The following is a 230,686-nucleotide window of genomic DNA, read 5'->3' on the forward strand; positions in this document are numbered from 1 at the left end:
CTTCGCCCCAGCTCCGGCGCCAGTTGCCCGGTAGCCTGCCCCTGGGCCGCTGGAGCGAAGTACGCCTAGAGGTTCGCCACGCCTTTACCCAGCCGCTGACCCTGGATCTGTTCGATCATGTGCCGGATGGCCTGGGCTTCGAATACCTGCCGCAGTCGCTGCTCCTGGAGCCGGGCCAGTCGCAGGAGCTGGGTTATCGGGTGCGTCCGCTCAAGCGCGGTCATTTCAACTTCGAGCGCTGCGAGGTCAGCCTGCCCAGCCCGCTGGGCCTGTGGTCGGCGCGTCGATTGCTGAAACTCAACGACAGCACGCGCGTCTATCCGGATTTCGCCCGCCTCTACGGCGCCCGGTTGCTGGCCGTCGACAACTGGCTGAACCAGATCGGCGTACGGCAACAGCCGCGTCGCGGCCTGGGCCTGGAGTTCAACCAGCTGCGCGAGTTTCGCGAGGGCGACAGCCTGCGCCAGATCGACTGGAAAGCCACCGCCCGGCAACGCACGCCGATTGCCCGCGAGTACCAGGACGAACGTGACCAGCAGATCGTCTTCATGCTCGACTGCGGCCGGCGCATGCGCAGCCAGGACGGTGAACTGGCGCATTTCGACCATGCGCTCAACGCTTGCCTGCTGCTCAGTTATGTCGCCTTGCGCCAGGGCGACGCGGTGGGCCTGAGCACCTTTGCCGGCGAGCGTCGCCGCTACCTGGCGCCGGTCAAGGGCGCGGGCCAGTTGAGCGCCTTGCTCAACACCGTCTACGACCTGGACAGCAGCCAGCGCTGCGCCGACTTCCAGGCCGCCGCCAGCGAGCTGCTGGCGCGGCAGAAACGCCGGGCCCTGGTGGTGCTGGTGACCAACCTGCGGGACGAGGACGACGAGGAGCTGCTGACCGCGGTCAAGCGCCTCGGGCGCCAGCACCGAGTGCTGGTAGCCAGCCTGCGCGAGGAAGTCCTCGATCAGTTGCGCCAGGCGCCCGTGCACAACCTGCCCGACGCCCTGGCTTACTGCGGCACGATCAATTACCTGAATGCCCGTGCCGACCTGCATGAGCGCCTGAGCGCCCAGGGCGTTGCCCTGCTCGATGTGCGGCCGGGTGAACTGGGGGCGGAACTGGTGACCCGTTACCTCAGCTGGAAAAAGGCCGGGACGCTGTAACGGTCAGGCGGAGGTCTGCAACGGGTAGAAACTGAAGTAGCTGCGCAAGGCCGTCACCAGCTCGCGGTACTCGGGAGGCGAGCGCAGCAGCACGAAGCCGGTGTCGTAATGATGGGGCGTGACATCTTCATGGCACCAGCGGCAGGAGGCGGTGATCTCGATCGATTGCAGCTGGCCGTCGCGGCCGGGCACCTGCAGGCGCAACTCGAAATCGGCACCGATCAACATCGGCAACTGGCTGATCAACATGAAGCCGTCTTCGGAGACGTTGCCCAGATAACCGATGGGTCGATCGGTCAGCCGATTGAACACTTTCAAAAAACACGGCAACTGGTGCCGCTCGATCCGCCGGTCCGTGAACATGTCGTGCATCGCTATTCAAGAAGGTCATTCAGCATCGTCGCGCCGAGGACTGTCGGCCCCGGCCGGCCCATTTTAGAAACAATACTCTAAAACAGGCTCACAGATGTTAGCTCAAGGTTCACGCGGGATCAGCAATAGCCTGATGACGATTGTTACAACGCGGTCGGACGCGCCTGAGCGCTGCTGCGCGAAGGGTAATGACCCAGTTGCCGCAGGGTTTCCAGGCGGGCGCGGGCGCGGTAGGCGTATTCGCTGCTGGGGTGTTCGGTGATGATGTACTGATAGGTCTGCGCCGCATCGAGGAACAGTTTCTGCCGCTCCAGGCACTGTCCGCGCAGCATCGATACCTCGGGCTGGATGTAACGGCGCGAACGACTCGTGCGATCGACCTGACTCAGCTCGAGCATCACCCGTTCGCAGTTGCCGGCGTCATAGGCACGGTAGGCGGTATTCAGATGGTGGTCCATCGACCAGCGGGTACAGCCGACAACACTGACGGCCAGGGCAGCAATGAGCACGAATCGCATGGGAGTTCTCCTGTCTTGTGCACGTTATCGACCCGCGTTGGAAAATCTTCAGGAATGTTCGTTTAAAGAAACAAACGAATAAGTAGTGCAAACGAACAATGACTACAGCTGCGGACCATAGTAGCCTCTCGTTGCGCTTGAACTCAGGAGTCTTTGCATGTCCGTCCGTCGTACCAAAATCGTCGCTACCCTTGGCCCGGCCAGTAACTCGCCGGAAGTTCTCGAACAGCTGATTCTGGCTGGCCTGGACGTCGCCCGCCTGAACTTCTCCCACGGCACCCCGGACGAGCACAAGGCTCGCGCCAAGCTGGTGCGTGACCTGGCCGCCAAGCATGGCCGCTTCGTCGCGCTGCTGGGTGACCTGCAAGGCCCGAAGATCCGTATCGCCAAATTCGCCAACAAGCGCATCGAGCTGAAGATCGGTGACAAGTTCACCTTCTCCACCAGCCACCCGCTGACCGAAGGTAACCAGGACATCGTCGGCATCGACTATCCGGACCTGGTCAAGGACTGCGGCGTGGGCGACGAGCTGCTGCTCGACGACGGCCGCGTGGTGATGCGCGTCGAAACCGCCACCAGCACCGAACTGCATTGCGTCGTGACCATCGGCGGCCCGCTGTCGGACCACAAGGGCATCAACCGTCGCGGTGGTGGCCTGACCGCCCCGGCCCTGACCGAAAAAGACAAGGCCGACATCAAGCTGGCCGCGGCCATGGACCTGGACTACCTGGCCGTGTCCTTCCCGCGCGACGCCGCGGACATGGAATACGCCCGCCAACTGCGCGACGAAGCCGGCGGCACCGCCTGGCTGGTGGCGAAGATCGAACGCGCCGAAGCCGTGGCCAACGACGAAACCCTCGACGGCCTGATCAAGGCGTCCGACGCCGTGATGGTGGCCCGTGGTGACCTGGGCGTGGAAATCGGCGACGCCGAGCTGGTGGGCATCCAGAAGAAAATCATCCTGCACGCCCGTCGCCACAACAAAGCGGTGATCGTCGCGACCCAGATGATGGAGTCGATGATCCAGAACCCGATGCCGACCCGCGCCGAAGTGTCCGACGTGGCCAACGCCGTGCTCGACTACACCGACGCCGTGATGCTCTCCGCCGAATCCGCCGCCGGCGCCTACCCGCTCGAAGCGGTCCAGGCCATGGCGCGTATCTGCATCGGCGCGGAAAAGCACCCGACCAGCAAGACCTCCAGCCACCGCATCGGCAAGACCTTCGAGCGCTGCGACGAGAGCATTGCCCTGGCCACCATGTACACCGCCAACCACTTCCCGGGCGTGAAGGCGATCATCGCCTTGACTGAAAGCGGCTACACCCCGCTGATCATGTCGCGTATCCGCTCCTCGGTACCGATCTACGCGTTCACCCCGCACCGCGAAGCCCAGGCCCGCACCGCAATGTTCCGTGGGGTCTACACCATCCCGTTCGACCCGGCGTCCCTGCCGCCAAGCGAAGTCAGCCAGAAGGCAATCGACGAGTTGGTCAAGCGCGGCGTCGTGGAGAAAGGCGACTGGGTGATCCTGACCAAGGGCGACAGCTATCACACCACCGGCGGCACCAACGGCATGAAGATCCTGCACGTTGGCGACCCGATGGTCTAAGCCACCTGACGCCACAATAAAGAGCCCCGCAGTGAAGACTGCGGGGCTCTTTCATGGGGGCACATTCATGGAACTCACGAACCTGTAGCCGCTGCCGCCAAGCTGCGATAAGGCCGCCAGGCCTTCAGCGATCTTGAGACCTTATGCCGCCCAAATCGATCGCAGCCTCCGGCAGCGGCTACACGAGGGGTGCCGATTTCAGCTCTTGGCAAGAAACCCCGACAAGGCAGCCAGTGCTTCCGGCGAATGCAGGCGCTGGGTGAACAGGGTGCCCTCCTCCTCGATCACCTTACGCAGTTGCTCGCGATCGGGCGTGCGCATCAGCTGCTTGCTGATCTGCACTGCCTGCGGCGCCAGCTTCTCGAAACGCAGCGCCATCTCCCGGGCCTTGTCCAGGGTCGCCGCGCCGTCGGCCAAGGCCAGGTTGGCAATGCCCCACTGCGCCGCCTGTTCACCGCTAAAACCTTCGCCCAGCAACAACAGCTCGGCGGCCCTGGCCTGCCCGAGCAGGCGCGGCAGGATCAGGCTGGAACCGAACTCGGGGCACAAGCCAAGGTTGACGAAAGGCATGCGCAACCGCGCATCGCGGCTGACGTACACCAGGTCGCAATGCAGCAGCAGGGTGGTGCCGATCCCCACGGCCGCGCCCGCGACCGCGGCGACCACCGGCTTGCGGCATTCGAACAGGCTGCGCATGAACTGGAAGACCGGGCTGTCGAGCCCGCTGGGCGGCTGCTGGAGGAAGTCGGCAATGTCGTTGCCGGCGGTAAAGCAGTCGCTGCTGCCGCTGAGTAGAACCGCGCGGACCTCAGGGTCGGCGTCGGCTTGCCGCAGTCCTTCGGCCAACTGGCTGTACATGGCCCGGGTCAGGGCATTTTTCTTGTCCGGGCGGTTCAGACGCAGGGTCAGCAGCCCGCCCTCGCGTTCAAGCAGGATGGTATCGGTCATGGGTGGTCTCGCTCAGGACAAATCAGCGCTCAACCACGAGGCAGGAATACGTCGGCCAGCAGTTGATTGCGCGGCAGCCCCGCCAGGTACAAGCGTCGGGCGAAGGCATCGACGCTGTCGGGGTGCCCGCAGAGTAAGGCCTGGGTTTGCCGCGAAACAAGCCGCAGTTGTGCCAAAGCCGCTGGCAGCTCGGTCGCGGTCCATAGCTCGACACTGAGGTTGGCGCGGCCCGCCGCCAGCGCCGCCAGGGGCTTGGCCAGGTAATGTTCGCTGGCGTCATGGGCCAGGTGAATGACGCGGATGGCACCCTGATGATCCTGGCGCAAGGCCTCGCGCAGGATGCCGAACAAAGGCGCCAGCCCGGTGCCCGCCGCCAGCAGCCACAATGGCCGGGTTTGCCAGTCCGGGTCGTAATGCAGCGCGCCACCGCGCAGCTCGCCCAGGCGCAAACCATCGCCGGGCTTGAGCTGGCGCGCCGCGTCGCTGAACTCGCCGGGCTGGCGGCAATCGAGGTGGAATTCGAGAAAACGGTCTTCACCGGGCAGGCTCGCCAGCGAGTACGGCCGCGCCACACCAGAGGCCGTCCACAGCACCAGGTGCTGGCCGGCCTGATAACGCAGGTTGCGCTCCGGCTGCAAACGCAGGCGCAGCACCGTCGCCGACAGCCAGTCGACACCCACTACCTTGGCCGGCGCGCCATCGCGCAACGGGTCGTAGGTTTCGACCCGCAGGTCTTCCACCACCTGACACTGGCAGGCCAGCCGCCAGCCGCGCTGGCGCTGATCGTCGCTCAGGGCATCGGGCCGGCTATCGCTGGGCAGGCCCTCGACGCAGTGCACCAGGCAGGCGTGACAACTGCCGGCGCGGCAGCTGTAAGGCACCGCCACGCCAGCCTGATTCAAGGCATCGAGCAGATTGCTGCCGGCGGACACCGACCACTGCCGCTCACCGACACGCAGTTCAGGCATCGATATTTTCCCAGGCCGCGGCGCAGCGATTGCGCCCGTCGCGCTTGGCCCGGTACAGCGCCTGGTCGGCGCGTTGCAGGGCGTCGTCCAGATCGTCGCCCAGCTCCACCAGGGTCATCCCCACGGACAGGCTCAGGCCATGCACCTCGACCCCGATCAACTGCGCATCCATGAAGGCCACGCGCAGACGCTCGCAGCAGGACGTCAGGCGTTCGGGATCGCAATCGGGCAACAACATGACAAACTCCTCGCCGCCGTAGCGGGCCAATACATCGCCATCGCGCAAGCAGGCGCTGGCCACGGCGGCGAACGCCTGCAGCACCTGGTCGCCCGCGGCATGGCCGTGCACGTCGTTGATCCGCTTGAAGTGATCGAGGTCGATCAGCGCCAGGCCATGCATCTGGTCCAGGCTCATCGCGTGCAGTTCGCGCGACGCCAGCCGCAGGAAATGCCGTCGATTGTACAGGCCGGTCAGTTCGTCGGTGGCGACCAGGTCTTCCAGTTGTCGCATCATGCCGCGCAAGGTGTCCTGGTGCGCCTGCAAGGCGAAGCGCCGTTGCCGCATGCGCTGTCGGGAAGCCTGCACATAGCTGGCATACAGGCACAGCCAGATCAGCACCACCAGCAGCACGCACACCTGCAGCCCGGCGAGCATCGGATCGGCCAACCGGAAATGGTAGCCGTCCCACAGCGTGATCCCGGCAAAGCCGATGAAAATGCACAGGGCGCACCGCACGAAGGCCCGGCGCGGAAGATGGAACAGGCCGAACAGCAGCGTCAGCAGATAGAACACCAGGAAGGTGCCGCGCGCCGTATCGAGGTGGGCCAGCAGCCAGGTCTGCCAGCCGATGGCCAGGAGTATCTGGATCTCGGTCAGGCTCGGGTCGCGAAAGCGCAGGTTGCGCCCGGACACGAACAGCCAGAGCAGCACCGCCTGGCTCAGCACCACCAGGCCGGTATCGATCAGCGCCGAACGCACCGGCGCCGAATAGTGGCCACTGAAAATGGCCAGCCAGAGCAGCAGCAACGCCAGTCCATAGGTACCCGCCGCAAGAACGAAGCGCTTGAGTAAAAGACTCTGGATAGCGTTATGGGTCAATCGTTGACTCACCATGCGAAAGGGGGCTTTAAAGAGTTTCCTACCCTACAGGCCACTTGCCACTTTAGTGGTGTCGCCAAAAAATAACTATCCAATTTTTGTCCCCGCCCAGCGCCATCCCGCCCCGGGCCGCGCCCACCGTCATGCCTGGCGGCATCCCCCGACTGGCGCATCCTGGCATGCGACTTTGGTTTGACTGCCGGCGCGTGTGCCTGGCCCCGAGGCGCGGTATACTGCCGCGCCTTTTTAGCGTCGCGCCAGTGTGTCCGGCGTGCCTTGAAGGTGTTTGCAACCGACCGATGCACCCAAGCTGCAAGCACCTTATTAAATGTTCCCGTCTTTTAGAGGAGCGCGACTCATGACCGTGATCAAGCAAGACGACCTGATTCAGAGCGTTGCCGACGCCCTGCAATTCATTTCCTACTACCACCCCGTGGACTTCATCCAGGCGATGCACGAAGCCTACCTGCGCGAAGAATCGCCAGCGGCCCGTGACTCCATGGCGCAGATCCTGATCAACTCGCGCATGTGTGCCACCGGCCACCGCCCGATCTGCCAGGACACCGGTATCGTCACCGTATTCGTACGCGTGGGCATGGACGTGCGCTGGGACGGCGCGACCATGAGCCTGGACGACATGATCAACGAAGGCGTGCGTCGCGCTTACAACCTGCCGGAAAACGTCCTGCGGGCCTCGATCCTCGCCGACCCGGCGGGCGCTCGTAAAAACACCAAGGACAACACCCCGGCGGTCATCCACTACTCCATCGTTCCCGGCAACACCGTGGAAGTGGACGTGGCGGCCAAGGGCGGCGGCTCCGAGAACAAGTCGAAGATGGCCATGCTCAACCCGTCCGACTCGATCGTCGACTGGGTGCTGAAAACCGTTCCGACCATGGGCGCCGGCTGGTGCCCGCCGGGCATGCTTGGCATCGGCATCGGCGGCACCGCCGAGAAAGCCGCGGTGATGGCCAAGGAAGTGTTGATGGAATCCATCGACATCCACGAGCTGAAGGCCCGCGGTCCACAGAACCGTATCGAAGAGATGCGCCTGGAACTGTTCGAGAAGGTCAACCAGCTGGGCATCGGCGCCCAGGGCCTGGGCGGCCTGACCACCGTGCTCGACGTGAAGATCATGGACTACCCGACCCACGCCGCCTCGCTGCCGGTGTGCATGATCCCGAACTGCGCCGCGACCCGTCACGCGCACTTCGTGCTCGACGGCTCGGGCCCTGCGTCCCTGGAAGCGCCACCTCTGGACGCCTACCCGGAAATCGTCTGGGAAGCCGGTCCGTCGGCCCGTCGCGTCAACCTCGACACCCTGACTCCGGAAGAAGTGCAGAGCTGGAAGCCGGGCGAAACCGTCCTGCTCAACGGCAAGATGCTCACCGGTCGCGACGCCGCGCACAAGCGCATGGTCGAGATGCTGAACAAGGGCGAAACCCTGCCGGTGGACCTCAAGGGTCGCTTCATCTACTACGTCGGCCCGGTCGACCCGGTCGGTGACGAAGTGGTGGGCCCGGCTGGCCCGACCACCGCGACGCGGATGGACAAGTTCACCCGTCAGATCCTCGAGCAGACTGGCCTGCTGGGCATGATCGGCAAGTCCGAGCGCGGCCCGACCGCGATCGAAGCGATCAAGGACAGCAAGGCCGTGTACCTGATGGCCGTCGGCGGCGCTGCCTACCTGGTGGCCCAGGCGATCAAGAAGTCCAAGGTCCTGGCCTTTGCCGAACTGGGCATGGAAGCGATCTACGAGTTCGAAGTCAAAGACATGCCGGTCACTGTCGCGGTCGACAGCAAAGGCGAGTCGGTGCACATCACCGGTCCTGCCATCTGGCAGAAAAAGATCAGTGAAAGCCTGGCGGTAGAAGTGCAGTAAGCGTTTCGCGCCGGTCACCCAAGGCGGCGTTGCTCGATGAGCAGCGCCGCCTTTTTCATGCCGGCCGGGGCCAGGGCTGTCCACGATCAACGAAGCCTCGGACAGGCATGTTATCTTTCCTGCCCCTTTCAGCCTGCCCTTGACTCATGGTCCAGATCTCCCGCCCGCTGCGCTTGACCTTCTATACCCTGGCGATTCTGGCCGGCGCCATGGTCAGCGCGACCTTCGCCATGCGCCATGCCGAACGTCAGGCGCTGGAAGACGATGCCGCCCGCGCCAGCGAGCAACTGGCGTTGTACGCCAACTCCCTGCATACCCTGATCGAGCGTTACCGCGCCCTGCCCGCCGTGCTGGCGCTGGACCCGGAACTGCGCTCGGCGCTCAAGGGTCCGGTCGGCCCGGAGCAGCAGGACGCCCTGAACCGCAAACTGGAACGGATCAACGGCGCCGCCCGCTCCTCCACCCTGGAGCTGCTGGACCACACCGGCCTCGCCGTGGCCGCCAGCAACTGGCGCCTGCCCAGCAGCTACGTCGGGCACAACTACGGCTTTCGCCCCTACTTCAGCCAGACCCGCAGCCAGGGCAGCGGACGCTTCTATGCGGTGGGCGTCACCAGCGGCATTCCCGGCTATTTTCTCTCCAGCGCAGTCAAGGACGAGCAGGAGCAGTTCCTCGGCGCCATGGTGGTGAAATTGGAATTCCCCGAACTGGAGCGCGAATGGAGCCAGGGCAACGACACCCTGCTGGTCAGCGATGCCCGTGGCATCGTGTTCATCGCCAACCAGCCGGGCTGGCGTTATCGCCAGTTGCGCCCGCTATCGGACAGCGACCGCGCCGAACTCAAGGCCACCCGGCAGTACGACAAACAATTGCTGACCCCGCTCGAACATCGGCCGCTGCGGCGCTTTGACGACGACAGCACGCTGACCCGGGTCGAGGGCCCGGACGGCAGCGTCGACTATCTGTGGGAGTCCCTGCCCCTGGCCACCGAAGGTTGGACCCTGCACCTGCTGCGCCGTCCGCAGATCGCCTTCGAGGACCGACGCAACGCCGGCCTGGCCGCCGCCGGCGCCTGGCTGACCCTGGTATTCCTGCTGCTGTTCCTCAACCAGCGCTGGCGCCTGGCCAGGCTGCGCCAGCGCAGCCGCGAAGAGCTCGAACGCCTGGTCGAGGAGCGCACCCGCGACCTGCGCACCGCCCAGGACGGCCTGGTGCAATCGGCCAAGCTGGCGGCCCTGGGGCAGATGTCCGCGGCCCTGGCCCACGAAATCAACCAGCCGCTGACCACCCAGCGCATGCAGCTGGCCACCCTGCGTCTGCTGCTCGATCATGGGCGGGTCGACGAGGCCTACCAGGCCCTGAAACCTCTGGACGACATGCTGACCCGCATGGCCAGCCTCACCGGCCACCTGAAAACCTTCGCCCGCAAGAGCCCCAGCGGCCTGCGCGAACGCCTGGACCTGGCGGCGGTGGTCGATCAGGCCCTGCAACTGCTGGACACCCGGCTGCGCGACGAACAGGTCGACACGCGCCTGCAACTGACGCGCCCGGCCTGGGTCCGCGGCGATGCCATACGCCTGGAGCAGGTGCTGATCAACCTGCTGCGCAATGCCCTGGACGCCATGCACGACAAGCCCCTCAAGCACCTGGAAATCCGCCTCGAAGCCGACCAGCAGCTGTGGAACCTGAGCGTCATCGACAGCGGTGGCGGCATCGCCGAAGAACACTTGCCGAACGTCTTCGATCCGTTCTTCACCACCAAGCCGGTGGGCGACGGCCTGGGCCTGGGCCTGGCGGTGTCCTACGCTATCGTCCACGAACTGGGCGGGCGCCTGAGCGCCGGCAATCAAGGCCAGGGCGCGATCTTCACCCTGAGCCTGCCCATCGACCTGGAGGCGCATATCCCATGTTGAATTCGGTGATGCTGGTCGACGACGAAGCCAGTATTCGCACCGCCGTCGAACAATGGCTGAGCCTGTCGGGCTTCGAGGTGCAGCTGTTCAGTCGCGCCGAGGACTGCCTGGCCCGGCTGCCCAGGGACTTCCCCGGGGTGATCCTCAGCGACGTGCGCATGCCCGGCATCAGCGGCCTGGAGCTGCTCAAAGAGGTGCAGCAGCGTGATCCCGACCTGCCGGTGATCCTGCTGACCGGCCACGGCGACGTGCCGATGGCGGTGGAAGCGATGCGCGACGGCGCCTATGACTTCCTGGAGAAACCCTTCAGCCCGGAAACCTTGCTGAGCAGCCTGCGTCGGGCCCTGGACAAGCGCGGCCTGGTCCTGGAGAACCGGCGCCTGCACGAACAGGCCGATACCCGGGAGAAAATCGACTCCACCCTGCTCGGCGTATCCCGCGCCTTGCAGACCCTGCGGCGCCAGGTAGTCGACCTGGCCGCGCTGCCGGTCAACGTGCTGATCCGCGGCGAGACCGGCAGCGGCAAGGAACTGGTCGCCCGCTGCCTGCATGATTTCGGGCCGCGCGCCGACAAGCCCTTTGTCGCCCTGAACTGCGCGGCGATCCCCGAGCAGCTGTTCGAAGCCGAGCTGTTCGGCCATGAAAGCGGCGCCTTTACCGGTGCCCAGGGCAAGCGCATCGGCAAGCTGGAATACGCCGACGGCGGCACCCTGTTCCTCGACGAGATCGAAAGCATGCCACTGGCCCAGCAGGTCAAGCTGCTGCGGGTGCTGCAGGAACAAAAGCTCGAGCGACTGGGTTCCAACCAGAGCATTGCCGTGGATCTGCGGATCATTGCCGCGACCAAGCCGGACTTGCTGGACGAAGCCCGCGCCGGGCGCTTTCGCGAAGACCTGGCCTACCGCCTGAACGTCGCGCAGCTGCGCCTGCCGCCCTTGCGCGACCGGCGCGAGGACATTCCGCTGCTGTACGAACACTTCGCCCACGCCGCCGCCGAGCGTCTGGGCCGCGGCGTCTCGCCCCTGAGCGGAGCGCAGTTGAGCCGCCTGCTCAGCCACGACTGGCCGGGCAACGTGCGCGAACTGGCCAACGTCGCCGAACGCCAGGTGCTCGGCCTGGGCGAGCCCGAGCCGGAAGCCATCGACCCCGGCCAGTCCCTGGCGGCGCAGCAGGAAGCCTTCGAGGCGCAATGCCTGCGGGCCGCGCTGATCCGGCACAAGGGCGACATCAAGGCAGTGCTCGTTGAGCTGCAACTACCGCGTCGCACCTTCAATGAAAAGATGCAGCGCCATGGGCTGGTGCGGGAGATGTTTCTCGGGGAAGAGTGAAGTTCAAGAATTGTGTTGCACCTTCTGACGCCATCGCGGGCAAGCCTCGCTCCTACGGATCAGTCAGCTTGCCCGCGATGGCGTCCTCACAAACACCGCTCGATCGGCGACTTTCCGCTCATACCCTTCCAGTAATGAGCGGATTTCCGCTCATCGAAATCTCCAGACCCTTCTAAACCGGGCCTCTCGATTCCTGGCACAGCTCCTGCTATAGCCCCTGCAGGCTGCGTTTCGGCGCGCTCCACAAAAACAATTAAATGAAGGATCCGTCATGGATAACTCGCAAACCCTGCCTCTTGGGGCGGCAGCTGCGCCTGCCAAAGAAAAGACCACCGCCAGCCGCCTGAAATCGATCTTCAGCGGTTCGGTCGGCAACATGGTCGAGTGGTACGACTGGTACGTCTACGCCGCCTTCTCCCTGTACTTCGCCAAAGTCTTCTTCCCCAAGGGCGACACCACCGCGCAACTGCTCAACACCGCCGCGATCTTCGCCGTGGGCTTCCTGATGCGCCCGATCGGCGGCTGGCTGATGGGGCTCTACGCTGACCGCAAGGGCCGCAAGGCCGCATTGATGGCCTCGGTACTGCTGATGTGCTTCGGCTCCCTGATCATCGCCCTGACTCCCGGCTACGAAACCATCGGCGTCGGCGCCCCGATCCTGCTGGTCCTGGCGCGCCTGATGCAAGGCCTGTCGGTCGGCGGCGAATACGGTACCTCGGCCACCTACCTCAGCGAGATGGCGACCAAGGAACGTCGTGGCTTCTTCTCCAGCTTCCAGTACGTGACCCTGATCTCCGGCCAGCTCATCGCCCTGGCGGTGCTGATCGTGCTGCAGAACGTGCTGACCACCGAAGAGCTGCAATCCTGGGGCTGGCGCATTCCCTTCGGCATCGGCGCCCTGTGCGCAATCGTCGCGCTGTACCTGCGTCGCGGCATGGAAGAAACCGAGTCCTTCACCAAGAAGAAGGAAAAGCCGAAAGAAAGCCTGATGCGCACCCTGATGCGTCATCCGAAAGAGCTGATGACCGTGGTCGGCCTGACCATGGGCGGCACCCTGGCCTTCTACACCTACACCACCTACATGCAGAAATACCTGGTGAACACCGTCGGCATGAGCATCTCCGACTCCACCACCATTTCCGCGGCGACCCTGTTCCTGTTCATGTGCCTGCAGCCGGTGATCGGCGCGCTGTCGGACAAGATCGGCCGACGGCCGATCCTGATCGCCTTCGGCATCCTCGGCACTCTTTTCACCGTGCCGATCCTCACGACCCTGCACACCATCCAGAGCTGGTGGGGCGCGTTCTTCCTGATCATGGCGGCGCTGATCATCGTCAGCGGCTACACCTCAATCAACGCGGTGGTCAAGGCCGAGCTGTTCCCGACCGAAATCCGCGCCCTGGGCGTGGGTCTGCCCTACGCGCTGACCGTGTCGATCTTTGGCGGCACCGCCGAATACATCGCGCTGTGGTTCAAGAGCGTTGGCATGGAAACTGGTTACTACTGGTATGTCACCGCCTGCATCGCCGTGTCGCTGCTGGTCTACATCACCATGAAAGACACCCGCAAACACTCGCGGATCGAGACTGACTGACCGGCTAAAAAAAGCGCGAGGGTGCAAGGCCCTCGCGCTGTCGTGTCAGGTAAAAATCCATCGCGAGCAAGCGTGCGTCTGCAGGAGCGAGCGGGCGTCGATCCGACTTGCCCGCCCGCGATCACCGCAACACCGCCCGCTCAACGATCAAGACCCGCCCTCCAGCTCACGTAGCAAGCCCTCCTGCACTCATCGCCAACAGCATTCCCGCCCCCACCAATCAAACCGTTGATCACGATATTTCGACGGCCCGGACAGGTTAATGATCGGTTAATGCCCTGCCCGCATCCTGCCTCCATCGAAATCGGTGTCGGCGCGTCAAACGCGGTAGAAGCAGCAAAGCGGTTTTATGCAGTGGTTCCTGACGCCAAAAGCATCGATTTAATCGATATTTTTAAGCATTTATTTGCGCTTTTTAATCAAATTAACTGGCGTAGTATCCATTTCACACCCACTGCACAAAACGTCAACGAACCTGGAGTGACCATCATGAAAAGCAAACTGATCCTCGCCCTGACCCTTTCCGTACTGGCTGCCAACACCTTCGCCGCCGATGGTTACGACCGCACCGGCTCGGCCACTTTCGCCTCGGGCAGCTCGGCCAGCGCCAGCCTGGCTTCCGACGGTTTCGATCGTACCGGTACCGCCGCCGCTATCGCTGCCGATGGCTTCGATCACACTGGCACCGCTGACGCAGTCGCCTCCGATGGTTTCGATCACACCGGTACCGCTGGCGCAGTCGCCTCCGATGGTTTCGATCACACCGGTACCGCTGGCGCAGTCGCCTCCGATGGTTCCGATCGCACCGGTACCGCTGACGCAATCGCTGCCGACGGCTTCGATCGCACCGGGACTGCAGCCGCTATCGGTTAACCCCCAGGGATGCCCCGCAGCCCGGCTTCGGCCGGGCCTGGTTGTTTCTGGCCCGGGGAAAACCGCGCGCCGCAAGGCTGGCATTCACTTTCAATGGCTTGCACTATGGCGACCTTCCCTCTTTGTCCGCGCAAGAGCCTGTCATGTCCGAAGACATTCATTACTACGAACCCGCCCAGGGCCACGGCCTGCCCCATGATCCGTTCAATGCCATCGTCGGCCCGCGGCCGATCGGCTGGATTTCCTCCCAGGACCTGCAAGGCCGGCTGAACCTGGCGCCCTACAGTTTTTTCAACGCCTTCAATTACATTCCACCGATCATCGGTTTCTCCAGCGTCGGTCGCAAAGACAGCCTGAACAACATCGAGCAGACCGGCGAGTTCGCCTGGAACCTCGCCACCCGCCCGCTGGCCGAGCAGATGAACCAGAGCTGCGCCGCCGTATCGGCCGAGGTCAACGAGTTCGAACTGGCGGGGCTGACGCCCGTGGCCTCGAAAGTGATTGCTGTGCCGCGGGTAGCCGAAAGCCCGGTGTCCTTCGAGTGCAAGGTCACCCAGATCATTCAACTGCAGCGCGCGGATCAGGAGTTGGTGCCCAGCTGGCTGATCCTCGGCGAAGTGGTCGCCGTGCATATCGCCACGTGGCTGCTCAAGGATGGGATATACGACACCGCCGCGGCAGAACCGATTCTGCGCGGCGGCGGGCCGGCGGATTATTTCCAACTGGGGCCAGAGGCCTTGTTCAAGATGTTCCGCCCGGGGGCGGTCAGGTAGTTTTTCAGATCAGCCAGCTTCTCAGATCAGCAACCTGGATCAGGCCGTTGCCCAGGCCAGTTCGCCGTCTTCGTTCACGTCGATCAACTGCTCAAGCTTCTGCGCGGCAGCCTGGTCGGCGTCGTGGGCGGTCTTGAATTTCTGGTCGTCCAGAATTTTGTGAAAGCGCGGCGCCCCCGAACCACCCAGGGCCTTGACCGCGATGGCGGCGCTGTAGCCCCCTTCACCTGGAACCACGGCGGAAACCGCTTCGTATGCTGCAAACTCTTTACGTGCCATGTTGCTGGTCCTGGCCAATGGAAAGTCGGCCATTCTAAACCCTCAGCTGGCCAGCTGGTGTACCGGTGCCCGGTTCAGTTGCGCGTACTCGCCTTCGGCCTGGGCCGCCGAGACGTCGCGGAAGGTATGGAAATCCAGGCTGTTGACCACCAGGTCCTGGACCAGCTCGGCGAATATCGCCATGGCCGGAGAACAGAAGTAATCGGTCATCGCCTGCTGGCTGCTCCAGAATCCGGAAACCAGCCACAAGTCAGCGTCGCACTGCGAATGCTGCAAGGCGAACTGCAGGCAACCTTTGGCCTGGCGGGATGGTTCGATCAGGCTGCTCAAGCGAGCACCCAACTCGGTTGAACGCCCGGCGCGGGCGCGAACGAATGCCATGTGGCTGACGGGAATATGCGTGGACATGGGCGACCCTCCCAGGGTGGTGTCGAGGCAGCCATGGGACGGGCTGCGACAGGATCCAAGAGTAAGCGCCCGGCGCAACGGTCGTTAGTCGATTCCTGCCAGCGTATTGCACAATCCTGCGAACCTGGTTTGACAACACCGAGTCCGGACCTGGCTGCGAAAAAAAACCACACCGTTGTTTCAAGCAAGTGACAGCCCGCGCGCAGGACTCGGCTCTGTTCACGCGCGCACGTGTGGCAGGATCAGGCAAGATTTACGCAGGATTCGCCTACCCCTGGCGCTTGCACAAATTTAAGCTGTGGCCATTCGCAATCTTCCCGGAGGGGCCTTCATGTCATCGCTCGAAACCCAGCAGCCGCCACTGGATGCGGAAATGGAAAAACAGCGGGCGGAGCTGGCCGGGATCATTGCGCGCAACACCGGCGAAGACGGCAGCTACGCCACGGCGATCCAGTCGCTGTTCGTCTCGCGCTACAGCCACTCCCACGATTTCGCCTCGGTGCTGGCCCAGCCGGCCCTGTGCATCATGGCCCAGGGTCGCAAGGAAGTACGGCTGGCCGACGAAGAGTTCAACTACGATCCGCTCAACTACCTGGTGGTCTCGGTTTCCATGCCATTGAGCGGGCGCCTGGCCGATGTCTCGCCGCTGGAGCCGGTCCTGGCCCTGCGCCTGGACATCGACCCGGCCGAGATCAGCACGCTGATTGCCGATGCCGGGCCGCTGGGGGTGCCGAACCGTCCGGTCGGCCGCGGCCTGTATGTGGAACGCCTGGATACGCCGATGCTCGACGCCGTGCTGCGCCTGACCCGCCTGCTGGCTACGCCCAAAGACATCGCCATGCTCGCGCCGCTGATTCGTCGGGAAATTCTCTACCGGCTGCTGCGCAGCCCCCAGGGCCACCGGCTGTATGAGATCGCCATCGCCAACAGCCAGGGCCATCGGGTCAGCCAGGCCATCAAATGGCTGAACAGCAACTACGAGCAACCGCTGCGCATCGACGATCTGGCGCGCGGGGTGAACCTCAGTGTGTCGACCCTGCACCACCGCTTCAAGGCCATGACCGCCATGAGCCCCTTGCAGTATCAGAAGCAACTGCGCCTGCAGGAAGCCCGGCGCCTGATGCTGACCGAGGGGCTGGAGGCGTCCGCCGCCGGTTACCGGGTCGGCTACGAAAGCCCCTCGCAGTTCAGCCGCGAATACAGCCGCCAGTTCGGCGCCCCGCCGCTGCGGGACATGGCGCGCCTGCGCAGCAGCGTCTGACTGACGCAATGAGCGAAAATTGAAGACCCCATGCCTCCAGGCCAGACATGGGGTGTTTTTTTGCGTGATTCAGCGCGCGCGAACCACGTGCTTGATCTCCTGGAACGCCTGCAATCCCCAAGGCCCCAGCTCGCGGCCGATGCTGCTCTGCTTGTAGCCGCCCCAGGCGGTCTGCGGGAAGATCACCTGCGGTGCGTTGATCCATACCAGCCCGGCCTGCAGGGCATTGGCGACCCGCTCGGCGCTCTCTACATCGCTGCTGACCACACTGGCCACCAGGCCAAACTCGCTGTCGTTGGCCAGCGCGATGGCCTCGACCTCGCTGGCGAAACTGCGCACGCAGAGCACCGGACCAAAGATCTCCTCACGCCACAGCGCGCTGTCGAGGGGCACTTCGGTGAAAAGGGTCGGCCGTATAAAAAAGCCGCGCGCGCGGTCCGCCGGACGCTCGCCGCCACATACCAGCTTGGCCCCGGCACTCAGCCCGCGATCGATATGGCCCAGCACTCGCTGGTATTGCGCCTGGTTGACCAGCGCGCCCATCTCCACCTCCGGATCGAAAGGGTCCGCCACCCGAATCGCCTCGGCCCGCGCCTTGAGACGCAGCAAGAACTCGTCGGCCAGTTCGTCGGCCACCAGCACCCGGCTGGTGGCGGAGCACATCTGCCCGGCGTTGAAAAAACCGCCGCCACAGGCCAGCTCCACCGCCAGTTCGAGATCGGCATCCGCCAGCACCAGCAGCGAAGATTTGCCACCCAGTTCCAGGCTCACGCCCTTGACCGTCTCCGCCGCGCGCTGCATGACCTGGACCCCGACCGCATTGCTGCCGGTGAAGGAAATTTTCGCCACCCGTGGATCGGCCGCCAGCGGCGCGCCCACCGCCAGTCCGGTGCCGCAGACCAGGTTGAACACACCCTTGGGCAGGCCGCTCCGGTCGATGATCGCCGCCAGTTCCAGCTCCGGCAGCGGCGTGACTTCCGAGGGCTTGAGCACCACGCTGCAACCGGCGGCCAGGGCCGGCGCGAGCTTCCAGGCGGTGGTGACCATCGGGAAATTCCAGGGCACGATCAGGCCGACCACGCCACAGGGTTCACGCCGCACACGGGCGCTGAAATCATCGCTGGGCAACGGCACGTCACGGTCCTGGGCGGCATCCAGGCCCTCGGCCAGCCCCGCGTAGTACTCGAAGGTGGCAATCACATCGTCGACGTCGATGGCCGCTTCGAATTGCGGCTTGCCGTTGTTGCTCGACTGCAGGTGCATCAGGCGCTCACGGCGCTCGGCGACCCCGGCGGCGATCCGCCGCAACACCGCGCCACGCTCGGCACCGCTGGCCGCGGCCCACTGCGCCAGCCCGGCCTGGGCGGCCGTCACCGCCTGCTCGACGCTGTGCCGGTCGCCGCCAGCGACCAGCGCCAATGGTTCTTCGGTGGAGGGATTGATCACTGGCAGCCGTTCGCTGCCGGCACGCCACTGACCGTCGATGTAGAGGCCGTTCAACAGGTTTGCCTGGCTCATGCTTGCACCGCCCGCATCCAGCCGGCCTGGTCGATTTCGATCAGGGTCGGGCCCTGGCGATCGCTGGCCGTGCGCAGCGCATCGCGCAATCCGTCGACGCTGTCGATGGCCTGGGCGGCGCAGCCCAGGGCCTTGGCCACGCCGACGAAGTCCGGCGTGTAGATGTCCACGCCCACCGGCTCGATGTCGCGGTTGACCATGTATTTCTTGATCTCTTCATAGCCCTGGTTATTCCACAGCAGCACGATGACCGGTGTGCGCGCTTCCACCGCGCAGGCCAGTTCCGACAGGGTGAACTGCAGGCCGCCGTCGCCGATCAGGCACGCCACCGGCCCCCGGGCATTGCGCTCGGAAGCACCGCCGAGCCAGGCGCCGATCGCCGCCGGCAAGGCATAACCCAAGGTGCCGTAGCCGGTCGAGGAGTTGAACCAGCGGCGCGGACGCTCGGGGTTGAAGGTCAGGTTGCCGCTGTACACCGGCTGCGTGGAGTCGCCGACGATGACGATCTCGGGCAACTCCTGCACTACGGTTTCGAGGAACAGCGTCTGCGCCCGTGTCGGCGCGTCCCACTGCTGCTCCAGAGCGTTGCGCAAGGCAGCGGCGCGGGCCGTGCCCCAGGCAGTGTCGCGCTCGCTCAGCGATTGTTTGCCCAGTTCGGCCAGCAGGGCCTCTGTTGCGCTGTGCGCGTCGGCCACCAGCGCCACTTTCGGCGGGTAGTTGCGCACGGTCTGGTCAGGGTCGATGTCGATGCGCAGCAGGGCGCCCGGAATCTCGAAGCCACCGGCGAAGGTCACGTCGTAGTCGGTTTCGGCCAGTTCGGTGCCGATGGCCAGGACCACGTCGGCATCGGCCACCAGGGCGCGGGTCGCCACCAGCGACTGGGTCGAACCGATCAGCAGCGGGTGCCGCGACGGCAGCATGCCCTTGGCATTGATGGTCAGGGCCACGGGGGCCTGGAGCAATTCGGCGAGGCGGGTCAGGGACGCGGCGGCATCGATCGCGCCGCCACCGGCGAGGATCAGCGGGCGCCGGGCGCCCGCCAGCAACTGGCTCATCCGGGCTATCGCGGCGGGCTCGGCGCCGGCCCGGGCGATGCTCACCGGCTCGCTGTCGAGCAGCTCATCGGCCTCCTCCACCAGCACGTCGAGGGGGATTTCGATGTGCACCGGGCGCGGGCGGCCAGCCTGGAACAGCGCGAAGGCGCGGGCCAGCACGCCCGGCAGTTCCGCCGCGGACATCAGAGTATGGGAGAACGCCGCCACGCCACCCACCAGGGCGCCCTGGTTCGGCAGTTCGTGCAGCTTGCCGCGACCGCCGCCGAGCTGGCTGCGCGACTGCACGCTGGAGATCACCAGCATCGGAATCGAGTCGGCATAGGCCTGGCCCATGGCGGTGGTGATGTTGGTCATCCCCGGGCCGGTGATAATGAAGCACACCCCCGGCTTGCCGCTGGTGCGGGCATAACCGTCGGCCATGAATCCGGCGCCCTGCTCGTGACGCGGCGTGACATGCCGGATGCTCGAACGGGCCAGGCCGCGATACAGCTCGACGGTGTGCACCCCGGGAATGCCGAAGACCTGCTCGACGCCATAACCTTCGAGTAACTTGACCAACACTTCGCCGCACGTCGCCATGTCTTGCCCTTCTTGTTCGCTTGATACGGTGTGCCTGGCTGGCCGCTGCATGGCCAGGCACGGGGAAGGCGTCATTGGAACGGGTCGCGTGTAGCGGGAACAATGGATAAAAAGTCATACTAGCCATGTCCTCACGTCATGCCTTGGCCCTTTATGAAACGCCTCCCGCCCTTGCCCGCGCTGCACACCTTTCTGATCACCGCGCGCTGCTGCAACTTCACCCATGCGGCCGAACAGTTGCATATCACCCAGGGCGCGGTGAGCCGGCAGATCGCCGGCCTGGAGAGTCACCTGGGTTATGCCTTGTTCCAGCGCCAGGCCCGCGGCCTGAGCCTGACGAGCGAAGGACGGGAATGGCTACCACGGGTGGAACAGGTGTTCGGCCTGATCAGCGAGGGGGTGGAACAGGTCGGGGTGAACCGCGACACCCTGCAACTCAAGGCGTCCACCTGCGTGATGCGCTGGTTGTTGCCGCGCCTGATGCAGTGGCAGAAAGAGCGGCCGGACGTGCCCGTGCGACTGACCACCACGGTGCAGCACGGCGTGGACTTCAGCCGCGAACGGTTCGACGCCGCGGTGATCTATGGCGCCCCGCCCCCCGCCACCCTCGGCGCCTACCACCTGTTCGACGAACAGCTGACGCCGGTGTGTTCACCTGCATTGCTCGAAGGGGCGATACCGCTCAAGACCCCGGCCGACCTGCAGCAACACATGCTGCTGCATCCGACCCTGGATACCCATGACTGGAATACCTGGTTGAAAGCCTCGGGAACGGTGCTGAACAACATCGGCAAGGGCCAGCATTTCGAAACCCTGGACCTGGCGATGTCGGTGGCCTCCCAGGGGACGGGAATGGCCATTGGCGATTGGGCATTGATCGGCGAAGACCTGAGCGCCGGGCGGCTGGTCATGCCATTTGAATTGAAGGTGCGCACCGGCCTGGGCTACTACCTGGTCCACCCCGACCGGTCAGCGCCGTCGCCGCAGTTGCGGGCCTTGCTGGACTGGCTGGTGGAACAGGCCCGGGCACGATAACCCTGTAGCCGCTGGCGCAGCCTGCGATCGAGCACGTAACGGTCGTAATCCGGTCAACACGTTGTACCTGCAAAAACGCGGTGTCTGGTTTTACGACTGCTACGCAGCCGATCGCAGCCTTCGGCAGCGGCTACAGGCGTCTCAGTAACCGACCGTGAAACGCTGGCGGGAGTGCTTCGGTGTTTCCAGCTCATCGATCATGGCGATGGCGTAGTCGGCGAAGGTGATCCAGCTCTTGCCTTCGGCGCTCACCAGCAGATGGTCCTGGCCGAGGCGCAACTGCCCCCGGCGCTCGCCTTCGACGAACTCCGCCGATGGCGACAGGAAGGTCCAGTCCAGCTCTTTCTCCTGGCGCAGGGTATCGAGGAACACGCTGCCGGCACTGGCTTCAGCCTTGTACTCATCCGGAAAACCGGCGGCGTCGATCACCCGGCTACCGTCGGGCAACAGCAACGAACCGGCACCGCCCACCACCAGCAGGCGTTTGACGCCGGCCTTTTTCACCGGATCGATCACGGCCTTGGGCGCGATGGTGGAAAAGTGCGCCGCGCTGATCACCGCATCGTGACCGGCGACCGCGGCCTGCAACGCTGCGCTGTCCAGCACGTCGACCGCCTTGCTCACCACACCGGCGCGATTGCCGATTTTCGCCGGGTTACGGGCAATCGCGGTGACGCTGTGACCACGACGCAGGGCTTCTTCCAGCAGTTGGCTACCGGCACGACCGGTGGCACCAATGATTGCGATCTTGCTCATGACAGTTCTCCAGTTCCGATAAGTGACGTAAAGCCTTACAGGGAATGCCCCCGCGCCAGACGTGGGGACGGTCGATTCACCACTTCATTTCGCCCTTGGCGACCTTGGCGCTCAGCTCCAGGGAGCTGTCCTCGCCCAGGTCCGGGTAACGCTTTTTCATCGCCGCGATCAGTTCGGCGGAGTCCTTGGCCTTGGCGGTTTCTTCATCGAAGGCCTTGATGTAGTCGGCGGTGAAACGCACAGGAGCCAGGGAGCGAGCGCTTTCACCGAGGTAATGGCCCGGTACCACGGTCTGGGGTTTCAGCGCGGCGATGGTGTCCAGGGTGGTCAGCCAGTCCTTGTGGGATTGCGCGGTCTGGGTGTCGGCCATCCACACATGGATGTTTTCCGCCACCACCACACCACCGACGACCGCCTTGATCGACGGGATCCAGACGAAGGTGCGGTCCGGTTGCTTGCCGTCCAGGCCGATGATGTCCAGCTTCTGCCCTTCCAGGGTCAGGCTGTGGCCCTCGAGCACGCTTGGCACTATGGTCTTGGCCGGCACGTCGGCGCCCATTTTCGGGCCCCAGAACGCGAGCTTGCCGTCGACCGTGGCCTTGATGTGCTCGACGGTCGGCTGCGACGCCACGACCTTGGCCTTGGGGAAGGCCCGGGTGATGGTGTCCAGGCCGAAGTAGTAGTCCGGGTCACCGTGGCTGATGTAGATGGTGGTCAGTTGCTTGCCGCTGGCGCGGATCTTTTCCACCAGTTGCTCGGCCTGGGACTTGCCGAACTGCGCATCCACCAGGATCGCTTCCTTCTTGCCGCTGACCAGCACCGAAGTCACCGGGAAGATCGCCGCGGTACCCGGGTTGTACACATCCAGGCTCAGGGCCGGCTCGACGGCGGCGGCATGGGCGGCGAAACCCAGGGTGGCGGTCGCCAGCAGCAGGCGCTTGAGTGAGGTGAATCCGATCATGTGCAGCTCCGATGGTCTGTCGGCCGTAAGTGGCCATGGGTAGGTGGCGATGGAGATGAAGCTTAGTTGCCGCACTCGTTACAAAAAATGCGATGCTTGGACATAGTTTGTTTCTGAAAGCGGGCAAATCATGGATCGTCTTCAAGCAATGCGCGTCTTCGTCACCGTAGTCGACCTTGGCAGCCAGTCGGCCGCCGCCGACCACCTGGACCTCTCGCGGCCGGTGGTTTCGCGCTATCTGGCGGAGCTGGAGGACTGGGTCGGCGCCCGGCTGATGCATCGCACCACCCGCAAGCTGAGCCTGACCGCGGCGGGCACCGAGATCCTGCCCCGCTGCCGGCAGATGCTCGAGTTGTCGACGGACATGCAGGCCGCCGTCAGCGAACCCGACGACGCGCCCCGCGGCTTGCTGCGCATCAGCGTCAGCACCTCGTTCGGCCAGGCCCAGCTGGCCGATGCCATGGCCACCTACGTCAAGCGTTACCCTGGCGTCAGCATCGACCTGCAGATGCTCGACCGCACGGTGAACCTGGTGGACGAGCGCATCGACCTGGCGATCCGTACCAGCAACGACCTGGACCCGAACCTGATCGCCCGGCGGCTGACGGTATGCCGCTCGGTGATCTGCGCCTCCCCGGCCTATCTGCGCGAGCACCCGGCACCACAACGGGTCGAGGAACTCAGCCAGCACAACTGCCTGACCCACTCCTATTTCGGCAAGAGCCTGTGGCATTTCGAGCAGGACGGCGAACAGGTTTCGGTACCGGTACAGGGCAATATCAGCGCCAACGAAGCCAGCACCCTGTTGCGCGCGACCATGGCCGGGGCCGGCGTGGCCATGCTGCCCAGCTACCAGGCCGGCGTGCATATCCACAGCGGCGAACTGGTGCGCCTGCTGCCCCATGCCGAACCCCGGCAAATGAACATGTACGCGGTCTACGCCTCGCGCAAACACATGCCGGCGGCCCTGCGCAGCATGCTGGATTTCCTGGTGCTGCGTTTCCCCGAGGAGCCGGAGTGGGACAAGGGCCTTTAAAACCCGATAAGACCGCTGAATACCCCGTCAACACGCTGCCCGCGACCTGGCCGGCGACCATGGCTGATCCATATGGCTGATCTATGCTGATAACAGTACCCCCACAAGCGCAGGGGTATTCGTTCAGAGGTGTTTGCCATGAACATCAAAACAAGAAGATACCTGGCCATTTTCGTCACCTGCACCGCGACCCTGGCGCTGTACGGAACAGCGGCCTATCGCGTCGAACAGGCCCGGCAACAGCCCCGTGTCTATGCCAGCTGCAACGTCGACCAGTGCATCCCGCACACCGCGACCCTCAACTCCCTGAAATGATGCAGGCGCGCGGCGTCACTGTTCGTGATCGCTCTTCAAGCGGTCGCGGAAAGCCTTGGGCGAGATCCCGACCCGGCGACGGAACAACCGGGTGAAGTTGGTGGGATCGGAAAACCCCAGGGTGTCGGAAATCTCGTAGATGGTCATGCTGGTGTAGGTCAGCAGGCGCTTGGCCTCCAGCAGCTGGCGTTCATGCATGATCTGCAGGGCCGGCTGGCCCGCCAGTTCACGGCAGGTGCCATTGAGGTGGGAAACGGAAATCCCCAGCTTGTGCGCCAGGTCCTCGACCTTCACATGCTCGCGATAGTGGTTTTCCACCAGCTGGATATACCCATTGAAATACTCCCGTGCCCGCTGCGGCCGCTGGCTGGCGCTGCGGCGCCGGATCGCCTGGCGGCTGACCCACACCATGATCACGCTGACCAGCGAATGCATGAGCATTTCCCGCGCCGGCTCACGCCCCTGGTACTCGTTCTGCAACGCGGCAAACAGACTGTTCAGGTAGTCGCCGTCGGTGCCCGCCGGGTAGCTCTCGGCCACGGCCAGGGCATTCACCGAGTGCCCCAGCTGGGCTTGCAGATGGGCCATCAAGGGCGCCGCCAGGGTCACCACATAACCGTCGATGTCTTCGGAAAAACGAAAGCCATGCACCGACAGGGCCGGCAGGATCTGTAGCGCCGACTCCCCCAGCAGCGTGCGCTGGCCTTCGATCTCCAGCTCGGCCTGCCCGCGATGCACGAACAGCAGCTGACACAGATCGGCATGCCGATGCGGCTTGATTTCCCAATGGTGCTCGCGGCTGCGCTTGGAAATGGTTTCGCAGTGCAGCAGGTCCGGCGTCGGCCAGTCGAGGCTTTCCCCGTAGAGTTTGAACACCGGAATTGAAGGCAAGGCAGGCTTATTCATAACTGCAATCCAGGCCTCTGGGTGACGGGCGATAATCGCACCGATTGGTGAAATGAACAGGTATCGGCTCAGTTTTCACCTTCAACTGACAGCTTCACAAGTGAAAAATGCAGGCACTCGAAACATAAAAATCACTCAGCGAACCTGTTCGCGTGAAGCTTGCGAGTCATAAAAACAATGAAAACCCTGAAAACTCAAGTCGCCATCATTGGCGCCGGACCTTCCGGACTGCTGCTCGGCCAACTGCTGCACAAGGCCGGCATCGATACCCTGATCCTCGAGCGACAAACCCCGGATTACGTACTCGGGCGCATCCGCGCCGGGGTGCTGGAACAAGGCATGGTCGACCTGCTGCGCCAGGCCGGGGTCAGCCAGCGCATGGACGCCGAAGGCCTGGTGCACGGCGGTTTCGAACTGGCCCTCGACGGCCGCCGGGTGGCCATCGACCTGCACGCCCTCACCGGCGGCAAGAGCGTAACGATCTACGGCCAGACCGAAGTCACCCGCGACCTGATGCAAGCCCGCCAGGCCGTCGGCGCCCGGACCCTGTACCAGGCCGACAACGTGCGTCCCCACGACATGCAGGGCGACCAGCCCTACCTGACCTTCGATTACCAGGGCGAGCCCCATCGCCTGGACTGCGACTACATCGCCGGCTGCGATGGCTTCCACGGGGTCGCCCGGCAGTCGATCCCGGCCGACAGGCTCAAGGTATTCGAACGTGTCTATCCGTTCGGCTGGCTCGGCATTCTCGCCGACACCCCGCCGGTCCATGACGAATTGGTCTACGCCCGCCACGAACGCGGCTTTGCCCTGTGCAGCATGCGGTCGACCACCCGCACCCGTTACTACCTGCAAGTACCGGCGGAGGAAAATGTCGCCGACTGGTCCGATCAACGCTTCTGGGACGAGCTCAAGAGGCGCCTGCCCGAGGAGCTGGCCGAGCGCCTGGTGACCGGGCCGTCGATCGAGAAAAGCATCGCGCCGCTGCGCAGCTTCGTGGTCGAGCCAATGCAATACGGGCGTATGTTCCTGGTCGGCGACGCCGCGCACATCGTGCCGCCCACCGGGGCCAAGGGCCTGAACCTGGCCGCCAGCGATGTCAGCACGCTGTTCAACATTCTGCTCAAGGTCTACCGCGAGCAGCGCACCGACCTGCTGCAAAAGTATTCGCAAATCTGCCTGCGGCGGATCTGGAAGGCCGAGCGTTTCTCCTGGTGGATGACCGCGATGCTGCACCGTTTCCCCGACTCCGACGACTTCAGCCAGCGCATCGCCGAGTCGGAGCTGGCGTACTTCGTCGACTCCGAGGCCGGACGCAAAACCATCGCGGAAAATTACGTCGGCCTTCCTTATGAGACTATCGAGTAGGAACCTATCGAGTACACTGGCGAGCATTCCCGCTCGCCTTGCACCTTGCGGGTCAATCACTGCCCGCAGGTTCTTTCGTGACCCATCCCAACCAGCCTGGCCAGCCCAAACTGGCTCTTCGCAGCGTACTGATCGCCCTGATGCTGGCGATCTTCCTCGGCGCCCTGGACCAGACCATAGTCGCGGTCTCCATGCCCGCCATCTCCGCGCAGTTCAAGGACGTCAGCCTGCTGGCCTGGGTGATTTCCGGCTACATGGTGGCCATGACCGTGGCGGTGCCGATCTACGGCAAGCTCGGCGACCTCTACGGGCGGCGCAAGCTGATGCTGTTCGGCATGGGCCTGTTCACCCTGGCATCGCTGTTCTGCGGCATGGCGCAGAACATGGAGCAACTGGTGCTGGCGCGGATCTTCCAGGGCATCGGCGCCGGCGGGATGATTTCGGTCAGCCAGGCGATCATCGGCGACATAGTGCCGCCCCGCGAACGCGGGCGTTACCAGGGTTACTTCAGCAGCATGTACGCGGCGGCCAGCGTCGCCGGCCCGGTGCTTGGCGGCTACATGACCGAATACCTGTCCTGGCGCTGGGTGTTCCTGATCAACCTGCCCCTGGGCCTCGGCGCCTGGCTGGTGGCCAGGCGCAACCTGCGAGGACTGCCTATCCCGCAGCGCAAACCGATCATCGACTACCTCGGCACGCTGTTGATGATCATCGGCCTGACCGCCCTGCTGCTGGCGATCACCCATTTCGGCCAGGGTCACGCCTGGCGCAGCAGCGAAGTGCTGGGCCTGCTGGCCTGTGCCGTCATCGCCCTGGCCCTGTTCGCCTGGCATGAACGGCGCACGGAAGAACCGCTGCTGCCCATGCACCTGTTCGCCAACCGCAACGCCATGCTGTGCTGGTGCACGGTGTTCTTCACCAGTTTCCAGGCCATCTCGCTGACGGTGCTGATGCCGTTGCGCTTTCAGAGCGTCACCGGCGCCGGTGCCGACAGTGCTGCGCTGCACCTGCTGCCGCTGGCCATCGGCCTGCCGATAGGCGCCTACTTCGCCGGGCGCATGACCTCGGTGACCGGTCGCTACAAACCGATGATCCTCAGTGGCGCCCTGTTGATGCCGCTGAGCGTTCTCGGCATGGCCTTCAGCCCGCCCCAGGCGGTGCTGCTGAGCAGCGTGTTCATGTTGTTCAGCGGGATTGCCTCCGGCATGCAGTTCCCGACCTCGCTGGTGGGCAGCCAGAACTCGGTGGAACAACGGGACATCGGGGTCGCCACCAGCACCACCAACCTGTTCCGCTCCCTGGGCGGCGCGATGGGCGTGGCCTTGATGTCGGCGCTGCTGCTGGCGCTGTTGCAGGACTCCAGCTTCGCCCAGTTGAGCGGTTCGGCACTGATCGGCGAAGGCCATTCGGGCAATGTGCTGCTCGACGGCCTGAATGCCGCGCCGGGGCCGGAACAGGGAGCCTTGCGGGCTGAGTTGCTGCTGACCTTCAAACACTTGCTGATGGTCAGCGCGGCGGTGTCGTTGCTGGGGCTGGCGGCGGCGCTGGCCATGCCCAATGCGCTGCTGCGCGGGCGTGAAGACAAGGTCAAATAGCGGCATCGCCAGCCGGCTCTATCTACACGCGAGCCGGCTGGCGACCGCCCCTCACGGGCTGTAGTACCCCACCGCCACCAGGACGTGCCCGACCTTGCGCAGGTAGGCGTGCTTGTCTTCCACCTTGGCCGTCACCGGGTTCTTCCAGCGGTACTCATACTCGCCCTGATCCTGGGTGGCCATCAGCGCCAGGATCGGCTCGCCCACCGGTTTGCCATCCGGGTCCTTGACCTTGTTGAAGTCGGTATTGATCAGCCGCAAATTGGTGCCGTGGGCCACGTAGCGCTGGCTGTCCAGGTCGACCACGAACACATACAGGTCGTCCTGCAGGAAACCGCCCTTGAGCGAGTTGATCGCCGTCAGCGTGCCCTTCTCGTCCTTGACCAGCTCGCTCGCCGCCTTGTCCAGCAAGGCCCTGGCCTGCTCGGCGGAAGCCCGTGGCAGGTAATAGCCGACCGCGAGGATTCGATCGCCGACCCGCTGGTAATACACATGCTTGCGCTCGACCTTGCCGTCGGCCCAGTTCTGCCAGCGGTACTCGGCTTGCTGGATGCCATTGCCCTCGGGAATCTTCAGCGCGTCCTTGAAAGCCTTTTGCAGATCCGGCCCAAGCACTTCGGAAACATCGCGGCCGATCAGCGCCGACGACGGCCCGCCACTGGCCAGCATCACCCCCTTGGTGTCGACCACAAACACATAACGGTCCTTGTCGACAAACTCGCCCTGCCGGCTGAACGCGGCGAAGGCCTTGTCACCCTGGTCGTGGTAGTAGGCCAGGGCCTTTTCCAGCAGGGCCTTGGCCGCCGTGGCATCGTCCGCCGCCTGGACCTGGCTGGCACAGAACACCAGCAGCCATCCCAGCACCGTGGCTCTCAGCAATCCCCTCATTGCGCGTCCCTCGTTCTTGTTGGTGTTTCAAGAGCGTAGACGGCTGCGGGATATGGTCGAGTATTCAGCGAAGCAGGGAGGCGCGAGGCAAGACCGCGACCCTCCCACGCCAGGCGCGGGAAGGTCGTCAAGGTCAGGGGCGGGTATTGAGCTGCTGCTGCAGATTCTGGATCTGGCTCTGCAGGGTATTGATGTTGCGGGTGACCTGGCCGCGGAAGGCGTCGAACTCGGCGGTGTTGGTGCCGCCCTGGGCAGCGGCGGGACGATTGTCCTGCTGGCTCTTGAGCACGATGATGTCCTGCTCCAGACGCTCGATGGCGGCGCTCGGGTTGCCCTGTCTTTTCAAGGCGGCGATCTCGGCGTTCAGGCTCTTGAACTGGGCATCGACCTTGCTGGTGTCGGCCGGCGCGCTTTTCAGGGCCGCCAGTTCGCTGCCCAGGGTTTTCACCTGCGCCTGCAACTGGCTGTTGGCCGCCTGCTGCTCGGTGGCTTGCGCGCTCATCTGCGCCAGGCGCTTGTCCAGGTCCGTGGCCTGCCCGGCCACGCCTTGCTGCTGCTTGCCCTGGTCCTGCAGGCGGCTTTCCAGCTGCTTGATCTGCAGCTTCAAGGCTTCGCTGTCGCTGTTGACGCTGGACTGGCTGGCAACCACCTTGCCGGAAATATCCTGCAGGCGCCCCGCCGCTTCTTCGCTGATGCGGGCGAAACTCTCCTGGGTCGCGACCAGTTGCTGCTCCATCAGCGAGATCTGCTGGAAGCTCCACCAGGCCAGGCCGATAAAGGCAAAGAACAAGGCGCCGACCAGCGCCCAGAGCGGCCCGGCACTCGGCGCCTTGACCTTGGTTACCGGCACACTGCGCGAATGCACCGAAGTACGCGCGCGGCCCGCGGCGGCGGTCGGAAAATCATCGTCGAGGGTATCGGCACGCAGGCTTGGAACATCGTCGAAGTCGTCGTTGGCATCGTTACGCATGGGGCAACCTTTCTAAAACCGCGGTGATAGCTGAATGCGGCGAGTATAAACCGCTAACCCGCCGCCCTGATCGACCCCGAACCCCGAACTCGGTTCAGTGTTTATTTTCAGCGTATGTCCTGGGCCTTCCACCAGCCACAGAACTCATCCAGGGCCGTCCACAGGCTGACCTTCGGTTCGTAATCCAGATAATGGCGGGCGCGGCTGATATCCAGGGTGAAGTTCTTGTTCATGACCTGCATGCCCAGGCGCGACAGGGTCGGCTCCGGACGGCCCGGCCAGAGCTTGCAGAAGCCTTCATTGAGGGCCGCCATGCTGTAGGCCAGGCCAAAGGAGCGGTAGCGCGTGACCTGCGGCACGCCCATCTGGCGCATCACATAGTTCACCACGTCCCACAATGGCACGGGCGCGCCGTTACTGATGTTGTAGGCCTTGCCCAGGGCCGAGCCGCTGGCCAGCAGACTGCTGAGCAGCGCTTCGTTGAGGTTCTGCACACTGGTGAAATCGACCTTGTTCAGGCCATTGCCGATGATCGCCAGGCGGCCCTTGCGCTGCATCTTCAACAGCCGCGGGAAAATGCTCATGTCGCCGGCGCCGGTGACAAAACGCGGGCGCAGCGCCAGCACCTCCAGGCCGAACTCCTGGGCGCCGAACACCTTCTGCTCCGCCAGGTATTTGGTGGCGGCATAAGGGTGCTTGAAGCGCTTGGGTACTTGTTCTTCGGTCAGGCCCAGATGGTCGCAACCGTCGAAATAGATCGACGGCGACGACAGGTGCACCAGGCGCCGGACATGGCGCTTGAGGCAAGCCTCGACCACATTTTCGGTGACCAGCACGTTGCCCTGATGGAAATCCTGATAGCGCCCCCAGAGCCCCACCGCCCCCGCACAATGCACCACCGCATCGACATCGCGGCACAGGTCGCGCACCAGGTCGGCATCGCTCAAGTCACCCTGGACGAACTCGGCCCCGCGCCGCACCAGATGCTCCACACCTTCGGCCCGACGCCCGTTGACCCGTACATCCAGGCCCTGCTCAAGGGCAAAACGCGCGAAGCGTCCGCCAATGAAGCCGCTTGCGCCGGTGACCAGAATTTTCATGACTTGCTCCGATTGCTTTCGTGTTTCATGCCTGTCGCACACTTGTGTTGCATGGGGTATTGCCTGATGCCTTGACGCCTGGTGTCACGCCAACGGCACCAGCCATTGCGCCGAAGAACGCGCCAGGTGCTCGGTGAGCAGGCCCAGCAGTTGGCCACCATTGCGCCAATGATGCCAGTACAGCGGCACATCGATCGGCTTATCTGGCAAAAGCTCCACCAACACACCCCGCGCCAACTGGTCGCGCACCTGCAATTCGGGCACCAGCCCCCAGCCCAGGCCGGCTTCGGTCAGGCGGATGAAACCCTCGGACGAGGGACACAGGTGATGCTCGAACCCGCCATCGACCCCCAGCGCCGCCAGGTAGCGGTGCTGCAGGAAATCGTCCGGGCCGAACACCAGGGCCGGCGTCCGGGCCAGGCGCTCGGCTTGCACGCCCTGCGGAAAATGCCGCGCCAGGAAGGCCGGGCTGGCCAGGGCCCGGTAGCGCATGGCCCCCAGCAACACGCTGCGGGCGCCTGCCACCGGCCGCTCGCTGGCGCAGACACAGGCCGCCACTTCCCCGGCCCGCATGCGCTTGAGGCCGACGGTCTGGTCTTCGACGACCAGGTCGAGGAGCAAATGCTGCTCGGCACAGAAGTCGCCCACCGCCTCGGCCCACCAGGTGGCCAGGCTATCGGCGTTGAGGGCGATGCGCAGACGCTCCGGCAAACCTTCCTCGTCCAGGGCCGGCACCTGGCTCTGCAGGTCGCGTTCGAGCAGGCGTACCTGCTGCACATGGTTGAGCAGGCGCCGGCCGATTTCCGTCGGCGCCGGCGGCGTGACCCGCACCAGCACCGGCTGGCCGATCCGCGCCTCGAGCAGCTTGATGCGCTGGGAAATGGCCGATTGCGACAACCCCAGCACCTGCGCGGCGCGCTCGAATCCGGCCTGTTCGATCACCGCGGCGAGGGCGGACAGCAATTTATAGTCGAACATCAGTTTCCCTAATGAGCGATCAGCAATATTGGTTTTTCTTATACAGCCTGCAACCGGAGAATAGCCAGCATGCTTTCTCGTTCAAGGACCTTTTTCATGGCTGGCGAAACCTCCCTCGATACCCTGCTGCGCAGCATGAGCCCACAGCTCAACCCCGGTGACTATGTGTTCTGTTCCATCGCCGATCGCGCGCTGCTTGAAGGCACTGATGTACTGGGCAGCTTTCGCGAGCAGGAAGGGCTCACGGTGATCCTCGAACGCCAACAGGCCGAACGGCTGGGGCTGGATTTCGACTACGTCGCGGCCTGGATCACCCTGAACGTGCATTCGGCCCTGGAAGCCGTCGGCCTGACCGCCGCGTTCGCCAGCGCCCTGGGCAAGGCCGGGATCAGTTGCAACGTGATCGCCGGCTACTACCACGATCATCTGTTTGTCGGTAAGGCCGATGCCGAGCGCGCCATGCACGTGCTGCGGCAACTGGCGGCGGGCGAGGAGTAAACGACATGTGGCAGAGCTACGTTAACGGGCTGCTGGTAGCGGCCGGGCTGATCATGGCGATCGGCAGCCAGAATGCTTTTGTCCTGGCCCAGAGCCTGCGGCGTGAACATCACCTGCCGGTGGCCGTGCTGTGCGTGACCTGCGATGCGTTGCTGGTGGCGGCCGGGGTATTCGGTCTGGCCACGGTGCTGGCGCAGAGCCCGACGCTACTGGCGGTTGCCCGCTGGGGCGGCGCCGCGTTCCTGATCTGGTACGGCAGCCAGGCCCTGCGTCGCGCCTGCTCCAAACAGAGCCTGCAACAGGGCGAGAACCAGACCGTCCGCTCGCTGCGCGCGGTGCTGCTCAGTGCGTTGGCGGTGACCCTGCTCAACCCCCATGTGTACCTGGACACGGTGCTGCTGATCGGCTCGCTGGGCGCGCAACAGACCGAACCCGGCGCCTATGTGGTCGGCGCGGCCAGCGCTTCGCTGCTGTGGTTTTTCACTCTCGCCCTCGGCGCCGCATGGCTGGCTCCATGGCTGGCACGGCCGAGCACCTGGCGCATTCTCGACCTGCTGGTGGCGGTGATGATGTTCAGTGTCGCGATTCAATTGATGACCGCTGGGTGATTTATTCCAAAAGGCTCTGGAACCTCTATCCCACACAGTTGTTGCGTGGTTATGCCGCACCCCCGGTGCTATGATCCGAACCCTGCGCCGCAAAGAGTACAAACTCCCCGGCGCTTGTCTGGCCGCCCGTGATCGGCCTTGCGCTCACCGCAACTGACCTGATTAGGAGAATCACCATGGCTTTCGAATTGCCGCCGCTGCCTTACGCACACGATGCCCTGCAGCCGCACATTTCCAAGGAAACTCTGGAATACCACCACGACAAGCACCACAACACCTATGTCGTGAACCTGAACAACCTGGTGCCAGGCACCGAGTTCGAAGGCAAAACCCTGGAAGAGATCGTCAAGTCTTCCTCGGGCGGTATCTTCAACAACGCCGCTCAGGTCTGGAACCACACTTTCTACTGGAACTGCCTGGCGCCAAACGCTGGCGGTCAACCAACCGGCGCACTGGCTGAAGCCATCAACGCGGCTTTCGGTTCGTTCGACAAGTTCAAGGAAGAATTCACCAAGACTTCCGTCGGCACCTTCGGTTCCGGTTGGGGCTGGCTGGTGAAAAAGGCTGACGGTTCCCTGGCCCTGGCCAGCACCATCGGCGCCGGCAACCCGCTGACCAGCGGCGACACCCCGCTGCTGACCTGCGACGTCTGGGAACACGCTTACTACATCGACTACCGCAACCTGCGTCCCAAGTACGTCGAAGCGTTCTGGAACCTGGTCAACTGGAAATTCGTGGCCGAGCAGTTCGAAGGCAAGACCTTCGTCGCCTAAGCCCGTTTGCAGTCAAAAAAACCCGGCATTGCCGGGTTTTTTTCGTTTTACCGGCAAGCGGCCGGCTTGCCGCGCCAGCCCGGCGCGCTAACATCCACTCAGGTAAAAAATCGCCGCCGTCCCTCAAGTTGCAAGGCTTGGCTACCGACATATAACCGATAAGCGTGGATAGGCTGGCTCCCGGCATTCCAGCCAAGCCGGCAGGTGAAATATCCTGGGCCTGATTGTCCCTTTGACTGCCATCACGGGATTGCCAATACTCATGGCAACTTGACGCTACACGCACGGAACAAGGAATAACCCTTTGAAGCTGGAACTCAAAAACAGCTTGTCGGTGAAGTTGCTCCGGGTTGTGCTGCTGTCGGCACTGATAGTGGGCGTAGTTCTGAGCTGCGCACAAATCGTCTTCGATGCTTACAAGACTCGGCAGGCGGTCGCTAATGATGCCCAGCGCATTCTCGACATGTTTCGCGACCCCTCGACCCAGGCCGTTTACAGCCTGGACCGCGAAATGGGCATGCAAGTCATCGAAGGCCTGTTCCAGGACGATGCCGTGCGCATGGCCTCCATCGGCCATCCCAACGAAACCATGCTTGCGGAAAAAACCCGTGAGTTGCAGACATCCCCCAGCCGCTGGCTGACCGACCTGATCCTCGGTAGAGAGCGCACCTTCACCACCCAGCTGGTGGGTCGTGGCCCCTACAGCGAATACTACGGCGACCTGAGCATCACCCTCGACACGGCCACCTACGGCCAGGGGTTCATCGTTAGCTCGGTGATCATTTTCATTTCCGGCGTTTTGCGCGCCCTGGCCATGGGCCTGGTGCTCTATCTGGTTTACCACTGGCTGCTGACCAAGCCGCTGTCACGGATCATCGAGCATCTGACCACCATCAACCCGGACCGCCCCAGCGAACATCAGATTCCCTTGCTCAAGGGCCACGAGCGAAACGAGCTGGGGATCTGGATCAATACCGCCAACCAGTTGCTGGCGTCGATCGAGCGCAACACGCACCTGCGCCATGAAGCGGAAAACAGCCTGCTGCGCATGGCCCAGTACGACTTCCTCACCGGCCTGCCCAACCGCCAGCAGTTGCAGCAGCAACTGGACAAGATCCTGATCGATGCCGGCCGCCTGCAACGCCGGGTCGCGGTGCTCTGTGTCGGCCTCGACGACTTCAAGGGCATCAACGAACAGTTCAGCTACCAGACCGGCGACCAGTTGCTGCTGGCCCTGGCCGATCGCCTGCGGGCCCACAGTGGCCGCCTGGGCGCCCTCGCCCGCCTCGGCGGCGACCAGTTCGCCCTGGTCCAGGCCGATATCGAACAACCCTACGAAGCCGCCGAACTGGCGCAGAGCATTCTCGACGACCTGGAAGCGCCGTTCGCCCTCGACCATCAGGAAATCCGCCTGCGCGCCACCATCGGCATCACCCTGTTCCCGGAAGACGGCGATAGCACCGAAAAGCTGCTGCAGAAAGCCGAGCAGACCATGACCCTGGCCAAGAGCCGGTCGCGCAACCGTTATCAGTTCTACATCGCCAGTGTCGACAGCGAGATGCGCCGGCGCCGCGAACTGGAGAAGGACCTGCGCGAGGCCCTGACCCGCCAGCAGTTCCACCTGGTCTACCAGCCGCAGATCAGCTACCGCGATCATCGGGTGGTCGGGGTCGAGGCGCTGCTGCGCTGGCAGCATCCGGAACACGGCTTCGTCCCGCCGGACCTGTTCATCCCCCTGGCCGAGCAGAACGGCACCATCATCGCCATCGGCGAATGGGTGCTGGACCAAGCCTGCCGCCAACTGCGCGAATGGCATGACCTGGGCTTCAGCGACTTGCGCATGGCGGTCAACCTGTCCACCGTGCAACTGCACCACGCCGAACTGCCGCGGGTGGTCAACAACCTGTTGCAGATCTACCGCCTGCCGCCGCGCAGCCTGGAGCTGGAAGTCACCGAAACCGGCCTGATGGAAGACATCAGCACCGCCGCCCAACACCTGCTGAGCCTGCGCCGCTCGGGTGCGCTGATCGCCATCGATGACTTCGGCACCGGCTACTCGTCCCTGAGCTACCTCAAGAGCCTGCCGCTGGACAAGATCAAGATCGACAAGAGCTTCGTCCAGGACCTGCTGGATGACGACGACGATGCCACCATCGTCCGGGCGATCATCCAGCTGGGCAAAAGCCTGGGCATGCAGGTGATCGCCGAGGGCGTGGAAACCGCCGAGCAGGAGGCCTACATCATCTCCGAAGGCTGCCACGAAGGTCAGGGTTATCACTACAGCAAACCCCTGCCGGCACGGGAGCTGAGCGCCTACCTGAAACAGGCCCAGCGCAGTAACGCGGCCATCCTCTGAAGACCCGATTGCGCGCATAAGCTTGATCCAGCGCAATCGTTTCCTGAATAGGAAATATTTACAACCACAACCCTTTACACATAATGCAAATCTTTCGCATTATGTCGCAGTTTTGCGCGCCCCCGCGCCAGTCCACCCCTCTCTCGAAGCAGGATGTTCGCCATGATTCGTATGCCTCTGGCTACCGCCAGTCTGTTGGCCATCGCTATTTCCCTCGCCGGTTGCGGCGAAGGCAAAGACAAGGCTGCCGCGCCGCAAGCCGCTGCTCCAGCCGCCAGCACCGCAGCCCCGGCCACCGCTCCTGCGGCCGGCAAGGTCGATGAAGCGGCGGCCAAGGCGGTCGTCGCGCATTACGCCGACATGGTCTTCGCCGTGTACAGCGATGCCGAATCCACCGCGAAGACCCTGCAGACCGCAATCGACGCCTTCCTCGCCAAGCCCAACGCCGACACCCTGAAAGCCGCCAAGGCGGCCTGGGTCGCCGCTCGCGTGCCTTACCTGCAGAGTGAAGTGTTCCGCTTCGGCAACACCATCGTCGACGACTGGGAAGGTCAGGTGAACTCCTGGCCGCTGGACGAAGGCCTGATCGACTACGTCGACAAGTCCTACGAGCACGCACTGGGCAACCCGGGCGCCACCGCCAACATCATCGCCAACACCGAAGTCCAGGTCGGCGAAGACAAGGTCGACGTGAAGGACATCACCCCGGAAAAACTCGCCAGCCTCAACGAGCTGGGCGGTTCCGAGGCCAACGTCGCCACCGGCTACCACGCCATCGAATTCCTGCTCTGGGGCCAGGACCTGAACGGCACCGGCCCTGGTGCCGGCAACCGCCCGGCTTCCGACTACCTGGAAGGCGCCGGCGCCACCGGTGGCCACAACGACCGTCGCCGTGCCTACCTGAAGGCCGTGACCCAGCTGCTGGTCAACGACCTGGAAGAAATGGTCGGCAACTGGAAACCGAACGTGGCCGACAACTACCGCGCCACCCTGGAAGCCGAACCGGCTGAAAGCGGCCTGCGCAAAATGCTGTTCGGCATGGGCAGCCTGTCCCTGGGCGAACTGGCGGGCGAGCGCATGAAGGTGTCCCTGGAAGCCAACTCCCCTGAAGACGAGCAGGACTGCTTCAGCGACAACACCCACAACTCGCACTTCTACGATGCCAAGGGCATTCGCAACGTCTACCTGGGCGAATACACCCGCGTCGACGGCACCAAGCTGACCGGCGCCAGCCTGTCGTCGCTGGTGGCGAAAATCGATCCGGCCGCCGACACCGCGCTGAAAGCCGACCTGGCCGCCACCGAAGCCAAGCTCCAGGTCATGGTCGATCACGCCAACAAGGGTGAGCACTACGACCAGCTGATCGCTGCCGGCAACGACGCGGGCAACCAGATCGTGCGTGACGCCATCGCCGCGCTGGTCAAGCAGACCGGTTCGATCGAGCAGGCCGCCGGCAAGCTGGGCATCAGCGACCTGAACCCGGACAACGCCGATCACGAATTCTGATCAACGTTGCGGGAATGCAACGGCGACCTTCGGGTCGCCTTTTTTATGCCTGGAGTCCTGTAGCCGCTGCCGCAGGCTGCGATAAGGCCGCAGGCCTTCAGCGATCTTGAACCCTGCGCCCCCTTCGGTGGCGATCGCAGCCTTCGGCAGCGGCTACGGGCGGGCGCTCCGCTCTTGCCTCAGGTCAAGCGGAACGATAATTCCTCTTATTCAAACTTCCCTGCCCTGTTAGACTTTGCGCCCTTGTTTTGCTCGTCCTGCAGGATATCCGATGTCCCCGTCGCTGCTTCGCTGGTCCGCGCTGTTCATGGCCTTGAGCCTGAGTGCCTGCGATGACGCCCCGCGTTTTACCCAGGCCGAGCCGGGCGAAGCGCGTTCCGGCGGTGAAGCAACCGTGCGCAAGAGCGACCAGAACGCCTTTTCCATGCCGTCAGCCAACCTGTCGCCGACCCGGCGCCTGGACTTCAGCGTCGGCAACAGTTTCTTTCGCAGCCCCTGGGTGATCGCCCCCTCGACCACCACCGCCCGCGATGGTTTGGGCCCGCTGTTCAATACCAACGGCTGCCAGAACTGCCATATCAAGGACGGCCGCGGCCACCCGCCGACGCCCGACTCGGACAACGCGGTGTCGATGCTGGTGCGCCTGTCGATCCCCAATGAGCCGGCCTACGCCAAGGCCATCGAGCAACTGGGCATAGTGCCCGAGCCGGTGTACGGCGGGCAGTTCCAGGACATGGCGGTGCCTGGCGTCGCCCCGGAAGGCAAGGTGCGGGTCGAGTACGAGCCGCTGACCCTGCGCTTCAAGGACGGCAGTGAGGTCGAACTGCGCAAGCCGAAGCTGCAGATCACCCAGCTCGGCTACGGCCCGATGCATCCCGACACCCGCTTCTCGGCGCGCGTGGCCCCGCCGATGATCGGCCTGGGCCTGCTCGAAGCCATCCCCGAGGCGGCGATCCTGGCCAATGCCCAGGCGCAGGCCAAGGCTGGCAACGGTATCGCCGGGCGGCCGAACCGGGTCTGGGACGATGCCCAGCAGAAGACCGTACTCGGGCGTTTTGGCTGGAAAGCCGGACAACCCAACCTCAATCAACAAAATGTCCACGCGTTCTCTGGTGATATGGGCCTGACCACCAGCCTGAGACCCTTCGATGACTGCACCGACGCCCAGACCGCCTGCAAGCAGGCCCCCAACGGCAAGGGGCCGGATGGCGAACCGGAAGTCAGCGACAACATCCTGCGCCTGGTGCTGTTCTACAGTCGCAACCTCGGGGTGCCGGCGCGCCGCGAGGTTGGTTCGCCGCAAGTGCTGGCCGGCAAGAACCTGTTCTACCAGGCCGGCTGCCAGTCCTGTCATACCCCCCAATTCACCACCGCCGCCGATGCCGCGGAACCCGAGCTGGCCAATCAAGTGATCCGCCCCTACAGCGACCTGCTGCTGCACGACATGGGCGAAGGCCTGGCCGACAACCGCAGCGAATTCCAGGCCGGTGGCCGCGACTGGCGCACGCCGCCGTTGTGGGGGATCGGCCTGACGCAAACGGTCAGCGGCCACACCCAGTTCCTGCATGACGGCCGCGCCCGCAACCTGCTCGAAGCCGTGCTCTGGCATGGCGGCGAAGCCCGGGCGGCGCAGCAACAGGTTTTATCCTTCAATGCCGAACAGCGCGCTGCGTTGCTGGCATTCCTGAATTCCCTTTAACGCCTTCCTACAAGAACCGGGAGCCCGAACATGTTCCGTCCCAAGCTGTTGTTCACCAGCCTTGCCGCGCTCGCCCTGGGCGCCTGCTCGCCACAGGACCCACAAGCCGTGACCTCGGCGGCCATCGCCAAACAGGTGATCCTGCCGACCTACAGCCGCTGGGTCGAAGCCGACCGCCAGCTGGCGATCAGCGCCCTGGCCTTCTGTGAGGGCAAGCAAAGCCTGGACACCGCCCGTGCCGACTTCCTGCACGCGCAGAAAGCCTGGGCCGAACTGCAACCCTTGCTGATCGGTCCGCTGGCCGAGGGCAACCGCTCCTGGCAGGTGCAATTCTGGCCGGACAAGAAGAACCTGGTCGGCCGTCAGGTCGAACAGCTGGTCAGCGCCACGCCGCAGATCGACGCCGCCGCCCTGGCCAAATCCAGTGTCGTGGTGCAAGGCCTCTCGGCCTACGAATACATCCTGTTCGACAGCAAGATCGACATGGCCGACAGCGCGCAGAAAGCCCGCTACTGCCCGCTGCTGACTGCCATTGGCGAACGCCAGAAGCAGCTCGCCGAAGAGATCCTGTCACGCTGGAACACCAGCGACGGCATGCTCGCGCAGCTGAGCAAGTTCCCCAACCAGCGCTACGCCGATTCCCATGAGGCCATCGCCGACCTGCTGCGAGTCCAGGTCACCGCGCTGGACACCCTGAAGAAGAAGCTCGGCACGCCGATGGGCCGTCAGAGCAAGGGCATTCCGCAGCCGTTCCAGGCCGACGCCTGGCGCAGCCAGTCGTCCATGCAGAGCCTGGAAGCCAGCCTCGCCGCGGCCCAGACGGTTTGGGCCGGGGTCGACAACAAGGGCCTGCGCGGCCTGTTGCCGGCCGAGCAGAAGCCGCTGGCGGACAAGATCGACGCTGCCTATGCCGCCTCGCTGAAGCTGTTCGCCAGCACCCAGCGCTCGCTGACCGAACTGCTGGCCGACGACGCCGGCCGCCAGCAACTGAACGATATCTACGACAGCCTCAACGTCGTCCACCGCCTGCACGAAGGCGAGCTGGCCAAGGCGCTGGGCATCCAACTGGGCTTCAACGCCAACGACGGTGACTGATCATGCTGCGACGTCAGGCTTTGGCACTCGGCAGCCTGCTGCTGAGCGCCGTCACGCTGGGTGGCTGGACGCTGTTCAAGCACAAGGACCAGGGCCCGCTGTTGCTCTCGGCGCGGGATGACGGCGACGGCAAGCACTACGCCGTCGGCTATCGCCTGGACGGCCAGCCAGTGTTCACCACCCAGGTCGGTCAACGCTGCCATGACATCGTCAACCACCCGACGCTGCCGATCGCCCTGTTCGTCGCCCGCCGCCCGGGCACCGAAAGCTACCTGATCGACCTGCGCGACGGCACCCTGCTGCAAACCCTGGCCTCGCAGCCGAACCGGCACTTTTATGGCCACGCGGTAATCCACAAGAGCGGCGACTGGCTGTACGCCACCGAGAACGACACAAGCGATCCGGGTCGCGGCCTGCTCGGGGTGTACCGGTTCGAGGACGAACGCCTGGTGCACAGCGGCGAGATCCCGACCCACGGCATCGGCCCGCACCAAGTGTCGTGGATGCCGGACGGCGAAACCCTGGTGGTGGCCAACGGCGGGATTCGCACCGAAGCGGAAAGCCGCATCGAGATGAACCTCAACGCCATGGAACCGAGCCTGGTGCTGATGCGGCGCGACGGCAGCCTGCTGAGCAAGGAAACCCTGGCCCAGCAGATGAACAGCGTGCGTCACATGGGCATCGCCGGCGACGGCACCATAGTCACCGGCCAGCAGTTCATGGGCGATGCCCATGAGTCGTCGCAGTTGCTGGCGATCAAGCGCCCGGGGCAGCCGTTCCAGGCCTTCCCGGTGGCCGAGCACCAGTTGCAGGCGATGGGGCATTACACCGCCAGCGTCGCGGTGCACAGCGAACTGCGCCTGGTGGCCCTCACCGCCCCGCGCGGCAATCGCTTTTTCATCTGGGACCTGGACAGCGCCGAAGTGCGCCTGGACGCCCCCTTGCCTGACTGTGCCGGGGTCGGTGCGGTGGCGGATGGTTTTGTCGTGACCTCGGGCCAGGGGCGTTGCCGCTTCTATGACTGTCGCCAGAAACAACTGGTGGCAAAGCCTCTGGATTTGCCGGCAGGGCTCTGGGACAACCATTTGCACCTGGTCTAGTTTTCGCCGCCGCGCAGGATTGGAAAACAGGACTCTGGATGACCGGATTGTCATCTGGAAGCCCCCGGAAAGTCGGAGTAATGTCTGCGGCAATCAGCTTGGTTTTCCCAGCTTCGTTTTCCAAGGAACCGGAATATGCTGCGTCGCCGCATGTTTATCATGTTGGGTGTCGTCCTGCTGATCGTGTTGTTGCTGGCAGGCTACAAGGCCTTCTCCATCTATCAGCAGGTCAAGCTCTTCTCGGTGCCCAAGCCGCCGATCAGCGTGGCCGTGGCCACGGCTCGCGAACAACCGTGGCAAACCCGCCTGCCCACGGTCGGCACCCTCAAGGCCCTGCAAGGGGTCAACCTCAGCCTGGAAGTGGCCGGGACCGTCAAGGAACTGCAGTTCGAGTCCGGGCAGAAGGTCACGGCCGGCCAGCCCTTGCTGCAACTCGACAGCGACGTGGAAAGCGCCCTGCTGGAAACCGCCAAGGCCGACCTGGGCCTGTCCCAGCTGGATTTCGGCCGCGGCAGCCAGCTGGTGGGCAGCCAGGCGATTTCCCGCGGCGAATACGATCGGCTGTCGGCGCAGTTGCAAAAGAACAAGGCCACGGTCAATCAGCTCAAGGCGGCACTGGCGAAAAAACGCCTGCTCGCGCCCTTCAGCGGCACCATCGGCATTCGCCATGTGGACGTCGGCGACTACCTGGCCAGCGGCACGGTGATCGCCACCCTGCAGGACCTCAGCAGCCTGTACGTGGACTTCTTCGTCCCGGAACAGGCAGTGCCGAAAATCGCCCTGGGCCAGTCGGTCAGCGTGATGGTCTCGGCGTACCCGACGGAACAGTTCACCGCCACCATCAGCGCCATCAACCCCAAGGTCGAAGACACCACGCGCAACGTGCAGGTGCGCGCCACCCTGGCCAACCCCGACGGCAAGCTGCTGCCGGGCATGTTCACCAACCTGCAGGTGCTGCTGCCCGATCCACAGCCCCGGGTGGTGGTACCGGAAAGCGCCATCACCTACACCCTGTACGGTAACTCGCTGTACGTGGTGGCCGAGAAAAAGGCCGCCGATGGCAGCCCGGAAAAAGACGACAAGGGCCAGCCGGTGCTGATCGCCGAGCGGCGTTTCATCGAAACCGGCGAACGGCGCAACGGCCTGGTGCTGATCAACAAGGGCGTGAGCAGCGGCGAACAGGTGGTGAGCGCCGGGCAGATCAAGCTGGACCATGGCGCGCACATCGCCATCACCCCGGACAAGATGCTGCCCACCGAACAGAGCGGCCAGCCACGCGCGAACTGATCAAGGAATCCTCATGGCTTTTACAGATCCGTTCATCCGTCGTCCGGTGCTGGCCACCGTGGTCAGCCTGCTGATCGTGCTGCTGGGCTTCCAGGCCTGGAGCAAACTGCCGCTGCGCCAGTACCCACAAATGGAAAACGCCCTGATCACGGTGACCACCGCCTACCCCGGGGCCAACGCCGAGACCATCCAGGGCTATATCACCCAACCGATGCAGCAGAGCCTGGCCAGTGCCGAGGGCATCGACTACATGACCTCGGTGAGTCGCCAGAACTTCTCGGTGATCTCGATCTACGCCCGTATCGGTGCCAACAGCGACCGCCTGTTCACCGAGCTGCTGGCCAAGGCCAACGAGGTGAAAAACAAGCTGCCCCAGGACGCCGAGGACCCGGTGCTGAGCAAGGAAGCCGCCGACGCCTCGGCGCTGATGTACATCAGCTTCTTCAGCCAGGAGCTGAACAACCCGCAGATCACCGACTACCTGTCGCGGGTGATCCAGCCGAAGCTGGCGACCCTGCCGGGCATGGCCGAGGCCGAGATCCTCGGCAACCAGGTGTTCGCCATGCGCCTGTGGCTGGACCCGGTCAAGCTCGCCGGCTACGGCCTGAGCGCCAGCGACGTGACCAACGCGGTGCGCCGCTACAACTTTTTGTCCGCGGCCGGCGAGGTCAAGGGCGAGTACGTGGTCACCAGCATCAACGCCAGCACCGAACTGAAGTCCGCCGAAGCCTTCGCCGCCATTCCGCTGCGGACCGAGGGCGACAGCCGGGTGCTGCTCAGCGACGTGGCACGGGTCGAGATGGGCGCGGAGAACTACAACGCCATCAGCTCCTTTGGCGGCATCCCCTCGGTCTATATCGGCATCAAGGCGACTCCCAACGCCAACCCGCTGGACGTGATCAAGGAAGTGCGCAAGATCATGCCGGAGCTGGAGGCCCAGCTGCCGCCCAACCTCAAGTCGGAGATCGCCTACGACGCCACGCTGTTCATCCAGGCCTCGATCAACGAGGTGGTGAAGACCCTGTTCGAAGCCGTGCTGATCGTGATCGTGGTGGTGTTCCTGTTCCTCGGCGCGCTGCGTTCGGTGGTAATCCCGGTGGTGACCATTCCGCTGTCGATGATCGGCGTGATGTTCTTCATGCAGTTGATGGGCTACTCGATCAACCTGCTGACCCTGCTGGCCATGGTGCTGGCCATCGGCCTGGTGGTGGACGACGCGATCGTGGTGGTGGAGAACATCCACCGCCATATCGAGGAAGGCAAGACGCCGCTGGACGCGGCCCTCGAAGGCGCCCGGGAAATCGCCATGCCAGTGGTGTCGATGACCATCACCCTGGCCGCGGTCTATGCACCCATCGGTTTCCTGCAAGGGCTCACCGGGGCGCTGTTCAAGGAGTTCGCCCTGACCCTGGCCGGCGCTGTGGTGATTTCCGGCATCGTCGCCCTGACCCTGTCGCCGATGATGTGCGCCTTGCTGCTGCGCCACGATAAAAACCCCAGCGGCCTGGCCCACCGTCTCGACCTGGCTTTCGAAAGCCTCAAGCGCCGCTACCAGAGCCTGCTGCATGGCACCCTCAACACCCGGCCGGTGGTGCTGGTGTTCGCGTTGATCGTGCTGTGCCTGATCCCGGCCCTGCTCGCCTTCACCAAGTCGGAACTGGCCCCGGACGAGGACCAGGGCATCATTTTCATGATGGCCACCGCGCCCCAGCCGGCCAACCTGGATTACCTCAACGCCTATACCGACGAGTTCCTGGAGATCTTCAAGACCTTCCCCGAGTACTACTCCTCGTTCCAGATCAACGGTTTCAACGGCGTGCAATCGGGTATCGGCGGTTTCCTGCTCAAGCCGTGGAACGAACGTGAGCGCACGCAGATGCAGATCCTGCCCGAGGTCCAGGCCCGGCTCTCAGGCATCGCCGGGCTGCAGGTCTTCGGTTTCAACCTGCCATCCCTGCCGGGCACCGGCGAGGGGCTGCCGTTCGCCTTCATCATCAACAGCCCCAACGATTACGAGTCGCTGCTGGAATTGTCCGACCGGGTGAAGAAACGCGCCATGGAGTCGGGCAAGTTCGCCTTCGTCGATATCGACCTGGCCTTCGACAAGCCGGAGGTCGTGGTCGACATCGACCGCGCCAAGGCGGCGCAGATGGGCGTGTCGATGCTGGACCTGGGCGGGACCCTGGCCACTTTGCTCGGCGAGGCGGAAATCAACCGCTTCACCATCGAGGGCCGCAGCTACAAGGTCATCGCCCAGGTCGAACGGCCTTATCGCGACAACCCCGAATGGCTGAACAACTACTACGTGAAAAACGCCAAGGGCGAGGCGCTGCCGCTGTCGACCCTGATCACCGTCACCGACCGGGCCCGGCCACGGCAGCTCAACCAGTTCCAGCAACTCAACGCCGCCACCATTTCCGGGTTCCCGGTCGTCAGCATGGGCGAAGCCATCGATACCGTGCGCCAGATCGCCGAGGAAGAAGCCCCGCCGGGCTACGCCTTCGACTATGCCGGGGCCTCGCGACAGTTCGTCCAGGAAGGCAGCGCGCTGTGGGTGACCTTTGGCCTGGCGCTGGCGATCATTTTCCTGGTGCTGGCGGCGCAGTTCGAGAGCTTCCGTGATCCGGTGGTGATCCTGGTAACGGTGCCGCTGTCGATCTGCGGGGCCTTGATCCCACTGTTTCTCGGCTGGTCGAGCATGAACATCTATACTCAGGTCGGGCTGGTGACCCTGATCGGCCTGATCAGCAAGCACGGGATCCTGATCGTCGAGTTCGCCAACCAGCTGCGCAAGGACCAGGGGCTGACGCCTCGCGAGGCCGTGGAAGCCGCCGCGGCCATTCGCCTGCGGCCGGTATTGATGACCACCGCGGCGATGGTCTTCGGCATGGTGCCGCTGATCCTGGCCACCGGTGCCGGCGCGGTCAGCCGGTTCGACATCGGCACGGTGATCGCCACGGGGATGTCGATCGGCACCCTGTTCACCCTGTTCGTGCTGCCCTGCATCTACACCCTGCTGGCCAGACCGGACAAGTGAAGGACACAGGCAATAAAAAAGGCCTCGCGATGCGAGGCCTTTTTATCGGGCTTGATGGTCTTCAACTTTGCGGCCTCATTCCCTGAGTCAGGCCGAACATGAACAACAAAAGATCACGATCGGGTTGGGCTGCCTGGGTCGTCTTGACGACCCGTGGCAACGGGCAATGCGCATCACCCTGCGCCGTGCTGAGAACTTCCATGCGTGGCTGCTCCCAGGCAGCCACAGCCAAGGATGCAACTGCCAAGGCTCCTACTAAAAACAAACCTCGTGCAATTTCGAGCTTCATCACTATAAGCCTTTGATAGCGCTGCCAAACGCCGTCCTATAAAAATAGTAGAGTTTGTCCCAGTCCGTGGTACTCCACGACGAGTGGCGACGCAATTGTTTCATGTCATGGGCGGCAGCCCGTTTAGCGGTCAGGCGCTGGCGGCATTTCTCGAAATCCAGCAGCGCGATATCCACCTTCGCCGCTTCGCCCTCGCCCATGACCCGCACGAACACATGCTTGCTATACAGGCAGCCATGCTGCCAGCGGCTCCGGTGCATGCGCGCCAGCGTGGCCGACAATTCCTTGAGCACACGCTCGTGCAGGGCCTCGCCGTGGCGCTCGCGTTCGCCTGCGGCGTACCAGTGGTCGATTTCCACGAAGCCGTCCAGCGCCTCGGTCACCAGCAAGGCACGCCACTGGCCCTGGGAATCGCGCTGCGCACCGCAGAACACCAGGTGCGGCACCTCCACATTGAGCTGGCTCAGGCCCTTGAGCGCATCCTGCTCGCGCAGCACCGTGGGACGGCCGAAGGGGTGCAACCAACTGCGATAGATATGGCCGACCTGGCGCTTGGCATACAGCACACGCCCGTCAGTGCCCGAAAGACGTTGGACACCACTTTCCCCGCCTCGACGTTGATTGGGCTCTTCGACCCACTCCCCCTGCTGATTCCAGAAGTAGTCGAAACGGTCCGCAGCAGCGACTTCCATTCCCGGTGCACATTCAACGGCCATCCTGTTACCTCTTGCGTAATACGTAGACTCGCCACATGGCGTAGAGCGGAAAAAAGTCCAGATGATCCTGAACGCGAAACCCGGCCTGCTTGAATTCTTCTTCAATCGTGGCAGCCGGTAACACAAAACGGTTTTGGTAACTTTCCTGCCCGGATTCCTCCTTGCGCCGAACCTCCATGCGCTTGCGTTTCCAGGCCTTGAAGTTGCCATCGACCCACAGTGAAACGATCACGCTGTCCCGGGTAACCCGCTGGAATTCCCGGAGCAGAGCCAGGCGATGGGACGACTCGCCGATGTGATGCAGCAGGCGCATACAGAAAATGCTGTCGACGGCGTTGTCCGGCAAGTCGATGTCAAAGGCAGAGGTCTGCAAGGGTTGTACCCGTTTCACCACCTCGGCCGGTTGCGCCACCGTGGCGATCCTCAACATCGCCGCGGAGTTGTCCGCACCGATGATCACGCGATTGGGTTTCTCCGCCAGCAACGGCCAGAAACGCCCGGCACCACAGGGCAGGTCAAGCACCAGGCCCGGCTCTCCGGCCATGGCCAGCGCCGCACGCGCCAACTGCTCGTCACGCTTGTGGGACATCCGGCGCGCTACGCCATCCTGATGTTTGAGCAAATACTCCTGAGCGTGTTGTTCGTCGTACTTCTCGGAAAATTCCAGCTTGATCGGGGTCGCCATCACACAGTCTCCTGAATCTGATGGCCCCACCTTAGGCAGCGGCTTGTCAGCGTCAGGTCATGTCTTTGTGAAAACTTCGTCCGGTCCAGAGTGGAAATATTTCAGGGTTTTACAGGCTCTCACGGGTGGCCTGGGGCCATCAACCAGGAAATTTCCCGACCTGACGGCCCACGCTGAAGCCATGGAGACCCGTCATGCCGTGCGACGGTTCAACTCGACATGAAACCGGCAGCCGTTGGGCTCCATGGTACTGAGGCTGACGCTCCAGCCCTGGTCCTCGCAGATCCGCTGCACCAGCGACAGGCCCAGGCCCAGGCCCTCGCCGCGCTTCTCGTTACCACGCACGAAGGGCTCGAACATCGCCTCGCGCTTCTCCTCGGGAATGCCCACACCGCTGTCCTCGACCACAAAGCCGCAGGGTTCCAGGCTCAAGCGAATGAAGCCCTGCTCGGTGTAGTGCAAGGCATTGCGCAGCAGATTGCCCATCACTGCGTGCAGGAAGGTGGCGTTATAGCGGGTGTCCAGCGGTTGGCCGGCGTCGAAGATCAGCTCCAGGCCCTTTTGCCGGATCGGTCCGCCCCACAGGCCTACCAGGTCCTCGGCTACCTGGCTCAAGGTCGCCTGGGGCGACATGCCGCCGTCTTCGCGCTGGGCACGGGCCAGCATCAGGAAAGTCTGCACCAGCTCGCGCATTTCGCCGCATGCCCGGGCGATGCGCTCGACCTGGGCCCGACCGCGCTGATCGATCGCCGGGTTTTCCAGCAACAGCTCACAGGAACTGGCCAGTACCATCAGCGGCGTACGCAGTTCATGGCTGACATCGCTGGTGAACAGGCGCTCGCGATTCAGGGCCTGGCGCAGACGCCCCAGGGTGGCGTCGAAGGCCACCGCCAACTCCCCCACTTCGTCGGCCGCGTAGTCCGGTGCCAATGGCGGCGCCAACCCCAGCAGCTGGTCGCGATGCCGCACCTGACGCGCCAGCCTCACCACCGGCGCCATGACCCGGCGCGCCAGTACCCAACCGAGGAACACCGCCAAGGCCAGGCTCAGCACGAAGCCCACCAGCACCACCGCGAAGAGCACCCGTTCGCGCTCTTCGAAATCGCTCTGATCCTGCAGCAGCACGTAGCGCCGACCGTCGACCACTTCGACCATGGCGTGGTACGACAGCTGTTCGCGGAACACCTCATGAAAGCCCGGATCCAGATGTCGCAGATCCTTGGGCAGCTCGAAGTCGCCGCGCCCGCCACTGAAGTAAAACAGCTGGTCCGGCTCGGGACGGTGGCTCCAGTCAGAAACGTTGTCCATCAACAGCAGACGCTGAAGGTCGCCCCCCAGGCCCGCGGAAATCAGCTTCTCTTCCACCAGGTGTACCGTCGCCACGATACCCAGGGCGAAGGCTCCAGCGACCAGCGCACTCATCAGCGCAAAGGCGATGATGATCCGCTGGGAAAGGCTTTGCTTAAACTCCATCACGCCCCTCGGCCAGGCGGTAACCGACACCGTGCACGGTATGCAGCAACGGTTTGCCGAACGGCTTGTCGATCACCTGGCGCAATTGGTGGACGTGGCTGCGCAGGCTGTCGCTGTCCGGGCAGTCGTCGCCCCACAGCGCTTCTTCGAGAATTTCCCGGCGCAGCACGTGCGGGCTCTTCTGCATCAGCACCGCCAGCAACTTGAGGCCCACCGGGTTGAGCTTGAGCAGGCGCCCTTCGCGGGTGACTTCCAGGGTGTCGAGGTCATAACTCAGGTCGCCGACCTGCAGGGCCCGGCGCCCGCCGCCCTGGGTCCGGCGCATGACCGCCTCGACGCGCGCGGCCAGCTCGGACAAGGCGAAAGGCTTGACCAGGTAATCGTCGGCCCCGGACTTGAAGCCTTGCAGGCGATCGTCCAGTTGGTCGCGGGCGGTGAGCATGATCACCGGCGTATCGCGCCGGGCATCCTCGCGCAGGCGCTTGCACAGGGTGTAGCCGTCGATCCCCGGCAGCATGATGTCGAGCACGATCAGGTCGTAATGTTCGGTGGCGGCCAGGTGCAGGCCCGACAGACCATCCTGGGCGCAGTCCACCGTGTAGCCTTTAAGCCCCAGGTAGTCGGCCAGGTTGGCCAGAATATCGCGGTTGTCTTCAACCAGTAGAATTCGCATGGGCACTCTCTCCGCACACAGTTACGGCCGTCTTGGCTCGCGCAGCTTAAGGCCAAGCGTGGCTGACGGCTAGGGTTGTTCAATCCCCCGTGGCGAACGCCGCCGCAGGGTTCCAGCGCCTTGACGGTTTTTTCACCCAGGGTTCACACGCTGCCGACAAGGGCGGCTCCAGACTCCGCGGGAACCCGCGACCGCAACGCTTCCCTCAAAGGACTTTCCATGGCTCCGACCCTCGCCCGCCCCGCCTCCAGAGCGCTGAACTGGTGGATCTGCCTGGGCGTTCCCGCCCTGGCTGCCGTCAGCTTGCTGCTGCTTGAACTGACCTCCCTGGACATGGACCTGGCCCAGTACTTTTATGACCCCGCCGCTGGCGGTTTCATCGGCGGCCACAGCTATTTCCTGGAAAATATCCTGCATGACCGGGCCAAGCAGGTGGTCATCGTCTTTTCGGTGCTGGCCATCGTCGGCTTCATCGGCGCCTTTTTCGTCCAGCGTCTCAAGCCGTTCAGGCGCGAACTCGGTTGCCTGGTGCTGTCCCTGGGCCTGGCCACCGCGTTCGTCACCCCGGTCAAGGCAGTCACCGCCGTGCAATGCCCGTGGAGCCTGAAAGAGTTCGGCGGCAAGGAAACCTACAGCGAACTGCTCAGCCCCCGGCCAGCGACCGACAAGCCCGGTCGCTGCTGGCCAGGCGGCCATGCCGCCACCGGTTTCACCCTGTTCGCGCTGTTTTTTGTCCTGCGTGACCGTCGCCCGCGCCTGGCGCGCAAGGCGCTGGTGTTCGCCTTTGCCCTCGGCACGGTGTTCTCGGTCGGGCGCATGCTGCAGGGCGCGCACTTCTTCTCCCACAACGTCTGGACCGCGATCTTCTGCTGGCTGATCTGCCTGGGGGCGTACTACTTCATTCTCTATCGACCGGCAGGCAAGGTTGAGCCGGTGATGGAGGCGGAAGCGGTCAACGCCTGAGGCTTATTCGCTCCTGCAAGGAATGCAGTTCGGTGGGAGCGAACGGGTTCGCGACAGCGGTCACCCCGGCAGCAAAATATCCGCCCATAAAAAAACCCCGCCGGCTTTCGCCGGCGGGGCTTTTCGTACGGGGTAAGGCTGGCTTACATCATGCCGCCCATGCCACCCATGCCGCCCATGTCTGGCATGCCGCCAGCTGCAGGCTTGTCTTCAGCGATTTCAGCAACAGCCGCTTCGGTGGTCAGGATCAGACCGCCGATGGAGGATGCCGCTTGCAGCGCCGAACGGGTCACCTTGGTTGGGTCCAGGATGCCCATTTCGATCATGTCGCCGTATTCGCTGGTAGCAGCGTTGTAACCGTAGTTACCCGAACCCTGCTTGACCTTGTCGACCACTACGCTTGGCTCGTCGCCGGAGTTGGCAACGATCTGGCGCAGAGGTGCTTCGACAGCGCGACGCAGAACAGCGATACCCACGTCCTGGTCGGCGTTGTCGCCTTTCAGGCCGCTGATCGATTGCAGAGCACGGATCAGGGCTACGCCACCGCCAGGCACCACGCCTTCTTCAACGGCTGCACGGGTAGCGTGCAGGGCGTCTTCAACGCGGGCTTTCTTCTCTTTCATTTCAACTTCGGAACCGGCGCCAACCTTGATCACCGCAACGCCGCCGGACAGCTTGGCCAGACGCTCTTGCAGTTTTTCACGGTCGTAGTCGGACGAAGTGTCGGCCACTTGTTGACGGATCTGGGTCACACGAGCCTGGATGTCCGCTTCAACGCCAGCACCGTCGATGATGGTGGTGTTTTCCTTGGACAGGATCACGCGCTTGGCGTTACCCAGGTGCTCCAGGGTGGTGCTTTCCAGGCTCAGGCCGATCTCTTCGGAGATAACGGTACCGCCGGTCAGGACCGCGATGTCCTGCAGCATGGCCTTGCGACGGTCGCCGAAACCTGGTGCCTTGACGGCAGCGACTTTGACGATGCCGCGCATGTTGTTCACAACCAGAGTCGCCAGGGCTTCGCCTTCAACGTCTTCAGCCACGATCAGCAGTGGGCGGCCGGCTTTGGCAACGGCTTCCAGCACTGGCAGCATTTCGCGGATGTTGGAGATCTTCTTGTCCACCAGCAGGATCAGCGGGCCGTCCAGCTCGGCGACCATGGTGTCCGGCTTGTTGATGAAGTAAGGGGACAGGTAGCCACGGTCGAACTGCATGCCTTCAACGACAGACAGTTCGTTTTCCAGGCCCGAGCCTTCTTCAACGGTGATCACGCCTTCTTTACCGACTTTTTCCATGGCTTCGGCAATGATGTCGCCGATGGAGTTGTCGGAGTTGGCGGAGATGGTGCCGACCTGAGCGATCGCCTTGGAATCGGCGCATGGCTTGGACAGACCTTTGAGCTCTTTGACGATGGCGATGGTCGCCTTGTCGATGCCACGCTTCAGGTCCATCGGGTTCATGCCGGCAGCGACGGCTTTCAGGCCTTCGTTGACGATCGACTGAGCCAGTACGGTGGCGGTGGTGGTACCGTCGCCGGCGTCATCGTTGGCACGGGAAGCAACGTCTTTTACCAGCTGCGCGCCCATGTTTTCGAAGCGATCTTTCAGCTCGATTTCTTTGGCGACGGAAACGCCGTCCTTGGTGATGGTCGGAGCGCCGAAGCTCTTCTCGATGATCACGTTACGGCCTTTCGGGCCCAGGGTCGCTTTTACCGCGTCAGCCAGGACGTTAACGCCGGTGAGCATTTTCTGGCGGGCGGAGTCGCCGAATTTAACTTCTTTAGCAGCCATGATCGATATTCCTTAAATACTTTGTAGTAACGGGAAAATGAGCGGGTAATCAGCCTTCGATAACGGCGAGAATTTCGTTCTCAGCCATTACCAGCAGGTCTTCGCCGTCTACCTTCACAGTGTTGCTGCCGGAGTAAGGGCCGAACACAACCTTGTCACCCACTTTCACGGCCAGCGCACGTACTTCACCGTTGTCGAGGATACGACCGGTACCTACAGCGACGATCTCGCCACGGTTAGGTTTTTCAGCGGCCGAACCTGGCAGAACGATACCGCCAGCGGTTTTCGATTCTTCTTCGCTGCGACGGATGACGACGCGGTCATGCAGAGGACGAAGCTTCATTGTCGATCTCTCCTAATTATGGTTTTCAGCGGCCGGTGTTTACCGGCGGGTTAACAAATCCGGCGTGGCCGGTTGCGGCTCGACGAGCGAGACGCGGAAGTCTGTCTGGTGTCGCCACCAGAAACCTTGCGGTGACCGATACATGTGGGCGCATATGCTTATTACAAGGGCTGCCCAATGAAATTTTTTAGATTTTCAGTCGGGCAAAACGAACACGGCACCCGAAGGTGCCGTGTCGATCATTGAGAGACTCAGGAATCGCGGTGCTCGAACTCGCCTTCGATCACATTCGGCTCACGCCCCAGAGGGCGCTGCGGCGCGGGTCCGCCACGGGCGGCCTGCATGTCGTCGGCAAAGGCACGCTGACGAATGGCCTGTTCTTCGGCACGCTGGCGCATCTTGTTGGCCAGCAGGCGACGGGTGACCGGCAACAGCATGAACAGGCCGAATACGTCACTGATGAAGCCAGGCAGGATCAACAGGCCGCCCGCCAGGGCCAGCATCAGGCCTTCGAGCATGGTCTGGGCCGGCAGCTCGCCGCGGTTCAGGCTTTCACGGGCACGCAACGCCGTGGCCAGCCCCGCGACGCGCAGGACCAGCACACCCAGCATCGAGCCCAGGATGATCAGCAGCAACGCCGGGAAAAACCCGATCGCAGCGCTGACTTTGACGAATACGAACAGCTCTAGCACCGGGAACAGCAGAAAGAGCAACAGAAAAGGGCGCATCAAATGGTTTCCTCTACGGAAGAATGCCTTCCAGTAGACCCTAGATGACGTCGGCAATTCGTGAATTCAAGCCTCGGCCCCGGCATTTTTCGGCCATTGCTCGGCGTGAGCCAGAAAAACCAAGGCCTCGCGCACTTGTGTCGGCGTATTACAAGGGCTGGGGAACCGCAGCCAGTACAACCCCTGGCCGATCCGCAGGTGCATGCCTTCGGTATCGATGCCGGCCAGTTGCGCCACAGCGGTTTTCGGCAACCCGGCCAGGTCAACGTAATGGGCGATCGCCTTGGCGTGATCGCTGTTCATGTGTTCGACCATGCTCAGCTCAGCCTTGCCGGCGAACGGGTTGGCCAGCGTTACCTGGTCGATCCAGTGGATCGCGCCAAAGCCGCCGATGTAGCGGTGACGCACCGGCTTGAGCAGCCAGAAATCGAAGTCGTGGGCCTTGTGATAGTTCTGCGACTCCGGGAAATACCGGTAGTAGCGTTCGGCGGCCGCCTCGATCGCCGCGGCGTCCTCGAGCTTTTCGGCTTCGGCCAGATAGGTCAGGCGCCCCACCGCCTGGACGTCCTCGGCGTCGCGCTCGCCCACCAGCAGCGAACACTTGGGATCCTTCGCAGGTTGTGGGTGTGCTGGGCAATGCGGCTGATCAGGATCAGTGGCCGCCCCTGCTCGTCCAGGCAATAAGGAACCACCGAGCCGAAGGGAAAACCCGGCATGGCCTTGGAGTGCGTCGACAGCACGCCACGGTATTCCTTGAGCAATAATTCTCGTGCATGCTTCGCAGCTTCAACGCTCAATTTATGACTCCTTATATAGAATCCGTCTAAAACGGACGGGCGCCTGGAGCAAAGTTCCAGCGACGCCATCGGGGCAATTCTCAATCTGCAGCCAGGCCATGCCCGACGCACAAGAGAGGCGCCTTAAAGGACACCACTCCAGTTCTGCTTTCGGAGCATGCGAATGCAACTCAATGACAAAGTAATCATTATCACCGGCGGTTGCCAGGGGCTGGGCCGCTCCATGGCGGAGTATTTCGCCAGCAAAGGCGCCAGGCTGGCGCTGGTCGACCTGAACCAGGAAAAGCTCGACCAGGCGGTTGCCGCCTGCCAGGCCGCGGGAGTCGAGGCCCGCGCCTACCTGTGCAACGTCGCCAATGAAGAGCAGGTGGAACACATGGTCGCCCAGGTCGCCGCAGACTTCGGCGCCATTCACGGCCTGATCAATAACGCCGGCATCCTGCGCGACGGCCTGCTGCTCAAGGTCAAGGACGGCGAGATGACCAAGATGAGCCTGGCCCAATGGCAGTCGGTGATCGACGTCAACCTCACCGGCGTGTTCCTCTGCACCCGCGAAGTCGCGGCGAAGATGATCGAGCTGAAGACCAGCGGCGCGATCATCAACATTTCCTCGATCTCCCGTGCCGGCAATATCGGCCAGACCAACTACTCCGCCGCCAAGGCCGGGGTCGCCGCGGCAACCGTGACCTGGGCCAAGGAACTGGCGCGCTACGGCATCCGCGTGGCCGGCATCGCACCGGGCTTCATCGAAACCGAAATGACCCTGGGCATGAAACCCGAAGCCCTGGAGAAAATGACCTCCGGCATCCCGCTCAAGCGCATGGGCAAGCCGGAAGAAATCGCTCACTCGGCGGCCTATATCTTCGAGAACGACTACTACACCGGCCGGATCCTCGAGCTGGACGGCGGCCTGCGGATCTGAACCCCGCCCATGAAACACCCATAAAAAAGCCCGGTGCACTGCACCGGGCTTTTTTGTTTGCCCAACCGGTTCAGTCGTCGCTGACGGTAATGTTCGGCATTGCCGGCGCCGCGGCTTCCTGAAGCACGATGCGCGCGCCGACATGGCGGGCCAGTTCCTGATAGACCATGGCGATCTGGCTTTCCGGCTCGGCGATCACGGTCGGCTTGCCGCCATCGGCCTGCTCGCGAATCAGCATCGACAGCGGCAACGAGGCCAGCAGTTCGACGCCGTACTGGGTCGCCAGCTTCTCGCCACCGCCTTCGCCAAACAGGTGCTCGGCATGGCCGCAGTTGGAGCAGATGTGCACCGCCATGTTTTCCACCACGCCCAGCACCGGGATGTTGACCTTGCGGAACATCTCCACGCCCTTGCGCGCGTCCAGCAGCGCCAGGTCCTGCGGGGTGGTGACGATGACCGCGCCGGCCACCGGGACCTTCTGCGCCAAGGTCAGCTGGATATCGCCGGTACCCGGCGGCATGTCGATCACCAGGTAATCCAGGTCGCCCCAGGTGGTCTGGGTCACCAGTTGCAGCAGGGCGCCGGAGACCATCGGCCCGCGCCAGACCATCGGCGTGTTGTCATCGGTCAGGAAGGCCATGGACATGACCTCGACCCCGTGGGACTTGATCGGCACGAACCATCTCTGGTCCTTGACCTGCGGCCGGGTGCCCTCGGCGATACCGAACATGATGCCCTGGCTCGGGCCATAGATGTCGGCATCGAGAATCCCCACCTTGGCGCCTTCGCGGGCCAACGCCAGGGCCAGGTTGGCCGCGGTGGTGGACTTGCCCACGCCACCCTTGCCGGATGCCACTGCCACCACGTTCTTGACGTTGGCCAGGCCCGGAATCTGTGCCTGGGCCTTGTGCGCGGCAATCACGCTGGTGACATTGACGCGAGCGATGACCACGCCGTCCATGTTTTCGATGGCCAGCTTCAGCAACTGGGCCCAGCCGCTCTTGAACAGACCGGCGGCATAACCGATTTCCAGCTCGACACGCACCTCGTCGCCCTGGATGTCGATGGAACGGACACAACCGGCACTGACCGGGTCCTGGTTCAGGTAGGGGTCGGTGTATTGGCGAAGAACGGCTTCCACCGCTGCGCGATTGACGGCGCTCATGGGCAACTCCGATAACAAGACGGGAAAATCAGGCGGCTATCCTACCTGTTCCGTGGCGCGGGCGGGATGCCAAAGCATCATATAGCACGTCCGCCGATGGCCAGGACGGCCGTGGAAAACCGGGCTCACGGGGTGAAATATATTTCTCGGCGCTTTATAGTGGCCGACCTCCGTTTCATCAAGTAGCCGAGCCCCATGTCCGAGCCACGCAAGATCCTCGTCACCAGCGCCCTGCCCTATGCCAATGGTTCGATCCACCTCGGCCATATGCTGGAATATATCCAGACCGATATGTGGGTGCGTTTCCAGAAGCACCGCGGCAATCAATGCATCTATGTCTGCGCCGACGACGCTCACGGTTCGGCCATCATGCTGCGCGCGGAAAAGGAAGGCATCACCCCGGAACAACTGATCGCCAACGTCCAGGCTGAACACAGCGCCGACTTTGCCGACTTCCTGGTGGACTTCGACAACTTCCACTCGACCCACGCCGAAGAAAACCGTGAGCTGTCGAGCCAGATCTACCTGAAGCTGCGCGACGCCGGGCACATCGCCACGCGCTCGATCACTCAGTATTTCGACCCGGAAAAACAAATGTTCCTGGCCGACCGCTTCATCAAGGGCACCTGCCCGAAATGCGGCACCGAGGACCAGTACGGCGACAACTGCGAAAAATGCGGCGCCACCTACGCCCCGACCGACCTGAAGGATCCGAAGTCGGCGATTTCCGGCGCCACCCCGGTGCTCAAGGATTCCCAGCACTTCTTCTTCAAGCTGCCGGACTTCCAGCAGATGCTGCAGGAGTGGACCCGCAGCGGCACCCTGCAGGACGCCGTGGCGAACAAGATCGCCGAATGGCTGGATGTCGGCCTGCAGCAGTGGGACATCTCCCGCGACGCGCCGTATTTCGGCTTCGAGATCCCCGACGAGCCGGGCAAGTACTTCTACGTCTGGCTGGACGCGCCAATCGGCTACATGGCCAGCTTCAAGAACCTGTGCAACCGCACGCCGGAGCTGGACTTCGATGCGTTCTGGGGCAAGGACTCGACCGCCGAGCTGTACCACTTCATCGGCAAGGACATCGTCAACTTCCACGCGCTGTTCTGGCCAGCCATGCTCGAAGGCGCCGGCTACCGCAAGCCGACCGGCATCAACGTGCACGGCTACCTGACCGTCAACGGCCAGAAGATGTCCAAGTCCCGCGGTACCTTCATCAAGGCCCGGACCTACCTCGACCACCTGTCGCCGGAATACCTGCGTTACTACTACGCGGCCAAGCTGGGCCGTGGCGTCGACGACCTGGACCTGAACCTCGAAGACTTCGTGCAGAAGGTCAACTCCGACCTGGTGGGCAAGGTGGTGAACATCGCCAGCCGTTGCGCCGGCTTCATCCACAAAGGCAACGCCGGTGTGCTGGTGGACCAGAACGCCGCGCCGGAGCTGACCGATGCCTTCCTCGCCGCCGCGCCAAGCATTGCCGACGCCTACGAGGCCCGCGACTTCGCCCGCGCCATGCGTGAAACCATGGCCCTGGCCGACCGCGCCAACGCCTGGATCGCCGACAAGGCGCCATGGTCGTTGAACAAGCAGGAAGGCAAGCAGGGTGAGGTCCAGGCCATCTGCGCCACCGGTGTCAACCTGTTCCGCCAGCTGGTGATCTTCCTCAAGCCGGTGTTGCCGCTGCTGGCCGCCGATGCCGAAGCGTTCCTCAACGTCGCCCCGCTGACCTGGAACGACCACCAGAACCTGCTGAGCAACCATCAGCTGAACGAATTCAAGCCGCTGATGACGCGGATCGACCCAGTGAAAGTACAAGCCATGACCGACGCCTCGAAAGAAGACCTGACCGCCAGCCAGACCGACACCGGTGAAGCCAAGCCTGCGGGCAACGGCGAGCTGGCCAAGGATCCGCTGTCGCCGGAAATCGACTTCGACACTTTCGCCGCCGTCGACCTGCGCGTGGCCCTGATCGTCAAGGCCGAGCACGTGGAAGGCGCCGACAAGCTGCTGCGCCTGACCCTGGATATCGGTGACGAGCAACGCAACGTGTTCTCCGGGATCAAGAGCGCCTACCCGGATCCGTCCAAGCTCGACGGGCGCCTGACCATGATGATCGCCAACCTCAAGCCACGGAAAATGAAATTCGGCATTTCCGAAGGCATGGTGATGGCGGCTGGCCCTGGCGGCGAAGAGATCTACCTGCTGAGCCCGGACAGCGGCGCCAAGCCGGGTCAGCGAATCAAGTAAATCCGCCCGCGGGATCGATCCCCCCGTCACGCCGCTGCGTGGCGGGGGGATTTTCATATCTGGATGGGCCCGCGCCCTTGCCGGATAATTTGCCTAGTCTTCAGGTATCCGCCCGCCCTCACCGGCCACGAACATGACCGAGATTGTCCTCACGCTCATCAGCGCTGCCCTGATCAACAACTTCGTGTTGCAGTGGCCGCTGGGCGTCGATCCGCTGTTGCAGGCCAGTGCCGAGCCGCAGGTGACGCAGCGGCGAATCCATGCCCTGGGGATCGCCACCGGTTGCCTGATGCTGCTCTGCAGCCTGCTGGGTTATGGACTGTATCAGGCACTGCTGGTGCCGCTGGGCCTGACCGCGCTGCAACTGTTCGTGTTCCTGCCGCTGGGCGTGCTGCTGATCGCACCACTGCTCAAGCTGCTGACCCGGATGCTGCCCGGGCTGCCGTTCGCAGGCCTCTGGCCGCTGCTGCTGGGCAATGCCGGCGTGCTCGGCGCGTTGCTGCTGGCGGTCCAGGGCAATCGGGGAATCGGTCATAGCCTCGCCCTGGGCCTGGGCGCGGGCCTCGGTTTCTGGCTGGTGCTGAGCCTGTTCAGCGACCTGCGCCAGCGCATTCTCAACAATGATGTGCCCCTGCCCTTTCGCGGCCTGCCGATCGACCTGATCAGCGCCGGCCTGATGGCCGTGGCATTTCTCGGTTTCAACGGACTGCTCAACCCATGAGTCTGATTCAACGCATCGACGCCCTGCTGCCGCAGACCCAATGCGGCAAGTGCGGCCACCCCGGATGCAAGCCCTACGCCGAAGGCATCGCCAACGGCGAGGCGATCAACAAGTGCCCGCCCGGCGGCGACGAAACCATCGCCGGCCTGGCCAGGCTGCTGAACGTCCCGGTCGTGGAGCTGGACATCAGCCGCGGCCCGGCGCCGGCCCAGGTGGCCTTTATCCGCGAAGCCGAATGCATCGGCTGCACCAAGTGCATCCAGGCCTGCCCGGTGGATGCCATAGTCGGCGCGGCCAAGCAGATGCACACGGTGCTGATCGACGAATGCACCGGCTGCGACCTCTGCGTGGCACCGTGCCCGGTGGACTGCATCGAGATGCACCCGCTGCCGCTGAATGATGTATTGCCGATCGTCGGTGGCCTGGCCACCAGTCTCGAAGAACTGCGCGCCCGGACCGCCAAGCGCGATCATGCGCGCCAGCGCTTCGAGCGCCGCAACGCCCGACTGCAACGCGAAGAGCAGCACAAGCAGGCCGAACGAGCCGCCCGCGCGCAACGTGCCGCGCAGCCCAGCGAAACCACCCTCAACCCGGTACAGGCGGCCATCGAGCGGGTACGCGCGCAAAAGGCGGCCGCCGCCGATGCCGCGGTGAAAAAAGCCAAGATCGATCTGGCCATGAGCCGGGCACAGTTGAACAAATCGCTGAAAGCCTTCGGTCATCCGCCGACCTTCGAGCAACAGTCGCAGCTGATCGTCCTGCAGCGCCAGTTCGAAGCCGCCGAGCAAGCTCTCGCCCAGCTCGAAAGCGCTACCGAAAGCACTGTTGAAACCGTAGCGTCGGCGCCCCCCGCCAAAGACGCCGAACTCAAGCGCGCGAAAATCCAGCTGGCGATACGCCGTGCGGAACTGAAAAAAGCCCAGGACAACCAGGCGCCTGCCGAACAGCTGGCCAGCCTGGAGCAGGCACTGAAAGACGCAGAACAGGCCTTGCACTCGGCTGAAGAAGCCAGCGGAAAACCGGCCCCCAATCTGGTACGGGTCGAGAAGCGCCCGATCGACGCCCGCCTGCGACAACTGAAAACCGAACTGGCTTACGCTCGAGCAGAGGTCAGCAAACTGGAACGCCACGGCGACACCCCGCCGCCGCTGTTGGCCAAGGCCCGCGAACGGCTGGCCGAAGCCGAGCGCCAGGTACAAGCCCATGATGCCCCTTGAGCAACCGGACGAACGCCTGCAACAAGCCATGAAGCGTGTGCTTGTGGCGACCCTGCCGGGGCTGCTGGCGCTCTTCTGGCTGTTTGGCTGGGGAATTCTGATCAACCTGCTGCTGGCCTGTGCCACCGCCCTTGCCGTCGAAGCCGCGGTACTCCGATTGCGCCAGTGGCCGTTGCGCCCCTTCCTTGGTGACGGCAGCGCCCTGGTCAGCGCCACCCTGCTGGCCCTGGCCTTGCCGCCGTACTGCCCGTGGTGGCTGACGGTCAGTGCGACAGCCTGCGCCCTGCTGTTCGGCAAGCACCTGTATGGCGGCGTCGGCAAGAATCCGTTCAACCCGGCGATGCTCGGTTATGCCCTGGTACTCGTCTCTTTCCCGCAGCAGATGACTCATTGGCCGACCTCCCATGGCCTGGACCTGCTGGGCGGTGTGCAGCAGATCTTCGGCATAGCCTCCGACAGCATGGCGCCCGATGCCTGGGCCCAGGCCACGGCACTCGACAGCCTGCGTATCAACAAGAGCCTGACCATCGACGAACTGTTCGCCGGCAATGCCGCCTTCGGCCATTTCGGCGGCAAGGGCGTTGAATGGGTCAACCTGGCCTTTCTCGCCGGTGGCGCCTTTTTGCTGCAGCAACGGGTGTTCAGCTGGCACGCACCGGCCGGCATGCTCGGTAGCCTGTTCGTCATCAGCCTGCTGTGCTGGAACGGCTCCGGATCGGACTCCCACGGCTCGCCGTTTTTCCACCTGCTGACCGGCGCGACCATGCTGGGCGCCTTTTTTATCGTCACCGAGCCAGTCTCCGGCCCCAAGAGCGCAAAGGCACGCCTGTTGTTCGGGGTCGGGGTCGGGCTGCTGACCTACCTGATCCGAACCTGGGGCGGTTACCCGGACGGCGTCGCCTTCGCGGTACTGCTGATGAACCTCGCCGTCCCTGCCCTGGAGCGCCTGGCTGCTCCGCCTCCCGAGCCTTCCCTGCCATGAACCGCGCGATGAGTCTGGGGGTGTTGGCATTGCTGGCGGCTGTCGGGGCCGCCGGCACTTTCTTCGTCCATCAGGCCACGGCCCCCCGCATCGAGCGCGAACAACGCGCCATCCAGGCACGCAACCTGCTGGATATCCTGCCTGCCGACAGCTACGACAATCAGCCGCTGGATCAGCCCCTGGCCGTCGACAACATCCCACTCAGCCACAGCATCCTGCTCGGTGGTTATCGCGCCACCCGCAACGGCCAGCCCAGCGCCGTGCTGCTGCGCAGCCAGGTCAGCGGTTATGGCGGCCCGGTCGAGCTGCTGATCGGCATCGCCGCCAACGGCAAACTGCTGGGCAGCAAGGCCCTCAGGCATTCGGAAACGCCCGGGCTGGGCGCGCGCATCGCCGAGCGCCCCAATGCCTGGCTGCAGGGTTTTATCGGCAAGTCGCTGGGCGATCCGGGCGACGCCGGCTGGGCGCTGAAAAAGGACAATGGCCAATTCGACCAGATGGCCGGGGCTACCATCACCTCACGGGCGGTGGTCGAGGGGATTCACGACAGCCTGCGTTACTTCGACGAGCATCGCGAACAACTGCTGGGAAGTCCCGCCCATGAATAAATCCTCGGCTCTGCACAACGCCCTGATGCTGGCGCCGCTGATCGGTGCCAGCGACTCCCTGGTCAAGGCTCTGGGCCTGGCCCTGGTATTTCTCTGCGTGAGCTGCGTGTTCGGCCTGTGCATGAATGCCCTGCGCCCACGCCTGGCTGGCCAGGGCCGCCTGGGCGCCAGTATCCTGCTCAGCGCCACGCTCACCAGTTGTGCCATGCTGGCCGCGCAGGCCTGGGCATTCGAACTGCAACAACAGTTGGCCCTCTACCTGGGCCTGATTGCCGTGCAATGCGTAGTGCTGGAGTACCAGGATTTTTTCCAGCGTCCCGTGCGCTTGCGTTTCGCCGGCCTGTTCTGCCTGCTGCTGGTTATCCTGGGCGCACTACGCGAAGCCTTCGGCAGTGGCACCATCGGCAATCATCTGCAATGGCTGCTGGGGATGAACGACGTCGACTGGCCAGGCTGGGTTCTGTCCGCCCAGGGCGGCCTGCACCTGCTTACACTCGCACCTGGCGGTTTTATCCTGCTGGGGCTGCTGCTGGCCGGCCGGCAGGCCTGGGCTGCTGCGACCTCACACCGACCGCCTTCAAGGAAATGACTCACCCATGAATGCCGCAAAACGCCTGGAAATTTTCCGCAGGCTGCACGAAGACAATCCGGAACCGAAAACCGAACTGGCCTATTCGTCGCCCTTCGAGCTGCTGATCGCCGTGATCCTCTCGGCCCAGTCCACCGATGTCGGGGTCAACAAGGCGACGGCCAAGCTCTTCCCGGTGGCCAATACGCCGGCCGCCATCTATGCGCTTGGCGTCGAAGGCCTGTCCGAGTACATCAAGACCATCGGCCTGTACAACAGCAAGGCCAAAAACGTGATCGAAACCTGCCGCCTGCTGGTGGAACGGCACAACAGCGAAGTCCCGCAAACCCGGGAAGAGCTCGAAGCCCTGCCAGGCGTCGGCAGGAAGACCGCCAACGTGGTACTCAATACCGCCTTCCGCCAACTGACCATGGCCGTCGATACGCACATCTTCCGGGTCAGCAACCGCACAGGGCTGGCCCCCGGGAAGAATGTCATGGAAGTCGAAAAAAAGCTGATGAAGTTCGTGCCCAAGGAGTATCTCCTCGACTCCCATCACTGGCTGATCCTCCATGGCCGCTACGTATGTCTGGCTCGCAAGCCACGCTGTGGCAGCTGCCGGATCGAGGACCTGTGCGAATACAAGCACAAGACCTCTGACGATTGAGCAATCGTTGATTTTGATGATAGGTCGATTGAAAAAATCTTTTTTACCAGTCCTGAGAATATCGATATAAGGAGCGCCAATGGCAGTCTTAGCCTGGAGTTAACCTTATGAGTACTGGTAAAGAACAACTGGACGTAGAAGACGACTTCACCCCTGTTGAAACAGAAGATGCGGAGCCTGTGGTAGAGGTGGCCAAGACCAACTTGAGCAAGCGTCGGACCATCGACAACCTTCTGGAAGAGCGGCGCTTGCAAAAGCAACTGGCCGATTACGACTTTGATCTTTAGTAACAAAAAAGCCTCCTTTTACGGAGGCTTTTTTGTTACACCAGCTAACACTCCAAATCGGTTTTTCAAACCAGGCCATGCGCGGCTGATGGATCCAACATCGCCGACAGACCGGCAAGCCCACAGCGCAATGAGGCCTCGCGTGCCTTGTTGTAGCCCCTCAACCTTCAGACCAGTTGATGGCGCTTGGCAAACTCGATCAGGTCCACCAGCGAGCGGGCGTTGAGTTTCCCCAACAGCCGCCTTTTGTAGGTGCTCACCGTTTTACTGCTCAGGCACAGGCCCTCGGCAATTTCCTTGTTGGTCTGCCCTCCGGCGAGTTGCTTCAGGACCATCAGCTCCCGCCCGGACAGGCTGGACAACATCCCCTCCTCGCTGGCGATGCCCAGGCTCGAGCGCAGGGTATGCAAGGCTTCGTTGGGAAAATAACTGTAGCCAGCCAGGACTGCCCTGACGGCGCTGATCAATTCAGTGATGTCCTGCTGCTTGCACACATAACCTGCCGCGCCGGCCTGCATGCAACGCATGGAGAAAGGGCCAGGTACTTGCAGGCTCAATACCAGCACTTTGGTCGACATGGCTTTTGACGAAAGTCTGGCGATAACTTCCAGGCCATCGAGTTTGGGAATACCAATATCAAGAATAAGGATGTCTGGAACATGTTCATAAGACAGTTTCAGGGCATCCATGCCATTGTCCGCCTCGGCAACTACTTCAAAACCGTGCCGCTCCATCAGCATGCGCACAGCCAGCCGAGTAACGGGATGATCATCTACGATCAAAACTTTCTTCATGGGTAAGTCCAGAGTCCGCTATTGGTTTTTCAAGCAAACACCATAACCCAGTCATTTGGCCCGTGGCATGGCCACGCCCTGAGCCAGCATCGCCCCGAGAAGTTCCTTACAAACAATACGGATTTGCCCTACAAGGAAAAATTGAACGTCGCCCGCTATATATAACTACTCCTGACTTTCCTACACTTCGTATTGAAAAGAACAGACTGAAAGATAGTCGAGTCCATTGAAATAATGGCCAGTGGAAACTTTAGTTATGGTCTTCGGACACCCGCCTGATCGATTAAATCATCAGGCATAAAAAAGCCCCGCTCATGGCGGGGCTCTTTTAAAACGACTCAAAAAGTATCAGAACAGAGTCCGACCCTTGTTGGCCGCAATACGCATGCGCAGGGCATTGAGCTTGATGAAGCCAGCCGCATCCGCCTGGTTGTAGGCGCCGCCGTCTTCTTCGAAGGTCGCGATGTTGGCATCGAACAGCGACTCATCGGACTTGCGACCGGTGACGATCACATTGCCCTTGTACAGCTTCAGGCGAACCACGCCGTTCACATGAACCTGGGAAGCGTCGATCATCTGTTGCAGCATCAGACGCTCAGGACTCCACCAGTAGCCGGTGTAGATCAGGCTGGCGTACTTGGGCATCAGCTCGTCTTTCAGGTGAGCCACTTCGCGATCCAGGGTGATCGATTCGATCGCGCGGTGAGCGCGCAGCATGATGGTGCCGCCAGGGGTTTCGTAGCAGCCGCGGGACTTCATGCCGACATAGCGGTTTTCCACGATGTCCAGACGACCGATACCGTTTTCGCCGCCGATGCGGTTCAGGGTCGCCAGCACGGTGGCCGGGGTCATTTCGACGCCGTCGATCGCCACGATGTCGCCGTTGCGGTAGGTCAGCTCGATGTAGGTCGGGGTGTTGGGAGCCTTCTCCGGGGAGACGGTCCAGCGCCACATGTCTTCTTCGTGCTCGGTCCAGGTGTCTTCCAGCACGCCGCCTTCATAGGAGATGTGCAGCAGGTTGGCATCCATCGAGTACGGGGACTTCTTCTTGCCGTGACGCTCGATCGGGATCGCGTGCTTCTCGGCGTAGTCCATCAGCTTCTCACGGGACAGCAGGTCCCACTCGCGCCAAGGAGCGATCACTTTCACCCCTGGTTTCAAGGCATAGGCGCCCAGTTCGAAACGAACCTGGTCGTTGCCCTTGCCGGTAGCGCCGTGGGAAATGGCGTCGGCGCCGGTTTCGTTGGCGATCTCGATCAGGCGCTTGGCGATCAACGGACGAGCGATGGAGGTACCCAGCAGGTACTCACCTTCGTAGACGGTGTTGGCGCGGAACATCGGGAAAACGAAATCGCGGACGAACTCTTCGCGCAGATCGTCGATGTAGATCTCTTTCACGCCCATGGCTTGCGCCTTGGCACGTGCAGGTTCGACCTCTTCGCCCTGACCCAGGTCAGCGGTGAACGTCACCACTTCACAGTTATAAGTATCCTGCAGCCACTTGAGGATCACCGAAGTGTCCAGGCCGCCGGAATACGCCAGAACGACCTTGTTTACGTCCGCCATGCCATCACTCCACGGGGTTCTACGGAAAGCCATCAAGTCTACCGATCAACGCGGATAATTTACAGAGGCGCGACAGCTTATGACGACGAAGCGACAGATTATGTCGAGTGCGCGACGACAGCCGTTTCAGGAAGTCGCCGCGGCGTTGGCGGGAGCAGCAGCCTGGGGTGCCGGTTTTTCCGCGACCGGGACGCGTTGCAGCTGTACGTTGACCCGACGATTCTTCGCCCGGTTCACCGCGTTGGTGTTGGGCGCCAATGGATAGCGTTCGCCGTGGAAACGCATCTCGATCTGCGATTCGGGAATGCCGTTGGCCTTGAAGAACTCCATCACCGCCAGCGCCCGGCGCCGCGACAGGTCACGGTTGGTCAAGCGGTTGCCGCTGTTGTCCGAGTGGCCGTCGAGCTGGATGTGATTGACCGTCGGATCAGCCTTGAGGAACTCCAGCATCACCTGCAGCTTGGCCTTGGCCTTGGCGTCCAGATCGATGCCGCCCCCGGGGAAGCCGACCTCGGATTGCCTGACCTGATCGAAGTTCTGCGGTAGCAACTTGGCGACACAACGTTGATAGTCGCCATACGCCTTGCTGAACTTGACCGGCAACAAGCGCACCTCGGACACCCCGCCCTCGCGGGAGTAGTGGCGAACCACCGGGCTGCGCCCATCCATCAATCCACCGATCAGTCGCCCGGCCTGCAGTTGCGAGCTGTTGAACAGCACATCGCCGCTGCCGAGCCGCACCGAACCCAGGTTGATGTCGCCGCGTCCCGGCTGCCACGGCGCGGCCGCCGCGAGCAGCGTGGCCGAACCGCCAGCGAGCATCGGGTTGTAGGCCTTGAGGCGGAAGGTCGCCTGCTCGCCGGCGCGACGCACAAACTCCCCGGAACCGAAATCGGTAATCGGCTGGCTCAGACGGCACTCGAATTTATCGCCTTCGACCGTCCACTCAATGCTCTCCAGACGGGTCTGGAAAGTCAGCGCCATCGCGGGAAGACTGGCGAACACACTGAGCAAGGCTAGATAACGCTGGCGCACGGGAGGCTCCACTGACTTGTACATCACGAAAATCGAAATGCCTGTTTACGGCATACCTTCGGGATATCGGAAGCTTCACGCAAAACTTGATAGCGAGTGCCTGGAAGAGTCTTTTCCGGTAGCATTCACTGGAGTTTGACCCGCCTGGAATCCCCAATGTCCGACCGCCTGACCCTGCTGCGTCCCGACGACTGGCATATTCATCTTCGCGATGGTGCCGTGTTGACCAATACTGTCGCGGATGTCGCGCGCACCTTTGGCCGCGCCATCATCATGCCTAACCTGGTACCTCCGGTGCGCAACGCCGCTGAAGCCGACGCCTATCGCCAGCGCATTCTCGCTGCGCGGCCGGCTGGCAGCCGCTTCGAGCCGCTGATGGTGCTCTACCTTACCGATCGTACCCAGCCCGAAGAAATTCGCGCGGCCAAGGCCTGTGGTTTCGTCCATGCCGCCAAGCTCTACCCGGCCGGTGCGACCACCAACTCGGACTCGGGCGTCACCAGCATCGACAAGATCTTCCCGGCGCTGGAGGCCATGGCCGAAGTCGGCCTGCCGCTGCTGATCCACGGTGAAGTCACCCGCAGTGAGGTCGACGTGTTCGACCGCGAGAAGCTGTTCATCGACGAGCACATGCGCCGCGTCGTCGAGCGCTTCCCGACGCTCAAGGTGGTGTTCGAGCACATCACCACCCGTGACGCCGTGCAGTTCGTCAACGAGGCCTCGGCCAACGTCGGCGCGACCATCACCGCCCATCACCTGCTGTACAACCGCAACCACATGCTGGTCGGCGGGATTCGCCCGCACTTCTATTGCCTGCCGATTCTCAAGCGCAACGTGCACCAGGAAGCGCTGCTCGACGCCGCCGTCAGTGGCAGCCAGAAGTTCTTCCTTGGCACCGACTCCGCGCCCCACGCCCAGCACGCCAAAGAAGCGGCCTGCGGCTGTGCCGGCTGCTACACCGCCTATGCCGCGATCGAGCTGTACGCCGAGGCCTTCGAACAGCGCAACGCGCTGGACAAGCTGGAAGCCTTCGCCAGTCTCAATGGCCCGCGCTTCTACGGCCTGCCGGCCAACACCGATCGCATCACCCTGGTTCGTGAAGAATGGACCGCCCCTGTCAGCCTGCCTTTCGGCGAGCTGACCGTCATCCCGCTGCGCGCCGGTGAAAAACTGCGCTGGCGCCTGCTGGAGGAACACGCGTGAGTGAAGACCATTTCGACGACGAGCAGGACGGTCACAACGGTGGTGGCTCGCGTCATCCAATGGCGGCACGCTTTCGCGGTTACCTGCCGGTAGTCGTCGACGTTGAAACCGGTGGTTTCAACTCGGCCACCGACGCCTTGCTGGAAATTGCCGCGACCATCATCGGCATGGACGAAAAGGGCTTCGTGTTCCCCGAGCACACCCTGTTTTTCCGCGTAGAGCCTTTCGAAGGCGCCAACATCGAAGCTGCGGCGCTGGAGTTCACCGGCATCAAGCTCGACCATCCGCTGCGCATGGCCGTCAGTGAAGAAACCGCGCTGAACGATATCTTCCGCAGCGTGCGCAAGGCGCTGAAGGCCAACGGTTGCAAACGCGCGATCCTGGTCGGGCACAACAGCAGCTTCGACCTGGGCTTCCTCAACGCGGCTGTCGCGCGCCTGGACATGAAGCGCAATCCGTTTCATCCATTCTCCAGCTTCGATACCGCGACGCTTGCCGGCCTGGCTTATGGCCAAACCGTGCTGGCCAAGGCGTGCCAGGCTGCCGACATCGACTTCGATGGCCGTGAGGCGCACTCCGCCCGCTACGACACCGAGAAGACTGCCGACCTGTTCTGCGGCATCGTCAATCGCTGGAAGGAAATGGGTGGCTGGGAAGACTTCAACGACTGATACCGTCGCTGATCGACCGCGCATAAAAAAACCGGCCCTGAGGCCGGTTTTTTTTTATGCGTGAAGCGCGGCTTACAGCTTGCCGGCGTTCTCGCTCAGGTAAGCGGCAACGCCTTCTGGCGAAGCAGTCATACCCTTGTCGCCCTTCTTCCAGTTGGCAGGGCAGACTTCGCCATGCTCTTCGTGGAACTGCAGAGCGTCGACCAGACGGATCAGCTCTTCCATGTTACGACCCAACGGCAGGTCATTGACGATCTGCGAACGAACGACGCCTTTGTCGTCGATCAAGAATGCGCCACGGAAAGCCACGCCGCCTTCGGACTCAACGTCGTAGGCCTTGGCGATGTCGTGCTTCATGTCGGCAGCCATGATGTACTGAACCTGACCGATGCCGCCGGCATTGATCGGGGTGTTGCGCCAGGCGTTGTGGGTGAAGTGCGAGTCGATCGAAACAGCGATCACTTCAACGTTGCGTGCCTTGAAGTCAGCCATGCGGTGGTCCAGGGCGATCAGCTCGGACGGGCAGACGAAGGTGAAGTCCAGCGGGTAGAAGAACACCAGGCCGTATTTGCCTTTGATGGCCGAGGACAGGGTGAAGCTGTCGACGATTTCGCCATTGCCGAGAACGGCGGGAACGGTGAAGTCAGGGGCTTGTTTGCCTACGAGTACGCTCATTGGATATCTCCTGGTGTGATCGAATGAAGAATGAGATCCAGCCTAGTGTGCCGCCGCCAAGCGACAACCCTGTGACTCGATCCCGCTTCGTAAGGACCGCACATCATACACCGCGTTTTTGAGCTGTCCTTAGTGGTTTTTCCATCCCTTGTGCTCAGTCCGCAAAAACAGCCCGGCTGGACAACGCGTCGGCCGTGGTAGAAAAAACCGTTCGTCTGCCAGTCACGCATCTGGCAAAAAGCCCCAGCAAACCACTTTGACAATCATTCTCGTTAACATTAAGATCCGTCGCATTGAGCCATAACCAGCGACGGTTCTCACCTTATGTATGTCTGCCTTTGCACTGGCGTCACCGACGGACAAATCCGCGATGCAATCTACGACGGTTGCTGCAGCTATCGTGAAGTACGCCAAGCAACAGGCGTTGCCGGTCAATGTGGCAAATGCGCCTGCCTCGCCAAGCAGGTGGTACGTGAAACCCTGACCGAACTGCAAAGCAGCCAGCCAGCGATTCCTTACCCAGTAGAATTTAATGTTGCGTAATTAACGCCATAAAAAAGAGCCGGACTTCATGTCCGGCTTTTTTATGCCTGTAATTCAATCGCTTAGCGTCAAAACGCGGAACACAAACATTCTTATTCCGATTAATTTTCATATATTATTCAATAACTTAGGTTTGACACTAATCATCGTGCGGCTCAGACTCTGCCTTATATACCGCTAATTACAGGGCAGGACCCCATCATGAAAGGCGACGTCACAGTCATCCAGCATCTCAACAAGATCCTTGCCAATGAACTGGTCGCGATCAATCAGTACTTCCTGCATGCGCGCATGTATGAAGACTGGGGCCTGAACAAACTGGGCAAGCACGAATACCACGAGTCCATCGATGAGATGAAGCATGCGGACAAGCTGATCAAGCGCATCCTCTTCCTCGAAGGCCTGCCGAACGTCCAGGACCTGGGCAAACTGCACATCGGCGAACACACCAAGGAAATGCTCGAGTGCGACCTGCGCATCGAGCGCACCGGCCACGCCGACCTGAAAGCCGCCATCGCCCATTGCGAATCGGTCGGCGACTTCGGTAGCCGCGAGCTGCTGGAAGACATCCTGGAATCGGAAGAAGAACATATCGACTGGCTGGAAACCCAACTGGGCCTGATCGATAAAGTCGGCCTGGAAAACTACCTGCAATCGCAGATGGGCGACGAGTAACTCTTCTCAAGGTTCAGCCCATAAAAAAGCCCCGCCTCTCTCACGAGGGCGGGGCTTTTTATTGCGTGGACAAATCCACACAACCTGCAGGAGCGAACTTGTCGCTCCTGCAAGGGGCAAATCAGGCTTCGGTCTTGGCAGCAGCTTTTTCAGCGGCGGCCTTGATCAGGGTCTGCAACTCGCCATTGGCGAACATCTCAGCCATGATGTCGCTACCGCCGACCAGTTCACCAGCTACCCACAGTTGCGGGAAAGTCGGCCAGTTGGCGTATTTAGGCAGGTTGGCGCGGATTTCCGGGTTCTGCAGGATGTCCACGTAAGCGAACTTCTCACCACACCCCATCACGGCCTGAGCGGCTTTCGCGGAGAAGCCGCACTGCGGGGCATTCGGCGAGCCTTTCATGTAAAGCAGAATGGTGTTGTTGGCAATCTGCTCTTTAATAGTTTCGATGATATCCATGGAGCACCTCGGCTGAACTTTCCGACTCTGTTGTCGACACGGTGGCGCATTGTAACGGAAAGCCGAGCGCCATGCTCGGCCTCTCCGACAGACTCCTCAGGCCGCCTCCACCGTCACCGGCACGCCATTGAGCGCGGCATTGCCCGATAGCTCGTCCAGCTGACGCTCGTCGGTCAGGTCATTGGCACTCGACCCCGGTTGCGCCATGGCGATGCTCATCTGCACGCCCGGCCGACCATGCCCCCAGCCATGGGGCAGGCTGACCACCCCGGGCATCATCTCGCTGCTGGCCAGGACTTCCACCTCGATCGCCCCGACCCGCGAACTGACCCGCACACGCTGCCCGTCAGCCAGCCCCCGACGGGCCAGATCATCGGGATTCATCAGCAACTGGTGCCGAGGCTTACCCTTCACCAACCGATGGTAGTTGTGCATCCACGAATTATTGCTGCGTACATGGCGCCGGCCGATCATCACCAACTCATCGGCCGCCGGAGCCTGCAACGCGGCAAAACGCTTGAGGTCCGCCATGATCGCCACGGGAGCGGCCTGCACCCGGCGGTTCTCGGTTTTCAGGCGCGCCGCCAGATTAGGCTTGAGCGGCCCGAGGTCGATCCCGTGGGGATGATCGGCCAGCGTCGCCAGCGACAGATTGAACCCGGATGCCTCGCCATACCGCCCCGCTCGCAGCCCCCTATCGATCATCTGTGCCGGCGGCACGGTCGGCTTGAGCTCCTTGCCGGTCCGCGCGGCGAAGGCCCTGGCCAGGCCGACGAAGATTTCCCAGTCATGCAATGCCCCTTCCGGCTTGGGCAGGATCGCCTGGTTGAAGCGGCTGACATTGCGCACCGCGAACATATTGAACGTAGTGTCGTAGTGATCGTTCTCCAAGGCCGAAGTCGATGGCAGGATCAGGTCCGCATAACGGGTGGTTTCGTTGATGTACAGATCGATACTGACCATGAACTCCAGGCCATCCAGCGCCTGCTCCAGCTGCCGTCCGTTGGGGGTGGAGAGCACCGGATTGCCCGCCACCGTGATCAGCGCCCGCACCTGCCCCTCCCCTTTGGTCAGCATCTCTTCGGCCAGGGCCGAGACCGGCAACTCGCCGCCATATTCGGGACGCCCGGAAACCCGGCTTTGCCAGGCATTGAAGTGCCCACCCGAAGTCGCCGCCACCAGATCCACCGCCGGCTCGGTGCACAGGGCGCCGCCGACCCGGTCCAGGTTGCCGGTCACCAGGTTGAGCAGTTGCACCAGCCAATGACAGAGGGTGCCGAACGACTGGGTGGACACGCCCATCCGGCCATAACACACCGCCCTGTCCGCTGCGGCGAAGTCGCGCGCCAACTGGCGGATCTGCTGCGCCGGCACCGAGCACAAAGGGCTCATGGCTTCAGCACTGAAACGGGAAATGGCCTCACGCACCTCCGCCAGGCCATCCACCAGCAGATGACTATCGCGCGTCAGCCCTTCCGCGAAGATCGTCTGCAGCATGCCGAACAGCAGCGCCACATCACCGCCGGGACGGACAAACACATGCTGGTCGGCCATGACCGCCGTCTCACTGCGCCGCGGGTCGACCACCACCACTTTGCCGCCGCGCGCCTGGATCGCCTTCAAGCGCTTCTCCACATCCGGCACGGTCATGATGCTGCCGTTGGACGCCAGCGGATTGCCACCCAGGATCAGCATGAAATCGGTGTTATCGATATCCGGGATCGGCAGCAACAGCCCGTGGCCGTACATCAGGTAGCTGCTCAAGTGATGCGGTAATTGGTCCACCGAGGTGGCGGAAAAACGGTTCTGGGTTTTCAGCAGGCCGAGGAAATAGTTGCTGTGGGTCATCAACCCATAGTTATGCACGCTGGGATTGCCCTGATAGACCGCCACCGCATTATTGCCATGCCGCCCCTGGATCGCCGCCAGGCGCTCAGCCACCAGGTTGAAGGCCTCGTCCCACTCGATCGCCTGCCAATCGCTGCCGACCCTGCGCATGGGATGACGCAGCCGATCCGGGTCGTTCTGGATGTCCTGCAGCGCCACCGCCTTGGGGCAGATATGGCCGCGGCTGAAGCTGTCCTGGGCATCGCCCTTGATCGAGGTGATCTGCGGACCGGTGCCGTCGACTTCGGTGGTTTCGATGGTCAAGCCACAGATGGCTTCACACAAATGGCAGGCACGGTGATGGAGAGTCTTGGTCATGGCCAGTCTCTATTTTATTCGGGGCGGCCAGCCTCAGGCCGCGGGAACAAGACTATGGTGCCAGACCGGCATCAGCGCCAGGGACGTTCATCTTGTGAATCGACAAGCATCAAGCCAGCCGATGACTCAGTTGGAAGGCAGCCTCGGAAGGTTTTCCTGCCGGGCGATCGGCGTCATGCCATCCAACGGCGCTTCGCTGCCCTGCACCCCGCTGAATTCGGCGAGCAATCGCCAGTGCTCATCGAGATTGCTGCTGATGGTCATCATGCGATCGATCATCTGTCGCGCGGCGTTGCGCGTCGTGCTGTCGTCACTGCGCAGCAACTCGAAGGACATCGAGGTGATCGATGCCGTCAGGTCGGTCAGGGTTCGCGTCGTCAACCCCAACAGTGTCTTCAGTTGCTGTTCTTTCGAGTCCATTCCAAGCACTTCCCTGTTGCCGGTGCGCATTTATAACCCCAGCCCTTTGCCTTAGGAAATACTTCTGGCCGATATCCCTGCCGCGAGCCAAGTACCCAAGAGCCGAGCAGAGAACCCCCCAGCCCGCGCCAACCATATGCCTGATAGCGGCATGCGCCACGAGTCGCGTTGCAAAGCGGTCGAGGCGCAGTGTACAAATGCTGCTGCGGACCGACGCAAAGCGGATCGACTCCACATCCGACCGGCACGTCTGAACACGCTGTAAAACGTCACGAATGGCCCACTTTTTTTCGGCCCAGGCCACTCGCCGCACGTGGTGAAAGCCTTAGAAACCAAGCCTGCTATTGGTAAGACGCGACATTTAATTATAAGATCGCGCCTTCCCCTATTTCGTCGCCCCGTGCGGCTTTCGCCGCAGGTCTCGCCCGTTTCTCGATAAAACAAGGCTTTGAGTATCTGCGGTCTGTTGCAAAAAGGTAGTTAATGATGAGCGCAAGGCACTTTCTCTCCCTGATGGATTGCACGCCCGAAGAGCTGGTCAGCGTGATTCGTCGAGGCATCGAGCTGAAGGACCTGCGTAATCGCGGCGTACTCTTCGAGCCTCTGAAAAACCGCGTTCTCGGGATGATTTTCGAGAAATCGTCTACCCGCACCCGCCTGTCCTTCGAGGCCGGCATGATCCAGCTCGGCGGCCAGGCGATCTTCCTGTCCCCGCGCGACACCCAGCTGGGTCGCGGCGAGCCGATCAGCGACTGCGCCATCGTCATGTCGCGCATGCTCGACGCGGTGATGATCCGTACCTTTGCCCACCGCACCCTGACCGAGTTTGCGGCCAACTCCCGCGTACCGGTGATCAACGGCCTGTCCGACGACCTGCACCCGTGCCAGCTGCTGGCCGACATGCAAACCTTCCTCGAACACCGAGGCTCCATCCAGGGCAAGACCGTGGCCTGGATCGGCGACGGCAACAACATGTGCAACAGCTATATAGAAGCGGCGATCCAGTTCGACTTCCAACTGCGCATCGCCTGCCCCGAAGGCTACGACCCCAACCCTGAATTCATCGCCCGGGCCGGCGACCGGGTGAGCATCGTGCGCGATCCGAAAGACGCGGTGATCGGCGCCCACCTGGTGAGCACCGACGTCTGGACCTCCATGGGCCAGGAAGAAGAAACCGCCGAGCGCCTCAAGCTGTTCGCGCCGTTCCAGGTCAATCGCGCGTTGCTCGACCTGGCCGCCGCAGACGTGCTGTTCATGCACTGCCTGCCTGCCCACCGTGGCGAAGAAATCAGCCTCGACCTGCTGGACGATCCGCGCTCCGTGGCATGGGACCAGGCAGAAAACCGTCTCCACGCACAAAAGGCCCTGCTCGAGTTTCTGGTCGAGCCGGCGTACCACCACGCATGAGCCAGCCATTACTGCTTAACCTGCGCAATCTCGCCTGCGGCTACCAGGATCAGCGGGTCGTGCAGAACCTCAACCTGCACCTCAATGCCGGCGATATCGGTTGCCTGCTCGGCTCCTCCGGCTGCGGCAAGACCACCACCCTGCGCGCGATTGCCGGTTTCGAGCCGGTGCACGAAGGTGAAATCCAGCTGGCCGGCGAAACCATCTCCAGCGCCGGCTTCACCCTGGCGCCGGAGCGCCGCCGGATCGGCATGGTGTTCCAGGACTACGCCCTGTTCCCGCACCTGAGCGTGGCGGACAACATTGCCTTCGGCATCCGCAAGCACCCGCAGAAGAACCGGGTGGTAGAGGAACTGCTGGAACTGGTCAACCTGAAGAACCTCGGCAAGCGCTTCCCCCACGAGCTGTCCGGCGGCCAGCAGCAGCGCGTCGCACTGGCCCGGGCACTGGCGCCGGAACCGCAGCTGCTGCTGCTCGACGAACCCTTCTCCAACCTCGATGGCGAACTGCGGCGCAAGCTCAGCCACGAAGTGCGTGACATCCTCAAGGCACGGGGCACCAGTGCGATCCTGGTGACCCACGACCAGGAAGAAGCCTTCGCCGTCAGCGATCACGTCGGGGTGTTCAAGGAAGGCCGCCTGGAGCAATGGGACACGCCGTACAACCTCTATCACGAACCGCTGACGCCGTTCGTGGCGAGTTTTATCGGCCAGGGCTATTTCATCCGTGGCCAGCTGGACAGCCCGGAATCGGTGCAGACCGAACTCGGCGTACTGCGCGGCAACCGTGCCTACACCTGGCCACCCGGCGGCGCGGTGGATGTGCTGCTACGCCCGGACGATATCGTTTATGCACCGGACAGCGCCCTCAAGGCGCGGATCGTCGGCAAGAGCTTCCAGGGCGCCTCGACCCTGTACCGCCTGCAACTGCCGACCGGCAGCCAGTTGGAATCGATCTTCCCAAGCCACGCCGATCACCAGGTCGGCGCTGACGTGGGAATCCGCGTGGCCGCCGAACACCTGGTGCTGTTCCAGGCCTCCGGCAGCACCGCGGCGCAGCTGCCACAGTCTGAATCGGGCGTTCGTCGCTACAGCGGCGCCCACTGATCAAGCGGGCAGCGCAGGCGCCGGCCAACCGGCGCCTGCGGCTTCAGTCCAGAACAAGCTTGCCACTGGCCACCAGCGTCGCCTGGCCGCCAATCTTCACCCGCCTCCCCTCCAGCCGACAGAACAACGCCCCTCCGCGCTTCGAGCATTGATAAGCCGTCAGGCTCACCTTATCCAGGCGTTCGGCCCAGTACGGAATCAGGGCGCAATGGGTCGACCCGGTGACCGGGTCTTCATTGATGCCAATGGCCGGCGCGAAATAGCGCGAGACAAAATCATGCCGACTGCCCCGCGCGGTAACGATCGCTCCAGGCCATGGCAGCTTGGCCAGCGCCGCCATGTCCGGCTGACAATCGAGCACTGCCTGCTCGGATTCCAGCACCACGAACAACTCATTGGCCCCCAGCAAGGCCACGACCCTGGAGCCCAAAGCACGCGCCACCTGTTCATGGCCATCGATTTCGCGTGGCACACGAACCGGGAAATCCAGCCAAAGCTGCGCACCTTCGCGACTGACGCTCAAGGAGCCCGATCGGCAGATGAAATCGATACGCGCCCCCGGCTCGCCATACACCTCAAACAGCACATGGGCGCTGGCGAGGGTGGCATGGCCGCACAAGGCCACTTCGGTGGTCGGAGTAAACCAGCGGATACGCCAGCCTTGAGGCTCGCGCACGACAAAAGCGGTCTCCGCCAGGTTGTGCTCGGCGGCGATGCTCTGCATCAACTCATCAGCCGGCCAGGCCTCCAGTCGATAGACCATCGCCGGATTGCCGCTGAACGGTCGATCGCTAAACGCGTCGACCTGATGAAACTCAAGCTGCATAACATTCTCCTTGAACATGCCGCGCAAGCATGGGGCCGACCATCCAGGCACCAACAGCCACAGAGAAGGTTATTTTTCGCCATACAGCGCCGATGCTTTATCGGCGCACTGACGGTCAGTCGCGACCGATATCGGCGAATGTCGCCTGGGTGTACTCGGCCAACACGGCAGCCGAGAGTTCAACCTCAAGCCCACGCCGGCCGGCGCTGACGAAGATGCTGGCAAAGGGTTGTGCACTGTTGTCGATAAAGGTGCGCAGGCGTTTCTTCTGGCCCAGCGGGCTGATCCCGCCCAGCAGGTAACCGGTGGCGCGCTGCGCGGCAGCCGGGTCGGCCATCTCGGCTTTTTTCACCCCAGCGGCGTGTGCCAGGGCCTTGAGGTCGAGACTTCCGACGACCGGCACCACGGCCACCAGCAATTCGCCCTTTTCACTGCTGGCCAACAGCGTCTTGAACACCTGAGCCGGATCGAGGCCGAGCTTTTCCGCCGCCTCCAGACCATAGGAGGCCGCCTTAGGGTCATGTTCATAACTGTGCACCCGATGTTCGGCGCGAACTTTTTTCAGCAGATCCAGTGCAGGGGTCATGGCAACTCCATAGGCAGGGAAAAGAACAGAAACAGTGCCGGCGATTCTAGGATATCCGCCAGCAAAAGGCTCTATTCCAAGGCCCATACCCGAGCCCAGGCAGCCGCCGGCACCAGGCTGGCCGCGCCTTTTGCGCAAAACCCGTGCGCTTCCCGCAAGATCATTCACACAACTGATAGTTATAAAATGACCAATGGTTCACTTTCGACCTTTGACAGCAATGTTTCTTGTCTATATTTTTTCGTTTGCGAATATCATGTTGTAGATCCAACAGCCGTAGCCCGCAGTAAGCCGCGCCCAGGATGGGGATCCTGCCGACGGTGAAAATCGCGCTCAGCGCCTTCACGCCAGCGCCAGACAACAACAAGAACCGAGGTTTTCCATGACAACTGCGTTACAACAACCGTCGCTCTCCGGCCAGTGCATGGCCGAATTCCTGGGGACAGCCTTGTTGATCTTCTTCGGCACCGGTTGCGTCGCCGCGCTCAAGGTCGCGGGCGCCAGCTTCGGCCTATGGGAAATCAGCATCATCTGGGGGATCGGCGTGAGCATGGCGATCTACCTCACCGCCGGCGTCTCCGGCGCGCACCTCAACCCCGCGGTCAGCATCGCGCTGTGCATCTTTGCCGACTTCGAAAAGCGCAAATTGCCGTTCTACATCTTTTCCCAGATCGCCGGCGCCTTCTGCGCGGCGCTGCTGGTCTACACGCTGTACAGCAATCTGTTCTTCGATTACGAACAAGCCCACCAGATGGTCCGCGGCTCCCAGGCCAGTCTCGAGCTGGCATCGGTATTCTCCACCTACCCCCACCCGGCGCTGTCCACCGCCCAGGCGTTCCTGGTCGAAGTGGTGATTACCGCGATCCTGATGGGCGTGATCATGTCCCTGACCGACGACAACAACGGCTTGCCACGCGGCCCGATGGCGCCGCTGCTGATCGGCCTGCTGATTGCCGTGATCGGCAGCGCCATGGGGCCGCTGACCGGTTTCGCGATGAACCCGGCGCGGGATTTTGGCCCTAAACTGATGACATTCTTCATGGGTTGGGGCGAGGTTTCCTTCACCGGCGGCCGCGATATTCCGTACTTCCTGGTTCCGATCTTCGCGCCGATTGTCGGTGCCTGCCTCGGTGCCGTGGCCTACCGCGGGCTGATTGCCCGCCATCTGCCCAGCGTTGCCCCTGCTCCAACGGATGCCGAAAAAGCCATTGACGGCAAAGTAAGAACTTCTTGAAACCGGTGGCGCAAGGTCCTGCCCAACCCCGACCTGCGCCTCTTGCCCACTTCCTTATTTTTGTCCAAGGCAATCGACATGACCGACATTCAGAATAAGAACTACATCATTGCCCTCGATCAGGGTACGACCAGCTCGCGCGCGATCATTTTCGATCGCGACGCCAACGTCGTGTGCACCGCCCAACGCGAATTCGCCCAACATTACCCGCAAGCCGGCTGGGTCGAACACGACCCGATGGAAATCTTCGCCACCCAGAGCGCAGTGATGGTCGAGGCCCTGGCGCAAGCCGGCCTGCACCATGACCAGGTAGCCGCCATCGGTATCACCAACCAGCGTGAAACCACCGTGGTCTGGGACAAGACCACCGGCCGGCCGATCTACAACGCCATCGTCTGGCAGTGCCGCCGCAGCACCGAGATCTGCCAGCAGCTCAAGCGCGACGGCCTGGAAGAGTACATCCGCGATACCACCGGCCTGGTCACCGACCCGTATTTCTCCGGCACCAAGCTGAAGTGGATCCTCGACAACGTCGAAGGCAGCCGCGAACGCGCACGCAACGGCGAACTGCTGTTCGGCACCGTCGACAGCTGGCTGATCTGGAAATTCACCGGCGGCAAGACCCACGTCACCGACTACACCAACGCCTCGCGCACCATGCTCTTCAACATCCACACCCTGGAGTGGGATGCGAAGATGCTGGAAGTGCTGGATATCCCGCGGGAAATGCTGCCGCAAGTGAAGTCGTCCTCGGAAATCTACGGCCGTACCAAAAGCGGTATCGCCATCGGCGGGATCGCCGGCGACCAGCAGGCCGCGCTGTTCGGCCAGATGTGCGTCGAGCCGGGCCAGGCGAAGAACACCTATGGCACCGGCTGCTTCCTGCTGATGAACACCGGCGACAAGGCGGTCAAGTCCAAGCACGGCATGCTCACCACCATCGCCTGCGGCCCCCGCGGCGAAGTGGCTTACGCCCTGGAAGGCGCGGTGTTCAACGGCGGCTCCACCGTGCAGTGGCTGCGCGACGAGCTGAAGATCATCAACGACGCCCATGATACCGAGTACTTCGCCAGCAAGGTCAAGGACAGCAACGGCGTGTACCTGGTCCCGGCCTTCACCGGCCTGGGCGCTCCATACTGGGACCCCTACGCCCGTGGCGCGCTGTTCGGCCTGACCCGTGGCGTGCGCGTGGACCACATCATCCGCGCCGCGCTGGAATCGATCGCCTACCAGACCCGCGACGTCCTCGACGCCATGCAGCAGGACTCCGGCGAACGCCTCAAGGCCCTGCGCGTGGATGGTGGCGCGGTGGCCAACAACTTTCTCATGCAGTTCCAGGCCGACATCCTCGGCACCCAGGTCGAGCGCCCGCAAATGCGCGAAACCACGGCCCTGGGCGCGGCCTATCTGGCTGGCCTGGCCTGCGGTTTCTGGGGCAGCCTGGAAGAGCTGCGCGGCAAGGCGGTGATCGAGCGCGAGTTCGAGCCGCAACTGGCCGAAACCGAGAAGGAAAAGCTCTACGCCGGCTGGAAAAAAGCCGTCAGCCGCACCCGCGACTGGGAACCGCACGAAGGCGCTGAATAAGCCAAGTCGCGGATTCGTATCGGGTTGTAACTGGTCGGGAGCAGATTCCTGCGGCATCATGGGCAAATTTTGCACGGCAGCCCAAAGGAAGCCCCATGAATCTGCCTCCCCGTCAGCAGCAAATCCTCGAGCTGGTCCGCGAACGCGGCTATGTCAGCATCGAGGAAATGGCCCAGCTGTTCGTCGTTACACCGCAAACCATCCGCCGCGATATCAACCAGTTGGCGGAAGTGAACCTGTTGCGCCGCTACCATGGCGGCGCAGCCTACGATTCCAGTGTCGAAAACACCGCCTACGCCATGCGCGCCGACCAGATGCGCGATGAAAAACAACGCATCGGCGAAGCCATCGCCGCGCAGATCCCCGATCACGCCTCGCTGTTCATCAACATCGGTACCACCACCGAATCCATTGCCCGGGCGCTGCTCAATCACAGCCATCTGAAGATCATCACCAACAACCTGCACGTGGCTTCCATGCTCAGCGCCAAGGACGATTTCGACGTGCTGCTGACCGGTGGCAATGTGCGTCGCGATGGCGGCGTGGTCGGCCAGGCCAGCGTCGATTTCATCAACCAGTTCAAGGTCGATTTCGCCCTGGTCGGCATCAGCGGTATCGACGAAGACGGCAGCCTGCTGGACTTCGACTACCAGGAAGTACGGGTATCCCAGGCGATCATCGCCAATGCCCGCCAAGTGATCCTGGCCGCCGACTCCAGCAAGTTCGGGCGCAATGCCATGATCCGCCTCGGCCCCATCAGCCTGATCGATTGCCTGGTCACCGACCAGCAGCCGGTTCCGGCGCTGACCCAGTTGCTGCAGCAGCACAAGATTCGCCTGGAAGTCGTCTGACCCCTCCCCATGTAGCCGCTGCCGCAGGCTGTGATAAGGCCGAGGCCTTCAGCGATCTTCAGATCCTGCGCGCCCTTCGGTCGCGATCGCAGCCTTCGGCAGCGGCTACAGCTCCCCCCTCCGCAAGCCGCGGACGCCTTTCGTCCGACAATGTTCGTAAATTTTCCTTTGCCCGCCTTTCGATGAGTTTTTTCAATCGAAGTCCACTGGCTGTCGACGTGTTTCTGCGCTAGTATTTTCGTAAATGAATATTTATGTTCGATTTCAAATATCAGAAGAACACGAGGCCAGCCGATGCCCACTTCCACCTTGCTCGCGCCCCCTCTCGCCGAGATTTATGACATTGCCGTGATCGGCGGTGGGATCAATGGCGTCGGCATCGCCGCCGATGCCGCCGGGCGTGGCCTGTCCGTGTTCCTTTGCGAAAAAGACGACCTGGCCAGCCATACCTCCTCGGCCAGCAGCAAGCTGATCCACGGTGGCCTGCGCTACCTCGAACATTACGAATTCCGCCTGGTGCGCGAAGCCCTGGCCGAACGCGAAGTGCTGCTGGCCAAGGCCCCGCATATCGTCAAGCCGATGCGTTTCGTCCTGCCGCACCGCCCGCACCTGCGTCCAGCCTGGATGATCCGTGCCGGCCTGTTCCTTTATGACCACCTGGGTAAGCGGGAAAAACTCGCCGGTTCCAAGAGCCTGAAGTTCGGTCCAGACAGCCCGTTGAAAGCCGAGATCACCAAAGGCTTCGAATACTCCGACTGCTGGGTCGACGACGCTCGCCTAGTGGTATTGAACGCCATGGCCGCCCGCGAAAAAGGCGCCCATGTGCACACCCAGACCCGTTGCATCAGCGCCCGCCGTAGCAAGGGTATGTGGCACCTGCACTTGGAGCGCGCCGACGGCAGCCTGTTCTCGATTCAAGCCAAGGCCCTGGTGAACGCTGCCGGCCCATGGGTCGCCAAGTTCATCAAGGACGACCTGAAGCTGGATTCGCCTTACGGCATCCGCCTGATCCAGGGCAGCCACCTGATCGTGCCGAAGCTGTACGAAGGCGAACATGCGCACATCCTGCAGAACGAAGACCAGCGCATCGTCTTCACCATTCCGTACCTGAACCACTTCACCCTGATCGGCACCACCGACCGCGAGTACACCGGCGATCCGGCGAAGGTGGCGATTACCGAGGGCGAAACCGACTACATCTTGAAAGTGGTCAATGCCCACTTCAAGAAGCAGCTGAGCCGCCAGGACATCGTGCACACCTACTCCGGCGTGCGCCCGCTGTGCAACGACGAGTCCGACAACCCGTCGGCCGTGACCCGCGACTACACCCTGGCGCTGTCCGGCAATGCCGACGAAGCGCCACTGCTGTCGGTGTTCGGCGGCAAGCTGACCACCTACCGCAAGCTGGCCGAATCGGCCATGGCCCAGCTGACGCCGTTCTTCAAGCACATCAAGCCGAGCTGGACCGCCCACTCGACCCTGCCCGGCGGCGAAGACATGACCACGCCGCAGGCGCTGGCCGAGGCGATTCGCCAGAAGTTCGACTGGGTGCCCAGCGAAATCGCCCGCCGCTGGGCCACCAGCTACGGCAGCCGCACCTGGCGCCTGCTGGAAGGCGTGCACAGCCTGAACGACCTGGGCGAGCACCTGGGTGGCGGCTTGTACACCCGTGAAGTCGATTACCTGTGCAGCGAAGAATGGGCGGTCAATGCCCAGGACATCCTCTGGCGCCGCAGCAAGCTGGGCCTGTTCACGACCCCGGCAGAGCAGGAAAAACTGCAGCACTACCTGCAGAAGGTCGAACAGAACCGGGCAAAGATCGAAGCCGCCTGATCGCCCCTCCTATAAAGAAGCCCCCGCGCCATACGGCCCGGGGGCTTTTTCATGGCCGCAGATTCTGTAGCGGCGAGGCTTGCCCGCGATGAACGATGACGCGGTCCAACAGGTACACCGCAGCGCCCGGATCGCGGGTAAGCCCCGCATCTACAGGGGAATGAGCCCGGCCCTGCTGGGCATTCGGTTTTCCGAACGCAACTTTCGGGTCGATTCGGATAACCGGATAAAGACCACCGACAATATCCGCCATAAATATTTAATAGCCTTTCAAATCAAGGCCTTGATACGGATCAGCTGGCCTGGCACGACTCATGCTCTACACTCTCCGACGAATGCCTGATGCGCCAACACACATCAGGAGCCGTCAAGGCATTCGCTGTATAAGAGAGCCGTCGAACTGGCTTCATAAAAAAAACAAATGTCGAGGAAATATTGATGCGCATCGTTCCCCATCTGTTGGGCGCAGCCATTGCTGCTGCTCTGATTAGCACTCCAGTGGTCGCCGCCGAACTCACCGGCACGCTGAAGAAAATCAAAGACTCCGGCACCATCACCCTCGGACATCGCGACGCTTCCATTCCGTTCTCCTACATCGCGGATGCATCCGGCGTTCCAGTCGGCTACTCCCACGACATCCAGCTGAAAATCGTCGAAGCCCTGAAGAAAGACCTCGACATGCCGGATCTCAAGGTCAAATACAACCTGGTTACCTCGCAGACCCGTATCCCTCTGGTGCAGAACGGCACCGTGGACATCGAGTGCGGTTCCACCACCAACAACGTCGAGCGTCAGCAGCAGGTCGACTTCTCCGTTGGCATCTTCGAAATCGGCACCCGCCTGCTGTCCAAGAAGGATTCGCCTTACAAGGACTTCCCGGACCTCAAAGGCAAGAACGTCGTGACCACCGCCGGCACCACGTCCGAGCGCATCCTCAAGGCAATGAACGCCGACAAGCAGATGGGCATGAACGTGATCTCGGCCAAGGACCACGGCGAGTCCTTCAACATGCTCGAAGGCGGCCGTGCCGTGGCCTTCATGATGGACGACGCACTGCTGGCCGGTGAAATGGCCAAGGCCCGCAAACCGGCCGAGTGGGCCGTGACCGGCACCGCGCAATCCTACGAAATCTACGGCTGCATGGTCCGCAAGGGCGACGCACCGTTCAAGAAAGCCGTGGACGACGCCATCATCGCCACCTTCAAGTCGGGCGAGATCAACAAGATCTACGACAGATGGTTCCAGTCGCCGATTCCACCAAAAGGCCTGAACCTGATGTTCCCGATGAGCGACGAGCTCAAGGCCCTGATCGCCAACCCGACCGACAAAGCGGCTGACGATAAAAAGTCCTGATTCCTGACTAACCTTGTCTCCTGAAAGGGCGTGGCCCTTTCAGGAGCCTGTCACTACCTGCTGGCTTTTTTGGAAACACTCGAACCGGTGGTTGTCGAGCCGATCGCGTGTGCCTGGGCGTCATCCAGGCGGGAACGGATTTCCCCAAGCGGGTGCTTGTACATCGATCGATCAGAGGGGAGACCCTAATGAATTACAACTGGGACTGGGGCGTGTTCTTCAAGTCCACCGGCGTGGGCAGCGAGACCTATCTCGACTGGTACATCGCTGGCCTGGGCTGGACCATCGCCATCGCCGTGGTGGCCTGGATCGTCGCGCTGCTGCTGGGCTCGATCCTGGGCGTCATGCGGACCGTGCCGAATCGCCTGGTGTCGGGCATCGCCACCGTCTACGTGGAGATCTTCCGTAACGTACCGCTGCTGGTTCAGCTGTTCATCTGGTACTTCCTGGTGCCGGACCTGTTGCCGCCAAACCTGCAGGAGTGGTACAAGCAGGACCTCAACCCGACCACCTCGGCCTACCTGAGCGTCGTCGTGTGCCTGGGCCTGTTCACCGCCGCCCGTGTCTGCGAACAGGTGCGCACCGGCATCCAGGCACTGCCACGCGGCCAGGAATCCGCGGCCCGCGCCATGGGCTTCAAGCTGCCGCAGATCTACTGGAACGTGTTGCTGCCCCAGGCCTACCGGATCATCATTCCGCCGCTTACCTCGGAATTCCTCAACGTCTTCAAGAACTCCTCCGTGGCCTCGCTGATCGGCCTGATGGAGTTGCTGGCGCAGACCAAGCAGACCGCCGAGTTCTCGGCCAACCTGTTTGAAGCCTTCACCCTGGCCACGCTGATCTACTTCACCCTGAACATGAGCCTGATGCTGCTGATGCGCATGGTCGAGAAGAAAGTTGCAGTGCCCGGCCTGATCTCCGTGGGGGGCAAATAATGGAATTCGACTTCACTGGCGTCGTCCCGGCCATTCCCGGCCTGTGGAACGGCATGCTGATGACCCTCAAGCTGATGGCCCTGGGCGTCGTCGGCGGAATCATCCTCGGCACCATCCTGGCGTTGATGCGTCTGTCCCACAGCAAACTGCTGTCGAACATCGCCGGCGTCTACGTCAACTATTTCCGCTCCATCCCGCTGCTGCTGGTGATCACCTGGTTCTACCTGGCGGTGCCCTTCGTGCTGCGCTGGATCACCGGCGAAGACACCCCGATCGGCGCGTTCGGCTCGTGCATCGTGGCCTTCATGATGTTCGAAGCGGCGTACTTCTGTGAAATCGTCCGCGCCGGCGTGCAGTCGATTCCCAAGGGCCAGATGGGCGCTGCCCAGGCACTGGGCATGAGCTATGGCCAGATGATGCGCCTGATCATCCTGCCCCAGGCGTTCCGCAAGATGACCCCGCTGCTGCTGCAGCAGAGCATCATCCTGTTCCAGGACACCTCGCTGGTGTACACCGTGGGCCTGGTGGACTTCCTCAATGCTTCGCGCTCCAGCGGCGACATCATCGGCCGCTCCAATGAGTTCCTGATCGTTGCCGGTCTGGTGTATTTCACAATCAGCTTTGCCGCCTCGCTGCTGGTCAAGCGTCTGCAAAAAAGGTTTGCCGTATGATCTCTATCAAGAACATCAACAAGTGGTATGGGGACTTCCAGGTGCTGACCGATTGCAGCACCGAGGTCAAGAAAGGCGAAGTGATCGTGGTGTGCGGACCGTCCGGTTCCGGCAAGTCCACCCTGATCAAATGCGTCAACGCCCTGGAGCCGTTCCAGAAAGGTGACATCGTGGTCGACGGCACTTCCATCGCCGACCCGAAGACCAACCTGCCGAAGCTGCGTTCCCGCGTGGGCATGGTGTTCCAGCACTTCGAGCTGTTCCCGCACCTGACCATCACCGAAAACCTGACCATCGCGCAGATCAAGGTGCTGGGCCGCAGCAAGGAAGAAGCCACCAAGAAAGGCCTGCAACTGCTCGATCGGGTCGGCCTGGCCGCCCACGCCCACAAGCACCCGGGCCAGTTGTCCGGTGGCCAGCAGCAGCGTGTGGCGATTGCCCGCGCGCTGGCGATGGACCCGATCGTCATGCTGTTCGACGAACCGACCTCCGCCCTCGACCCGGAAATGGTCAACGAAGTGCTGGACGTGATGGTGCAACTGGCTCACGAAGGCATGACCATGATGTGCGTGACCCACGAAATGGGCTTCGCCCGCAAGGTCGCGGACCGGGTGATCTTCATGGACGCAGGCAAAATCATCGAAGACTGCCCGAAAGAGGAATTCTTCGGCGACATCAACGCCCGCTCCGAGCGTGCGCAGCATTTCCTCGAGAAAATCCTGCAGCACTAAAGCACAGCCTGTAGCCGCTACCGCAGGCTGCGACAAGGTCCGCAGGACCTTCTTCGGATCCGAAGAGCACGTCTCCTTCGGAGCCGATTGCAGCCTGCGGCAGCGGCTACAGGAATCGTGTAGTGGTTGACCCAAGGCATCTGTGATGAAATGCGACCCCACTCTCTATCGCGCCGCACCGCCATCACTCGCCGTGAAACCCCGTCTGATCCGCCACCTGTTCCTGCCGCCCCTGGTCATCCTGCTGATGATCGGCCTGGGCTACGCCGGCTTCTGGGTCAGCGAGCACTACGGCATCCGCAGCCTCAGCGAGAACGGCGAACGCCAGCTGGAACTGCACGCCCGCGCGGTCGAAAGCGAGATCAGCAAATACACCTACCTGCCCAGCCTGCTGGAACTCGAATCCAGCGTTTCGCTGTTGCTCAACGAGCCGACGCCGGAGCACCGGCAAACCGTCAACAATTACCTCGAAGGCCTGAACCGGCGCAGCCGCAGTCGGGCCATTTACGTGATGGACACCACCGGCCGCGTGCTGGCCACCAGCAACTGGCGCGACGTCGACAGCTACCTGGGCGAAGACCTGTCGTTCCGGGCCTATTTCCAGAATGCCGTGCGCGGCCAGCCCGGGCGCTTCTACGGCATCGGCAGCACCAACGGCGAACCCGGCTACTACCTGGCCCACGGCCTGGAAGAACAGGGCAAGATCATCGGGGTGGCGGTGGTCAAGGTGCGCCTGGAAGCCCTCGAAGAACGCTGGCAACGCGCCCGCCTGGAAGGCTTCGTCAGCGACGAGAACGGCATCATCATCCTCTCCAGCGATCCGGCCCGGCGCCTCCGGTCGGTACGTCCGCTGAGCGACGACACCAAGGAGCGCCTGGCGCGCAGCCTGCAGTATTACTGGTTCACCCTCAACGAACTGGAGCCGCTGGCCCGCGAACGCCTGGCCGAAGGCGTGGAGAAGCTGACCTTCCCGGCCAACACCGAGCTGGTGTCCGACGACAAGGAAATCAGCTACCTGTCCCAGACCCGGCCCCTGAGCGATACGCCCTGGAACTTCACCCTGCTGACCCCGCTCAAGGACCTGCGCCGCGAAGCCATCAACCAGGGCATCCTGGTGGCCGTGGCCTTCGCCCTGGTGGCCTTCCTGCTGATTGCCTGGAACGAGCGGCGCAAGGTCATCGCCACCCGCCTCGCCGCCCGTGAAGCCCTGCAGGAAGCCAACAACCAGCTGGAGCGGCGGATCGCCGAACGCACCAGCGACCTGCGCGCCAGCAACGAACGACTCAAGGGCCAGATCCGCGAACGCCGCCAGGCCGAGGAAACCCTGCGCCGCGCCCAGGACGAACTGGTCCAGGCCGGCAAGCTCGCCGCCATCGGCCAGATGTCCACCAGCATCGCCCATGAGCTGAACCAGCCGCTGGCCGCCCTGCGTACCCTGTCCGGCAACACCGTGCGTTTCCTCGAGCGCGGCGCCCTGGACACCGCTAGCACCAACCTCAAGACCATCAACGAACTGATCGACCGCATGGGCCGCATCACCGCCAGCCTGCGTTCCTTCGCCCGCCGCGGCGAGGACCAGGGCGAAGCCAGCCTCGGCAAGGCCGTGGACGCCGCCCTGCAGTTGCTCAACGCACGCCTGGAAAACCTGCCACTGCAATTGCACCGCGACTTCAGCGAGGTCCAGGTAAAGATCGACCAGACCCGCCTGGAGCAGATCCTGGTCAACCTGATCGGCAACGCCCTGGACGCCATGCAGGCCCAGCCGCGGCCGGAGCTGTGGCTGGAAGGCGAAAGCGTCGAAGGCAAATACCGCCTGCGGGTCCGCGATAACGGCCACGGCATCGACGCCGAAGCGCGCAAGCATCTGTTCGAACCGTTTTTCACCACCAAACCCGGCGAACAGGGCCTGGGCCTCGGCCTGACCCTGTCCGCCAGCCTGGCCGCCGCCACGGGTGGCAACCTGGGCGTCGAGCACCCGGCCGACGGCGGCACCGCCTTCGTCCTCAGCCTGCCCCTGGTCAGCCCTACACAAGCCGAGCCGCTATGAACAATGACCTTACCGTCCTGATCGTCGAAGACGATCCCCATGTCCTGCTCGGCTGCCAGCAGGCCCTGGCCCTGGAAGACATTCCCTGCGTCGGCGTCGGCAGCGCCGAAGAAGCCCTGGAGCGGGTCGGCGACAACTTCGCCGGGATCGTCATCAGCGATATCCGCCTGCCGGGCATCGACGGCCTGGAGCTGCTGACCCGCCTCAAGGCCCGCGACCGCAGCCTGCCGGTGGTGCTGATCACCGGTCACGGCGATATCTCCATGGCCGTCGGCGCGATGCAGAAAGGCGCCTATGACTTCATGGAAAAGCCCTTCTCCCCCGAGCGCCTGGTGGAGGTCGCCCGGCGCGCCCTGGAGCAGCGCGGGCTGGCCCGGGAAGTGTCGTCGCTGCGCCGCCAGCTGGCCGAGCGCGACTCCCTCGAAGGACGGATCATCGGCCGCTCGCCGGCCATGCAGCACCTGCGGGAACTGATCGCCAACGTCGCCGACACCTCGGCCAACGTGTTGATCGAAGGCGAGACCGGCACCGGCAAGGAACTGGTCGCCCGTTGCCTGCACGACTTCAGCCGCCGCCACACCCACCAGTTCGTCGCCCTCAACTGCGGTGGCCTGCCGGAAAACCTGTTCGAAAGCGAGATCTTCGGTCACGAAGCCAACGCCTTCACCGGCGCCGGCAAGCGGCGCATCGGCAAGATCGAGCACGCCCACGAAGGCACGCTGTTCCTCGATGAAGTGGAAAGCATGCCGATGAACCTGCAGATCAAACTGCTGCGGGTGTTGCAGGAGCGCACCCTGGAGCGCCTGGGTTCGAACCAGAGCGTGGCGGTGGATTGCCGGGTGATCGCGGCGACCAAGTCCGACCTCGACGAGCTGGGGCGCGCCAACCAGTTCCGCAGCGACCTGTATTACCGCCTGAACGTGGTGACCCTGGAGCTGCCGCCGCTGCGCGAACGGCGCGAGGACATCCTGCAGCTGTTCGAGCACTTCCTGCAGCAGTCGTCCCTGCGTTTCGACCGCGCCGCGCCGGAGCTGGACAACCAGACCCTGTCGAACCTGATGAGCCATGATTGGCCGGGCAACGTGCGCGAGCTGCGCAACGTCGCCGAGCGTTTTGCCCTGGGCCTGCCGGCATTCAAGAAGTCCAGCGGCAACGCCGCCCAGGGCCTGGGCTTTGCCGAGGCGGTCGAGGCCTTCGAGCGCAACCTGCTCAACGACGCCCTGCAACGCAGCGGCGGCAACCTGACCCAGGCCAGCCAGGAACTGGGCATGGCCAAGACCACGCTGTTCGACAAGGTCAAGAAATACGGCCTGAGCCACTAACCGACATCTGCGAGAAGTACCGTGGATTTATTGCTGAAAGCCTGCCTGGGCGCCGCCGTGGTGGTGATCCTCGCCGCCCTGGCCAAGACCAGGAACTACTACATCGCCGGCCTGGTGCCGCTGTTCCCGACCTTCGCCCTGATCGCCCACTACATCGTCGGCAAGGGCCGTTCCATCGACGACCTGAAGACCACCATCGTCTTCGGCATGTGGTCGATCATTCCCTACTTCGTGTACCTGGCGACCCTCTACGTGATGGTCGACCGCCTGCGCCTGGAAGCCTCCCTGGCGGTGGCCGCGGTGGCCTGGCTGATGGCCGCCACCGTGCTGGTCAGCGTCTGGGTGCGCGTGCACGCCTGACCCCCCTCGCCTCTGTAGCCGCTGCCGCAGGCTGCGATAAGGCCGAAGGCCTTCAGCGATCTCAAGGCCTCTGCTCCCCCTGCGAGGGCGATCGCAGCCTCGCGGGCTCGGCAGCGGCTACAGGTGCCGTCCAGCGCCCTGGCCCGTCCCTTGCATTTACTCTGTAAAGCCCGCTCTGCCTGCGTTTGCGACCTGTGACGCCGGCTTTTTCGAGGGGCGCTGCCATGGGTAAATCCTGCTTTGAACATTCTCGATCTCGACCACAGCCTGACCGCCCAGGAGCCTGTCATGCGCCGGCTGCGCAGCGGCCAGGCGCGACGCCTGGACTTGCTGGACCTGGGCCCGAAACTGCGGCTCTGGTCCACCGAACGCACCTACCGCCACTTCACCGAACGCCTGCGGCAAAGGCCCGCCCACAGCGGCCCGCAGCCGGAAATCTTCTTTGTCGGCTCCGGTGACTACCACCACCTGACCCCGGCCTTCCTGGCCGACCTGCAACAGCCGGTCAGCCTGATCCACTTCGACAACCACCCCGACTGGGTGCGCTTCGCGCCGCGCCGGCACTGCGGTTCCTGGGTCAACCGGGCGCTGCAACTGCCGCATATCCAGCGCATCGTCACCCTCGGGCCGTGCAGCGACGACCTGCACAACCCGCAGCTGCGCGGCGGCAACCTCAAGGCGCTGCGACGCGGCAGTTTGCAGCTGTTTCCCTGGCAGCATGCGCCCTCCAAGGTCTGGGGTCGGGTCGGCGACGGCGCCGGGCACCAGCAGCAGGAAAGCCACCTGCACTGGCGCAACCTGGCCGGGCTCGACTGGCCAGCCTTCCTCGAGCAGATGATCGACAGCCTGCCGACCCAGGCGATCTGGATCACTATCGACAAGGACGTGCTGGCCAGCGCCGACGCCGCGACCAACTGGGACCAGGGCGGCATGCGCCTGAGCCACCTGCTGCAAGCCCTGCGCAGCCTGGCGGCGCGCAAGCGCATCCTCGGTATCGACGTCTGTGGCGAGTTCGCCGCGCCGGCCTTCAGCAACGCCTTCAAGCGCTGGGAAGCGCGCTCCGACCAACCGCCGGCCGAACGCTGGAGCGAGGCCGACCTGCTGCGCAATGCGACCACCAACGAAGCCCTGATGGCGCTGTTCGAGGAGCTGTTCCCGTGACCCTGACCGTAGTCTTGCTGGTGGCTTTCTCCATCGTCCTCGACGTGATCGGCCAGCTCTGTTTCAAGCTCGGCCTGGACCGCCTGCCGGAACTGGAAGGCGGTTTTCGCCTGAACGCCTTCTGGGGCCAGGTGTTCAACGCGCCGCTCTTGTGGTGCGGCATCGGCGCCTATGTGATCGAGTTTTTCGTCTGGCTCGAAGCCCTGTCCCGCGCGCCGCTGAGCCTGCTGTTCCCGGCGGCGGCCCTGGCCTATTGCGGCGTGGTCCTGGCCGGCAAGCTGATCCTCGGCGAGAACGTCAGCCGCCGGCGCTGGCTGGGCACCCTGGTCATCACCCTCGGCGTGATGCTGGTGTGCGTCGCCAGCACCTGAACCCCCTCAACGCTTCACAAGGAAAGATGGTATGACTGCACAGACTCACGGCTGGCTCCATGGCCGCCTCGGCACCCTGGTGCTCTGGGCCCTGCTGATCGGCTTCGAAAGCGCCGGCCAGATCGCCACCAAGGTCGGTGGCGACCAGCTAGGCCAGATGGATTTCAACCTGCAATGGCTGGCCGCGGTGGCGGTCAACCCGGGGGTGCTGCTGGCGATCGCCTGCTACATCGGCGCCTTCTTCGTGTGGATGCTGATCCTGCGGCGCAGCAGCCTGTCCCTGGCCTTCCCCTTGAGCTCGCTGGTGTTCGTGGTGGTGTTGCTCGGCTCCTGGCTGGGCCTGGGCGAGCAGATCAGCCTGCTGCACTGGGTCGGGGTGCTGGTGATAGTCGGCGGGATCGCCCTGCTGGCCGAGGGCGAGGAAGCCTGAAAGGCTTTTGTAGCCGCTGCCGAAGGCTGCGAACGCCCCCGAGAAGGGGGGGGCTGCTCTTGAGGGCCTGAAGGCCCTCCGGGCCTTACCGCAGCCTGCGGCAGCGGCTACAGGTACGCGGGCGTCAGTGCTTCGGATGTTTCAGCAGAAAACCCAGGCCATGGGCCAGCGGGATCACCTTCACCCCTGCCGCCCGCTGCTGCTCGCGGATCTCGCGGTGGAAGGCCTTGACCCGGGTCCAGTGCATCTTCGGCCGGTAGTGATGCTCGGCGTGATAGCCGTTGTTCATCCAGATCAGGTTGTAGAGCCGACTGTAGGAACTCACGCCCCAGGCGATCGGCAGGTCCGGGTTGCCACCCAGGTGCTCGTAGTAGCCGTTGAGCGAGGACAGCGACTGCCCCAGGTACCAGAACGGCAGCAGCACCAGCAGCGCATGCCAGTCGTACACCGCCAGCGCCATATAGCCCAGCACCGTCATGACTATTTCCACCTTGACCCAGCGCGCGTCCGCCGGGCGCTTGCGCTGCATTTCCTGGTAGATGGCCTTGGGGTCGTCGCGGAAAAAACTCAGGAAGGTGTAGGCCCAGACATTGTCCGGCTGGCCGTTGCGGCCATGCAGGTAGATCGACAGCGGGTCGACCGTGGTGCCGTCCGGGCCGGGCCGATCCGAGTTGCCGCGGTGATGGCGGTTATGGATATCGCGGTACAGGGTCTGGGAAAAACCGATGGTCACCGACAGCAGCAGGTCGAAGGCGCGGTTCAGCCAGGGCAGGCTGAAATAAGCGTTGTGGATCTGGTTGTGGGAGATGCTGTTGATACTCCACGACAGGCTGACCGCATACAGCAGCGCCGCCGGCAGGATCACCCACCAGGACAGGCTGTGAAAGGCCAGCACCAGCCACAGTACGAAGGAAAAATGCGCCAGGGCCATCAGGATCGGGACGATGTCCCACAACGAATGGGCCAGCAGGCGATAAGCGGGACGAGCCATGAAGAACTTCCTGAAAAGTGGGTTCATGGCTGCCAGTGCAAAGGGTGGACCAATTCCTCCCATGTAGGAACGAGGCTTGCCCGCGATGAACGATAAGGCAGTGTTTCAGGCACTGCGCGGTGCCTGGATCGCGGGCAAGCCTCGCTCCTACAGAAATCGCCCGCGCTGGCATCAGAACTGGTAGCTGAGGGCCGTCTGGACCTGGCCCTGATTCACTTCGCCGCGCTCGCGCACCAGGGTGCTGTCGGCCGCCGAGCCCGTCAGGTGAATCCAGCTGGCGCTGGTCATCCACGACCAGTTGCCGCCCAGGGGCACCTGCAGGTTCTGGGTCAGGGTCAGGTTCTGCAAGCCGCCGCCGGCGCTGTAGCGGCCGATGCCCGTGGCCTGGGCCTCGGCGTCGCTGATGCCAAAGAAGGTCTGGGTCTGGCGGGCGTCGGCGAAATGCGCGGTGAGGTTGTTGCTGCCGATGATCCCCAGGCCCAGGGGATAACCGATTTCGCCGCCGACCTTGCCCAGCAGGCCGCCCTGGCCCTCGCCCGCGGCCACCGCGCTGCCGATGGAGGCGAACAGGCGCCAGAAATCGTCCGGCGCGTACTGGATGTAGCCGCCGACATCGGCCATGTTCGGCACGTCCCGCAGGCCGCGCAGCGAGCCGTTGGCGTTGCGTCCCGGCAAATAGTTGATATAGGGCCCGGCGCTGAAACCATTGCCCTTGAAGGCATCCCAGGTCAGGCCGTCGTCGGTGTCGAGGCTGACATCGCCCCACTCCAGATCGACATAGGGCAAGGGCACGGTGTCATGCCGGCTGCCGCTGGGGTCATGGGGCTGGTAGCCGATGCCCAGGCCCAGCGAACCGCCCAATCCATCCTGGCCCCCCTCCTCGGCGAAAGCCCCGCAGGCAGCCCCCAGCGACAGCAGGACGGCAAGCAGGGCGGAGCGTGTGAAGCTGAACATGGCGCGGGTTTCCTGGAGTGAAGATGCGCGCATCAATCACCACCCCGCCCCCTCCCTGCAAGCACTGATGTTGTTTGTAGCGAGCTACAAAATTTGTAGCTCCAGCCACCCCACCAAACGCCTTTTTCCTGCGCAAAGCCCGGCCCGCCTGGGCCGAAGGCAGTTGGCACAGTCCCTGCTCCAGTGCCTGGCATGCGCAAAGTGCGCTCCTCTCCAACAGGTAACTGCAGATGATGCACTGGCATATCGTGTGTGACTTCGACGGGACCATCACCCGCACCGACGTGATCGACAACGTCCTCCAACGCTTCGCCGACCCGAGCTGGGAAGACATCGAGCAACAATGGCTGGACGGCCATATCGGCTCCCGGGAATGCCTCAGCCGCCAACTGGCGCTGGTCAAGGCCTCGCCCGCCGAACTGCTCGCCTGTTTCGACAGCGTCGAGATCGATCCGGACTTCCCCGACTTCGTCGATCACGTGATCGGCCTGGGCGCGTCCCTGGAAGTGGTCAGCGACGGCATCGAGCAAGGCATCGCGCGGATCCTCGCGCGCCACTACGTGAGCCTGCTGCCGATCCTCGCCAACCGCCTGCGCCAGGTCGACCAGCGCAGCTGGCGCATCGACTTCCCGCACGCCAGCGACGCCTGCCGCGCCGCGTCCGGCAACTGCAAATGCAAATCCACGCCCAAGGGCAAGCGGGTGCTGGTGATCGGCGACGGCCAGTCCGACATGTGCGTGGCCGCCAGCGCCGACTTCGTCTTCGCCAAGGGCCGCCTGGCCGAGTACTGCCAACGCAACGCCATCCCCCACGCGACTTTCGATTCCTTCGCCGAACTGCCGGCCCTGCTGGCCCTGCTGCCCAACGAAGCGGCCAACGCCGGCGCCTTCGCCCTCGACAACACCACCGAACATTGCGTACCCACTCAGGAACTCTTCCATCATGTCTGACATTCGTATCGCAACCGCAGAAGACCAGGTGCTTCTGGAAAAAGAAGCCAAGTACTGCTCCTACGGCGACACCGTCCACTACATCGAACCGCCACGGATCTTCAGCCGCTGCGAGGGCTCCTACGTCTGGGACACCAGCGACCAGGCCTACCTCGACCTGCAGATGTGGTACTCGGCGGTGAACTTCGGTTATGCCAACCCGCGCCTGAACAATGCCCTCAAGCAACAGATCGACACCCTGCCGCAGATCGCCAGCCAGTACCTGCACAAGGGCAAGATCGAGCTCTCGGAAATGATCGCGGTGGATGCCAAGAAGAAGTTCGGCCTCGACGGCCGCGTGCACTTCAACGTCGGCGGCTCGCAGTCCATCGAGGACTCGCTGAAAGTCGTGCGCAACGCCAGCAATGGCAAGAGCCTGATGTTCGCCTTCGAGGGCGGCTACCACGGCCGTACCCTCGGCGCTTCGTCGATCACCTCCAGCTACCGCTACCGTCGCCGCTACGGCCACTTCGGCGAGCGCGCCAACTTCATTCCCTTCCCCTACCACTTCCGCGGCCCCAAGGGCATGACCAAGGAAGAGTACGGCAGCCACTGCGTGCAGCAGTTCGCCCGGCTGTTCGAGACTGAATACAACGGCGTGTGGGACCCGAAAGTCGGCCAGAGCGAATACGCCGCCTTCTACGTCGAGCCGATCCAGGGCACCGGCGGCTACGTGATCCCGCCGATGAACTTCTACAGCGAGCTCAAGCATGTGCTCGACCAGCACGGCATCCTGATGGTGGTCGACGAGATCCAGATGGGCTTCTACCGCACCGGCAAGCTGTGGTCGATCGAGCACTTCGACGTCAAGCCGGACGTGATCGTCTTCGGCAAGGCCCTGACCAACGGCCTCAACCCCCTGGGCGGCATCTGGGCCCGCGAAGAACTGATCAACCCCAAGGTGTTCCCGCCGGGTTCGACCCACTCCACTTTCGCCTCCAACCCGCTGGGCACCGCGGTGGGCCTGGAGATGTTCAAGATGACCAGCGAGATCGACTACGGCGCGATGGTCATGGACAAGGGCAAGTACTTCCTGGAAGGCCTGCAGGACCTGCAAAAGCGCTACCCGATCATCGGCGACGTCGACGGCCTGGGCCTGGCGCTGCGCTGCGAGATCTGCACCAGCGACGGCTTCACCCCGGACAAGGCGACCCTGGACTACATGGTCGAGGAAGGCATGAAGGGCGACATCGAGATCAATGGCCAGCGCCTGGGGCTGATCCTCGATGTCGGCGGCTACTACAAGAACGTCATCACCCTGGCCCCCTCGCTGGAAATCAGCTACGCGGAGATCGACCTCGGCATCGCCCTGCTCGACCGTCTGCTGGACCGGGCCATGAAACGATGACAGCGCAGATCGATCTGGGCGCCGGCATCGACCTGGGCCAGGGCGACGCCGGCTTCATCCTCGGCAATGGCGAGGTCGCGGTGTTGTTGATCCACGGCCTCACCGGCACCCCGACGGAACTGCGTCGGGTGGCCGCCGGCCTGGCCAAGGCCGGTTGCACGGTGTACGTGCCGACCCTGGCCGGGCACTGCGGCAACAACGCCGACCTGCAGGCCACCGGCTGGCAGGACTGGTACGAGGGCGTGCGCCGGACCTTCGTCGGCATCCGCCAACGCCACCGGCAGGTGTTCGTCGGCGGCCTGTCGATGGGCGCCGTCATGTCCATGTACCTGGCCTCGGAACACCCGGGGCAGGTCAGCGGCCTGCTGATGTACTCGACCACCCTCAAGTACGACGGCTGGAGCATCAACAAGCTGGCGTTCCTCACCCCGCTGCTGATGAAGATTCCGTTCGGCGTGCATATCTGCAGCTTCGAGGAGAAGCCGCCGTACGGCATCAAGAACAAGCGCCTGCGGGCGGTGGTCGAGCGGCAGATGAAGGCCGGCGAAAGCAGCAGTGCCGGCCTGCTGACCATGGAAGGGGTGACCGTGCGCGAGCTGCACCGGATGAACGCGGTGGTGAAAAAACGCATGCCGTCGATCACCACCCCGGCGCTGGTGCTGCACTCCATCGAGGACGACATCACCAGCCGCTGGAACGCCGACTATGTCGAGCGCAAGCTCGGCGGCCCGGTGGTCAAGGTACTGCTCGACAACTGCTACCACATGATCACCGTCGACCTGCAGTACCGCCGGGTGGTGGAGTTGAGCGCGGACTTCATCGAACGTCAGGCGGGCCCGCGGCCCGCGGTGTACGAAGACCTGCGCCAGTTCGCCTGATTCAAGGACCGCATGTGATCACCAGCCAAGTCTTTTCGAGCATCCAGGCCATCGACCGCAACGCCTGGAACGACTGTTTTCCCGGTGCCCTGGAGGATTGGGACTATTACCTGGCAGTACAGGACGCCGGCATCGAGGACTTCACCTGGCGCTACCTGGCGGTGTTCGAAGACGAGAAGCTGGTGGCCGCCGGCCCGGCCTTCATCACTCGCTATCGCCTGGACACCACCGTCTCGGGCCCGGCCAAGCGCCTGGGCGAACGCCTGCAACGCTGGTGGCCGGGGCTGCTGCAACTGCCGCTGTACGCCATCGGTTCGCCGGTAGCCGAACAATGCCACGCCGGCACCGCCAGCCATATCCCCGCGGTGCGCCGCCAGGCCCTGCTCGGGCAGCTGTTGCACCTGGCCCGGCGCGACGCCGACGCCCAGGGCATCGGCCTGCTGGCGGTCAAGGATGCCGCCAGCCAGGACCGGCAATGGGCCGCCAGCTGCCAGGCATTCGGCCTGCAGGCCATGCCCAGCCTGCCCAGCGCCCTGCTGCCGGTGCCCTTCGGCTCGCTGGATGCCTACCTCGGCACCCTGGGCAAATCCACGCGCAAGGACCTGCGCCGCAAGTTGCGTGCGCCCGGGCCGCGGATCGAATGGCGGCGTAACATCGACGACGTCCTGCCGGAGGTCATGCGCCTGTATGAAGCCACCCTGCGGCGCAGCGACCTGCAATTCGAACGCTTACCCGCGCCCTACTTCACCGGTATCCTCCAGCACTTGGGGGAACGGGCCGCCTGTGTGCTGTACTGGGTCGACCAACAACTGGTGGCCTTCAACCTGGTGCTGCTGGACGAGGACCGGTTGATCGACAAATTCTTCGCCCACGACCTGGAGATCAGCCGTGAGCACAACCTGTATTTGCGCAGTTGGATGGCCAATGTCGACTACTGTATCCAGCACCGGATCGCGCTCTACGAATGCGGCCAGGCCGGTTATGCCAGCAAGCTGCGCCTGGGTTGTAGCTTCACCGGCAACAGCCTGTTCTTCCAGCATCGCAACCCGCTGCTCGACACCCTGCTCAAAGGGCTGAAATATGTTCTCCGGCCGGATCGCACCGACCCCGCCATGGCCGTTGCACTAAGCGAAAGTTCATGACCAGAAAAGACCGCCGCCCCCCTCGCCCTTTCGCCATCTCCCGCTGGAGCCTGCAGCGCAAGCTGGTGCTGGCGTTCTGGATGGTCAGCGTGATCCCCACGATGATCGCCGCCGAGCTGGCGGCCACCACCCTGTCGCAGATCTTCGACAGCAACGTGCGCATCTGGCTGCAGGAATCGACCAAGATCGTCGAGGACGAAATCACCGAGACCCTGCACGACAACGCGCGCATCGCCCAGCTGTTCCTGCGCTATGCCAAGCCGCCCACCGACCGCAACGCGGCCAAGCACGACAAGCTCACCGCCGACATCGCCGACTCCATGGGTATCGATGTGGTGGCGCTGATCCGCAAGCGCGACCACCAGGTGGTGTTCAGCACCGCCGCCGACGATGTCGTCGGGCAGATCAGCCTGGCCCACAACGCCGTGCTGCAGACCCTGCAGGTCGGCGGCGTGGCCACCGGCGCGGTGGTCTCGACCTTCCAGACCACCCTCGACGGCATCGACTACCAACTGCTGATCGCCACCTACCTGGACGCCAGCTTCCTCACCAGCGTGGCCGACGTGCATTCCCTCGACCTGCGCCTGTACCTGGCCAAGGCCAGCGACTTCGCCGAGATCTTCGCCACCCAGCGTTTCGAGGACCACCCGACCCAGGTGCCGGAAAAGATCGAGAACATCCTGCGCGACACCCGCCAGCCCACGGAGCAGTTCACCAGCCGCTACAGCGGGCTGTACCGGCCGATCTTCAACGACAGCGGCGAACTGGTGGGAGTGATTTTCAGCGGCCTGCTGCGCCACAGCAGCCTGGTGGGGCTGGTCAACCAGAGCAACCTGTTCATCCTGATCTTCCTGCTCAGCTCGGCGGCATCGCTGGCCGTCGGCTGGCTGGTGTCGAAACGCCTGACCATGCCCCTGCGCGGCTTGTCCAAGGGGGTCCAGGCGGTGATCGCCGGTGACTACCGGCAACGGGTGCCGGTGATTGGCGGCGACGAGCTGGCGGAGCTGAGCAGCACCTTCAACCATATGAGCGAACGCCTGGGCGAACTGCAGCACCTGGAAGCCCAGTTGCGCCGTCGCGACCGTCTGCACGCCCTGGGCGAAGTGGCCATGGGCCTGGCCCATGAGATCCGCAACCCCCTGGGCATCATCAAGACCGCCACCCAACTGCTGCACCGCCGCGCGGACCTGCCCGAAGGCGACAAGCGCCACCTGGAATACGTGATCAGCGAAGTCAGCCGGATCAACGACCTGATCACCGACTTCCTCGACTTCGCCAAGCCCAGCGCGCCGATCCGCTCGACCCTGCTGGCGCGACCGCTGGTGGAGGAACTGATCGGCTTCTGCGAGCCGGAACTGGCCAGCCACAAGATCGACGCGCAGATCGACGACCAGGCGCCGGGCGCGACCCTGTACGCCGACGCCCGCCAGCTCAAGCAGGCCTGCCTGAACCTGATCCTCAACGCCATCGACGCCATGCCCGTGGGCGGCCGCCTGACCCTGGGCATCGCCCAGGACGCCGAACACACCATCCTGCGGGTCACCGACACCGGCCAGGGCATCGAGCCGGACATGCTCGAACGCATCTTCACCCCCTTCGTCACCACTAAGGCCTCGGGCACCGGGCTGGGCCTGGCCAAGGTGTTCTCGATCATGGAAAACCATGACGGGCACATCGAATGCAGCAGCGAAATAGATGCCGGGGCCACCTTCAGCCTGTACATTCCGGCCAAGGGTGAGGATGACGAAGAGGATGATGAAAATGAGCAAAAGGCCCAGCCATGACGCATAACCTGCTGGTGGTCGACGACGAGCCCAAACTCTGCGACCTGCTGTCCTCGGCGCTGAGCCAGGACGGTATCCAGGTGTTCACCGCCGGCAACGGCCTGCATGCGCTCAAGGTGCTGGAGCAGGAAGAGATCGACCTGGTGATCAGCGACTGGCGCATGCCCGGCATGGACGGCCCGCAGCTGCTGGCCGAGGTCAAGCAGCGCTACCCGCAAATCCCGGTGATCGTCATGACCGCCTACAGCACGGTGAAAAACGCCGTGCAGTCGATGCGCAACGGCGCCTACGACTACATCGCCAAGCCCTTCGACATCGACGAGCTGGACATCACCGTCAGCAAGGCCCTGCAGTTTCGCGACATCCTCAAAGACAACCAGCGCATGCGCGCCGAGCTCGACGAGCACCGGCAGTTCGACAGCCTGGTGGGCGACAGCCCGACTTTCCGCCAGGTCCTGCAAGCGGTGGACTCGGTGCGCGAAAGCAACGCCACCATCCTGCTGACCGGCGAAAGCGGCACCGGCAAGGAGATGGTCGCCCGGGCCATCCACCAGCACGGCAACCGCGCCAACAAACCCTTTGTCGCGGTCAATTGCGCGGCGATCCCCGAAGGCCTGCTGGAAAGCGAAATGTTCGGCCATCGCAAGGGCGCCTTCACCGGCGCCGTGGCGGACCGGGTCGGGCGCTTTCAGCAGGCGGACAAGGGCACGCTGTTTCTCGATGAGGTCGGCGACATGCCGCTGGCCCTGCAGGCGAAGATCCTGCGCGCCTTGCAGGAGCGGGTGATCGAACCGGTGGGCGACCCGCGCGAACGCAAGGTCGATGTGCGGGTGATCGCCGCCACCAACAAGAACCTGCTGGAGGCGGTGGCCAACAAGGAGTTTCGCGAAGACCTGTATTACCGCCTCAATGTCTTCCCGATCCCCCTGCCCGCCCTGCGCGAGCGGGTCGAGGATATCGCGCCCCTGGCCCGGCATTTCGCCCATACCCTGGGCGCCACCGCCGGCAAACGCATCACCGGTTTCAGCCCGCAGGCCCTGCAGGCGATGGCCAATTATTCCTGGCCGGGCAATATCCGCGAACTGCAGAACTGCGTCGAACGCGCGACCATAGTCGCCGCGGGCGCGGTGATCGAGGAAAGCGACCTGCCGGGTTATCTGTTCAGCTCACCGCCGGTGAACGCCGGGGCCAGCGCCCTGCCCGGCGACAGCCTCAGCGTGCCCAGCGACCTGGACGCAGCCCTGGCCGAAGTGGAGAAAGCCTACATCCTCGCCGCCCTGCAACAGAGCAACGGCGTGCAAGCCGCCGCCGCGCAACTGATCGGCATTTCCGAACGCAGCTTCTGGTACCGCCTGAAGAAACTCGGGATCCAGGTCGACAAGATCATTCGCTGATGCACGCACGTCTTCTGTAGGAGCAGCCGGTCGACGCTCGATTGTCCGCGATAGCGGTACTCCAGACACAGCGCATTGCCTGCATCGCCGGCAAGCCTGGCTCCTGCGGAAGCCCAGGTCAGAGCAGGTTCGGCGCGGGCAGCGGATCGATCTGCGCCCAGTGCGATATGTCTTCGCGATGGCTTTGCAGGTAAGGCAGCACCGCCGCCAGCAAAGGCGCCTTGAAAGCTTCCTGGAAACGATGGGCCAGGCCCGGGATCAGCTTCAATTGGCTGCCCTGGATATGCGCGGCCAGGTGTACGCCGTGCATCACCGGCAACAGCGGATCGGCGGTGCCATGCACCACCAGGGTCGGCACACGCAGCTGGTTGAGCAGGGCCACCCGGCTCGGTTCGGCGAGGATCGCCATGATCTGGCGCTTCACCCCTTCCGGGTTGAAGGCACGGTCATAGGCCTCCGCCGCCTGGTGCAGCAGCGCCTGCCGATCGTCGATGACCTGCGGGCTGCCGAGGGCGGCCAGCAGGTCGGCCTGTTGCTCCAGCGCCGCCTCACGGTTCGGCGCGCCGCGCCGCGACAACAGCTGCACCAGCGCCGCGTTGGGCGCCGGCAGGCCTTCGGCGCCGGAGCTGGTCATGATCAGGGTCAGGCTCTCGACCCGCTGCGGCGCCATGGCCGCCAGGTGCTGGGCGATCATCCCGCCCATGCTCGCGCCCAGGACATGGAACTGCTCGACCTGCAGGGCATTCATCAGGCCCAGGGCGTCGTCGGCCATGTCGGTCAGGCTGTAGGGCGCGGCCACTGGCAGGCCGAGCTTGTAGCGCAGCACCTCGAACGTCAGGTTGGCGTTGGCCGGTGCCTGGCGCCAGGTAGACAGGCCGACATCGCGGTTGTCATAACGGATCACCCGGAACCCCTGCTGGCACAGGGCAACGACCACCTCGTCCGGCCAGTGGATCAACTGCCCGCCCAGGCCCATCACCAGCAGCAGGGCCGGATCGGAGGCACGGCCGATGCTCTGGTAGGCCAGGCTCACCTCCTCCAGTTCGACCCTTTGGGTCGGTACGTTGACATCACAGCGAGACGCCGCCTGAGACGGCAGGCCGAACAGCAGTGCGGCCAGGAAAACGGTCGTTGAAAGCACTCTTGCCCACATGGAAAAACACCGAAACGCAGAAACCCAGTAGAGCGCGAGTCTGATGAACTTTGATCGAGCGCGCTGCCACAGTTACGTGACAGTTTGATGAAGATTGCCGAGTGGTCATAAAACCCTGTAGCCGCTGCCGCAGGCTGCGATAAGGACCGGAGGGCCTTCAGCGAACTCAAGATCGCTACGTCCCTTCGGGCCGATCGCAGCCTGCGGCAGCGGCTACAACGGCTATGGATACATTCGGATGGTCAGGCCTGCAGGTTACGCAACTGACGGGCGGCGGCGACCATGTTGACCAGGGCGGCTTCGGTTTCCGGCCAGGCGCGGGTCTTCAGGCCGCAGTCCGGGTTGACCCACAAGCGTTCGGCGGGGATGCGCCGGACCGCCTTGCTCATCAGCTTGACCATCTCGGCGGTGTCCGGCACCCGCGGCGAGTGGATGTCATACACCCCCGGGCCGATGTCGTTCGGGTAGTCGAAGGCCTCGAAAGCCTCCAGCAGCTCCATGTCCGAACGCGACGTCTCGATGGTGATCACGTCGGCATCCATCGCGGCGATGGCCTGGATCACGTCGTTGAACTCGCTGTAGCACATGTGGGTGTGGATCTGGGTGTCGTCGCGCACCCCAGAGGCGGTCAGGCGGAACGCTTCCACCGCCCAGTCCAGGTACGGCTGCCAGTCCGCCCGGCGCAGCGGCAGGCCCTCGCGGAACGCCGCTTCGTCGATCTGCACGATCTTGATCCCGGCCCGCTCCAGGTCCACCACCTCATCGCGCAGGGCCAGCGCCAGTTGCCGGGCCTGCACCTCGCGGGATACGTCCTCGCGGGGGAAGGACCACATCAGCATGGTCACGGGCCCGGTGAGCATGCCCTTCATCACCTTGTCGGTCAGGCTCTGGGCATAGGTGATCCAGTCCACGGTCATGGCGTTCGGGCGGCTCAGGTCGCCGTAGATCACCGCCGGTTTCACGCAGCGCGAACCGTAGCTCTGGACCCAGCCGAAGCGGGTGAACAGGTAGCCGTCCAGTTGCTCGGCGAAGTACTCGACCATGTCGTTGCGCTCGGCCTCGCCGTGGACCAGCACGTCCAGCCCCAGGCGTTCCTGGACCTGCACCGCGTGACGGATTTCGCAGCGCATGGCGTCGGTGTAATCGTTGTTCGACAGCTTGCCCTGCTTGAACGCCTGGCGCGCCAGGCGGATCGACGCGGTCTGCGGGAACGAACCGATGGTGGTGGTCGGGAACACCGGCAGCTTCAAGCGAGCGTGCTGCTGGGCAATGCGTTGGGCAAAGGGCGAGTGACGCTGGCTGTCGGCGGCGCTGACCGCCTTGAGCCGCGCCTGGACCTCGGCCTTGTGGATCCGCGGCGACTGCGCGCGGCTGGCCTGCACCTGGCGGCTTGCGGCCAGGGCCGCTTGCACCGCCGGGGCCTGCGGATCGTTCAGGGCGTCACGCAGCACCGAGATTTCGCCGCATTTCTGTACGGCGAAGGCCAGCCAGCTTTTCAGCTCGGCATCCAGCTGGTCTTCCCGGGACAGGTCCACCGGACTGTGCAGCAGCGAGCAGGAACTGCTGACCCACAGGTTGTCGCCAAAACGCTCCTGCGCCGCTTGCAACTGCTGCAGCGCCTGCTCCAGCTCGCAACGCCAGACATTGCGGCCGTTGACCAGGCCCACGGAAAGAATCTTGTAGGTCGGCAGGCGGTCGAGCACCTGGGTCAGTTGCTCCGGCGCCCGCACGGCGTCGATGTGCAGGCCGTCCACCGGCAGGCCGACGGCCAGCCCGAGGTTGTCCTGCAGGCCGCTGAAGTAGGTGGCCACCAGCTTTTTCAGCGGCGAGTACTGGAGGATGTGGTAGGCCCGCTCGAAGGCGCTCTTCCATTCCTGCGGCAGGTCGAGGGTCAGGACAGGTTCGTCGATCTGCACCCACTCCACGCCCTGGGCCTTGAGGCGGTTGAGGATTTCGCCGTAGACCGGCAGCAGGCGCTCCAGCAGCTCGAGCTTGTCGAAATCGTTGCCCTTGGCCTTGCCCAGCCACAGGTAGGTCAACGGACCGATGATCACCGGCTTGACCCGGTGGCCCAGGGCGTGGGCTTCGTCGACCTCGTCGAACAGTTGCTCCCAGCTCAGCTTGAACGACTGGTCGGCGCTGAATTCCGGGACCAGGTAGTGGTAGTTGGTGTCGAACCACTTGGTCAATTCCTGGGCGTACTGGGTCTTGGCCTGATCGCCGCCACAGCAGCCACTCGAGGCACCGCGGGCCATGGCGAACAGGGTATCGAGGGTCGGCTGGCCCTGGGCGTCCTTGCTGCTGTCGAAGCGCTCGGGAACCACGCCGAAGGTCAGCGAGTGAGTCAATACCTGGTCGTACCAGGCGAAGTCGCCCACCGGCAGCAGGTCGATGCCGGCGTCCTTTTGCAACTGCCAGTGCCTGGCCCGCAGCTGGCGTCCGACGTCTTGCAGCGCCTGCCGGTCGAGGTCGCCCTTCCAGTAGGCTTCGAGGGCTTTTTTCAGTTCGCGGTCGGCGCCGATGCGCGGAAAACCAAGGGTGTGGGCCAAGGCCATGAGCGGGTTCCTCCCGGTAAAAGATGGCGCTATTGTCGACAGCCAAGCCAACATGAGACAAACTCAACCTTTTCGTGTTGATCACAAAATTTACTCATGGAGACCCTGGTGCTCGAAATCCGTCACCTGAAGACCCTGCACGCCCTGCGCGAAGCCGACAGCCTGGTCGAAGCCGCCGAACGCCTGCACCTGACCCAGTCCGCCCTGTCCCACCAGTTCAAGGAACTGGAAGAGCGCATGGGCATGCCGCTGTTCGTGCGCAAGACCAAGCCGGTGCGCTTCACCAGCGCTGGCCTGCGCCTGCTGCAACTGGCGGACGCCACCCTGCCATTGCTGCGCGCCGCCGAACGGGACATCTCCCGCCTGGCCGGCGGCACCGCCGGGCGCCTGCACATGGCCATCGAATGCCACAGCTGCTTCCAGTGGCTGATGCCGACCATCGACCAGTTCCGCGATGCCTGGCCGGAAGTCGAGCTGGACCTAGCCTCGGGTTTCTCCTTCGCCCCGCTGCCGGCCCTGGCCCGCGGCGACCTGGACCTGGTGGTAACCTCCGACCCGGTGGAACTGGCGGGCATCACCTACGTGCCGCTGTTCACCTACGAAGCCATGCTGGCGGTGGCCAACCAGCATCGCCTGGCCAGCAAGCCCTACATCGTTCCGGAAGACCTGCTCAGCGAAACCCTGATCACCTACCCGGTGGAGCGCGACCGCCTGGATATCTTCACCCGCTTCCTGGAACCGGCCGACATCGAGCCGGCCCAGGTCCGTACCTCGGAACTGACGGTGATGATGATGCAGCTGGTGGCCAGCGGCCGTGGCGTGTGCGGCATGCCCCACTGGGCGCTGCATGAATACAGCTCACGGGGTTATGTGAAGGCCAAGCGCCTGGGGGAAAAAGGCCTGTTCGCCACGCTGTACGCGGCGATCCGCGCCGACATGCTGGACGCGCCCTATATGCGCGACTTCCTGCTGACCGCCAAGGACACCTCGTTCTCGACCCTGGACGGGGTCAGCGCGGTGCGTTGAAAAGCCGCGTCAGCCTGGAGGAACGGGGATCTTCAGAGGGGGGAGACGACTTCACGCCACAGGTGAAGCTTGTCGAAGTACTCGACGCCCACCCGCACCGCCAGCGGCTCCAGGCCGAACTGGACGAAACCGCAACGCTGGTACAGCGCCAGGGCTGCGTCATTGCCAGCAGTGACGGTCAGTTGCACCAGCCGCACCCCGGGGCGTTGGCGTGCCTCCTGCAGCAGCGCCTGGACCAGCCGGTAGCCCAGGCCGCCATGGCGATAAGGCTGCGCCACATACAGGCCGAACAGCGTGGCCTTGTGTCGGGCTTTGTCCCGGACCTCGAACGCCAGCCCGACGATGCCCACCAGTTCGCCGTCCTCGAAAGCCCCCAGCAACAGGTCCAGCGGACTGCTCAGCCGCGACTCCCACCAACTCAGGGGCATCGCCGCCCGTTCGGCGACGCTGGAGGTAAAAGCCTGCGGATGACGTTCATAGGCTTCGAGCATCAGCGCGCGGTAGGCCGCGGCATGACTGGCATCGAGGTGCTGGATGGACATGGTTGGCCGGGGCCCCCGGGCTCGCGGGTGAATGAAAGGATCAAGCCGTCTGGCGTTGTTCCAGCAGCAGACGCACCGCCAGCCCGGCCAGCACGAAGCCCATGAAATAACGTTGGGTCGCCAGCCACAGCGGGTTGTGCACGAACCAGGCGGCGATTCCCGAAGCGAACAACGCGATCAACAGGTTGACGCTGAAGCTCACGCTGATCTGGGTCAGGCCGAGGATGATGCTCTGGGTGAACACCGAACCGTGTTCCGGGCTGATGAACTGGGGAAAGACCGAGAGGTAGAACACCGCGATCTTCGGGTTCAAGGCGCTGGTGAGAAAGCCCATCAGGATCAGCTTGCGCGACGAGTCCGGCGGCAGCTGCTGCGCCTCGAACGGCGAACGCGCGCCCGGCTTCAGGGCCTGCCAGGCCAGCCACATCAGGTACAGGGCGCCGACCCACTTGAGCACTTCATAGGCCACCGGCACCGCCATGAAGACGGCGGTCAGGCCGATCGCCGCGGCGAACAGGTGGACAAAGAAACCGGCCACCACGCCGACCAGCGAGGTCACGCCTGCCCGGCGGCCCTGGCAGATCGAACGGGAGATCAGGTAGATCATGTTGGGGCCGGGTGTCAGCACCATCAGCAAGGCCGCGGCGATGAAGATCAACATGTCGTGAAGGGGAATCATGATGGGCAATCCTTTGTCCTTGAAAAATCAGGCCGAGGCCAGTTGCGAGGCGCGATAAAACGGCAAGATCAGGTCGCGTGTCAATGGGGCCAGGGTGAGCTCGTCGCCAGCCTCCGGATCGATCCAGCAGACCTCCTCGATTTCCGCCGCGAGGCGGACCTCGTCGGTGTCCAGATCGAGGCGAAACAATTCGGCCTCGACCACAAAACCCGGCTCGTTGGCCGCCGGTGCGCAAAAACGTCCCAGGTAACGAGCGTCGGCCGGGTCGATATGCAGCCCGAGTTCCTCTTCCAGTTCACGGGCCAGGGCCTGGGCCGGCAACTCGCTCGGCTCGATCTTGCCGCCCGGCTGCATGAAAGCCTGGGTGCCGCGCTTGCGCACCAGCAGGGTACGGCCGTCGGGGCCGATCAGCAGGGCCGCGGCGATACGGATAAGGGGGGATGTGGCACTTGAAAGAGTCATGAAAAACCTGGATCGGTTACGCGAGGCGGCAAGGATCCCATGACTGGCGAGGCGTCGTCACGACACAGTCGGCCGCTGTTTTTTCAATACACCCGGCGCCTCGGGCGGCGGGACGAAGCGACGCCGTTCAGGCCTTCCATGGGTGGGCCGCAATAGAAAGGGGAATGGACGAGAGGATGCCGCCCGCTCCTACAGGGAGGCAGGAACGAGCGGCTGTGCGCCAAGGACCATGGCCATCAAGCATTGCCGGTCTTGCCGGACGAACCGAACGACGCGAAACGCTTGTTGAAGCCGGCGATCCGGCCTTCGGACTGGGTCTTGCGCTGCTGGCCGGTGTAGACCGGGTGCGAGGCGCTGGAGACGTCGAGGGTGACATAGGGGTAAGTGTTGCCATCGCTGTGACGCTGGGTGCGGTCGGTGTCCACGGTGGAACCGATCAGGAAGTACACATCGGCGGCGGTGTCATGGAACAGCACGGTGCGGTAGGCGGGATGGATATTGGCTTTCATGGGATTCTCCAGGGGATAGCTAAGGCCGAATTTCGTTATACAGTAACATTGTTTAATCCCATAAACGAGAACCAGTTGCAATAAGGAAAGCTGTCAATCGTCTATCAACCTCGGCAACGCCTGGCTCCAGGCGTTCACGCTTGCCCACGGCGGGCCCCGGCGCCACTATGCGCAACAGCAACGAACAGCCACCGCGGGTGTTCGCCGAATGCCCGGGGGCAACTGGCGCAATCGCCTGGAAGATTCGCTGCAACGGCTCAAGGGCACTCAATTGACTGCCCACGAACTGGAGGTCAGGCACCTGATGCTCAGCGGTTGCTCCAGCAAGGAGATCGCTCGTAAGCTGCAAATCTCTGCCGAAACCGTGAAAGTCCATAAGAAACACATCTACGGCACGCTGGGCATCAAGTCCCAGCCCGAACTGTTTTCGATTTTTCTCCAGGCGCAGAATGCCTGACGCCTGAAGCTGCCATGTGCGCACAGCTGCTGTGCCACGGCTGTTCTCTACAACAACAAGATCGTTGGCCACACAAGAAGAATGAGTACCCAAAAACGAAATCTATAGAGTCCGAACCAAGGAAACCGTATGAGCCTGTCCCTCCTGAGCCGCTACGCCTTCTTTGCTGCCTGCGTGATTTTCACCCTCGCCAGCTTGCCCTTTCTCGAACATGACTGGCTCTGGCCATTCACCCTGGTCACTTTCCTGCTCAGCCTGCTGGGCATTTTCGACCTGCTGCAAAGCCCCCACGCGGTGCGCCGCAACTACCCGATCCTGGGCAATATCCGCTACCTGGTGGAAGGCATCCGCCCGGAAATCCGCCAGTACCTGCTGGAGTCCGACAGCGACGCCCTGCCCTTCTCCCGGGCCCAGCGCTCGCTGGTCTATTCGCGGGCCAAGAACGAAAGCGCCGACAAGCCGTTCGGCACTTTGATCGACGTCTACCAGTCGGGTTTCGAATTCATCGGCCACTCCATGCGCCCAGCGCCCCTGAGCGACCCCAGCACCTTCCGCGTCACGGTCGGCGGCCCGCAGTGCAAGCAGCCCTACTCGGCCTCGGTGTTCAACATCTCGGCCATGAGCTTCGGCTCCCTCAGCGCCAACGCCATCCGCGCCCTCAACCAGGGCGCCAAGCTCGGCAACTTCGCCCATGACACCGGCGAAGGCAGCATCAGCCCCTATCACCGGGAAAACGGTGGCGACCTGACCTGGGAACTGGGCAGCGGCTATTTCGGTTGCCGCACCAGCGACGGCCGTTTCGACCCAGAGCGCTTCGCCGTGCAGGCGCAGGACCCACAGGTACGAATGATCGAAATCAAGATGAGCCAGGGCGCCAAGCCCGGCCACGGTGGCATCCTGCCCAAGCACAAGGTGACCCAGGAAATCGCCGACACCCGCGGCATCCGCATGGGCGAGGACTGCATCTCGCCATCGAGCCACAGCGCCTTTTCCACGCCGATCGAAATGATGCATTTCATCCAGCAGCTGCGTGAGCTGTCCGGCGGCAAACCCGTTGGCTTCAAGTTCTGCCTCGGCCACCCGTGGGAGTTCATGGGCATCGCCAAGGCCATGCTGGAAACCGGCATCCTCCCCGACTTCATCGTGGTCGACGGCAAGGAAGGCGGCACCGGCGCGGCACCGGTGGAGTTCACCGACCACATCGGCGCGCCGATGCGCGAAGGCCTGCTGTTCGTGCACAACACCCTGGTGGGCCTGAACCTGCGCGACAAGATCAAGCTCGGCGCCAGCGGCAAGATCGTCAGCGCCTTCGACATCGCCAGCGTGCTGGCCATCGGCGCCGACTGGGCCAACTCGGCGCGCGGCTTCATGTTCGCCATCGGCTGCATCCAGTCGCAAAGCTGCCACACCAACAAATGCCCGACCGGCGTCGCCACCCAGGACAACCTGCGCCAGCGGGCGCTGGTGGTGCCGGACAAGGCGCAACGGGTGTTCAGTTTCCACCGCAACACCCTCAAGGCCCTGGCCGAAATGCTTGCCGCCGCGGGTTTGAATCACCCGTCGCAACTGGAAGCCAAGCATCTGGTGCGACGCATGTCGGCCACCGAGATCAAGCTGTTCTCGCAACTGCATGTGTTCCTCAAGCCCGGCGAACTGCTCACCGGCGCGGTCACGGGCGAGTTCTATTCGCGCATGTGGCAGCTGGCGCGCGCCGACAGCTTCGAGCCCAACAGCGAAGCCGCGGCCTGACCAGCCACCCTCGACGCCCTGCCCTTGCGGCGGGGCGCTATTTATCGATAGGCAAAGGACGCAAACCCGTGCTCAAAGTCATCGCCGAAGACTTCATCAAACCCGAACACCTCGACACCGTGCGCCCCTGGTACGCCGAACTGGTGGAGAAAACCCGCCAGGAACCGGACTGCATCGCCTACGACCTGTTCGTCGACCAGCAAGACCCGGGGCATTTCATCTTTATCGAGCAATGGCCAGACCGCGCGGCACTCAAGGCCCATTGCCAGACCGAGCACTTCACCCGCCTGGTGCCACAGATCAACGCCTTCCAGGCCAGGGAATGCCGTGTGCTGCTGATGGATCACTTCTGATCCAGCGGATAAGGCCAGTGCCTCACCAATGCAGCGTCTTGATCGGCGCCGGTTCCTTCATGACGATAAAACCGTAGTCCCCCAGCAGGTAGATCCGGTAGTAACGGCTGTCCACCAGCGGTAGATAGCCCTGGTAACCGACCAGAGTCGCATTGCGCCGCTCCCTTTCCGCGACCACGTTGGTAATGCCCACCTTGGGCAGGTTCTCGGCCAGCATGAAGAAGTCGATGTTCATCAGGTAGTGCAGCACCGGCATCTGCTTGAACGAGCCCGCGGCCGCCAGCAGCCAGTGATCGGAATAGGTCACCGACATATAAATGCGCTTGGCCTCGCGCAACTGTCGGTGGCTGGTAATGTCGCGCTCAAGGCTCGACAGCGCGCTGGCCGCCAGGGTTTTCTGCACCGTCAGCACCCGGCCATAGGCGAACGACAGCGACAGCATCGCCAGCAGCGGCACCATCAGTAGCAGCGGCAAGCGCTCATGGAGCGCCGCCAACGCCAGGTGGCTCAGATAGAACAGCAACACCAACAGCAGCGCGAAACCCATCAAGGTCCGGGCGCCTTCATTGAAGTCGCGGAAAAACAGCGCGATCCCTGACACCAGCAAGATCACCAGCGGCAATGCCAGCAGGCAGACCAGCGCCATCAAGACCTTTTTCAGGCCGCTGTCCGGCCGCTTGAACAGATTCAGCCCCAGCCGCACGCAACCGGCAAGGGCGCACAGCGCCAGCGCGGCGAACACCCAGGCGAACCCGCCGTGAAACAGCAGCACGACTTTTTCCAGCACCCTGCCGATGTTGACCTGCAGTTGCAGCAAGGGCTGCGCCGACCAGTTCAGCAGCAAGGTGCGGGTCTGATCCATGAAGGGGTAGGCGGTGACGCAATAGATCATCCAGCCCAGGGCCGCCTGGGCGATCTTCCAGCCGATCATTTCCCACCAGCGTGGCCAGGCAGTCTTGTCATTGGCGCCGCGGATCACCTCCAGGCAGCACAGGCCCAGGAACACGTTGATGCTGATCTGATACAGCCCGATGGCCAGCGCGACCAGCAAGGCCGGAACCAGCCATTGCAACACGCGGTACGGGTTGCGATAGGTGATGGCGAAGATCACCGCCACCAGGCTCAAGGCCATGGCCGGGCCGTCGTACTGATACGACAGGTTCTGCAGAAAGAACGGGTTGTACCAGAGCGGCAACAGCACCATGCAGCAGGCAGCCGTCGGCTGCGGGTAATAATGGAAAGTCAGGCGGGTCAAGGCCGAGGCCATGGCAAGCGTGGCGATCAGCAGCGGCAAGGGAAAGATGTTCGGCGCAGCATGGCTGAAGGTCAGGGCGTTGTAGAACAGTTCGGTAAACAACCGCCCCTGCTCCGTCCAGGCGGTGCCGGCCGACAGCGAACGCCAGTTGTCATCGATATAGGGAAAGTCCGCGAGGATCAGCGGCAGCACATACAACAAGGTGGCGAACAGAAAAAACAGCCAGACCTGGCGGCGCCCGAGCTCCCCGCTGAGCAAGCTGCCCATTCTGTCCATGCTAGAGCCCCAGGCGGTCTTTGCCGCCGATGACGTCCTTGATCACATAGCGCGGCCGATGCTTGGCCTCGATATAGATACGGCCGACGTACTCGCCGAGGATGCCGATGCCGATCAACTGCACGCCGCCGAGAAACAGAATGGCGGTCATCAACGAAGGGTAGCCGGGCACGCTGTTGCCGAAGAAGATCTTGTCCAGGACCATGTACACCGCGTAGAGCACCGCGAAAATCGAGATGCTGCCACCGACATAAGTCCACAATCGCAACGGCACGGTGCTGAACGAGGTGATGCCCTCCAGCGCCAGGTTCCACAGTTTCCAGCCATTGAACTTGCTGTTGCCCGCCACCCGCCCGGCGCGCTCGTATTCCACCACCACCGTGGTGAAGCCGGCCCACGACAGCACACCCTTCATGAACAACTGATGCTCGGGCAGGGTACGGATCACATCGACTACCTTGCGATCCATCAGCCGGAAGTCGCCGACGTTTTCCTCGATCCGGGTGTAGGCGATACGGTTCAACAGGTGGTAGAACAGCGCCGCGCTACAACGCCTCAAGTAACTGTCGGCAGTACGCCTGCGGCGTTTGGCGAGGACCACATCGGCGCCCATCTGCCATTCCTCGATCAGCCGCGGGATGACACTGATCGGGTCCTGCAGGTCGACGTCCATGGGAATCACCGCATCGCCACTGGCGTGTTCCAGCCCGGCGAACAACGCCGGCTCCTTGCCGAAATTGCGCGAAAAGTTGATCAACAGCACCTGCTCGTCCACCTGCGCCAGGGCCTTGACCTCATCGGCCGTGCGGTCGGAACTGCCATCGTTGATAAACACGATCTCGACTTCGCCCTGCTCGAAGCGCAACTCGCGACGCACCGCCTGGTAGAACAGGCCGATGGCCTGCTCTTCATTGAGGACCGGAACGATCAACGAGATCTTCATGGCTCACACTCGCGGAACACCAGGTACTTGGCGAACAGGAAACCCGCCACCAGGCTCAGGGCGGAAAACACCAGCACCGTCAGCAAGCCGGGCAGCCGCCACACATCCCCGGCATGCCCGACACCCAGGCTCAGCGCGCCCATGCCGCCCAGGAACAGCAGATAACCGCCGACCGACCTCCTGGCGGTGAAGGTGAAACGCGCGTTCATATAGAAAGAAAACGACGCTGCGACGCAAAAGGCCGCCAGGTTGCTGAGCGCCTGGCTGAGGCCCGCCACCAGGCTCAGCAAAAAGAACACCAGCCAGTGGATAAAGGTGTTGGCGATGCCGATCACCGTGTATCTGGAGATTCCCTTCCATAAGAGTCTCATTGGTGACTCTCCCGCGTTGAATATCGCTCAACTTGTATGGCAGGTTTTTCTGCCCATCGATTGGCGAAATCGCTGATCCAGCGCTCTTTCAGACGTGCGGCATCCAAGCCGGCCCGCATGGGCCGTTGTCGTGCAACCCCCTCCCTGGCCTCTCCTCGCTTGACTGCTTGCCCACAGAAAATTGCATAAATGCATAATTTTATTTGCACAAATGCATATCGCAACTAAGGTTACCCCTGAGCCCGACCGGAGCAGGCCATCGAGGATGGCGAACCCCCCAGGCCGGTCACGGGCCTCAGAAAACCGCTTCATCGCAATACGCAACAACGACACAAGCTGGACGCTTGTTTTCACTCATGGAGGATGAAAATGTTAACCCTTGAAGACACACCCTTTACCCGCACAGGCCCTGCGCAAGCACTGCCACAGTGCCTGGTCGGCACCCTGCTCAATGCCGGACTGAGCGAAGTCGACGACAGCGCGGAACACGCCGCCCTGGCCGCCAGCCTCAACTTCAGCATTCAGCAGCAAACCCAGACCAACTGGTGCTGGGCCGCACTGTCGGCCTCGGTCGGCAACTATTACCGCACCGGTTCCTGGACTCAATGCGGGGTCGCCAACGCGGAACTGGGGCGCAATACCTGTTGCAACCAACCGGGGCCATGCAACGTGTATGGCTACCTGGACTCGGCCCTGCAAACCACCCGCAGCTTTGGCGGCATGAGCCAGGGTTCGATCCAACTGTCGGCCATCGAAAACCAGATCAACATGGGGCGCCCCGTCGGCCTGCGCTGCGCCTGGTTTGGCGGCGGCGCGCACTTTCTGGCGATCTATGGCACCAACGGCAGCTACCTGCTGATTGCGGACTCCATCTACGGTTATTCGACCCGCGCCCTGAACACCTTCCCGCGCTCGTACAACGGCGGCGGCAACTGGACCACCACCTACTTCACCCGGAAAAACTAAGGAGGGCAGCATGCAACTGACTTATCCCAAGGCACCCGCCAACGGCGCTCAGGTACTGCGCCCGGCTCTCCAGGCGGCCCTGCAGAGCAAAGGTTTCGGCGTCAACCGCCAGTTCGCCCAGGCCACGGCCAGTAAAGTGAGCCTGTCCGAGCCCTACCGCGGCTACTCGCTGAGCCTGGACGACCTGGCCCAAGGCAAAGGCCTGCAACAGGCCACGCTGGGGAACTGGCATTACCTGGTGTTCAGCGACGGGGTGTCGATTGCCGACGCCCAACTGGCGGAGGTCGCTGGCCAGGTCGAGTTCTCGTCCCTGAACCACGGCGCCCTGGCGTCGGCCACGGTCAATGCGCTGAACCTGGCGGAAAAAGCGCCGCACCTCAAAGGCCGGACCTTCGAGCTGCGTGTGTTGTTTGTCTCGGCGCTGCATGTCGCGGCGATCTGGCTGCACGCCAGCGATGAAGACGTGCTGATCCCGATCCAGCCGACACCCAAGCACCTGGCGAGCACCAAGCTGTACAGCGAGGCCGCGCTGCTGGCCCTGCTGGCGCCCGCCGCGCAGCGAGCGAAAGCGGCGTTCGACGCGGACACCACGGGGCTGTTGGGGAGCTGACCGCGCACCGGCGATCGGGCTGCGGTGAACAGGGGTTGCAACACTAAAACCCGGAACCGCAGAAAGATCGCCGCATAAAAAAGCCCCGGTCACTGACTGGGGCTTTTTGTTTTATTGCCTGATGGGGTTACGACGCCGAACGCACCGCGCCCTGCTGGGCATTGTTCGGTTGCAGCTTGAACAGGTAGAACAGCACCGTCAGCAGCACCAGGAACGCCGGGCCCACATACAGCGCCACGCGGGTGTCCGGGAAGTAGGCCATCAGCCCCACCACCAGCACCAGGAATGCCAGGGCCAGATAGGAACTGACCGGGTACAGCCACATGCGGTACTTCAGGCCGGCCTGCTGCGAGGCGCTCAGGCCTTTGCGGAACTTGAGCTGGGCCAGGAGGATCATCACCCAGGTCCAGATCGCGCCGAAGGTGGCGATGGAGGTCACCCAGACGAACACTTTCTCCGGCACCAGGTAGTTGAGCAGCACGCCCAGCAGCAAGGCGAAGATCGACAGCAGCAGCGCGCGACGCGGTACGCCGTTGTTCGAGGTCTTGGCGAAACCGGCCGGGGCCTGGCCATTCTGTGCCAGGCTGTAGAGCATGCGCCCGGTGCTGAAGATGCCGCCGTTGCAGGACGACAGCGCAGCGGTGATCACCACGAAGTTGATGATGCCGGCGGCGGTCTTGATGCCCAGGCGCTCGAAGGTCATCACGAACGGGCTGCCCTGGGTGCCGATTTCGTTCCAGGGGTAGATCGACAGGATCACGAACAGCGCGCCCACATAGAACAGCAGGATGCGCCAGAACACCGAGCCGATGGCGTTGGGAATGGTCTTCTGCGGGTTCTTCGCTTCACCGGCGGTGAGGCCGATCATCTCCACGCCCAGGTAGGCGAACATCACCATCTGCAGCGACATCAGCACGCCGGTCACGCCGTTGGGCATGAAACCGCCGTGGGTCCACAGGTTGGAAATACCCAGTGCCACACCGTCATTGCCGAAACCGAAGGCGATGATGCCGACGCCACCGATGACCATGGCGATGATGGTGACGATCTTGATCAGGGCGAACCAGAACTCGAACTCACCGAAGGCCTTGACCGCGATCAGGTTGATCGAGCCCATGCTCACCAGGGCCGCCAGGGCCCAGATCCAGCGCGGCACGTCGGGGAACCAGATGCCCATGTACACCGCCACCGCGGTGATTTCCGCGACGCAGGTCACCAGCCACAGGAACCAGTAGTTCCAGCCGGTGAGGAAGCCCGCCAGCGGGCCGAGGTAGTCTTGCGCGTAACGACTGAAGGAACCCGCGACCGGGTTATGCACGGCCATCTCGCCGAGGGCGCGCATGATCACCAGAATCGCCAGGCCGCCGAGGATGTAGGACAGCATGATGGCCGGACCGGCCATTTCAATGGCCTTGGCCGAACCGAGGAACAGGCCGACACCGATACAGGCGCCAAGCGCCATCAAGCGAATATGCCGTTCGCCTAGTTCGCGTTTCAGCGGGCCGCCTTGAGCGGTCCCGCCTTGGGGCAGGTGGTTGCCAACTGGCATAGGGTACAACCTCATCTTGTTATTGGATGTGAGCCACCGAGTCTGTAAGGCACGGACGGATAACCCGTACCCGCCAGATCGGATCGACCTTATGGGCCGACACGTCTTGTAGGACAAATCCTGCAAGATCAGTGGGGCGAGCAGTATAAAAAGCTGACGGCAGGCTTTTTCACTCTATAAACAGCTAAATTCAGAGAGAAATCTCGGTATCTTCGGGTTTTGCGGAGTGGCATTACCTGAAATTTTCGCCGTTTGTCATTTTTGAACGGCGCCGAGTATTGCACAGCCATGGTGCAGCGTCATGCCCCTACCTAGGACCTATTTACCGGCTGCGATGGCTCTATCTCACCCCTTTCCCGCCCCCGTCGAATACTCCCGGACCCGCGCCTGCCCGCGCGGGTCGTCAAGGATGATGCGGTGTTTCCGTTATACCGCGGCGCTCGCGGGTCTATCGCCAACACCTGCGTTCCTACAAAAGAGGTGATTGCTTTCAGGTCGATCACAAATTTTTCACCATTGCCCACCACCGTCTAAGCTTCAGACAAGTCCGATCAATTTGCGTGAATGGATCAGTCGACTATGGGTGCTTTGCGACAGACCGATTCGAGTAAAAATGTAGTGCCAACTGATCGCGTGGAAGAAGCGCCTATCCCTGAAAAGTCCCATTCAAGCCGGCTTTGGTGGCGGCTGTTCTGGCTATTGCTGCTGATGGCGCTGGTCGCCCTCGGCTTTGCCGCGTCCAAGGAAATGCGCACCTCGAAACTGCAGGCGCGCGAGCTCAGCAAGTTCGCCGCGGACCTGAACTACTCCATGGCGCCCGGGCCCAGCGATGCCATCGTCTACCCCGGCGCCGGCCCCTTCGACAAACGCCTGGGCTACAGCGTCCTCGATGATTTCATCGCGCGCCTGCTCAAGCGCGGTTACGTGGTGGAGGCCCAGACCCGCTTCTCCCCCGCGTTGATGAACTACAGCGAAAACGGCTTCTTCGTACCCTATACCGAGAAGATTCAGGCCGGGCTGTCGATCACCGATTGCCGCGCGGCGCCGCTCTATCAATTCAAGTACCCGCAACAGCTCTATTCGAACTTTGCCGCCATCCCGCCGGTGATAGTGCGCAGCCTGTTGTTCATCGAGAACCGCGAGTTGCTCGATCCCGAGCAGCCCCTGGCCAACCCGGCGGTGGACTGGCCGCGCTTCGCCAAGGCCGCCTGGTCGCAAGTGGCCAAGCTCCTGCACCTGCCCGGGCAGACGGCGGGCGGCAGCACCCTGGCGACCCAACTGGAAAAGTACCGGCACTCGCCGGACGGCCTGACCGTGTCCGGCGCGGAAAAGCTCCGCCAGATGATTTCCGCCAGCGTGCGCGCCTACCAGGGCGGCCAGCAGACCCTCGAGGCCCGGCGACGCATCATCCGCGACTACCTCAACAGCGTGCCGCTGTCGGCGGTGCCCGGCCACGGTGAAGTGCACGGCATGGCCGAAGGACTGCGGGTCTGGTACGGCGCCGACTTCGCCCAGGTCAATGAGCAGTTGGCGAGCACCGCCAGCGATCCGCAGAGCCTGGCGCAACGCGGCCTGGCCCTGCGCCAGGTGCTGTCGCTGATGATCGCCCAGCGCCGCCCTTCGCATTACCTGTCCAAGGGCCGCCGAGAGCTGGCCGAACTCACCGACAGCCATATCCGCCTGCTGACCCAGAATGGCGTGATCGATACGCCGCTGTCCGAAGCCGCCCTGGCCAGCAAGGCCACCTTCCGCGACTGGGTGCAGCAACCGACGATCCAGCCGATCGAAACCAACAAGGGCATCAGCGTCGCCCGCAGCCGCCTGGCCGGCCTGCTCAACCGGCCGCTGTACGACCTCGACCGCCTCGACCTGTCGGCCACCAGCACCCTGCAAAGCGACCTGCAACGCCAGGCCACCGAGTACCTCAAGCACCTGGCCGACCCGGTGTTCGCCGGCGAGATCGGCCTGCTCGGCGAACGCCTGCTGACGCCGACCAGCACCACCCAGGTGCGCTACAGCTTCACCCTGCTCGAGTTGACGCCGGACGGTTCGCGGGTGCGGGTCCAGACCGACAGCACCGACCAGCCCTTCGACATCAACGAAGGCAGCAAGCTGGAGCTGGGCTCCACCGCCAAGCTGCGAGTCCTGACCACCTACCTGCAGATCATTGCCGAACTGTACGAGCAGTACGGCGCCGAAACCCCGGCGGTGCTGAAGAAAGTCGAAATCGCCGAACAGGACCGCCTGAGCCGCTGGGCCGTGGACTACCTGATCCAGAACAGCGACCGCAGCCTGCCGAAAATGCTCGAGGCGGCCCTGGACCGCAAATACTCGGCCAGCCCCGGCGAGAGCTTTTTCACCGGCGGCGGGCTGCACACCTTTCATAACTTCCGCAAGGAAGACAACGGCCGCATGCCGACCCTGCGCGACGCCCTGCGCGAGTCCATCAACCTGCCCTTCATCCGCCTGATGCGCGACCTGGTGCGCTACAGCACCTATGCCGGCCCGAGCAACAGCGCCAACCTGCTCAAGGATGACGGCGACCCGCGGCGCCAGGAATACCTGGCCAAGTTCGCCGACCGCGAGGGAACCTCCTTCCTCCTGCGGTTCTGGAAGAAATACCGCAACAAGGACACCCAGGCGCGCCTGGACACCTTCCTCGACAGCATGCACCCGACGCCGATCCGCCTGGCGGCCGTGCACCGCTACCTGCTGCCGGAAGCCAGCCAGGAGAGTTTCAACAGTTTCATTCGCTCGCACCTCAAGGGCGCCAAACTCACCGAAAAGCTCACCGACGAACGCCTGGACAAGCTCTATTACAGCTACGGCCCCGGCTCCTACGACCTGCCCGACCAGGGCTATATCGCCAAGGTGCACCCGCTGGACCTGTGGCTGCTCGGCTACCTGCTGAACAACCCCGACGCCAAGTTCAGCGAGATCGTCAAAGCCAGTGAATTCGAGCGCCAGGAGGTCTACAGCTGGTTGTTCAAGAGCCGGCACAAGAGCGCGCGCGACAGCCGCATCCGCACCATGCTGGAGATCGAGGCGTTCCTCGACATTCACCAGCGCTGGCAGAAAGTCGGCTACCCCTTCGACCACCTGGTGCCCTCGCTGGCGACCGCCATCGGCAGCTCCGGCGACCGCCCCGCGGCGCTGGCCGAACTGGTCGGCACCATCCTCAACGACGGCGTGCGCATGCCAACCCTGCGCATCGACAGCCTGCATTTCGCCGCCGATACGCCTTATGAAACCAAGCTGGTCAACGACCCGGCCGAGGGCAAGCGGGTGATGCCTTCGGAAGTGGCCACCGCGCTACGTGGCGCCTTGTCGCAAGTGGTGGATGCCGGTACCGCCAGGCGCCTCTCCGGCAGCTTCAAGCTCGCTGACGGCACCCCGCTGGCCATGGGCGGCAAGACCGGCACCGGCGACAACCGCATCGAGGCCGTCGGCTCCGGCGGACGGATTCTCAGTTCGAAATCCATCAACCGCACCGCCACCTTCGTGTTCTATATCGGCGAACACCACTTCGGCACCCTGACCGCCTATGTACCGGGCGCCTCGGCCCAAGGCTTCAAGTTCACCTCGGCCTTGCCGGTCCAGGTGCTCAAGGGTATGGCGCCGATCCTCACGCCGTACCTGCAACCGGGCAGCAATACCCAATGCCTGGGCAGCCTGGCCCAACGCTGACGCCTCCCGTAGTCCAATAACCGCTGCCTGTAGCCGCTGCCACAGGCTGCGATCGACTCCGCAGGAGGCGTGCTCTTGAGGCCCTCAAAAGGTCCTCCGGACCTTATCGCAGCCTTCGGCAGCGGCTACAGCCATGCCCCCCTCGAATTCATTCTCCGACCAACGGCTGGCCTGGCAGGCGCAGAAATGCTTGCGCAATTTTTAAGATATATCTTAAGTTATGTCTTAACCGAACAGGAGAAAGAGAAAATGAGAGAACACCAGCATCCCCACCGCGAGTACGGCAACGGCCACGACGGTTTCGAAAAACGCCCCGGGCGCGAACGCGGCGGCCGCGGCCCGCGGGTCTTCGCCCCCGGCGACCTGAAGCTGCTGCTGCTGGCGCTGATCGCCGAGCAGCCATGCCACGGCTATGACCTGATCCGCCAGATCGAAGGCATGTTCGATGGCGCCTACAGCCCGAGCCCGGGCGTGATCTACCCGACCCTGACCTTCCTCGAAGAGAGCGAATTGATCAGCGGCGACGCCGAAGGCGGGAAAAAACGCTACAGCGTGACCGAGGCCGGTCGTCAGTCATTACAGGACCAGGCGATTGCCCTGGACGGCGTGCGCATGCGTATAGACGTCAGCAAGCGCTCGCTGCGCGGCCACGATCGCCCGGCGGAAATCCACGAGGCGGTGCACAACCTGCGCCACGCCCTGCAGATGCACCACGGCCGCTGGAACCCGCAAGAGATCGTGCGGGTCCGCGACCTGCTGAACAATACCGCCCGCGCCATCGTCGACGGCCCGGCCACCCCTTCTACCCAGGAGTCAGCTGAATGAGCGCAGACAATTCACCAACGATTCATCGGGTCAGCCACGAGATCAAACGCCGCCGCCTGGAAGTGCTGCGGGTGCTCGACCTGACCCCACGCATGCGCCGCATCACCCTGGGCGGGCCGGAACTCGCCGGCTTCATCAGCCTGGGCAGCGACGATCATGTGAAGTTGCTGTTCCCGCAGAACGCTGAGCAGCAGGCCGCCCTGGAAACCCTGGTGCTGGGCCCGGGCAAGGACAACGGTGTAATGCCGGCCATGCGCGACTACACGCCACGGCGCTACGACCTGGACATCGGTGAGCTGGATATCGATTTTGTCCTGCACGGCGACGGCCCCGCCTCGACCTGGGCCGAACAGGCCAAGCCCGGCCAGTTCCTGCATATCGGCGGGCCCCGCGGCTCGATGATCGTGCCGGACATGTTCGACAGCTACCTGCTGATCGGTGATGAAACCGCGCTGCCGGCCATTGCCCGGCGCCTGGAAGAACTGCCGGCCGGGCGCCAGGTGCTGGCGGTGATCGAGATCCAGGACGCCGCCGAGCGGCAGGTGCTGCAGAGCGCAGCGCAGGTCGAGATGATCTGGGTCGAACGCGACGGCGGCCAGCAGGACCTGATCAGCACCGTGCGCGGGCTACAGATACCCAGCGGCAAGCTGTACGCCTGGGTGGCCACGGAAAGCAAAGTCTCGCGGCAGATTCGCCGGGTGCTGCTGGACGAGCACCGACTCGACGACGCGTTCGTGAAGGCCGCCGGTTATTGGCGCCTGGACAGTAGCGAGGAAGAGTGACGAACTGCCAAGCCTCGTTCCTACAGACCTGCCTCTGTAGGAGCGAGGCTTGGCCGCGATGACACCTTCCAGTTCACCGCACAATCAAGCCTGGCGACGCCCCAGCCAACGATCCAGCCCGACAATCCCCAGCGCCACCAGCACAAACCCCGCCAGGATCCCCAGCGCATTCACGAACGCCTGTGCGTAGCCCAGCTTGTCCACGTCGACAAAAGGATAGGGATACAACCCCAGCACATGCCCGCGCAGCAGCACATAAGCGAAGTACAGCAGCGGGTAGAGCATCCACCCGGCGACATGCCGCAACCCCAGGCTGCCCTTGGGCACGCAGCACCACCAGTAGACGAGAAACAGCAACGGCATCACGTCGTGCAGCAACTCGTCCGCCACCAACTGCCAACCCTGGGGATGCCACAAATGACGCAGCAACAGGCTGTACGCCAGCCCCGCCACCAGAATGCTGACCGCGATACCGCTGCTGACCCAGGGTTGCAGAAAAAACCGCTGCCCCCGTGAGCTGCGCAGGTTCAGGGCACAGGTCAGCACTACCGCCACCAGGGTGTTGGTGAGCACGGTGAAGAAACTGAAAAAATTGATCAGCCCGCCCAGCAGGCTGGCGTCCACCGTCCAGCGCAGATGGAGGATCAGGTACAGCTGGATCGTCAGACCCGCCCAGCCGAGCAATGCGGCCAGCACGGTGAACAGCCGTTTGCCGCCTGAAGGAAAAACCGGCTCGACAGCCATCGAAGGTCCTTAGAGCGGGCGTTTGGTGCGCTGCAATTTCACGTACAGCTGCTCGACTTTCTCCCGCGCCCAAGGCGTCTTGCGCAGAAAGGTCAGGCTCGACTTGATGCTCGGGTCGCTCTTGAAGCAACGGATATCGATGCGCTCGGCCAACCCCTGCCATTCGTAATGTTCCACCAGCGCCTTGAGGATCTGTTCCAGGGTGACGCCGTGCAGCGGGTCGTTGTTCGTTGCAGTCATGCCGGACCTTTGAGCAAGAGAAAAAGGAAGTCGCGCACCTTAGCCGAGGGTTCGATCCGGTGGAAGGGCGAACACTCATCAACTGTAGCCGCTGCCGCAGGCTGCGATAGCGCCGAAGGCGCTCATGCACCTGAGATCGCCGCGAGCGTTCCGCTCGATCGCAGCCTGCGGCAGCGGCTACATCGAAACGAATGTCCCCTCTCCTGAAAAAGTTCCTTCCTTTTCGCGCCAAAAGAGATGTTATATTGTATCAATACAAGGCAACCCCCTGATCCAGACACCTCGCCGTGTCACGCCTGTTCTCTTTTGACTCAAAGCGCACAGCCCTGCGCTTGCCAAGGAATGACCGATGTCCCTCTCTGCCCACCGCCCTTCTCGCTCTCTACTCTGGCGCCTGACGCCACTGTCCGCTGCCTTGCTGATCGCCTCCCAGGCCCACGCTCTGGAACTGCAACCGCAGGTCATCACCGCCAACCCGCTGGGCAACCAGCAAACGGCAGCGCCGAGCACGGTGCTGGAAGGCGACGAGCTGACCCTGCAACAGCAAGGCAGCCTCGGCGAAACCCTGAATAAACAGCCGGGCGTGTCTTCGTCCTACTTTGGTCCGGGCGCCAGCCGGCCGATCATTCGCGGCCTGGACGGCGATCGCATCCGCCTGCTGCGCAACGGCGTCGGCGCCCTGGATGCGTCGTCGCTGTCCTACGACCACGCGGTGCCGCTGGACCCGGTCAACGTCGAGCGCATCGAGATCGTCCGTGGCCCGGCCGCCCTGCTGTATGGCGGCAGCGCCATCGGCGGCGTGGTCAACACCTTCGACAACCGCATCCCCACCGAGGCCATCGAAGGCATCCACGGTGCCGGTGAATTGCGCTATGGCGGTGCCGACACTACCCGCAGCAGCGCGGGCAAGCTGGAAGCCGGCAACGGCACCTTCGCCCTGCACCTGGACGCCAACTCGCGGCAGTTCAACGATCTGAAAATCCCCGGCTACGCCCGCAGCCGCCACGCCCCGCCGAGTGAAGACGGCGACGGCAAGAAAGGCCGCCTGGGCAACAGCGACGGCCGTCAGGACGGCGGCGCCATCGGCGGTTCCTACACCTGGGACGACGGTTACGCCGGGCTGTCCTACAGCAACTACGACTCCAACTACGGCTCGCCCGCCGAAGAGGACGTGCGCATCCGCATGAAGCAGGACCACTACGCCTTCGCCTCGGAACTGCGCAATCTCGACGGTCCATTCAGCTCGCTGAAATTCGATGCTGGCTACACCGATTACGAACACCGCGAAATCGAAGGCGGCGAGACCGGCACTATCTTCAAGAACAAGGGTTACGAAGCCCGTGTCGAAGCCCGTCACCGGCCCCTCGGCCCGCTCAATGGGGTGATCGGCACCCAGGTCAGCCGCAGCGAGTTTTCCGCGCTCGGCGAAGAAGCCTTCGTGCCCCAGACCGATACCGACAGCGCCGCACTGTTCATCCTCGAAGAACTGCAGGCCACCGAGCGCCTGAAACTCAGCCTCGGCGGGCGCCTGGAACACACCCGCGTCGACCCGGACAGCAAAGGCAACGAGCGCTTCAGCCAGGCCGACAGCTCCAACAGCTTCACCGCCGGCAGCCTGTCGTCCGGCGCGGTCTATACCCTGACGCCGATCTGGTCCGTGGCCGCCACCCTGGGCTACACCGAACGCGCCCCGACCTTCTACGAGCTGTATGCCAACGGCGCCCACGTGGCCACCGGCACCTATGAAGTCGGCGACGCCAACCTGTCGAAGGAAAAAGCCGTGTCCAGCGACCTGGCCCTGCGCTTCGACAATGGCACCCACAAAGGCAGCGTCGGGGTGTTCTACAGCCACTTCTCCAACTACATCGGGCAGCTCGGCAGCGGTCGAACCCTCAACGATGAAGGCGAGGAAGACGCCGGCGGCATGCCGGAATACACCTACTCCGGGGTCCGCGCGCGGTTTGCCGGTATCGAAGCGCAGGATCATTGGAAACTCGGCGAAAGCGCCTACGGCAAGTTCGCCCTGGAACTGTCCGGCGACTACACCCGCGCCAAGAACCTGGACAACGGCGAAGCCCTGCCGCGCATCGCCCCGCTACGCCTGAACAGCGGCCTGCTGTGGGAACTGGATCGCTGGCAGGCGCGCATCGATGTCGAACACGCCGCCAGCCAACGTCGCGTGCCGGACAACGAAAGCGGCACCGCCGGCTACACCACCCTGGGCGCCAGCGCCGGTTACCACTTCGACATCGGCAGCAGCCAGTGGCTGGCCTTCGTCAAGGGCGAGAACCTGACCAACCAGACCGTGCGTTACGCCAGTTCGATCCTGCGCGACATCGCCCCAGCCCAGGGGCGCAGCATCGAGGTCGGCTTGCGCACCACCTTCTGAGGCCCCCACAATCGCAGCCTTCGGGCTGCGATTTTCCTCTCCCCCCTCCCCTCAGAACCTGACTCCCACGGCATTCCGGAATCCCCAGCCTGTACCGCCAGGCCGTGACCGGGCAAAATGCGCCGCTTTATCTTTCCAAGGTTGCGTACCTGTCATGACGGCCTGAAGCAGTGCCATCAACCCGTGACCTCCCGCAGAAACCGGATTTCCATCCAACAAAGGACTGACCCCTTGTTCAACCTCACACGCCCGTTCGCCGTGCTTTTGGCTCTCACCCTCTCGCTTGACGCCGTCGCACTGTCACTTCAATCGGAAAAACGTGCAGATGGCACAACCGTGCTACTGCTCACCGATGCCCCCGCCCCGGCACGACCGCCACAGCTCAATGAAGATCCAGCAGTTCGCGCGGCCCTGATTGACTTCATCGGCTACGCCACTGGCAGCTTCACCAGCGACGGCTCCATGATCGTGACGCAAGTATTGGACTCCCTCGATTCAGAGTTCTCGACGTTCGAGGAAGGTGTGCCTGCCGGGCGCAAAATGTTCACTGCCATGGATCACGATCATGGCGATGAACGCGCCGCATTGCTGTTGAACGACAAGGGGCAGTTGATCGCCGTAGGCTTGGTGAATGGACACTGCACCGTCAAATCAAGGACAGAGTCGTTGTCCTGCAATCCAGGCCCCGAAACCGTGCTGACCATCTTCCAGGCCAAAGATGCGCAGAAGAGTGACGCCGAGCCAATCATTGCCTGGAGCAAACAGTTGCCGCCAATGGTCGCGTTCTGGGCCGAAAGTGAAGATCCCGAAACTCGTGCTCGCGCGCAAAAGATTGCCACGGTTGAATACATCACCACCGACCCGAAAAAGGACTCTTGGAGCGCCGCGCAACTGCCCGCCGATTTCCCCAAGGCAATGCTTGCGTTGTTGCCCAAAAACTCCCACTTAGTGGGCGCGGGCGTTGATGGTTTTTTCACCACCCCGGGCCTGAAAGGCGCGCCGATTTATGGAGACTACGACGAACTGGCCGGCCGGCCGCGGCATGATTTCGAGGTGCTGTTGCAAACCTATGCGCCGTTCTCCGAGGTCGTGAAGTTCTACCAGGAGCAAGCCAAAGGCGCCGAGCTACGCGCAAACGATGAAAAAGCCCTGATTGACGGTGTAGCTGGCGGCGGTACTTACAAGATCGAGATCAAGGACAAAGAGGAAGAAGGAACGTCCATCACGTTCTCCGGCTGGAGAAAAGAAGTCTGAAGCGCTCTCTTAGTTGAATCAGCCCGACACAAGAGCAAGTTGTTCAAAATAGAACGACTTGCCCCCTGTTTGACTGGAAGAAGATTGACGGTAGTTTCGTGCCGAATACAAACGGCAGAAAAAAGCACACTGTTACCAAATCCGAAATGATTCATGTCACTAAAAGCGCTTTCTCTCCAAGAGGAGGCGCTTTATCCTTACGCCCCCAACGCTGAATCGTTTTTTTTCCTTAAAACAGTGGCTACCGCTTGCGATCCCAAGGTTCGCAAGGCGCGATATCCCCTGTTTCTGACCACTTATAAAAAGCCCTTACCTGACAACTTATGCCTAATTTCAAGCCTCTCAAAGACAGCGCTGTCTTTCACCCTACCGCCAGCCAGAAAGCCATGACCCTGCTCAGCGCCTTCGGCCTGGCCACTTGCGCCCAGGCCGCGCCGGCCTTCGACAGCGAGTCCCCCTGGATGCTCGGCGACTGGAATGGCAACCGTACCGAGCTGGCGAAAAAAGGCTACGACTTCAAGATCGACTTCGTCGGCGAAATGGGCGCCAACCTGCATGGCGGTTACGACCATGACCGCACCGCACGCTTCAGCGACCAGTTCGCCTTCGGCAGCCACCTGGACCTGGGCAAGATCCTCGGCTGGAACGATGCCGAGTTCCAACTGACCATCACCAAGCGCGACGGTGACAACATCAGCAACGACCGCATCAACGATCCGCGGGTCGGCGGCTTCACCTCGGCCCAGGAAGTCTGGGGCCGCGGCCAGACCTGGCGCCTGACGCAGATGTGGTACCAGCAGAAATTCTTCGACCAGAAGCTCGATATCAAGGTCGGCCGGTTCGGCCAGGGCGAAGACTTCAATAGCTTCCCCTGCGACTTCCAGAACCTGGCGTTCTGTGGCTCCCAGGTCGGCAACTGGGCTGGCAGCGTCTGGTACAACTGGCCGGTCAGCCAATGGGCGCTGCGAGTCAAATATCACCTGACCCCTGAGCTCTACGCGCAGATCGGCGCCTATGAGCAGAACCCGTCCAACCTCGAGCGCGGCAACGGCTTCAAGCTCAGCGGCAGCGGCACCCAGGGCACCCTGCTGCCGGTGGAGCTGGTGTGGACGCCAAAGCTCAACGGCCTGCCGGGTGAATACCGCGCCGGTTACTACTACAGCAGCGCCAAGGCCAGCGACGTGTACAAGGACAGCAACGGCCAGCCGACGGCCTTGAGCGGCGAGGCCTATCGCAGCAGTTCGAGCAAGCACGGCCTGTGGCTGGGCGCGCAACAGCAAATCACCAGCCTGGCCAGCGACCACTCTCGCGGTTTGAGCCTGTTCGCCAACGCGACCCTGCACGACAAGAAGACCAACGCTATCGATAACTACGTCCAGGCCGGTCTGGTCTACAAGGGCCTGTTCGATGCGCGCGCCAAGGACGACATCGGCTTCGCCATGGCCCGGGTCCACGTCAACCCGGCCTACCGCAAGAACGCCGAAGCGACCAACCAGGCCAACCTCATCCAGGACTACGACAACCCGGCCTACCTGCCGCCCCAGGACACCGAATACAGCGCCGAGCTGTACTACGGCGTGCACCTCACCAACTGGCTGACCGTGCGCCCGAACCTGCAATACATCCGCCACCCGGGTGGCGTGGACAAGGTCGACGACGCGCTGATCGGCGGGATCAAGATCCAGAGTTCGTTCTGATAAGCCCTGGGGCTCACCCAATCTGAATAAAACTGTTTTTCCCAAACACTGCTGAACCATGCCCGCGCCTGATCGTCATCTACAGTGAACAAGCGCGGGACTACCTTAAACGTCACGGAGAACCACACTATGAGCACTGATGGTGCTTCAAGTCCGAGCCGCCTGCTGCCGAGCCTGCTCGGTATCTTGCTGCTGCTAATGGGCCTGGCCATGCTGGCCGGGGGGATCAAGCTGAGCATGCTCGGCGGCTCGCTGTACTACCTGTTGGCCGGTATCGGCCTGATCGTCAGCGGCGTGCTGCTGCTGGCGGGGCGTAGTTCCGCGCTGCTCGTCTACGGGGTGGTGCTGTTCGCCAGTTCCGTCTGGGCACTGTGGGAAGTCGGCCTGGACTGGTGGCAACTGGTACCACGCCTGTCGCTGTTCTTTGCCCTGGGTGTGGTTCTGCTGCTGCCATGGTTCCGTCGTCCGCTGCTGCGCAACGGCCCGGCGCCGCTGGGTACCGCGGTACTGGGCGTGGCCGTGGTCCTGGCCGGCGGTGCCGCGATCAACAGCCAGTTCACCAACCCGGGCGAGATCTCGGGCGAACTGGGCCGTGAAAGCGCCGACACCACCAGCGCCGCGCCGACCATGCCCGAAGGCGACTGGCAGGCGTATGGCCGTACCGAGTTCGGCGACCGCTACTCGCCGCTGACCCAGATCACTCCGGCCAACATCGGCAAGCTGCAGGAAGCCTGGCGCATCCGCACCGGCGACATGCCGACCGCCAAGGACCCGGTGGAAATCACCAACCAGAACACCCCGCTGAAGGTCAACGGCATGCTCTATGCCTGCACCGCCCACAGCCAGGTGCTGGCGCTGGACCCGGACACCGGCAAGGAAATCTGGCGTTTCGACCCGAAAATCCAGGGTCCGAACGGCGATGACTTCCGTGGCTGGGCGCACATGACCTGCCGCGGCGTGTCGTACTACGACGAAGCCAGCTTCAACAAGTCCGACGCCATCAGCACCCCGGCCAGCCTCTCGGCCGCCGGCCAGGCCATCGCCGCCAGCTGCCCGCGTCGCCTGTTCCTGCCGACCGCCGACGCACGCCTGATCGCGATCAACGCCGACACCGGCAAGGTCTGCGAAGACTTCGGCAACAAAGGCGCGGTGGACCTGAAGGCCGGTATCGGCCCGTTCACTCCAGGCGGCTACTACTCGACGTCGCCAGCCGCCATCACCCGTAACCTGGTGATCATCGGCGGCCACGTGACCGACAACGAGTCGACCAACGAGCCGTCCGGCGTGATCCGCGCCTTCGACGTGCACGACGGTCACCTGGTGTGGAACTGGGACGCCGGCAACCCCGACGTAACCACTCCGCTGCCGGAAGGCCAGACCTACACCCGCAACTCGCCAAACATGTGGTCCCTGGCCAGCGTCGACGAGAAACTGGGCCTGGTCTACCTGCCGCTGGGCAACCAGATGCCTGACCAGTGGGGAGGCAACCGCACCGCGGGCGCCGAGAAATTCAGCGCCGGCACCGTGGCCCTGGACATCGACACCGGCAAGCTGCGCTGGAACTACCAGTTCACCCACCATGACCTGTGGGACATGGACGTGGGCAGCCAGCCGACCCTGGTGGACATGAAGACCGCGGAGGGCATCAAGCCGGCGCTGATCCAGCCGACCAAGCAAGGCAGCCTGTACGTGCTGGACCGCCGCGACGGCACCCCGATCGTGCCGATCCAGGAAGTACCGGCGCCGGCCGGTGCGGTCGAAGGCGACCACACCGCGCCAACCCAGGCCCGTTCGGACCTGAACCTGCTGCCACCGCCGCTGGAAGAAAAAGGCATGTGGGGCGCCACGCCGTTCGACCAGATGCTGTGCCGCATCCAGTTCAAGGAACTGCGCTACGAAGGCCAGTACACCCCGCCATCGATCCAGGGCAGCCTGGTCTACCCGGGTAACGTCGGTGTGTTCAACTGGGGCAGCGTGTCGATCGACCCGGTCCGTCACCTGCTGTTCACCAGCCCGAACTACATGGCCTTCGTTTCCAAGCTGGTGCCGCGCGCCGAAGTCGCCGCCGACAGCAAGCGCGAAAGCGAAACCTCCGGTGTGCAACCCAACACCGGCGCGCCTTACGCGGTGATCATGCATCCGTTCATGTCGCCGTTCGGAGTACCTTGCCAGGCCCCGGCCTGGGGCTACGTGGCCGGTATCGACCTGACCACCAACAAAGTGGTGTGGAAGCACAAGAACGGCACCAGCCGCGACAGCTCGCCAGTACCGATCGGCCTGCCCATCGGCGTGCCGAGCATGGGCGGCTCGATGGTCACCGCCGGCGGCGTGGGCTTCCTCAGCGGTACCCTGGACCAGTACATCCGCGGTTATGACGTGAACAACGGCAAGGAACTGTGGAAATCCCGCCTGCCAGCGGGCGGCCAGGCCACGCCGATGAGCTACACCGGCAAGGATGGCAAGCAGTACGTGCTGGTGGTCGTGGGTGGCCACGGCTCGCTGGGCACCAAAATGGGCGACTACATCATCGCCTACAAACTGTCGGAATAAGCGTTACCGGCGGTGAATGAAAAGGCGGCTACCTGCGGGTAGCCGCCTTTTTTTGTGGGTGGCGTTTGGGGAGTCTCTTCGGCCTTTCATTTTTGTGTTGCCTGGCCTGACGTCATCGCGAGCAAGCTTCGCTCCTACAGAAGCAGGATCGCTGCGTTCCCGCTGTGCGCTTCTGTAGGAGCGAGGCTTGCCCGCGATAAGGTCCACCCAACCACCATAAGGCTCCCGGACGATACCGACTCGTGTAGCCGCTGCCGAGCCTGCGAGGCTGCGATCGGCCGCAAAGCGGACGCCAAACCAGACAACGCGGTGTATCAGGCCGACGGGGGATACCGCCCTTGCGTCTGCTACGCAGACGATCGCAGCCTCGCAGGCTCGGCAGCGGCTACAGGGCCAATGTCGATCCGAGATTGGTGTGGCAGTGGCTACAGCGAAAATTCCTACAACACGCGTCGACTCCCATCACCTTGTCCCGCCGGGCCCCGGACTCTATGGTTTGGCCTGTCACTGCAAACTCAGTGACAGGGTGTGGAAGCCCTTATATCGTTAGGCGCGCAAAGCAACGTGAGTCAGGCGTTTTTTCGCCTGCACTTTATGGCGGCTGTGCGTGGGGCACTCTCGAGTGCGCCGGGTGCCTAACGTCCCGGTCTTCCACACCTGCGTACAGCCGCCACCTGATTACGTGGAAGTGATTTCTGGCGACTCCGACTCATACGTTAGGAACAGACCAATGAAAAAACTCACTCCCGATCCACCCGCGATCTTCGACGACACCAAACCCCACCGCTACATGGCCCTCACCAGCAACGACTGCACCATCCCCGCCTTGCTGATCGACACCGAGGCCCCCCTGGATGTGCTGCACGAAGCCGCCGCTCACCGCATCCGCGCCGCGATCCAGTTGCTGGAAAACATCGCCAGCGACGCCAACCTGCACAGCAACCCGGCGCTGCTCCAGGATTTCGCCCAACTCTGCGTCATCCCCCTGCGCGATGGCTGCGACCTGCTGGACGTACTCGGCCGGCGCCTGCAGGAACAACTGCTGACCTGAACCCCGATCCGGGGCCGACGACGCCAGCCGGCCCTGCGCCGACGCCGCCCTCAACCCGGTCATTGCATAGGGACATTAGCCCATCTGTGCTAATCGACCCTCCCCCACCCCGGCGATATAGTGCCGACCACTCACTCGCTCTTCTCAACACCGCCGCTGCGCGGTGTCGGGGTCGGCTGCGCCGTAGAAAACACAACAATGCCAAGGAAGAATCACCATGAACCCCCACCCCACTGCTCGTCCCCTCGCCCTGCTCAGCATCCTGGCTCTCGCCCTGGGCGGTTGCGCCATTGCAAAACCCAGCAACGACGACCTCAAGAACCGCGCCCAGACCACCCTCGGCAAGCCCGTGACCACGGTCTCCAATGTGCGTAGCGACGCGTCCCAGACCTACTTCACCGCCAGCACCAGCAACGGCGAATACAATTGCGTATTGCCCAGTGGCGGCATGGTCGCCTTCGCCTCCATGGGCGGCGTCGTAGCGCTCCCCGCGGAGTGCACCAAGCAGTAAGCCGCGGCCCATCGTCGATGGTTCATGGCGACAGACTTCAGACCGTGAAACAGGTCCTGCGGATACTTGGCCGCAGCGCCCGGAGCGGCCACGCAGCGCTGCTCAGCTGGAAATCCGCGACTTCAACAGCCAGGTCTCGAAGGCCGCGGCGCTGAGCGGCCGGCTGATCAGGTAGCCCTGGGCCGTGTCGCAGTGCCAGCGCTCCAGCAGGCGCAGGCTGCGCTCCTGCTCCACCCCTTCGGCCACCACCTTGAGCCCCAGGTTGTGGCTCATCTCGATGGTGGAACGCACGATCACCGCGTCGCCGCTGGTTTCGTCGAGGTTGCGGATAAACGACTGGTCGATCTTCAACTCCTGCACCGGCAGCCGCTGCAATTGCGCCAGCGACGAATAGCCGGTGCCGAAGTCGTCCACCGACAGGCTGATGCCGCAGTCGCGCAGGCTCTGCAACACCTCCAGCGCCTGCTCCGGGTGGCGCATGATGGCGCTTTCGGTGATCTCGAAAATCAACTGCTCGGCAGACAATCGATAACGCTGCAGCAACACGCTCACCCGCGCCGCCAGGTCGTGGCCATGCAGATCGTCCGCCGAGATGTTCAGCGACAACTGCAGATGCAACCCGCGCATGTTCCATTCGGCCAGTTGCCGCATGCCCTCCTCGATCACCCACAGGGTCAGGCTGTTCATGCTGCCGGTGCGCTCGGCCAGGGGGATGAACTCCGCCGGCGAGACCATGCCGAACTCCGGATGCTGCCAGCGCAGCAAGGCTTCGGCCTGATGCACATGGCCATGGCGCAGGTCGAGCTTGGGCTGGTACAGCAAGAACAGCTCGCCTTCCGCCGCGGCCCGGCGCAGGTCGCGGATCAGCCCGATCTGGCGCTGATGGGCCAGGTCGCGGTCCTGCTGGTAGATCTGCAGGTAACCGGGCTGGGCGGCCGCGTCGTGACGGGCGATGGCGGCGCGGCTGATCAGCTCTTCCGCAGATTGCCCGTCGGAGGGGTAGACCGCCACGCCGATGCACACCTGGCGCTGCACTTCATCGCCATGGATGGTCTGCGGCCGGCTCAATAACGCGTGGAGACGATCAGCCATGGCCACCGCGCCATCGATCTCGGTGTTTTCCAGCAGCAACAGGAACTCATTGGCGGTGATGCGCGCGGCGGTGTCCCCGGTGGACACCGTCTCCGACAGCCGCCGGCTGACTTCGCGCATCATCTGCTCCACCCCTTCCGGGCCCAGGCCTTCGTTGATCGCCTGATAGTCCTCGATGCCCAGGTACAGCAGCACCACCTTGCGCCCGGAGCTGATGGCATTGCTCAAGCGCTCCATGGCCAGCGCCCGGTTGGGCAGGCCGGTCAAGGGATCGTGCAGGGCGTTGTGGGCCAGTTGCAGCTCGCGGCTGGCAATCCCGCTCTGCATGGCGTTGATCGCCTCGGCCAGCAAGCCGAACTCGTCGGTGCGCTTGAGCACCACCGGCACCTGGTAGTTGCCGGCGCCGATGCGTTGGGCGGCGTCGGCCAGCACATTCAACGGCCGCGACACCCGCCGCGCCATGAACAAGGCCCCGGCCAGCGACACCACCAGCGCCGCCAGGGCAATCGCCAGGAACTCCCGGTCCAGCGGCGCGAAAGCCTGCAAGGCGTGATCCAGCGGGCTTTGCAGCAACGCCAGAACCTGGGGGTCGTCGGGATCGTCGGTGTTGGCCAGTTGCAAGGCCTGATTGAGGAAGCGCTTGCCGTGGGCATCGCTCAACTGGGGTCGCGCGCGCCAGGACGAGCTGCGCAGGGTGGTGATGATGGTCGCCCAGAAAATATCCGGCTGAGTGCTGAACAGCTCCCCGGCGCGCCCGTCCTGCAGGGTGAGGAAAGACACTTCCAGGTTGCTCATGGAGCGCAGTTCGCTGGCGAACAGGTCGTCCATGCGAAACGCCATGACCACCCGGTTCATGTGCATCGGCGTCAGCACCTGCCCCTGGACCAGCAGATAAGGCTGGCCCTTGAGCGCGACGATCAACATGCTTTTGTTCTGCCGCAGGGCCGTGCGCAGCGCGCGGTCGTAGGGGAAATGCTCGTGCTCGGCGATCGCCCCCAGGGTGCTGGCGATCACCGCGCCTTCGGCGCCGAGCACGAACAGCTCGCTGCCACGGGTGCCGGTGCCGTGCTGGCGCAGCGCCTTGAGAATCTGCTGCGAGTCGCCGCTGATCACCGCCTGGCGAAACTGCGCATCCACCACCAGCCAGTCCACGCCATAACGCAAGCGCCGGCCGCGCAGTTCGAGCAGGCGTTCGAAGACCCGGGTGCCGGTTTGCAGCTGCACTTGCGCCTGGTTTTCCACCGCATGGTTGGTCGCGGCCTTGACGGCGAAGTACACCACCCCGATCACGATCAACAGCAACAACGCCAATACCCCGGTGATCCTTACCTGGAACGTATGGCGCCACTTCATGAGCCGGTTCTCGTCGCCGCGACCTCACTGTTGTCGACTCTGCACACCCACGGCGACACCCGCCGCTCCCCGCTGAAAAGTCCCTTGATCATTACGCGTCCCTCTGGGCAGCTAAAGATGCGTCAAATAAATGCCATTTCCCTGACAGCATTTAATCGGTCCAGATTAGACCGCCAAGACAAGAAGATCACGCAATAAAATCAGGGGGTTTACAATGTCATTTTTTTGTCGCCGCCAATTTACCAGCGTTCCTGCGCAGAAATGACAGCCTCGCCATCGCCGTTTTGGAGGATCCACCGCGTCCCGGCGACAAGGACTGAAATAATTGATCCGGCCCGCGCACCATTGAAACCGCTCGTCACCTGCCCCATCTAACCTGGCATACCCCATTGCGCAGGTGCCCCATGAGCGACCAGCAAGAACTTCCTGAAACCATGAGTGAATACACCGACCCGGAAAACGCCGAACTCCATACATCCTCCGGCAAGGGGCTGGCCCTGCCCGGGCAGAATCTGCCGGGCAAGGTCTACATCATCCCGATCCACAATCGGCCGTTCTTCCCCGCGCAAGTCTTGCCGGTGATCGTCAACGAAGAACCCTGGGCCGAGACCCTGGAATTGGTGAGCAAGTCCGAACACCATTCGCTGGCGCTGTTCTTCATGGACACCCCACCGGAAGACCCACGGCATTTCGACACCTCGGCCCTGCCGCTGTACGGCACCCTGGTCAAGGTGCACCACGCCAGCCGCGAGAGCGGCAAGTTGCAATTCGTGGCCCAGGGCCTGACCCGCGTGCGCATCCGCACCTGGCTCAAGCACCATCGCCCGCCGTACCTGGTGGAGGTCGAATACCCGCACCAGCCGAGCGAGCCGACCGACGAGGTCAAGGCCTACGGCATGGCGCTGATCAACGCGATCAAGGAGCTGCTGCCGCTCAACCCGCTGTACAGCGAAGAGCTGAAGAACTACCTCAACCGCTTCAGCCCCAACGACCCGTCGCCGCTGACCGACTTCGCCGCCGCGCTGACCTCGGCCACCGGCAACGAACTGCAGGAAGTGCTCGACTGCGTGCCGATGCTCAAGCGCATGGAAAAAGTCCTGCCGATGCTGCGCAAGGAAGTCGAGGTCGCGCGCCTGCAGAAAGAGATTTCCGCCGAGGTCAATCGCAAGATCGGCGAGCATCAGCGCGAGTTCTTCCTCAAGGAACAGCTCAAGGTCATCCAGCAGGAGCTGGGCCTGACCAAGGACGATCGCAGCGCCGACATCGAGCAGTTCGAGCAGCGCCTGGCAGGCAAGGTCCTGCCGCCCCAGGCACAGAAGCGCATCATGGAGGAGATGAACAAACTGTCGATCCTCGAGACCGGCTCGCCGGAGTACGCGGTCACCCGCAACTACCTGGAATGGGCCACCGCGGTGCCCTGGGGCGTGTACGGCGAGGACAAGCTCGACCTCAAGCACGCGCGCAAGGTGCTGGACCAGCACCACGCCGGGCTCGACGACATCAAGAGCCGGATCCTCGAGTTCCTCGCGGTCGGCGCCTACAAGGGCGAGATCAGCGGTTCCATCGTGCTGCTGGTGGGCCCGCCCGGTGTGGGCAAGACCAGCGTCGGCAAGTCCATCGCCGAGTCCCTGGGCCGGCCGTTCTACCGCTTCAGCGTCGGCGGCATGCGTGACGAGGCCGAGATCAAGGGCCATCGCCGCACCTACATCGGCGCCCTGCCGGGCAAGCTGGTGCAGGCGTTGAAAGACGTCGAAGTGATGAACCCGGTGATCATGCTCGACGAGATCGACAAGATGGGCCAGAGCTACCAGGGCGACCCGGCCTCGGCGTTGCTGGAAACCCTCGACCCGGAACAGAACGTGGAATTCCTCGACCACTATCTGGACCTGCGCCTGGACCTGTCGAAAGTGCTGTTCGTGTGCACCGCCAACACCCTGGATTCGATTCCCGGCCCATTGCTGGACCGCATGGAAGTGATTCGCCTGTCGGGCTACATCACCGAGGAAAAACTGGCCATCGCCAAGCGCCACCTGTGGCCCAAGCAGCTGGAAAAGGCCGGTGTGTCCAAGGCCCACCTGAGCATCAGCGACGCCGCCCTGCGCGCGGTGATCGATGGCTACGCCCGCGAGGCCGGCGTGCGCCAGCTGGAAAAACAGCTGGGCAAACTGGTGCGCAAGGCCGTGGTGCGGCTGCTGGAAGATCCGGATGCGGTGATCAAGCTCGGCACCAAGGACCTGGAAGCCTCCCTGGGCATGCCGGTGTTCCGCAACGAGCAGGTACTCAGCGGCACCGGGGTGATCACCGGCCTGGCCTGGACCAGCATGGGCGGCGCCACGCTGCCGATCGAAGCCACGCGGATTCATACCCTCAACCGTGGTTTCAAGCTCACCGGGCAACTGGGCGACGTAATGAAGGAGTCGGCGGAAATCGCCTACAGCTACGTCACCTCGCACCTCAAGCAGTTCGGTGGCGATGCGAAGTTCTTCGACGAGGCGTTCGTCCACCTGCACGTGCCGGAAGGCGCCACACCGAAGGATGGCCCGAGCGCCGGGGTGACCATGGCCAGCGCCCTGCTGTCCCTGGCACGCAACCAGCCGCCGAAAAAGGGCGTGGCCATGACCGGCGAGCTGACCCTGACCGGGCATGTCCTGCCCATCGGCGGGGTGCGCGAGAAAGTCATCGCGGCGCGCCGGCAGAAGCTCTTCGAGCTGATCCTGCCGGAAGCCAACCGCGGCCACTTCGAAGAGCTGCCGGACTACCTCAAGGAAGGCATCACCGTGCACTTCGCCAAGCGTTTCGCCGATGTGGCGAAAGTGCTGTTCTAAACCTGTCCTGTAGGAGCGAGGCTTGCCCACGATGAATGATGACGCGGTGCGTCAGGCGCTACGCGTTGTCTTCATCGCGGGCAAGCTCCGCTCCTACAGAATCGCTACCCCACCACAGATTCCCCCATCTTCGGTTATGCTCGCCCTTTGTCATGACCGGAGCTTTCTGACCCATGTCACCGATTCGTCTGTTGCTACCCCTCAGCCTTGCCCTGCTCGCCGCCTGCGCCAGTCAACCCAAGCAAAACGTCACAGTCGAGAACCAGAGCGAATGCCCAGTGCAACTGAGCAACGGGCAAAACCTGATCCTGACCCTGCCGAGCAACCCGACCACAGGTTATCGCTGGGCAATCCAGGACTCGGCCGGCGGCGTGCTGCGCAAAGTCAGCCCCGAGGTCTACAGCAACCCCGAAGACAGCGGCCTGGTGGGCAGCGCCGGCCAGTCCACCTGGCGCTTCCAGGCCTTCGCCGCCGGCACCGGGCGCCTGCTGCTGACCTACCAGCAACCCTGGGCCCCGGAAGTCGCGCCAGTGAAAGCCTTCGACTGCGCCATTTCGGTCAAGTGACATGGGCTGGCTGATCCTGGCGCTGATGGGCGCGGCGACCTTCCTCTACGGCCTGAGCATCCACGCCACCCTGCTGTGCCTGCTGGTCAAGCCGCTGCCGGTGCTGGCCCTGCTCGGCTGGCTGCACGATGCGCCTCCCAGCGACTATCGCCGCTGGATCAGCCTCGGCCTGTTGTTCTCCCTGCTCGGCGACGTGCTGCTGGCCTGGCCCGCGGACCTGTTCGTGTTCGGCCTCGGCGCCTTCCTGGTCGCGCACCTGGCCTATCTCAAGGCCTATACCAGCGATTGCCGGCGCCTGGCGCCCTTGCCCCTGCTGCTGGCCCTGGTCGCCGGCGCGGCGTTGCTGGGCCTTTTGATCAGCCATGGCCTGGGCCCGTTGCTGGTGCCGGTGATCGTCTACGGCCTGGCCATCAGTGCCATGCTCTGGCGCGCCCTGGCCCGCCTGGGCAGCGACGTGCCCAAGCGCTCGGCGCAACTGGCCGCCGCCGGCGCCGTGGCCTTCGTGTTCTCCGACAGCGTGATCGGCATCAGCCGTTTTGTGGTGGCCTTCGATGCCGCGCCCTACCTGATCATCCTCAGTTACTGGCTGGGGCAATGGGGGATTGCGGCGTCGGCCTTCCGCCAGAAGCCCCGCTGAGCCTGTAGCCCTGTAGCCGCTGCCGAGCCCCCCGAGGCTGCGATCGGTTTGGGCGGCATTCCGACGAAGCGGCCGTAAAACCGGCCACCGCGGTCCTTCAGATAAACTCCATGCCCAGGCCTTGCGAGGACTACGTCCTCGTGCGCAGCCTCGCAAGCTCGGCAGCGGCTACAGTCCACAGGCGGGGCATCCCGCAGGCGGCGCCTTGTGTCGCCCTCGTGGCCCCGAAGGCCCTTCGGGCCTTATCGCAGCCTGCGGCAGCGGCTACAATGCCGGCCCTCTTTCTATCTCCACCGCTGGAACCGCCGTGAGCAAAGAACCCGACCGCCTTTTCGCCCAGCCCCTGGCCCAGGTGCCCGACTTCGCCTTCAACGAGGACGTGGTGCGGGTGTTCCCGGACATGATCAAGCGCTCGGTGCCGGGTTACCCGACCATTGTCGAGAACCTCGGCGTGCTCGCCGCCCAGTTCGCCCAACCCAACAGCGTGCTCTACGACCTGGGTTCGTCCCTCGGCGCCGTGACCCAGGCCCTGCGCCGCCATGTGCGCACCGACGGCTGCCGGGTGATTGCGGTGGACAACTCGGCAGCCATGGTCGAGCGCTGCCGCGAGTACCTCAACGGCCAGGACTCGATGTTCCAGGAGCTGTTGCCGGTCGAAGTGATCGAAGGCGACATCCTTGCCCTGGAGTTCCAGCCGGCCTCGGTGGTGGCGCTGAACTTCACCCTGCAATTCATCGCCCCCGAACAGCGCTTGGCCCTGCTCGGGCGCATTCGCCAGGCGCTGCTGCCCGGCGGCGCGCTGATCCTCTCAGAGAAGCTGCGCTTCAATGATCCCGAGGAGCATGCACTGCTCACCGACCTGCACGTCGCCTTCAAGCGCGCCAACGGCTACAGCGAACTGGAAATCGCCCAGAAACGCAGCGCCATCGAAAACGTCATGAAGCCCGACAGCCTCGAAGAACACCGCGAACGCCTGCTGGCCGCCGGGTTCTCGAAAGTCGTGCCGTGGTTCCAGTGTCTTAACTTTGCCTCGTTGATTGCCTTGCCATGATCGATCTGTCCCCCCTCGCTCGCCGGCTGGCCGGTACGCCGCTGGCCGACTGGGCCAACACCCTGCAAGCGCAACTCGACACCAAGATGGAAAAGGGCCACGGCGACCTGGAGCGCTGGCAGAGCGCGCTGGACGCGCTGCCGAAGATCCAGCCAAGTACGGTCGACCTGCTCAACGGCTTGACCCTGGACACCGACTGCGACGATGCCACCCGCGCCCAGATGCGCACCGCGCTGATGGGCCTGTCGCCCTGGCGCAAGGGCCCGTTCGACCTGTTCGGCGTGCACGTGGACACCGAATGGCGTTCGGACTGGAAATGGTCGCGGGTCGCGCCGCACCTGAACCTGCAAGGCAAACGCATCCTCGATGTCGGCTGCGGCAACGGCTACTACATGTGGCGCATGCTCGGCGCCGGCGCCCACAGCGTGATCGGCGTCGACCCGAACTGGCTGTTCTTCTGCCAGTTCCAGGCGGTGCAGCGCTACCTGTCGGAGCCCGCGGTGTGGCACCTGCCGTTCCCGTTCGAGGACCTGCCGCCCAACCTGGAAGGCTTCGACACGGTGTTTTCCATGGGCGTGTTCTACCACCGTCGCTCGCCGATCGAGCATCTGCTGGCGCTCAAGGACTGCCTGGTCAAGGGCGGCGAACTGGTGCTGGAAACCCTGGTGGTGGAAGGCGACCAGCATCAGGTGCTGGTGCCGGAAGACCGCTACGCGCAGATGCGCAACGTATGGTTCCTGCCGTCGGTGCCGGCCCTGGAACTGTGGCTGCGCCGTGCCGGCTTCAGCAATGTGCGTTGCGTGGATGTGAGCGTGACCAGCGTCGAGGAACAGCGCGGCACCGAGTGGATGAAGTACCAGTCGCTGAGCGACTTCCTCGACCCCAACGACCACAGCAAGACCATCGAAGGCCTGCCGGCGCCGATGCGCGCCGTTATCGTCGCCAGGAAGTGAGTGAGCGGCTTCTGTAGGAGCGAGGCTTGCCCGCGATAGCGATCTCGAACGTCACGTCAGGTTCGAGGCATGCATGGCCCGGGCTGACGTCATCGCGAGCAAACTTCGCTCCTACGGAAGAGGAAGGTCCTCAGTTGCGACTGGCCCGGCGCGCCTTGAAAAACTCGCTCAACACCGCGCCGCACTCTTCGGCCAGCACCCCGCCTTCGACCAGCACCCGATGGTTGAGAAAACCCTGGCTGAAGAACTGCCCCTGGCTCTGCACGATGCCCGCCTTGGGCTCCAGCGCGCCGTACACCACCCGGGCGATACGCGAATGCACGATCAGCCCGGCGCACATGCTGCACGGCTCCAGGGTCACGTAGAGGGTGCTGCCGGGCAGGCGATAGTTGTCGACCGCCTGGGCCGCGGCGCGGATCGCGACCATTTCCGCGTGGGCGCTGGGATCGCTGCCGCTGATCGGGCAGTTGTAGCCGCGACCGATGATTTCCCCGTCCTGCACCAGCACCGCGCCCACCGGCACCTCGCCCAGGGCCGCGCCCTGGGCGGCCAGGGCCAGGGCTTCACGCATGAACTCCTGGTCGCGGCTGCGATCGATGATCCGGGCGGGGCGAATCTGCCGCATCAGGCCACCTCGATGGCGGCCATCAGGCCGGTTTCCATGTGGTCGATCACATGGCAATGGAACATCCACACCCCCGGGTTATCCGCCACCAGCGCCACCCGGGCTCGCTCGTTCTTGCCCAGCAGGTAGGTGTCGGTGAAGTAAGGGGTGATCTTCTTGCGGTTCGAGGCGATGACCTTGAAGCTCATGCCGTGCAAGTGGATCGGGTGCTGGTACTGAGTCATGTTCTTCAATTCGAAAATGTAGCTCTGGCCCTTCTTGAGCGTGGCGATCGGGCGGTCGGCGCAGGTCTTGTCGGTGATGTCCCAGGCCTTGCCGTTGATCTGCCAGAGGCTCGGTGGTTTGCCATTGTCCACGTTCACCGAGACCGAGCCAACCCACTCGAAGTTGAAGTTGAGCTTCTCGGCGTTATCCAGGTCCGGCTCGGCGATCGGGTTGGCCGGCAACGCGGGCGGCCACTCGGTCGGCGCGTCGGTGTTGGCCACCGAGCGCAAGGTGCCCAGGCGCACCGGGCCGTTGCGCAGCGCCAGCTCTTCGCCGGCCGGCGGTGCCTTGATCGCCAGGCAGATGCGCATGCCCGGCCCCAGCCAGTATTCCTTGCCCAGCGGCCGCGGCTCGATGGGGTTGCCGTCCAGGGCGTAGATCTGCGCTTCGACACCGGGGATGTTGATGCGGTAGGTCAGGGTGTTGTCGAGGTTGAGCAGGCGCACGCGGGTGATCTGCCCGGCCGGGATCTCCACCACCGCCTGGGACAAGCCGTTGATGGTCGACAGGCGCCCCGCCGTACCGCCACGCGCCGCCTCGCGGGGAATGCTGAACGGCACGAAGGCGCCGGCTTCATCCACATGCCAGCTTTTCAGGCTCAGGGTGCGTTCGTACCTGAAGCCGGTGGGCTCGCGCTCTTCGATGATCAGCGGGCCGACCAGGCCGCGGCCCAGTTCTTCGCTGCTGTTGACGTGGGGGTGGTACCAGTAGCTGCCGGCATCCGGCACGCGGAACTTGTAGTCGAAGTACTCGCCCGGCATGACTGGCAATTGCGAGACGTAAGGCACGCCGTCCATCTCCAGTGGCAGGCGGATGCCGTGCCAGTGGATGGTGGTAGCCACCGGCAGGTGGTTGATGAAGCGCACCCGCAGCCACTCGCCCTGGCGCACCCGCAGCTCGGTGCCCGGCGCGGAAGGGCCGAAGGCCCAGGCTTCGGTCTTGTGGCCCGGCACCAGCTCGACGTCCAGCGGTGCGGCGATCAGTTGATAATCGTGGCCCGCCTCGGCGTCGGCCATCTTGCCCAGCCAGTAACGCGACGCGCCACCGGCGCCCACGCCGACCACTGCAAGACCGGCCAGACCACCGAGTATCTGTCGACGGGTAAAGGACATGGACTCAACTACCTCACGTATCCGCGGCGGGCCGGAGCCCGCAAAAGGCGAATACGATACACCCGCAGTTGAGAAACAGTAAGGCCGGCGCGGCGACCGGCCGCAGGCGTAATCTTCCCCCTACGTCGGAGATAACCCGACAAGCAGATGCACCACGCCGCCGAGCAGCACCATCGCCCCGGGCACCCCGGCATGAGCCAAAGCCGTGGCATCGAGCAAAGTCGGATCATGCAACTCCACCCGCACCCGGGTCAGGGCCACGCGCTGTCGGGTCTTGAGGTTGTTCGCACCGCCCAGCGCCGCAATGACGGCCTCCCCCAGGGCTGCCTCATTCTTGGTTTGGATTGTGGCTTTCGGCTGGTCAGGCACCAGGTCCGGGGTCAGGGCCTTCCAGAACGCCCGCTGCAATTTCTCGAACATGTTCAGTTCTCCAGGACCAGTGAAGGGGCCAGCGTCGATTGCTGATGCTGGTGCAAGGCGTCGCGTACCTGCTCGGCGCTTTCCAGGCCGAGAATGCGCCCGGCGAGGGCCTGGCACTGGCTCAGCTCGACCTCGCGCACGCGGGCCTTGATCGCCGGAATCAGCGGCACGCTGACCGACAGCTCATCCACCCCCAGCCCCAGCAGCAGCGGCACCGCCAGGGTTTCCGAAGCCAGCGCCCCGCAGACTCCAACCCACTTGCCGTGGGCATGGGCGGCCTTGACCGTGGAGGCGATCAGGCGCAACACCGCCGGGTGGAAACTGTCGGCCTGGCTGGCCAGGCGTGGGTGATCGCGGTCCATGGCCAGGGTGTACTGGGTCAGGTCGTTGGTGCCGATGGAGAAGAAGTCCACCTCCGGCGCGAACAGGTCGGCCAGCAGCGCCGCCGACGGCACTTCGATCATGATCCCCAGCTTCGGCAACTCCTTGAGCCCCAGGGCCAGGGCTTCGTCCTCCAGCATCTGCCGCGCCTGCCGCAACTCCGCCAGTTGGGTGACCATCGGCAGCATGATGTGCAGGCGGGCCAGGCCGGCGCTGGCGAGGATCGCCCGGAACTGTTCGCGCAACAGCTGTGGACGCTCCAGGCACAGGCGGATCCCGCGCATGCCGAGGAAGGGGTTGGCTTCAGGTTCCATCGGCACATAGGCCAGCGGTTTGTCGCCACCGACATCCAGGGTCCGCACCACCAGGTTGCGCTCCGGCCCCAGGACCCGGGCGATGGCGCTGTAGGTCGCGGCCTGTTCCTCATGGCTCGGGGCGACGCCGCGGTCCTGGTACAGGAACTCCGAGCGCAACAGACCGACGCCCTCCCCGCCCAGGTCCATGGCCTGCTCGGCCTCGGCCAGCGAGGCGACGTTGGCCGTCACCTCGACGTGATGGCCGTCGCGGGTCACCGCGGCCTGGGCGGCCTTCTCCAGCTCCTGGCGCTGGCGCTGCTGTTGCTGCTGACGCCGCGCCTGCAACTGCTCGATCACCACCAGCTGCGGGTCCAGGTGCAACTCGCCCTGGTCGGCATCCAGCAGCACCGGCGTGCCGCTGGCCAGCGCCAGTACCTGTACCGGCAGGCCGCAGACCGCCGGCAAGCCCAGGGCCCGGGCCAGAATCGCCACATGGCTGGTAGCGCCGCCGCCGACCGTGGCAAACCCCAGCACCTTACGGGTATCCAGGCCGGCGGTCTGGGACGGAGTGAGCTGCTCGGCAATCAGGATCGCCTGCTCCGGCAGGGCCCAGGCGCTGTCCTGCACGCCCAGCAGCAACTTGAGCACCCGCTGCCCGACATCCATCAGGTCCAGGGCGCGCTCGGCCAGCAACGGATTGCCCAGGCCCTTGAACAGCTCGGCGGTGGCCTCGGTGGCGCTGTTCCAGGCGAATGCCGCGCTTTTGCCGTCGGCGATCAGGGCATGGGCCTGCTCCAACAGGCTCGGGTCTTCCAGCAGTTCCTGATGGGCCTTGAAAATCTCGCCCTGGGCTGTGCTGGCGGCTTTATCCCGCAGGACTTGCAGGGCCTCGGTGGCCTGCGCCAGCGCCCGTTCCAGCCGCTCGCGTTGCGCCGCCTGATCGCTGGCGAGTTCGATAATCTCGAGCTTCTGCTCGGCCACCTGCACCACCTGCCCGAAGGCCGACCCCGTCGAGGCGCAGACGCCGCGCAGCAACTTGCCCGATGGCGTGGCAACCGGCGCCACAGGCTCGGCGGCACTCACCGTCGTCACCGCTTCGCCACAACCACTCGCCAGCAACTCGGCCAGGGCCTTGATCGCCGCCTCGGCATCCGCGCCCGCCGCGCTGACCTGCAAGGCATCGCCCTGCGCGGTCTGCAACGCCATGATCGCCACCAGGGACTTGGCGTTGGCGCTGGCCTGCTGCTTGTGCAGGCAGATGTTCGCCTTGAAGCCCTTGGCCGCCTGGGCGAATACCGCCGCCGGGCGCGCATGCAGGCCATTGGGATTGGGCAGCGTCACGGGTTTGGAGAACAGCGCCTCGCCCTCTTCCTCGGACTCCGCGGTTGGCAGCGTCTCGCCCAGGCTCAACTGCAACAGCGGCTGACCGCTGTCCACCAGCGCGCTGCCCCCTGTCAGCCAAGTGAACGGCTCGCCACTGACCACCAGCATCAGCGTCAACAGGCTGCGGGCATGCACGACGATGTAGTCGGCATCGAACTCGATCAGCGGCTGCCCGGCCTCGACCCGCTGGCCCTCCTGCACCAGGCGGCTAAAGCCCTTGCCCGCCAGATTCACCGTGTCCAGGCCAATGTGCATCAGCACCTGCACGCCGTTGTCGTCAGTGATGCTCACCGCATGGCCACTGTCCTGCACGTTGCTGACCACACCGGCTAGCGGCGCGCGCAAGGTCTGCGAGGTCGGGTCGATGCACAGGCCGTCACCGATGACCCGGCTTGAGAACACCGGGTCCGGCACTTGTTCCAGGGGTATCAGCAGCCCCGACAGCGGCGCGAGCAGTTGCAATTGTTGGGTTGTAGCCATGACTTCACCTGCTGTTTGTTCTTGTAAGTGCCGATGGAGCGCGAGCCCCGACAGCATCGCTTATTTCCACCAGTACTCGACCTGCAATCCGACGTTCGCACCATGCCTGGCCGTGCCGAAGACGCCGGTATCGGACAGCGCCGAGCCCGCCGCCAACTCGTTCGCCGCGCGCTTGGCGGCCTGGTTCCAGCTGGCATAGGTGTAGTACAGACGCACCTCGGGGCGCGCCCAGAATTCCGGGCCCTTGGGTGACCAGGTCGGGGCGAAGGTGAACTTGCTGAGCTTGCGCGTACCACCGGGGGCCTCGACCTGATCGTGGCCCAGCTCGGTGACCAGCTTGAACTGCTCGCTGATCGCATAGGCCGGGCGGATACCCAGGGAGATCCAGTTCTGGTCGTTACCGTCGGGGCGGATGTCTTTCTGATAGATCGCTTCGACCTGCCCGCCAAAGCGCGGGGTCAGTTGCCAGTCGAAGAACTCCACCAGCCGGTAGCTCTTGTTGCTGTCGTCCAGTTGCACATTGCCGGTGTAACCCAGCCCGGTGCCCGGGCCTTCGCCGTACTGCAGCGCCAGCTTGTTCTTGCCACCCAGGAAGTCCTTTTGCACGTGCTGGGCGGTGATCGCCCAACCCCGATGGGCGTCGCGACTGTCGGGCTTGTCGATGTAGCTCAGGCCCAGTTCCAGCTCGCCGCCGGGGTTGGTCTTGAAACCGGCGACGTTGAAATCGTGCCGGTTGATGTAGTCCTTCTGGTACAGGTTGTCCTTGCGCGAGAACGCGTAGCTGTATTTCAGGTCGCCGATCAACACGTCCTCGATGCCGCCTCCGGTGGCGCTCTGGTTCCAGTAGTAGAAGTCGGAGATATGAATGTCGTTGCGCTTGTAGTAACGCCGGCCGGCCCACAACGAGCCGCCATTGAGGCTGGGCATGTTCGACCACTGGGCATACATCTGCGGCATGCGCGCCGAGCCGTTGTCGCCCTGGAAGGTCAGGCTGCGGTCGTACTGGTTATAGAGCGACGCCATGGCGTCGACGCTGAATACCGAGCCGTCGGCCAGGGTGTAGAGGTCCTGGCGCAGTTCCAGCTCGGCGTACTGTTCGCATTCGTTGCCCAGGCGGTATTTGGACTGCGCGCCGGGCAGTTGGAAACACGACTGCGAGCTGCTGTTGACCGAGGTCCCGAGACCGCTGCGCAGGTAACCGGCGAACTCCAGGGCCTGGGCCGGGAACGGCAGGGCCAGGCAGACGCAGGAGGCCGCAAGGCCGCGATTTATTGTTGTTTTCATAAGCCACCCCATTATTTTTATTCTGTGTGTGTGCCCCGCAGGCGCCGCCCTACCGGCGAGCGAAAGCTCGCGGTGTGCCGGGCACGCCGCGCTCATGCGGGAAAGGTTGTCAGCGGTCGATCAGATGCAGGACAAAGGACTCGTAGGGTCGCAGGAACAGCTCGCGGCTGCGGGTTCCATGGTCCGCGTAGTTACTGATGACCAGGCGCTGCTCCATGCGCTCGGTCATCACTCCTTCCGGCAACTGCACTTCGCAGGCGTTGCCATAGAAATTGTTCACCACCAGCAGGCGTTCGCCCTGGCCCTCGCGCAGATAGGCCCAGACCTGCGGGTGCTCGGCCAGCAACTGGCGATATTCGCCGTCCTGGATCAGCGGCTCGCAACGGCGCAGGGCAATCAGCTGGCGGTAGTGGTGCAACACCGAATCCGGGTCTTCGAGCTGCTGCTCGACGTTGATCTGCACGGCACTGGCCGGCACGCCGATCCAGGGTTCGACGCTGCTGAAACCGGCATGGGCCCCGGCATTCCATTGCATCGGCGTGCGCCCGTTGTCCCGGGACTTCTGCATGATCGCCGCCATGTTGTCCGCCTCGCTGTTGCCGGTTTCGCGCTTGAGGCGGTAGATGTTCAGGGTCTCGACATCGCGGTATTGGTCGATGTGGGTAAAGCCGGGGTTGGTCATGCCCAGCTCCTCGCCCTGGTACACGAACGGCGTGCCCTGGAGGAAGTGCAGCGCGGTGGCGAGCATCTTCGCCGAGACCACGCGGTGCTCGCCGTCATCGCCAAAACGCGACACCACCCGCGGCTGGTCGTGGTTACACCAGAACAGCGCATTCCAGCCACCGCCGGCCTGCATGCCGCTCTGCCAGTCGGAGAGGATGCGCTTGAGCTGGAGGAAGTCGAAATCGGCGCGGATCCACTTCTGCAGGTTCGGGTAATCGACCTTCAGGTGGTGGAAGTTGAAGGTCATCGACAGCTCTTTCGACTCGGACTGCGAATAACGAATGCAGTGCTCGAGGCTGGTGGAGGACATCTCGCCGACGTTGATCAGGTCAAAGCCCTCGAAGACCTCGCGATGCATCTGCTGCAGGTACGCGTGCACGTTCGGGCCGTCGGTATAGAAGCGCCGGCCATCGCTGGCGTCTTCAGGGAAATCGGCCGGCTTGGAGATCAGGTTGATCACGTCCAGGCGGAAGCCGCCAACGCCCTTGTCGCGCCAGAAGCGCATCATCTTGAACACTTCGGCGCGCACCTGGGGGTTGTCCCAGTTGAGGTCGGCCTGGGTATGGTCGAACAGGTGCAGGTAGTACTGGCCGGTCTGCGCCTCGTACTCCCAGGCGGAACCGCCGAACTTGGATTCCCAGTTGTTCGGCTGGTCACGCCAGATGTAGAAGTCACGGTACGGGTTGTCGAGGCTGCTGCGGGCCTGCTGGAACCACTCATGTTCGATGGAGGTGTGGTTGACCACGATGTCCAGCATCAGCTTGATGCCGCGCTTGCCGGCCTCGGCGATCAGCAGCTCGCAATCGGCCATGGTCCCGTAGCTCGGGTCGATGGCGTAGTAGTCGCTGATGTCGTAGCCGTTGTCGCGCTGCGGCGAGCGCAGGAACGGGGTGAGCCACAGGCAATCGACACCCAGCCAGTGCAGGTAGTCGAGCTTGTCGACCACCCCCAGCAGGTCGCCGGTGGCCTGCCCGCTGTGGCTGTAGAAACTCTTCGGGTAGATCTGGTAGATCACCGAACGCTGCCAGTTTTGCATGACGGGCTCCTTCAATGGGTTGGGTACTGGCCGTGGGGGCCTTATCGCGATCTGTCAGGCGACGCGATACCCCGGCCGGATGATCTTCATGCTCAAGCCGCAGGTCAGTACGAACGGCACCACCAGGGCGACGACCATGCCGACCACGAACATCGGGATGTACTGGGGAATGATCGAGATGAACCCCGGCAGCCCGCCGACACCGATGGCCGAGGCCTGGACCTTGTTCAGCGAGAGGAAAATGCAGCCCAGCGCCGAGCCGATCAGCGCGGCGTAGAACGGGAACTTGTAGCGCAGGTTGACGCCGAACATGGCCGGCTCGGTGATACCGAAATAGGCGGAGATCGCCGAGGTCGAGGCCATGCTGCGGTCCCGTGCGTTGCGGCTCATGCTGAACACCGCCAGCGCCGCGCTGCCCTGGGCCAGGTTGGACATGACGATCATCGGCCAGATGAAGGTGCCGCCCTGGGTCGAGATCAGTTGCAGGTCCACGGCGAGGAACATGTGGTGCATGCCGGTGATCACCAGCGGCGCGTAGAGTAGGCCGAAAATCGCCCCGCCGACCATCGGCGCCAGCTCGAACAGGGTGACCACGCCTTCGGTGATCAGGATCCCCAGGTGCCGGGTCACCGGGCCGATCACCGCCAGCGCCAGCACGCCGGTGACCACTATGGTGGTGATAGGCACGACCAGCAGGGTGATCGCGTTCGGCACCCGCGCCCGCAGCCATTTTTCGATGACGCTCATGACATAGGCCGCCAGCAGGATCGGCAGGATCTGCCCCTGGTAGCCGACCTTCTCGATCTGGAACAGGCCGAAGATGTCGAAGTACGGCAGGCTCTGGCCCTCCAGCCCGGCCACGGCCTTGCCGTAGTTCCAGGCATTGAGCAGGTCGGGATGCACCAGCATCAGGCCCAGCACGATGCCGAGGATCTCGCTGCCGCCAAAACGCTTGGCCGCCGACCAGCCCACCAAGGCTGGCAGGAATACGAAGGAGGTGTTGGCCATCAGGTTGATCAGGCTCCACACGCCATCCAGGGTCGGGTAGGCCTCGAGCAGGGTGCGGCCCTCGATGAACATGCCCTTGGCGCCGATCAGGTTGTTCACCCCCATCAGCAGGCCGGCAATGATCAGCGCCGGCAGGATCGGCATGAAGACATCGGAAAACACCCGCACCAGGCGCTGCATGGCGTTGGTCTTGTCGGCGCCCTTCTGCTTGACGTCGGCGATGGTGGACGCCGCCAGCCCGGTGAGCTGGCGCAACGCGGCATAGACCTTTTCGACTTCACCGGGGCCAATGACCACCTGGAACAGGCCACCGGTGAAAAACGAGCCCTTGACCAGATCGATCTGGTTCAGCGTCGCGCTGTCCACCAGGCTCGGGTCCTTGAGCGCCAGGCGCAGGCGGGTGACGCAATGCGCGGCTTGTTCGAGGTTGTCGGCGCCACCGAGGCTGTGCAGCAACTCGCTGGCGATCGTGGAGTAATCGTGGCTCATGCTTGTTCTTCCGCTTTGGTTTTTTGTTATTGGCAGCACGCCGAAGCGAAAAATACTCGTCTGTACGAGTTAAAGCAACAACTCGTATAGACGAGTTTACCGATGCCGCTCCGAAATCCAGGTCGCAGTGAATCTCTTCTGCGCGAGAACGGCTCTAGACCCGTGTTTTCCGGCAGAGCACGCCATGCGCGACAGAAAATTCTTAAACTGCTGTAAGGTGTTTCATCGCCAGTTCGACACTCGCAGCCAGGCGCTCGACCCCAGCGCCTCAAATAGACAAATCCGCTCACGGCCCTTAAGGTTCCCGCCTTGAGCGCAGACGGCACAGAGCCATCCCATGAGTAAATACAACCAGATCTACAGCGATCTGCTTGCCAGCATCACCACCGAGCGCCTGGAACGCGGTGCTCGCCTGCCTTCCGAAACCGAGTTGATGGACAGCTACCAGGCCAGCCGCGGCACCGTGCGCAAGGCCATCGAGCAGCTGCAAGAGCGTGGCTTCGCCCAGAAGATCCACGGCAAGGGCACTTTTGTGCTGTCGCCGCACCCGATCGAGTTCCAACTGGGCGGTATCGTCAGCTTCCAGGAAACCTATCCGCGCCTGGGCAACGACGTCAGCACCGAGGTGGTGGAGTTCACCCAGTTTCCTCTCGAAGGCGCGTTGCGCGAACACCTGCAGGCCGAGGAAGGTAGCCTGATTACCCGCATCAAGCGGGTGCGGCGTATCGATGGCAAACGGGTGATTCTCGACATCAACCACTTCGTCGCCGAGTTGATCCCGGGGCTGGACCGGCAGATTGCCGAGCACTCGATCTACGCCTACATCGAGCAGACCCTGCAATTGCAGATCAGCTACGCCCAGCGGACCATCGAAGCGATTCCACGCACCCGGGATGACCAGCAGCACCTGGACCTGGAGGGCCAGAGCCACGTGATAGTGGTCAGCAACCAGACCTTCCTGCAGGACGGCCGGCAGTTCGAGTACACCGAGTCACGCCACACCCTGGACAAGTTCTACTTCTCGGACGTCGCCCGACGCTGACCACCGCGGCAGGCCCGCTCAGCCCAGCAGCGCCATCAGTTCGGCGCTCGGGGTGCCGATCCGCCGGGCCTCCTTGGCGATGTTCACGGATTGCGCGACCCGCGCTACCTCTATCACCGGGTGCTGCAACTCGTAACCGCCCCGGGCATCCAGCCAGCTCAGCACTTCCGCCAGATGCCAGAGCGAGGCACTACCCTCGTGGATCGCCAGGGGGAAACTGCCGGCATGGTTGAGCATCAGCTTGCGCATGTTCTGCCGGGAGACCCCGACGATATCGGCAATCTCGCTCAGGCCGACGAAATCCGGGCTGGCTTCTACCAGCCGTGCGTCCGGAATGATCCGCTTGATATCGCCCAGGGCACTGAGCAGCGCCGCCTCACCGCTTTCAGCCTCACGACTGAACTCCAGCGCCAGGCGCCCCGCCAGCCCGGTACCGACCAGCGCGTCGGTGCAGCCCCCCGCGCCGAGGCGCTCCACCAGCACGTCCGGGTCGCAGTCGTGGGCAGGCAGCAGGTAGTTGAGGGTAAACAGGTATTCCATGGTCATGACTCCCGACGAGGTTGCGGGACTTTCCCGCCGCGCAGCTGATTCAGCGTGCAGTTGTCGACTACCCGGCACAGCGCCCGGGCATGCTGGAGGGGATTTTTCGGCGTGCTCCACACACTGGTGATGCAGAACTCGCCGCACCGGCACACCTCGCTGTTGTAAGGGCAGTAGATTTTGCCCCAGGCATGGCTACCGCCGACTTCGACGCGCCAGCCCTGCCACTCGGCGTAACGCAGCGCCATTTCAATGTCTTTCTTGGGATGAGGTGTGCGAGCCATCCATGGCCTCCAGTCTCGTCAACAATGAAAAGGTTGTCAACTGACAACCATGAATTATTTCAACGCCTGCGTCGGCATCGCCAAAGGCCGCCGGGGGGAGTTCGATGAATATCTGCCGAGGGTACACAGGCCAGGCGGGCGATGATGGGCCCATGTCTTTCCTGGTATTGCGGAAAGGCTGGGAACCGGGCTCTTTAAAGACCCTGAAACACAAATGGCGATCGACACCCGAAGGTCTCGATCGCCATTGCTGTTGCCTGAACGATCAGCAGCCGATCACTCGGCCGGGATCATTCCCACTCGATGGTGGCTGGCGGCTTGCTCGACACGTCGTAGGTGACGCGGGAGATGCCTTCGATTTCGTTGATGATCCGGCCGCTGACGGTTTCCAGCAGCTCGTAAGGCAGGTGCGCCCAACGCGCGGTCATGAAGTCGATGGTTTCCACGGCACGCAGGGCCACGACCCAGGCGTAACGACGGCCGTCACCGACCACGCCCACCGATTTCACCGGCTGGAACACCACGAACGCCTGGCTGACCTTGTGATACCAGTCGGCCTTGCGCAGCTCTTCGATGAAGATGTGGTCGGCGCGACGCAGCAGGTCGGCGTATTCCTTCTTCACTTCGCCGAGGATGCGCACGCCCAGGCCCGGGCCCGGGAACGGGTGACGGTAGACCATGTCGTACGGCAGTCCCAGCTCCAGGCCCAGACGACGGACTTCGTCCTTGAACAGCTCGCGCAAGGGCTCGACCAGCTTGAGGTTCATTTCTTCCGGCAGGCCGCCCACGTTGTGGTGCGACTTGATCACGTGGGCCTTGCCACTCTTGGCGCCAGCCGACTCGATCACGTCCGGGTAGATGGTGCCCTGGGCCAGGAACTTGATGTTGTCCAGCTTGCAGGATTCGGCATCGAACACGTCGATGAAGGTACGGCCGATGATCTTGCGCTTCTTCTCCGGGTCGGCTTCGCCGGCCAGGTTGTTGAGGAACTGCTCCTCGGCGTTGGCGCGGATCACCTTGACGCCCATGTTCTCGGCGAACATGGCCATCACTTGCTCACCTTCGTGCAGGCGCAGCAGGCCGTTGTCGACGAAGACGCAGGTCAGCTGATCGCCGATGGCCTTGTGCAGCAGGGCCGCGACCACCGAGGAGTCGACGCCGCCGGACAGGCCGAGCAGGACGTTGTCGGTGCCCACTTGGGCACGCACCTGGGCGATAGCGTCTTCTGCGATCTTCGACGGCGTCCACAGGGCTTCGCAGCCGCAGATGTCGAGGATGAAGCGCGACAGGATGCGACCGCCCTGCTTGGTGTGGGTCACTTCCGGGTGGAACTGCACGCCGTAGTAGCGCAGGTCGTCGTTGAACATGCCGGCGATCGGGCAGCTCGGAGTGCTGGCCAGGATGTGGAAGTCTTCCGGCATCTTGGTGACCTTGTCACCGTGGCTCATCCACACATCGAGGCCGAACAGGCCGTCGGCGTCGACGTGGTCTTCGATGCCGTCCAGCAAGCGGCTCTTGCCAACCACATCGACGCGGGCGTAACCGAATTCACGCAGCTCGGAACCCTCGACCTTGCCGCCCATTTGCTCGGCCATGGTCTGCATGCCGTAGCAGATACCGAAGACCGGCACGCCCAGGTCGAACACCGCTTGCGGGCAGCGCGGGCTGTCGGCTTCGTGCACGGACTCGGGGCCGCCGGCGAGAATGACGCCTTTTGGAGCGAATTCGCGAATCGCTTCATCATCCATGTCGAACGGATGCAGTTCACAGTACACGCCGATTTCACGCACGCGACGGGCGATCAATTGGGTGTACTGAGAACCGAAATCGAGGATCAGGATGCGGTGGGCATGAATGTCGAGGGCCATGATTCAGTCTCGTCTAGGTAATTCGAAAACAGTCGTGATTCAGAAACGACTCGGGGCTGAATAAAACAGCCCCGGTCATTTAACGTTTTGCTTGAAGCATCAACCTACGCGGTAGTTCGGCGCTTCCTTGGTGATCTGCACGTCATGGACGTGGGACTCAGCCATACCGGCGCCAGTGATGCGTACGAACTCTGGCTTGGTGCGCATTTCTTCGATATTGGCGCTACCGGTGTAGCCCATGGAAGAACGCAGGCCACCCATCAACTGATGGATGATGGCGGTCAGGGTACCCTTGTAAGGAACACGGCCTTCGATGCCTTCCGGAACCAGCTTCTCGGCACCCGCGGAGGAGTCCTGGAAGTAACGGTCGGAAGAGCCCTGGGCCTGGGACATGGCGCCCAGCGAACCCATGCCGCGGTAAGCCTTGTAGGAACGGCCCTGGAACAGTTCGATTTCGCCTGGCGCTTCTTCGGTACCGGCGAACATCGAGCCCATCATCACTGCGGAAGCACCGGCGACGATGGCCTTGGACAGGTCACCGGAGAAGCGGATGCCGCCGTCGGCGATCAATGGAACGCCGGTGCCTTCAAGGGCAGCGGCGACATTGGCGATGGCGCTGATTTGCGGTACGCCGACACCGGCGACGATACGGGTGGTGCAGATCGAGCCAGGGCCGATACCGACCTTGACTGCGTCGGCGCCAGCTGCGGCCAGGGCCTTGGCAGCGGCACCGGTGGCGATGTTGCCGCCGATCACCTGCACTTGCGGGTAGTTCTCCTTGACCCAGCGAACGCGGTCGATCACGCCCTTGGAGTGACCGTGGGCGGTGTCGACCACTACCACGTCCACACCGGCGTTGACCAGGGCAGCCACGCGGTCACCGGTGTCTTTACCGGTACCGACTGCAGCACCTACGCGCAGACGACCTTGATCGTCCTTGCTGGCCAGCGGGTAAGCCTTGGCTTTTTCGATGTCGTTGACGGTCATCATACCCTTGAGGGCGAACTTGTCGTCGACGATCAGCACGCGCTCGATGCGGTGCTTGTGCAGCAGCTCGCGCACATCGTTCTTGTCGGCGCCTTCCTTGACCGTGACCAGGCGCTCTTTAGGCGTCATCACTTCACGGACGCTGGCGTCCAGGCGGTTTTCGAAACGCACGTCACGGGAAGTGACGATACCGACCAGGTCGCCATCGTGCAGTACCGGAACGCCGGAAATGTTGTGCATGCGGGTCAGTTCGAACAGGTCGCGCACCGTGGCGTCAGCCTCGATGGTGATCGGGTCTTTGACGACGCCGGCTTCGAACTTCTTGACCTTGCGGACTTCGGCAGCTTGCTGCTCGATGGTCATGTTCTTGTGGATGATGCCGATGCCACCTTCCTGAGCCATGGCGATTGCCAGACGGGCTTCAGTGACGGTGTCCATTGCGGCGGAAACCAGTGGAATATTCAGCTCGATGCCACGGGTAAGACGGGTCTTGAGACTGACTTCGTTAGGAAGCACCTCGGAATAACCAGGCACTAGGAGAATGTCGTCGAAGGTCAGAGCTTCTTGGCTGATACGCAGCATCGCGGGGGCTCCCGAGCGGGAAAATGGAAGCGCGCCATTATACTCAGACACCTACCCGGGCTCAATGTAAAACTCTGTCTATTATCAACGGGGTGATGGATGGGGAATTTGCCGAAACGCAGCGTCTGTTTCGCGGACCAGCATTGCACCTGCCGGCGATGATTTCACCACCCGGGCCCGGCTGCCGAAATCCCCTTACAACTCCACCTTCACCCAGCTCACCGGCTGATCCAGCCATTCGGCGAACTCGTCGAGAAAGCTCTGCTTGAACCCGGCCTCGGCCCAGTTGTTGAAGATGAAACCGAGGTTGGAAAACCCGCACTCCTGCAAGAACAGAAAACCGTTGATGTCATCTTCATGCCCGCACTCGGGGCAGGTGAAGTTATCGGTGCGCCCGGGCATCCAGTCTTCCAGGCTCTCGAACAGCGCCTCCCCCACTTCCTGGCGGCACTCGGCGCAACCCGCTTCCTCGAGAAACCCCTTGGCCGGGGTATAGATGCAGCGCTTGGTAATGATCTCCAGGCCGTTGACCGGCTCGCCGAAGGGCAAGGCTTCCGGGTGCAGCACGACTTCGCGCGCGCCAGGGGCAATGGCGTGCGCCATTCGATTGCCGGTACGGCCACAGGTGCTCAAGGCTTCCTCGACGATGTTCTTGCGCACCAGCCAGCGCACGATCGCCCGGGCGCGGGGTTCGTGAACCGGCAAGGTGGAGATTTTCGGAACGATGATGCTTTGCGAGTTCATGGGTGAGGCCTGAAGCGTCTGAAGGGAAGTCTGCGTCGCCTGCTCGGACGGTACGCCTGCGAGCCGATACCTACCAATAAGTGTAGAAGTCGACATGCCGGGTAGATCCGAGGGCCCGCAGCTTAATCCCTGAACCCCACAGGTCAAGTGCTCAGGTAACGACCGATCAGGGCAATGCCGCTGGCCAGCACCAGCCAGGTCACCAGCCGGACGAACGCCTCGCGGGACAACTTCAGGGTCAGCCGCCGCCCCATCCACAAGCCCAGCGCCATCACCGGCAACAAGCACAGCGCCAGCAGCAATAAAGGCAGCTGCGCATAAACTCCGGCAATGGCGAACAGGCTCAGGCGCACCACCGTGCTGCAACTGATCAACGCACTCTGGGTGGCCCGCGCCGCATCCTTGGGCAGGCGACCGTTCAGATAGATCGCATATAAAAAGCCGCCACTGCCAAACAGCGCCCCGAATGCCCCGCCCACGGTCCCCATGGGAATCGCCCAGCCCGCCGCCAGCGCCTTGGGCCTTGCCTTGACCCACAGGCTGTATACCGCATAAGCGCTGATAAACAGCCCCATCAACAGCAGCAACAGGTCGGACTTGAGGTTGAGCAGGAAGATCACCCCCAGGGTGCAGCCCAGCGCCATGCACGGTAGCAGGCGTACCAGCTCGGAGCGATCGACCTCCCGCCGCGACGGCAAGAGATTGCCGAAGGCCGCGACAAAATCCAGCAGCACCAGCAGCGGGATTATTTTCGACAGCGGCATGAACAGGATCAGCACCGGTCCGGCCACCAGCGCCGTACCGAACCCGGCAATGCCAAACACGATATAAGCCAGGGCGATCCCCAGGCCGATCGCCAACCAGCCACTCGCTCCCCACGACCACTGCCCCAACAACTCGACCATGCTCATCGATTCGCCATCCTCCTTTAATCAAGGAATGACTTTAGCCAGCCACAAGCCTTGCGACTAATATCATCAAAGCCAGCAACCCATCTCAAAAAGGCATGACGAGTGATTTCAACCCGCCAACTGCGCTACTTCGTGGAAATCGCCGACAGCGGCAGTTTCAGCGCCGCCGCCGAACGCCTGTTCATTGCCCAGTCCGCCCTCAGCCGACAGATCAAGGAACTGGAGACCCTGTTAAAGACACCACTGTTCGAGCGCACCGCGCGCCTGCCCAGGCTGACGGCGGCGGGCGAAGCCTTCTACCCGCGCGCCCGCAACCTGCTCGATGAGCTGAACAAGGCCAGCGAACTGGCGACCCGGGTCGGCCATGGGCAACTGGGGACATTGCGCCTGAGCCATTCCAGCACGGTGTCCATGAGCGGCCGTTTGCTGCGGGCCATCAGCGGTTATCTGGAGCAGTGCCCGGGCGCCTCGATGGACATCGCCACCCTGTCTTCCGAAGCGCAGCTGGAGGAAGTCGCCGAAGGCCGGCTGGATATCGGCCTGCTACGGCTGCCGGTACTGCGCCAGCGCGAGGGTGTGCAGATCACGCCGCTGTTCAACGAGCGCCTGCTGCTGGCCGTGCCGCCGAGCCATCCTCTTGCATTAAGTCCTCCTGAACGGGGCGTGGATCTGGCGCAACTGCGCGACGAAGCCTTTATCTCCATTCCCCATCCACAACGCGGCGGCCTGAGTTACCTGTCGGCCGAGTTGTGCATGCGCCAGGGCTTTTTCCCCAAGGCGGCGCGGGTGCTGTCGCGCAAGACCACGCAGCTGCAACTGATCCAGGCCGGATTCGGCATCGCCCTGCTGCCCGAATCGATGCAAGACATCGCACCCACCAGCCTGCACTTCCTGCCCTTGGCGGACCCGGAGTGCCAGAGCACAGTCGCCCTCGCCTGTCGGCAGGACCCGACACCGCTGGTCAAGCAGTTCATCGAACACTTCCATGGTGCCCTCACACCCTAACCGCCGAAGGAGTATTCGAGGCCGGCAAGGCATCGTCTCCTTTTGTTTCGAGCCATGGAGATTGTTCGCCGAATGCCTTTAAACTGCGCCCCATGATTAAAGATCCCTTTGCAAGACTCGGCCTGGACCGCGAAGTCCTGACCGTCAGCCAGCTCAACGGCCGTGCGCGGGTGTTGCTGGAAGACGTGTTCAGCAACATCTGGGTCGAAGGCGAAATCTCCAACCTCGCCCGCCCGGCGTCCGGCCATGTGTATTTCACCCTCAAGGACAGCAATGCCCAGGTGCGTTGCGCGCTGTTTCGGCAAAATGCCGCACGGGTGCGCCAGGCGCTGAAGGACGGCCTGGCGGTCAAGGTGCGCGGCAAGGTCTCGCTGTTCGAGGGCCGCGGCGACTACCAGCTGATCCTCGATACGGTCGAACCGGCCGGCGACGGCGCCCTGCGCCTGGCCTTCGATGCCTTGAAGGAAAAGCTCAGCGCCGAAGGCCTGTTCAGCACCGAACGCAAGGTGCCGCTGCCCGCCCATCCCCAGCGTATCGGCATTATCAGTTCGCCGACCGGGGCGGTGATTCGCGACATCATCAGCGTGTTCCGGCGCCGCGCACCGCACGTGGCCCTGACCCTGATCCCGACCGCCGTGCAAGGCCGCGAGGCGACCGCGCAGATCGTCCGCGCCCTGAAAATGGCCGATGCCCAGGGCTTCGACACGCTGATCCTGGCCCGTGGCGGCGGCTCCCTGGAAGACCTCTGGTGCTTCAACGAAGAAGCCGTGGCCCGGGCGGTAGATGCCTGCGTCACGCCGATCGTCAGCGCCGTGGGTCATGAAACCGACGTATCGATCAGCGACTTCGTCGCCGACGTGCGCGCACCGACGCCCTCGGCGGCGGCCGAATTGCTCGCGCCGGACTCCAGCGACCTGCAACACCGGGTCGAAAGCCTGCATCGACGCCTGGTGATGCGCATGCGCGATCGGCTGCTGCGCGACCGCCTGCGCCTGGAGGGCATGGCCCGGCGCCTGCGTCACCCCGGCGAACGCCTGCGCCAGCAAGCACAACGCCTGGACGACCTGGACATGCGTATGCGCCGGGCGTTCGAGCGCAGCCTCAATACTCGTCGCGAGCGCCTGATCCGCCTGGAAACCCGGCTCGCCGGCCAGCACCCCGGGCGGCAACTGGCGCTGCTGCGGCAACGCCTCGACAGCCTGGCCGAACGCCTGCCACGCGCCATGCGCGAAGGCCTGAAGTCCCGTCGCCTGCAGTTGCAAAGCCAGATGCAGACCCTGCATGTGGTCAGCCCGCTGGCTACCCTGGGTCGTGGCTACAGCATCCTGTTGGACGAACGCGGCCAGGCCATTCGCAGTGCCGCACAGACCCAGCCGGGCCAGCGCCTCAAGGCCCGCCTTGGTGAAGGCGAACTGCAGGTCCGGGTCGAGGACAATCACCTGACGCCTGTCACCCTTTCTTTACTGGATTGATCCATGCCGCGTTTTCTGAGCTCCCTGCTGTTGCTGTGCCTGACCTTCAACGCCCACGCCGATAGCTACATCACGCGCCTGCTGAACAAACCGGTGCCCGGCGGCGTGGCGGTGATCGACCTGGGCAGCGCCGCCCAGGCGCCCAAGGCAAGCTACCAGGGAAAACCGCTGCTGGTGGTCAAGGAACAGAACAACTGGCTGGCGATTGTCGGCATCCCGCTGACCGTCAAGCCCGGCACCCAGCAGATCAGCGCTGGCGGTCGCAATCTGGACTTCAGTGTGGGCAGCAAGAAATACCCGGAACAGCACATCACGCTAAAGAACAAGCGCCAGGTCAATCCCGACCCGGCCGACCTCAAGCGCATTGACGCCGAGTTGGCCGAGCAGGTCCGCGCCTACCGCAGTTTCAGCCCCAACACCCCGAGCAACCTGCTGCTGGACAAACCGGTGAACGGGCCGCTGTCGAGCAAGTTCGGCGTACGCCGCTTCTTCAATGGTGAGGAACGCAACCCACACGCCGGGCTGGACTTCGCGGTGCCCGCCGGCACGCCGATCAAGACGCCCGCGGCCGGCAAGGTGATCCTGATCGGCAATTACTTTTTCAACGGCAACACCGTATTCGTCGACCACGGCCAGGGCTTTATCAGCATGTTCTGCCATATGTCGAAGATCGACGTGAAGGTTGGCCAGCAACTGGCCCGCGGCGGCGTGGTCGGGAAAGTCGGCTCCACCGGGCGCGCCACCGGGCCGCACATGCACTGGAACGTCAGCCTGAACGATGCCCGGGTCGATCCGGCGATCTTTATCGGGGCCTTCCAGCCCTGAGTCAGGCTCCCGCAGGGATTGCGCAGGTTCAAAAGTCTGCGCAATAAGATCGAACCAGCCGCCAACCTCGCAGAATAAAATCTCGAAAATCTTCAACTTTAAGAGATTTATCTCAATTTTTTTCGACTGCTTGCCATCTTTCACCCCAGTGGTTAGGGTTGAGGGCATGAAAACCTCTCACACCCTCATTCAGCGCCGCCAACACCGAAGCCTCTGCCTCGTCAGCGCACGACTGCCAGGTTGAGTCGCGGTACCTCGTCCCCTGCTTCAAACAACACCCATTGATTCACCGGCAGGCCGCCTCTTTTCGGCCCGGACAATAAGGATTTCCCCATGAGCATGCTCAAAGACCCTTCCTCTAAGTACCGCGCGTTCCCGACCATCAACTTGCCGGACCGCACCTGGCCATCGAAGACCATCACCCGCGCGCCGATCTGGTGCAGCTCCGACCTGCGTGATGGCAACCAGTCGTTGATCGAGCCGATGGATGCGGTGAAGAAGCTGCGCTTCTGGAAAACCCTGGTCGCCGTCGGTGTGAAAGAAATCGAGGCCTCCTTCCCGGCCGCTTCGCAGACCGACTTCGACTTCGTCCGCACCCTGATCGAAGGCGGCCACATCCCGGACGACACCACCATCCAGGTGCTGACCCAGGCCCGTGAAGACCTGATCGCCCGTACCTTCGAATCGTTGCGCGGGGCGAAGAAAGCCATTGTCCACCTGTACAACGCCACCAGCCCATCGTTCCGCCGCATTGTCTTCAACCAGGACAAGGAAGGCGTGAAAGAGATCGCAGTGAACGCTGCCAAGCTGTTCGTAAAATACGCCGCCCAGCAGCCGGAAACCCAATGGCAGTTCGAATACTCGCCAGAGACCTTCAGCGCCACTGAGCTGGAGTTCGCCAAGGAAGTCTGCGACGCGGTGATCGAGGTCTGGAACCCGACGCCAGCCAACAAGGTGATCCTCAACCTGCCGGCCACCGTCGAAGTCGCCACGCCGAACATCTATGCCGACCAGATCGAATGGTTCGGCCGCCACATCAACCGTCGTGACAGCGTGATCATCAGCCTGCACACCCACAACGACCGGGGTACTGGCGTAGCCGCTACCGAGCTGGGCCTGATGGCCGGCGCCGACCGCGTCGAAGGTTGCCTGTTCGGCAACGGCGAACGTACCGGCAACGTCGACCTGGTCACCGTGGCCCTGAACCTCTATACCCAGGGCATCGATCCGGAGCTGGACTTCTCCGATATCGACGGCGTGCGCAAAGTGGTCGAAGAGTGCAACCAGATCCCGGTGCACCCTCGTCATCCGTATGTCGGCGACCTGGTTCACACCGCCTTCTCCGGCTCGCACCAGGATGCGATCCGCAAGGGCTTCGCCCAGCAGAAATCCGATGCGCTGTGGGAAGTACCGTACTTGCCGATCGACCCAGCCGACATCGGTCGCAGCTACGAGGCGGTGATTCGCGTCAACAGCCAGTCGGGCAAAGGCGGTATCGCCTACCTGCTGGAGCAGGAATACGGCATCAGCTTGCCGCGTCGCATGCAGATCGAGTTCAGCCAGGTGGTACAGCGTGAAACCGATCGCCTGGGCCTGGAGATGACCGCCCAGCAGATCCACGCGCTGCTCCACAGCGAATACTTGCAGGCCAACACCCCGTACGCGCTGGTCAGCCATCGCCTGCAGGAAGAAAACGGCCACAGCGCCGTGGAAGTGGAAGTGTCCAGCAAGGGCCAGGGCGAGACCAACCTGCACTGGCGCGGCAAGGGCAATGGCGCCCTGGAAGCCCTGGTGGCCGGCTTGCCGGTTCCGGTGGAAATCATGGACTACAACGAGCACGCCATCGGCGCGGGCACCAACGCCAAGGCCGCGGCCTATATCGAACTGCGTGTGAACGGCGAACGTGCGGTGCACGGTGTGGGTATCGATGAAAACATCACTACCGCCAGCTTCAAGGCCCTGTTCAGCGCGCTGAACCGCTCCCTGAGCCAGCTGGACGCCAAAGCCGCCTGACGGTTTTACGGCCACAAAAAAGCCCCGGATGATCCGGGGCTTTTTTATTGTGTATTTATTGCCTCACTCAGGCAGTGGTATTGATCCGCGCCGTCAGCGCCTGGAGCAAGGCCGCCTGCAACACCTGCAGGTTGTTGGCGGTGATCGTGATCTGCGCCTGCACCTCCAGGGCCTGTTGCGCTTTCTGCTCCTCACTCGCCTGGCCCTTCTGCACCCCGGACAATTGCGACTGCTGCTCGGACAGGGTCTTTTCGGTCTGGTCGATCTGCTTCTGCAACTGCGCGACGATATCGGCGGTGGACGCGTTGAGATCGGCCTTGGCGCCGTATTCCTGCATGTCGACACTCACCGAGTCGCTGTCTTCGGCAACGCGCTTGTCCTGCACCTCGAGCGGGCTGGCCTGCTGCTCGGCGATGTTGAGCTTTTGCGGCGCGGCCCCCAGCGGGAATGGATTGATACTCGCTGCACCGATAGTGGTCATGATGAATCTCCCTGAAAATCCTCTTACCCCTTAACGGCCCACCCCGACAGATCTTTAAGCCTGGGTGAACTCGAAGGTGTCGGCATCGAGGTAGGCTGGAAAGCGCGCGCGATAGGCCGCCAGGTCCGCGGCATTCAGGCAGACCTGGAATACCCCGTCGGCCTCACCGGCGCTGAGCAGGGTCTCGCCCTGGAAATCCAGCACCTGGCTATCCCCGGTGTAGGCAAACCCCTTGCCGTCGGTGCCGACCCGATTGACCGCCGCCACATAACACAGGTTTTCGATGGCCCTGGCCGGCAACAAGCGATTCCAGTGCTGACGCCGCGCCCCCGGCCAGTTGGCCGTGTACAGCAGCAAGTCGGTATCCCGTGCATCGCGGCTCCATACCGGAAAACGCAGGTCGTAGCAGATCAGCGGCCTGACCCGCCAACCCTTGAGTTCGAACTGCACCTGGCGCTCGCCCGGTGTGTAGTGATCGTGCTCGCCCGCCATGCGGAACAAATGGCGCTTGTCGTAATGCCAGACCTCACCGTCGGGACGCGCCCACAGCAGGCGGTTGCGGTGACTGCCGTCGGTGGCCTGGATAATCACGCTGCCGGTGACCACCGCATCGAGCCTGGCAGCCTGGCTGCGCAGCCACTTGCTGGTCGGACCGTTTTCCGCCTCGGCAAGGGCTTCGGACTCCATGGAAAATCCGGTGGTGAACATTTCCGGCAGGATAATCAGGTCGGCGCCCCGGGCCTGTTCGAGTAACAGCTCGAAGTGCTCGAGATTGGCCTGGCGGTCGTGCCAGACCAGGGAGGTCTGGATCAGCGCCACATTCAGATTGGGTAAAGCACTCAGATCACGCATAGCTTCTCCGCTGCCTGACGCAGCGTCTCCTCACGTTTGGCAAAGCATAGCCTTACCAGACGCTGTCCTTGCGGTGGCTCGCGGTAGAACACCGACACCGGAATGGTCGCGACGCCGTGCTCGCGGGTCATCCAGATCGCCATCTCGACATCATTCAGGTCCGGGCGGATCCGCGAGTAGTCCACCAGCTGGAAGTAAGTACCGGCCACCCGGGTAAAGCTGAACCGCGAAGGCCCCAGCAGGTCGCAGAACAGATCGCGCTTGGCCTGATAGAAACCGGGAAGCTCTTCGACATGTTCCGGGTGTTCGGCCATGTAGTCCGCCAGAGCGTACTGCAAAGGGGTCACCCCGCAGAAGCTGACATATTGATGCACCTTGCGCAGCTCGGTACTCAGGGCCGGTGGAGCGACCACGTAGCCGGTTTTCCAGCCGGTCACGTGATAGGTCTTGCCGAAGGAACTGACCACGAATGCCCGCTGGTACAGCTCTTCATGGGCCAGCACGCTGACGTGGGGGATGCCGTCGAATACCAGGTGCTCGTACACCTCGTCGCTGACCAGATAGATGTCCCGATCACGAATCAGCGCCGCCAACTGATCCAGTTCCGCACGGCTGATCAGGGCCCCGCTGGGGTTGTGCGGCGCGTTGAGAATGATCATCCGCGTACGCGGGCTCAGCGCCTCGCCGAGCTTCTGCCAGTCGATGGCGAAATCGTTCAGGCCCAACTGCACATGCACACAACGCCCGCCGGCCAGTTCCACCGAAGGCTCATAGCTGTCATAGCAAGGATCGAAGACGATTACTTCATCACCGGGCTGGATCACTGCATGGATGGCACAGAAGATCGCCTGGGTGGCGCCCGGAGTGATGGTTACCTCGGTGTCGGCATTCACCTGCACGCCATAACTGCGGGCGATCTTGGCCGCCACTTGCTGGCGCAAGGCTGGCAGGCCGGTCATCGGTGCGTATTGGTTGTGGCCGCTGGCGATATGCCGGGCGACCGCATCGCGCAGGGCCTGCGGACCATCGAAATCGGGAAAACCCTGGGACAGGTTCAGCGCGCCGGTTTCCACGGCGAGCTGCGACATTTGCGTGAAGATGGTGGTGCCGACATTCGGCAGCTTACTGGTGATCATGGGTGATTCCCTGCTGAACACCCGGCTCTACGGCGGCACGGGGAGGTCCCGAGAATAGCCCAAACCACAGGCATGAAAAAGGGCGCCAAAGGCGCCCTTTTTCCAAGGCAAGTCCTATAGGAAGTAGCTTATCGGCGAAGCGTTGAACCAGGTCCAGGGCTTCGCCGGCAAACCGGCTCCCGCAGCGAGTCTCAGCGCTTGTCCTTGCGCTTCTTCTCGGCCTTCTTGTGGTGTGTCATCAAGCGACGCTTCTTGTTGACCTGACGGTCGGTGAGCGTGTTCTTGTTGCCTTCGTACGGGTTTTCACCACCTTTGAATTCGATGCGGATCGGCGTGCCGACCAGCTTCAGAACACGCCGGTAGGTGTTTTCCAGGTAGCGCACATAAGACTTCGGCACCTTCTCCACCTGGTTGCCGTGGATCACGATCAGCGGCGGGTTGGCACCACCCAGGTGGGCATAACGCAGCTTGATGCGACGGTTGTTGACCATCGGTGGCGCGTGCTCGCTCACGGCGTCTTCGAGAATCTGCGTCAGGCGGCTGGTCGGCCAGCGGGTTACCGCGGACTTGAAGGAGTTCTGCACCGACTGGTAGAGGTTGCCCACGCCAGTACCGTGCAACGCCGAGATGAAGTGGATGTCGGCAAAGTCGACGAAGAACAGCCGGCGCTCCAGCTCGGTCTTCACATAGTCACGCTCGCGCGGGTCCATGCCATCCCATTTGTTCAGGGCGATGACCAGGGCCCGACCTGCTTCCAGGGCGAAGCCCAGCAGGTTCAGGTCGTGGTCCACCACACCTTCGCGGGCGTCCATGACGAAGATCACCACGTTGGCGTCCTTGATCGCCTGCAGGGTTTTGACCACCGAGAACTTTTCGACTTCCTCATGGATCTTGCCGCGCTTGCGCACACCGGCGGTGTCGATCAGCGTGTACTTCTCTTCGTTACGCTCGAAGGGAATGTAGATACTGTCGCGGGTGGTACCGGGCTGGTCGTAGACGATGACCCGGTCCTCGCCGAGCATGCGGTTGACCAGGGTGGACTTGCCCACGTTCGGCCGGCCGATGATGGCGATCTTGATCCCGTCTTTTTCGCTCGGGCCCGGAATGCGCTTGGCTTCCTCGCCTTCGGCAACGACTTCTTCCTCACCCTCTTCCGGCTCATCCGCGTCGTCTTTCGGGAACTCGCGCAAGGCGATTTCCAGCATCTGCGTGATACCGCGGCCGTGAGCACCGGCGATCGGGATCGCGTCGCCCATGCCCAGCGGGGCGAACTCGGCACGCGCCATGTCAGGGTCGATATTGTCGACCTTGTTGGCAATCACGTAAGAGGTCTTGTTCCGTTTGCGCAGGTGCTCGCCGATCATCTGGTCGGCCGCGGTGAAACCGGCCTTGGCGTCTACCAGGAACAGGACGACATCAGCTTCTTCGATGGCCAGCAGCGACTGCTCGGCCATCTTTTCGTCCATGCCATGCTCGTCACCGGAGATACCGCCGGTGTCGATCAGAATGTAGGTACGCCCTTGCCACTTGGCCTCACCGTATTGGCGATCACGGGTCAGACCGGACAGGTCGCCGACAATGGCGTCGCGAGTCCGAGTCAGGCGGTTGAACAAGGTGGACTTGCCGACGTTCGGTCGGCCCACCAGGGCGATTACGGGAACCATGCGGCTCTCCACTGCGTTAATTCAGAAAATACAAAAGCCGCTGCGAGGCAGCGGCTGGTGCTCGGGGCAGCACAGGACGTGCTGCGAACCTTGCCGGGGCAAGGCCGCTTGGGGATCAACCCCAAGCATAGTCAAACCATTACTTGATGGTCAGGGCTTCCAGTTTGCCGCTGTTGCCATACACATAAATCATGTTGCCCACCACCAGCGGACGCGCACGCAGGCCATCGCTGTCGATACGCTCACGGCCAACGAAGCGACCGTCCACCTGGCTCAGCAGGTGCAGGTAACCTTCCAGGTCACCGACCGCCACGTAGCTGGAGAAGACTTCCGGGGCCGACAGTTGACGGCGGGCCAGCGAGTCGTTGCTCCACAGTGCAGTGGTGGAACGCTCGTCGACGCTTTCGACTGTGCCGGAAGACAGGCTCACATAGACGCTGCCGAAACCTTGAGCGACACCCGCATAGCTGGAAGCATCGCGCTGCCAGAGCGGACGACCGCTTTCCAGGTCCAGCGCCGCTACGCGACCCTGGTAACTGGCGACATACAGGGTGCCGCCGGACAACAGCAGGCCACCGTCGATGTCGACCACACGATCCAGCTCGGAACGACCTTGCGGAATGGCCACGCGCTGTTCCCACACCGGCACGCCGTTGCGGATATCCAGGGCCACCACTTTACCGGTCGACAGACCGGCGACCGCCAGGCGGTTGGTGGTGATTGGCGCACTGGTACCACGCAGGGTCAGTACCGCCGGGGTGCTGTCATAGACCCACATCTGGTTGCCGGTGGCGGCGTCGAGGCCAATCACACGGTCATCCTGGGTCTGGACCACAACCACATCGCCATTGGTGGACGGCGGAGCCAGTACTTCACTGGTCACCCGCGCACGCCACTTCTCTTCGCCGCTCGAAGCATCCAGGGCGACTACTTCGCCCTTGAGGGTACCGATCATGACCAAGCCGTAACCCACGCCAACGGCACCGGACACAGGCAACTCCAGGTCCTGTTTCCATTTGACGTCGCCGTTCATGCGATCCAGCGCCTCTACCACGCCAGTGACGTCGGCGGCGTAGATGGTGCTGCCGTCGATCGCCGGAACCAGCATGTTGTAGGTTTCGCCCTGGCCGTCACCGACCGAACGGCTCCACTGTTTCTGCAGGACCACTTCTTCTTTGAAGTCGACCAGTTCGGCAGGTGGCAATTCTTTCTTGCTGTTGCTGCTGCAACCCGCGGCCAGAACGGCCAGAGCCAGCAATGCTGCATGTTTCCAACGGATCACGTCACGCATCCCCTTTGGCCAGGTCGTCCAGCTTGATTTGTAGGCCACCGACTGCCGCTTCATCGGACAGCGCGGCCTTGGCTTTTTCGTACGCAGCATGGGCTTCGTCGGTACGGCCCAATTGGACCAGCAGGTCGCCCTTGAGCTCTTCGCGAGTGGCCAGGAATGCCTTATCGGCATCGCCTTCGAGCAGCTTCAGCGCTTCGTCAGCCTTGTTCTGCGCCGCCAGGACCTGGGCCAGGCGCTGACGGGCGATCTCGCCCAGCGTCGGGTTGGCCGGCTTGTCGGCGATGGCTTTGAGTTCGGTAGCCGCGTCGTCCAGCTTGCCGGTGTCGACCGCCACCTTGGCGACGAACAGGCTGCCGTATTGCGCGTACGCAGTACCGCCGAACTCGCTGTTGAGCTTGCCGGCCAGGTCTGCGACACGGGCTGCATCCGGCTTGCCGTCAGGCGTCAGCGTGGTCTCCAGCAATTGCTGATAGAGCATCGAGGCGCCTTGCGACTGATTGTTCTGATACTTGTGCCAGGCCTGCCAGCCGAACACGATGACCAGCGCCAACAGGCCACCGGTGACCAGGGGTTTGCCGTTGCGCTGCCACCAGTCCTTCAAATCCGCCAGCTGTTCATCTTCGGTACTCGACACCCCAATACTCCTTATTCGCTAAATCGGCTGTTTGACAGCTTCAACCCTGCACGACGCAGGTGGCCAGGTGTGCAGCGAGCGCATCCCAGGCAATGCTTTGTTGTTCGCCCTGGCCACGCAGGGGTTTGAAACCTACCACTTGCTGGGCCAGTTCGTCGTCACCGAGGATCAATGCGTACAACGCACCGCTCTTGTCGGCTTTCTTGAACTGGCTCTTGAAGCTACCGGCGCCGGCGTTGATCTGCAGGCGCAGGTTCGGCAATTGATCACGAACACGCTCACTCAGCGCCAGTGCGGCCAGTTCGGCAGCTTCCCCGAAGGCGCAGAGGTAAACGTCGACCTGACGCGAGATCTCTTCCGGGATCTGCTCCAGGGTTTCCAGCAGCAGCACCAGACGCTCGATGCCCATGGCGAAACCGACGCCCGGGGTCGGCTTGCCGCCCATCTGCTCGACCAGGCCGTCGTAACGGCCGCCGGCACAGACGGTGCCCTGGGCGCCGAGCTTGTCGGTGACCCATTCGAAAACGGTCTTGCTGTAGTAATCCAGCCCGCGCACCAGCTTCGGGTTGATCACATAAGGGATACCGGCGGCATCCAGACGGGCCTTGAGGCCCTCGAAGTGCACGCGGGACTCCTCATCCAGGTAGTCGGCCAGCTTCGGCGCGTCCACCAGCACCGCTTGAGTGTCCGGGTTCTTGGTGTCGAGCACGCGCAGCGGGTTGGTTTTCAGGCGGCGCTGGCTGTCTTCGTCCAGGCTGTCCATGCGCGCCGAGAGGAACGTCACCAGCGCATCGCGGTAACGCGCACGGGCTTCGGCGGTCCCCAGGCTGTTCAGTTCGAGCTTGACCGCATCACGGATACCCAGTTCGCCCCACAGGCGCCAGGTCAGCACAATCAGTTCGGCGTCGATGTCCGGACCGTCGAGGTTGAAGACCTCGCAACCGATCTGGTGGAACTGGCGATAACGGCCTTTCTGCGGACGCTCGTGGCGGAACATCGGGCCGATGTACCAGAGTTTCTGCACCTGGCCACCGCCGGTGATGCCATGCTCGAGCACAGCGCGCACGCACGCCGCGGTGCCTTCCGGACGCAGGGTCAGGGAGTCGCCGTTGCGGTCGTCGAAGGTGTACATCTCTTTTTCGACGATGTCGGTCACTTCACCGATGGAGCGCTTGAACAGTTCGGTGAACTCGACGATCGGCATACGGATCTGCTTGTAACCGTAGTTATCCAGCAAACGTGCAACGGTGCCCTCGAAATAGCGCCACAGGGGCGTCTGCTCGGGCAGGATGTCGTTCATGCCACGAATGGCTTGCAGAGACTTGCTCACAAAAAATCCTTAATTCGTTCGATTAGCCGCGCGCGATCAGCGCTGCGTCGGCTTCGACCTTTTCGGCCGCCTTCTCGCGGATCAGCTTTTCCAGTTGATCCACAAGATTGTCATTCGTCAGTTTCTGCGACGGCTTGCCGTCGATATAAATCAGGTTCGGCGTCCCGCCGGTCAGGCCGATATGCGCCTCTTTGGCTTCGCCCGGACCGTTGACCACACAACCGATGACCGCCACGTCCAGCGGCACCAGCAGATCCTCGAGACGCCCTTCCAGTTCGTTCATGGTCTTGACCACATCGAAGTTCTGCCGCGAGCAGCTCGGGCAGGCGATGAAGTTGATGCCACGGGAACGCAGATGCAGGGACTTGAGAATGTCGTAGCCGACTTTCACTTCTTCGACCGGGTCGGCCGCCAACGAGATGCGAATAGTATCGCCAATCCCTTCGGCCAGCAGCATACCGAGGCCCACGGCGGACTTCACCGTGCCTGAACGCAAACCGCCGGCTTCGGTGATACCCAGGTGCAGCGGCTGGATGATTTCCTTGGCCAGCAGGCGATAGGCCTCGACGGCCATGAACACGTCGGAGGCTTTCACACTGACCTTGAAGTCCTTGAAGTTCAGGCGCTCGAGGTGCTCGACGTGACGCAGGGCAGACTCCACCAGCGCTGCAGGCGTCGGCTCGCCGTATTTCTTCTGCAGGTCTTTTTCCAGGGAACCGGCGTTGACGCCGATACGGATCGGGATCCCGCGATCACGGGCCGCGTCCACCACCGCACGCACGCGATCTTCACGCCCGATGTTGCCGGGGTTGATCCGCAGGCAATCGACACCCAGTTCGGCCACGCGCAAGGCGATCTTGTAGTCGAAGTGGATGTCGGCAACCAGCGGTACCTTGACCTGCTGCTTGATGCGGCCGAAGGCTTCGGCCGCGTCCATGTCCGGTACGGAAACCCGCACGATATCCACGCCGGCGGCTTCCAGACGGTTGATCTGGGCCACAGTGGCCGCCACATCGTTGGTGTCGCTGTTGGTCATGCTCTGCACGGCAATGGGGGCATCGCCACCCACGGGTACCGAGCCGACCCAGATCTTGCGGGACTCGCGACGTTTGATTGGAGATTCGCCGTGCATGACTTATTGACCTAACTTCAGGCGAGCAGTCTCGCCACTGGTGAACGGAGCCACATCGACCGCTTGTCCGTTGTAGCTGACCTGCGCGCCACGGGCATAACCCAGGCGCACGGCAAATGGCGGCTTACCGGAAACATCGGCGGTCTCGCCCTTGCGCTTCAGGCCACTCAACAGCACTTTACCGCTGCCATCGGTGATCTGGGTCCAGCAATCGGCTGTGAACTGGATCTGTACCTGACCCGCACCAGCTACAGGCGCGGCGACAGGTGCAGTTGGATCTGCCGGGGCAGCCGGCGCGGCGACCACTGGCACTGCAGGGGCTGGCGCGGCCGGAGCGCTCGGCGCGGGTGTTGCCGGCGCCACGACCACTGGAGCAGGAACAACCGGAGCAGCAGGTGCGGCAGCCGGAGCGCTTGGCGCAGGGGCCGCGGCATTTGCGGGGACCTGGTCTGGAGCCGGGGTTTCAGGCAGGACCAGGGCGGTTTCGCCTTCGGTCTGGCCTTCCACGACCGCCTGATCTTCCGGCTCGTCGATCGGATGAATCTGCGTGGTGCCGTCGGCCCCTTCGACTTCGACGTGTTCCTGATTGAGACTGATCAGTTCCTTGGTGCGCACCGAGGTCTGATCCTGCCACCAGATAAAGCCGCCACCGATCACTGCGATCAGCAGCAACAGGCTGACGATGCGCAAAATGGTGTGGGAGACCCGTACCGGCTCTTCGATACGGCCCAGGCTGTGCACGTTGCTGCCCTGGGAATCGGTGCCCGTGTATTGGTCGAAGGCCTGGACCAGAACGGCCTGGTCCATCCCCAGCAACTTGGCATAGGCACGGATATAACCGCGGGCGAAGGTATGCCCCGGCAGCTTGTCGAAAGCACCGGCTTCCAGGTTGCTCAACGAGCTGGCGGTCAGATTGAGCTTGAGGGCCACTTCAGCCAGCGACCAACCATTGCTTTCGCGGACCTGACGCAGGGTCTCACCGGGGTTGACGCGAGTCGCTGCTAGAACTTCGGGATGCGCCGCTTTCATCATTGCTCCGACAGGTATTGCTGATATTCCGGCGTACCGGGATAGAGTCGTTTTAATTGCAGGCCGTAACTGGCGGCCTTGTCGCGATCTTCAAACACCGTTGCCAGCCGAACGCCGAGCAATAGACTACGTGCATTTTGCTCGCTCAGCAGGCTAAAACGATCGTAATAGTCGCGTGCGGGCACATAATGCCTGTCTTCGAAGGACAACTCAGCCATTTCCAGCAATGCGCGAGGCTGCTGGCGGTTCAGGCGCAGGGCTTTTTCCAGGTGTTGCCGGGCCAGGTCACGCTCACCCAGCATCGCGGCGGTCATGCCAAGGTTCTCGAACACTCGGGATCGCTCGGGGTACAGGGTATCAGCAGCCGCCTGTTCAAAGCGCTGATAAGCATCTTTGTAACGTTTTTCTTCAAAGAGAAAACTGCCGTAGTTGTTCAGGATACGGGCATCGGAGGGACGCGCAGCCAGGGCCTTGCGGTAATGCTGATCAGCCAGCTCGGGTTCCATTTCGGCCTGGAACACCAGCGCCAGGGCGGCATTGGCATCAGCGTCGGACTCGTCCAGCTCCAGGGCCTTTTTCAGCGGTACTTTCGCCCGCTCGGTCATGCCTTGCTGCAGATAACCCAGGCCCAGCTGGACATAGGCCTCGCGCGCCTCGTCCCGCCCCTTGCTTGTCTTCAGCGGGTTGAAATCCCCCGAAAGAACACAGCCAGCCGACAGGCTGACAAAAAGCAGAAGCAGCGCGACGCGCAAGGTCATGGAGATCCTCTCTCAGGTACGATTCGCAGCGCTTTGCGGCATATCGGCGTCGGCGCTCAACTCGCGCACGGCGATATAACGTTCGCTACGACGGGTGCGATCCAGCACCTGCCCGACCAGTTGTCCACAGGCCGCATCGATGTCTTCGCCGCGCGTGGTACGCACGGTGACGTTGAAGCCTGCGTGATGCAGTTGATCCTGGAACCGGCGAATGGCGTTGTTGCTCGGCCGCTCGTAACCGGAATGCGGGAACGGGTTGAACGGGATCAGGTTGATCTTGCAAGGAATGTCCTTGAGCAACGCGATCATCTCGACAGCGTGTTCAACCTTATCATTGACGTCCTTGAGCAGCGTGTACTCAATCGTCAGCACACGTTTCTCGCCCAGCGACGACATGTAGCGCTGGCAGGATTCGAGCAGCATCTTCAGCGGGTACTTCTTGTTGATCGGTACCAGCTGGTTGCGCAGCGCATCGTTCGGTGCGTGCAGGGACAACGCCAGGGAGACGTCGATGTGCTTGGCCAGCTCATCGATCATCGGTACCACGCCGGAGGTCGACAGGGTCACGCGGCGCTTGGAGATGCCGTAGCCCAGGTCGTCCATCATCAGGTGCATGGCCGAGACGACGTTGTCGAAGTTCAGCAGCGGCTCACCCATGCCCATCATCACCACGTTGGTGATGGCACGGTCGACGGTCGCCGGGACGCTGCCAAAGGATTTGTTGGCAATCCACACCTGGCCGATGACTTCGGCGGCGGTGAGGTTGCTATTGAAGCCTTGCTTGCCGGTGGAGCAGAAACTGCAGTCCAGGGCACAGCCTGCCTGGGACGAAACGCACAAGGTGCCGCGTTTGCCCTGGGGAATGTAAACGGTCTCGACGCAGCTGCCGGACGCCACGCGCACCACCCACTTGCGGGTGCCGTCGCTGGAGATGTCCTCGCTGACCACTTCCGGACCACGAATTTCGGCAACGGCCTTGAGCTTTTCGCGCAAGGCCTTGCCGACGTTCGTCATGGCGTCGAAATCATCGACGCCAAAGTGGTGAATCCATTTCATTACCTGACCGGCACGGAAACGCTTCTCCCCGATTGAGTCGAAGAATTTTTCCATTTCCGGTTGAGTCAGACCCAACAGGTTAGTTTTGCCAGTCGATGTAGTCATGGTTTCACCTTCACTCACGGGCCTTTGGCTTAGCGAGTGGTCACTTCGGTGGAAGCGAAGAAGTAAGCGATTTCGCGTGCAGCAGCGGCTTCGGAGTCCGAACCGTGAACGGCGTTGGCGTCGATGGATTCAGCGAAGTCAGCACGGATGGTGCCGGCAGCAGCTTCTTTAGGGTTGGTAGCGCCCATCAGCTCACGGTTCAGAGCGATAGCGTTTTCGCCTTCCAGAACCTGAACGACAACCGGACCGGAAGTCATGAAAGCAACCAGCTCGCCGAAGAAGCCACGAGCGCTGTGCTCAGCGTAGAAGCCTTCAGCTTCGGCTTTCGACAGTTGCTTCATTTTCGAAGCTACAACGCGCAGGCCAGCTTTTTCGAAACGGGTAACGATCTCGCCGATGACGTTTTTTGCAACAGCGTCAGGCTTGATGATGGAGAAAGTACGTTGAACAGCCATGGTGTAACTCCAGAAACGGTGATTAAAGCGAAAAATTAAACCCGCGAATTATACGCGGGTTTATAGGGATTGCCTAACTGCGTACGGGACAGACTCAGTCTGCTTCTTCGATCCAGGCGGCCTGAATTGCTTCAAGAACCTTCTCGCCACCGCGAGCCGGATCGTCGCTGAATTCCGGCAGCGCCAGAACCCATTGGTGCAGATCGACAAAGTTTACGTACCGCGGATCCACATCCGGCTTGGACTCAGCCAGCTGGATCGCGATTTCCAGCACATCAACCCATTTCAGACTCATGATGATTCCTTGAATCAGTGCGGCGCTTCGGCCGCATGGTTGAGCGAGTATTTCGGAATTTCGACGGTCAGGTCTTCCTCGCCGACTATCGCCTGACAAGATAGACGCGATTGCGCCTCCAGCCCCCAGGCCTTGTCCAGCAGGTCCTCTTCCAGCTCGTCGGCCTCGTTCAGCGAGTCGAAACCCTCGCGAATGATGCAGTGGCAGGTAGTGCAGGCGCAGACGCCGCCGCAGGCGCTCTCGATCTCGATGTGGTTGTCATGCGCCACTTCGAGAATCGAGGTACCCGGTGCAGCCTCTACAACCAGGCCATCCGGGCAAAACACGGCGTGTGGCAGAAAAATGATCTGCGGCATCAGTTATTCCTCGATTTCATTCAGATTGCGCCCCGCCAGAGCGGCTTTCACCGTCGAGTCCAGGCGGCGGGCAGCAAAAGCATCGGTCACTTGCGACAGACGCTTGGTCTGCTGCTCGATGGCGTAACCATCGGTGCCACGCATCAATTCACTCAATTCCTGCATTTGCAGCTCGATGACCATGCGCTCTTCGGCATCCAGCAGGCGCTCGCCGTCTGCTTCCAGAGCGCCCTGCACCGCCTCGATCAGGCGCTGGGCATCGACCTGCTGCTCACGCAGCACGCGGGCGACCTTGTCGTCGCTGGCGTACTGGAAGGAATCCTTGAGCATCCTGGCGATTTCGCCGTCGGTCAGGCCGTAGGATGGCTTGACCTGGATGCTGGCTTCGACGCCCGAGCCCAGCTCGCGAGCGGACACGCTCAGCAGACCGTCGGCATCGACCTGGAAGGTCACGCGGATCTTCGCCGCGCCGGCGACCATGGCCGGAATGCCGCGCAGCTCGAAACGCGCCAGGGAGCGGCAGTCGCTGATCAGCTCGCGCTCGCCCTGCAACACATGAATCATCATGGCCGACTGGCCATCTTTATAAGTGGTGAAGTCCTGGGCACGAGCGACCGGAATGGTGGTGTTGCGTGGAATCACCTTCTCCATCAGCCCGCCCATGGTTTCCAGCCCCAGGGACAGCGGAATCACATCAAGCAGCAGCAGTTCGCCACCATCACGCTTGTTGCCGGCCAGGGTATCGGCCTGGATCGCAGCACCAATGGCCACTACCTGGTCCGGGTCGATCTCGGTCAGCGGCTGGCGACCGAACATTTCGGCGACGGCTTCGCGAACCCGCGGAACGCGGGTCGAACCGCCGACCATGACCACCGCCTGGACATCTTCCAGCTCGACATTGGAATCACGCACGGCGCGACGGCAAGCCTTGAGGCTGCGCGCCACCATCGGCTCGATCAGGGCATCGAAGGCTTCGCGGGTCAGCGGCGCCGACCAGGCGCCATAGGTCACCTCGACCGATGCAGCATTGGTGAGCGCTTCCTTGGCGGCACAGGCGATTTGCAACAGGTTGCGCTGCTTGCCCGGATCGAGATCGGCGGACAGGCCGGCGCTCTCGATGATCCAGCCAGCGATCGCATGATCGAAATCGTCGCCGCCCAGGGCGCTGTCGCCACCAGTGGCCAACACTTCGAAGACGCCGCCGGTCAGGCGCAGAATGGAAATATCGAAGGTCCCGCCACCCAGGTCATAAATGGCCACCACACCTTCGGCATGCTGGTCCAGACCATAGGCCACGGCCGCCGCGGTCGGCTCGTTGAGCAGACGCAACACGTTGAGGCCGGCCAGTTTGGCCGCATCCTTGGTCGCTTGACGCTGCGCATCGTCGAAATAGGCCGGAACGGTGATCACCGCTCCCACCAGCTCACCGCCCAGGGTCGACTCGGCGCGCTGGCGCAAGACCTTGAGGATGTCGGCGGAGACTTCCACCGGGCTTTTCGGGCCCTGGATGGTGTCGATGAACGGCATGTGCGACTCGCCATCGACGAAGCGGTACGGCAGTTGCTCGCCCAATTGCTTGACGTCGGACAGACCACGACCCATCAAGCGCTTGACCGACAGCACAGTGTTCAGGGGATCGGCAGACGCCGCCAGCCTGGCGGACTCGCCCACCTCGACGTGGTCGGCGTGATAACGCACGGCAGACGGCAGGATGACCTGCCCGCTGGCGTCGGCCAGCGGTTCGGAAAGACCACTGCGCAAGGCAGCGACCAGCGAATTGGTAGTACCCAAGTCGATCCCCACAGCCAGGCGACGCTGGTGCGGTTGAGGACTTTGGCCGGGTTCGGCGATCTGCAGTAGGGCCATGTTTATCTGGACTTATCTGAATATCAGGCGTGCGACCGGAGCGGCACTGGGTTAATCGTCGAGGCGCTCTTCTAACTGGCGCACTTCGTAGGTGAGCTTGTCGAGGAACTGCATGCGCCGCATCAGGCGTTCAGCCTGTTCGCGTTGCGCGGCATCATCCCAACAGGCTGCGAAGCTTTCGTTCAATTCATCCTGGGCCGCTTTCAGGCGGCGCTTGAAGGCTGCAATACCAGCCAGGTCGGCCTCGTCCTGCAGATCCTCGAGCTCTTCGCGCCACTGCATCTGCTGCAGAAGGAACTCCGGATCGTGCACCGTGACCTCCAACGGCAACTCATGGCCGCCCATGGCGAGCAGGTATCGCGCGCGCTTGGGAGGACTCTTGAGGGTCTGGTAGGCCTCGTTGAGGCTGGCGGATTGCTCCAGCGCCAGCCGCTGCTCACGCTCGGAAGCGTCAGCGAAGCGGTCCGGATGAACGGCACGCGCCAACTCACGGTAGCGCGCGGCCAGCTGCTCGAGATCCAGGCGGAAGCTCGGTTGCAGCTCAAATAAAGCGAAATGACAAGGAGTACCCACGAGCCGCCTCAGATGTTGAAGCTTTCGCCGCAGCCACACTCACCGCGCACGTTGGGGTTGTTGAACTTGAAGCCTTCGTTCAACCCTTCCTTGACGAAGTCCAGTTCGGTGCCATCCAGGTAGGTCAGGCTTTTCGGATCAATGATCACTTTCTCGCCATGACTCTCGAACACCTGATCGTCTTCACCGATCTCGTCGACGAACTCCAGGACATAGGCAAGGCCGGAACAGCCCGTGGTGCGAACACCCAGACGAATCCCATCACCTTTGCCGCGCCCGTTGAGGGAGCGTCGCACGTGTTGAGCAGCCGCTTCTGTCATGCTGATAGCCATCGTGACTCCTTACTTTTCGCTCAATCTGTGAAAGCTGATCCGCTAAATCAGATCAGGCCTTTCTTCTGCTTGTAGTCGCGAACGGCGGCCTTGATGGCGTCTTCGGCGAGTACCGAGCAGTGGATTTTCACTGGCGGCAGGGCCAGCTCTTCAGCCAGCTGAGTGTTCTTGATGGTCTCTGCTTCATCCAGAGTCTTGCCCTTCATCCACTCGGTAGCCAGGGAGCTGGAGGCGATAGCCGAACCGCAACCATAGGTCTTGAACTTGGCGTCTTCGATGATGCCCTGCTCGTTGACCTTGATCTGCAGGCGCATCACGTCGCCGCACGCCGGAGCGCCGACCATTCCGGTGCCGACATCAGGATCTTCCGCGTTCATCTTGCCGACGTTGCGCGGGTTCTCGTAGTGGTCGATGACCTTTTCGCTGTAAGCCATGATTCTTAATCCTCACTCATCAGGGCCGCTCTTGAGCCCCTGTAGTTACGCCTGCGTCAGTCGCCGCGTCGCTACAGGAGCTGTACCTGGCGGCTTCTATATTTAGTGTGCCGCCCACTCGATCTTCGAGATATCGACGCCGTCTTTATACATGTCCCACAGCGGCGACAGAGCGCGCAGCTTGGTCACGGCCTCGCAGACTTTCTGCGCGGCATAATCGATTTCTTCTTCGGTGGTGAAGCGGCCGAAGGTGAAGCGGATCGAGCTGTGTGCCAGTTCGTCGTTGCGGCCCAGGGCTCGCAGCACATACGAAGGCTCCAGCGAAGCCGAGGTGCAGGCCGAGCCGGAGGAAACCGCCAGATCCTTGAGCGCCATGATCAGCGACTCGCCTTCGACGTAGTTGAAGCTCAGGTTCAGGTTGTGCGGTACACGAGCAGTCATGCTGCCGTTGATGTACAGCTCTTCCAGGTGCTCGACCTGCTTGTAGAAGCGGTCGCTCAACGCCTTGATACGCAGGTTTTCGGCAGCCATGTCTTCCTTGGCTACGCGGAAGGCTTCGCCCATGCCAACGATCTGGTGGGTGGCCAGGGTGCCGGAACGCATGCCGCGCTCGTGACCGCCGCCGTGCATGGTCGCTTCGAGGCGAACCCGCGGCTTGCGGCTGACGTACAGCGCGCCGATGCCTTTAGGACCGTAGGTCTTGTGGGCAGAGAAGGACATCAGGTCGACTTTCAGCGCCTGCAGGTCGATGTCGACCTTGCCGGTGGACTGAGCCGCGTCGACGTGGAACAGAATGCCTTTGGAACGAGTCAGTTCGCCAATGGCGGCGATGTCGTTGATGGTGCCGATTTCGTTGTTCACATGCATGATCGACACCAGGATGGTGTCGTCGCGCAGGGCGGCTTCGACCATGGCCGGCGTGATCAGGCCGTCTTCGCCTGGCTCGATGTAGGTGACTTCGAAGCCTTCACGCTCGAGCTGGCGCATGGTGTCCAGGACAGCCTTGTGCTCGATCTTCGAGGTGACCAGGTGCTTGCCCTTGGTGTGGTAGAAATGCGCGACACCCTTGATTGCCAGGTTGTCGGACTCGGTGGCACCGGAGGTCCAGACGATTTCACGCGGGTCGGCGTTGACCAGGTCAGCCACTTGGCGACGGGCATTTTCCACCGACTCTTCGGCTTTCCAGCCGAACACGTGGGAGCGGGACGCCGGGTTACCGAAGTTTCCGTCGACCAGCAGGCATTCACTCATCTTTTGCGCGACACGCGGATCAACCGGGGTGGTCGCTGAGTAATCAAGGTAAATCGGCAATTTCATGGACTCTCTCCTAAATCAGGCTGGCTGGCGTGCCGCTAGCTCTTTGGCTGTCATTCGACGGCGGACGCTTCAATCTTGTCCAGGTGCTGCGCCTTGCCATTACAGCGGCGCTGATCCTGACGCTGGGCTACTTCTTGCACCTCACGGCGAGTCACAAGGTCAGCCAAGCTGATACCGCTCAGAAATTCGTGAATCTGCAGGCTCAGATCGCACCACAGGTGGTGGGTCAGACAGGTGTCGCCGGAATGGCAATCGCCCTGGCCCTGGCATTTGGTTGCATCGACCGACTCGTTCACCGCATCGATCACCTGGGCCACTTGAATGCCTTGCATGTCACGCGACAGCTGGTAGCCACCGCCCGGACCACGCACGCTGGACACCAGATTGCTACGGCGCAACTTGGCGAAGAGCTGTTCGAGATAGGACAGGGAGATGCCTTGGCGCTCAGAGATATCGGCCAGGGACACCGGCCCATGTTGCGCGTGCAACGCCAGGTCAAGCATGGCTGTTACCGCGTATCGGCCTTTTGTAGTCAGTCGCATGGACAAGTACCACGGAGTGTTTCGGGATGGGAGCGAGTATGCAATTCCCGAGTAATTAAGTCAACTATAAGACCTACTACTTTAGTCAGGTTTACCCGCAAAAGAGCGCGCGAATCATAGCAAAGTCTGCAGGGTAATGGCACGCCCTGGATTTGACGGGTGACTAATGGGTCGCCAGCGCCCTTTCGGACTCCGGACGAGCAAGCCCACCCTAGAAAAACGATAACGCTCTTCTACGGCAGCAAGCCTGCTCGCGATCAACGCCAAGGCGCCTCGGCGGCTCAGCCGACCTGACTGTCGCCCTTATCCTTGACGCCTGCGAAGTCCTCATCGCGCAGCGCCGGCAGATCCTTGGCGCAGTAGTTGCTACCCAGATCCTTCAAGGCCCCGCACATATCCTCCAGGCGCCCATCGACAGCCTGCAGGTGATCGAGCAACTGGCCAATGGCTCGCGCCACCGGGTCCGGCATGTCCTCGCTGACCCCGTAGGCGTCGAAACCGAGCTTCTCGGCCATGGCCTTGCGCTTGGCCTCCTGCTCGTCATCGGACTTCACGATGATGCGCCCGGGAATGCCCACCACAGTAGCGCCCGCCGGCACCGCCTTGGTCACCACCGCATTGGAACCGACCTTGGCGCCCGCCCCCACGGTGAACGGACCCAGCACCTTGGCGCCCGCCCCCACCACCACACCATCTTCCAGGGTCGGGTGACGCTTGCCCTTGTTCCAGCTGGTACCGCCCAGGGTCACGCCCTGATAGAGGGTGACGTCGTCACCGATCTCGGCGGTTTCGCCAATGACGATGCCCATGCCGTGGTCGATAAAGAAACGGCGACCGACCTTGGCCCCCGGGTGAATCTCGATCCCGGTCAACCAACGCCCGAAGTTCGACACCAGGCGCGCCAGCCACTTCCAGCCCATGCCCCACAAGGCGCCGGACAGGCGATGAATCCAGATGGCGTGCATGCCCGGGTAGCAGGTCAGAACCTCGAACGCATTACGCGCCGCCGGGTCACGATGGAAAACACTCTGGATATCTTCACGCAAACGCTCAAACATCATCATTCTTCCGCTTAAGGAGCTCGCCACGGGCCGCTTTCTGGGTTTCCGTGAGGATGCCACGCAAAATATTCATTTCCGCCCGGCTCACCGAGCTGCGTCCGTACAACCGGCGCAGGCGCGCCATCAAGTGCCGTGGTTTTTCCGGATCGAGGAAGTCGATGGCCACCAGTGTCTGCTCCAGATGCTCGTAGAACCGCTCCAGCTCGTCCATGGTCGCCAGCTCATCGCTGCGCGGCGACGCCACTTCATCCTTCTCGACCTTGCTCGGCTGTCCCTCGGCCACCAACCAGGACATACGCACTTCATAGGCCAGCACCTGCACCGCCGTCGCCAGGTTCAGCGAGCTGAACTCCGGGTCCGAAGGGATATGCACGTGAAAATGACATCGCTGCAGCTCGTCATTGGTCAGGCCGGAATCTTCACGACCGAATACCAAGGCAATTTCGGCGCCCCGCCCCGCCTCTTGCACCACCTTGACCCCGGACTCACGGGGATCGAGCAATGGCCAGGGAATACGCCGATCACGAGCACTGGTGCCAAACACCAGGGTGCAGCCAGCCAGGGCATCCTCCAGGGTGGCGACGACCTGAGCGTTTTCAAGAATGTCGGTAGCGCCGGATGCGCGCGCATCGGCCTCATGGGACGGGAAAATCCGCGGCTCGACCAGTACCAGCCGCGACAGCCCCATGTTCTTCATGGCACGCGCAGCCCCACCGATGTTCCCGGGATGACTGGTATTGACCAGGACGACACGAATGTTCTGCAGCAAAGGAGGCGCTCTCGGACACGGGAAAGGGGAGCAAATCTTACAGAACCGCCAGCGCTCCCGCCTCAAAAATAACTGCTTCTGGCTGGCACCTTATAGAAGCCGGCCAACTCCAGACGGACTGCCGCTCGTCAAAATGTCCGCGTTTTTATGGGCCCGAGCGACAGCCCGAGGCAAGCGGAGCGAATGTCGACCTTCATCTGCAAAAGTTTTCTGCTAGAATGCTCGGCTTTCTTTAACAACCTTAGGTGACCTATCCATGCAGCCAATGCTGAATATCGCGCTGCGCGCCGCCCGCAGCGCCAGTGAACTGATTTTCCGCTCCATCGAGCGCCTGGATACCATCAAGGTCGACGAAAAAGACGCCAAAGACTACGTATCCGAAGTTGATCGCGCTGCCGAGCAGAAGATCATCGACGCATTGCGCAAGGCCTACCCGACTCACGGCATTCTCGGTGAAGAAACCGGTCTGCACGCTGGCAGCGGCGAAGGCGAAGACTACCTGTGGATCATCGATCCACTGGACGGCACCACCAACTTCCTGCGCGGCATTCCTCATTTCGCTGTCAGCATCGCTTGTAAATACCGTGGTCGCCTGGAACACGCCGTGGTTCTGGACCCGGTACGCCAGGAAGAATTCACCGCCAGCCGTGGTCGCGGCGCACAACTGAACGGTCGTCGCCTGCGCGTCAGCGGCCGTACCAGCCTGGACGGCGCCCTGCTGGGCACCGGCTTCCCATTCCGTGACGACCAGATGGACAACCTCGACAACTACCTGGGCATGTTCCGCGCCCTGGTCGGCCAGACCGCCGGCATCCGCCGCGCTGGCGCCGCCAGCCTGGACCTGGCCTACGTAGCTGCCGGTCGTTTCGACGCCTTCTGGGAGTCGGGCCTGTCCGAGTGGGACATGGCTGCAGGCGCCCTGCTGATCCAAGAAGCCGGCGGCCTGGTGAGCGACTTCACCGGCGGTCACGACTTCCTGGAAAAAGGCCACGTGGTTGCCGGCAACACCAAATGCTTCAAGGCGGTCCTCACCGCCATCCAGCCGCACCTGCCGGCTTCGCTGAAACGCTAAGCACCAGCGACAAAAAGCACCCCGCGGGGTGCTTTTTTTATGCCTGGGATTTATCGAAAAACCACTCCCCTTGCAGGAGCGAGGCTTGCCTGCGATCTGGGCGCTGCGCTGTATCAGCCTCATTCGGGGCTGAAGCTATCGCGGGCAAGCCTCGCTCCTACAGAAGAAGACCCAAGCCCCAGGCAATAAAAAAGCACCCCGCAGGGTGCTTTTTCATGATTGACGCCGAAAGGCTTATTGCGCCGGCTGGTTCTGGCCCAGGATCAGCTGGCCTTCCTTGTTGACCGGAATCTGGCTGCCTGGATCACGATCCATACGCACCTGGCCTTGCTTGCCGTTCAGCTCGTACTTCACGTCATAACCCACGACCTTTTCACTGATGTCGTTGACCGTGTTGCAGCGAGTCTGAGTGGTGGTGTAGGTGTCACGCTCCTGCATGCCTTCCTGCACCTTGTTACCGGCGTAACCACCGCCGACCGCACCGGCGACCGTGGCGATCTTCTTGCCTGTACCGCCGCCGATCTGGTTACCCAGAAGGCCGCCGGCCAGTGCACCGACCACCGTACCGGCGATCTGATGTTGATCCTTCACCGGAGCCTGACGGGTCACGGTGACGTCCTTGCATACTTCACGCGGTGTTTTGATCTGTTGTTTGACCGGCTGAACTGCCAGCACCTGCGCATACTCAGGGCCACTATTGACCAGCTTGTAGGTGGCAACAGCCCCCCCAGCAGTCACAGCAACGGCACCTAATACCGCACCAACCAGCATCGACTTGTTCACGTGAACCTCCTGACCATCACAAGCGGGACAAGCCCGCGCTTCTCCCAGCCTTGGAGCATAAAAAAAGGCGCGAGTTCAATGCTCGCGCCTTTTCGACTGCCTGCCAGGAAGCGGAAACCGTTATGGACGGTCGTCGACTTCCTTATCGGTATTGGCCGGAGGAATCAGGTCCTCGCTGCTCAGGTTCAGCCAGATGAGCACCACGTTGGCGATGTAGATCGACGAGTAGGTACCCGCCAGAACACCAACGAACAATGCGATGGAGAAGCCCCACAGGTTATCGCCACCGAAGAACAGCAGCGCCGCGATAGCCAGCAGGGTGGAGATCGAGGTCGCCATGGTGCGCAGCAGGGTCTGGGTGGTCGAGATATTGATGTTCTCGATCAGGCTGGCCTTGCGCAGCACGCGGAAGTTCTCACGCACCCGGTCGAAGACCACGATGGTGTCGTTGAGCGAGTAACCGATGATCGCCAGTACCGCCGCCAGCACTGTCAGGTCGAAGGTGATCTGGAAGAACGACAGGATACCCACGGTCACCACCACGTCATGGATCAGCGAGACGATGGCGCCGACCGCGAACTTCCACTGAAAGCGGAAGGCCAGGTAGATCAGGATGCCGCCCAGCGCCATCAGCATGCCGAGGCCGCCCTGGTCGCGCAGCTCTTCACCCACCTGCGGGCCGACGAACTCGACGCGCTTGACCTGCGCCGGGTTGTCGCCGCCAGTCTTCTGCAGCGCTTCCGCTACCTGATGGCCCAGTTGCGGGTCTTCACCCGGCATCCGCACCAGCAGGTCGATGGTGGCACCAAAGCTTTGCACGACCGCCTCGTGATAACCGGATTCGCTCAGTTGAGCGCGAACCTTCATCACATCCGCCGGACGCTCGTAGGTCAGCTCGATGAGCGTACCGCCGGTAAAGTCCAGACCGTAGTTCAACCCCTTGTGGAACCAGCTGAACAGCGCCAGAACGGTCAGGAGCAAAGTGACGCCGAACGCAACGTTCCGGACGCCCATGAAGTTGATAGTACGTAACATGGCAGCCCCTTAAATCCACAACTTCTTGAAGTCACGACCGCCGAAGACTAGGTTGACCATCGCACGGGTCAGCCAGATGGCCGTGAACATCGAGGTAAAGATCCCGAGGGACATGGTCACCGCAAAGCCTTTGACCGGGCCTGTGCCCATGGCAAAGAGAATCCCGCCGACCAGCAACGTGGTCAGGTTGGAGTCGAGAATCGCAGTGAATGCCCGGCCGAAGCCTTCGTTGATTGCCCGCTGCACGGTCATGCCGGCGGCGATCTCTTCACGTATGCGCGAGAAGATCAGTACGTTGGCGTCCACCGCCATACCCATGGTCAGCACGATACCGGCGATACCCGGCAGGGTCAGCGTAGCCCCCAGCAAGGACATCAGGGCCAGCAGCAGCACCATGTTCAGCGCCAGCGCCACGGTGGCGATGATGCCGAAGAAACGGTAGATGGCGATGATGAACAGCGACACGAACAACATGCCCCACAGCGACGCATCGATACCCTTGGCGATGTTGTCGGCACCCAGGCTCGGGCCGATGGTGCGCTCTTCGGCGAAGTACATCGGTGCGGCCAGACCACCGGCACGCAGCAGCAGCGCCAGCTCGGAGGACTCGCCCTGGCCGTTCAGGCCGGTGATGCGGAACTGGCTACCCAGCGGCGACTGGATAGTCGCCAGGCTGATGATCTTCTTCTCTTCCTTGAAGCTCTGCACCGCGACGTCTTTCTCGACACCGTCGACCACTTGCTTGGTGTAAGTGGTGGTCGGCTTCTGCTCGATGAAGATCACCGCCATGCTGCGACCGACGTTGCTGCGGGTCGAACGGCTCATCAGCTCGCCGCCGTGGCCATCGAGCTTGATGTTCACCTGTGGACGACCGTGTTCGTCGAAGCCCGCCTGGGCGTCGGTCACCTGGTCACCGGTGATGATCAGGCCGCGCTCGATCAGCGCAGGAGGACGATTGCCTTCACGGAACTCGAAAGACTCGGAAGTGGCTTTCGAAGCGCCCGGCTCGGCGGCCAGGCGGAATTCAAGGTTGGCCGTCTTGCCCAGGATACGCTTGGCTTCAGCGGTGTCCTGCACGCCCGGCAGCTCAACCACGATACGGTTGGCGCCCTGGCGCTGAACCAGAGGTTCGGCGACACCCAGCTCGTTGACGCGGTTACGTACCGTGGTCAAGTTCTGCTTGATGGAGTATTCACGGATTTCCGCCAGCTTGGCCGGGGTCATCGCCAGACGCAGCACCGCCTGACCATTGAGGTCGGCCGGAACAATGTCGAAATCGTTGAAGTTCTTGCGGATCAGCGCACGAGCCTGTTCACGGGTCGCTTCGTCGCTGAAGCCCAGTTGAATGGCACCGTTGAGTTGCGGCAGGCTGCGATAGCGCAGACGCTCTTTACGCAGCAGGCTCTTCACATCGCCTTCGTAGACCTTCAGGCGTGCGTCGAGGGCTTTTTCCATATCCACTTCCAGCAGGAAGTGCACACCACCGGACAAGTCCAGACCCAGCTTCATCGGATGCGCACCGAGGTTGCGCAGCCATTGCGGGGTGGTTTGCGCCAGGTTCAATGCAACGACATAGTCGTCACCCAGGGCCTTGCGCACAACGTCCTTGGCGGGAAGCTGGTCTTCCTGCTTGGTCAGACGCAACAGGCCGCCCTTGCCCTTGGCCGCGACGGTCGCTGCCTTGACGTTGATCCCGGCGTCGGTGAGCGCTTTGCTCGCACGATCCAGATCCGCCTGAGTGACCTGCAACGCAGTGCTCGCGCCGCTGACCTGAATGGCCGGATCATCAGGGTATAGATTGGGAGCGGAATAAATAAAACCGATCGCCAGCACCGCCAGGATCAGTACGTATTTCCACAGAGGGTATTTGTTCAGCATCACGCCGCCCGTTTATGAAGCGGGGCGCCTTGCGCGCCCCGTCGATTGGTAAAAGATGAAACTTAGATCGCCTTCAGCGTGCCTTTTGGCAGCGTGGCAGCGATAGCGCCTTTCTGGAACTTCATCTCGATAGTGTCGGAAACTTCCAGCACTACGAAGTCGTCGGTCACTTTGGTGATCTTGCCGGCGATACCGCCAGTAGTCACAACTTCGTCACCTTTTTGCAGGCTGCCCAGCAGGTTCTTTTGCTCTTTGGCGCGCTTGGCCTGTGGACGCCAGATCATCAGGTAGAAGATGACCAGGAAACCAACCAGGAAAATCCACTCAAAGCCAGTGCCAGCGGGGCCAGCAGCAGGTGCAGCAGCGTCAGCCATTGCAGTCGAGATAAAAAAGCTCATGTAACACTCCGGATAATTACAAAAGTGGGTCTAAACGTCTTTAGAACTTATTCTAAAGGCGGCACGGGCAACCCGCGTTTGGCATAGAAGGAATCGACAAAGGCGGCCAATGTACCCTGTTGAATAGCCTCGCGCAAACCAGCCATAAGACGTTGGTAATGACGCAAATTATGGATGGTATTGAGCATGCTCCCCAGCATTTCGCCGCACTTGTCCAGATGATGCAGATAAGCACGGGAGAAGTTCTGGCAGGTATAGCAATCGCAGGTCGGATCCAGCGGCGAATCATCATGGCGATGGAACGCGTTGCGGATCTTCAGCACGCCAGTGTCAATGAACAGATGCCCATTGCGGGCATTACGGGTTGGCATCACGCAATCGAACATGTCCACACCGCGGCGCACACCCTCAACCAGATCTTCCGGCTTGCCAACACCCATAAGGTAACGAGGTTTGTCTGCTGGCATCTGGCCTGGCAGGTAGTCCAGCACCTTGATCATCTCGTGCTTGGGCTCGCCCACCGACAGGCCGCCAATGGCCAGGCCGTCGAAGCCGATCTTGTCCAGGCCTTCCAGGGAACGCATGCGCAGGTCCTGGTGCATGCCGCCCTGGACGATGCCGAACAGCGCCGCCGTGTTGTCGCCATGGGCGTTCTTCGAGCGCTGGGCCCAGCGCAGCGACAGCTCCATGGACACCCGCGCGACGTCTTCGTCGGCCGGGTACGGGGTGCATTCGTCGAAGATCATCACGATGTCCGAGCCCAGGTCGCGCTGGACCTGCATCGACTCTTCCGGGCCCATGAAAACCTTGGCGCCATCGACCGGAGAGGCGAAGGTCACGCCCTCTTCCTTGATCTTGCGCATGGCGCCCAGGCTGAACACCTGGAAACCGCCGGAGTCGGTGAGGATCGGGCCTTTCCACTGCATGAAGTCATGCAGGTCGCCGTGTTTCTTGATCACTTCGGTGCCTGGGCGCAGCCACAGGTGGAAGGTGTTGCCCAGGATGATCTCGGCGCCGGTGGCGACGATGTCCCGAGGCAGCATGCCCTTGACCGTACCGTAGGTGCCCACGGGCATGAAGGCAGGGGTTTCCACGGTGCCACGGGGGAAGGTCAGACGACCGCGACGAGCCTTGCCATCGGTGGCGAGCAACTCGAAAGACATACGACAGGTGCGACTCATGCTTGATCCTCTGGGCCGCGTGGCGCGGGATTGCGGGTGATGAACATCGCATCACCGTAGCTGAAAAAGCGGTATCCATGCTCGACGGCGGCCTTGTAGGCGGCCATGGCTTCGGGATAACCGGCGAACGCCGAAACCAGCATCAACAGCGTGGATTCGGGCAAATGGAAGTTGGTGACCAGGGCATCGACCACATGGAACGGCCGGCCCGGGTAGATAAAGATGTCAGTGTCGCCGCTGAACGGCTTGAGCACGCCATCGCGCGCCGCGCTTTCCAGGGAACGCACGCTGGTGGTCCCCACCGCCACCACCCGACCGCCGCGTGCACGGCAGGCGGCCACCGCGTCCACCACGTCCTGGCTGACTTCCAGCCATTCGTTGTGCATATGGTGGTCTTCGATGCGCTCGACCCGTACCGGCTGGAAGGTGCCGGCGCCGACATGCAAGGTCACGAACGCGGTCTCGACGCCCTTGGCGGCAATCGCCTCCAGCAGCGGCTGGTCGAAGTGCAGCCCCGCGGTCGGCGCGGCCACGGCGCCCAGGCGCTCGGAATACACGGTCTGATAACGTTCGCGGTCCGAGTCTTCGTCCGGGCGGTCTATATAAGGAGGCAACGGCATATGGCCGACGCGCTCCAGCAGCGGCAGCACTTCCTCGGTGAACCCCAGCTCGAACAGGGTGTCGTGACGGGCCAGCATCTCGGCCTCGCCACCGCCCTCGATCAGGATCTTCGAACCCGGTTTCGGCGACTTGCTGGAGCGCACATGGGCCAGCACACGGTGGCTGTCGAGCACCCGTTCCACCAGGATTTCCAGCTTGCCGCCGGAGGCTTTCTGGCCAAACAGGCGTGCCGGAATCACCCGGGTATTGTTGAATACCATCAAGTCGCCCGGGCGCAAATGCTCAAGCAAATCAGTGAATTGACGGTGGGCCAGGGCGCCGGTGACCCCATCCAGGGTCAACAGGCGACTCGCGCGACGCTCGGCCAGGGGATGGCGGGCGATCAGCGAATCAGGGAGCTCGAAGGTAAAGTCAGCAACACGCATGATGGGGTTCGTCTAGCAGGGCCGGAAAGTTTAGCGGAAATAGCCAAAATTGACCATGAAACCTGATTGACCAACGGTAGGCACCTCTCTATACTTCGCCGCCATTGAGCCCTGATGGCGGAATTGGTAGACGCGGCGGATTCAAAATCCGTTTTCGAGAGAAGTGGGAGTTCGAGTCTCCCTCGGGGCACCACATAGCAGTATCTGAGAGTCTCTACCAGCCTCTCAGACCCAGAGAAACCGGCCACTTGGCCGGTTTTTTTGTGCCTGTCTATCTACCCCTGTCTCCCCCTATACGTTGTATCCCTGTATCCCCGCTTGTATCCTGAGAGAAATACCGAACTTTGGGATACAAGGATGAAGCGCGCAGATATCAAGCGCCGCCCTCTCGCTGACACGACACTTGCGGGACTGGAGCCGGAATCAAAGGAATACCGAGAGCTGGATGGAAATGGCCTCTACTTCAGGGTCAAACCTGATGGAGGTAAGTCCTGGCAGCTCCGCTATAAACGCCAGGCGGGTAATTGGGCGTGGATGGGGCTGGGGGGTTACCCAGAGGTAAGCGGCGCGCTAGCAAGAGACAATGAATCGCCCCGGGTTTCGTAGACACCTCTTTGCCTTAAACTGAGGCCAATCAGGAGGTGCCATGAGCAACCCGCGTTACCCCGAAGAATTCAAAATCCAAGCGGTCAATCAAGTGACCGAAAAGAAGCTGCCTGTCGCTGATGTAGCGGCCCGTCTTGGCGTGTCGACGCATAGCTTATATGCCTGGATAAAGCGCTACAGCAAACCTCAAGAAGAACGACAGCAAGACGATGATCAGCACGCCGAACTGCGTCGTCTGCGAGCAGAACTCAAGCGCGTCACTGAAGAGCGAGACATCTTAAAAAAGGCCGCCGCGTACTTTGCCAAGGAGTGCGGCTGAAGTACGCCTTTATCAAGCAGCGCGCGGGCGACTATTCGATTCGGCGGCTTTGTCTGACGCTTAAAGTCCATCCCAGCGGTTATTACGCCTGGCTGTCCGAGCCGCAATCTGTACGCGCCAAAGACGACCAGCGACTGCTGGGTTTGATCAAGCATTCATGGCTGGAGAGTGGCGGCGTTTATGGCTATCGCAAAGTCCATGACGATCTGCGCGAGGTCGGTGAAGATTGTGGTCGCCATCGTGTAGCGAGGCTGATGCGTCTTGAAGGTCTGCGCTCTCAGACAGGGTATCGACGCCGCCCTGGAAAGTACGGCGGTAAGCCAGCGGTCGCCTCACCCAATTTGCTGAAGCGCCAGTTTGATGTCGTAGAACCCAACAAAGTTTGGGTCACCGACATCACCTACATTCGCACTTATGAAGGCTGGCTGTATTTGGCTGTGGTGTTGGATCTGTTTTCTCGCCAGGTCGTTGGCTGGTCAATGAAGTCGCAGATGACCAGTGATTTGGCTATTGACGCGTTGTTGATGGCGGTTTGGAGGCGTAAACCGAAGCAAGAAGTGATGGTTCATTCCGACCAAGGCAGCCAGTACAGCAGCTCCGATTGGCGCAGCTTTTTGAAGGCAAACAATTTGGTTGCCAGCATGAGTCGCCGAGGCAACTGTCATGACAACGCTGTGGCCGAGAGCTTTTTCCAGCTTCTGAAACGGGAACGGATCAAGCGAAAAATCTACACCTCGCGGCAAGATGCTCGTAGTGATGTGTTCGATTACATCGAGATGTTCTACAACGCAAAACGCCGTCATGGTTTCAACAATCAGCTGTCACCGGCAGAGTTTGAAAAGCGTTACGCAATGAGCTTGCAAGGTGTCTAGAGAATCCGGGGCGATTCAGAACAATTCTTGCCCTCCGAGACATCTGGGCGATCTGACACTCGGTGCATGCTATGTGTAATTCTCTTTCACACAATACTGATGTAAGGTTGCGTCGAGATTTATTTACTTCGCTGCGCACTAACTTTTGAGTCGCCGCCCCCTCAAAGCCAGCAATGATTGGCAACGAAATACTGATTATGCCGCCCTTATAGACTCTAATGTAAGGAATGACTAGCTCATGAGTTTCGTCATCTTCGCATCTGATGGCAATTGGACGCATGAATATTCTGGCGCTTTCTGTAGGAAAACCATACGCGGAATTGAACAAGCGTATGTCAGACAGGAGTAAATCAAAAGCCAAAGATAAAGCATAGCTATTGGAGTCTCCGGGGTTCGCTTTGAGAAAATCATTATGTCCAGATACGATCATGCCTTGTTCGGTTATTGTTGGCTCGATGCGTAATTGCTGTGATCGAAGCCTGTTGTCTTCTGTGAAGTAGATTTTTCCACGACTGGTTAACGCAAAACTAAAAGCATTAGACTCGGCAAGGATTTCGCAAACTCCTTCGAGATTCACGTTTCCAGTAATCTTCGAAGTATACAGAAAGGTCGCCGTGCCAGAGTATGTATCATCTTCGGCGGTGCTATCGAGACTTGGTTCCGTATCGGGCAATTCCATCACTAGTCTTCCTTACGCCTAATGCCTTGATTGGTTTGTTGTCTCAAGCGTGGGGAGGGCTGTCACAACATCACAACACCTGAATGAGAGATAAATATTGAGTGTCGCCATATAAAATTTTCGCTATTGCCTTCGATCCTTTGAGAAAGAGACGTCATTAGAAAATCGCGATCCTCATGGAAATCAATAAGCGGTTAGCGAACTATTATGGCCACTTAGGCTCACTCCTTACTCTGCCATGATACGGTCGTAACGATTCTGACAGTAACTGCAAGTGCCTTCAGAATACTGGCGCTCCTCTACCGAAAGAGCCTCATCGCACCACTCACAATTCGTGTATTCGAATTCGTAAAAGCAAGCGGCACATTCATTTTCGTGCACCAGCAAGGTGTCATGGTTACATTCTGGACATGAACATGTTGCCGGTTCATCACCGTGCCTGGCACGCCAATGATTTTCAGCGGCCATACTAGTTTCAACGGCAGGGCCTGCAACATCAATATATAGCGATTCAGACTGACAACTTTGGCACATGAACGTAATTGCATCGCGACGAGCAGTTGGCTCTACCACCTTGATGAGTCGTGACTTGCACTCAGGACAGACCATGTTGTTCATGGCATCCAGAACCTCTTGGAAAGGCCATTCCACCGATCTCAGGTTTGCTTGGCAACTCGCTAGTTCAGCTTCGAAGACGGTAGCTACGCTCAGCATCATGTCCCAGCACTCTTGGCCCAATACCTCTACTGGACGCTCGTTAAGATGCGGTTCACAAAACTGAGTTATTAGGTGTAGAGAGTTTGCAATCGCTTCCTTCATCCGCTCGACAGGAAGAGGGCTGAAGTAATGCTCAATATCGTTACGTATGCCCTGAAGCGCATTAAGAAGTTTCCAGTCGACCCCTCTCACTCCAAGCGTATTGAGTCGGTCGATAATATCTTGCACCTCTACTGTTTTTTTCCCTTTACCCACCCATACTACCTCACCGCTAGCGGGGTCGATGGCTGGCAATACTTTCGTTTTCAGTAATGCTTCGTCTGAACCTTCAGGACTTAGCTGTTGAAGCTTATATTTGAAAAGCAGCAAAATACCGGCATATAAATTTCTAATTGCAGAAAGTACTCGTCGCTCATCTTCCTCATGGAAGTCTTCCATCCCTATCTGAATAGATTGAATCGCGTTATCGAGCATCGACATAATTTCCCCCCACAGCCGGCCTTCTGCGTCTCGACAGAATGAAGCGCCTAGTCTAGTAGATAATTTGAATCTCTGCTTTTGGCCGTTATCTGCCTCTCGCGGCGAACAGAAAACGGCCAAGCAGTTTCCCCGCGACCACAAAACCTACTTACAAATCTTCAATCGATCACTGTCAGTGCCACTACCTTCACTAGTGTCGACCTCACCGTTACGGTCAATGTGAATTTCCGTTGTCGGCCACTGGGGCACAATCATGACGCAACGGTTTAAGCCCTTCGCATCCCACCAGTCGAGACGCATGAAGAACTTATCATCAGGGAAGATATGTCCTACGTCACCCGTTGTCTTTCCGGGCAGCAGTTCTCCGCGAACGATGGTGTGCTGGGTGTTCAGAACGTAACTAATTTTCTTGGTACCGTCCTCTGAATAGAAAACGACAACTCGCGGTATTGCTACGTACCAACACGCCACAGCACCAATCAGAAAAAGCCCTATCCACCGCCCAATATGCCGTGGTCGCTTTTCACTTGCAGACATGTTTTTGAACCCCTGTACCCCAGTCAGCAATTGGCACTGCCAACACCTTGTCCATGATGATTTGTGCGGTGACACCACCGTTCGGATACTCCTTGTAGAGCTCCATTCCGAGCATGATCGACACCCTGTCAGGAGCATCGTCCCATGCTCTCATCCCTTCAACACCTTCGGTCCTGCGTGGGCCATCAAACCTCTTAGGGTCTTTGAGGAAGCGCCAACTGTCTGAGCCTATCTGCTCAACTCCGGCGCCATCCAATTGCACGCTGTCAGAGAGTCCGCCGGCTAAGCCGACATATCCATAGTGGATGTTCGACCAGATGTCGTAGTAGAAGTCATACGCCCCTTGTTTGTGCCAAGGTGCACCAAACAGCTCGGCCAATTTGGGTTTGTGATCCCAATCTTGACCCTGCCCCACCTGTTTAGTCCAGATGGCGAAAGCCTTCGCCTTTTTTCCCAGTGCCATATTGTAGAACTGGGGGTCTTGCCCTAGACGCAGGTAGAGCGGGAGCTCCATAAATTTCTTGGTTTCCACCCCAGGATCGAAGCTGTTAAGTTCTTTCATCTCCAAGACTGCCGGGTCCTTGATATTCCGGTTCATCTCATCGGCGATGTATCCGGCCAGTTGTTCCATCATGTCGGGGTCTTTGCACGCAGTGAGTGCTTCTGGCTCTGTCTTAGCTTCGGGTTGTTCGGTGCTGGCCTGCGGATCTACCAAAGCATTCGCTGCCAGAGCCTTCTCTTTCAAATTTGGATCAGCGAGCAAGGTCGCCATCCTTTCATCGTCCAAAGTGCCATCTGGACGGAACGCTCCCAGTGACATGAAGTTGATGATGGTTGCACCACCAGCATCGCCCATCACAAACCCGCCACCCACATCACCTGACCCGGTGATGACGGTTCCGCCATGGCTGGTAGGACTGCCTAGGTGGGCCATAGGACGGCCATTGACCTGAATCGATGGAAACCCTGTGGTGATTACGGCACCACAACCACATGTATCGCCGACACGTGCGGAGCCCATAAAGTTGATATTTACGTCGCCACTGGCGGCGGCAATCGGGGTGGTGCCATGGCCGGGCAATGGGCAGACATGCTTGTCACCCAATCGAGCGGAGGGAGTCATTCGTCGTCCTTGTCGTGCATTCAAAACCTCGATTAGGAAGTCAATGCGTTCAATAGTTCTCGAAAGACTAGCGCACCGGGCGGCGTCAAGTCTGTAGGAAAAGTCTGGTCCTGGACCCTGCGCCTGCAGGTTTTGTACAACAGGGGATCTTAAAATCCCGTAACACCGTTCCGCAGTGTTACACCAGGCACAAGGTAAGCCGCCCGCAGGTGTTACGTCGGTTTTATCCTTTAGAAACAGCCACTTAAGCTATTGCGTAACACCTGTAACACTTGTAACACCACATTTGAAAGGTATACGTCCCCGCTCCCCATTAGCAGCGTGTTCCGCCAGCGATGGGAACCAGCAGGTGCCGGGGCCCCTGAGACTTTGAGACAGATACGGGGTCGGAAACCCGCCGGACTTTGTTAGCGGACAGGTGCGCAGCTTAGTGAACTGGTGAACCGGGTGAACCGGGTGAACACACAGTTCACCAGTGCAATTGCACAAGGTGTTGGGAGGTCGCCGGGGACCCTGAGCATTTCTGAATGGCACGGGGCACAAAACCCGCACGATCTTGGTAGCGGCTGATTTTTCTACATTGGTTGACAGGTTGACTCGGTTGACGGCCCGAGGTGTCCATAATCATCAACACCAAAGGCCATCGTTACCGCTGCGGTAACGATGGCCTTTTTTCAGCAGAATTCTTTCGATTTCAATGCCTGAAATTTCAGTAACTTTGAAATCCTGCCACTAACGCAGTGCCGCGGGTTTCCGACCCCGTGTCCTTTAGATAGTCCCAGGGTCCCCGGCGGCTTTCTGGCGACTGATTGCTTTCCGCCATGCTGCAGCTAACCTCCATCACTGCTAGCCATCGCGATTTCCGCCAGTACGGCACACATGGTTAGAACTCTTGAGTCATTACCGATCCGACACACGGAAGCGAGGACTAGCAAATGCCATCATTTATCGTGAATAGAAACGTTCAAGCAAATGGCGACTACGAAGTGCACAACACGACGACTGGCTGTCAGTTCATGCCGTTGCCTGCCAATCAGGCATCGCTGGGAAGTCATACATCGTGCGCTGGTGCTGTAAGCGCCGCTCGAGCGGCTAACCCCACCCTAAGGATTAATGGTTGTTACTATTGCTGCAATCCTTGCCACACCAGCTAGATTCTCGACTACCGATAGGGGATTTTTAGCCTGTATCTGAGATTGTGCGATCATAGGGCCAAGCAAGCTGTATCCCTACGTGTATCCCGAACCGTGAAATCTGGCTGTAGGCCACGGATTACATGGAAGACTACAGTCTCCCTCGGGCACCAAACGCAACAAGTAGCCGTCCCATGATGACTATGCAACAACCCGAAAGCCCGCTAATGCGGGCTTTCTGCTTTCTGGAGCAATGCCGCCAACCCCTGTCCGGGAGGTTGGCGACAGCTCTTCAATCAGCCGGGCTACACATACTCGGGCGCAGCATGCGGCGTGTAAGGCGCAGCCAGACGCGCAAGCTCCTCAGCCTCCAGCTCAAGATCCAGCGAACCGAGCAGATCGTCCAACTGTTCCAGGCAGGTCACGCCAATGATCGGTGACGCCACGGCCGGCTGCCTGAGCAGCCAGGCCAACGCCACCTGAGCCTTGGTCACACCCCGCTCGCGGGCAATCGCCTCGACCACGGCAATGATCTGCCGATCGCTGTCCTGTGCCGACTGGTACAGCCAGGACTGCACCTTGTCGCTATCGGCACGCGGCGAACCACCCTCGCCGACCCGCGCCAGCTTGCCCCTGGCCAGCGGACTCCACGGTGTCAGGCCAACCCCCTCGTCGACACAGTAGGGCTGCATCTCCCGCTCTTCCTCGCGGTTGAGCAGGTTGTAGTGACTTTGCATGCTGACAAAACGCGTCCAGCCATTGAGCGTGGCCAGGTACTGTGCCTTGACGAACTGCCAGGCATGCATCGACGAGGCGCCTATGTAGCGGACCTTCCCCATCTTCACCAAATCATGCAGCGCCTCCATCGTCTCCAGGATGGGGGTCTGATAGTCCCACCTGTGAACGATGTACAGATCGATATAGTCCGTGCGCAAGCGCTTCAGGCTGGCGTCGACTTCGCGAAAGATCGCCTGCCGCGAAAGCCCTCCCGACAAAGGACCGTCAGTCATGGCCTCATAGACCTTGGTCGCCAGCACCACCTCATGGCGAGCCTTGAGCTTGAACAAGGCGTTGCCGAGGATTTCTTCGCTCGATCCCTGGGAGTAGATATTCGCCGTATCGAGGAAGTTGATCCCGAGGTCCAGGGCCCTGCCCAGAATCCGTTCGCTTTCCTCCGCCCCCAGGGTCCAGGCATGGGTACCCCGCGCAGACTCGCCAAAGCTCATGCACCCCAAGGCCAGCCTGGAGACCCTCAATCCGCTGCGTCCCAGCTTGGTATACAACATCGACGCCTCCTCCCTCAGGTGGGATCGCGAGCCACCAGCTTGTCCCAAGAAGTTTCCGACTCATCCAGAGGAACATCGAGACTGGCCAGGTACATGGCAGTCATGGCGCAGTGGCCGGCCAGATGAGTGATCTCGGCCACTTCATTCTGCGAATAGAACTCGCGCAGCGCCCAGAACGCCTCGGCGCTTGCCTTGTGCTCCAGGGTGCATTCGGACACGTACACCAGCAGCGCAACGCGCTTGGGCTCCATGCGCTCATAACGACCGTGCTCGATATCGTCGATTTCGCTCTCGGTCAAACCGGCCTTGATCGCCAGCGGATAGTGAATCAGTCGCTCAAAGGCACTCTCCAGCAACTTGGCCACGCGCATCACCAGAACCTCACGCTCCAGGAACGAGATCAGCCCGACCGTGAATGACCCGCCCAGGGTCAGATGTGGCCCCGCAGAGCCTTTGGTAAGCAGCAGCGAGCGGGTCAGGTTGGAAGGAAACCGGGCATAGACCTCCAGTTGCTCGGGAGTCATATCGGCAGGGGAAGTTAACTCGACTCGATTTTTACTCATGTCAGACACCTTGGTTATTGAAGGTTGAGAGAGTGAGGCAGTGCATTGCTGATAGCGTCGATGCCCTTTGTGTAAGCCGCCGCATCCAGTGCGACTATCGATTGAATATGCCCGTCCGGCCGCACGATGATGCTCTGCGGCCGCGTCCCCAATCGATCTAGCAGTTTGCCCAGAGGCATCGCCCCCAGATTGATCACCTTGTGCCCCGGCATGGCGGCATCGAGTTCCTGGCTGAAGGCCGACCAGGTTTCATAGACGTAAGTCTTTCCGGGCCACAGCAGGATGGAATAGGCGTCTTTGGCGAGTACCGGCGCCTGCCAGTTTTCCGTCCAGCTGAGGGGAATCCTGTCGCCTGCACAAAAGGGTCGTTTCTTGCCGGGGAACAGCCGGTTATCCGGCTTGGCGACGCTGGAATCCAGCTGCGCGAACCTTGGCGAGACATAGTTCTCCAAGACCCTGGTCAGCGAAGCGAGCTTGAACGCGGCATCGCGCAGGACTATCTGCGGCGTGCGCCGATACAGGCTCATCTTGGCCAGGCTGGTGGACAAGGCCGATACCCGGTTGACCGAGTCGAGCCGTTCCCGGGTATAGGACTCCAGAATGTCCGGCGACAGGCTGCCCCTGATCACTCCGCCCAGCTTCCAGCCCAGATTGACCGCATCCTGGAACCCGGTGTTGAGCCCCTGAGCACCGGAGGGGCTCATCGCATGGGCCGCATCGCCGACGATAAACACCCGGTTCTTCTTGAAACGGTTGGCGGTACGCACATGGGCGGTGAAGATCCCGCTGAACTTCATTTCCCCCAGTTTCTTCACCCCGGGCACCCGGTGCTCCAGCAAGGTATTGAAGAACTCCCGGTCGGGCTGGTCGCCGGTATATTCCGGCGGCACGCTGGCACCGACCCGGAACACGCCATCGCCCAGCGGGGCCAGTACCATGTTGCCGGACCTGTGCATGTAGTAGGCGGCTTCGCTGCTGGTGGTTTGCCCTGTCAGCTCGGCATCGGTAATGGCCAGGCGGATCGGCATCGAGTAGCCGCTGAAATCGAACTCGAAGGCAGAACGCACGCTGCTTTGAAAACCGTCGGCGCCGACCACCCAATCGAAGCTGCAACGCTGCTCGGCCCCGGACCTGTCCCTGAGGGTCACGCTGACACTGTCCAGATCCTGCTCGCCACCAACGAACTCGCAGCCATATTCGATCGCAATGCCCTGGGCGGTGAGCGCCGACTCCAGTATGCGTTCGGTCTTGGCCTGGGGAATGGTGATGCCAAATGGATAGGGGGTATCGCTCAGGGTGTTGAAACGTATGAGTCCAACTCTTTTCTTGTTGGAGTAATAGTTCATCTGATCGAAGTAGTGCCCTTCACGGACAATCGCTTCGGACACGCCAGTACGGTCCATCAGCTCCAGAATCCGCGGCCAGACGATGGTCGCCTTCGAATGCGGGGAAACCCGCACGTCCCTGGAAATCACTCGGGCCTGAACCCCGTACAGGGCCAACTCCAGGGCCAGCAACATGCCAACCGGCCCCGCGCCAACTATCAGGACTTTCGACTCCTGCTCTTTAGTGCGCATATTCAACACCTTTGGTGAGAGTCTGATTCGACAGTTTCAAGATGATCATCAAACCAACCAGCGAGACGGCCGAAATGACGATCAAGGCCTCCTGCATGGCAACCGCCAGATGCTCGATCAACACTTCCCGGGGTAGCGACAGCAATCGGGCCGCTCTTTCCAGATCGCCTTGCACCAGGACCGAGAGCCCCGCGTCGCGGTCATCGGCCTGGCGGCCGAGCAGCGCCATGATCACCATGCCCAGCAAGGGAATGGTCAGGGCCTCACCTCCCAGGCGAAAGGTATTGAACATGCCGGCCGCCATTCCCGAGCGCTGGGGCGGAACCACACTGACCGCCGCACCATCGAGATAGGACAGGGACACGCCGAAGGAGGCGCCGGTTATAAAGAGCGGCACAGCCAGGTTGAGCAGCGTGGGGCTGGCAATCACCCAGGCCAGGGACAGCGGGCCGAGCACCATGAAGGCGAAAGTCACGACCATCAGTGTCCTGAGCGGCAACTGCTGGCGCATCAGACTGGAGAACAATGGAAGCAGCAGCGAAGGCAATGTTGAGCACATCAAGGCGATGCCTATTTCCATGGCACTCATGCCAGCAACCACCGTCAGGTACTGGGGCAGGTAGAACAGCAGGCTGATGTAACCGAAGCCAAGAAACACCGGCGTGACGCAGACCGCCAGGAACTGCCGGTTGCGCAACAGCTGAAGGTTGACAATTGGATGGGCCGCGCGGCTCTCGACCTTGACGAAAACCGGAACCAGCAGCGCGGCGCCGATAAAGAGGCACAGCACCGTCGGGTCCGACCAACCTGCGCCGGGCACCATGGAAAAGGCCGAAACCAGCAGAATCAGGCAACTGGTGAACAGCACCCCACCGCTCCAGTCGACCGCCTGCCGCTCCAGGGAACGGCTTTCCGGCAACCCCAGCCCCAACAGAGCGACCATCCCCAGCACCGCGGCGATCACGGCAAAGAACGGGCGCCAGCTGTACAGCAACGACACCAGGCTACCGGCCACCAGAGGGCCGACCGCAAGGCCCAGCCCCAGCGCCGTACCGAATACAGTGAACGCCCGGACCCGCGCCGGACCCGTGTAGGCCAGGGCCAGAATCGCCGTTCCGGCCGTGGTCACGGCCGCCGCCCCGACGCCGGTCAGCGCCCTGGCGGCAATCAGTTGCGTCAGACTGCCAGCGCCCGCCGCCGCCGCGCTGGCGATGGCAAACAACGCCAGGCCGGCGATAAAGGACAACTTGCGCCCCAGGGCATCGGCCATCACCCCGGTCATCGCCATAAAGGCCGCGTAACTCACCATGAATGAGCAGATCACCCACTGCGTCTGCAGGTAGCTCGAAGCGAAACCCTGGGCAATCGGCAGTACCAGGACACCCGATCCGGTGATGGTCAGGGGGATCACGAACAACGCGATACAGACGACGACCAGGGCATATGCTGGTCTGGATGCAACGGCTGACGAGTCCATGTCATGAGTCCTCAGTCAGTCACGGGTCAAGGAAGTCAAGCGATGGACTTCGCTACGTTCGATCAGGTGCTTGGCATTGGCAATGAAATGCTCGGTATAGGGCATGCCCATATGATCGGAAATAGCCGAATCATCTTGCCAACGCTCGACCAGAGCGAACCCGCCAACCTCTGGCGACTGTTCGTAAAGTTCAAACCGCTGACAACCCGGCTCATTCAATGTTTGCGCCGCAAGTTCATTGAAGTGTCGACCAAGTTCAACTCGATTGGTCGCGCTCACACTGAAGAACACCACGATATCAATACTCATCACAGATCTCCGAAGTTAAGAAAAGTCAGCAACTATTGACTCTGGCTGAAAGTTGACGCCAAGCAGGCTCAAGTCTTTTCCTGACACCCTGATCATCAACCCATGACCATGTTCCAAAAAACTGGAAGCAGCCGGCACGCCCAGCACGTGATGTGCGAACAGGGCAATAACTCCGCCATGGGAAACCACCAGTGTGCGTGTCAGGTTGTTTGCCGCTATTGCTTCAATTGCGCGAATGAAACGTTGTAGAGCCGCCTGTCCCGACTCGCCTCCCGGCGGGGCGTAGTCAAGTTTCATCAACTTTTCCGGCAACTGCGGATCGAGCTGCAATTGCTCGGATTTGGCTTGGCCATCCAATTCACCCAGGTTTCTCTCCGCCAGATCAGCGCAGACGAACCTGAGGGCTTGGGTGGCGTCCGCCAATAAGTCAGCGGAACTCATGGCGCGTCGGTAATGGGAGCTGTAAACCCCATCCCAGGCCTGCTCCCGAAGCACCCGGGCAGCACTCAGGAATCGCGCGACTCCCACTTCATGCAGGTCCGGGTCGGATTGCCCCTGGAAAACGCCACTCAGGTTCTGTGGCGTTTCACCGTGCCGCAAGATGACGATAAACATCAGGCGGCATTGCTCAACAGTATGCTGTCAACCGACTTGGCGATGCTGTGTTCGGGAGCGATAGTTCCATCCGGCACCTTGATATCGAAACCTCGTTCCAGCGCCATTGAAACTTCCAGCAATGTCAGCGAGTCCAGATTCAACTCCTCATACACCGCATCGGCATGCAGTTGCTGGGCGGGAACCTGATACTTCTCTTTCAACATCAAGGTAATTGCTTCAATCAGTTTGTCTTTCATTTGGCTACCCCTGTCGCGCTCATATGCTTGATGAATGGAACACTTTGCAAGTCAGGCCAGTTCAACAACGCAGAACCCCAGGTAACACCACCGCCAAAAGCGGTCAGCACTACTCGATCACGCGCTTTGAGCGTGGTGTTCATACAGGCTTGCGTCAGCGCCAGCGGTATAGAAGCGGCCGAGGTATTACCAAACCGATCCAGGGAAACCACTGCACGCTCGTAAGGCACGCCGAGTTGCTCGGCCAAGGCTCTTATAATTCTCAGGTTCGCCTGATGCGGAACCAGGCAATCCACATCCTGAATATCCAGTTGATTGCGCTGTAGCAAACCGAGCACCGAATCGTTCATGCATTGAATTGCCCGCATGAAGACTTCCTTGCCACTCATTGAGAAATAGATGTCGTCGGGGTGTTGCGGCACCGAATTGACTTTCGATTCCACGCCGCCGGCACGAACAGTGATCAGATCCTCAAGGGAGCCATCGCTGCCGGTTTCGATATCCAGCACGTCATCGACATCGGATTCCTGCAGCACCATGGCCCCGGCACCGTCACCGAAAATGGGCACGGTACTGCGATCCTGCCCGTTGATGATCGAGGAAAATACGTCGGCACCGATCACCAATACATGCTTGGCGAATCCCGCCTTGATCGCCGCCGCCCCCACTTGCAATGCATAGATGAAACCCGAACACACGGCATTCACGTCGAAGGCCGAGATCCCGCGCAGCCCGAGTTTCTCCGCAACCTTGGGCGCGGTGGCCGGGCAACGGCGGTCCGGCGTGGTGGTTGCCAGGATCAGCAAGTCGATGTTCAGGCCCACCGATGCGTTTTCGATGGCGGCCCTGGCCGCTTCACTGGCCAGGTCGCTGGTGCAGATACCCTCGGTAACGGCGTAACGCTTCAATATGCCGGTACGGCTGACAATCCATTCGCTGCTGGTATCGAGCCGTTGCTCAAGGTCTTCATTGGTCACTTCCAGGGGAGGCAAGGCGCCTCCCAACCCCGCGATACGAACGCCCATGGTGCTCTCCTAGCGAGGTAACAGATGCGCGACGGAACACGACAGGGTCATGCCACTCAGGTGGCCGACAATCTCCGCCACTCGCCAGTCCTCACCCTTGACCGTCACTATGTTGGCGTCCTTGAGTTCGGTCATCAGCACCCTGGCGCTAGCGCTGCGCCTGGCCGGGTCCTGCGCGGTAATGGTGGTGGTTCTCATCCACAGGGTGTTGGATTGACCCCGCTGCAGATTGTCGAGTTTGTAGAGCAGCGCCTGGGCGATTTGCAGGTGACTGACAAAGGCATCGATAGGGGTCACGACTTGCGGGTAGCTGGCTTCGATACCACCACTGGCAGTGCCTGGTTCTTCATCGACGACAACCAGTTTCGAAATCGCCTTGAGCGGTGAATCGAAAACTATGTCGTCAATCAGTTGGGTGCGTTTCCTGAAGCCTTCCACATAGTAGTTATTACCACTGCCATCCTGGTTCAGCCTGTCGCCAGCCGCCACCGGCCGGATGATCTCCAGTTGCAGGGCCATCGCGCCGACATGTCCGGAAAATACCAGGCAGGTATCACCCTGGGCATCGACTTGCGGGAGCTCCTCGTGCATATGCGCCTGGATCTCGCGCAGGTCTTCCTCAGGCTTCTTGCCGGCCTTTATCGATATCCGCCGGACCCAGCAACAATCGATGTTTGCAAACTTTTCCAGGAGCACGTCCTGACAAAGATTGATGGCAATGGCCAATGCATCGATAGTGCTCAGATGAGGCACCAGTTCACCACTGCCGATTTTTTTCGACCAACCAGCCGGATAGCTCAAGCTGACACTCGAATCTACCGAAGTATCAGTAAGACTTAGATGTCTGGTGCCATATTCAACACGCTTGAAACCTGCACCGAAGAATCGGTCCGCCGCGGGCCCAAGATGGTTCTCTATATGACTGAAGTTAACATCTCTCACAACTACCTCCTTTAGCAATCAAACGATTGCCAGCACGCTGCTAGACACTTCAAAAAACCTTCGACAACAGAGACAGGAAACAATTAAGTTCCAATATCAACGAGCGAGCCATTCAACAAAACACCCATGAAACAAAAAGTAACAAACGTTATTATCCATTACAACCTACTAATTCTGGTAGGTAACTAAGTACTTCCTAATGACACAACACCCAACTTCGACGACAAGTAACCAAAAAACACAAATGTTCAACACAAGAACTGACTAAGTGATCACCAAAATGAACCCGCAATAAAAATGCGCCACATTAATGGCGCCTGAAAATATTCATAAAAGTTAATTGAATGCGCAGCGACAATAGCCCCATGTTGGTGCACGGGACTTCCAGGTATTAGCCATTAGCCGCTCAAGCAAGAACCCGCCACGCCGGCTGCGGCCATCACAGCAAGCCTTGCGCCGCCGCGTAGGCAGCGGCGAAGGTCTTGTTGGGGGCATGGAATTTCTTCTGGATGCTCTTTAGATGAAAATTCACCGTGTTTTCGGAGATTCTCAGAATCATGGATATTTCCCCGGAACTTTTGCCGTCGGCCGTCCACTGCAGTATTTCCTTTTCCCTCTTGGTCAGGCTGGCGGATTCAGCCACCAGAGCCTCGTCTTTAGTTCGGGCAAGGGTTTCCACAAGAATATCCAGCATCAACTTGAAGCCCAGCCCGATATTCGCCACTTCAGCCTCGGAAACCACTCCCTGGCTACGCGAGAAAGATAAAAATCTGACGGTATTATCAGAGCCTTTGTTGGACAGTGTCACACCCTCGCATAGGCCATATTCTTTCGCCTCACTGAATAACAAGGGGTTCTCCTCGCGCAACTTGTCACTCCACACCACTACATTGGTGGTACGCAGTGCATGCTCCACGGCCGGGTCGGTGGCCGCATAGTTCCTGACCCGATAGATATCCATCCAGGCTTCCGGATAGGTTCCACGCAATCGGGTATCGGGTCGGGTAAAAGGCGTGGACTTCTTTACACCGAATGCAAATACATCGAAGCCGTGACGCTGAGTTTCAATCTCGATGATATTCAATGCCTGTACCGAGGAACTTACCGCCATCATCCGCAGACGGAAGTCCATCAACCACTGGAGAGACATACTATTACTGCCCATAAGTTATCCCTTACACATACTTCTTACGCCAGTTAGCAATCGCTCATCCGCAAATGGATTGCGATACTGCTACAGCTGACTGCCTGAAAACTGTGTATATGACGCAACATCCAACCAAGGCTTGTTGGCGATGACTTGCTCATCGCGCTCCTTCTAGCCGAAGGACATCAATAGTGTCTCTGGTGTATCCGCTCCTCTTGGGTACGTAGCCGTCACCCCGGGAACTCTTTCTTGTGGGCAGTAACGGACCGTCCGCTCTCAGCGCATCGTCAGGCCGCCATCGACCGCGTATTGGCTCCCGGTCACATAGGAGGAGTCGTCCGAGAGGAGAAACAACGCGACCGCCGCGGCTTCGGCAGCGGTACCGACCCGCCGCAGCGGCAACTGGGTGGCGAGTCCATCCTCGAACTGGCGGCGAATGTCCTGTGCCATGAAGTTACGGAAATTGGTCTCGATCGGCCCCGGCACCAGCACATTGACCCTGATCCCCTGCGGACCAAGGGCAGCGGCACAACAACGGGCCATGGAGATCATCGCGCCCTTGGTGGCCGCATAGACACTGGTCATGGGCGAGGACTCATAGGCGGAGGTCGAGGACGTCAGCACCACCGACGCATTGGGTCGCAGCAATCCGCTCAGCCCGGCCAATTGCAGCAAAGGCCCCCTGGCGTTGGCATTCATCATGCGATCGAAGAAGCCGGCATCCACCTCTTCGAGCGGCCCCACCTGTGCATAACCGGCATTGAGCCAAAGCCCGTCGAGCCCGCCCAGTTGCCGAACCCGCTCCACCAGTTGCTGCGTCGCTTCGGGATCGGCCGCATCGTTCCTGAAAACCAAGGCATCTGCCGGAAGAAGCTGCGCGGCTTCCTCGAGATGCTCGGCGCTGTAGCCCGTCACGGCCACCTGGCCACCCTCATCGGCAATGCGCTTGGCTCCTGCCAGCCCCATGCCGCTGGTGCCCCCGGTAATCAGGACGCGTTTTCCGGAAAATCTGCCCACAGGTCAACCTCCATTGTTAACGTGAAATGCTCAATGCGCAGGAAGTATTGCGTATGCGGGGTCAATTGATAATGCATAATTATCCGCATGACCCATTAAGGAAGTGGACATAATGCGAGGCAATGAATACGCCCAGCTCCAGGCGTTCGCCGCCGTCATTCAACAAGGAAGTTTTGTCCGCGCCGCCGCCCATCTCGGCATGTCCGCTTCTGCCCTCAGCCAGACCATCCGCAACATGGAGGAGCGCCTGGGCGTTCGCCTGGTCAATCGCACCACACGCAGCGTCTCACCCACCGAAATGGGCGCCCGGCTCCTGGCAGACCTGCTGCCCGCGCTGGCATCCCTGGATACCGCGCTGGCCAGGCTCAAGACCTCCAGCAAGGGCCCCCACGGGCTGCTGCGCATCAATACCACCCGAGTGGCGGCCGTTCACTACCTGGCACCGCTGATCGGCCCTTTTCTCCAGGCCTACCCCGACATTCAGTTCGATGTGGTCACCGACGAACGCCTGGTGGACATAGTCGCCGGCGGTTTCGATGCCGGGGTCCGACTTGGCAAGAAACTCGACAAGGACATGGTCGCCCAGGGGCTCGGCGGTGATCAGGAAATGCTGGTGGTCGCCTCCGCCGCCTACCTGGAGCGTTGTGGGATACCGCGCACCCCTCAGGAACTGATACACCACCAGTGCCTGACTTACCGCTGGCCCACGGACGGCAGCCTGTATCGCTGGGAATTCGAGCGCAACGGCGAACTGCTGGAGATCGAGGTCAAGGGACCATTGGTGGTTACCGAGCCGGAAATGCTTACCCGCGTGGTCCTCGACGGGGTCGGCATCGCCTACCTGTTCCGCCATCAGGTGGCGGCCCTGGTGGAAAGCGGCCAACTGATCCACCTGCTCAAGGAGTGGACACCGGCCTTCCCCGGGTTCTACCTGTATTACCCCAGCCAACGGCAAATGGCGCCGTCGCTGCGGGCCTTTATCGATTTCGTCATGCAACACTCGCAAGCGCGGCCTGGCGCAGCCGGTACTCTCGTGGAGAGCAGGCCATCACCCGCTTGAAGGCATTGCTGAAAGCGCTGTCGGAGTCATAGCCCAGCGCCTGTGCGATCGAGGAGATGCTGCCCTGATGCCGGCGCAGTTCCCGGGAGGCCAGCTGCATGCGCCAGCGCAGCACATAGGCCAGCGGCCCCATGCCGAGTTTCTGCTTGAAACGCAGCGCCAGCGTCGAACGCGACATGCCCACCTGCCTGGCCAGCAGATTGACCGTCCAGCGCTGTTCGGGCTCGGCGTGTATGGCTTGAATGGCAGCGTTGATCCGCGGGTCCGAGAGTGCCGCCAGCCACCCGGGCGGATGCTCCCGGGTCGCCGCCAGATAGAGTCGCAGCACCTGCACCAGCATCAGGTGCCCCAGTTGCCGCACGATCAGAGATGACCCCGGCAGAGTGCTGGGCAGCTCGCTTTTCAATTGCTGCAATGCCCACTGCAACACACAGGCCTGATCCGACTGGCCATTGACCGTAACGACCGCGGGCAGACCATCCAGCAACAGCCTGGCCTCGTCGCAATAGGCAAATCGCCCGCCAATCAGGAAAAAGCCCTGGCCTTGCCGGTAGCGGACAATCCCGTTCCTGGCATCGCGGTAGACCTGTTGCGAATCGACAGGCTCCAGGCTCAGGTCGCTGGCCAGGATGAAGGGCCGCGCCTTGGACAAGAGAAAGCAGTCGCCCTGGTGCAACTCGATCGGGCGCTCGCCCTCCACCAGCAACCAGCATGAGCCTTCGATAATCGCGTTGAACTTGATGCCTTCCGGGGCCGGAAAGCTGATGGACCACTCCCCCCCGGCCTGCAGTCCGGCAAAAACCGAACTGTGGCTATCCAGTTGAGAAAGCACATCGGACAAGGGATCCATAGGCAACTCCGGATGATCTCGACAGAAAATAGGACGTGGCTGCATTCACAGTCTGACCGAGGTTTTCCAGAATTCCACCTGCCTGACGCACAGGCCGCCCTCGGAGCTCAGGCTTCGTCGGCAACAGCGGCGGCACTACGTCAGCCCTCATATCCAGACAGGAAGGATGCAAGCGATGCGCTATAGACCTTTGGGCAAGACCGGCCAGTTCGTTTCCGAACTGTGCCTGGGCACCATGACCTTCAGCGGCGGCCAGGGCTTCTGGCGCACCGTGGGTACGGTTGACCAGCGAGGCGCTACCGCGCTGGTAGCCCGCGCCCTCGAAGCCGGAGTCAACTTCTTCGACAGCGCCGACGTCTATTCCGAAGGACAGTCCGAGGTGCTGCTGGGGCAGGCCTTGCGCGAAGTCGATGTGCGACGCGAAGACGTGATCATCGCCACCAAGGTGTTCGGACGGACCAGCCCCGGCCCCAACTCGGCGGGACTGTCACGCGGGCACATCATGGATCAGGTGGGCCTGAGCCTGAAGCGCCTGGGCACGGAGCACATAGACCTGTACCAGATCCACGGTTTCGACTCCCAGACGCCCATCGAAGTGACGCTACGCGCCCTCGATGATTGCGTGTCACGGGGCATGATCCGCACCCTTGGCTGCTCGAACCTGGCCGCATGGCAGATCATGAAAGCCTTGGGGATCAGCGAGCGGCGGGGCTTCGCCCGCTTCGAAACGGTGCAGGCCTACTACAACCTGTCCAACCGCGACCTGGAGCGCGAGATAGTCCCGCTCTGCGAGGACCAGGGTCTGGGGATCATGATCTGGAGCCCTCTGGCTGGCGGCCTGCTGTCCGGCAAGTTCACCCGCAACGGCCATCTCCCCGAAGGAGCACGCCGCTCGACATTCGATTTTCCGCCCGCGGACGGGGAACGGGTCTATGACCTGGTCGAAGCCATGGCGCCCATCGCCAAGGCCCACGACACCTCCGTCGCCAGTATCGCCCTGGCCTGGCTGCTACAGCGCAACGCCGTGATGAGCGTCATTATCGGCGCCAAGACCCTGGAGCAGCTGGACGACAACCTGCATGCCACGCAAGTGCGCCTGAGTGCCGGGGATATAGCCCGGCTGGACGCCATCAGCGCCCCCGAGATCGAATACCCGGGCTGGATGATCGAGTATCAGGCCAAGGAGCGTTCGCCGGTACAGGATTGACACAGGGAGCGGAGCCGCAAGCCCATGCTTGTCGCCCGGGCCTGGAAGGAACGCGAGGCCAGGCTCAAGTGCCGAGGCCTGCCGTTGAGCAAGTGGTTCCCGCTGCCACCCTCGGAACACTGCTGCTACAGCTTGAACCTGCCCGGCAACTGGATGGGCACCCTGGCGCGGCCGGCCAGGACTTACCATTGAGCAGGCCGGCGCCCCGGCGAAATCCGAGGCGCGGCCCCACTGCCCAGGACATCAGTCGTACAAGTCTTCCTCGTAAACTCGTAGTTGTCGGCATTCTCCACGGCCTGGCTCGGATTGTTGGTCGCCAGATTGCGTGCGCCTGCCGGTCCGTAACCACCGGGAACGTCGACTGTGTGGCCGATCGAATGAGTCAGCTCATGCACCACGCTACCGGCCTGGGTATCGAAGCCCACCCGCGGCGGCAGGGCGAAGAACGCCGTGCAGAACCAGGCTTCGATATCTCCCCGGGCATTGATGTAGGTAGCGGCGATATCAGTGGCGTCGTCGCAGGGCGGGTTCGGGTTGGTGCGGCAATAGGCGGTCAGCGAATTACCGCTATTGAGCTTGTAGCGCACGCCGTCGAGTACCGCGCGCACCCGCTGGTAGCGGTCCTGGCTGAAGACACCGAACCAGGTCCGGTAGGTCGGGTCCTGGTTGTTGCGAAACAGCGCTTCGTTGTTGTTGACCAGGTTGTAGGCGTTGTTGGACCAAGTGGTAGCCACCGTCACCGCATTGCTCACCGCGGTACGGTCGGCCTGGGTGGCGCAAGAAGCATCGAACACCACATTGATCGCCAGCGCGCTGAGCCCCAGCAGCAACAGCAGACCTTGCAGGCGACGGGCCAACCGCCAGCGGGTTGAAGAGACAACGGTTTCCATGATCAGCATCCTTCCGTGCAGGTTCCAGGAAATGCCGCTCCCCCTGCCAGGGGCGACACCCGCATTGGATTCCCACCTTGCGCCGCGCATCAGCAGGAACTGCTTCCTTAACCCGCCCTGTGCGCTACAGGCTTCTCCCGCGCACAACCTTGATGGAAATCAACGAGCGGGGAAAAGGCCTCCATACACTGACGAATGAACATTCGTACACGACCCACAGGCCCCCTTATGAGTGAAGAATCCACCGCGCGTCCCCTTCCCAACCCCCTTCCCGAAAAAGCCACGCCTGCCGCCAAACCGACGGTCACGGCCAGCAGCAAAAGCGCTCCACGCAAGCCGGCCACCCCACGCCCGCGCCGGCCACGTGCGACCAGTAAACCTGCCACTGCCAAGACCGCCGAGGCAGAAATCAGCGCCATCAGCCAGCAGCCGGTCGCCCTGCAGGTGGCCAGCGCGCCCCATGGCAGCAATGAAGACAGCGCCACCGCCAAGTTGCCGGCCAGTTACCCGTACCGCAGCCGCATGCGTCGCGCCGAGTATGAAAAGGCCAAGCAGGATCTGCAGATCGAACTGCTCAAGGTGCAAAGCTGGGTCAAGGAAACCGGGCAGCGCGTCGTGGTGCTGTTCGAGGGGCGCGATGCCGCGGGCAAGGGCGGCACCATCAAGCGCTTCATGGAGCACCTGAACCCGCGGGGCGCGCGAATCGTCGCCCTGGAAAAACCCAGCGAGCAGGAACAGGGCCAGTGGTATTTCCAGCGCTATATCCAGCACCTGCCCACCGCCGGGGAAATGGTGTTCTTCGACCGCTCCTGGTACAACCGCGCCGGCGTGGAGCGGGTCATGGATTTCTGCTCGCCCCTGCAATACCTGGAGTTCATGCGCCAGACGCCCGAGCTGGAGCGCATGCTGTGCAACAGCGGCACCCTGCTGTTCAAGTACTGGTTCTCGGTCAATCGCGACGAGCAACTGCGCCGCTTCATCTCGCGCCGCGACGACCCGCTCAAGCACTGGAAACTCTCGCCCATCGACATCAAGTCGCTGGACAAGTGGGACGAATACACTGCCGCCAAACAGGCGATGTTCTTCCACACCGACACCGCCGATGCGCCCTGGACGGTGATCAAGTCGGACGACAAGAAACGCGCGCGGATCAACTGTATCCGCCACTTCCTGCACTCCCTCGACTATCCGGGCAAGAACCTGCGCGTGGCCCATCAACCCGACCCAGTGTTGGTCGGCCGGGCGTCGCGGGTCATGGAGGAAGACGAGCGGGTGTACAACGAAGCGGCCGCGGAGCCGGTGTGCAATCCACAGGTGACACTCGCGTAAACCGTCAGCCCTGAAGAAGGCCCCGCTCCAGAATCGATAAAAAACTCCTGAAGCGGCTCCAGCCCGCTAGATACCCTGCACCGGCAACAGCACACACGCCTGCAGCCCGCCACCGTCACGGTTGCGCAAGCGCAGTTCGCCGCCGTGCTCCAGCACGATCGCCCGAGCCGCGGAAAGCCCCAGGCCGACGCCGCCGGTGTTGCGGTTGCGCGAGCTTTCCATGCGGAAGAACGGCTCGAACACCTGTTCCTGCCACTCGACGGGAATCCCCGGCCCGCGATCCAGCACACAGACCTTCACCTGCTCGGCATCCGCCACCACTTCAATCGCCGGCTCGCTGGCGTATTTGATGGCGTTTTCCAGCAGGTTGCTCATGACCCGCTTGAGCCCCAGCGGACGGCCGAAATACACCAGGCGCGGCGGGCCGCTGAAAGCGATGTCGATGGACTGGTCGCGGTAATCGTCGACCAGGGTTTGCAACAGCTCCGCCAGATCGAAGGAAGTCGCCTCCTCCAGCCGCGCATCGTCGCGGAAGAACTCCAGGGCCGAATTGATCATCGCCTGCATCTCATCGACGTCGTGGAATAACCGGCGCTGCTGCTCGGGATCCTCGATGAACTCGCCGCGCAGGCGCATGCGGGTCAGCGGGGTACGCAGGTCGTGGGAGATGGCCGCGAGCATCTGCGTGCGGTCCTTGATGAAGTGCTGCAACTGCGCCTGCATGGCGTTGAACGCAAGGATCGCCTGGCGAATCTCGTGGGGGCCGACCGGCTCGATGGGCGGCGCGCGAAAGTCCACGCCAAACCGCCGCGCGCCAAGGGCGAACTGCTGCAGGGGCCTGGCCAGGCGGCGGGTGGCGATCAAGGCGACCAGGACGGTGGACAACAGAACCAGCCCGATCACGATCAGGTTGCGCGGTCCCTCATCCAGCCCCCAGTTGCGCGAGAGCGAGGAGAACATCAGCCAGGAGCCATCGCTCATCTGGATCAGCAACGCATACGGTCCGCCCGGCTCCGGCCAGTCGCTGGGCTGGTAGGCTTCAATGTGCCCCGCCCCCGGCCTGAGCAACTGCTTCAGCTTCGTCGAGCCCTCGCGGTACTCCGGTTCATCGACTACCGGTACCTCGATGTCCCGTCGCGTCGGGTGCCAGGTCACGCTCAGGCCGTGGTCGCTGACCGACTCGGCCAGGCGCGCGCGCTGCCCCGGCTCCGAGGCGTCGATCATATTGCTGATGGAGGCGATCTTTTCCACCAGGCCGGATTCGCTCAACGGCGGCTTGGCCCAGACCCCGGCCAACTGCACGAACAGCGCATTGAAGGCCAGCGCGGTGAGCATCGCCATCAGAGTGGTCAGGGCGATCCAGCGGGCGATGGTGTCGCGCGGGCCGCCCGGCTTGTGTCTCACTTTCATTGGCGGGTCACGCTGGGGGTGAACAGGTAGCCGCCATTGCGCACCGTGCGAATCATCGCCGGGCGCTTGGTGTCGAACTCCAGCTTGCGTCGCAGGCGGCTGACCTGCACATCGATGCTGCGATCGAAGGCGTCATGGGCCTGCCCGCGCGCCAGGTCGAGCAACTGTTCACGGCTGAGGATGCGTTGCGGATGTTCGACGAACACCAGCAGCAGGTCGAACTCCCCCGCCGACAGCGGAATCATCACCTGATCCGGCGAGCGCAGCTCGCGGCGGGTCAGGTCCAGCTGCCAATCGGCGAACCTGATCAGCGGGCGCGGCACCTCCCCGACCACCGGCCGGCTCTCCCCGGCGCGGCGCAGCACTGCGCGCACTCGGGCCAGCAGTTCGCGGGCATCGAAGGGTTTGCTCAGGTAATCGTCGGCGCCCATTTCCAGCCCCACCACCCGGTCGCTCAACTCGCCCATGGCGGTCAGCATGATCACCGGCACGGCGTGCTGCTGACGCAGGCGCTGACACAGAGTCAGGCCGTTTTCCCCCGGCAGCATCAGGTCGAGAATGATCAGGTCCGGCACCTGCCGCTCCAGCGCCGCCCACAGCGAAGCGCCCTCGGTGGCGACTTCCACCGAGTAGCCGTGTTGCACAAAAAATTTCTTCAGCAGCGCGAGGACCTCAAGGTCGTCGTCCACGATCAACAGACTGCTCACCAGTGCGTGTCACTCAAGCTCGGAAAGTACTGTCATTCAAAACCATTGGGCGCGGCCCGTCATATATTTCAACGCGGTAACAAACCGACAACCCCGCAATAAAGCAGACATCTTCAGGCAAAACGCCCATGCCAGCATCGGCCTCCCTGTTCCCAAGGTCGTCCGCCCATGCGCTCATTCCTGTGCTCCACCCGCCTGTATCGTCATACCGCCCTGCTGCTGTCCCTGTCCTACCTGGCGGGCTGTACCAGCCCGGGGCCTGCCACTCAACCCGACTGCGCGAAGGTCGACTATCCGATCTACGACCCCGCCGAGCCGGTCAACCGCGGCGTGTTCGCCTTCAACAAAGCCGTCGACGACTACGCGCTGGCACCGGTCGCCCGCAGTTATCGGCACCTGCCGGACTTCATGCAACAGGGTGTGCACAACTTCGCGAGCAACTTCGGCGAACCCAAGGTCTTCATCAACGACCTGTTGCAAGGCAACCCGCAGCGCTCGACCAACACCCTGGGACGTTTCGCGGTCAACACCACGGTTGGCGTACTCGGTCTATTCAACGTCTCGGACCCGATCGGCATTCCGCGCCACACCGCCGACTTCGGCCAGACCTTCGGCGTATGGGGCATCGGCAACGGCCCCATCGTCGAACTGCCGCTGCTGGGCAACGACAACAGCCGCGACTCGGTGGGCAAGATCCTCAACTTCGTGGTCTCCCCCTTCGGCGACAACAGCGACACCGTGCAAACCCTGGGTACCGTCGCCATGGTCGGCGGCGTAGTGGACGGCCGCGCCGCCCTGCTGCCGCTGACCGACAGCCTGAAAACCATGCCCGACTACTACAGCGCCCTGCGCGACGTGAACGCCGAACACCGCGCCGCCTTCGTGCAAGAAGGCAAACAAGGCGCCACTGACCCCACCAAACATCGTTGTGAAGGAGCGGCCCATGATGACTTCTGAAACCGACGCCCTGGTCCTGCTGCAACGCGTGGCCAAACACGGCGATGCCTCCCTGCAATGCCGCGAAGTCAGCCTGCGCCTCTCGGCCGACCAGCAATACCTGACCCTCAGCCGCTACAGCGAACACTACAGCCCCGAAGGCCTGGAATGGGTCGAACATCAACACCGTGTAAGCGTGAGCGAGTTGATACGGTGGGTGATCAAGCAGGGGGAACCGCAGGTGTTGGTGCGAGGGACGGACAGTGGTCTTGGTGCGGCTGACACCATCCAAGATGCCCTCCAGGGAGAAGCTTGAAGATTCCCAATCCTGATTTTCCAGCTCTGACTTACATAGAGGCTCAAGAACTCAGGCGCTTCAGGATCGGTCGTGGCCAGCCAGCTCAGCGCGCCTGCTGGTCGGGGGCTCTATTCTTGTTGCGCACGTACAACACCGCCCCACCGGTGGGCGAGCCGCCACGGGAGTCCAGGTCAAACCATTTGCTCTGGCTTCGGATCAGGCCGCTGAGTTTGGTGTGCCCGTACAGCCGGGAGTCGAATGCGGGACGCACCTTGCTGATGGTGGTGCCCAACATGGCCAAGGGCGCCCAGCCGTCCTCTTCGGCGATGTCATCGAGAATCTTGGCGATGAACTCCACTGGTACTTTTGCCGGTCGGCTGGAGACTGAGGAAGCTGGTTGTTTACCCGGCTCCTCAACGGCATCGGGGGTAGCCTGGGCCTTGTCGCCCTGGGCGGCGGACTCAGTGACGTCCTGGGCCCGGAGAATTTCGGTGTAGATAAACTTGTCGCAGGCCACGACAAAGGGCTTGGGCGTTTTCTCTTCGCCGAAGCCGTATACCGTCATGCCTTCCTCGCGCAGGCGCCCGGCCAGGCGCGTGAAATCGCTGTCGCTGGATACCAGGCAGAAACCATCGAAACGCCGGGTATAAAGCAGGTCCATGGCGTCAATGATCAACGAACTGTCAGTGGAGTTCTTGCCCTTGGTGTAGGAGAACTGCTGGATGGGCTGGATCGAATGCTCCAGCATCAGCTTCTTCCAGCCACCCAACTGCGGCCCGGTCCAGTCGCCGTACATGCGTTTCACACTGGCGATGCCGTACTTGGCGATTTCCTCGAACAGCGCCTCGACAATCGACGCCTGGGCGTTGTCGGCGTCGATAAGCACGGCGAGGTGTTTTTGCTGGTTGGAATGCGTGGATTTGATGGCCATGGTTCATCCTTGTGAGCTGGCGACTGGAGTAGAGCGTCTGCCTTAACGAGCATGAAAGCCTGGGAAGCAACGGCCTGGAAGGACCGTTAGCAATGGGCCGGGGATAAAAGCTACTATTTTGCCATCGTATCGTCCACCGCCAGCTAGCCGGGCATTCCCTTACACTCGCCCACTGCCCATTTAAAGAGCCCTGAAGATGACCAAAGGCGTTTGCATCATCGAGTGCGTCTGTGAGGACGATCCCGGATCAGAGGGAAAGGTCCTCAAAGAAATATTCAACCTGATGCAGGTCAAATCCAAATTGATCCGTGTGAAGTCGATTAAGCAGCTTCTCAAGGCCCTGACTCAGACTGAAATGACCCACGTGCATATAGCGACCCATGGCGCAGTGACGAAAAAAAAGCGCTTCGCAGGATGGTGGACACATGATGGAGAGGGCTCGCATGCAAAGCTGAGAGAGAGCTCCATAGCCCTGAAAGGCACCACTATCGTCAGTACTGCCTGTCAATCAGGTTCACGATCTTTTGCCAGGCTTCTCACCAAGGAGCTTGGCTGCAAAAACTATATAGCCCCAACAGGCTCACCCAGCTTCTATAACGCAGCCTTGTTTGCACACATCTACTATCACAAGCTTTTCAAGACCAAGAAGTCCGTACGAAAGGCATTTGATTCTTATGCTGGCCGCTACAGAAACCCACATGGATTCACCTTGTTCAAAAGCTCCAGCACGTCGCCCAAAAAGAAGAAGCACTGAAGCCCCGAGCGAGGATGAGTACTCCTCTTTCGTCTCGTACTGACAAAACTTCTACATCCTCTGCTATATGATCCCGGCTCAATTTTTTCCGAAACCTTAACGCATGCAATCAGCGCCTCCAGCGACACTCCCCCCTCCCCCTGTGCTGGCCGGCCCTCTGCTGCGCCGCCTGGAACCCACGCGACTGGTGTTGTGGCTGGTGGGCTCTCGGGCGCTGGAGCTGACGTTGCGCTTGCAGGCTGGCAGCGACGCGGAAAGCCGCGACTACCCGCTCACCGCCGAGCAGTGCCAGGTGATCCCGGTAGGCCAACACGCCTTTATCCACCTGATCGACCTGCCGCTGGACAGCGCCCTGCCCTGCGATGTGCCCATCGACTACGACGTACTGATCGCCCAGGCGAATGGCTCAAGTTCGGGTATCGCCGAGTGGGCGCCGCATTTGCTCTATGGGCAAAAGCAGCAGCCGGATTTCGTCCTGCACAGCCGCATCCAGCAGTTGGTCCACGGCTCCTGCCGCAAGCCCCATCATTCGGCGGACGAGGGTTTGCTCTGCGTCGATCGCCTGTTGGCGGAAACACCTGATCCACAGCAACGCCCTGCCCTATTGCTGATGACCGGCGACCAGGTCTATGCCGACGACGTGGCCGGGCCGATGTTGCGGGCGATTCATGCATTGATCGAGCGCCTGGGCTTGTTCGGCGAGCATCTGGAAGGCGCGGTGGTCAGCGACAGTGCCGCGCTTTACCGACATCGCGCCAGCTATTACCAACGCGCCGAATTGCTGCCGGCGCTGAAAAGCAACGAAACCCTGCGCGAACGTTTTTTCGGCGGGGTGAAAAAACCGATCTTCACCAGCAGCAGCGCCGACAACCACCTGGTGACCTTCGCCGAGGTCATGGCCATGTACCTGCTGGTCTGGTCGCCGGTGCCCTGGAGTTTGATCGACCCACGCCCGCCGCAGCTCGCAACCAAGGAGCAACAGCGCTACCAGCGCGAGCAACGGCGGATCGAGGCTTTCGCCAAGGGCCTGGGTGGCGTGGCGCGGGTATTCGCCCACCTGCCGAGCCTGATGATCTTCGACGACCACGACATCACCGACGACTGGAACCTCAGCGCCCAGTGGGAAGAAACCGCCTACGGCCACCCGTTTTCCAAACGCATCATTGGCAATGCGCTGATCGCCTACATGCTGTGCCAGGGCTGGGGCAACAACCCGGATGCCTTCGCCACGCCGCTGCAACACACTCGCGCCCTGAGCGCCGAGGCCCAGGGCGATGCGCTCTACCTCGACAGCACCATCCAGGACACCTTGATCGACGAACTGCTGCGCTTCCAGCAATGGCAATACACGCTGCCCACCACCCCGGCGCTGGTGGTGCTGGACACCCGCACCCGGCGCTGGCGCAGCGAGTTCAACCTGTCGCAGCCCTCGGGCCTGCTCGACTGGGAAGCCCTGAGCGAGTTGCAACATGAACTGCTGGATCACCCGTCGGCGATCATCGTGTCACCGGCACCGGTGTTCGGCGTCAAGCTGATCGAGACGGTGCAGAAGGTCTTCAGCTGGTGCGGTCACCCGCTGCTGGTGGACGCGGAAAACTGGATGGCCCACCGCGGCGCGGCCCAGGTGATCCTGAATATCTTCCGCCACTCGCGCACCCCGGGTAACTACGTGATCCTCTCCGGCGACGTGCATTATTCCTTCGTCTACGAAGTGCTGATCCGCCACCGCAAGGGCGGCCCGAAGATCTGGCAGATCACCAGCAGCGGCATCAAGAACGAGTTCCCGCCCACCCTGCTGGAATGGTTCGACCGCCTCAACCGCTGGCTGTATTCGCCGCGCTCACCCTTGAACTGGTTCACCCGCCGCCGGCTGATGCGAGTGGTGCCCTACAGCCCCGAACATCGCGAGGCCGGCGAGCGACTGTGGAACTCGGCGGGCATTGGCCAGGTGTTCTTCAACGACCAGGGCCAGCCCCGGGAGATCTACCAGCACAACGCCAATGGCGCGCCGAAAACCCGGATGCTGGCGCCGGATGAGGACTGAACCCCGCCGTGCGCTTCGTGACAACGGATTCGTTCGGACGCGCTATGGTTCAACAGGTTGATCGCACCATCCAATCAGCTCTTCAAAGGCCCCTTCATCCCCATGTTCGAACACCTCGACCTGCACGCCCTGCTTGCGACCTATGGCTATTGGGTGATTGTCCTCGGCTGCCTGCTGGAAGGCGAAACCGTGCTGATCCTGGGTGGCATGGCGGCGCATCAGCAGGTGCTGGACCTGTGGGCGGTGATTGCCGTGGCGACGGTCAGCGGGATGTTCGGCGACCAGTTGCTGTTCTGGAGCGGTCGGCATTTCGGCGGGCGTTTGTTGCCGCGCCTGAAGGGCCAGCAGGCCGCCATCGAGCGGGTGACCGGGTTGATCCGGCGTTATCCCTCGACCTCGGTGCTGGCGGTGCGTTTCATGTATGGCATGCGCTGGGTCGGCCCGGTGGTGATCGGCGCCAGCGGCCTGTCGCCGCTGCGCTTCACTTTGCTGAACATGCTCGGCGCTGTGCTCTGGGCCACGCTGTTCGTCTGCGGCGGCTACTGGGCCGGCGATGCGCTGGAACATCTGTTCGGCGATTTGAAGCCCTATCGCCTGCCGATTGTCCTCGGTGTCGTGGTGCTGGTAGTGGCGGTCGCACTGCTGCGCCAGCGCCGGGCCAGAGCCAGGAACATTGCGCCGCTGAACGACTGATCCAGCCCTCCTCCCGACATCCAGAATTTTCATACTGACCCCCGCACTTTATTTCGTTTGCGACGCGGCCTCGCTCTTGGCTTAGATAGCCGCCATGTTCCAGGTAGCCAGAGCCCTTAGCCCATGAGCAGCGAAAGCATCAGCCAGTCGATTTCCATTGTTCACCCCATCCGCCTGAGCCATGGCAAGAATGCCGAGGTGTGGGACGAGAACGGCAAGCGCTACATCGATTTCGTCGGCGGGATCGGCGTGCTCAACCTGGGGCATTGCCATCCGCGGGTGGTGGCGGCGATTCAGCAGCAGGCCACCCGGCTGACCCACTACGCGTTCAACGCGGCGCCCCACGGGCCCTATGTCGAGTTCATGGAGCGGCTGGCGCGTTTCATGCCCTTGAGTTACCCGGTCAGCGGCATGCTCACCAACAGCGGCGCGGAGGCGGCGGAGAACGCCTTGAAGATCGTCCGTGGCGCCACCGGGCGCACCGCGGTGATCGCCTTCGACGGCGGCTTCCATGGCCGCACCCTGGCCACCCTCAACCTCAATGGCAAGGTCGCGCCCTACAAGCAAAAGATCGGCGTGCTGCCTGGTCCGGTGTATCACCTGCCCTACCCGAGCGCGGACAACGGCATGACCTGCGAGGAGGCGCTGAAGGCCATGGACCGGCTGTTCAGCGTGGAAGTCGACGTTGCCGAAGTGGCCTGCTTCATCGTCGAGCCGGTGCAGGGCGAGGCCGGTTTCCTGGCCCTGGACGTCGAGTTCGCCCGCGCCCTGCGGCGCTTCTGCGATGAGCAAGGCATCCTGCTGATTGCCGATGAAATCCAGTCCGGCTTCGGTCGCACCGGCCAGCGCTTCGCCTTCACCCGGCTGGGGATCGAGCCGGACCTGGTGCTGCTGGGCAAAAGCATCGGTGGCGGTGTGCCGTTGGGCGCGGTGGTCGGGCGCAAGGCGCTGCTGGACAACCTGCCCAAGGGCGGCCTGGGCGGCACCTATTCCGGCAACCCCATTGCCTGCGCGGCGGCCCTGGCGACCCTGGACGAGATGAGCGACCTCAACCTGCAAACCTGGGGCGAGCGCCAGGAGCAAGCCATCGTCAGCCGCTTCCAGCGCTGGCGGGCCGAGCGCCTGACACCCTATCTCGGGCGCCTGACCGGGGTCGGCGCCATGCGTGGCATCGAACTGGTCAAGGCCGACGGCTCGCCGGCCCCGGAGCAACTGAGCGCACTGCTCAGCGCCGCGCGGGACGCCGGCCTGCTGTTGATGCCCAGCGGCAAATCGCGGCACATCGTCCGCCTGCTGGCGCCGCTGACCATTGAACTCGAGGTGCTGGAAGAAGGGCTGGATATTCTGGAGGACTGCCTGGCGCGGTTGGCATAACACCAGATGTTTGCGCAAAAGCCGCTCTCCATGGACACTGGCGCGCCTCATGCCATCGACAAGGAAGCGCAACATGATGTGTCCCAGCTACAGAGAGCGGCCCACGGCCGCCAGCCCAGCGAACTTCGACCGCGGCGAGCAAGACTCATGAAGCAGTACATCCCCTTTCTACTGCTATACCTGCTGCTGATGCCGCTGTACTACTGGATGAAGCCTTACCCGCTGAGGAAATGGACAGGCTTGGCCATGGGCCTCGCCGGGCTGCTGTGGATACTGTTCTTGCCCCCCATGTTGGGCGATATCGATACCGGGCTGGCCGCCGTGGCGCTGGTGACCATGGGCAGCTCACTGTTTTTCAGCCGACGCCGCTACCAGGACCACGCCTGAGGCGCTGCGTTACAAGCCGAATACCCGCCGCGCATTGCCGTGCAGGAACTTGTCCCGTACCGGCTCCGGCAGCTCCAGGGCCTGGACCTGCTGCATGCATTTGTCGAACGGCAACTGCGGGAAATTGCTGCCGAACAGCACTTTGTCCTGCCCGTAGGTGCGCATGAAATGCAGCAACTGCGGCGGGTAATAGGCCGGCAGGTAGGCCGAGGTGTCGATGTAGATATTGTCGTGCTTCCAGGCCAGGCCAATCATCTCGTCGGTCCAGGGGTGGCCGATGTGCCCGGCGACGATTTGCAGTTCCGGGAAGTCCAGAGCCACCTCATCCAGATAGGGCACCGGCCTCCCGGTTTCCGAAGGCATCAGCGGGCCGGTGTGGCCGACCTGGGTGCAGAAGGCAATGCCCAGCTCCACGCACTTGGCGTACAGCGGGTAGTACAGGCGGTGGTTGGGCGGCAGTTTCCACAGCCAGGGCACGATGCGCAGGGCCTTGCAGCCCAGCTCGCCCACCGCCCGTTCCAGCTCGGCCAACGCCGCCATCGGCCGGCTCAGGTCCACCGTGGCCACGCCGACAAAACGCTTGGGATAAGCCCGGGTGTAGGCGGCGATTTCATCGTTGCTGAACACCCAGCGCTCCGGCCGGCACCAGGCCGCCAGCATCAGCTTCTCCACCCCGGCCTGGTCCATCAGCTCGACGGTCCGCTCGATGCTCAGCGGCTGGTCCAGCAAATGCGCGGAACCTGACTTTTCGAACAGCCGCGCCACTTCCGGCAGCAACTGCCGCGCCCGGCCGTTGGCCGGTTGTGCCCATGCGTCGATGGCTCCCTTCATTGACCTATCCCCTCTGCTGACCGTGATTCAGGCGACGAGGGCTCAGGCTACGTCCGCGCCCAGACAGCCACAATGTTCGCAACGCTCGGCGGCATTGACCGATCCGCCCAGGCTCGACTCCCGCCCTTCACCTTGTTGCGCCTCCTTTCTTTCCTCTTCCCGGCCCCCAGACCGACCAGCGGTTCCAAGCGTGCATTTTGCTGGCATCGTCGCTGATCAGGCCGAAAAACAAACTTCTGGAAACACAACCAGCTGAAACGTATCAGCCTCAGTAAAAACAGCAATTATGCATAAATGCAAATTTACCCTTGACCCGAAAAATCGCCTCGCTTAAGGTGAAGTCACTGTATTCACATACAGTATTCTTGATAAGCAAATCCATTCACGGACGAGGTATTACCTATGAAAAGCAACACTGAAAAATTCGGCAAGGCACCCCATCAACCCAGCCTCTGGACCCGGGCCGATGCGCTGAAAGTCCATGCGGACGATCCCACCACAACCCAGCCACTGGTCAGCGCGGATTTCCCGGTATTGAGCAACGAGGTGTTCATCTGGGACACCATGCCGCTGCGCGACCTGGACGGAAACATAACCTCCGTCGATGGCTGGTCGGTGATCTTCACCCTGACCGCGGATCGTCATCCGAACGACCCGGAGTACATCGACGAAAACGGCAACTACGACATCACCCGCGACTGGAACGACCGCCACGGCCGGGCAAAGATGTACTACTGGTTCTCCCGTACCGGCAAGGACTGGAAACTCGGTGGCCGGGTAATGGCCGAAGGCGTTTCGCCGACGGCTCGCGAATGGGCCGGCACGCCGATCCTGTTGAACGAACAAGGTGACGTGGACCTGTATTACACCGCCGTCACTCCGGGCGCGACCATCGTCAAGGTGCGTGGCCGGGTGGTGACGACCGAGCATGGCGTCAGCATGGTCGGCTTCGAGAAGGTCAAGCCGCTGTTCGAGGCCGACGGCAAGATGTACCAGACCGAAGCGCAGAACCCCTTCTGGGGCTTCCGCGATCCATGGCCGTTCCGCGACCCCAACGACGGCAAGCTGTACATGCTGTTCGAAGGCAACGTGGCCGGCGAACGCGGCTCGCACAAGGTCGGGAAAGCGGAAATCGGCGATGTGCCGCCAGGTTATGAAGACGTCGGCAACTCCCGTTTCCAGACCGCCTGTGTCGGTATCGCCGTGGCCCGCGACGAAGACGGCGACGACTGGGAAATGCTGCCGCCGCTGCTGACCGCGGTCGGCGTCAACGACCAGACCGAACGCCCGCACTTCGTGTTCCAGGACGGCAAGTACTACCTGTTCACCATCAGCCACACCTTCACCTATGCCGACGGTGTGACCGGGCCGGACGGGGTGTACGGTTTTGTCGCCGATTCGCTGTTCGGTCCCTACGTGCCGTTGAACGGTTCCGGCCTGGTGCTGGGCAACCCGTCCTCCCAGCCGTTCCAGACCTACTCGCACTGTGTGATGCCCAACGGCCTGGTGACCTCCTTTATCGACAGCGTACCGACCGACGAAAGCGGCACGCAGATTCGTATCGGCGGTACCGAAGCACCGACGGTGGAGATCAGGATCAAAGGGCAGCAGACGTTCGTGGTGGCCGAGTACGACTACGGTTACATCCCGCCGATGCTCGATGTAACGCTCAAGTAATAGCGACACAGGGCGCTCAGGCAGCGGGCTCGAGTTCGATGAAGACCCCGTTGTGGATATGATCGAGATATCCCGCCTGGCTCACTGCGACTTTGCTCAGGAGCTTCATTGAACAATGCGTAGTACCGACCCTTCGCAACTGGCTACACGGATGTAGCCAGTTCTGCTCCTGCTTGCGGAAATCGCAGCAGCCCCCCTCCTTTCCCCTCCTTTCCTCCTCGACCAGCATTGTTGACGGCCTTCCCAGGGTCAGCTCCCGGTCTTGACCTTGTTCCACCCCCGGGTACGCACCCGTTCCATTTTCAGTGGCACGCCGCATGGGCGCCCCCGCCAGGGTTAGTTGGCGGGGTAAGTCAGCGCAAGACGGAAGGGTTCAGGCATGACCCAATGGCTGGCGTGAAGCCGTCTGGGCTTTCAGCGCACGCCAGGTCCAGAGCGCGCTGCACAGGTCCGGCAAGGCCAGCAGCAACAGCACCGGCGATATCAGCCCGGCGGCGACGAACGCGGCAAAAAACACCGGCACCGACAAACGAATCGCCACGGTCAGGACCATGAATTCGCGCCGCTCGGTGTAGCCGGCCCAGACGTAATAGACCCCCAGGTACAGCGCCAGCTGGCCCATCACCCGTATCCACACCTCGTCGGTCAGGGCGAAACCGAACAACGGCAGCAGCAGGTTGGGCGCCAGCACCAGCGCGGCGCCCAGCAACAACATGTACAGGCCGAACAGAAACACGCTCTTGCCCGGATGGCTCATGGTTTTACTCCTTGAGGTGCGATGTGAGGCGATAGGCCTCGGCATCGAAATAACGGGTCTGCTGGCGGAACTGCCAGCTGAACCCCGGCCACAGGGCGACGTTGCGCCCGCTGTGAGGGTCCACATACCAGCTCTGGCAACTGCCGACGCTCCACACCGCGCCGCGCAGCCTGTGGCGCAGGCCCTGGTTGAAGCGCGCCTGGGCCTGCGGATCGACATCGACGCTGGTCACGCCCAGGCGTTGCAGGGTGTCCAGGGCACCGAGGATGTAGGCGATCTGCGACTCGATCATGTAGACGATGGAGTTGTGCCCCAGGCCGGTGTTGGGGCCCATCAGCAGAAACAGATTGGGGAAGCCGCTGACCGTGGTGCCCTTGTAGGCTTCGCTGCCCTGCTGCCAGGTATCGACGATATCCACCCCGCCGCGCCCGAGGATCATCCCCGCGGGGAACGGTGTGCGCGCCCTGAAGCCAGTGCCGAAGATCAGCGCATCCAGGGCATGGCGCTGGCCGTCGACGGTGATCAGCGCGTCCTCGGTGACTTCGCGGATGCCGCTGGTGACCAGCCGGGTGTTGGCCTGGGCCAGGGCCGGGAAGTAATCGTTGGACAGCAGGATGCGCTTGCAGCCGATGGCGTAGTCCGGGGTCAGGCGCCGGCGCAGTTCCGGGTCCTTGACCTGGCGCCGCAGCAGGTTGAGCGCCAACCATTTGTGCAAGGCCATCAGCCGCGGGTTGAACACAAAGCCGAACACCCGGGTTTCATGGGCGGTGTAGATCAACCCGCGCAATAGCCGCTGCATCGCGGGGAAACGCCGCAGCAGGCGCTGGCCGGTCGTGGAAAAGGCTCGGTCCGGCTTGGGGATGATCCACGGCGGCGTGCGCTGGAACACCGCCAGGCTGGCCACCTGCGGCTGGATCTGCGGCACGAACTGGATCGCCGAGGCACCGGTGCCGATCACCCCGACCCGCTTGCCGGCCAGGGCGTACTCATGGTCCCACTGCTGGGAATGAAAGACCCGGCCCTTGAAGCGCTCCAGCCCCGGCAGTTGCGGATAATCCGGGGTCGACAAGGCCCCGGTGCCGGCCACCACCACCTGGGCAAAACGCACGCCGCCATGAGCATCCGTCACTTGCCACAGGGCGCGCTCTTCCAGCCAGCGCAGGCCGGTGACCGCGGTGTTGAAGCAGCAGTGTTGCAGCACCTGATACTTGTCGGCGCAGTGCCTGAGGTAATCGCGGATCTCCGGCTGCGGCGAAAAGCGTCGCGACCAGTCGGGGTTGGGCTCGAAGGAAAACGAATAGAGGTGGGAAGGAATGTCGCAGGCACAGCCGGGGTACTGGTTGACCCACCAGGTGCCACCGACACCGGCTTCCTGTTCGAGGATCAGGAAGTCCTGCTCGCCGCGCTGGCGCAAATTGATCGCCATGCCGATGCCGGAGAACCCGGCGCCGATGATCAATACCCGATAGACCCGCGCCGGATCGGCCTGCTCCTGAAGTAACGCACTCATGTTCCTGACTCCTGGCGGCACAAACGCCGGGCGTGACCGTCCGCAGCGCATGCACGGCTGTTTATTCTGAACCTCTGTGGATCGAGAGTGGGCCGCTCGCCGGCCCTGACGGTCAGATTGACTCGGCGTGCAGCCTGCTGGTCCGGTGCGCCAGGTTCTCCAGCGCCTGCGGGTCGAGTTCGGCGGCGATCACCAGGGCCTGGCGGCGCAGGGTCTGCAGCGGCGTGCGGCGGCCGAACACCCCGGTGAAGTGCATGAACATGCGCATCCCGAAGCCCAGCCCATCGCCCCTTTGCCGCGGCACCAGGTGCAAGTGGGCATGGGGGATATGCTGGTTGGTGGCCTTGCCGTCGTTGACGATCAGGTGCGTGCCTTCCACCCCGAAGCCGGCGCGGCGCTGGGCGGCCAGCAAGGTATCGAACACCTGGTACAGGTGCTGGCGGATGACCGTGGGCAGTTGCTCGAGTTTTTCCACATGGGCCAGCGGGATCAGCAGCACGTGGCCCTGCCCCAGCGGGTGTACGTCCATGAAGGCCATGCAGTGGGTGTCGCGATAGACCAGGGCGCTGGGCAACTCGCCGGCTGCGATCTGGCAGAAAATACAGGTCATCCGTGATTCCTCGGTGGGTGGCGCTCCTTCGGGCGCTGTAAATGTAGCTCACGCCGCTCGCCGAGGTTCGGCGCAAGTTGTTACCGGACGTCGCGCGAACATCCGCGCCAGCAGCCAGCGGTCGCGCAGGTAGGGCTTGTTGTCCAGCAGCGCCGCCAGCCGCGGCAGGTTGACGAAGGGCACGCCGGGGTAGATGTGATGCTCGACGTGGTAGTTGATGTTGGCCCACAGCAGGCCGATCAGCCGGTCGCTGACGGTCACGGTGTTCTTCGCCAGGTCCAGGCGCTGCGGGTCGCCAACCTCCAGGGTAGCCATCGGGAAGTGCTCGTAGCCCCGGGAAATCGGGTTGATCACCAGCGCCAGCAACAGCAGCGGCACGATGAAGATCAGCACGAATTGCAACATCAGCCCCTGGCTGTAGCACCAGGCGCCGATCGCCGCCATCGACAGCAGATTGAACGCCAGCTCGCGCAGCACCCGGTTGCGCACCGCCTTGCCGTAGCGCACCAGGGAGAAGTAGATGAAGCGCGGCACGAACACGGCGATGCGCAGGAACATCCACTTCACCCCGCCGGTGTAGTTCCAGTCGTCGGGGTCCTTGTCCGGATCGCCCAGGTAGCGGTGATGGTACTTGTGGCATTCGGTGAAGGAGGAAAACGGAAACACGATGAACCAGGCCATGAAGCGCCCGCCCCACAGGTTCAGCGCCGCCGAACGAAAGCCGCTGGCATGCCCGCAATCGTGTTGCAGCACGGTGAAGGCATGCAGCTGGTTGCCCAGCACCAGCACCGCCAGCGCCAGCGCCCAGGGGTTGTCGCCGAGCAGGATATACAGCGCCGCCGCGCACCAGACCAGCACGTGCAGCAACGACCAGAGCACGAACTTCAGTGGTTGCGGCTGCATCAGTGCCTGCAACTGGGCCTGGCGCTCGCGGTCGACCCGCAGTTCGGCGCGCTTGGCCAACCGCAACTCGTCTTCGGCGGCATGGTGGGTTGAATGACTCATGAATTGACCTTCCTCTGTCTGTATCGCTAATCGACTTGCAGGCGCAGGTCGTCCGTCAGTGGATAGCCCACGCACAACAGTGCCTGGCCTCGGTTCAGTTCGTCCGCCGACAGCCCATGGTCCTCGCGCATGCGTACCTGCCCCGTCAACCGGGTGCAGACGCAGGCGGTGCAGAAACCGCTGCGGCAGGAAAACGGCGGCTGCACGCCGCTGGCCAGGGCCGCATCGAGCAGGGTCTGGCCTGGGGCAACGGTGAAGTTGAACGTCTGGCCCTGCATCAGCAGCTCCACGCGTTTTTCCGTCTCGCCGCTGGCCACTGGCGCCTTGGCCGGGGTGAAACGTTCCTGGTGCACGTTTTCCGGGGCAATGCCCAGGGCCTCCAGGGCAGCGGTCACCTCGTCCATCATGCCGCTGGGGCCGCAGCTGTAGTATTCGCGGGCCTGCGGGCCGGGCAGCGCGCCGAGAATGTCCATCACCCGCTCCCGGGTCAGGCGCCCTTCGTGGGCCCCCGGGGTGTCTGGCCGCGACAGCACATGCACCAGTTGCAAACGCTCGCCGAAGGTCTGCCGCAACTGGTCGAGCTTGTCGCGGAAGATCACCGACTCCCGATTGCGGTTGCCGTAGATCAGCGACACCTGCGAGTCCGGCTCGAAGTGCAGCGCCGACTTGAGGATCGAGAAGATCGGCGTGATCCCGCTGCCCGCCGCCAGCAGCACCAGGTGCCGGCCCCTGCCCGGCTGCGGGGCGAAGGTGAAGCGGCCGTGGGTGCCGAGGGTCTGCACCGCGTCGCCGGCGCTCAACTCCTGCACCAGGCGGTTGGAGACCTTGCCGCCGGCCACTCGCTTGACGGTGATCGACAGGGTCTTGTCCAGCCCCGGCGTGCTGCTGATGGAATAGGCGCGGCAGCCCTTGGCGCCGTCGACGTCGACCTCCAGGGTCAGGTACTGCCCGGCGCTGTAGCGAACTTTGCGCAGCAGCGGCTGCTTGAGGTGAATGGTCACCGCGTCGTCGGTTTCCCGTTCGATGGCGGCGACTTTCAAGGTCAGGGGACGGTTCATGGCTGGCCCAGGGCGCTGTGCGCAGGTGTGGGTTCGTGGGCGTCGTGCGGTGTGCCGAGGCGCCGTCGATGGGCGTGCTCATGGGCCGCGATGGGCGCCGGCAGCACCCGGTATTGCAGCAGGCGGACTTTCTCTGCGTGGTCCAGCGGTTGCCACCAGTCCAGCTTGTCTGCCAGCGCATCGAAGCGGCGCAGCATCAGCAGCACGAACAGGCCGAACACGCTGAGGTCGCGAAACACCATGGAACCTGCGGCCGCCAGTTCCGGCTTGAGCCGCTCGAACAGCGCCGGGCTCTCCGACCAGTGGCCGACGGCCCAGTGATGGTGGCAGGCGTGGTAACCCTCGTTGAGGATATTCACCGGCGTTTCCAGCAGGGTCACGGTGTTGTACATCCAGTCCCTGGGGTCTTCCTGGCCGCCGTAGAAGGCGTGCTGGCTCCAGTGGATGACGCCCATCAGGAAGTTGCTCGCGCACCAGGGCACCAGCATGTAGAACACGGCGATCGGCAGGCTGTAGAACGCCAGCGCGACGAACAGCCCGCCATGCACCAGGTTGCCCATGACCATGGCCCGGGCCTGGCTGCGCTTGTGCTTGCTCTTGAAGTACAGCCAGGGTGAAACCATGAACTGCTGGTACATCACCTCGCGCACCATGTACACGGCGAAATCCCAGGCGCTGGCATGGTCGTAGCGCGCCGTGGCGTAGACGTCCAGCGGCCCGGCGTTCTCCCGGTGATGCTGTTGCAAATGCGCCGCCGCATGGGGAATCAGGCCCATGGGAATGGCGAAGAACATGTACAGGAAGGAGTTGCCGACCCAGCGATCCAGCAGGCTCGAGCGCTTGAAGATGCCACCGGGCACGTGGCCTTCCTGATGCATGGCGCTGAAGGAGCGGACAAAGCCGCGAATGTTCGGGCCATAGACGAAGGCGTAGAACAGCAGCACCAGCAGCCAGGAGATTTCCTTGAGCCACAGCTGGGCGATAAACACCGGCCCGGCGGTCAGGCCCAGGCTGATGGCGGCGGCCAGGATCGGCTC

General features: G+C 62.4%; 213 protein-coding genes, 1 tRNA gene and 4 pseudogenes (2 of these 218 only partly in view). 101 read left to right on the plus strand and 117 right to left on the minus strand.

Features of this window, described 5'->3' with window-relative positions; genetic code table 11:
- Positions 1-1,151 carry the 3' portion of a DUF58 domain-containing protein gene (locus H0I86_RS24360; protein WP_180922474.1) on the plus strand. It extends 181 nt beyond the left edge of the window, so the window shows 1,151 of its 1,332 coding nt (coding positions 182-1,332); its start codon lies off the left edge, out of view; the stop codon is at positions 1,149-1,151.
- Between the two features lie 3 nt (positions 1,152-1,154).
- On the opposite strand, the gene H0I86_RS24365 is transcribed toward H0I86_RS24360, so the two are convergent.
- The gene (locus H0I86_RS24365) at positions 1,155-1,514 is read right to left on the minus strand and encodes a PilZ domain-containing protein (protein ID WP_009050497.1); all 360 of its coding nucleotides are present in this window, start codon (positions 1,512-1,514) and stop codon (positions 1,155-1,157) included.
- A gap of 152 nt (positions 1,515-1,666) precedes the next feature.
- The gene (locus H0I86_RS24370) at positions 1,667-2,041 is read right to left on the minus strand and encodes a tetratricopeptide repeat protein (protein ID WP_180922475.1); all 375 of its coding nucleotides are present in this window, start codon (positions 2,039-2,041) and stop codon (positions 1,667-1,669) included.
- A gap of 157 nt (positions 2,042-2,198) precedes the next feature.
- Here H0I86_RS24370 and pyk point away from each other — a divergent pair, with 157 nt between their 5' ends.
- On the plus strand, positions 2,199-3,650 hold the full coding sequence (gene pyk, locus H0I86_RS24375; RefSeq protein WP_009050499.1) for a pyruvate kinase: 1,452 nt from the start codon (positions 2,199-2,201) through the stop codon (positions 3,648-3,650).
- A gap of 198 nt (positions 3,651-3,848) precedes the next feature.
- On the opposite strand, the gene H0I86_RS24380 is transcribed toward pyk, so the two are convergent.
- From H0I86_RS24380 to H0I86_RS24390, 3 genes are read right to left on the minus strand one after another with little or no spacing between them, the layout of a single operon-like run.
- Positions 3,849-4,598, minus strand: a complete 750-nt coding sequence (locus tag H0I86_RS24380; protein ID WP_180922476.1) for an enoyl-CoA hydratase-related protein — start codon at positions 4,596-4,598, stop codon at positions 3,849-3,851.
- A 29-nt stretch (positions 4,599-4,627) separates the two neighbouring features.
- A complete protein-coding gene (locus H0I86_RS24385) occupies positions 4,628-5,566 on the minus strand; it encodes an iron-sulfur-binding ferredoxin reductase (protein WP_180922477.1) in 939 nt (312 codons plus the stop codon).
- The gene (locus H0I86_RS24390) at positions 5,559-6,665 is read right to left on the minus strand and encodes a GGDEF domain-containing protein (protein ID WP_180922478.1); all 1,107 of its coding nucleotides are present in this window, start codon (positions 6,663-6,665) and stop codon (positions 5,559-5,561) included. The genes H0I86_RS24385 and H0I86_RS24390 overlap by 8 nt, the downstream gene beginning before the upstream one ends.
- A gap of 358 nt (positions 6,666-7,023) precedes the next feature.
- On the opposite strand from H0I86_RS24390, the gene H0I86_RS24395 reads away from it, so the two are divergent.
- From H0I86_RS24395 to H0I86_RS24420, 6 genes are all read left to right on the plus strand, one after another.
- Complete coding sequence (locus H0I86_RS24395) at positions 7,024-8,547, plus strand: fumarate hydratase (protein ID WP_007931196.1); 1,524 nt, start codon at positions 7,024-7,026, stop codon at positions 8,545-8,547.
- A 146-nt stretch (positions 8,548-8,693) separates the two neighbouring features.
- The gene (gene mifS / locus H0I86_RS24400) at positions 8,694-10,460 is read left to right on the plus strand and encodes a sensor histidine kinase (RefSeq protein ID WP_180922479.1); all 1,767 of its coding nucleotides are present in this window, start codon (positions 8,694-8,696) and stop codon (positions 10,458-10,460) included.
- Positions 10,454-11,788 carry a two-component system response regulator MifR gene (gene mifR, locus H0I86_RS24405; RefSeq protein ID WP_180922480.1) on the plus strand — a complete coding sequence of 445 codons (1,335 nt, stop codon included), beginning with the start codon at positions 10,454-10,456 and terminating at the stop codon, positions 11,786-11,788. The genes mifS and mifR overlap by 7 nt, the downstream gene beginning before the upstream one ends.
- A gap of 271 nt (positions 11,789-12,059) precedes the next feature.
- The gene (locus H0I86_RS24410) at positions 12,060-13,382 is read left to right on the plus strand and encodes an MFS transporter (RefSeq protein WP_009050506.1); all 1,323 of its coding nucleotides are present in this window, start codon (positions 12,060-12,062) and stop codon (positions 13,380-13,382) included.
- Positions 13,383-13,655: 273 nt separating this feature from the next.
- Complete coding sequence (locus H0I86_RS32590) at positions 13,656-14,255, plus strand: hypothetical protein (protein WP_373369373.1); 600 nt, start codon at positions 13,656-13,658, stop codon at positions 14,253-14,255.
- Between the two features lie 143 nt (positions 14,256-14,398).
- Positions 14,399-15,028: a flavin reductase family protein gene (locus H0I86_RS24420; RefSeq protein ID WP_180922481.1), complete on the plus strand. Its 630-nt coding sequence runs from the start codon at positions 14,399-14,401 to the stop codon at positions 15,026-15,028.
- Between the two features lie 39 nt (positions 15,029-15,067).
- Here the strand turns inward: H0I86_RS24420 and H0I86_RS24425 are convergent, their stop codons facing one another.
- A complete protein-coding gene (locus H0I86_RS24425; protein ID WP_009050509.1) occupies positions 15,068-15,340 on the minus strand; it encodes a hypothetical protein in 273 nt (90 codons plus the stop codon).
- Between the two features lie 9 nt (positions 15,341-15,349).
- Complete coding sequence (locus H0I86_RS24430) at positions 15,350-15,715, minus strand: putative quinol monooxygenase (protein WP_180922482.1); 366 nt, start codon at positions 15,713-15,715, stop codon at positions 15,350-15,352.
- Positions 15,716-16,046: 331 nt separating this feature from the next.
- Here H0I86_RS24430 and H0I86_RS24435 point away from each other — a divergent pair, with 331 nt between their 5' ends.
- The gene (locus tag H0I86_RS24435; RefSeq protein WP_180922483.1) at positions 16,047-16,976 is read left to right on the plus strand and encodes an AraC family transcriptional regulator; all 930 of its coding nucleotides are present in this window, start codon (positions 16,047-16,049) and stop codon (positions 16,974-16,976) included.
- Between the two features lie 69 nt (positions 16,977-17,045).
- On the opposite strand, the gene H0I86_RS24440 is transcribed toward H0I86_RS24435, so the two are convergent.
- Together H0I86_RS24440 and H0I86_RS24445 are read right to left on the minus strand one after the other, a co-directional pair.
- Positions 17,046-18,494 (minus strand): aldehyde dehydrogenase family protein, encoded by a 1,449-nt coding sequence (locus tag H0I86_RS24440; protein WP_180922484.1) that lies wholly within the window; start codon positions 18,492-18,494, stop codon positions 17,046-17,048.
- Complete coding sequence (locus tag H0I86_RS24445) at positions 18,491-20,128, minus strand: 5-guanidino-2-oxopentanoate decarboxylase (RefSeq protein ID WP_180922485.1); 1,638 nt, start codon at positions 20,126-20,128, stop codon at positions 18,491-18,493. Before H0I86_RS24445 ends, H0I86_RS24440 begins: the two co-directional genes overlap by 4 nt.
- Positions 20,129-20,281: 153 nt before the next feature.
- Between H0I86_RS24445 and H0I86_RS24450 the strand changes: the two genes are divergently transcribed.
- The gene (locus H0I86_RS24450; RefSeq protein ID WP_180922486.1) at positions 20,282-21,163 is read left to right on the plus strand and encodes a LysR substrate-binding domain-containing protein; all 882 of its coding nucleotides are present in this window, start codon (positions 20,282-20,284) and stop codon (positions 21,161-21,163) included.
- Between the two features lie 141 nt (positions 21,164-21,304).
- On the opposite strand, the gene H0I86_RS24455 is transcribed toward H0I86_RS24450, so the two are convergent.
- Positions 21,305-21,919 carry an NAD(P)-dependent oxidoreductase gene (locus H0I86_RS24455; RefSeq protein ID WP_180922487.1) on the minus strand — a complete coding sequence of 205 codons (615 nt, stop codon included), beginning with the start codon at positions 21,917-21,919 and terminating at the stop codon, positions 21,305-21,307.
- 76 nt (positions 21,920-21,995) lie between these two features.
- Complete coding sequence (locus tag H0I86_RS24460; RefSeq protein ID WP_180922488.1) at positions 21,996-22,880, minus strand: MBL fold metallo-hydrolase; 885 nt, start codon at positions 22,878-22,880, stop codon at positions 21,996-21,998.
- A gap of 130 nt (positions 22,881-23,010) precedes the next feature.
- Here H0I86_RS24460 and H0I86_RS24465 point away from each other — a divergent pair, with 130 nt between their 5' ends.
- On the plus strand, positions 23,011-23,916 hold the full coding sequence (locus H0I86_RS24465; RefSeq protein ID WP_037035534.1) for a LysR family transcriptional regulator: 906 nt from the start codon (positions 23,011-23,013) through the stop codon (positions 23,914-23,916).
- 138 nt (positions 23,917-24,054) lie between these two features.
- Entirely contained in the window at positions 24,055-24,231 is a 177-nt protein-coding gene (locus H0I86_RS24470) for a hypothetical protein (protein WP_009045332.1), read from the plus strand.
- Between the two features lie 15 nt (positions 24,232-24,246).
- On the opposite strand, the gene H0I86_RS24475 is transcribed toward H0I86_RS24470, so the two are convergent.
- The gene (locus H0I86_RS24475) at positions 24,247-25,137 is read right to left on the minus strand and encodes a helix-turn-helix domain-containing protein (protein ID WP_180922489.1); all 891 of its coding nucleotides are present in this window, start codon (positions 25,135-25,137) and stop codon (positions 24,247-24,249) included.
- Positions 25,138-25,323: 186 nt separating this feature from the next.
- Here H0I86_RS24475 and pobA point away from each other — a divergent pair, with 186 nt between their 5' ends.
- Both pobA and H0I86_RS24485 read left to right on the plus strand, forming a co-directional pair.
- Positions 25,324-26,508, plus strand: a complete 1,185-nt coding sequence (pobA, locus tag H0I86_RS24480) for a 4-hydroxybenzoate 3-monooxygenase (protein ID WP_180925906.1) — start codon at positions 25,324-25,326, stop codon at positions 26,506-26,508.
- A gap of 77 nt (positions 26,509-26,585) precedes the next feature.
- Entirely contained in the window at positions 26,586-28,103 is a 1,518-nt protein-coding gene (locus H0I86_RS24485) for an MDR family MFS transporter (RefSeq protein WP_180922490.1), read from the plus strand.
- 51 nt (positions 28,104-28,154) lie between these two features.
- Here the strand turns inward: H0I86_RS24485 and H0I86_RS24490 are convergent, their stop codons facing one another.
- The 4 genes from H0I86_RS24490 to H0I86_RS24505 form a co-directional block, all read right to left on the minus strand.
- Positions 28,155-28,991 (minus strand): cache domain-containing protein, encoded by an 837-nt coding sequence (locus H0I86_RS24490; protein WP_180922491.1) that lies wholly within the window; start codon positions 28,989-28,991, stop codon positions 28,155-28,157.
- Between the two features lie 133 nt (positions 28,992-29,124).
- Positions 29,125-29,961: an ATPase gene (locus H0I86_RS24495; RefSeq protein WP_180922492.1), complete on the minus strand. Its 837-nt coding sequence runs from the start codon at positions 29,959-29,961 to the stop codon at positions 29,125-29,127.
- A 107-nt stretch (positions 29,962-30,068) separates the two neighbouring features.
- Entirely contained in the window at positions 30,069-31,061 is a 993-nt protein-coding gene (locus H0I86_RS24500; protein WP_180922493.1) for an NAD-dependent epimerase/dehydratase family protein, read from the minus strand.
- 84 nt (positions 31,062-31,145) lie between these two features.
- Positions 31,146-32,039 carry a LysR family transcriptional regulator ArgP gene (locus tag H0I86_RS24505; RefSeq protein ID WP_180922494.1) on the minus strand — a complete coding sequence of 298 codons (894 nt, stop codon included), beginning with the start codon at positions 32,037-32,039 and terminating at the stop codon, positions 31,146-31,148.
- A 96-nt stretch (positions 32,040-32,135) separates the two neighbouring features.
- On the opposite strand from H0I86_RS24505, the gene H0I86_RS24510 reads away from it, so the two are divergent.
- The 10 genes from H0I86_RS24510 to H0I86_RS24555 all read left to right on the plus strand — a co-directional run bounded on the left by H0I86_RS24510 (position 32,136) and on the right by H0I86_RS24555 (position 45,998).
- A complete protein-coding gene (locus H0I86_RS24510; protein WP_180922495.1) occupies positions 32,136-32,537 on the plus strand; it encodes an ACT domain-containing protein in 402 nt (133 codons plus the stop codon).
- A 5-nt stretch (positions 32,538-32,542) separates the two neighbouring features.
- On the plus strand, positions 32,543-33,145 hold the full coding sequence (locus tag H0I86_RS24515) for a LysE/ArgO family amino acid transporter (RefSeq protein WP_124322071.1): 603 nt from the start codon (positions 32,543-32,545) through the stop codon (positions 33,143-33,145).
- A gap of 176 nt (positions 33,146-33,321) precedes the next feature.
- Positions 33,322-33,918, plus strand: coding sequence for a superoxide dismutase (locus tag H0I86_RS24520; RefSeq protein ID WP_007929765.1), 597 nt, complete (start codon positions 33,322-33,324; stop codon positions 33,916-33,918).
- A gap of 304 nt (positions 33,919-34,222) precedes the next feature.
- A complete protein-coding gene (locus tag H0I86_RS24525; protein ID WP_180922496.1) occupies positions 34,223-36,274 on the plus strand; it encodes a putative bifunctional diguanylate cyclase/phosphodiesterase in 2,052 nt (683 codons plus the stop codon).
- A gap of 162 nt (positions 36,275-36,436) precedes the next feature.
- Positions 36,437-37,780 (plus strand): imelysin family protein, encoded by a 1,344-nt coding sequence (locus tag H0I86_RS24530; protein WP_180922497.1) that lies wholly within the window; start codon positions 36,437-36,439, stop codon positions 37,778-37,780.
- A gap of 271 nt (positions 37,781-38,051) precedes the next feature.
- Positions 38,052-39,479: a di-heme oxidoreductase family protein gene (locus H0I86_RS24535; protein ID WP_180922498.1), complete on the plus strand. Its 1,428-nt coding sequence runs from the start codon at positions 38,052-38,054 to the stop codon at positions 39,477-39,479.
- Between the two features lie 30 nt (positions 39,480-39,509).
- Positions 39,510-40,574 carry an imelysin family protein gene (locus H0I86_RS24540; protein WP_180922499.1) on the plus strand — a complete coding sequence of 355 codons (1,065 nt, stop codon included), beginning with the start codon at positions 39,510-39,512 and terminating at the stop codon, positions 40,572-40,574.
- Between the two features lie 2 nt (positions 40,575-40,576).
- Positions 40,577-41,674: a DUF1513 domain-containing protein gene (locus tag H0I86_RS24545; RefSeq protein ID WP_180922500.1), complete on the plus strand. Its 1,098-nt coding sequence runs from the start codon at positions 40,577-40,579 to the stop codon at positions 41,672-41,674.
- Between the two features lie 135 nt (positions 41,675-41,809).
- Positions 41,810-42,961: an efflux RND transporter periplasmic adaptor subunit gene (locus H0I86_RS24550; protein ID WP_180922501.1), complete on the plus strand. Its 1,152-nt coding sequence runs from the start codon at positions 41,810-41,812 to the stop codon at positions 42,959-42,961.
- A gap of 13 nt (positions 42,962-42,974) precedes the next feature.
- Positions 42,975-45,998, plus strand: a complete 3,024-nt coding sequence (locus tag H0I86_RS24555; protein ID WP_180922502.1) for a multidrug efflux RND transporter permease subunit — start codon at positions 42,975-42,977, stop codon at positions 45,996-45,998.
- A 61-nt stretch (positions 45,999-46,059) separates the two neighbouring features.
- Here H0I86_RS24555 and H0I86_RS24560 read toward each other — a convergent pair whose 3' ends face one another.
- The 5 genes from H0I86_RS24560 to colR form a co-directional block, all read right to left on the minus strand.
- On the minus strand, positions 46,060-46,287 hold the full coding sequence (locus H0I86_RS24560; protein WP_016703355.1) for a hypothetical protein: 228 nt from the start codon (positions 46,285-46,287) through the stop codon (positions 46,060-46,062).
- A 2-nt stretch (positions 46,288-46,289) separates the two neighbouring features.
- The gene (locus H0I86_RS24565) at positions 46,290-47,003 is read right to left on the minus strand and encodes a lipopolysaccharide kinase InaA family protein (protein ID WP_180922503.1); all 714 of its coding nucleotides are present in this window, start codon (positions 47,001-47,003) and stop codon (positions 46,290-46,292) included.
- A gap of 4 nt (positions 47,004-47,007) precedes the next feature.
- Entirely contained in the window at positions 47,008-47,688 is a 681-nt protein-coding gene (locus H0I86_RS24570; RefSeq protein WP_180922504.1) for a class I SAM-dependent methyltransferase, read from the minus strand.
- 192 nt (positions 47,689-47,880) lie between these two features.
- Positions 47,881-49,161, minus strand: coding sequence for a sensor histidine kinase (locus H0I86_RS24575; protein ID WP_038576281.1), 1,281 nt, complete (start codon positions 49,159-49,161; stop codon positions 47,881-47,883).
- Positions 49,151-49,834 carry a two-component system response regulator ColR gene (gene colR / locus H0I86_RS24580; RefSeq protein ID WP_009050537.1) on the minus strand — a complete coding sequence of 228 codons (684 nt, stop codon included), beginning with the start codon at positions 49,832-49,834 and terminating at the stop codon, positions 49,151-49,153. Before colR ends, H0I86_RS24575 begins: the two co-directional genes overlap by 11 nt.
- Before the next feature lie 219 nt (positions 49,835-50,053).
- Here colR and H0I86_RS24585 point away from each other — a divergent pair, with 219 nt between their 5' ends.
- Positions 50,054-50,797 (plus strand): phosphatase PAP2 family protein, encoded by a 744-nt coding sequence (locus H0I86_RS24585; RefSeq protein ID WP_180922505.1) that lies wholly within the window; start codon positions 50,054-50,056, stop codon positions 50,795-50,797.
- 143 nt (positions 50,798-50,940) lie between these two features.
- Here the strand turns inward: H0I86_RS24585 and groL are convergent, their stop codons facing one another.
- The 4 genes and pseudogenes from groL to H0I86_RS24605 all read right to left on the minus strand — a co-directional run bounded on the left by groL (position 50,941) and on the right by H0I86_RS24605 (position 54,452).
- Positions 50,941-52,584 carry a chaperonin GroEL gene (groL, locus tag H0I86_RS24590; protein ID WP_180922506.1) on the minus strand — a complete coding sequence of 548 codons (1,644 nt, stop codon included), beginning with the start codon at positions 52,582-52,584 and terminating at the stop codon, positions 50,941-50,943.
- Between the two features lie 49 nt (positions 52,585-52,633).
- Positions 52,634-52,927 carry a co-chaperone GroES gene (locus H0I86_RS24595; RefSeq protein ID WP_009050540.1) on the minus strand — a complete coding sequence of 98 codons (294 nt, stop codon included), beginning with the start codon at positions 52,925-52,927 and terminating at the stop codon, positions 52,634-52,636.
- Positions 52,928-53,178: 251 nt separating this feature from the next.
- Entirely contained in the window at positions 53,179-53,655 is a 477-nt protein-coding gene (locus H0I86_RS24600; protein WP_124312007.1) for an FxsA family protein, read from the minus strand.
- A 66-nt stretch (positions 53,656-53,721) separates the two neighbouring features.
- Positions 53,722-54,452, minus strand: a pseudogene (locus H0I86_RS24605) (HugZ family pyridoxamine 5'-phosphate oxidase).
- Between the two features lie 163 nt (positions 54,453-54,615).
- On the opposite strand from H0I86_RS24605, the gene H0I86_RS24610 reads away from it, so the two are divergent.
- The gene (locus H0I86_RS24610) at positions 54,616-55,374 is read left to right on the plus strand and encodes an SDR family oxidoreductase (protein WP_096375294.1); all 759 of its coding nucleotides are present in this window, start codon (positions 54,616-54,618) and stop codon (positions 55,372-55,374) included.
- A gap of 70 nt (positions 55,375-55,444) precedes the next feature.
- Here H0I86_RS24610 and apbC read toward each other — a convergent pair whose 3' ends face one another.
- On the minus strand, positions 55,445-56,539 hold the full coding sequence (gene apbC, locus H0I86_RS24615; RefSeq protein WP_180922507.1) for an iron-sulfur cluster carrier protein ApbC: 1,095 nt from the start codon (positions 56,537-56,539) through the stop codon (positions 55,445-55,447).
- Positions 56,540-56,734: 195 nt separating this feature from the next.
- Here apbC and metG point away from each other — a divergent pair, with 195 nt between their 5' ends.
- The 8 genes from metG to H0I86_RS24655 all read left to right on the plus strand — a co-directional run bounded on the left by metG (position 56,735) and on the right by H0I86_RS24655 (position 63,836).
- Entirely contained in the window at positions 56,735-58,786 is a 2,052-nt protein-coding gene (gene metG / locus H0I86_RS24620; RefSeq protein ID WP_180922508.1) for a methionine--tRNA ligase, read from the plus strand.
- A gap of 133 nt (positions 58,787-58,919) precedes the next feature.
- Positions 58,920-59,507: an Rnf-Nqr domain containing protein gene (locus H0I86_RS24625; RefSeq protein WP_180922509.1), complete on the plus strand. Its 588-nt coding sequence runs from the start codon at positions 58,920-58,922 to the stop codon at positions 59,505-59,507.
- A complete protein-coding gene (gene rsxB / locus H0I86_RS24630) occupies positions 59,504-60,724 on the plus strand; it encodes an electron transport complex subunit RsxB (protein ID WP_180922510.1) in 1,221 nt (406 codons plus the stop codon). The genes H0I86_RS24625 and rsxB overlap by 4 nt, the downstream gene beginning before the upstream one ends.
- The gene (locus tag H0I86_RS24635; protein ID WP_180922511.1) at positions 60,711-61,706 is read left to right on the plus strand and encodes an RnfABCDGE type electron transport complex subunit D; all 996 of its coding nucleotides are present in this window, start codon (positions 60,711-60,713) and stop codon (positions 61,704-61,706) included. Before rsxB ends, H0I86_RS24635 begins: the two co-directional genes overlap by 14 nt.
- Complete coding sequence (locus tag H0I86_RS24640) at positions 61,703-62,314, plus strand: RnfABCDGE type electron transport complex subunit G (protein WP_180922512.1); 612 nt, start codon at positions 61,703-61,705, stop codon at positions 62,312-62,314. The genes H0I86_RS24635 and H0I86_RS24640 overlap by 4 nt, the downstream gene beginning before the upstream one ends.
- The gene (locus H0I86_RS24645) at positions 62,307-62,903 is read left to right on the plus strand and encodes an Rnf-Nqr domain containing protein (protein WP_180922513.1); all 597 of its coding nucleotides are present in this window, start codon (positions 62,307-62,309) and stop codon (positions 62,901-62,903) included. The genes H0I86_RS24640 and H0I86_RS24645 overlap by 8 nt, the downstream gene beginning before the upstream one ends.
- A gap of 7 nt (positions 62,904-62,910) precedes the next feature.
- The gene (nth, locus tag H0I86_RS24650; RefSeq protein ID WP_180922514.1) at positions 62,911-63,549 is read left to right on the plus strand and encodes an endonuclease III; all 639 of its coding nucleotides are present in this window, start codon (positions 62,911-62,913) and stop codon (positions 63,547-63,549) included.
- A 107-nt stretch (positions 63,550-63,656) separates the two neighbouring features.
- Positions 63,657-63,836, plus strand: a complete 180-nt coding sequence (locus H0I86_RS24655) for a PA3496 family putative envelope integrity protein (protein ID WP_007922443.1) — start codon at positions 63,657-63,659, stop codon at positions 63,834-63,836.
- A 167-nt stretch (positions 63,837-64,003) separates the two neighbouring features.
- Here H0I86_RS24655 and H0I86_RS24660 read toward each other — a convergent pair whose 3' ends face one another.
- From H0I86_RS24660 to H0I86_RS24670, 3 genes are all read right to left on the minus strand, one after another.
- The gene (locus H0I86_RS24660; RefSeq protein ID WP_007922442.1) at positions 64,004-64,630 is read right to left on the minus strand and encodes a response regulator transcription factor; all 627 of its coding nucleotides are present in this window, start codon (positions 64,628-64,630) and stop codon (positions 64,004-64,006) included.
- A gap of 348 nt (positions 64,631-64,978) precedes the next feature.
- On the minus strand, positions 64,979-66,196 hold the full coding sequence (locus H0I86_RS24665) for an argininosuccinate synthase (RefSeq protein ID WP_009050550.1): 1,218 nt from the start codon (positions 66,194-66,196) through the stop codon (positions 64,979-64,981).
- Between the two features lie 126 nt (positions 66,197-66,322).
- Entirely contained in the window at positions 66,323-67,231 is a 909-nt protein-coding gene (locus H0I86_RS24670) for a flagellar protein MotY (protein WP_180922515.1), read from the minus strand.
- A gap of 156 nt (positions 67,232-67,387) precedes the next feature.
- Between H0I86_RS24670 and pyrC the strand changes: the two genes are divergently transcribed.
- Positions 67,388-68,434 carry a dihydroorotase gene (gene pyrC / locus H0I86_RS24675; protein WP_180922516.1) on the plus strand — a complete coding sequence of 349 codons (1,047 nt, stop codon included), beginning with the start codon at positions 67,388-67,390 and terminating at the stop codon, positions 68,432-68,434.
- The gene (rnt, locus tag H0I86_RS24680) at positions 68,431-69,105 is read left to right on the plus strand and encodes a ribonuclease T (protein WP_009050553.1); all 675 of its coding nucleotides are present in this window, start codon (positions 68,431-68,433) and stop codon (positions 69,103-69,105) included. The genes pyrC and rnt overlap by 4 nt, the downstream gene beginning before the upstream one ends.
- Positions 69,106-69,177: 72 nt before the next feature.
- On the opposite strand, the gene H0I86_RS24685 is transcribed toward rnt, so the two are convergent.
- Positions 69,178-69,780: a peroxiredoxin gene (locus H0I86_RS24685; RefSeq protein WP_007922432.1), complete on the minus strand. Its 603-nt coding sequence runs from the start codon at positions 69,778-69,780 to the stop codon at positions 69,178-69,180.
- A 324-nt stretch (positions 69,781-70,104) separates the two neighbouring features.
- Between H0I86_RS24685 and H0I86_RS24690 the strand changes: the two genes are divergently transcribed.
- Complete coding sequence (locus H0I86_RS24690; RefSeq protein ID WP_016703434.1) at positions 70,105-70,323, plus strand: bacterioferritin-associated ferredoxin; 219 nt, start codon at positions 70,105-70,107, stop codon at positions 70,321-70,323.
- Between the two features lie 201 nt (positions 70,324-70,524).
- Positions 70,525-70,998, plus strand: coding sequence for a bacterioferritin (bfr, locus tag H0I86_RS24695; protein ID WP_007922427.1), 474 nt, complete (start codon positions 70,525-70,527; stop codon positions 70,996-70,998).
- A 121-nt stretch (positions 70,999-71,119) separates the two neighbouring features.
- Here the strand turns inward: bfr and grxD are convergent, their stop codons facing one another.
- From grxD to plzR, 3 genes are all read right to left on the minus strand, one after another.
- Positions 71,120-71,458 (minus strand): Grx4 family monothiol glutaredoxin, encoded by a 339-nt coding sequence (grxD, locus tag H0I86_RS24700; protein ID WP_007922425.1) that lies wholly within the window; start codon positions 71,456-71,458, stop codon positions 71,120-71,122.
- Positions 71,459-71,554: 96 nt separating this feature from the next.
- Positions 71,555-73,663, minus strand: a complete 2,109-nt coding sequence (locus H0I86_RS24705) for a molybdopterin oxidoreductase family protein (RefSeq protein ID WP_180922517.1) — start codon at positions 73,661-73,663, stop codon at positions 71,555-71,557.
- 126 nt (positions 73,664-73,789) lie between these two features.
- Positions 73,790-74,083 (minus strand): PlzR type 4 pili assembly inhibitor, encoded by a 294-nt coding sequence (gene plzR / locus H0I86_RS24710; protein WP_180925907.1) that lies wholly within the window; start codon positions 74,081-74,083, stop codon positions 73,790-73,792.
- Between the two features lie 486 nt (positions 74,084-74,569).
- Here plzR and argF point away from each other — a divergent pair, with 486 nt between their 5' ends.
- Both argF and H0I86_RS24720 read left to right on the plus strand, forming a co-directional pair.
- Positions 74,570-75,490, plus strand: coding sequence for an ornithine carbamoyltransferase (gene argF, locus H0I86_RS24715; protein WP_180922518.1), 921 nt, complete (start codon positions 74,570-74,572; stop codon positions 75,488-75,490).
- Positions 75,487-76,596, plus strand: a complete 1,110-nt coding sequence (locus H0I86_RS24720) for an ABC transporter ATP-binding protein (RefSeq protein ID WP_009050559.1) — start codon at positions 75,487-75,489, stop codon at positions 76,594-76,596. The genes argF and H0I86_RS24720 overlap by 4 nt, the downstream gene beginning before the upstream one ends.
- 43 nt (positions 76,597-76,639) lie before the next feature.
- Here H0I86_RS24720 and H0I86_RS24725 read toward each other — a convergent pair whose 3' ends face one another.
- Together H0I86_RS24725 and ybaK are read right to left on the minus strand one after the other, a co-directional pair.
- Positions 76,640-77,422, minus strand: a complete 783-nt coding sequence (locus H0I86_RS24725; RefSeq protein ID WP_180922519.1) for a PhzF family phenazine biosynthesis protein — start codon at positions 77,420-77,422, stop codon at positions 76,640-76,642.
- Between the two features lie 115 nt (positions 77,423-77,537).
- A complete protein-coding gene (gene ybaK / locus H0I86_RS24730) occupies positions 77,538-78,008 on the minus strand; it encodes a Cys-tRNA(Pro) deacylase (RefSeq protein WP_180922520.1) in 471 nt (156 codons plus the stop codon).
- Between the two features lie 382 nt (positions 78,009-78,390).
- Here ybaK and H0I86_RS24735 point away from each other — a divergent pair, with 382 nt between their 5' ends.
- From H0I86_RS24735 to H0I86_RS24800, 14 genes are all read left to right on the plus strand, one after another.
- Positions 78,391-79,242, plus strand: a complete 852-nt coding sequence (locus H0I86_RS24735; protein ID WP_180922521.1) for an MIP/aquaporin family protein — start codon at positions 78,391-78,393, stop codon at positions 79,240-79,242.
- 78 nt (positions 79,243-79,320) lie between these two features.
- A complete protein-coding gene (gene glpK / locus H0I86_RS24740; protein WP_180922522.1) occupies positions 79,321-80,826 on the plus strand; it encodes a glycerol kinase GlpK in 1,506 nt (501 codons plus the stop codon).
- A 95-nt stretch (positions 80,827-80,921) separates the two neighbouring features.
- Entirely contained in the window at positions 80,922-81,677 is a 756-nt protein-coding gene (locus H0I86_RS24745; RefSeq protein ID WP_007922413.1) for a DeoR/GlpR family transcriptional regulator, read from the plus strand.
- A 294-nt stretch (positions 81,678-81,971) separates the two neighbouring features.
- A complete protein-coding gene (glpD, locus tag H0I86_RS24750; RefSeq protein ID WP_180922523.1) occupies positions 81,972-83,510 on the plus strand; it encodes a glycerol-3-phosphate dehydrogenase in 1,539 nt (512 codons plus the stop codon).
- Between the two features lie 438 nt (positions 83,511-83,948).
- On the plus strand, positions 83,949-84,863 hold the full coding sequence (locus H0I86_RS24755; RefSeq protein ID WP_180922524.1) for a glutamate/aspartate ABC transporter substrate-binding protein: 915 nt from the start codon (positions 83,949-83,951) through the stop codon (positions 84,861-84,863).
- A 188-nt stretch (positions 84,864-85,051) separates the two neighbouring features.
- Positions 85,052-85,798, plus strand: coding sequence for an amino acid ABC transporter permease (locus tag H0I86_RS24760; RefSeq protein ID WP_180922525.1), 747 nt, complete (start codon positions 85,052-85,054; stop codon positions 85,796-85,798).
- Positions 85,798-86,469, plus strand: coding sequence for an amino acid ABC transporter permease (locus H0I86_RS24765; protein WP_087090128.1), 672 nt, complete (start codon positions 85,798-85,800; stop codon positions 86,467-86,469). Before H0I86_RS24760 ends, H0I86_RS24765 begins: the two co-directional genes overlap by 1 nt.
- Positions 86,466-87,200, plus strand: a complete 735-nt coding sequence (locus H0I86_RS24770) for an amino acid ABC transporter ATP-binding protein (RefSeq protein WP_009050568.1) — start codon at positions 86,466-86,468, stop codon at positions 87,198-87,200. Before H0I86_RS24765 ends, H0I86_RS24770 begins: the two co-directional genes overlap by 4 nt.
- A gap of 145 nt (positions 87,201-87,345) precedes the next feature.
- On the plus strand, positions 87,346-89,247 hold the full coding sequence (gene aauS, locus H0I86_RS24775) for a two-component sensor histidine kinase AauS (RefSeq protein WP_180922526.1): 1,902 nt from the start codon (positions 87,346-87,348) through the stop codon (positions 89,245-89,247).
- Between the two features lie 44 nt (positions 89,248-89,291).
- Positions 89,292-90,569 carry a two-component response regulator AauR gene (gene aauR, locus H0I86_RS24780; protein ID WP_231999343.1) on the plus strand — a complete coding sequence of 426 codons (1,278 nt, stop codon included), beginning with the start codon at positions 89,292-89,294 and terminating at the stop codon, positions 90,567-90,569.
- Positions 90,570-90,599: 30 nt separating this feature from the next.
- Positions 90,600-90,929 (plus strand): GlpM family protein, encoded by a 330-nt coding sequence (locus tag H0I86_RS24785; protein WP_162096444.1) that lies wholly within the window; start codon positions 90,600-90,602, stop codon positions 90,927-90,929.
- Between the two features lie 240 nt (positions 90,930-91,169).
- On the plus strand, positions 91,170-92,090 hold the full coding sequence (locus H0I86_RS24790; protein ID WP_180922527.1) for an arginase family protein: 921 nt from the start codon (positions 91,170-91,172) through the stop codon (positions 92,088-92,090).
- Positions 92,087-92,461: a DMT family transporter gene (locus H0I86_RS24795; RefSeq protein WP_038576231.1), complete on the plus strand. Its 375-nt coding sequence runs from the start codon at positions 92,087-92,089 to the stop codon at positions 92,459-92,461. The genes H0I86_RS24790 and H0I86_RS24795 overlap by 4 nt, the downstream gene beginning before the upstream one ends.
- A gap of 31 nt (positions 92,462-92,492) precedes the next feature.
- Positions 92,493-92,891, plus strand: a complete 399-nt coding sequence (locus H0I86_RS24800) for a DMT family transporter (protein WP_007927148.1) — start codon at positions 92,493-92,495, stop codon at positions 92,889-92,891.
- Between the two features lie 124 nt (positions 92,892-93,015).
- Here the strand turns inward: H0I86_RS24800 and H0I86_RS24805 are convergent, their stop codons facing one another.
- A complete protein-coding gene (locus H0I86_RS24805; RefSeq protein WP_180922528.1) occupies positions 93,016-93,882 on the minus strand; it encodes a fatty acid desaturase family protein in 867 nt (288 codons plus the stop codon).
- Positions 93,883-94,053: 171 nt separating this feature from the next.
- A complete protein-coding gene (locus H0I86_RS24810) occupies positions 94,054-94,836 on the minus strand; it encodes a MipA/OmpV family protein (protein ID WP_038576226.1) in 783 nt (260 codons plus the stop codon).
- A gap of 230 nt (positions 94,837-95,066) precedes the next feature.
- Between H0I86_RS24810 and H0I86_RS24815 the strand changes: the two genes are divergently transcribed.
- The 6 genes from H0I86_RS24815 to H0I86_RS24840 are packed head-to-tail and all read left to right on the plus strand — an operon-like array spanning position 95,067 to position 102,371.
- Entirely contained in the window at positions 95,067-95,786 is a 720-nt protein-coding gene (locus tag H0I86_RS24815) for an MtnX-like HAD-IB family phosphatase (RefSeq protein ID WP_180922529.1), read from the plus strand.
- Complete coding sequence (locus tag H0I86_RS24820; RefSeq protein WP_180922530.1) at positions 95,779-97,173, plus strand: aspartate aminotransferase family protein; 1,395 nt, start codon at positions 95,779-95,781, stop codon at positions 97,171-97,173. Before H0I86_RS24815 ends, H0I86_RS24820 begins: the two co-directional genes overlap by 8 nt.
- On the plus strand, positions 97,170-98,051 hold the full coding sequence (locus H0I86_RS24825; RefSeq protein WP_180922531.1) for an alpha/beta hydrolase: 882 nt from the start codon (positions 97,170-97,172) through the stop codon (positions 98,049-98,051). Before H0I86_RS24820 ends, H0I86_RS24825 begins: the two co-directional genes overlap by 4 nt.
- 14 nt (positions 98,052-98,065) lie before the next feature.
- Positions 98,066-99,193 (plus strand): GNAT family N-acetyltransferase, encoded by a 1,128-nt coding sequence (locus tag H0I86_RS24830; protein WP_180922532.1) that lies wholly within the window; start codon positions 98,066-98,068, stop codon positions 99,191-99,193.
- On the plus strand, positions 99,190-100,977 hold the full coding sequence (locus H0I86_RS24835; RefSeq protein ID WP_180922533.1) for a sensor histidine kinase: 1,788 nt from the start codon (positions 99,190-99,192) through the stop codon (positions 100,975-100,977). The genes H0I86_RS24830 and H0I86_RS24835 overlap by 4 nt, the downstream gene beginning before the upstream one ends.
- Positions 100,974-102,371 (plus strand): sigma-54-dependent transcriptional regulator, encoded by a 1,398-nt coding sequence (locus H0I86_RS24840; RefSeq protein ID WP_180922534.1) that lies wholly within the window; start codon positions 100,974-100,976, stop codon positions 102,369-102,371. The genes H0I86_RS24835 and H0I86_RS24840 overlap by 4 nt, the downstream gene beginning before the upstream one ends.
- A gap of 118 nt (positions 102,372-102,489) precedes the next feature.
- On the opposite strand, the gene H0I86_RS24845 is transcribed toward H0I86_RS24840, so the two are convergent.
- Both H0I86_RS24845 and metE read right to left on the minus strand, forming a co-directional pair.
- Entirely contained in the window at positions 102,490-103,524 is a 1,035-nt protein-coding gene (locus H0I86_RS24845; RefSeq protein ID WP_180922535.1) for an alpha/beta fold hydrolase, read from the minus strand.
- Between the two features lie 242 nt (positions 103,525-103,766).
- Positions 103,767-106,079 carry a 5-methyltetrahydropteroyltriglutamate--homocysteine S-methyltransferase gene (metE, locus tag H0I86_RS24850; RefSeq protein WP_180922536.1) on the minus strand — a complete coding sequence of 771 codons (2,313 nt, stop codon included), beginning with the start codon at positions 106,077-106,079 and terminating at the stop codon, positions 103,767-103,769.
- Between the two features lie 108 nt (positions 106,080-106,187).
- Here metE and metR point away from each other — a divergent pair, with 108 nt between their 5' ends.
- Positions 106,188-107,105 carry a transcriptional regulator MetR gene (metR, locus tag H0I86_RS24855; protein WP_009050584.1) on the plus strand — a complete coding sequence of 306 codons (918 nt, stop codon included), beginning with the start codon at positions 106,188-106,190 and terminating at the stop codon, positions 107,103-107,105.
- A gap of 32 nt (positions 107,106-107,137) precedes the next feature.
- Here metR and H0I86_RS24860 read toward each other — a convergent pair whose 3' ends face one another.
- The 4 genes from H0I86_RS24860 to H0I86_RS24875 form a co-directional block, all read right to left on the minus strand.
- Positions 107,138-107,647: a GNAT family N-acetyltransferase gene (locus tag H0I86_RS24860; protein ID WP_180922537.1), complete on the minus strand. Its 510-nt coding sequence runs from the start codon at positions 107,645-107,647 to the stop codon at positions 107,138-107,140.
- Positions 107,648-107,687: 40 nt separating this feature from the next.
- Positions 107,688-108,326 carry a LysE family translocator gene (locus H0I86_RS24865; RefSeq protein ID WP_009050586.1) on the minus strand — a complete coding sequence of 213 codons (639 nt, stop codon included), beginning with the start codon at positions 108,324-108,326 and terminating at the stop codon, positions 107,688-107,690.
- A 27-nt stretch (positions 108,327-108,353) separates the two neighbouring features.
- Positions 108,354-108,788, minus strand: a complete 435-nt coding sequence (locus tag H0I86_RS24870) for an NUDIX hydrolase (protein WP_180922538.1) — start codon at positions 108,786-108,788, stop codon at positions 108,354-108,356.
- A 236-nt stretch (positions 108,789-109,024) separates the two neighbouring features.
- Positions 109,025-109,297: a type B 50S ribosomal protein L31 gene (locus tag H0I86_RS24875; protein ID WP_009045397.1), complete on the minus strand. Its 273-nt coding sequence runs from the start codon at positions 109,295-109,297 to the stop codon at positions 109,025-109,027.
- Between the two features lie 262 nt (positions 109,298-109,559).
- Between H0I86_RS24875 and H0I86_RS24880 the strand changes: the two are divergent.
- The 3 genes and pseudogenes from H0I86_RS24880 to H0I86_RS24890 all read left to right on the plus strand — a co-directional run.
- Positions 109,560-109,754, plus strand: a pseudogene (locus H0I86_RS24880) (response regulator transcription factor); the annotation flags it as partial.
- 129 nt (positions 109,755-109,883) lie between these two features.
- Positions 109,884-111,503: an FMN-binding glutamate synthase family protein gene (locus H0I86_RS24885; RefSeq protein ID WP_180922539.1), complete on the plus strand. Its 1,620-nt coding sequence runs from the start codon at positions 109,884-109,886 to the stop codon at positions 111,501-111,503.
- A 68-nt stretch (positions 111,504-111,571) separates the two neighbouring features.
- Positions 111,572-111,856, plus strand: coding sequence for a putative quinol monooxygenase (locus tag H0I86_RS24890; protein ID WP_180922540.1), 285 nt, complete (start codon positions 111,572-111,574; stop codon positions 111,854-111,856).
- A 22-nt stretch (positions 111,857-111,878) separates the two neighbouring features.
- On the opposite strand, the gene H0I86_RS24895 is transcribed toward H0I86_RS24890, so the two are convergent.
- From H0I86_RS24895 to H0I86_RS24905, 3 genes are read right to left on the minus strand one after another with little or no spacing between them, the layout of a single operon-like run.
- On the minus strand, positions 111,879-113,387 hold the full coding sequence (locus H0I86_RS24895; protein WP_180922541.1) for a glucosyltransferase domain-containing protein: 1,509 nt from the start codon (positions 113,385-113,387) through the stop codon (positions 111,879-111,881).
- 1 nt (position 113,388) lies between these two features.
- Positions 113,389-114,330: a glycosyltransferase family 2 protein gene (locus H0I86_RS24900; protein ID WP_180922542.1), complete on the minus strand. Its 942-nt coding sequence runs from the start codon at positions 114,328-114,330 to the stop codon at positions 113,389-113,391.
- Positions 114,327-114,701: a GtrA family protein gene (locus tag H0I86_RS24905; protein WP_180922543.1), complete on the minus strand. Its 375-nt coding sequence runs from the start codon at positions 114,699-114,701 to the stop codon at positions 114,327-114,329. Before H0I86_RS24905 ends, H0I86_RS24900 begins: the two co-directional genes overlap by 4 nt.
- A gap of 369 nt (positions 114,702-115,070) precedes the next feature.
- On the opposite strand from H0I86_RS24905, the gene H0I86_RS24910 reads away from it, so the two are divergent.
- Together H0I86_RS24910 and H0I86_RS24915 are read left to right on the plus strand one after the other, a co-directional pair.
- Positions 115,071-115,667, plus strand: a complete 597-nt coding sequence (locus tag H0I86_RS24910; RefSeq protein ID WP_180922544.1) for a papain-like cysteine protease family protein — start codon at positions 115,071-115,073, stop codon at positions 115,665-115,667.
- A gap of 10 nt (positions 115,668-115,677) precedes the next feature.
- A complete protein-coding gene (locus tag H0I86_RS24915) occupies positions 115,678-116,277 on the plus strand; it encodes a hypothetical protein (protein WP_180922545.1) in 600 nt (199 codons plus the stop codon).
- A 127-nt stretch (positions 116,278-116,404) separates the two neighbouring features.
- Here H0I86_RS24915 and H0I86_RS24920 read toward each other — a convergent pair whose 3' ends face one another.
- A complete protein-coding gene (locus H0I86_RS24920; protein ID WP_180922546.1) occupies positions 116,405-117,826 on the minus strand; it encodes an amino acid permease in 1,422 nt (473 codons plus the stop codon).
- 579 nt (positions 117,827-118,405) lie between these two features.
- Between H0I86_RS24920 and H0I86_RS24925 the strand changes: the two genes are divergently transcribed.
- The 3 genes from H0I86_RS24925 to H0I86_RS24935 all read left to right on the plus strand — a co-directional run bounded on the left by H0I86_RS24925 (position 118,406) and on the right by H0I86_RS24935 (position 123,120).
- Positions 118,406-121,513: a transglycosylase domain-containing protein gene (locus tag H0I86_RS24925; RefSeq protein ID WP_180922547.1), complete on the plus strand. Its 3,108-nt coding sequence runs from the start codon at positions 118,406-118,408 to the stop codon at positions 121,511-121,513.
- 249 nt (positions 121,514-121,762) lie between these two features.
- Entirely contained in the window at positions 121,763-122,338 is a 576-nt protein-coding gene (locus H0I86_RS24930) for a PadR family transcriptional regulator (RefSeq protein WP_180922548.1), read from the plus strand.
- A complete protein-coding gene (locus tag H0I86_RS24935; RefSeq protein ID WP_180922549.1) occupies positions 122,335-123,120 on the plus strand; it encodes a siderophore-interacting protein in 786 nt (261 codons plus the stop codon). The genes H0I86_RS24930 and H0I86_RS24935 overlap by 4 nt, the downstream gene beginning before the upstream one ends.
- 84 nt (positions 123,121-123,204) lie before the next feature.
- Here H0I86_RS24935 and H0I86_RS24940 read toward each other — a convergent pair whose 3' ends face one another.
- Together H0I86_RS24940 and H0I86_RS24945 are read right to left on the minus strand one after the other, a co-directional pair.
- Positions 123,205-123,864, minus strand: a complete 660-nt coding sequence (locus H0I86_RS24940; protein ID WP_180922550.1) for a Pr6Pr family membrane protein — start codon at positions 123,862-123,864, stop codon at positions 123,205-123,207.
- Between the two features lie 9 nt (positions 123,865-123,873).
- A complete protein-coding gene (locus tag H0I86_RS24945) occupies positions 123,874-124,104 on the minus strand; it encodes a VF530 family protein (RefSeq protein ID WP_007923118.1) in 231 nt (76 codons plus the stop codon).
- A 349-nt stretch (positions 124,105-124,453) separates the two neighbouring features.
- On the opposite strand from H0I86_RS24945, the gene H0I86_RS24950 reads away from it, so the two are divergent.
- From H0I86_RS24950 to H0I86_RS24975, 6 genes are all read left to right on the plus strand, one after another.
- Entirely contained in the window at positions 124,454-126,493 is a 2,040-nt protein-coding gene (locus H0I86_RS24950) for a TonB-dependent receptor (protein ID WP_180922551.1), read from the plus strand.
- 231 nt (positions 126,494-126,724) lie between these two features.
- Positions 126,725-127,747 carry a hypothetical protein gene (locus tag H0I86_RS24955; protein WP_180922552.1) on the plus strand — a complete coding sequence of 341 codons (1,023 nt, stop codon included), beginning with the start codon at positions 126,725-126,727 and terminating at the stop codon, positions 127,745-127,747.
- Between the two features lie 323 nt (positions 127,748-128,070).
- On the plus strand, positions 128,071-129,444 hold the full coding sequence (locus tag H0I86_RS24960; protein WP_180922553.1) for a carbohydrate porin: 1,374 nt from the start codon (positions 128,071-128,073) through the stop codon (positions 129,442-129,444).
- A 129-nt stretch (positions 129,445-129,573) separates the two neighbouring features.
- Positions 129,574-131,994: a glucose/quinate/shikimate family membrane-bound PQQ-dependent dehydrogenase gene (locus H0I86_RS24965; RefSeq protein WP_180922554.1), complete on the plus strand. Its 2,421-nt coding sequence runs from the start codon at positions 129,574-129,576 to the stop codon at positions 131,992-131,994.
- 730 nt (positions 131,995-132,724) lie between these two features.
- Positions 132,725-133,045, plus strand: a complete 321-nt coding sequence (locus H0I86_RS24970) for a hypothetical protein (RefSeq protein WP_180922555.1) — start codon at positions 132,725-132,727, stop codon at positions 133,043-133,045.
- 217 nt (positions 133,046-133,262) lie between these two features.
- Entirely contained in the window at positions 133,263-133,556 is a 294-nt protein-coding gene (locus tag H0I86_RS24975; RefSeq protein ID WP_180922556.1) for a hypothetical protein, read from the plus strand.
- Between the two features lie 102 nt (positions 133,557-133,658).
- Here the strand turns inward: H0I86_RS24975 and H0I86_RS24980 are convergent, their stop codons facing one another.
- Complete coding sequence (locus tag H0I86_RS24980) at positions 133,659-136,001, minus strand: putative bifunctional diguanylate cyclase/phosphodiesterase (RefSeq protein ID WP_180922557.1); 2,343 nt, start codon at positions 135,999-136,001, stop codon at positions 133,659-133,661.
- Positions 136,002-136,405: 404 nt separating this feature from the next.
- Here H0I86_RS24980 and lon point away from each other — a divergent pair, with 404 nt between their 5' ends.
- The 5 genes from lon to cmoB all read left to right on the plus strand — a co-directional run bounded on the left by lon (position 136,406) and on the right by cmoB (position 142,033).
- A complete protein-coding gene (gene lon, locus H0I86_RS24985) occupies positions 136,406-138,826 on the plus strand; it encodes an endopeptidase La (protein ID WP_180922558.1) in 2,421 nt (806 codons plus the stop codon).
- Positions 138,827-138,999: 173 nt separating this feature from the next.
- Entirely contained in the window at positions 139,000-139,392 is a 393-nt protein-coding gene (locus H0I86_RS24990) for a protease inhibitor I42 family protein (protein ID WP_009050611.1), read from the plus strand.
- Between the two features lies 1 nt (position 139,393).
- On the plus strand, positions 139,394-140,029 hold the full coding sequence (locus H0I86_RS24995) for a lysoplasmalogenase (protein WP_180922559.1): 636 nt from the start codon (positions 139,394-139,396) through the stop codon (positions 140,027-140,029).
- A gap of 307 nt (positions 140,030-140,336) precedes the next feature.
- Positions 140,337-141,080, plus strand: a complete 744-nt coding sequence (gene cmoA, locus H0I86_RS25000; RefSeq protein ID WP_180922560.1) for a carboxy-S-adenosyl-L-methionine synthase CmoA — start codon at positions 140,337-140,339, stop codon at positions 141,078-141,080.
- Positions 141,077-142,033, plus strand: a complete 957-nt coding sequence (gene cmoB, locus H0I86_RS25005) for a tRNA 5-methoxyuridine(34)/uridine 5-oxyacetic acid(34) synthase CmoB (RefSeq protein ID WP_180922561.1) — start codon at positions 141,077-141,079, stop codon at positions 142,031-142,033. Before cmoA ends, cmoB begins: the two co-directional genes overlap by 4 nt.
- Positions 142,034-142,163: 130 nt before the next feature.
- On the opposite strand, the gene tadA is transcribed toward cmoB, so the two are convergent.
- The 7 genes from tadA to treP form a co-directional block, all read right to left on the minus strand.
- Positions 142,164-142,658: a tRNA adenosine(34) deaminase TadA gene (gene tadA / locus H0I86_RS25010; protein WP_009050615.1), complete on the minus strand. Its 495-nt coding sequence runs from the start codon at positions 142,656-142,658 to the stop codon at positions 142,164-142,166.
- Positions 142,658-144,034: a multicopper oxidase family protein gene (locus H0I86_RS25015; protein ID WP_180922562.1), complete on the minus strand. Its 1,377-nt coding sequence runs from the start codon at positions 144,032-144,034 to the stop codon at positions 142,658-142,660. Before H0I86_RS25015 ends, tadA begins: the two co-directional genes overlap by 1 nt.
- Positions 144,035-144,154: 120 nt before the next feature.
- Complete coding sequence (locus tag H0I86_RS25020) at positions 144,155-144,454, minus strand: PTS sugar transporter subunit IIB (RefSeq protein ID WP_180922563.1); 300 nt, start codon at positions 144,452-144,454, stop codon at positions 144,155-144,157.
- A 2-nt stretch (positions 144,455-144,456) separates the two neighbouring features.
- Entirely contained in the window at positions 144,457-146,994 is a 2,538-nt protein-coding gene (gene ptsP, locus H0I86_RS25025) for a phosphoenolpyruvate--protein phosphotransferase (protein ID WP_180922564.1), read from the minus strand.
- 60 nt (positions 146,995-147,054) lie between these two features.
- Positions 147,055-148,278, minus strand: coding sequence for a maltoporin (locus H0I86_RS25030; RefSeq protein ID WP_180922565.1), 1,224 nt, complete (start codon positions 148,276-148,278; stop codon positions 147,055-147,057).
- A gap of 109 nt (positions 148,279-148,387) precedes the next feature.
- The gene (gene treC / locus H0I86_RS25035; protein WP_180922566.1) at positions 148,388-150,037 is read right to left on the minus strand and encodes an alpha,alpha-phosphotrehalase; all 1,650 of its coding nucleotides are present in this window, start codon (positions 150,035-150,037) and stop codon (positions 148,388-148,390) included.
- Positions 150,038-150,091: 54 nt separating this feature from the next.
- Positions 150,092-151,534, minus strand: a complete 1,443-nt coding sequence (gene treP / locus H0I86_RS25040; RefSeq protein ID WP_009050621.1) for a PTS system trehalose-specific EIIBC component — start codon at positions 151,532-151,534, stop codon at positions 150,092-150,094.
- Between the two features lie 337 nt (positions 151,535-151,871).
- Between treP and treR the strand changes: the two genes are divergently transcribed.
- Positions 151,872-152,576, plus strand: coding sequence for a trehalose operon repressor (gene treR, locus H0I86_RS25045; protein ID WP_009050622.1), 705 nt, complete (start codon positions 151,872-151,874; stop codon positions 152,574-152,576).
- Positions 152,577-152,594: 18 nt separating this feature from the next.
- On the opposite strand, the gene H0I86_RS25050 is transcribed toward treR, so the two are convergent.
- From H0I86_RS25050 to H0I86_RS25075, 6 genes are all read right to left on the minus strand, one after another.
- Positions 152,595-153,116, minus strand: a complete 522-nt coding sequence (locus H0I86_RS25050; protein WP_180922567.1) for a helix-turn-helix transcriptional regulator — start codon at positions 153,114-153,116, stop codon at positions 152,595-152,597.
- Between the two features lie 2 nt (positions 153,117-153,118).
- On the minus strand, positions 153,119-153,400 hold the full coding sequence (locus H0I86_RS25055) for a hypothetical protein (protein ID WP_009050624.1): 282 nt from the start codon (positions 153,398-153,400) through the stop codon (positions 153,119-153,121).
- A 290-nt stretch (positions 153,401-153,690) separates the two neighbouring features.
- Positions 153,691-155,268, minus strand: a complete 1,578-nt coding sequence (gene guaA, locus H0I86_RS25060; protein ID WP_009050625.1) for a glutamine-hydrolyzing GMP synthase — start codon at positions 155,266-155,268, stop codon at positions 153,691-153,693.
- 99 nt (positions 155,269-155,367) lie between these two features.
- Positions 155,368-156,837 carry an IMP dehydrogenase gene (guaB, locus tag H0I86_RS25065; protein ID WP_009050626.1) on the minus strand — a complete coding sequence of 490 codons (1,470 nt, stop codon included), beginning with the start codon at positions 156,835-156,837 and terminating at the stop codon, positions 155,368-155,370.
- Positions 156,838-157,032: 195 nt separating this feature from the next.
- Entirely contained in the window at positions 157,033-157,581 is a 549-nt protein-coding gene (locus H0I86_RS25070; protein ID WP_038576146.1) for a hypothetical protein, read from the minus strand.
- A gap of 143 nt (positions 157,582-157,724) precedes the next feature.
- On the minus strand, positions 157,725-158,492 hold the full coding sequence (locus tag H0I86_RS25075; protein ID WP_180922568.1) for a sulfite exporter TauE/SafE family protein: 768 nt from the start codon (positions 158,490-158,492) through the stop codon (positions 157,725-157,727).
- A 102-nt stretch (positions 158,493-158,594) separates the two neighbouring features.
- Between H0I86_RS25075 and H0I86_RS25080 the strand changes: the two genes are divergently transcribed.
- From H0I86_RS25080 to leuA, 4 genes are all read left to right on the plus strand, one after another.
- Entirely contained in the window at positions 158,595-159,497 is a 903-nt protein-coding gene (locus tag H0I86_RS25080; RefSeq protein ID WP_180922569.1) for a LysR family transcriptional regulator, read from the plus strand.
- A 92-nt stretch (positions 159,498-159,589) separates the two neighbouring features.
- A complete protein-coding gene (gene xseA, locus H0I86_RS25085; protein ID WP_180922570.1) occupies positions 159,590-160,969 on the plus strand; it encodes an exodeoxyribonuclease VII large subunit in 1,380 nt (459 codons plus the stop codon).
- 3 nt (positions 160,970-160,972) lie between these two features.
- Positions 160,973-161,794, plus strand: coding sequence for a peptidoglycan DD-metalloendopeptidase family protein (locus H0I86_RS25090; RefSeq protein ID WP_180922571.1), 822 nt, complete (start codon positions 160,973-160,975; stop codon positions 161,792-161,794).
- Between the two features lie 333 nt (positions 161,795-162,127).
- On the plus strand, positions 162,128-163,807 hold the full coding sequence (gene leuA / locus H0I86_RS25095; protein WP_009050632.1) for a 2-isopropylmalate synthase: 1,680 nt from the start codon (positions 162,128-162,130) through the stop codon (positions 163,805-163,807).
- A 67-nt stretch (positions 163,808-163,874) separates the two neighbouring features.
- Here leuA and H0I86_RS25100 read toward each other — a convergent pair whose 3' ends face one another.
- From H0I86_RS25100 to trmJ, 22 genes are all read right to left on the minus strand, one after another.
- Positions 163,875-164,288: a hypothetical protein gene (locus tag H0I86_RS25100; protein WP_180922572.1), complete on the minus strand. Its 414-nt coding sequence runs from the start codon at positions 164,286-164,288 to the stop codon at positions 163,875-163,877.
- Positions 164,289-164,342: 54 nt separating this feature from the next.
- Positions 164,343-165,140 carry an amidohydrolase gene (locus tag H0I86_RS25105; protein WP_180922573.1) on the minus strand — a complete coding sequence of 266 codons (798 nt, stop codon included), beginning with the start codon at positions 165,138-165,140 and terminating at the stop codon, positions 164,343-164,345.
- On the minus strand, positions 165,128-166,276 hold the full coding sequence (locus H0I86_RS25110; RefSeq protein WP_180922574.1) for a pyridoxal phosphate-dependent aminotransferase: 1,149 nt from the start codon (positions 166,274-166,276) through the stop codon (positions 165,128-165,130). Before H0I86_RS25110 ends, H0I86_RS25105 begins: the two co-directional genes overlap by 13 nt.
- 191 nt (positions 166,277-166,467) lie before the next feature.
- Positions 166,468-167,940, minus strand: a complete 1,473-nt coding sequence (gene der, locus H0I86_RS25115; protein WP_007929542.1) for a ribosome biogenesis GTPase Der — start codon at positions 167,938-167,940, stop codon at positions 166,468-166,470.
- Between the two features lie 139 nt (positions 167,941-168,079).
- The gene (gene bamB / locus H0I86_RS25120) at positions 168,080-169,231 is read right to left on the minus strand and encodes an outer membrane protein assembly factor BamB (protein WP_009050636.1); all 1,152 of its coding nucleotides are present in this window, start codon (positions 169,229-169,231) and stop codon (positions 168,080-168,082) included.
- The gene (locus H0I86_RS25125) at positions 169,224-169,865 is read right to left on the minus strand and encodes a tetratricopeptide repeat protein (RefSeq protein ID WP_007929540.1); all 642 of its coding nucleotides are present in this window, start codon (positions 169,863-169,865) and stop codon (positions 169,224-169,226) included. The genes bamB and H0I86_RS25125 overlap by 8 nt, the downstream gene beginning before the upstream one ends.
- Positions 169,866-169,905: 40 nt before the next feature.
- Positions 169,906-171,195, minus strand: a complete 1,290-nt coding sequence (gene hisS / locus H0I86_RS25130) for a histidine--tRNA ligase (protein ID WP_009050637.1) — start codon at positions 171,193-171,195, stop codon at positions 169,906-169,908.
- A 22-nt stretch (positions 171,196-171,217) separates the two neighbouring features.
- On the minus strand, positions 171,218-172,327 hold the full coding sequence (gene ispG / locus H0I86_RS25135) for a flavodoxin-dependent (E)-4-hydroxy-3-methylbut-2-enyl-diphosphate synthase (protein WP_007929536.1): 1,110 nt from the start codon (positions 172,325-172,327) through the stop codon (positions 171,218-171,220).
- A gap of 3 nt (positions 172,328-172,330) precedes the next feature.
- Entirely contained in the window at positions 172,331-173,356 is a 1,026-nt protein-coding gene (locus tag H0I86_RS25140; protein ID WP_180922575.1) for a RodZ domain-containing protein, read from the minus strand.
- The gene (pilW, locus tag H0I86_RS25145) at positions 173,356-174,114 is read right to left on the minus strand and encodes a type IV pilus biogenesis/stability protein PilW (protein ID WP_180922576.1); all 759 of its coding nucleotides are present in this window, start codon (positions 174,112-174,114) and stop codon (positions 173,356-173,358) included. Before pilW ends, H0I86_RS25140 begins: the two co-directional genes overlap by 1 nt.
- A 12-nt stretch (positions 174,115-174,126) precedes the next feature.
- Positions 174,127-175,275 (minus strand): dual-specificity RNA methyltransferase RlmN, encoded by a 1,149-nt coding sequence (gene rlmN / locus H0I86_RS25150; RefSeq protein WP_180922577.1) that lies wholly within the window; start codon positions 175,273-175,275, stop codon positions 174,127-174,129.
- Positions 175,276-175,304: 29 nt separating this feature from the next.
- Positions 175,305-175,730: a nucleoside-diphosphate kinase gene (ndk, locus tag H0I86_RS25155; RefSeq protein ID WP_007929529.1), complete on the minus strand. Its 426-nt coding sequence runs from the start codon at positions 175,728-175,730 to the stop codon at positions 175,305-175,307.
- 94 nt (positions 175,731-175,824) lie between these two features.
- Positions 175,825-176,025: a Fe-S cluster assembly protein IscX gene (iscX, locus tag H0I86_RS25160; protein ID WP_007929528.1), complete on the minus strand. Its 201-nt coding sequence runs from the start codon at positions 176,023-176,025 to the stop codon at positions 175,825-175,827.
- Between the two features lie 14 nt (positions 176,026-176,039).
- Positions 176,040-176,381: an ISC system 2Fe-2S type ferredoxin gene (gene fdx / locus H0I86_RS25165; protein ID WP_007929527.1), complete on the minus strand. Its 342-nt coding sequence runs from the start codon at positions 176,379-176,381 to the stop codon at positions 176,040-176,042.
- 3 nt (positions 176,382-176,384) lie between these two features.
- Positions 176,385-178,247 (minus strand): Fe-S protein assembly chaperone HscA, encoded by a 1,863-nt coding sequence (gene hscA, locus H0I86_RS25170; protein ID WP_180922578.1) that lies wholly within the window; start codon positions 178,245-178,247, stop codon positions 176,385-176,387.
- A 51-nt stretch (positions 178,248-178,298) separates the two neighbouring features.
- Complete coding sequence (gene hscB, locus H0I86_RS25175) at positions 178,299-178,820, minus strand: co-chaperone HscB (protein ID WP_180922579.1); 522 nt, start codon at positions 178,818-178,820, stop codon at positions 178,299-178,301.
- 8 nt (positions 178,821-178,828) lie between these two features.
- Positions 178,829-179,152, minus strand: coding sequence for an iron-sulfur cluster assembly protein IscA (gene iscA / locus H0I86_RS25180; protein ID WP_007929524.1), 324 nt, complete (start codon positions 179,150-179,152; stop codon positions 178,829-178,831).
- A 47-nt stretch (positions 179,153-179,199) separates the two neighbouring features.
- Positions 179,200-179,586, minus strand: coding sequence for a Fe-S cluster assembly scaffold IscU (iscU, locus tag H0I86_RS25185; RefSeq protein ID WP_007929523.1), 387 nt, complete (start codon positions 179,584-179,586; stop codon positions 179,200-179,202).
- A 102-nt stretch (positions 179,587-179,688) separates the two neighbouring features.
- Entirely contained in the window at positions 179,689-180,903 is a 1,215-nt protein-coding gene (locus tag H0I86_RS25190) for an IscS subfamily cysteine desulfurase (protein ID WP_023967169.1), read from the minus strand.
- Between the two features lie 50 nt (positions 180,904-180,953).
- Positions 180,954-181,445 (minus strand): Fe-S cluster assembly transcriptional regulator IscR, encoded by a 492-nt coding sequence (gene iscR / locus H0I86_RS25195; protein WP_009045442.1) that lies wholly within the window; start codon positions 181,443-181,445, stop codon positions 180,954-180,956.
- 281 nt (positions 181,446-181,726) lie between these two features.
- Complete coding sequence (cysE, locus tag H0I86_RS25200) at positions 181,727-182,503, minus strand: serine O-acetyltransferase (protein WP_025806108.1); 777 nt, start codon at positions 182,501-182,503, stop codon at positions 181,727-181,729.
- Positions 182,496-183,275 (minus strand): tRNA (cytosine(32)/uridine(32)-2'-O)-methyltransferase TrmJ, encoded by a 780-nt coding sequence (trmJ, locus tag H0I86_RS25205; protein ID WP_180922580.1) that lies wholly within the window; start codon positions 183,273-183,275, stop codon positions 182,496-182,498. Before trmJ ends, cysE begins: the two co-directional genes overlap by 8 nt.
- A 256-nt stretch (positions 183,276-183,531) precedes the next feature.
- Between trmJ and suhB the strand changes: the two genes are divergently transcribed.
- A complete protein-coding gene (gene suhB / locus H0I86_RS25210) occupies positions 183,532-184,347 on the plus strand; it encodes a type III secretion system regulator SuhB (RefSeq protein ID WP_007929514.1) in 816 nt (271 codons plus the stop codon).
- A gap of 234 nt (positions 184,348-184,581) precedes the next feature.
- Here suhB and H0I86_RS25215 read toward each other — a convergent pair whose 3' ends face one another.
- The 6 genes from H0I86_RS25215 to queA all read right to left on the minus strand — a co-directional run bounded on the left by H0I86_RS25215 (position 184,582) and on the right by queA (position 190,668).
- Positions 184,582-185,130, minus strand: coding sequence for a glycine zipper 2TM domain-containing protein (locus H0I86_RS25215; protein ID WP_009050644.1), 549 nt, complete (start codon positions 185,128-185,130; stop codon positions 184,582-184,584).
- Between the two features lie 120 nt (positions 185,131-185,250).
- Complete coding sequence (gene secF / locus H0I86_RS25220; RefSeq protein WP_180922581.1) at positions 185,251-186,165, minus strand: protein translocase subunit SecF; 915 nt, start codon at positions 186,163-186,165, stop codon at positions 185,251-185,253.
- A gap of 9 nt (positions 186,166-186,174) precedes the next feature.
- Positions 186,175-188,043, minus strand: a complete 1,869-nt coding sequence (gene secD, locus H0I86_RS25225) for a protein translocase subunit SecD (RefSeq protein WP_180922582.1) — start codon at positions 188,041-188,043, stop codon at positions 186,175-186,177.
- Positions 188,044-188,105: 62 nt separating this feature from the next.
- Positions 188,106-188,441, minus strand: a complete 336-nt coding sequence (yajC, locus tag H0I86_RS25230; RefSeq protein ID WP_007929510.1) for a preprotein translocase subunit YajC — start codon at positions 188,439-188,441, stop codon at positions 188,106-188,108.
- Between the two features lie 47 nt (positions 188,442-188,488).
- The gene (gene tgt, locus H0I86_RS25235) at positions 188,489-189,604 is read right to left on the minus strand and encodes a tRNA guanosine(34) transglycosylase Tgt (RefSeq protein ID WP_162096445.1); all 1,116 of its coding nucleotides are present in this window, start codon (positions 189,602-189,604) and stop codon (positions 188,489-188,491) included.
- Between the two features lie 14 nt (positions 189,605-189,618).
- Positions 189,619-190,668 carry a tRNA preQ1(34) S-adenosylmethionine ribosyltransferase-isomerase QueA gene (queA, locus tag H0I86_RS25240; protein WP_180922583.1) on the minus strand — a complete coding sequence of 350 codons (1,050 nt, stop codon included), beginning with the start codon at positions 190,666-190,668 and terminating at the stop codon, positions 189,619-189,621.
- 108 nt (positions 190,669-190,776) lie between these two features.
- Here queA and H0I86_RS25245 point away from each other — a divergent pair.
- The 3 genes and pseudogenes from H0I86_RS25245 (at position 190,777) to H0I86_RS25255 (ending at position 192,465) form a co-directional block, all read left to right on the plus strand.
- A tRNA-Leu gene (locus H0I86_RS25245) sits at positions 190,777-190,861 on the plus strand.
- Between the two features lie 164 nt (positions 190,862-191,025).
- Positions 191,026-191,250 (plus strand): annotated as a pseudogene (locus H0I86_RS25250) (Arm DNA-binding domain-containing protein); the annotation flags it as partial.
- Between the two features lie 64 nt (positions 191,251-191,314).
- Positions 191,315-192,465, plus strand: a protein-coding gene (locus tag H0I86_RS25255) for an IS3 family transposase (RefSeq protein ID WP_124355116.1) whose coding sequence is annotated in 2 segments (ribosomal slippage) — positions 191,315-191,549 and positions 191,549-192,465 — 1,152 coding nt in all. Because the reading frame shifts where the segments join, the coding sequence is not laid out codon by codon here.
- Here H0I86_RS25255 and H0I86_RS25260 read toward each other — a convergent pair.
- From H0I86_RS25260 to H0I86_RS25325, 14 genes are all read right to left on the minus strand, one after another.
- A complete protein-coding gene (locus tag H0I86_RS25260; RefSeq protein ID WP_180922584.1) occupies positions 192,401-193,144 on the minus strand; it encodes a hypothetical protein in 744 nt (247 codons plus the stop codon). The genes H0I86_RS25255 and H0I86_RS25260 overlap by 65 nt on opposite strands.
- A gap of 228 nt (positions 193,145-193,372) precedes the next feature.
- A complete protein-coding gene (locus H0I86_RS25265) occupies positions 193,373-194,335 on the minus strand; it encodes a hypothetical protein (RefSeq protein WP_180922585.1) in 963 nt (320 codons plus the stop codon).
- Between the two features lie 529 nt (positions 194,336-194,864).
- Positions 194,865-196,001, minus strand: coding sequence for a polymorphic toxin type 44 domain-containing protein (locus H0I86_RS25270; RefSeq protein WP_180922586.1), 1,137 nt, complete (start codon positions 195,999-196,001; stop codon positions 194,865-194,867).
- Between the two features lie 1,438 nt (positions 196,002-197,439).
- Positions 197,440-198,420 (minus strand): aldo/keto reductase, encoded by a 981-nt coding sequence (locus H0I86_RS25275; RefSeq protein WP_180922587.1) that lies wholly within the window; start codon positions 198,418-198,420, stop codon positions 197,440-197,442.
- Positions 198,421-198,434: 14 nt separating this feature from the next.
- Entirely contained in the window at positions 198,435-198,983 is a 549-nt protein-coding gene (locus H0I86_RS25280) for a carboxymuconolactone decarboxylase family protein (protein WP_180922588.1), read from the minus strand.
- A 14-nt stretch (positions 198,984-198,997) separates the two neighbouring features.
- A complete protein-coding gene (locus tag H0I86_RS25285; RefSeq protein WP_180922589.1) occupies positions 198,998-200,560 on the minus strand; it encodes an FAD-dependent oxidoreductase in 1,563 nt (520 codons plus the stop codon).
- Positions 200,550-202,037: an MFS transporter gene (locus H0I86_RS25290; protein WP_180922590.1), complete on the minus strand. Its 1,488-nt coding sequence runs from the start codon at positions 202,035-202,037 to the stop codon at positions 200,550-200,552. Before H0I86_RS25290 ends, H0I86_RS25285 begins: the two co-directional genes overlap by 11 nt.
- A gap of 15 nt (positions 202,038-202,052) precedes the next feature.
- Positions 202,053-202,346, minus strand: coding sequence for a putative quinol monooxygenase (locus tag H0I86_RS25295; RefSeq protein ID WP_180922591.1), 294 nt, complete (start codon positions 202,344-202,346; stop codon positions 202,053-202,055).
- 15 nt (positions 202,347-202,361) lie between these two features.
- Positions 202,362-202,961 carry a histidine phosphatase family protein gene (locus H0I86_RS25300; RefSeq protein ID WP_180922592.1) on the minus strand — a complete coding sequence of 200 codons (600 nt, stop codon included), beginning with the start codon at positions 202,959-202,961 and terminating at the stop codon, positions 202,362-202,364.
- The gene (locus H0I86_RS25305) at positions 202,961-203,200 is read right to left on the minus strand and encodes a phosphopantetheine-binding protein (RefSeq protein WP_180922593.1); all 240 of its coding nucleotides are present in this window, start codon (positions 203,198-203,200) and stop codon (positions 202,961-202,963) included. Before H0I86_RS25305 ends, H0I86_RS25300 begins: the two co-directional genes overlap by 1 nt.
- A complete protein-coding gene (locus H0I86_RS25310) occupies positions 203,197-204,225 on the minus strand; it encodes a beta-ketoacyl-ACP synthase III (protein ID WP_180922594.1) in 1,029 nt (342 codons plus the stop codon). The genes H0I86_RS25305 and H0I86_RS25310 overlap by 4 nt, the downstream gene beginning before the upstream one ends.
- A gap of 9 nt (positions 204,226-204,234) precedes the next feature.
- Positions 204,235-205,167, minus strand: coding sequence for an AvrD family protein (locus tag H0I86_RS25315; protein ID WP_180922595.1), 933 nt, complete (start codon positions 205,165-205,167; stop codon positions 204,235-204,237).
- Positions 205,168-205,606: 439 nt separating this feature from the next.
- Positions 205,607-206,332: an autoinducer binding domain-containing protein gene (locus H0I86_RS25320; protein ID WP_180922596.1), complete on the minus strand. Its 726-nt coding sequence runs from the start codon at positions 206,330-206,332 to the stop codon at positions 205,607-205,609.
- A 258-nt stretch (positions 206,333-206,590) separates the two neighbouring features.
- A complete protein-coding gene (locus H0I86_RS25325; RefSeq protein ID WP_180922597.1) occupies positions 206,591-207,331 on the minus strand; it encodes an SDR family oxidoreductase in 741 nt (246 codons plus the stop codon).
- Between the two features lie 112 nt (positions 207,332-207,443).
- Here H0I86_RS25325 and H0I86_RS25330 point away from each other — a divergent pair, with 112 nt between their 5' ends.
- Positions 207,444-208,391: a LysR family transcriptional regulator gene (locus H0I86_RS25330; protein WP_180922598.1), complete on the plus strand. Its 948-nt coding sequence runs from the start codon at positions 207,444-207,446 to the stop codon at positions 208,389-208,391.
- Here the strand turns inward: H0I86_RS25330 and H0I86_RS25335 are convergent.
- Positions 208,321-209,241, minus strand: a complete 921-nt coding sequence (locus tag H0I86_RS25335; RefSeq protein WP_180922599.1) for an AraC family transcriptional regulator — start codon at positions 209,239-209,241, stop codon at positions 208,321-208,323. The genes H0I86_RS25330 and H0I86_RS25335 overlap by 71 nt on opposite strands.
- A 175-nt stretch (positions 209,242-209,416) precedes the next feature.
- Here H0I86_RS25335 and H0I86_RS25340 point away from each other — a divergent pair, with 175 nt between their 5' ends.
- Positions 209,417-210,448 (plus strand): aldo/keto reductase, encoded by a 1,032-nt coding sequence (locus tag H0I86_RS25340; protein ID WP_180922600.1) that lies wholly within the window; start codon positions 209,417-209,419, stop codon positions 210,446-210,448.
- A 24-nt stretch (positions 210,449-210,472) separates the two neighbouring features.
- The gene (locus tag H0I86_RS25345; RefSeq protein ID WP_180922601.1) at positions 210,473-210,640 is read left to right on the plus strand and encodes a hypothetical protein; all 168 of its coding nucleotides are present in this window, start codon (positions 210,473-210,475) and stop codon (positions 210,638-210,640) included.
- On the opposite strand, the gene H0I86_RS25350 is transcribed toward H0I86_RS25345, so the two are convergent.
- Entirely contained in the window at positions 210,631-211,338 is a 708-nt protein-coding gene (locus H0I86_RS25350; protein WP_258019365.1) for a M35 family metallo-endopeptidase, read from the minus strand. The two genes, H0I86_RS25345 and H0I86_RS25350, sit on opposite strands and share 10 nt — an antisense overlap.
- 228 nt (positions 211,339-211,566) lie before the next feature.
- Between H0I86_RS25350 and ppk2 the strand changes: the two genes are divergently transcribed.
- On the plus strand, positions 211,567-212,667 hold the full coding sequence (ppk2, locus tag H0I86_RS25355) for a polyphosphate kinase 2 (protein WP_258019366.1): 1,101 nt from the start codon (positions 211,567-211,569) through the stop codon (positions 212,665-212,667).
- 66 nt (positions 212,668-212,733) lie between these two features.
- Here the strand turns inward: ppk2 and H0I86_RS25360 are convergent, their stop codons facing one another.
- Both H0I86_RS25360 and H0I86_RS25365 read right to left on the minus strand, forming a co-directional pair.
- Positions 212,734-214,077 (minus strand): sensor histidine kinase, encoded by a 1,344-nt coding sequence (locus tag H0I86_RS25360; protein WP_028683333.1) that lies wholly within the window; start codon positions 214,075-214,077, stop codon positions 212,734-212,736.
- The gene (locus tag H0I86_RS25365; RefSeq protein WP_009050668.1) at positions 214,074-214,784 is read right to left on the minus strand and encodes a response regulator; all 711 of its coding nucleotides are present in this window, start codon (positions 214,782-214,784) and stop codon (positions 214,074-214,076) included. The genes H0I86_RS25360 and H0I86_RS25365 overlap by 4 nt, the downstream gene beginning before the upstream one ends.
- Positions 214,785-214,952: 168 nt before the next feature.
- Here H0I86_RS25365 and H0I86_RS25370 point away from each other — a divergent pair, with 168 nt between their 5' ends.
- Positions 214,953-215,741, plus strand: a complete 789-nt coding sequence (locus H0I86_RS25370) for an MlaA family lipoprotein (RefSeq protein ID WP_180922602.1) — start codon at positions 214,953-214,955, stop codon at positions 215,739-215,741.
- The gene (locus tag H0I86_RS25375; RefSeq protein WP_180922603.1) at positions 215,728-216,036 is read left to right on the plus strand and encodes a VHS/ENTH/ANTH domain-containing protein; all 309 of its coding nucleotides are present in this window, start codon (positions 215,728-215,730) and stop codon (positions 216,034-216,036) included. Before H0I86_RS25370 ends, H0I86_RS25375 begins: the two co-directional genes overlap by 14 nt.
- 85 nt (positions 216,037-216,121) lie before the next feature.
- On the opposite strand, the gene H0I86_RS25380 is transcribed toward H0I86_RS25375, so the two are convergent.
- Entirely contained in the window at positions 216,122-216,949 is an 828-nt protein-coding gene (locus H0I86_RS25380) for an NYN domain-containing protein (RefSeq protein WP_180922604.1), read from the minus strand.
- 196 nt (positions 216,950-217,145) lie between these two features.
- Between H0I86_RS25380 and H0I86_RS25385 the strand changes: the two genes are divergently transcribed.
- The 5 genes from H0I86_RS25385 to H0I86_RS25405 all read left to right on the plus strand — a co-directional run bounded on the left by H0I86_RS25385 (position 217,146) and on the right by H0I86_RS25405 (position 222,201).
- Positions 217,146-217,703, plus strand: coding sequence for a hypothetical protein (locus H0I86_RS25385; RefSeq protein ID WP_180922605.1), 558 nt, complete (start codon positions 217,146-217,148; stop codon positions 217,701-217,703).
- A 103-nt stretch (positions 217,704-217,806) separates the two neighbouring features.
- The gene (locus H0I86_RS25390; RefSeq protein ID WP_180922606.1) at positions 217,807-219,747 is read left to right on the plus strand and encodes an alkaline phosphatase D family protein; all 1,941 of its coding nucleotides are present in this window, start codon (positions 217,807-217,809) and stop codon (positions 219,745-219,747) included.
- 102 nt (positions 219,748-219,849) lie between these two features.
- Positions 219,850-220,440 (plus strand): DedA family protein, encoded by a 591-nt coding sequence (locus tag H0I86_RS25395; protein WP_180922607.1) that lies wholly within the window; start codon positions 219,850-219,852, stop codon positions 220,438-220,440.
- Between the two features lie 123 nt (positions 220,441-220,563).
- A complete protein-coding gene (locus H0I86_RS25400; RefSeq protein ID WP_180922608.1) occupies positions 220,564-221,814 on the plus strand; it encodes a 2-aminoadipate transaminase in 1,251 nt (416 codons plus the stop codon).
- Between the two features lie 147 nt (positions 221,815-221,961).
- Positions 221,962-222,201 carry a hypothetical protein gene (locus H0I86_RS25405; protein WP_023967206.1) on the plus strand — a complete coding sequence of 80 codons (240 nt, stop codon included), beginning with the start codon at positions 221,962-221,964 and terminating at the stop codon, positions 222,199-222,201.
- Between the two features lie 9 nt (positions 222,202-222,210).
- On the opposite strand, the gene H0I86_RS25410 is transcribed toward H0I86_RS25405, so the two are convergent.
- Positions 222,211-223,032 (minus strand): amidohydrolase family protein, encoded by an 822-nt coding sequence (locus H0I86_RS25410; RefSeq protein ID WP_180922609.1) that lies wholly within the window; start codon positions 223,030-223,032, stop codon positions 222,211-222,213.
- A gap of 402 nt (positions 223,033-223,434) precedes the next feature.
- On the opposite strand from H0I86_RS25410, the gene H0I86_RS25415 reads away from it, so the two are divergent.
- Complete coding sequence (locus tag H0I86_RS25415; RefSeq protein WP_180922610.1) at positions 223,435-224,709, plus strand: glycoside hydrolase family 68 protein; 1,275 nt, start codon at positions 223,435-223,437, stop codon at positions 224,707-224,709.
- A 373-nt stretch (positions 224,710-225,082) separates the two neighbouring features.
- Here H0I86_RS25415 and H0I86_RS25420 read toward each other — a convergent pair whose 3' ends face one another.
- The 6 genes and pseudogenes from H0I86_RS25420 to H0I86_RS25445 form a co-directional block, all read right to left on the minus strand.
- Positions 225,083-225,466, minus strand: a complete 384-nt coding sequence (locus H0I86_RS25420) for a hypothetical protein (RefSeq protein WP_180922611.1) — start codon at positions 225,464-225,466, stop codon at positions 225,083-225,085.
- A pseudogene (locus H0I86_RS25425) lies at positions 225,463-226,976 on the minus strand (flavin-containing monooxygenase). Before H0I86_RS25425 ends, H0I86_RS25420 begins: the two are co-directional and overlap by 4 nt.
- Before the next feature lie 112 nt (positions 226,977-227,088).
- The gene (locus H0I86_RS25430) at positions 227,089-227,586 is read right to left on the minus strand and encodes an HIT family protein (RefSeq protein WP_009050684.1); all 498 of its coding nucleotides are present in this window, start codon (positions 227,584-227,586) and stop codon (positions 227,089-227,091) included.
- 48 nt (positions 227,587-227,634) lie between these two features.
- Positions 227,635-228,591 (minus strand): fatty acid desaturase family protein, encoded by a 957-nt coding sequence (locus tag H0I86_RS25435; protein ID WP_180922613.1) that lies wholly within the window; start codon positions 228,589-228,591, stop codon positions 227,635-227,637.
- A 26-nt stretch (positions 228,592-228,617) separates the two neighbouring features.
- Positions 228,618-229,649, minus strand: a complete 1,032-nt coding sequence (locus H0I86_RS25440) for a ferredoxin--NADP reductase (protein WP_180922614.1) — start codon at positions 229,647-229,649, stop codon at positions 228,618-228,620.
- A protein-coding gene (locus H0I86_RS25445) for a fatty acid desaturase (protein WP_180922615.1) crosses the window boundary here: on the minus strand, positions 229,646-230,686 show its 3' portion. Its footprint extends 264 nt past the window's final position; only the last 1,041 of its 1,305 coding nucleotides appear in the window; the start codon falls outside the window, past its right edge; its stop codon occupies positions 229,646-229,648. The genes H0I86_RS25440 and H0I86_RS25445 overlap by 4 nt, the downstream gene beginning before the upstream one ends.

The organism is Pseudomonas chlororaphis subsp. aurantiaca, assembly GCF_013466605.1.
Classification (GTDB): Bacteria; Pseudomonadota; Gammaproteobacteria; order Pseudomonadales; family Pseudomonadaceae; genus Aquipseudomonas; species Aquipseudomonas chlororaphis_I.

Coding starts and splice junctions, on each gene's coding strand:
- colR (WP_009050537.1), bottom strand. CDS start 49,834: ATGCGAATTCTACTGGTTGAAGACAACCGCGATATTCTGGCCAACCTG.
- H0I86_RS25030 (WP_180922565.1), bottom strand. CDS start 148,278: ATGAAAACAACAATAAATCGCGGCCTTGCGGCCTCCTGCGTCTGCCTG.
- H0I86_RS24690 (WP_016703434.1), top strand. CDS start 70,105: ATGTATGTCTGCCTTTGCACTGGCGTCACCGACGGACAAATCCGCGAT.
- H0I86_RS24910 (WP_180922544.1), top strand. CDS start 115,071: ATGTTAACCCTTGAAGACACACCCTTTACCCGCACAGGCCCTGCGCAA.
- H0I86_RS24875 (WP_009045397.1), bottom strand. CDS start 109,297: ATGAAAGCCAATATCCATCCCGCCTACCGCACCGTGCTGTTCCATGAC.
- ppk2 (WP_258019366.1), top strand. CDS start 211,567: ATGAGTGAAGAATCCACCGCGCGTCCCCTTCCCAACCCCCTTCCCGAA.
- H0I86_RS25110 (WP_180922574.1), bottom strand. CDS start 166,276: ATGATCACCAGTAAGCTGCCGAATGTCGGCACCACCATCTTCACGCAA.
- H0I86_RS24980 (WP_180922557.1), bottom strand. CDS start 136,001: ATGAAGTGGCGCCATACGTTCCAGGTAAGGATCACCGGGGTATTGGCG.
- H0I86_RS25440 (WP_180922614.1), bottom strand. CDS start 229,649: ATGAACCGTCCCCTGACCTTGAAAGTCGCCGCCATCGAACGGGAAACC.
- H0I86_RS25140 (WP_180922575.1), bottom strand. CDS start 173,356: ATGAAAGCGGCGCATCCCGAAGTTCTAGCAGCGACTCGCGTCAACCCC.
- cysE (WP_025806108.1), bottom strand. CDS start 182,503: ATGTTTGAGCGTTTGCGTGAAGATATCCAGAGTGTTTTCCATCGTGAC.
- H0I86_RS25280 (WP_180922588.1), bottom strand. CDS start 198,983: ATGAGTAAAAATCGAGTCGAGTTAACTTCCCCTGCCGATATGACTCCC.
- H0I86_RS24655 (WP_007922443.1), top strand. CDS start 63,657: ATGAGTACTGGTAAAGAACAACTGGACGTAGAAGACGACTTCACCCCT.
- H0I86_RS24575 (WP_038576281.1), bottom strand. CDS start 49,161: ATGGAGTTTAAGCAAAGCCTTTCCCAGCGGATCATCATCGCCTTTGCG.
- H0I86_RS24860 (WP_180922537.1), bottom strand. CDS start 107,647: ATGTCCATCCAGCACCTCGATGCCAGTCATGCCGCGGCCTACCGCGCG.
- grxD (WP_007922425.1), bottom strand. CDS start 71,458: ATGGATATCATCGAAACTATTAAAGAGCAGATTGCCAACAACACCATT.
- H0I86_RS24610 (WP_096375294.1), top strand. CDS start 54,616: ATGCAACTCAATGACAAAGTAATCATTATCACCGGCGGTTGCCAGGGG.
- H0I86_RS25105 (WP_180922573.1), bottom strand. CDS start 165,140: ATGCGTGATCTGAGTGCTTTACCCAATCTGAATGTGGCGCTGATCCAG.
- H0I86_RS24510 (WP_180922495.1), top strand. CDS start 32,136: ATGGCTGGCGAAACCTCCCTCGATACCCTGCTGCGCAGCATGAGCCCA.
- H0I86_RS24565 (WP_180922503.1), bottom strand. CDS start 47,003: ATGGCCGTTGAATGTGCACCGGGAATGGAAGTCGCTGCTGCGGACCGT.
- lon (WP_180922558.1), top strand. CDS start 136,406: ATGAGCGACCAGCAAGAACTTCCTGAAACCATGAGTGAATACACCGAC.
- H0I86_RS24505 (WP_180922494.1), bottom strand. CDS start 32,039: ATGTTCGACTATAAATTGCTGTCCGCCCTCGCCGCGGTGATCGAACAG.
- H0I86_RS24445 (WP_180922485.1), bottom strand. CDS start 20,128: ATGGCGACGTGCGGCGAAGTGTTGGTCAAGTTACTCGAAGGTTATGGC.
- guaA (WP_009050625.1), bottom strand. CDS start 155,268: ATGGCCCTCGACATTCATGCCCACCGCATCCTGATCCTCGATTTCGGT.
- H0I86_RS25290 (WP_180922590.1), bottom strand. CDS start 202,037: ATGGACTCGTCAGCCGTTGCATCCAGACCAGCATATGCCCTGGTCGTC.
- H0I86_RS24965 (WP_180922554.1), top strand. CDS start 129,574: ATGAGCACTGATGGTGCTTCAAGTCCGAGCCGCCTGCTGCCGAGCCTG.
- H0I86_RS25055 (WP_009050624.1), bottom strand. CDS start 153,400: ATGGCTCGCACACCTCATCCCAAGAAAGACATTGAAATGGCGCTGCGT.
- H0I86_RS25270 (WP_180922586.1), bottom strand. CDS start 196,001: ATGACTCCCTCCGCTCGATTGGGTGACAAGCATGTCTGCCCATTGCCC.
- aauS (WP_180922526.1), top strand. CDS start 87,346: ATGAAATGCGACCCCACTCTCTATCGCGCCGCACCGCCATCACTCGCC.
- H0I86_RS25265 (WP_180922585.1), bottom strand. CDS start 194,335: ATGCTCGATAACGCGATTCAATCTATTCAGATAGGGATGGAAGACTTC.
- iscA (WP_007929524.1), bottom strand. CDS start 179,152: ATGGCTATCAGCATGACAGAAGCGGCTGCTCAACACGTGCGACGCTCC.
- H0I86_RS25310 (WP_180922594.1), bottom strand. CDS start 204,225: ATGGGCGTTCGTATCGCGGGGTTGGGAGGCGCCTTGCCTCCCCTGGAA.
- xseA (WP_180922570.1), top strand. CDS start 159,590: ATGATTAAAGATCCCTTTGCAAGACTCGGCCTGGACCGCGAAGTCCTG.
- yajC (WP_007929510.1), bottom strand. CDS start 188,441: ATGAGCTTTTTTATCTCGACTGCAATGGCTGACGCTGCTGCACCTGCT.
- H0I86_RS25090 (WP_180922571.1), top strand. CDS start 160,973: ATGCCGCGTTTTCTGAGCTCCCTGCTGTTGCTGTGCCTGACCTTCAAC.
- H0I86_RS24825 (WP_180922531.1), top strand. CDS start 97,170: ATGACAGCGCAGATCGATCTGGGCGCCGGCATCGACCTGGGCCAGGGC.
- H0I86_RS24870 (WP_180922538.1), bottom strand. CDS start 108,788: ATGACTCTTTCAAGTGCCACATCCCCCCTTATCCGTATCGCCGCGGCC.
- H0I86_RS25070 (WP_038576146.1), bottom strand. CDS start 157,581: ATGAACTCGCAAAGCATCATCGTTCCGAAAATCTCCACCTTGCCGGTT.
- H0I86_RS24370 (WP_180922475.1), bottom strand. CDS start 2,041: ATGCGATTCGTGCTCATTGCTGCCCTGGCCGTCAGTGTTGTCGGCTGT.
- H0I86_RS24935 (WP_180922549.1), top strand. CDS start 122,335: ATGAGCGCAGACAATTCACCAACGATTCATCGGGTCAGCCACGAGATC.
- H0I86_RS24735 (WP_180922521.1), top strand. CDS start 78,391: ATGACAACTGCGTTACAACAACCGTCGCTCTCCGGCCAGTGCATGGCC.
- H0I86_RS25380 (WP_180922604.1), bottom strand. CDS start 216,949: ATGGCCATCAAATCCACGCATTCCAACCAGCAAAAACACCTCGCCGTG.
- guaB (WP_009050626.1), bottom strand. CDS start 156,837: ATGCTGCGTATCAGCCAAGAAGCTCTGACCTTCGACGACATTCTCCTA.
- rsxB (WP_180922510.1), top strand. CDS start 59,504: ATGAGTCTGATTCAACGCATCGACGCCCTGCTGCCGCAGACCCAATGC.
- H0I86_RS25320 (WP_180922596.1), bottom strand. CDS start 206,332: ATGGGCAGTAATAGTATGTCTCTCCAGTGGTTGATGGACTTCCGTCTG.
- H0I86_RS25370 (WP_180922602.1), top strand. CDS start 214,953: ATGCGCTCATTCCTGTGCTCCACCCGCCTGTATCGTCATACCGCCCTG.
- H0I86_RS24925 (WP_180922547.1), top strand. CDS start 118,406: ATGGGTGCTTTGCGACAGACCGATTCGAGTAAAAATGTAGTGCCAACT.
- H0I86_RS24810 (WP_038576226.1), bottom strand. CDS start 94,836: ATGTTCAGCTTCACACGCTCCGCCCTGCTTGCCGTCCTGCTGTCGCTG.
- H0I86_RS24625 (WP_180922509.1), top strand. CDS start 58,920: ATGACCGAGATTGTCCTCACGCTCATCAGCGCTGCCCTGATCAACAAC.
- H0I86_RS24585 (WP_180922505.1), top strand. CDS start 50,054: ATGGCTCCGACCCTCGCCCGCCCCGCCTCCAGAGCGCTGAACTGGTGG.
- hscA (WP_180922578.1), bottom strand. CDS start 178,247: ATGGCCCTACTGCAGATCGCCGAACCCGGCCAAAGTCCTCAACCGCAC.
- H0I86_RS24805 (WP_180922528.1), bottom strand. CDS start 93,882: ATGGCTCGTCCCGCTTATCGCCTGCTGGCCCATTCGTTGTGGGACATC.
- H0I86_RS24555 (WP_180922502.1), top strand. CDS start 42,975: ATGGCTTTTACAGATCCGTTCATCCGTCGTCCGGTGCTGGCCACCGTG.
- treC (WP_180922566.1), bottom strand. CDS start 150,037: ATGCAAAACTGGCAGCGTTCGGTGATCTACCAGATCTACCCGAAGAGT.
- iscX (WP_007929528.1), bottom strand. CDS start 176,025: ATGAGTCTGAAATGGGTTGATGTGCTGGAAATCGCGATCCAGCTGGCT.
- H0I86_RS24570 (WP_180922504.1), bottom strand. CDS start 47,688: ATGGCGACCCCGATCAAGCTGGAATTTTCCGAGAAGTACGACGAACAA.
- cmoB (WP_180922561.1), top strand. CDS start 141,077: ATGATCGATCTGTCCCCCCTCGCTCGCCGGCTGGCCGGTACGCCGCTG.
- pyrC (WP_180922516.1), top strand. CDS start 67,388: ATGTCCGACCGCCTGACCCTGCTGCGTCCCGACGACTGGCATATTCAT.
- H0I86_RS24945 (WP_007923118.1), bottom strand. CDS start 124,104: ATGACTGCAACGAACAACGACCCGCTGCACGGCGTCACCCTGGAACAG.
- H0I86_RS24600 (WP_124312007.1), bottom strand. CDS start 53,655: ATGCGCCCTTTTCTGTTGCTCTTTCTGCTGTTCCCGGTGCTAGAGCTG.
- mifS (WP_180922479.1), top strand. CDS start 8,694: ATGGTCCAGATCTCCCGCCCGCTGCGCTTGACCTTCTATACCCTGGCG.
- H0I86_RS25260 (WP_180922584.1), bottom strand. CDS start 193,144: ATGGAATTGCCCGATACGGAACCAAGTCTCGATAGCACCGCCGAAGAT.
- H0I86_RS24425 (WP_009050509.1), bottom strand. CDS start 15,340: ATGGCCGACTTTCCATTGGCCAGGACCAGCAACATGGCACGTAAAGAG.
- H0I86_RS25430 (WP_009050684.1), bottom strand. CDS start 227,586: ATGACCTGTATTTTCTGCCAGATCGCAGCCGGCGAGTTGCCCAGCGCC.
- ispG (WP_007929536.1), bottom strand. CDS start 172,327: ATGCACGGCGAATCTCCAATCAAACGTCGCGAGTCCCGCAAGATCTGG.
- H0I86_RS32590 (WP_373369373.1), top strand. CDS start 13,656: ATGCCCTGCCCGCATCCTGCCTCCATCGAAATCGGTGTCGGCGCGTCA.
- H0I86_RS24865 (WP_009050586.1), bottom strand. CDS start 108,326: ATGATTCCCCTTCACGACATGTTGATCTTCATCGCCGCGGCCTTGCTG.
- H0I86_RS24900 (WP_180922542.1), bottom strand. CDS start 114,330: ATGAAGATCTCGTTGATCGTTCCGGTCCTCAATGAAGAGCAGGCCATC.
- H0I86_RS25395 (WP_180922607.1), top strand. CDS start 219,850: ATGTTCGAACACCTCGACCTGCACGCCCTGCTTGCGACCTATGGCTAT.
- H0I86_RS25410 (WP_180922609.1), bottom strand. CDS start 223,032: ATGAAGGGAGCCATCGACGCATGGGCACAACCGGCCAACGGCCGGGCG.
- H0I86_RS24745 (WP_007922413.1), top strand. CDS start 80,922: ATGAATCTGCCTCCCCGTCAGCAGCAAATCCTCGAGCTGGTCCGCGAA.
- glpD (WP_180922523.1), top strand. CDS start 81,972: ATGCCCACTTCCACCTTGCTCGCGCCCCCTCTCGCCGAGATTTATGAC.
- H0I86_RS24530 (WP_180922497.1), top strand. CDS start 36,437: ATGATTCGTATGCCTCTGGCTACCGCCAGTCTGTTGGCCATCGCTATT.
- H0I86_RS24490 (WP_180922491.1), bottom strand. CDS start 28,991: ATGAGGGGATTGCTGAGAGCCACGGTGCTGGGATGGCTGCTGGTGTTC.
- H0I86_RS24560 (WP_016703355.1), bottom strand. CDS start 46,287: ATGAAGCTCGAAATTGCACGAGGTTTGTTTTTAGTAGGAGCCTTGGCA.
- H0I86_RS25190 (WP_023967169.1), bottom strand. CDS start 180,903: ATGAAATTGCCGATTTACCTTGATTACTCAGCGACCACCCCGGTTGAT.
- H0I86_RS25390 (WP_180922606.1), top strand. CDS start 217,807: ATGCAATCAGCGCCTCCAGCGACACTCCCCCCTCCCCCTGTGCTGGCC.
- ndk (WP_007929529.1), bottom strand. CDS start 175,730: ATGGCTGTTCAACGTACTTTCTCCATCATCAAGCCTGACGCTGTTGCA.
- H0I86_RS24765 (WP_087090128.1), top strand. CDS start 85,798: ATGGAATTCGACTTCACTGGCGTCGTCCCGGCCATTCCCGGCCTGTGG.
- H0I86_RS24410 (WP_009050506.1), top strand. CDS start 12,060: ATGGATAACTCGCAAACCCTGCCTCTTGGGGCGGCAGCTGCGCCTGCC.
- queA (WP_180922583.1), bottom strand. CDS start 190,668: ATGCGTGTTGCTGACTTTACCTTCGAGCTCCCTGATTCGCTGATCGCC.
- H0I86_RS25050 (WP_180922567.1), bottom strand. CDS start 153,116: ATGGAATACCTGTTTACCCTCAACTACCTGCTGCCTGCCCACGACTGC.
- secD (WP_180922582.1), bottom strand. CDS start 188,043: ATGCTGAACAAATACCCTCTGTGGAAATACGTACTGATCCTGGCGGTG.
- H0I86_RS24540 (WP_180922499.1), top strand. CDS start 39,510: ATGTTCCGTCCCAAGCTGTTGTTCACCAGCCTTGCCGCGCTCGCCCTG.
- H0I86_RS24820 (WP_180922530.1), top strand. CDS start 95,779: ATGTCTGACATTCGTATCGCAACCGCAGAAGACCAGGTGCTTCTGGAA.
- H0I86_RS24420 (WP_180922481.1), top strand. CDS start 14,399: ATGTCCGAAGACATTCATTACTACGAACCCGCCCAGGGCCACGGCCTG.
- bamB (WP_009050636.1), bottom strand. CDS start 169,231: ATGCGTGACGTGATCCGTTGGAAACATGCAGCATTGCTGGCTCTGGCC.
- H0I86_RS24960 (WP_180922553.1), top strand. CDS start 128,071: ATGCCTAATTTCAAGCCTCTCAAAGACAGCGCTGTCTTTCACCCTACC.
- H0I86_RS24535 (WP_180922498.1), top strand. CDS start 38,052: ATGTCCCCGTCGCTGCTTCGCTGGTCCGCGCTGTTCATGGCCTTGAGC.
- H0I86_RS25330 (WP_180922598.1), top strand. CDS start 207,444: ATGCGAGGCAATGAATACGCCCAGCTCCAGGCGTTCGCCGCCGTCATT.
- H0I86_RS25020 (WP_180922563.1), bottom strand. CDS start 144,454: ATGTTCGAGAAATTGCAGCGGGCGTTCTGGAAGGCCCTGACCCCGGAC.
- H0I86_RS24755 (WP_180922524.1), top strand. CDS start 83,949: ATGCGCATCGTTCCCCATCTGTTGGGCGCAGCCATTGCTGCTGCTCTG.
- H0I86_RS25300 (WP_180922592.1), bottom strand. CDS start 202,961: ATGTTTATCGTCATCTTGCGGCACGGTGAAACGCCACAGAACCTGAGT.
- treP (WP_009050621.1), bottom strand. CDS start 151,534: ATGAGCCACGATTACTCCACGATCGCCAGCGAGTTGCTGCACAGCCTC.
- iscR (WP_009045442.1), bottom strand. CDS start 181,445: ATGCGACTGACTACAAAAGGCCGATACGCGGTAACAGCCATGCTTGAC.
- H0I86_RS24520 (WP_007929765.1), top strand. CDS start 33,322: ATGGCTTTCGAATTGCCGCCGCTGCCTTACGCACACGATGCCCTGCAG.
- H0I86_RS24430 (WP_180922482.1), bottom strand. CDS start 15,715: ATGTCCACGCATATTCCCGTCAGCCACATGGCATTCGTTCGCGCCCGC.
- nth (WP_180922514.1), top strand. CDS start 62,911: ATGAATGCCGCAAAACGCCTGGAAATTTTCCGCAGGCTGCACGAAGAC.
- glpK (WP_180922522.1), top strand. CDS start 79,321: ATGACCGACATTCAGAATAAGAACTACATCATTGCCCTCGATCAGGGT.
- H0I86_RS24720 (WP_009050559.1), top strand. CDS start 75,487: ATGAGCCAGCCATTACTGCTTAACCTGCGCAATCTCGCCTGCGGCTAC.
- H0I86_RS24435 (WP_180922483.1), top strand. CDS start 16,047: ATGTCATCGCTCGAAACCCAGCAGCCGCCACTGGATGCGGAAATGGAA.
- H0I86_RS24660 (WP_007922442.1), bottom strand. CDS start 64,630: ATGAAGAAAGTTTTGATCGTAGATGATCATCCCGTTACTCGGCTGGCT.
- H0I86_RS24940 (WP_180922550.1), bottom strand. CDS start 123,864: ATGGCTGTCGAGCCGGTTTTTCCTTCAGGCGGCAAACGGCTGTTCACC.
- H0I86_RS24915 (WP_180922545.1), top strand. CDS start 115,678: ATGCAACTGACTTATCCCAAGGCACCCGCCAACGGCGCTCAGGTACTG.
- H0I86_RS24640 (WP_180922512.1), top strand. CDS start 61,703: ATGAACCGCGCGATGAGTCTGGGGGTGTTGGCATTGCTGGCGGCTGTC.
- H0I86_RS24645 (WP_180922513.1), top strand. CDS start 62,307: ATGAATAAATCCTCGGCTCTGCACAACGCCCTGATGCTGGCGCCGCTG.
- H0I86_RS24995 (WP_180922559.1), top strand. CDS start 139,394: ATGGGCTGGCTGATCCTGGCGCTGATGGGCGCGGCGACCTTCCTCTAC.
- H0I86_RS24835 (WP_180922533.1), top strand. CDS start 99,190: ATGACCAGAAAAGACCGCCGCCCCCCTCGCCCTTTCGCCATCTCCCGC.
- H0I86_RS24595 (WP_009050540.1), bottom strand. CDS start 52,927: ATGAAGCTTCGTCCTCTGCATGACCGCGTCGTCATCCGTCGCAGCGAA.
- H0I86_RS25100 (WP_180922572.1), bottom strand. CDS start 164,288: ATGACCACTATCGGTGCAGCGAGTATCAATCCATTCCCGCTGGGGGCC.
- H0I86_RS24470 (WP_009045332.1), top strand. CDS start 24,055: ATGAACATCAAAACAAGAAGATACCTGGCCATTTTCGTCACCTGCACC.
- argF (WP_180922518.1), top strand. CDS start 74,570: ATGAGCGCAAGGCACTTTCTCTCCCTGATGGATTGCACGCCCGAAGAG.
- H0I86_RS25285 (WP_180922589.1), bottom strand. CDS start 200,560: ATGCGCACTAAAGAGCAGGAGTCGAAAGTCCTGATAGTTGGCGCGGGG.
- H0I86_RS25075 (WP_180922568.1), bottom strand. CDS start 158,492: ATGAGCATGGTCGAGTTGTTGGGGCAGTGGTCGTGGGGAGCGAGTGGC.
- H0I86_RS24465 (WP_037035534.1), top strand. CDS start 23,011: ATGGATCGTCTTCAAGCAATGCGCGTCTTCGTCACCGTAGTCGACCTT.
- H0I86_RS25350 (WP_258019365.1), bottom strand. CDS start 211,338: ATGGAAACCGTTGTCTCTTCAACCCGCTGGCGGTTGGCCCGTCGCCTG.
- H0I86_RS25400 (WP_180922608.1), top strand. CDS start 220,564: ATGAGCAGCGAAAGCATCAGCCAGTCGATTTCCATTGTTCACCCCATC.
- metG (WP_180922508.1), top strand. CDS start 56,735: ATGTCCGAGCCACGCAAGATCCTCGTCACCAGCGCCCTGCCCTATGCC.
- rlmN (WP_180922577.1), bottom strand. CDS start 175,275: ATGACTACATCGACTGGCAAAACTAACCTGTTGGGTCTGACTCAACCG.
- H0I86_RS24725 (WP_180922519.1), bottom strand. CDS start 77,422: ATGCAGCTTGAGTTTCATCAGGTCGACGCGTTTAGCGATCGACCGTTC.
- H0I86_RS25015 (WP_180922562.1), bottom strand. CDS start 144,034: ATGTCCTTTACCCGTCGACAGATACTCGGTGGTCTGGCCGGTCTTGCA.
- H0I86_RS24800 (WP_007927148.1), top strand. CDS start 92,493: ATGACTGCACAGACTCACGGCTGGCTCCATGGCCGCCTCGGCACCCTG.
- H0I86_RS24920 (WP_180922546.1), bottom strand. CDS start 117,826: ATGCCAGTTGGCAACCACCTGCCCCAAGGCGGGACCGCTCAAGGCGGC.
- H0I86_RS24950 (WP_180922551.1), top strand. CDS start 124,454: ATGTCCCTCTCTGCCCACCGCCCTTCTCGCTCTCTACTCTGGCGCCTG.
- H0I86_RS25420 (WP_180922611.1), bottom strand. CDS start 225,466: ATGAGCCATCCGGGCAAGAGCGTGTTTCTGTTCGGCCTGTACATGTTG.
- suhB (WP_007929514.1), top strand. CDS start 183,532: ATGCAGCCAATGCTGAATATCGCGCTGCGCGCCGCCCGCAGCGCCAGT.
- H0I86_RS24460 (WP_180922488.1), bottom strand. CDS start 22,880: ATGATCGGATTCACCTCACTCAAGCGCCTGCTGCTGGCGACCGCCACC.
- H0I86_RS25305 (WP_180922593.1), bottom strand. CDS start 203,200: ATGAAAGACAAACTGATTGAAGCAATTACCTTGATGTTGAAAGAGAAG.
- H0I86_RS24930 (WP_180922548.1), top strand. CDS start 121,763: ATGAGAGAACACCAGCATCCCCACCGCGAGTACGGCAACGGCCACGAC.
- H0I86_RS25340 (WP_180922600.1), top strand. CDS start 209,417: ATGCGCTATAGACCTTTGGGCAAGACCGGCCAGTTCGTTTCCGAACTG.
- H0I86_RS24665 (WP_009050550.1), bottom strand. CDS start 66,196: ATGGCGGACGTAAACAAGGTCGTTCTGGCGTATTCCGGCGGCCTGGAC.
- plzR (WP_180925907.1), bottom strand. CDS start 74,083: ATGGACTCGAAAGAACAGCAACTGAAGACACTGTTGGGGTTGACGACG.
- H0I86_RS25405 (WP_023967206.1), top strand. CDS start 221,962: ATGAAGCAGTACATCCCCTTTCTACTGCTATACCTGCTGCTGATGCCG.
- H0I86_RS24895 (WP_180922541.1), bottom strand. CDS start 113,387: ATGGACAGAATGGGCAGCTTGCTCAGCGGGGAGCTCGGGCGCCGCCAG.
- H0I86_RS24705 (WP_180922517.1), bottom strand. CDS start 73,663: ATGACCAAGACTCTCCATCACCGTGCCTGCCATTTGTGTGAAGCCATC.
- H0I86_RS24635 (WP_180922511.1), top strand. CDS start 60,711: ATGATGCCCCTTGAGCAACCGGACGAACGCCTGCAACAAGCCATGAAG.
- bfr (WP_007922427.1), top strand. CDS start 70,525: ATGAAAGGCGACGTCACAGTCATCCAGCATCTCAACAAGATCCTTGCC.
- H0I86_RS24815 (WP_180922529.1), top strand. CDS start 95,067: ATGATGCACTGGCATATCGTGTGTGACTTCGACGGGACCATCACCCGC.
- tadA (WP_009050615.1), bottom strand. CDS start 142,658: ATGCGGCAGATTCGCCCCGCCCGGATCATCGATCGCAGCCGCGACCAG.
- H0I86_RS25295 (WP_180922591.1), bottom strand. CDS start 202,346: ATGAGTATTGATATCGTGGTGTTCTTCAGTGTGAGCGCGACCAATCGA.
- H0I86_RS25385 (WP_180922605.1), top strand. CDS start 217,146: ATGACCAAAGGCGTTTGCATCATCGAGTGCGTCTGTGAGGACGATCCC.
- H0I86_RS24840 (WP_180922534.1), top strand. CDS start 100,974: ATGACGCATAACCTGCTGGTGGTCGACGACGAGCCCAAACTCTGCGAC.
- H0I86_RS24685 (WP_007922432.1), bottom strand. CDS start 69,780: ATGAGCGTACTCGTAGGCAAACAAGCCCCTGACTTCACCGTTCCCGCC.
- H0I86_RS24905 (WP_180922543.1), bottom strand. CDS start 114,701: ATGAGACTCTTATGGAAGGGAATCTCCAGATACACGGTGATCGGCATC.
- treR (WP_009050622.1), top strand. CDS start 151,872: ATGAGTAAATACAACCAGATCTACAGCGATCTGCTTGCCAGCATCACC.
- H0I86_RS24760 (WP_180922525.1), top strand. CDS start 85,052: ATGAATTACAACTGGGACTGGGGCGTGTTCTTCAAGTCCACCGGCGTG.
- H0I86_RS24475 (WP_180922489.1), bottom strand. CDS start 25,137: ATGAATAAGCCTGCCTTGCCTTCAATTCCGGTGTTCAAACTCTACGGG.
- H0I86_RS25375 (WP_180922603.1), top strand. CDS start 215,728: ATGATGACTTCTGAAACCGACGCCCTGGTCCTGCTGCAACGCGTGGCC.
- iscU (WP_007929523.1), bottom strand. CDS start 179,586: ATGGCTTACAGCGAAAAGGTCATCGACCACTACGAGAACCCGCGCAAC.
- H0I86_RS24495 (WP_180922492.1), bottom strand. CDS start 29,961: ATGCGTAACGATGCCAACGACGACTTCGACGATGTTCCAAGCCTGCGT.
- H0I86_RS24845 (WP_180922535.1), bottom strand. CDS start 103,524: ATGTGGGCAAGAGTGCTTTCAACGACCGTTTTCCTGGCCGCACTGCTG.
- H0I86_RS24975 (WP_180922556.1), top strand. CDS start 133,263: ATGAACCCCCACCCCACTGCTCGTCCCCTCGCCCTGCTCAGCATCCTG.
- apbC (WP_180922507.1), bottom strand. CDS start 56,539: ATGAGCGCCGTCAATCGCGCAGCGGTGGAAGCCGTTCTTCGCCAATAC.
- H0I86_RS25275 (WP_180922587.1), bottom strand. CDS start 198,420: ATGTTGTATACCAAGCTGGGACGCAGCGGATTGAGGGTCTCCAGGCTG.
- pilW (WP_180922576.1), bottom strand. CDS start 174,114: ATGACCTTGCGCGTCGCGCTGCTTCTGCTTTTTGTCAGCCTGTCGGCT.
- H0I86_RS24380 (WP_180922476.1), bottom strand. CDS start 4,598: ATGACCGATACCATCCTGCTTGAACGCGAGGGCGGGCTGCTGACCCTG.
- secF (WP_180922581.1), bottom strand. CDS start 186,165: ATGTTACGTACTATCAACTTCATGGGCGTCCGGAACGTTGCGTTCGGC.
- H0I86_RS25345 (WP_180922601.1), top strand. CDS start 210,473: ATGCTTGTCGCCCGGGCCTGGAAGGAACGCGAGGCCAGGCTCAAGTGC.
- ptsP (WP_180922564.1), bottom strand. CDS start 146,994: ATGGCTACAACCCAACAATTGCAACTGCTCGCGCCGCTGTCGGGGCTG.
- groL (WP_180922506.1), bottom strand. CDS start 52,584: ATGGCTGCTAAAGAAGTTAAATTCGGCGACTCCGCCCGCCAGAAAATG.
- metE (WP_180922536.1), bottom strand. CDS start 106,079: ATGGCCTTGGCCCACACCCTTGGTTTTCCGCGCATCGGCGCCGACCGC.
- H0I86_RS24365 (WP_009050497.1), bottom strand. CDS start 1,514: ATGTTCACGGACCGGCGGATCGAGCGGCACCAGTTGCCGTGTTTTTTG.
- H0I86_RS25415 (WP_180922610.1), top strand. CDS start 223,435: ATGAAAAGCAACACTGAAAAATTCGGCAAGGCACCCCATCAACCCAGC.
- leuA (WP_009050632.1), top strand. CDS start 162,128: ATGAGCATGCTCAAAGACCCTTCCTCTAAGTACCGCGCGTTCCCGACC.
- der (WP_007929542.1), bottom strand. CDS start 167,940: ATGGTTCCCGTAATCGCCCTGGTGGGCCGACCGAACGTCGGCAAGTCC.
- H0I86_RS24385 (WP_180922477.1), bottom strand. CDS start 5,566: ATGCCTGAACTGCGTGTCGGTGAGCGGCAGTGGTCGGTGTCCGCCGGC.
- H0I86_RS24990 (WP_009050611.1), top strand. CDS start 139,000: ATGTCACCGATTCGTCTGTTGCTACCCCTCAGCCTTGCCCTGCTCGCC.
- H0I86_RS25360 (WP_028683333.1), bottom strand. CDS start 214,077: ATGAAAGTGAGACACAAGCCGGGCGGCCCGCGCGACACCATCGCCCGC.
- H0I86_RS24550 (WP_180922501.1), top strand. CDS start 41,810: ATGCTGCGTCGCCGCATGTTTATCATGTTGGGTGTCGTCCTGCTGATC.
- H0I86_RS24450 (WP_180922486.1), top strand. CDS start 20,282: ATGAAACGCCTCCCGCCCTTGCCCGCGCTGCACACCTTTCTGATCACC.
- H0I86_RS25435 (WP_180922613.1), bottom strand. CDS start 228,591: ATGAGTCATTCAACCCACCATGCCGCCGAAGACGAGTTGCGGTTGGCC.
- H0I86_RS24770 (WP_009050568.1), top strand. CDS start 86,466: ATGATCTCTATCAAGAACATCAACAAGTGGTATGGGGACTTCCAGGTG.
- H0I86_RS24545 (WP_180922500.1), top strand. CDS start 40,577: ATGCTGCGACGTCAGGCTTTGGCACTCGGCAGCCTGCTGCTGAGCGCC.
- H0I86_RS25335 (WP_180922599.1), bottom strand. CDS start 209,241: ATGGATCCCTTGTCCGATGTGCTTTCTCAACTGGATAGCCACAGTTCG.
- H0I86_RS24885 (WP_180922539.1), top strand. CDS start 109,884: ATGAGCCTGTCCCTCCTGAGCCGCTACGCCTTCTTTGCTGCCTGCGTG.
- ybaK (WP_180922520.1), bottom strand. CDS start 78,008: ATGACCCCTGCACTGGATCTGCTGAAAAAAGTTCGCGCCGAACATCGG.
- H0I86_RS24455 (WP_180922487.1), bottom strand. CDS start 21,919: ATGAGCAAGATCGCAATCATTGGTGCCACCGGTCGTGCCGGTAGCCAA.
- tgt (WP_162096445.1), bottom strand. CDS start 189,604: ATGTCTTTCGAGTTGCTCGCCACCGATGGCAAGGCTCGTCGCGGTCGT.
- H0I86_RS24395 (WP_007931196.1), top strand. CDS start 7,024: ATGACCGTGATCAAGCAAGACGACCTGATTCAGAGCGTTGCCGACGCC.
- H0I86_RS24970 (WP_180922555.1), top strand. CDS start 132,725: ATGAAAAAACTCACTCCCGATCCACCCGCGATCTTCGACGACACCAAA.
- H0I86_RS24515 (WP_124322071.1), top strand. CDS start 32,543: ATGTGGCAGAGCTACGTTAACGGGCTGCTGGTAGCGGCCGGGCTGATC.
- H0I86_RS24500 (WP_180922493.1), bottom strand. CDS start 31,061: ATGAAAATTCTGGTCACCGGCGCAAGCGGCTTCATTGGCGGACGCTTC.
- pyk (WP_009050499.1), top strand. CDS start 2,199: ATGTCCGTCCGTCGTACCAAAATCGTCGCTACCCTTGGCCCGGCCAGT.
- mifR (WP_180922480.1), top strand. CDS start 10,454: ATGTTGAATTCGGTGATGCTGGTCGACGACGAAGCCAGTATTCGCACC.
- fdx (WP_007929527.1), bottom strand. CDS start 176,381: ATGCCGCAGATCATTTTTCTGCCACACGCCGTGTTTTGCCCGGATGGC.
- H0I86_RS24440 (WP_180922484.1), bottom strand. CDS start 18,494: ATGAGCCAGGCAAACCTGTTGAACGGCCTCTACATCGACGGTCAGTGG.